Raw genomic sequence first — 230,686 nt, 5'->3', positions numbered from 1 at the left:
TAGTATTTATGAAGAACAAGACCATAATGAAACAGCTCTTGAGTATTTTATGAAAGCAGTAGAAGTTGATCAGACCCATTATATGGTACTTTTTAATCTTGGCGTAGTATTAAATAAAATGAAAAATTTTAAGCGAGCAACAGAGTATTACAGGCGAGCGATTATGTGTAATGTGAAATATCCTTATAGCTTTCTTAATTTAGCTTTAATCTATAAAAATGAGAAAAATTATACTGAAGCTTTAAGAATTATTGAAGATGGAATTAGTAATAACCCAAGAAAATCTTTTTTACACTATCATAAAGGTTGCTTATTAATTAGATTAAATCAATATGATGACGCTAAACGAGCATTTAATATAGCTGTAGGTCTTCATCCAGATTTTATTGATTACATTAATGAAGATGAAGAACTTAGTGAGTTTATTGAAAATGAGAAAGAATGGTATGAACAATTGTCAATGTAATTGAAATAAATACTAACTATTTTAGATAAGATATTAAAGGATGGTGAGAACCATCTTTTCTTTGTATACTATTTCAACAGACTATTCTAACTTGCCGGTATTATTTTTGTTATATTTGTTCATGGCACAATAAATTTCGATAAAGTTTAATATTTATGAAACTATCTATTTTATATGATATAATTTTCTTATAATGTAGAAAACAAACAGATGATTTAAATTCATTAGAAGCATGAATTTCTACATGAGAAGATGTGTGACAAAGTCGTTTAATTCAACTATTCAATGGATCAAGGAGGAGGTCTATAATGGCAACGAGAATACCAGAACCTTTTAGAATTAAAATGGTAGAGAGAATCAATCTAATTCCTCGGGAGGAAAGGGAGCAAAGGCTAGTAGAAGCAGGCTATAACCCTTTCGCATTACGATCCCAAGATATCTACATAGATTTACTTACTGATAGTGGAACAGGTGCCATGAGTGATAAGCAATGGGCAGCTGTTATGCTTGGTGATGAGTCCTATGCAGGAAGTAAATCTTTCTATAAACTAGAATCAGTTGTTCAAGAAATTACTGGATACAAATATGTTATACCTACCCATCAAGGGCGTGGAGCAGAGCAAGTTGTCTTACCTTTGGTTATAAAAAATAAAGGTGATTATGTTTTAAATAATATGCACTTTGATACAACCATGGGTCACGTCATTTTGGCAGGAGGTCGACCAGTCAATTTAATTGATGAGAAGGCTTTTGATACAGACAAGTATGATGATTTTAAAGGTGATTTTGATTTAGAAAAATTAGAAAATTTCATCAAAGAACATGGCGTTGACAAAATATCTTGTTTAATAATTACTGTAACATGTAATTCATCAGGTGGTCAGCCTATTTCTATGGCTAATATGCGTTCTGCAAGTGATATTGCGCATAAGTATGGATTACAAGTATTTTTAGACGCAGCGCGATATGCTGAAAATGCCTATTTTATTAAGGAAAGAGAAAATGGCTATCAAAATAAATCTATTAGGGAAATTGCTAAAGAGATGTTCTGTTACGCAGATGGGCTAATGATGAGTGCCAAAAAAGATGGTATAGTCAACATGGGTGGACTAATAGGTATTAAAGATAACGAGGATCTATATAATGAGTGTCGTTCTCGTCTAGTACCTATGGAAGGTTTTCCTACTTATGGCGGATTAGCAGGTAGAGATATGGAAGCTTTATCTGTGGGTTTAGAAGAGGCTTTGGAATATGAATACTTACATTATCGAATTGGTCAAGTAAAGTACCTTGGTGACCGATTAAGAGAAGCTGGTGTACCGATTCAATATCCAACGGGAGGTCATGCAGTTTTCGTTGATTGTAAGAAATTATGTCCACAAATACCATTTCATCAGTTCCCAGCACAAGCATTTTGTAATGCACTCTATATAGAAAGTGGTATTCGACCAGTAGAAATTGGCTCCTTCTTGTTAGGAAGAGATCCTGAGACAGGTGAAAACTTAGAATCACCATTAGAATTAATGCGATTAACAATACCTAGAAGAGTATATACGAATGATCATATGGACTATATAGCTGATGGTGTTATTAAGGTCGCAGAATATGCTAGTTCGCTTAAAGGGTTTGAGTTTGAGTATGAGCCTAAAGTGCTGCGCCATTTCACAGCTAAACTGAAACCTGTTGAATAGAAACTATTATAATAAGAATAATTACACTAATTTTCATTATTTGACTTGACCTTTAAATGCATTTATGCAAAAATATATGATAAGTATGAAGACGATTAAATTTTCCAAGGGGGTTCATCTATGAGTTTAAACATTTCAATTCAAAAAACTACTCATCCAAAACAAAAACCAGATGCAAATAATCTAGGGTTTGGTAATATTTTCACAGATCATATGTTTGTTATGGACTATACAGAAGGCAAAGGTTGGCATGACCCAAGAATTATACCATATGGATCATTTGAGATTGAACCTTCAGCAATGGTATTTCACTATGGACAAGAGATGTTTGAGGGGATGAAGGCGTACAAAACACCAGAAGGTCAAGTGCAGCTGTTCAGACCTATGAAAAACATTAGACGTGCTAATATAACAAATGAAAGAATATGTATCCCTGAAATTGATGAAAATGATATGCTTCAAGCAATTAAAGCCATCGTTGATGTAGATAAAGATTGGATACCAGAAGCAGAAGGTACATCACTTTATCTTAGACCATTTATAATTGCTACAGATCCTTTCCTAGGTGTGCGACCTTCCAGTACTTATAAATTCTTTGTAATTTGTAGTCCAGTAGGTGCTTATTATAAAGAGGGGATTAACCCTGTAAGGATTTATGTTGAAGAAGAGTATGTGAGAGCTGTACGTGGAGGAGTAGGTTACGCTAAGACAGGCGGTAACTATGCTGCAAGTTTAAAAGCGCAAATGAAAGCTAAGAAGGGCGGTTTTGCTCAAGTACTTTGGTTAGATGGAATTCATCGTAAGTATGTTGAAGAAGTTGGTACGATGAATGTATTCTTCAAAATCAATGGAGAAGTAATTACACCTTCATTAGAAGGTAGTATATTACCCGGTGTTACAAGAGATTCTACAATTGAATTGCTAAAATCTTGGGGTGTTAAAGTTACTGAAAGAAAAATAGATATTCAAGAAGTATTTGATGCTGCAAAAGCAGGAATTCTTGAAGAAGCTTTTGGTACTGGGACTGCAGCTGTTATATCACCAATTGGAGAGTTAAAGTGGAAAGATGAAGATGTTGTAATTAATAATAATGAAATTGGTCAATTATCCCAAAGAGTGTATGATACGATTACAGGCATTCAAACTGGTAAAGTTGATGATACCTTTGGTTGGGCTGAAGAAGTTTAAGTTTATATAATTTTGCATTGAATTAGAGAGTTGATCCAAGTGATTAACTCTTTTCTTAATGTCTTTATAATTAACGATAATTTAAGGTAGATATTCTTGAAGTAGGTATATAAATATGTTATATTACCCAAGAGGGGTGAGAAGATGGAAAAAATGCCAGTCATAACTATGAAAAATTTAAGAATGAGTTATGGATCAGGTCCAGAAGTGTTAAAAGGTATCGATTTAGATGTATATCCTGGTCAAATAATTGGTTATATAGGTCCTAATGGAGCAGGAAAGAGTACTACTGTAAAAATCATGTTGGGGATTATCGAAGATTATAGTGGGGAAGTAACCATTTTAGGTGACAACATAAAAAATCAAGTAGAGTATAAAAGAAGAATTGGTTATGTGCCAGAGAATGGTGAGATTTATGATAACTTAACAGCTTTTGAATACTTATCTTTCTTAGGTGAAATCTATGGATTGGATACTGAGAAAGTTGAGGTAAAAGCTGCTCAACTAATGGAATTATTCGGAATTAAGGAACAGTTACATGCTAGGATATCAAGCTTTTCTAAAGGAATGAGACAAAAGGTTTTGATTATTGCAAGTTTAATCCATGATCCAGATATCCTTTTTTTAGATGAGCCTTTAAGTGGACTTGACGCTAATAGTGTAATGATTGTTAAAGAAATTCTAGATCATCTTGCTTCGAAGGGGAAGACTATCTTCTATTCATCACATATTATGGACGTGGTTGAGAAGATTAGTCATCGAATTATACTATTGAACGAAGGTATAATAGCAGCCGACGGGTCATTTGAAGAATTAAGTAAGAAAAACTTAGATGGTTCTTTGGAAGAAATATTTAACCAGTTAACGGGTTTTGATAATCAAGAATCTGTGGCAGAACAGTTTGTGACAGTACTAAAGGAGGATTAGAGTATGAATGATTACTTTTATCTAAGAGTACTGGACCGTTTCCAAGGTTTATTTGAAAAGCAAGGGATATGTTATAAGTCATTAAGACAAATATTACAATTAAAACTTACCATGGATGCAAGAAGACAGACAACAATGACAACTAATAGAAAAAAAGATAGTAGAAGTTTTTTTTCTAAATCTTTATTAACCCATGGTTTAATGGGTTTTATGTTGCTCATATTTATCATACCAGATATAGATTTATTTTTTCAGATGAATGTATGCCTTGGTATCATAATTTTTATGTTAATGTCAAGTTTAATCGCAGATTTTTCATCAGTATTACTTGACCAAAAAGACAAATCAGTTTTATTGACTAAACCAATTGAGCCAAGTGTAATTTCACTTGCTAAGATACTGCACATCATTTATTATGTGGGAATACTATTGTTTATCATGTCCATAGCTCCTTTAATTGGTGGTACTTTCAAGTATGGGCTCATATATGGTTTACTATTTATAGTTACATTGGTATTGGGTTTGCTATTTGTCATGTTTTTGACAACATTACTTTACTTTTTAATTTTGAAGTTTTTTGATGGAGAAAAACTAAAAGATATCATTAATTATTTTCAGATTGTTCTTACTATCGTCATGATCTTTGGTTATCAATTGATGAGTAGGATGTATACCATTATTGATTTTGATATGGTATTTGAACCAAAATGGTGGACCTATTTAATACCATCTGCTTGGTTTGCTTCTTATTTTAGAATTTTTGTCGAGAATCAGGTATCTACTAGTTTAGTGGTTTTAGCTATGCTGGGTATACTTGTTCCAATAACAGCTATCATTGTTCATGTAAAGTATGTTATGCCTTATTTTGAAGGCTACTTAAATAAGATGGAACAGGTAGGGGGAGTTAAAAAACACAGCCCTATAAAAGAGCGACTAAATACTATGCTGCAATTGCTTCTATGCCCATCGAAAGAAGAACGTACCTTTTTTAAGTTCTTTATAGCCTTAATGAAGCATGAAAGAAAACTTAAGTTAAGAATCATACCACAGTTAGTAATGGCTTTAGGATTTCCATTTATCTTTATGATTAACAGTGGCTTTGATGTTAGTGAATCCTCTAAAGCTTTTATGTTCATTTATTTTTCTTTTTGGATGATGAGCTTTTTGTTCACCAATTTTCTTTATAGTGAAAACTATAAAGGGGCTTGGGTATACAAGTCTTTACCTATACAAGACATTAATGCGATAAGAAGAGCATTATATAAATCTGCTATGTCTAACTATATTGTACCTGTATATGTAGGTTTGAGCGTGATATTTTTATTCATCTATAATTTTACTATATTTGGACATCTAGCTTTAATGTTCCTAAACCTTTTGATTATAACCATGTTATTATTTAGAATATCAATTAATACACATCCTTTCAGTATGGAAATGGATATACAAAAAGGTGATAGTAAAAGTTTCATTTTAGGAACATTAATTATTGGAATCGTGGCAGGTATTCATTGGCTTTCTACAATTTTTAGTTATGGATTATATATCAATATTTTCATGACTCTATTAATAACTGTCGCGTTATGGATTATTTTATTTAGAAAAAGAAAAAAGTAATACAAGTTTTATAAGTTTGTGAGGATTCTCTTATGAGAGTCCTTTTTCTTACTATTATTCATTTTTAGGAAACTTCCACCAAGAAAAGATCTCAACTAAGTAATAGCATAGATACTTTTTCTGTTAAAGAATTGCACTCATAGAAAATTATCAAAGTATAAAGTGAAAAATTTTTATATATATTTCGAAAAAGGTTTAAATTCTACATGAAACATTATATTATAGGTGGCAAAATGAAATAATTTATTAATCAAGCAGGAATCGAGTAATAAATAGATTATATATATTGCACAAAGTGCTCTTGACATGCAAGGGGTTGCATGATACAATGTGACTAACAGCATGCAACCGATTGCGTTTTGTATGCTTTATAGTGTGGTAGGGAGGTACATAGACTAGCAGCGTATCTTGTTTTACCTTATTCATACAAATGTTTTAATATTAATTTTTTAAATTTAGGGAGGAAGAAACATGAAATTAAGAAAAGTATTAGCTATGTTTTTAGTACTTATCATGAGTATGAGTTTATTGGCAGCTTGTGCTAGTGATGAAGAAAAGGGTGACACTTCTGAAGAAGTAAAAACAGAGTCAAATGAGACAACTGATAAAGAAGAAGCTGAAGCTCCTGAAGGATTACAACCAGAAGATGGTGCAGAATTACTTGTTTGGGAAAGTGAAGGTCCTGAAGGTGACTTCATGGAACGTGCTATCGAAGAATTCAATAAAATTTATCCTGATGTAACGATTAATTACGAACCTGTTGGTCATACAGATGCTAAAGGTAAATTAGCTTTAGACGGACCTGCTGGTGTTGGAGCTGACGTTTTTGCAGCACCTCATGACCACTTAGGAGAATTAGTTGAATCTGGTTTAATTATTCCTAACACTGAATTCAATGCAAATTATGCTGAAACATTTGTACCTGCAGCTGTAACTGCTGTAACTTATAAAGGTGAGACTTATGGTTACCCAGTATCCATTGAAACATATGCATTATTCTATAACAAAGACATCGTTGACGAACCAGTGAAAACTTGGGATGAACTTAAAGAATTTGCTAAAGAATATAATAACCCAAGTGAAAATAAATTTGCTCTTATGTTTGAAGCAGCAAATGCTTACTATGATTACATGTTCTTAGGTGGTTATGGTAGTAAATTATTTGGCGAGTCAGGTGAAGATAGAGAGCAATTAGGCTTTGATAATGAAAATGGTGTTGAAGCTATGAAATTCTTACATTCAATTAGAACTGATATTATGGATATTGCTGCAGCTGACATCTCTTATGATGTTATGATGCAAGGTTTCAATTCTGGTCAGTTCCCATACATGATTAATGGTCCTTGGGCTATTCAAGACTGTAAAGATGCTGGAACAAACTTTGGAATCGTTGAATTACCTGTATTACCAAACGGTGAACACCCAGAAAGTTTCTCTGGTGTACGTGGATTATATGTAAGTTCTTATACAGAGTATCCTAATGCTGCTATGTTATTTGCTAATTTCTGTGCTGATCTTGAAATGACTAAAGAAAGATTTGAAATTACTCATCAAATTCCTGTAAGAACTGATTATCAAGTTGAAGACGAGTTCATTGCAGGTGTAATGGCACAAGCAAAATATGCTAAGCCAATGCCAGCTATTCCAGAAATGGGTTCATACTGGACAGTAATGGGTAGTGTTTATACAAACATCTGGGAAGGTGCTGAGCCTGAAGCAGAATTAGAAGCTGCTAAAGAAGCTATGTTAGCTATGTACGAATAATATAGAGTTAATCTTTTTTAGAGGGCGGCTTAATTTAGCCACCCTCTAAAGCTAGTAATACAAAGGTAAACACATATTAATTAAAGAGGTGTTGAGATGTCTGTAAAAGGTAAGACCAGTTCTCAGAAAAAGAATATCAGTTTAGCGACTATATTTTCAATACTGTTTATGGGCTTAGGTCATATTTTATTGGGCTTTCAGGCTAAAAAGATGAAGTCTCAAAGTCCTAAAGCAGCAAAAAAGAATGCTTTGGAATTATATCATATATTATTTTTTAAAGGGATTATTTTCATATTTATTGAAATATTTGCACTTATCAATTTTAATTCCATTGCAAAAGCGATTTATGGTCTAGTAACATTAGGTACTGTAACAGGTGAGAAGATCATGAAAAATAATGACCATTCCATTTTCTTAATGGCAGAAGGTCTTATTATTTTCTTAGTTGTGCTTGTCATTTTAGCAATATACTTATATAGCGTTCTAGATGTTTATAAGATCAATAAAAGGTTAGCAACTGATCAGTATTTTATTGATATTGATTATTCATTAAAAGGTGTTATTAATGATATGTTTCCATACTTTGTTTTATCACCTGTAGCATTAATGATTATATTTTTCGTGTTCTTTCCTTTGTTATTCAGTTGTTTATTAGCGTTTACAAATTATTCTATGCCTTATCATATGCCGCCTAAAAATCTTGTTGATTGGGTAGGTATACAAAACTTTATAGACATGTTTTCACTTCCAAACTGGAAAGAAGCATTTGTTGGTGTCTTCACATGGAACGTTATATGGGCCTTTATTGCCACATTCTTAAACTTCTTTGTGGGCCTCCTTATAGCACTTATGCTTTATGATAAAGACATTAAGTTTACTAAAGGGTTTAGAACGATATATATTTTACCATATGCTATACCACAAATGATTAACTTGCTTGTATGGAAAAACTTACTGAATGGTCAATTTGGTCCAATTAACTTATCCTTAAAAGCAATGGGTATCATAGAGAACAGTATACCTTTCTTATCTGATCCAATGATGGCAAAAGTTTCAGTTATACTTGTTAACCTATGGATAGGGGCACCTTACTTTATGCTCTTACTAACAGGTATCTTGACTAGTATACCAAAGAACTTATATGAAGCAGCAGAAATTGATGGTGCATCAGGACTACAAAAATTCAGAAAGATTACTTTGCCAATGGTCATGTTTGCGACAGCACCTTTATTGGTAATGACTTTCTCATTTAATTTCAATAACTTTGGAGCCGTTTACTTCTTAACAGGTGGTGGACCAGACAATGTTTACCCACCAGGAAGTGGAGCTGGAGCTACTGATTTATTAGTAACATGGATATTTGAGTTGATGAATGGTATGCAGAAATATCATATGGCAGCTGTGTTATCACTATTAGTATTTACCATAATTGCACCATTTGCAATTTATAACTTTACTAAGACTAAGTCATTTAAGGAGGGTGAATACTAATGTTGAAAAAAAGATTAAAGCAGTTAGTTATTTATACTATACTTATTGGTATCGCTCTGATTGTATTATATCCTATTGCTTGGACAATAGGGTCTTCCTTCAATCAAGGAAGTAGTTTACAGAGTACAGGTATTAATCCTATACCTGACCAATTTAGCTTAAACCAATATAGAAAATTATTTACTGAAACGGATTATTTACATTGGTATAAAAATACTCTTAAAATAGCAGTGATTAATATGATTTTTTCTGTTGCAATCACTTCCTTATCAGCTTATGTATTCTCAAGATATGGCTTTAAGGGTAAAAAAATATCTATGATATCCATGTTAGTCCTTCAAATTATACCTAGTTTCACTGGTATGGTAGCGATGTATATTATTATTTGGAAGATGGGGTTATTAGATACTCATTTAGGTCTTATCATTATTTACGTAGCTGGTCAGATACCTTATAATACATGGCTTGTTAAAGGGTATCTTGATACAATACCTAGAGAACTAGATGCTGCTGCAAAAGTTGATGGTGCAGGTAATTTTACTACTTTCTTTAAAATTATCTTACCTATTGCAAGACCTATCATCGTCTTTCTAGCAATAGCTACTTTTACAGCGCCATGGATGGACTATATCTTCCCACAACTTGTATTAAAGTCTCAAAAGAACTGGACATTAGCTATCGGATTATTTGAAATGATTGATGGTGAAGCTGACAATGCTTTTAGTCAGTTTGCCGCTGGTTGTACATTGGTAGCTATTCCATTTACTATTTTCTTCATGTTAAGTCAAAAATTCATGACAGAAGCTCTAGGAGCTGGAGCGGTAAAGAGTTAGGAGTGGTTCTTTGAGAAAGAAAATAATGGCTGTGCTTTTATGCACAGCTTTTATAATAGGATTAAGTAGTTGCGGCGTTTTAGAACAAGAGGTAGAAAAAAGTGAAGGTGTCTATTATGAGATATTTGTACGCTCCTTTGCTGACAGTAATGGTGATGGTATCGGTGATATCAACGGTATAACAGAAAACTTAGACTATCTAGATGAATTAGGGGTTACTGGATTGTGGCTAACACCATTTAATCCATCACCAAGTTATCATAAGTATGATGTAACGAATTATTATGATGTGGACCCGGAATACGGTACAGTTGAAGATGTTCAACGATTGATAGATGAAGCTCATAAACGTGATATATCTGTAATAATGGATCTAGTCATCAATCACACATCATCGAAGCACCCATGGTTCAAGGAAGCTTCGTCAACAACAGATAGCTCCTATAAGGATTATTACAATTGGGCATCTTTGGAAAAAGGGGATATTAACCTAAAGACTAGAGTCTGGGGTCACCCAGTCTGGATTAAGAATAAAGAAGATTATTATTATGCTTTGTTTTGGGATCAGATGCCGGATCTAAATTATAATAGTGAAGCAGTAAGAAATGATGTAAAAGACATTGCTAAGTTTTGGTTAGAATTAGGTGTAGATGGTTTTAGATGTGATGCTGCTATGCATATCTTTGCTCCTGGTGAGGAACCTAACGGTACTAATATTAGGCAGGCAACTCTGGATTGGTGGAATGAATTTAAAACCTACTGCCAAGGAATAAACGATGAGGTCATTTTAGTTGGAGAAGTATGGACTGATCCAAAAGGAATTGCACCATACTATGAGAGTTTTGATATGCTATTTAATTTTTCAGTTGGTGAAGACTATCTTATTCCAATGATCAACACAGGTACAGATAAGAGTGGCAAGAATAATAAATTTGTTGATGATTTATATTCAGCTTTACAGACTTTTGAGACAACAAGTAGTGAATATATTGATGCGCCATTCTTGTCCAATCATGATCAGAACAGAGTGATGGGGAGATTGGGTAACAATGTGAAGCAAGCTAAACTTGCTGCATCCATTTATTTAACATTGCAAGGAACACCTTATATCTATTATGGTGAAGAAATTGGTATGTTGGGGAATAAACCAGATGAGCAAATAAGAGAACCTTTCATTTGGGGAGAAGAATCAGATTATCAAACGAGTTGGGAGCCGTTAACATATAATAACGAAACGGTATCGGCTGAAGAGCAACAGCTGGATGAAGATTCGCTGTACAATCACTATAGAGAAATGATTGATCTGCGACTAAATAATGAAGCACTGTATGCAGGACGTTTCAGTCCATTACACACAGACCGACCAGAAGTCATAGCTTATCAAATGACATCAAAAAATCAGAGTATCGTTGTCCTTCATAATTTATCAGAAGAAGTTCAAGATATTCTACTACATGAGGAAGTAGATTTGAAGGTAGAAGATATTCTCTATAGGAATGTCGCTGAAGAGAGTACATCTAGAATCCAACCTCTATCTACTACAATTATTGAAGTGAAATAGGTCTGTGGCATACAGAATTGAAAAGAGACTATAAGATACAAAAAGATGAAACTGGTTTTTGGGAGCTGGTTTCTTTTTTTGTATATGCCTATCAAAGTGTGAGAAGCTTTCCTATTATTGTACACTTAAGCGATATTCACCACATATAATAAAATAAAAAGGAGACAAGCTCTTATGCTTCTAAGAAAACTCCGAAAAAGTTGTATCAAAGTTATGACATGGAATATTTACTTTGGAGCGGATCTTAGCCCACTCATAGGCACAACTCCAGAGCAAATACCAGAAGTAATGTCAGAGGTTTTTGATCAAGTTCAGCAGACTGATTTTTTTTCAAGGGCAAAATCCATTGCTATTCAAATCTATAAAACAAGACCGGACCTAATTGGCTTACATGAGGTAGCGTTATGGACAGTACAATCAATGCAAGCTAATAGTGCTATAAACTTTTTAAGAATTCTTCTTTGGGATCTAAAAAAGCTTGGCTTAGAATATAATGTTATCGCTGTCAATAAAAATTTTAGAGATCAATTACCCAGTAGCACTGGGGAGGTTATTGGGTTATTGGATAGGGATGTTATACTTGCTAAATCTGATACTAGAATGAAATTTACCCATATTCAAGAAAGGAATTTTAGCATTAATTTAGTTGTTCCTATTGGAGGGCAACCTTTTACAGTTCTTAGGGGATGGTCTTCAGTTGATGTTAGCATAGATAAGGAAATGTTTAGATTAGTTAATACCCATTTAGAAGGTGATTCAACAGAAGTGCGTCTTGCACAAGCTAATGAATTACTAAAGAATGCTTGTGCTACTAATCTTCCCTTAATCCTAATGGGTGACTTCAACACTGATGCAGATGGAAATGATAACCCAACCTATGAGTTATTTATTGACTCAGGATTTATTGATGCATGGAATATTGTCGGTAAATGTTCTGGATTTACAGCTTTTCAAGCTAGAGATTTACTTAATGCAATATCCACATTAAGTGAACGAATTGACTTTATTTTCATAAGAAATGACTTCAAAGTACTTAACATAGCTACTGTTGGAAATTTACAGAAAGATCGTACGTCTATAGGTCTTTGGCCATCAGATCACGCAGGCATAATTGCAACATTAAAATAGCAAGGGTCAGGCAAGAATTATAGAATTCTAAGCCTGACCTTTATTTAATAATTATTAAACCAATTCTCAAATTGAGGGTAATTCTTTTGTAATAACGTCCTTGTTTCTATCGTAGAGGGATTTTTATCTTTAAACAATTTTATAACATTGTGTATGAAATCAATGCCTTCGGTTTTATAGATTTCATCTACCATTTTACTGAATTGTTTCTGATACCAATCATAATTAGCTGGATCTTTGAACCCAACTTCATCATAATGATTATCTAATTCCTCAAGGGTCTTGTATTGGAAACAACTAATATCTTTAAAAATGATATTGGTAAATTCATACCAAATAGTAGCATATAGGGGGTATTTTTCTTTAATAAATCCATAACAGAAATATGTGGCCATAAATTCTGCAAACCATGGATTTAAATTTTCTAATCCTAGTGCTGCACAGAAGGCGTGTCCAACTTCATGAAATCCAATAAGATCAACATAAAGACGTGATGCTGTTTCATAGGATACTCCTAAATCATTTAATTTATCATTTACCTGTTGAGGAACTTGGTTTTGTTGACTCAATGCAAGTGCCCCTCCTACAATTACCCCTGCTTGTTCAAATGGCATGCAGATGAGCCAAGGTTTGTTATCTGTATCGATCCATGGTAAACCGTAAGGAACATCACAAAATTTCCTTAAGTCATCTTCTTTAAGAATCATCATATGTAAATCGAATTGGACGGGAAAGTACTGTTTGTAGTCATTCATCATTTCTTCTATGAAATTCTTTAAGTTTTTAGCTCTTTCAGCTCCTCCGCTACTATAAAATGTTGTGACTTGTCCAGATAATTGAGGATATGTTTGGAGAGCGGTTCTTAAACTTTGATTTTCACTGTAGGAATCCATTTGTAAAGTATTATTGTCTTCCATGTTTCAATTACCTCCATAAATTATTTTACTCATGGTTCATTAGTAATGGTGTTAGGTGATTTACTTTATAGTTTATCACTTAAATGATATCTTCACAAGAATCGAAGAATAAGAAGATAAGGTAGTTACTTATCCTAAGAAGATTCTAAAAGCTTTTTTGAAATCAACTCTATATAGCCGTGAACTTTTATATCTTGATATGGTACTTGTTGCGATAGCAAACCATCACTGATTAAATTAAACAACATATACTGTAGTAAAAATTGAATTATAAGATGTTTAAGTTTTGGAGATGGGGAGAAATAAAGTGGCAAAAAAAAGACATAAACACTCTAAAAATCGTAGTAATCCTAAAGTTTGTGAACACCCTAGACCAAGTAAAATAATTCTAGAATGTGGAGAGGGAGCTGGAAGCAGAACCTTTACATCTAACAGTGATACATCATTTCAATTAGTTCATGTCACCCTCGATACCACTTGTCTAAAAAGACCTGAGGTATTAATAAGATTTTCTAGTCAAGTTAGGGTAGAAAGGTTAGATGCTGTGGCAACAGTTCAATTGCTATACGAATTGTTTAGATTAGATGATGACCAAGAACCCATATCTTTAGGTACTTGGTTGTTTGAAAAAGTTAATTTTGAATCCGGGGCCATTGAGAACCAACAAGAATCATTTAGTTTTACCTTTTGTGAATGCATGAATTATCCTAGATACTGTGACTATTTTGTAGCTGTAACACCTGTTGAAATAATTAACGCAACGGCAACGGTTAGTAATGGGAGAATAGCTGCATTATCTCAAAATTTAAGTGATTCTAATAAAGAGAATTATAAACTAGTTGACAAGAAAATTGATGATAAGTCTAAACATCCACATCAAGATCTTAAGGAAATTTTACTTGTATGCGGGCAAGGAAACGGAAGTGTAGTTTTTAGAGAGAATGAACCTCAACCACCAGTTGAAGTAGCTCATATTAGCACAGATACTACCTGCTTATATAAGCCTAAATCTATAATAAATTTTTCGATTAATATTAAAACGGGCTTTTCAGTAAATAATCTCCTACTTCAATTTGAATTATTGAGAAGTTGTAGGAATGGAGAACCTATATCATGTGGAACCTGGGTATTTGAAAGAACAGGAGTTGGCGATGCTGTAGAATTTACTGAGAGCTTTGATTTTATTTACTGTGAGCATAGTGCGCCTTCAGATTTTTACGACTATTTTATAACGGTTGAGCCTATTGACATAACTATTGGAAATGTTTTTGATGACTTAACGGTTGACGATGCTAGGATAGTTGCTCTTAACCAATCATCTGGAGATTCTGTTGAAAAAGTTAATTACAAAAGCCTAGATGATAGTTGCAATGATAGCCGCACCAATACGAAGAGTCCAAAACCTAAAAAAATATTACTCGCATGTGGTCAAGGGACAGGAATTAGAACGTTTACTTCATCAGAAGATCCTCACTTTCAATTAGCGCATGTGACCTTAGATGCCTCATGCTTAATCAAGCCTATGGTAAATATTGAGTTTTCAAGTACCATAAGTATTAATAGAATACTTGATGGATCTAGGACTGTTCAATTACGATATGATTTATATAGAGTAAGTGATAATGGAAGACCAATAACGGTGGGGACATGGCCTGTGACGACATTCAGATCAAGAAATATTGAGAAATCTACAAAAGCAATAAATTTTACGTTTTGTGATTACGTAACTTGTTCAGGCTATTATGAGTATTATGTGACAGTCACACCGGTTATAATCGAAGCCGCTACAGTAACGGTCGGTAATGGTGGGATAGCAGCATTAGGTCAAGAAGTATAATGGTGTATTAAATAGAAAGTCAATAGTCAAACAATGAGGTATATAGTCATTAACACCTCATTATTTTTTTGCATTATATACTTGGCATATTTTTTTTGCATAAATGACTTCCTTAAAGTTATCACTGATTCAATATAGGACATATAATATAGTGTAAATGGATTGTCCATGTTGTCAAAGTGCTGAAATTATTAGGTATAATTTTTTAGAATATACATGAGTCATATAGAACGAAAACTTAAAAGGGAGGAATAAAAGTGACATATTTTAATGGTAATAATGACAATGAATGCTGTAAAACAGATAGAGAATTCTCTGAATGTAAACCACAGCACCAAACAGCAAAAAGCATACTACTGGAGTGTGGCAGGGGGACTGGAAGGAGAATCTTTGCTTCATCTGATGACACTCCTTTTCAAATAGCCCGTGTAACAATTGATACTACCTCTTTAAAGAAACCAAATGTACTGATAAAATTTTCAAGTTCAGTAAGATTTGAAGGAGAACCTGACGCAACAATTCGTTTGAAGTATGAACTGTTTAAGGGATGCGGAGAAGGCAGCCCTATATCATGTAACTTACAGGTGTATGAAAAGATTAATGGCGACCTAGCAGTCAATGCAAGTACAGAGGATACTTTTGGTTTTATAACTTGTGATTGCATGACTTCTCAGAGATGTTGTGACTATTTTATAACTGTTACTCCCATTGAAATATCCGGTGCCAGTGCAATTGTCTTTAATGGTCAAATAACAGCCTTAGCTCAATCTTCAAGAAATTAGTTAAATAATGATTAGGCATAATCTTTGCAAAGGTAAGTCAATCAATGATAAAAAGGAGGCTTTAATGCATGATAAATAAGGACAGACATGAAGACTATGAAACCTGTAGTACAAATAAATCAAAAGGTATCATATTAGCATGTGGGCAGGGCAGTGGTATAGAGTTTTTGCTTCAGAATGACCCGCAGGCACAAATAGCCCATGTTACAATTGACCTATCTCATTTAATAAAACCTAAAGTTCTAATTGATTTTTCTAGTATAATTTCTTTTTTCTCAGGTGGTTCTGGTATTGAAAACCAATTTCGTTTTGAATTATTCAGGGTATGCGATAATGAAGCACCTGTGCTACTTGGGAATTGGGTATTTGAGAGAAGAGATACTGGTGGATCAACTGATACTTCTGTTGAGAAAATAGCATTTAACTTTAACTTTTGTGATTGTGTAAAATATCCTGGTTGCTGCCAGTATTTTGTCGTTGTGAGACCGCTTCTATTCTCAGGTATACCAGTAACAATTGATAATGCTAGAATAACTGCAATAGCACAATCTTCTAGTGATTAATCCATGTCTAGTAAAGTTCGTATTAACATAAGAAAGGTAAATAAGTCTTGAAAAAATAAAGGAGGTTTTATAGTTGGAACACTGTGACGTTATAGATTATTCAATTAGAGAGAAAAAAACTCTACTTGAATGTGGTGAAGGAAATGGAAGTAGGACATTTACTCCATTATCTAATAATCAGCCATTTCAGATAGCTAACGTAACTATAGATGCTAGCAAGCTATGCCATCCTATAGTGAATATTGAATTTTCAAGTGCGGTTAAGTTTGAAATAGCATCAGAAATGGGAGTCAGTGGGATTGTCAGATTAAGATATGAGTTATTTAGTTCATGTGACGGTAGAGAGCCATTATCGTTGGGTGTTTGGTTGTTTCAAAAGCTTACTACGTTGAGTGTGGGAGGGACTCGTTCTGAAACGACTTCCTTTGGGTTTGACTTCTGTGAATGTCTTACCTGCTGTTCTAGATGCATTGAATATTTTGTTTTAGTAAACCCAATACAAGTTGAAGCTACATCTCCATCTGGAGCTAATGAAGTTAAAGCGACTACCAGCAACGGGAGAATGGCTGCATTAGTTCAGGAAAAATAGAAGAAACATCTTTGTTAAAAAAAGTCCCTTCTACAACATACTTATAACCCAGTAGACTGGTATTCCTGGTCAGATGAAGCCTTTAAAAAACAAAAGCTGAAGATAAGCAAGTTTTCTTAAGTAGTGGTTATAGCACATGTCATTAGGTCATTATACTAAAGTATCGGATAATAAAGTAAGAGCCAATAATGACTCTTTTAGTACGTACAAGCTATTACGTTATCCCTTTTCTATTTATATGCATACTATCTAATCCACTGTTAAAGATACATGGAGAAACTATTTATTTAGTACTATTTTTCTTGAAACATGTCATATGTATATTTATTTCTTGTCTCACAGAATAAATAAGAAGATAATATGAAAAAATGTAACCATACTCTGATCTTCTTAACATTAAAACCAATTATTCTTAATCCACTTAATTGTCATTTCCAAGTCTAAATCATTAGCTAGAGATATCAAGGTAGGTGTTTTAGAGTACGCATCCAGGGGTATCGGTCCAATTTTTTTTGGAATTTCTAAATCTAAGCGACAATACTGCTCTCTTAAAAGCTGGGAACTATAAAATTCGTTAACAGGTATGTCGTTATTGAACAAGAGTTGTAATAGAGGGTAGGGTGGTTTGGGATAAAAAGCCCACTGACTAGCTCCCCATTTAGTTGTATCAGCGGTAATTTGCTGAGGGTATATTCCGGTACCGATTGATAAAAGATACATGTCATCAAGGGCTCCTATATTTCTCTGTTCACCTCTTGCAGCAGCTATAGCTGCTGTACTAGGATTGTTTGCTATAGTTGCCCCATCAATATGGTGTTTGTAAGAAGGGAAAAAGGTGGGTGCCGCATTACTAGCAAGGGCTACATCTATCACTAGAGCTTCCATATTTGTAGAACCGGGTAAATTGTTATAAAAGACAGGACCCCAATGAGGTTTCGAATAAGAACCTGTAACCCTAAATGAAGGTACCAGCACTTTGTGAGATAAATCTGATAGGCGTAAATTTTTAGGAAATACCATACTGAGTACTTCTTTGAGGTGTTTATTATCATACTTAGGCCTATAATAATTATGATAACGAGGGGTAAAAATGTATTTACCATAAAGGACATAAAAATCTACAAGATCTTCTGGTGAAAGACCATAAGCTAGGCCTAAGGCAATGATAGATCCAGTAGAGGTGCCGGCAAAAAGCTTAGTCATATTTATAAACTCAGAAAGTTCAGGTTCATCTTTTAATCTTTTTAGAAGAGTTGCTGTCAGCACACCCCTAATGCCTCCGCCGTCAAAGGTCATAATCCTGTACTTATCCATAAAAACACTCCTAAATAAACTTTTTATATAATTATGCGAAAATAGGAAAGCTCATGCTCCAAAAACAAAAATTTCTCTTAGTTTAACTCACATAATCGTTATTGAGGTATACTATTTATAATACCTCATTATTTTTTTGGGTAATATATTATTGACTATGAAAAAAATATGGAGATGATAGCATGAAAGCCGATAAAAAATCTAATAGACTGATTAATGAAAAAAGTCCATATCTTCTACAACATGCTTATAACCCTGTAGACTGGTATTCCTGGTCAGATGAAGCCTTTACAAAAGCAAAAGAAGAAGATAAGTTAGTTTTCCTAAGTATTGGTTATAGCACATGTCATTGGTGTCACGTTATGGAAGAAGAATCATTTGAAGATGATGAAGTAGCTGAATATCTCAATGCCCATTATATTTCGATAAAGGTTGACCGAGAAGAGAGACCTGATATTGACTCTATCTACATGAATTACTGTCAAGTCGTCACTGGGCATGGCGGATGGCCTCTTACAGTTTTTCTTACTCCTGATAAAAAACCTGTCTATGCAGGGACCTACTTCCCTAAAGAGAAAAGATATGGTGTTATGGGGTTCATGGAACTGTTAGAAGCCATAGCTGATCAATGGAAAAGTAATAAAGAAAAAGTTATAGCAGCAAGCGACAAGAGTATTGATATATTGCAAAGGATGGAGGTTCATCGTAAAGAAGAATTAAAGCAAGAACTTTACGATGATGCATATCGGTATTTTGAAAATAATTTTGATCGAGTGTATGGTGGGTTTGGTGATGCACCGAAATTCCCATCACCTCATCAACTCATGTATTTGTTGAGGTACTATGAACTGACGGGAGAAGAAAATGCCTTAGAAATGGTAGAAAAAACACTAGAAGGTATGTATAAAGGTGGTCTGTTTGATCATGTGGGCTTTGGATTTGCACGCTATTCCACAGATAGACAGTGGTTGGTGCCGCATTTTGAGAAGATGCTTTACGATAATGCGTTATTGATGATGACTTATTCAGAAGCTTATTTAATTACAAAGAAAGATTTATATAGAGAGCTTGTGGAGAGGACTGCCACATATATTATCCGAGATATGACAGATGAAGAGGGCGGTTATCACTCTGCTGAAGATGCAGATAGTGAAGGTGCAGAAGGAACCTATTATTTATGGGATAAAAAAGAGATTGAAGACATATTAGGTCCTGAAGATAGTCGAATATATATCAATTATTATAATATAACGGATGAAGGTAACTTCGAAAGTAGGAATATCCCAAATCTATTAGGGATAGAGATGGGAGAACTTGCTGAAGATAAAGGTTTGAATAGTCGATTACAAGAAATGAATAAGCGTCTACTCATGCACCGTGAACGCCGAGTAAAACCTCATAAGGATGATAAAATCCTTACCTCATGGAACGGTCTTATGATTGCTGCAATGGCTAAAGCAGGTAGAGTATTGAAGGATAATGACCTGATCAAATCAGCTGAGCGTGCTTTTTGGTTTGTAGAAAAGAAACTTAAAACTGAAGAAGGAGATTTATATACCCGTTATCGAGAAGGAGAAGCAAAACATCATGGATTTTTAACCGGATACACGAATCTTGTATGGGGATTATTAGAGCTTTATGAGGCTACATTTAATATTAATTTCTTAAATCTCGCAGTTGACTATGCAGATAAAATGCTGGACAATTTCTGGGATTATGAGCAAGGCGGCTTATTTATGTATGGTGAAAAAAGTGAAACCATGATTGTTCGCCCTAAAGAAGTTTATGACGGTGCTATGCCTTCAGGTAATTCTGTTGCATGCTATGTACTCATTCGATTAAGTCGATTATTAGATAAGAAAGAATATGAAGAAAAGGCAATGGGGATAATCGAAGCCTTTAGCTCGGATATTAATAAGGTGCCTTATGCACATGGTTTTTTATTATTATCAAAAATGTACAGTGAACAGTTATTTAATAGAGTCATTATTTCGGGTTACAAATGTGATGAGACATGTCAGTCTATGATTGGATACATGAATGAACAGTTTACACCATTTACATTACTCATATTGAATGAGAATGAAGAAATTCGCAAGAAGATTCCTTATCTTGATCATTATGAAGAAAAAGAGGGACAAACAACAGCTTATGTGTGTACAAAGGATGCTTGTCAAGAACCAGTACATGATTTAGTTGGTTTAGAAAAAACTATAGGGAAGACAGTAGAATAGGGCTTAATTCATGAAATAAGTTAATGTGATTAGTATTCGACATAATTTTGGTACTATGGGATATACTAAAGTACGCGTAAGTAAATGAAATACTGTAATGTCTTTTAGTTCATAAAAAGGAGTGTCGTATATGTCCCATCAAAAAATTGAAAAAGCTAGTCAGCCAGGTAACATAGGGACTGGTGAAATACCACAACAAGGCTCACAAAAGAGTAGAAAAAGAAGCGGAATTCAGAAAAAGAAGAGCAAGCACAAAGACTAAAATGTAGCAATACTACTAAAAAAACCACTGAATGTTGATCGGTGGCTTTTTTTAGATGGCATTTTTCCGAATTTCAACATTTAGTTTGACAATCAAAGTATATATTGGTTAAAATATATAAAGGGATAGTACTTTATAGCGTATATATGGTTAAGTATTTAACGAATATATGTTTATGAAAGTTTTCCTGTTGTTATAACTGTATAATGAAAGATAAAAGGCTTGTTTTTCATTCCTTAAACGAAAAATTTATATTGTTGAAAAAGAATGGGAGAAAAATTTATATTGTTTTTGGCGTTATCTTGGAATAATAAATCGTTTATGATATTATTGAATTAAGGATTTTGGAAATGATTATAATAAATTCTTACTTAGATTGGGGTATGATAAAATGCCTAGAAACTTAGATATATCAATTGTTACAGGGCACTTTGGCAGTGGAAAAACCGAATTTGCCATTAATTATAGTTTGCAATTAGCCAAAAAAGGGAAAAAAACAGTTCTAGTGGACTTAGATATTGTCAATCCTTTTTTTCGTTCGACAGAAGTTAAAAAAATGCTTGAAGAACAAGGGGTAGAAATGATCTGCCCAAATTTTGCTACAACCAATGTGGATGTACCTTCATTACCAGCATCTGTTTACAGTGCATTTGAAAGAGAAGATACACATGTGATCTTTGATGTTGGTGGAGATGAAGATGGTGCAAGGGCATTAGGACAGTATTATCCTAATTTTAAAGACAAGGACTATCACATGTATTTCGTTATCAATACTTGCCGACCATTTGCAAGTGATATTTCAGAAGTAGTAGGTTTAGCAAAGAAAATTGAAGCACAATCAAGACTTACATTGACAGATGTGGTTAATAACACGAACCTATCCTATGAAACAACGATTCAAAATATCTTAACAGGCCAAGAAAAAGTTGAAGAGATTGCCACGATCTTAAATTTGCCTGTTACTTATACTTGTTTAGAGCAAAAATTCATAAAAGAACTACCAGAAAGGTTAAGAGATTCAGCTTTTCCAATTAAAAGGTATATGAAACCACTATGGGAAGAGTAATATTTTTACGAAAGGGGTTTTAAAATGGCGAAGGTAATATTTGATGTAGACAGATGTAAAGGTTGTGGGTTATGTACAACAGCCTGTCCTAAGAAAATAGTACTTATGGCAAAAGATAAGATCAATGTAAAAGGGTATCATCCTGCCACAGTTGATGAAATGGATAAATGCATTGGTTGTGCTTTTTGTGCTACCATTTGCCCAGATGCAGTAATTACGGTTGAAAAGTAGAGTTAATTCAAGGAGGAGTGTAGGTATGGAAAAAGTGTTAATGAAAGGGAATGAAGCCATAGCTGAGGCAGCTATTCAGGCAGGGTGTAATTTTTTCTTTGGATATCCTATTACACCACAAAATGAAATTCCCGCATATATGGCTAAGAAATTACCTAAAGTAGGTGGAACATTTCTTCAGGCTGAATCTGAAGTTTCTGCAATCAATATGGTATATGGTGCTGCTGGTGCTGGTGCTAGAGTTATGACATCTTCATCAAGCCCGGGGATCAGTCTAAAGGCAGAAGGAATTTCCTATATAGCTGGTGCAGAGTTACCATGTGTTATTGTTAATATCGTTCGTGGAGGTCCTGGTTTAGGGGGAATCCAACCAGCACAGTCCGATTATTTCCAAGCTACTAGAGGTGGCGGACATGGCGATTATCATTTAGTAGTTTATGCGCCTTCAACACTTCAAGAGATGGTATCTCTTACTATGGAAGCTTTTGATGTTGCTGATCAATATAGAAACCCTGTTATGATTCTAGGTGATGGTATGCTTGGTCAAATGATGGAGCCGGTATCCTTTGAGAAGCCATCAGAAAGAGAATTACCTGAAAAAGATTGGGCTACTACAGGCTGCGATGGCTCACGCCCAAGAAATATTATTAATTCTCTTCATATAGATCCTGAAGAATTAGAAAAAATGGTTGATAGAACCTTTGATAAATATGAAGTTATTAAAAAGAATGAGACTAGAGTAGAGGCATATAATTGTGAAGATGCCGATATCATCGTTGCTGCATATGGTACAACTGCTCGTATTGTAAAAAGTGTCATTGAAGCTGCAGCAGAAAAAGGTTTAAAAGTTGGTTTGATTCGTCCTATTACGGTTTGGCCTTTCCCTTATGATGAAATGCAAAAATGGGCTGAGAAAGAACATGTTAAAGCTTTTTTAACTGTAGAAATGAGTAAAGGACAGATGGTTGAGGATGTAAGATTAGGAGTAGAAGGAAGAAAGCCAGTTCATTTCTATGGACGTACAGGCGGTATGGTACCTACTCCAGACGGTATTTTAGAGAAATTAGAAACAATCATGGGGGAGGTAATGTAAATGGCTGTTGTATATGAAAAAACTAAAGGATTAACAGATAATACCATGCATTATTGTCCAGGTTGTACCCATGGTATTGCTCATAAATTAGTTGGTGAAAGTTTAGAAGAACTTAATGTCTTAGACAAAGCTGTTGGTGTTGCGCCAGTAGGATGCTCTGTATTCGCCTACGAATATTTTAACTGTGATATGCATGAAGCTGCTCATGGTAGAGCTCCAGCAGTTGCTACAGGCGTAAAACGTGTTTTACCAGATAACATTGTATTTACTTATCAAGGTGATGGAGACTTAGCTTCAATCGGTACAGCTGAAATTGTTCATGCTGCTGCAAGAGGTGAGAACATTACCGTTATCTTTATCAATAACGCTATTTATGGTATGACAGGTGGTCAAATGGCTCCTACGACTTTATTAGGTCAAGTCACAACCACATCACCATATGGTCGTGACGCAGCTCAAGCTGGTTATCCGATCAAAATGTCAGAAATGTTAGCAACACTTGAAGGTGTACATTATATTGAGCGTGTATCTGTACATGATGTCAAGCATATCCGCCAAGCCAAAAAAGCTATTAAAAAAGCATTTGAGAATCAAGTTAATAAAAAAGGTTTCTCAATGGTTGAAGTCCTTTCTACATGTCCAACTAACTGGGGAATGACTCCTATCGAATCACTTGGATGGTTAAAAGAAAATATGATGCCATTCTATCCATTAGGTGTATATAAGGAGGGAGAATAAAATGACTGAAAAAGTGATCATTGCTGGTTTTGGTGGTCAAGGGGTTATGTCTATCGGCCAGATGTTAACTTATGCAGGTATGAAGGAAGACAAAGAAGTTTCTTGGTTACCTTCTTATGGACCTGAGATGCGTGGAGGTACTGCTAACTGTAATGTTATCGTATCCGATCATATGGTTGCATCACCAATTATAACAGAAGCTACTACAGTTATGGCTTTAAATTTACCTTCCTTAGATAAATTTGAAAAAGAAGTTAGAAAAGATGGTTTATTAATAGTCAACAGTTCACTTATTGAAAAAAAAGCTGAGAGAGATGATATTAAGGTACATTATATTCCTGCAAATGATATAGCAGTTGAATTAGGAAATGCTAAAATAGCGAATATGGTTATGTTAGGAGCTTTCTTAGAGCTAACAAAGACTGTTACTGTTGAATCTGTTTTAGAAGCTCTCAAAAAAGTACTAGGAGAATCAAAAGCTCATTTGGTCCCAATTAATAGAGAAGCACTACAAAAAGGTGCTGAATGTGTTCGTTAATTAAGGTATTAAATCTTTTGTATAATATTTAGGGCATAGCTAATAGCTATGTCCTTTCTGTATGCAATAATACTCATAGTATCCTTTGGCAAGCCTTCAATCATATACTGATAAGAAGGGGGAGTATATAAGGGAGTGAGTCCATGTATGTTAAGAAGATTAATCATTTTGAACAGTATGATACGACTAAGATACAAGATGAGTTACTTAAGAATATGCATTTGTTAAAGCAAAATTCTGCAGGTGATTTCTTAAAGAATGAGATAACAATTAATGTTGTTGTCATTATGGAGCTTTTGGAGCGTTTGGAATTAATAACTCATGATGATAAAGATTTTATTAGAAGAGAGCTTAATAAGGCTACTGCGCTTGTTAAATCCATTCATAGTAAAATAGATCTTATTCCAAATAATTATAAAGAAGACTCATCACGTTATAGCACTTATCGATTTTTAATTTGTGATATTAATGATAAAATTACTGAATCATATCATATTATTAATACGCTCATTCCTTATTGTTGATAGTAAATGAGGTGGTAGTCATGAAATCATTAGGGCTAGATTTTAAAACTATAGCAACAATCAATGAATTTGAGTTATATAAAGATGAAGTAAAGCGAAATTTACTGACGATTAAGTTTATAAAAAACAAATTACGTGATGGTCAATTAGCAAATCACCTATACCAAAACTATATTCCTGATTTGCAAAATATTTTGCAATATACATTATGGTTAATTAGCCACTATCAGCAGAGCTATTTTGGTTGTGATAAGGTAATTTATCAAATTCAATTGTTCGAAATAGCAGTTACTGTAGATTTTGTTATCAATATGTTGAACTACGTCTCTCAATTACAAGAAGAAATTAACAAACAATTCTTTATACAAAATACCAATAATGCTATTGATGAAATTGAGAAGCACATTGTTAGAATTGAAGAAGCATTGAATTATAAAGAAGGGATTAATTCTCAATTACCTGATTTAAGAAGTTATTTAATTAAGCCTGCACCTATTAAGACCAAGCGGTTAAACGGTACTCATATCAAAAATTATCTCTCGTTGATGAAAAAGGATATATATAAGTTTTTGCAAAATGATGAAGGAAAAGCTAATCTTTTATACTATCAACTAGATAGTGTTTATACTCAAATTATTAATGCATATAATAAAGATCAGTATCAAGTAGACCTTTACCCTATGCTGATTTTTGATTATGAGCAATTGCATCTGTATGCTTTATTTGATGCTTATGAGGAAGATTACTTAGATGAAGAAAGTCGTTATTATGTCCAAAAGAGTAAAAAAATTATTTTAGATAAGATTGTTAATCACATTCAACTCTACCGAGATATGCTTAAGTAAACGATTGCGCATGTGTGGCGGTTTTTCAAGACTGCTATCATGTGCTTTTCTGTTTTTATGATTATAAATAACAGCCTATAATATTTGAAGGGTACTTGGGAATGCACTTTAAACTCCTCGTTAATGATCTGTTTAAAATCTAATAGATCTATTTAATATCGGTTGACAGGTGCTTAAAAAAAGCATACAATAACCCTATAGGGGGGATAGGAAGGAGGAAAACTATGGCTCACCAACATCCAAACAAGAAAAAAGTTGTTAATCGATTATCTAGAATAATTGGGCATATGGAAGCTATTAAAAAGATGGTAGAGGATGATCGGAATTGCAATGAGGTACTTATACAGATATCTGCTGTAAAATCAGCGTTAAACAATACTGGAAAGCTTATTTTAACGGATCACCTTAACCATTGTGTCAAAGAGGCTGTTGAAGATGGTGATATGGAACAATTGGAGGCCTTTGAAAAAGCATTGGATCAATATATACGATAAAAGGAGTTGACTGCTTGTTGAACATTATAAAAACAATTATTACTGCTATATTAATAACTTTTGTAGCTTGGATTAGTAAAAAATCTCCTACCATAGGAGGAATTGTTGTATCGTTACCTATAACCTCAATGTTAGCCATGATGTGGCTCTACGTTGATACAAAAGATAATCAAGTTGTAATGGAATTATCTAATTCTGTTGTCTGGGCTTTAATACCATCTATTTTATTTTTTATCTGTATGTCATTTTTACTAAAAAAGCAGTTAAATTTCTATTTAGCTATGTTAATATCTTCTGGTGTTATGGCTGGAGGGTATTATATTTATGTTAAAATATTAGGGATATTCGGCATTCAAATATAATAGTATAAAAAGTGCACAACGGACAAGTCATCATACATATGAAATTATTTCTGAGAAATATCATAAAAGATATTGACAACAACAAAAATTATTGCTAAAATACTATCAACTTAATTAATTGTTTGATAAATGCAATGAAGGAGCTAGTCAACTTGCAAACTGCTTTCAGAGAACTGATGGATGGTGCGAATCAGTAGCGGTGTATGTTGTAAATCACTCCCGAGCAGATGCTGTGAAATTTTAGTAATAGTACTCCGGTATACCCCGTTACAGGTAAGGGTTTGTTTGAACCTAGTGAGAGGCCATGAATTTGGCAATTAGGGTGGTAACGCGTGATTATCCTCGTCCCTACAAAGTTGTAGAGACGAGGCTTTTTATATATAATTTTATAGTTTCAATTAAAGAAATAATTCCATTTTATGCTTTATAAAAATGTATTTCTGTATGAATACCCCTCGATGAATTATTTAAATATTCTAAAAAAAGATTGAATCTAAATGAACTCTAGTAAGTAATAGGTGTCATTGCACCTAAAATAATAAAAAACAACTTTAATGATTTAATGTGTTGAAGGGAGGCTGTTATATGAAAAAGCATGTGTTATCAGTATTGGTAGCGAACCACTCTGGAGTTTTAAGTCGAGTTGCTGGATTATTCAGTAGAAGAGGGTATAACATTGATAGTTTGACAGTAGGTGAAACTCATGATCCTGAACTTTCTAGGATGACGATTGTTGTAAAAGCAGATGATTTGATCTTCGATCAAATTAAGAAACAACTCAATAAATTAATTGATGTGAAAAAAGTCGTTGAGTTGAAACCTGATGAATCGGTATATCGTGAGATTGCCTTGGTTAAAGTTAATGCCAATCAACATAATCGAGCATCAATTATCGAAATAGTCGATATATTCAGAGCTAGTATTGTTGATGTGTCAAAGGATTCTTTAATCATAGAAATAACAGGTGCACCTAGTAAGGTGAATGCTTTTATTGAATTAATAAAAGAATTTGGTATTAAAGCACTTGTTAGAACAGGGTTAACGGCCCTTGATAGAGGAAGTAGTTGTACAAATAATGTTTTAAATTTAGAGGAGGTCATATAATGGCAGTTATGTATTATGATAAGGATTGTGATTTAAGTTTATTAGAGGGAAAAAAGGTAGCAGTAATTGGTTATGGAAGTCAAGGGCATGCTCACGCTTTGAATTTAAAAGAATCAGGTGTTGATGTAGTTGTAGGTTTATATGAAGGAAGTAAATCTTGGTCTTTAGCTGAAGAAGCAGGTTTAACTGTGAAAGTAGCAGCAGAGGCAGTAAAAGATTCTGATTTAGTCATGGTTTTAGTAAATGACGAAAAACAAGCAGTATTATACGAAGAAAGTATTTCACCCAATCTGAAATCAGGTCAATCTTTAATCTTTGCACACGGTTTTAATATTCATTATGGTCAAATTGTACCTCCGAAGGATATCAATGTCTTCATGGTTGCACCAAAAGGTCCAGGTCACACAGTAAGAAGCCAATATGAAGAAGGTAAAGGAGTACCTTGCTTAATAGCAGTTTATCAAGATGCCACTGGTAATACCAAGGATTTAGCATTAGCTTATGCAAAAGGTATAGGTGGAGCAAGAGCTGGTATTTTAGAAACAACCTTTAAAGAAGAAACTGAAACTGACTTATTCGGTGAACAAGCAGTTTTATGTGGTGGTGTTTCTGAATTAATTAAAGCTGGTTTTGAGACCTTAGTTGAAGCTGGATATCAACCAGAAAGCGCGTATTTTGAATGTTTACATGAGATGAAATTAATTGTTGATTTGATTAATAAAGGTGGTTTATCCTACATGCGTTATTCCATTAGTGATACAGCGGAGTATGGTGATTACTCAGTAGGTCAACGAATTGTAACGGATGATACTAAGAATGAGATGCGTAAAGTTCTTCATGAGATTCAAAATGGTGAATTTGCTAAGAATTGGATTCTTGAAAATAAAGCTAACCGTCCAAGTTTTAACGCAAGAAGACGTCTTGAACAAGAACATGTGGTAGAAGAAGTAGGTAAAGAATTAAGAAAGAAGATGATCTGGAACGATTGATGAGGAATAGGAGGATTTAAATGGGTAAAAGGATTAAGATATTTGATACGACTTTAAGAGATGGTGAACAATCACCAGGTTGTAGTATGAACCTAAAAGAAAAGCTAAAAGTTGCCAAGCAGCTTGAAGTGTTAGGTGTCGACGTCATTGAAGCAGGTTTTGCTATAGCTTCTCCAGGAGATTTTGAAGCTGTTAAATCAATTGCTTCAGAAGTTAGGGAATCTGTTGTTGCTAGTTTATCAAGAGCATTACCTAAGGACATTGATCGTGCCTGGGAAGCTGTAAGATATGCTAAGCAACCTAGAATTCACACTTTTATAGCTACTTCAGATATACATATGCAATACAAGTTAAAAAAGACTCCTGAAGAAGTCCTCCAACAAACAAAAGAAATGGTACGCTATGCTAAAAAGTATTGTCCAGATATTGAATTCTCTGCTGAAGATGCTTCAAGAAGTGATTGGGATTTTTTATGCCGAGTATTTGATACAGCTATTAAGGAAGGTGCTACAGTTATTAATGTACCTGACACCGTCGGTTATACGACACCAGATGAATACTATCGTTTAATCACTTATGTTAAAGAAAATACACCTGGTATTGATTCGGTAGATATATCTGTCCATTGTCATAATGATCTTGGATTAGCTGTTGCCAATACTTTAGCGGCAGCTCGTGCAGGAGCTACTCAATTAGAATGTACCATTAATGGAATCGGAGAGCGTGCTGGTAATGCAGCTCTTGAGGAGCTTGTAATGGGGATTAACACTCGACGAGATTATTTTAACTTTGAATGCGGTATTGATACAAAAGAAATTTATCACGCCAGTCGTTTGATATCAAATATCACCGGACAACATGTTCAGGCTAATAAAGCAATAGTTGGTGCCAATGCCTTTGCCCATGAATCTGGTATACATCAGCATGGGGTGTTAGCAAACAAGAGTACCTATGAAATTATGACTCCAGAATCTATTGGATTGACTGAGAATAAAATGGTGCTTGGCAAACATTCAGGACGCCATGCATTTGATGATCGTCTTAAAGCATTAGGCTTTCATTTGTCAGCAGAAGAGATTCAAAAAGCATTTTCTGAGTTTAAAGAATTGGCTGATAAAAAGAAAGTAGTTACAGATAAAGATATTGAAGCCCTTGTTGAACAACGGCAAGTTGCAATTGAAGAAATCTATAAGTTTGATCGTTTCGTTATTAATAGTGGTAATACCATTACAGCTACAGCCAGTGTTCGCCTTATTAAGAAAGATGAGAAATTTGAGGAAGTTTCATCGGGAGATGGACCAGTTGATGCTTCCTTTAAGGCGATCGATAAAGTGGTTGGTATTGACTTTAAATTAATGGATTATAAAATAACTGCTGTAACTGAGGGGAAAGATGCTCAAGGTACGGTTCGGGTCAAAATTCAGAAAGATGGTAAAGTATTTAAAGGTAGAGGTCTGAGTACAGATATCGTGGAAGCGAGTGTAAAGGCTTATTTAAATGCTATTAACAAAATGCTAAATGCTATTGAATTAGGTGAGGGGGATGAAGTGGGTGAAAAAGCAGGTTAAAATTTTTGACTCCACTTTACGTGATGGAGCTCAAGCAGAAAGTATTTCTTTTACTGTAGAAGATAAAATAAAAATCGTTAAAGCACTTGATGCCCTTGGCGTCAGTTATATTGAAGCAGGTAATCCGGGCTCCAACCCCAAAGATATGGAATTCTTTAAACGAATGAAAGAGTTGGAACTATCAGTTTCTAAGCTTACAGCTTTTGGTAGCACAAGACGTTGTGGTATTAAGGTTGAAGATGATCTCAATGTGCAATCGATGCTAAAAGCTGAGACACCAGCAGTAACAATATTTGGGAAAAGTTGGGATTTTCATGTGACAGATATTATCAAAACTACTTTGGATGAGAATTTAGAAATGATTAAAGATACTCTTGGTTTCTTTAAAGAACATCATAAAGAAGTTATTTTCGACGCAGAACACTTCTTTGATGGGTATAAGAGTAATCCAGAGTATGCGATGAAGTCCTTGGAATGGGCGATTAAAGGTGGTGCCGATAGCGTTGTACTTTGTGACACCAATGGAGGTTGCATGCCTGATGAAGTTTTTTCGATAACTACAGAAGTTTGCAAGAGGTTTGATATTGAAGTTGGTATCCATTGTCATGATGATGGTGGGATGGCTGTAGCCAATTCTATGATGGCGGTAAAAGCAGGTGCAACCCATGTACAAGGAACTTATATTGGTTTTGGTGAAAGGTGTGGAAATGCTAACCTTAGTACAATTATAGGCAATCTCCAGTTAAAGCTAGATTATTATTGTATCCCTGATGAAGCGTTAGAGAACCTAACAGAAACTGCTCGGTATGTTGCTGAAGTGGCTAATATCAACTTAACAGAAAGTGAACCTTATGTTGGCAGGAGAGCCTTTACTCATAAAGGTGGTATGCACATTGATGGTGTGAGCAAGGCTTCACATTCATTTGAACATATTGATCCGAGTTTAGTAGGTAATTCAAGAAGATTTCTGATGTCTGAAGTTGCAGGACGAAGCACTGTGCTTAAGAAAATTAGAAAAGTCTCACCTAAGTTGACCAAGGATTCTGAAGAAACTAAGCAAATAATAGAGCGATTAAAAGAGTTAGAGCACGTTGGTTATCAATTCGAAGGTGCTGAAAGTACATTTGAACTAGTGATTCGCAAACACTTAGGTAAATACAAACCTTTCTTCCATATTGAAAATTTCAAAATCATTGGCGAACAGCCATCAAAAGATTCTGAATTTAGTGCTTATGCCATGGTGAAGGTTAACGTAGATGGAAAAGATTGTGTAACTGCTGCTGAAGGAGATGGACCTGTCAATGCATTAGATAAAGCCCTCCGAAGCGCGCTAGAAACATTTTATCCTGAGTTAAGTAAAGTGCATTTAACAGACTATAAGGTTCGTGTTTTAGACACCAAGGCTGCAACAGCTGCAAAGGTTCGAGTTCTAATTGAATCAACTGACGGTTTTGATAAATGGACTACAGTAGGTGTATCGACGGATATTATTGAAGCAAGTCTAGTAGCCTTAGTGGATTCCATTGAAATTAAATTGCTCAGAGAATTAGAAAGAAAAATTAAAGCATATATGTAGTTTGTTTTGAACATTATTAAGAGATTGAATAGTCGTAAGGTTCAATAGATTTGAAAGGAAGTGAGACATCATGGGTATGACCATGACGCAGAAAATACTTGCAGACCACGCTGGTTTAGAATCTGTTAAAGCAGGGCAATTAATCCAAGTTGATTTAGATTTAGTCCTAGGTAATGACATTACCACGCCAGTTGCTGTTAATGAATTTAAGAAAAATGGTTTTACAGAAGTATTTGATAAAAGTAAGGTAGCAATCGTACCTGACCATTTTACACCTAATAAAGATATAAAAGCTGCAGAACAATGTAAGTGTATTCGTGAATTCGCTTATGATAAAGGTATTGAAAACTATTTTGAAATAGGTGAAATGGGTATAGAGCATGCATTGATACCTGAAAAGGGTCTTGTTGTATCTGGCGATGTTGTCATTGGTGCAGATTCACATACTTGTACATATGGTGCTCTAGGAGCTTTTTCCACAGGTATTGGTAGTACAGATATGGCAGCAGGAATGGCTACAGGTAAGTGTTGGTTTAAGGTGCCTGAGGCATTAAAATTTAATTTGACTGGTAAACTTAATGAATGGGTTAGCGGTAAAGATGTTATCTTGCATATTATTGGTATGATAGGTGTCGATGGTGCGTTATATAAATCCATGGAGTTTGTAGGCGAAGGTCTAAAAAACCTATCTATGGATGATCGGTTTTCAATGGCAAATATGGCTATTGAAGCAGGTGGGAAGAACGGTATATTTTTAGTTGATGATACCACATTAGAGTATGTAAAGAATCATTCTGAGCGTCAACCAAAAATTTATGAACCAGACCAAGATGCTGTTTATGAAGAGGTTTACAATATTGATTTAAATAGCATTAAATCTACAGTGGCATTTCCACATTTACCTGATAATACTCGTACTATTGATAATGTGGGTGAAGTAAAAATTGATCAAGTTGTCATTGGATCTTGTACAAATGGTCGAATTGAAGACTTAAGAGTAGCAGCTAAGATATTAAAGGGGAAGAAAGTTGCTAAAGGTGTTCGGACAATCGTATTCCCAGCTACCCAGAAAATATACTTAGAAGCTATGCATGAAGGGCTTATTGAAACGTTCATTCATGCTGGAGCTATTGTTAGTACACCAACATGTGGACCTTGCTTAGGGGGACATATGGGTATTCTAGCAAAGGGTGAAAGAGCTGTAGCCACAACTAACAGAAACTTTGTAGGTCGTATGGGGCATCCGGAATCAGAAGTATATTTATCAAGTCCAGCTGTGGCAGCAGCATCAGCAATTGCAGGAAAAATCGTAGGGCCAGAAAGTGTATAGGAGGTAATAACATGGAAGCAAAAGGAACAGTTTTTAAGTATGGAGACAATGTAGATACAGATGTTATTATCCCGGCAAGATATTTAAATACATCTGATCCAAAAGAATTAGCAGAGCATTGTATGGAAGATATTGATGCAGATTTCGCTAACAATGTTAATGTTGGAGATATTATTGTAGCTGAGAAAAATTTTGGGTGTGGATCTTCTCGTGAGCATGCTCCGATAGCTATAAAGGCAAGTGGCGTGTCTTGTGTCATTGCCAAGACTTTCGCAAGAATTTTTTATCGAAATGCAATTAATATAGGATTGCCGATATTAGAATGCGATGAGGCTGTAGATGCTATAGAGAGTGGAGATAAGTTATCTGTTGATTTTAGCACTGGTGTAATTAACAATGAAACTAAGGAAGAGCAATATCAAGCTGAAGGATTCCCAGAGTTTATCAAAGAAATCATAAAAGCAGATGGATTACTCAATTATATTAAATTAAATAAGTAATTACTTGAATTAAAAAGTAGTTCGACGTAAATAGATAAAGATTAGGATGTGAAAACATGGATTTTAAAGTGGCTGTTGTTGCTGGTGACGGTATTGGGCCTGATATTGTAAAACAGGCCGTTAAGGTTTTAGATACAGTTGGTGATAAATTTGGTCATCAATTCGAATATAACTATACATTAGCAGGTGGAGCTGCCATTGATGCTGTTGGAGAGCCTTTACCTGAAGAAACTCTACAGGTGTGTAAAGAAAGTGATTCCGTATTATTAGGAGCTGTTGGTGGTCCTAAATGGGATGACTTAGGTGGCAATCAACGACCTGAAGCAGCCCTTTTAGGATTGCGGAGTGCATTAGGTCTTTATGCCAACGTGCGTCCAGCTGTTTTGCATGATGCCCTTAAGGATGCTTGCCCATTAAAGCCTGAGTTACTAGAAGAAGGCGGATTAGACATCGTCGTTATGAGAGAATTAACAGGTGGTATATATTTCGGTGAAAGAGGTCGTAATGAAGAAGGGGAGACGGCTTTTGATACACTTGTATATAGCAAAGAAGAAGTAAGGCGAATTGCAGTGGCTGCATTTGATGTAGCTATGAAGAGAAATAAAAAAGTTACCAGTGTAGATAAGCATAACATACTTGAATCTTCTCGTTTATGGAGAAGTGTTGTTGAGGAAGTAGCAAAAGATTATCCTGAGATACAATTAAATCATATGTATGTTGATAATGCAGCAATGCAATTAGTAAGTCGACCAAGTCAATTTGATGTCATCCTGACTACGAATATGTTTGGCGATATCTTATCTGATGAAGCTAGTATGATCACTGGTTCCATAGGTATGTTACCATCTGCAAGTATTGGTTCAAGTAAGTTAGGGTTATATGAGCCAGTACACGGTTCAGCTCCTGACATTGCAGGGCAAGATAAAGCTAATCCATTAGCAACTATTTTGTCTGTAGCGATGATGTTACGCTATTCTTTTAACTTGCAAAAAGAAGCTGATGCCATTGAAGAAGCTGTTACTAAGGTTTTGGATGGAGGATTTAGAACTGGAGATATTTTATCAAATGGTATGAAGCTGGTTGGTACTGAAGAAATGGGAGATTTAGTTGCAAAGAATTTATAATTTCTATAAATAGTTAGGAAGGAGGCGATTGGATGAGGAGTGATCGTGTAAAAAAGGGCTTAGAGCGAGCACCACATCGTTCTCTATTTAAGGCGATGGGATACACAGACGAAGAAATTGAACGACCTCTTATAGGTATTGTTAATGCAAAAAATGAAATTATTCCTGGTCATATTCATCTTGATAATGTAGTTAAAGCTGTAAAAGAAGGGGTGCGATTAGCAGGTGGAACACCTATTGAGTTCCCAGCTATAGGCGTCTGTGATGGTATCGCCATGGGGCATGTTGGTATGCACTATTCACTAGCAACCAGAGAACTTATTGCAGATTCAACAGAAGCAATGGTGATGGCTCATGGGTTTGATGCTTTAGTCATGGTTCCTAACTGTGATAAGATTGTTCCTGGCATGTTAATGGCTGCTGGACGTCTTAACCTTCCTACTATTGTAGTAAGTGGTGGTGCCATGCTGGCCGGTAAAGTTGGTGATAAGAACATTAGCTTATCCAACGTTTTTGAAGCTGTTGGTTCAGTGAAGGCTGGTAAGATGACTGAGGGTGAACTCTGTCAGTATGAAAATAATGCTTGCCCAAGTTGTGGGTCCTGTTCGGGTATGTTTACAGCCAACAGTATGAACTGTCTTACGGAAGTATTAGGCCTGGGATTGCCTGGCAATGGAACCATACCAGCAGTTTACTCTGAGAGAATTCGATTGGCAAAAAAAGCAGGGATGGCTATCATGGAGCTTTTTGAAATGGATTTAAGACCGAGAGATTTAATGACAGAAAAATCATTTGAAAATGCTCTTACAGTGGACATGGCGTTAGGCTGTAGTACGAATAGTATGCTGCACTTACCAGCAATTGCTAATGAAGTAGGTATTACCATGGAGCTTGAGAAAGCTAATGATATTAGCTCTCGTACACCCAACTTGTGTAAGTTAAGTCCAGCAGGGCATCATCATATTGAAGATCTTTACGAAGCAGGTGGAGTTCAAGCGGTTATGGCAGAATTAGCTAAGAAAGATTTGCTTCACTTGGATTGTCCGACTGTAACAGGTAAGACGGTATGCGAAAATATAAAAAATGTAACTAATTTGAATAATCAAGTTATACGGAATATTGAAAATCCCTACAGTGAAACTGGAGGTATTGCTATTCTAAAAGGGAACTTAGCCCCTCTAGGCTGTGTAGTAAAGCGTTCCGCTGTCGCTCCTGAGATGCTAGAGCATCGTGGTCCGGCTCGCGTGTTTAATTCTGAAGAGGATGTTAATGCTGCAATTTTAGGAGGCAAGATTAAGAAAGGCGATGTTGTAATTATACGTTATGAAGGTCCTAAGGGAGGACCTGGTATGCGCGAAATGCTTGCACCAACATCAGCCCTTGCTGGTATGGGATTAGATAAGGATGTTGCCTTAATTACGGATGGTCGTTTTAGTGGAGCTACTCGTGGAGCATCCATCGGGCATGTTTCGCCAGAGGCAGCCGAGGGAGGTCCAATTGGTTTAGTTCAGGAAGGCGACACTATCTTTATCGATATTAATAAAGGAAAGATTATCCTTGAAGTAGATGATAATGAGCTTGATCATAGACGTAAAAGTTTTGAACCTTTACCATGCAAGATTAATCAAGGTTATTTAGCAAGATATGCTAAGTTAGTAACCTCTGCTAATACAGGTGCAGTTTTAAAATGAAAGGAGTGATAGGATGTTAATGAAGGGTGCGGACATCGTTGTAGAGTGTTTAAAAGAACAGAATGTAGATACTATATTTGGCTATCCTGGTGGGGCAGTTCTAAATATCTACGATTCCTTATACAAAAATAAAGAAAAGATTAAACATATTTTAACTTCTCATGAGCAAGGAGCATCACATGCTGCTGATGGGTATGCTAGAGCTACAGGAAAAGTTGGTGTAGTTATTGCTACATCTGGACCAGGTGCTACTAATCTTGTCACAGGTATTGCAACTGCATATATGGATTCAGTACCTATGGTTGCAATCACGGGGAATGTCCCTGTATCACTGTTAGGTAAAGATAGTTTTCAAGAGGTCGATATTGCTGGTGTAACAATGCCTATAACAAAGCACAACTACATTGTTAAGGATATCAATAAACTAGCGGACACTCTCAGAGAAGCCTTCTATATAGCTAAAGAAGGGCGACCAGGACCAGTTTTGGTTGATATTCCAAAGGATATAACGGCACTTGAGGCAGACTATCAACCGAAACAACCAAGAGTAATCCAAAGAAACACGGATGAAGTAAGTGATCTAAAGTTAGATCAAGCTGTTGAGTTAATTAATAATTCAGAGAAGCCATTTATTTATGCTGGTGGTGGTATTATAAAAGCTGATGCTGCTGAAGAGTTACTTGAGTTTGTTGAAAAAATACAGGCTCCTATCACATCGAGTTTGATGGGGCTTGGCGGTTTTCCGGGAGATCATCAGCTTTTTACTGGGATGATTGGTATGCACGGTACAAAGGCTTCTAATTTAGGTGTTACCAAAAGTGATTTGCTCATCGTAATAGGCGCTAGATTTAGTGATAGGGTTGTTAGTAACGTTAAGAAATTTGCTAAGAATGCAAAGGTGTTGCATATTGATGTAGACCCTGCTGAAATTAATAAAAATGTCTTAACTCATGAATCCTTAATTGGTGATGTTAAGTTGGTTTTAGATGCTCTTAGTAAACGTCTTAAACCAATCAAACGAGAAGAATGGGTTGGAGAAATCTGTGATATTAAAGAAAAATACCCACTTAAGTACGGGGATCATGGTTTAAAAGCTCAATACGTCATTGAAAAAATATATGAAGTTACAAATGGTGAAGCTATCATTACGACGGAAGTAGGTCAACATCAAATGTGGGCTGCACAATATTATAAATATACAAAACCTCGAACATTTTTATCCTCAGGTGGTTTAGGTACCATGGGTTATGGTTTAGGTGCATGTATAGGTGCTCAGGTTGGAATGCCAGATAAACAAGTTATTAATATCGCTGGAGATGGCAGTTTTAGAATGAATTTAAATGAACTGGCTACAGCTGTTGAATATAAATTACCACTAATTGTCGTTATCATTAATAACCATGCATTAGGGATGGTGCGTCAATGGCAAACGCTATTCTATGATGGGCGTTATAGTCATACGACTCTGGATCGTGGTACAGATTTTGTTAAACTTGCAGAAGCCTTTGGTATGCTAGGTTTCAATGTGAGAGGGAAAGATGAGGTAGAAGATGTTCTTAAGAAAGCTCTTGAGCATCAAGGACCGGTGCTGATTAATTGTGAGATTGATCCGGATGATAAGGTATTCCCTATGGTAGCACCTGGTGCATCAATTGAAAACCTTATTATGGAAGAATAATAATCATCACATAAAAAATAAGGTGAATTGTATAATAACTATTAAAGTCAGCAATATAAAGACTCGGGTACTAGCGTTCCCGGGTCTTTATTGTACTTACTATTGTATTGTTAAATGTTATACATAATGTTATAATTATACATATAAGCTATTAGGGTAAGGAGGAGTTTGATGACATTATATGATTATTTCTTTATGATGGTCTTAATCACATTTCTTATTTTATTTATTCGCTATGGTGTTCTATTTAGGAAATATGGGAAAAGCCTTTGTGTTGTTGGTGAACATGAGCGAATTGCATTTACTTTTGTTTTAGGGCTTGCTGTCGTTATGACCATCTTTTCAATTCTAACAATTATGGAAGAGGGTTTCTATCATGCGCGGGATATATTGTTACTCCTTCTCTTGTATTACCTGTTGGTTATCTATTTACATACTGTTTCTAAAGTATATTTCACTGAAAAAGGTATATTTACTAACAATAAAATCTATCAATTCAAGGATATTTTATATATAAAAGAGATACGAGAAAATGATGAGGAAATTGAATATGAAATGATTATTAGACCCAAAAAGTATAAGAAATTTATTCGTTTTTCAATTTCTATCAATGACTCAGATAGATTTAATACATTTATGATAAAAATGAAAAATAGAAAGTTTAAAAACAATGGTCAACTTGACATTTGAATTTATAACGTTTATAATTAAGACAATTAGATAATTATCTAAATATTAAAATGAGGTGTTGCCTATGAATAACGCTTTTAAAGCACTATCAGATCCTACACGTCGAAAGATCTTACAATTTTTAAGGGAAAAGGATATGTCTGCAGGTGAAATTGCTGATCGTTTTAATATTAGTAAACCTTCCATAAGTCATCACTTGAATTTATTAAAAAATGCAGATCTAGTTATTACAGAACGGCGCGGTCAACATATTATTTATTCTTTGAATACAACTACGATGCAAGATATGTTAAAATGGTTCTTTGAAATTAGCAACTATGGTGATGAGAGGAGTGAAGAATCATGAAACTTATGAAGTGGGTATTTATTATTGCAATGATTTCTTTTATATTTAATATACTATTATTACCATTTTTACCTGAACAGATTCCAATGCATTGGAACATATATGGTCAAGTTGACCGTTATGATAATAAGTATTTTGTCCTTTTGTTAGCTGGTTTACCGATCTTAATGTATGGGTTAGGAAAGGTTTTACCTAAGATTGATCCAAAAAGAGAAAATTACAAAAAACATGCCAAAAGCTATCATTTAATTATGACTTTGATTATGCTCTTTTTTATCTATATAAATTGGATTGTTTTGGCATCATCATTAGGTTATGGAGTTGATACAAGTATATGGGTTAATTTTGGTATTGGTGTTTTATTTATTATCATGGGAAACTATATGCCTAAAATCCGACATAATTATTTTGTAGGTGTGAAAACTCCATGGACTATAGCAGATGAAGATACTTGGAATAAAACACATCGGGTGGCAGGCTATTATTTTCTTATAGCAGGGTTACTATTTATTTTCGGCGGCTTTGTAAATCAACCTAACTTTTATTTCGCCAGTACAGCCTATATTATAATAGGAGTAGTAGGGTTGTTTATTTACTCTTATATAGTTTTTAAAAAGAATACAAAATGATGAGAATCTTAGAGAGTGCTTTGGCATTCTCTTTTCTTTTATTAACCGAAAACCTTTTATTAATGTCAGGGAGTTCGTATTAAGCGCAGGTTGTTATAGAGTTGTAAAAGTAACTAAAGATATTCTATGCTATAATGAGTAAAAGGCTATTACAAAAGAGGAGGAATTCGATGGAGATTCAAAGATATGTAGCTGATCCTAACCGTTATGAAAACATGATCTATAGAAGATGTGGTCGTAGTGGACTTAAGTTACCCTTATTATCATTGGGGTTGTGGCATAACTTTGGTGATGTAACGGTTTATCATAATAGTCGTCTTATGATTAGAAGAGCTTTTGATCTGGGTATAACCCACTTTGATTTAGCTAATAATTATGGACCACCACCAGGGTCTGCTGAAGAGAATTTTGGTAAAATTCTCGCTGATGATATGAAACCCTATCGTGATGAGATGATAATATCTACAAAAGCAGGATATCATATGTGGCAAGGGCCTTATGGTGACTGGGGGTCTAAAAAATATCTTGTTTCTAGTCTTGATCAAAGTTTAAGGAGAATGGGGTTGGATTATGTTGATATCTTTTATCATCATCGTCCTGATCTTGACACACCATTGGAAGAAACGATGGGAGCCTTGGATCAAATTGTTAAGCAAGGTAAAGCTTTATATGTAGGTATTTCTAATTATGGTGCTAAGGAAGCGAGGAAAGCCATAAACATATTAAAGGGACTAGGTACACCATGCCTCATTCATCAACCTCGCTATTCCATGTTTGATCGTTGGATAGAAGATGAGTTAATTGATGTTTTAGGAGAAGAAGGTGTTGGTGGTATAGTTTTTAGTCCTCTTGCTCAAGGGCTATTAACCAATCGTTATTTAAAGGGGATCCCTGCTGATTCTAGAGCAGGAGCAAAAGGGATTTTCCTACGACCAGAGCATCTTACTGATGAAGTCATGTCTAAAATAAGTAAACTTAATGAGATTGCATTAGAACGTCAACAATCCTTAGCGCAAATGGCTTTAGCATGGGTTTTGCGTGATGAACGGATTACATCTGCCCTAGTGGGTGCTAGTCGAGTAGAACAACTAGAAGATAACGTTAAGATCGTTCAAAATTTAGCATTTACAGCGGATGAATTAAGCGTTATAGAGGATGTTCTCCAAGGTTAAAGTTAGGGGGGCATCATGATTCCGGGGTTGGTTTTTGTAGCTTACATATAGCGGAGGCATTATTATGAAAAAGTTAATTTTGGTAGTGATTATTATTTCATTACTATCGGCTTGTCAGTCAGTCTCTGAAACAAATTTAGAGGTGTTAGAATTTGAAGAAGATACAACCAAGCACACTGATAGTGAAGTTAGTGAATTTGAGTGGGATGAAACAGAAATCAGTGGTGAAGTTGAAGAAACAGATGAAAAAGTTTTTTCTAAGGAAGAGCTACTTAAGCTTGAAGTCGAAGAGCTAATCAATGGTATGAGCCTGGAAGAAAAGGTAGGACAAATGTTTATGCTTGCATTTCGACAAGATCAGCTAGGTCAGCCTTTAACCCTCATTACAGAAGAGGTTCTTCATACTGTATTAAACTATTATATTGGTGGCGTCATACTTTTTTCTGAGAATATTCATACACCTGAGCAGACCAAGGAACTTATTGATGATTTACAGGTCACTTCTAAATTGCCACTCTTTATAGCTGTCGATGAAGAGGGGGGGCAAGTAAGTCGAATTGGTAATAATCCAGCTATGCAAGTTCCTAGACTTCTTAACAGTGGCTTAATAGGTCGTCTAGGTGACCCCCAAAAAGCCTTTGAAACGGGTTCTATATTAGGAGCATACCTAAGTGAGTTAGGATTTAACTTGGACTTTGCTCCTGTAGCAGATGTTAATACTAATCCAAATAATCCTGTCATAGGAGAACGAGCCTTTGGGACTGATCCTTTATTAGTAGGGACGATGGTTGCAGAAGAGGTGAAAGGTATGCAAGAGCAGGGGATATTGGCTACTTTAAAGCATTTTCCAGGCCACGGTGATACGAATTCTGACTCACACATGGATCAGGTAGAAGTTGATCATGATTTAGATCGATTAGAAAAAGTTGAGTGGCTGCCTTTTGAAGTTGGTATTAAAGCTGGAGTCCATATGATTATGGTTGGTCATATCAAGACGCCTAATGCAACAAAAGATAATCTGCCTGCTAGTTTATCACCTACTATGGTTACAGAACATTTAAGAGGAAACTTAGGATTTGATCAAGTTGTTATCACTGATGCCCTTGAGATGGGAGCAATAAGTAACTACTACTCATCCTCAGAAGCTGCTATTTTGGCCGTTGAGGCAGGTGTTGATATACTTTTAATGCCTCTAGACTTCCCCGAAGCATATAATGGTGTTATCGAAGCTGTTAAAAATGGTAGAATTACTGAAGAAAGAATTGATGAATCCTTAATGAGGATATTAAGTCTAAAATACAGTGAAGGAATAATAAATGAACAAAATGAACTTAATTAATCCTTTTTTTGTGACGGATACGTGAGTTATCTAATAAAAGATGATTATAATTCAAATAAGTAACATATCTTATATAGTTGCATATTATATAAAGGTACAACGATGTTTAACACATCGAAACATATTAACAACTTCTTGTTTCGACAAGGAGTTTTTAAATAGATGGCAAAGAATCTAGTAACCCTAGATTCTTTGCCCATTTTTAGCTTATAAGCAACTTTAATATAATTGTAAATTAAAACTATAAGCCCATCAATAAGTAATGTAATAATTAACAATTTGTAAAAACTCTTGATTTTCTTAATTAGGGTGGTAAAATATTCTTATATCCTTGAAAGGGAAAGGATATTTTAAGTTACTCTATCTATGAACATAAAGGAGGATTTAGATGAATAACGAACATGATGATAATGTTATTGATATTGACAAGACTAAAGTGCCCTTTAAATTAGTAAAGAATCTAATCATTACAGGTATTGTTCTTATATTTTTGCTTTACATTGGGTTCAACTCAGTATTTATTGTAGATTCGGGGGAACAAGCTGTTGTAACTCGATTTGGACAATTTGAGAGTGTACGAAGTGAAGGGCTTAATGTCATTATACCTGTTATTGATCAGTACACGATTGTTGATGTACAGCGTAAACATAAAATGGAATATGGTTTTCAAACAGTGCAACAGGGTAATGAAAAGCAAGAAGCAGTGTATAATTCTAAGTTAGAAGAAGGTACAGTCATTGTAAATGCTGCAGATAATAATGCTTCTATCGTATTATTAGAATTAATTATTCAATACCGTATTGCTGATCCAGTTCAATATCTCTATAAAGTAGACGATGTTGAAGGTACGCTGAAGTTGGTTCTTGAGGCTTCTGTAAGAGATGCTTTTCAAACCTTTACTTTTGAAGATGCAAGAACGAATAAGCAAGCTATTGATGCCGTAATCAAGAAAGACTTACAGCAAACAATGCGAGATTATCAGTCAGGAATCGAGATCACCACAGTCAATATTCAAAATGTTGAGTTATTGCCTACGGTTCAAGAAGCTTATAAGCAAAAAGAAAATGCTAACCAATACATGAAGGGTAAACTTGAAGAAGCTGAAAAGTATGAGAATACAGTAATTCCTCAAGCAGAGGCGGAAGCTGAAAAGATGATGCAGGATGCTGAAGCTCACCGTGCCAATGTAATAGCAGAAGCTAATGCTGCAGTTGCTGAATTTGATGCTTTATACAACGAATATATAAACAACCCTGAAATTGTTAAAGAAAAGTATTATTTAGAAGCAATGGAAGCAGTTATTAATAATAATGACATTGTTATCAATAATACTCAAGCAGGAGATTTAAATATCTTCTACAATGTTGATGATCAAAAAGAAAAAGTCGTTAATGAGATTAACTAAGGGAGGGTTGTCGTATGAAAAAAGGTATCATTTTTGGTAGTATTATAATTGCAGTAGTAATACTTTTTAACATGTTTACGTTTATCGTTAGAGAAGATGAAGTAGCTGTTATAAGAAAACTTGGTAAAATTGATAAAGTAATTGTTAACACCAGTGACTATGAAATTGTTGAAGAGAACTTAAGTAATAATGACTTAAGTAGTGTTGAACTATCTCAACAGAAGGGATTGAATTTCAAGATTCCAATACTTAATACTGTTGAAAAATATACTTCTAAATATCTAACTTATAAGTCATTAGAAGAAAATATTAATACGAAAGATGATAGACAAATTCTTATCCAAATGTATGCACAATATCGTATTGTTGACCCAGCTGTTTTCAATATTACGTTACGTTCAAAAAGTAACGTACATACGATAATGGATGATAGAGTGTACTCTGCTATTGTTAATTCGGTAAACTCTCTTAATTTTGAAGAGTTCTTTGAAAAAGAGAAGATTACGGATTTACTGGATAGTCAAAAGGATCAGTTAAATGAAAGTCTTATACGTGATTATGGAATAATGGCAGTGGATATTGGTATTAATAGAAAGAATTTCCCAGTAGACAACATCACTAGTATTGAGTCTAAAATGTCAAAGCAAATAGAGAAAGAAAGTGAAAAGTTAATAGCTGAAGGGGATGCTGAATACCAAAAAAGAAATGCCACAACTGATCGACAAAAAGCTGAGATCGTTGCTGTAGCCATTGAAGATTCAGCCAGAATAAGAGCGGAAGCGGACGCAGAAGCTATTCGTATTTATCAAGAATCATTACAGAAAGACTTAGAATTCTATCAGTTCATTAAGAGGATGGAGCTTTATCAAGATTTAAGTGGATCGACCATCTTTATGGACTCATCTGAGAGTGTATTTGATTATTTAAATAATTCCGGCATAGAAGAATTAGCTGAATAACTATTAAGAAGAGGTCTAACTTACTCCAAGTTAGATCTCTTTTGCTTAATGAACTACCTGCAGATATATACTTGCTAGATCACCATATTTGTAGTATAAATTGTTTTAAATGGTTTCTGGAGTATATTAAAGCTGAATGGTTGACGAGGTAAACAATATACGGTATACTTTAATTAACACAATATCTAGGGAGAGATTAGGATGTATAATGCCATAGAAAAAAGAATTTCAATAAGAAAGTATTCAGGTGGAATAGGAGAGAATCTATTATCCAAAGTTAAAGCTTGGAGTGAGAATTTAGAATCCTTAAATCCTGATATTCCTGTAAAGTTTCATGTGGTTAAGGAAGGGGAGCAAGTATCAAAGTATTTCAAATCTTTCATGGATCGTTATATGAAAGTATATGCCCCCCATTATATACTCGTAACTACTGAGAAAAAGGATAACTATCTTGAAAATCTGGGGTATATGGGTGAACAGTTAGTTTTGAAGATGGCTACAGAAGGAATAGGCACATGCTGGGTTGGAAGCAATTTTAAGGATCATGTTGTGAAGCAAATCATACAAATTCCTCAGCAACAACAATACATCATTATGATAGCTTTCGGGAAGCCAGAAAATCCTCTAAACAGTATATTAGAAAGAAAACGTAAAGCTCTTTCGGAGATATCTAATGGTCGAATTGTAAGTTATGATACGATTATAAAAGCGTTGCAGATTGCACCATCTGCCATTAACAGTCAACCATGGAAAGTGAAGATATGGAAAAATGAGATCCATTTGTATTATGATGCACCTAAGAAAATTTATAAGAAAATGATCCAATCTTTAAATAAAATAGATCTTGGAATAGGTCTATGTCATATGGTAGAGGAAGCTAGATATGAAGGAATGGATGTTGAACTCGTTAAAGACCAAGAAAAAAAGAGGGAACAAGACTATTTTATGACACTTCATTTACAATCATCCTAACTCCAAATTAATTAACAATAAATCATTTTTCAAGGTACCACCTTTATGTTCTATGAATCCAGAATCGGTAAATATCCTCAACGTCTTTTATCACTTATTCTGGCTAAAAGTAATAGGGGTGGTTTTGTTTTAATGATTTACTTTATTTATTTAGTGTGGTAAAGTATATGTAGTATACAAATATCTAAAATTCTATAGTATAAATATTCAGATTTATTATTGACATCATCTTGATATTTATATATGATATTTGAAACAGTATAAATATTGTAATGTTATATGTTTTTCACAGACAAATAGTAATCAATGAGATAGTGTGTAGGAAGGACATGTATTGCAAGAAACTGCACTTATTACTTCAAATTCAAATATGCATTTCGTATTTGAATGATAAATTTATGAAGGAGGCTAATTATGGAAAGAGTTTATAATTTTTCAGCAGGACCATCGACTTTACCTGAAAAGGTGTTAACCCAGGCATCAAAGGAAATGCTTAATTATAGAAATGCAGGTATGTCGGTGATGGAAATGAGTCATCGATCAAAAGTATATGATGAAATTATTAAAGAAGCAGAAGCTTTACTAAGAGAGTTACTTTCTATACCTAATGAGTATGAAGTTCTATTTTTGCAAGGCGGGGCATCGACACAATTTGCCATGGTACCTTTGAATCTGCTTAGCGAAAATGGTACAGCAGACTACATTGATACAGGAGCATGGTCCAAAAAGGCTATTGCAGAGGCTAAGAAATTTGGTAATGTTAATGTACTAGCATCTTCAGAGGATGCAAATTATACTTATATACCCAATCTTAATGATTTAACTTTTACAAAAGATGCCGACTATATTCATATCACTACCAATAATACAATTTACGGAACACAGTTTAATCAATTACCAAATGTTGAGGGAGTACCTTTAGTAGCAGATATGTCTTCAAACATACTAGCAGAAAAAATTAATGTGAATGATTTTGGCGTCATCTTTGCAGGAGCACAGAAGAATATGGGACCAGCAGGAGTAACTATTGTTATAATGAAGAAAGATCTTATAAAAAAAGCTGGCGACAATGTGCCTACTATGTTGCAATACAAAATACATGCTGATAAAGATTCAATGTTTAATACACCACCAACCTATAGTATTTATGTTTGTAAGCTTGTTTTTGAGTGGTTAAAAGAACTAGGAGGCATAGATGCTATTGAGAAGATGAATAGAGCTAAGGCGAAATTACTCTATGATTGTATCGATGAAAGTAAGTTATTCAAAGGACCAGTCAAAAAGGAAGATAGAAGTTTAATGAATGTACCTTTTATTACCGGGAATCCTGATCTTGATACACAGTTCATCAAGGAAGCTGGTTCAAAAGGTTTGGTTAATATTAAAGGGCATAGAAGCGTTGGTGGTATGCGAGCAAGCATCTATAATGCAATGCCAGTTGAAGGTGTAAAAGCATTAGTTAACGTTATGAAAGATTTCGAAGTGACTCACGGATAGGGGGAAGAGAATGTATTACATAAAAACACTTAATAAGATATCTGAAAAGGGTTTGACTCTTTTTAATCAACAGTATGAAATTGATGGTGACACGGAGAATGTTGATGCTTATCTTGTAAGAAGTACAAAAATGCATGATATGGAATTAAATAGAAATACGCTAGCTATAGCTCGAGCTGGAGCAGGGGTTAACAATATTCCTTTAGATAAATGTTCTGAAGAAGGTATTGTTGTTTTTAATACCCCAGGAGCCAATGCTAATGCAGTTAAAGAGTTAGTGTTGACTGGTCTCTTATTAGCATCCCGTAAAGTAGTTGATGGCATTACATGGGTAGAAGAAATAAAGGACCAAGAGGAAAGTATACCAGGATTAGTAGAAAAAAAGAAAAGTGCTTTCGCTGGACCAGAAATTATGGGGAAAAAGCTAGGAGTTGTTGGTCTAGGAGCTATCGGTGTCATGGTAGCCAATGCTGCTTCTTCATTAGGCATGGAAGTTAGAGGATTTGATCCCTTTATATCCGTACAATCTGCATGGGGGTTATCTAGAAGTATCATAAGATGCAATGAATTAGATGAATTACTTTCTGAATGCGATTATATAACGATACATGTACCTTTATTAAACGACACAAAGCATATGTTTGATCGTGAAAAATTTAGCAAAATGAAAGCTGGAGTTCGAATTCTTAATTTTTCAAGAGCTGCTCTAGTCAAAGATGAAGATATAATTACTGCTATAAATGATGGAAAAGTCAGTTGCTATGTTACAGATTTTCCAAATGAAAAGGTTCTCGGCAAAGATGGCGTTATAAGTATTCCACATTTAGGTGCTTCAACACCTGAATCAGAAGAAAATTGTGCAGTCATGGCTGTTAATGAATTAACAGATTATCTTGAAAATGGTAATATTACTAATTCAGTTAACTATCCAAGTTGCAGTTTAGGGAAGCGAAAGTCACTTTGTCGTTTAACCATCCATCACAAAAATCAACCTGCCATGGTTGGAAAGATAACAAATGTATTGGCTGATCTTAATGTTAACATAGCGGATATGAATAATCGTAGTAAAGGAACTTATGCATATACGGCAATGGATTTAGATACATCTGTTGACGACAGTATTGCTGATAAGCTTCGACAAATAGAGGGTATTATTAAAGTACGATTAATTGTTTAAACGATGCTGATTATGATGGATGGAAATCTAAGTAGTAATCGAAAGTGGAAGATTAAGTTAAATGTTTATTGAGGTATAAAAGTAGACTCGTTTTCAAATAATAGGTTATGTCAAGATATGCTAAATTTATTTCGAAAGGGGTCTTACGATGAACAAATTTACTACTGGTTTAGTTATGGGTTCAATAATCGGGGCTTCAGCCGCAGTGATGACACAAGGCAATAATAACCATCATGGTAAAAGACGTATGAAGAAAAGAGGACGTCGTATGATGAATAGAGCCGAAGAAGTCATTGATAACATCATGGATATGATGTAATATAAAGGAGAGATGATTATTCATCTTTCCTTTTTTATTTATATTTTATGCCAAAACCCTTGCTTTTTTTAAAAAAATTATTTACAATTATAAGGGTCTATGATAAACTAGTTAAGTTGAACAATTAGAATGTTCACTAATCAGATCAACCTACTGCCCAGGACAAGGAGACTCCGACCTTTCCTTAGCGATAGGGGATTCATTATTTAGGAGGAAGAAAAATGGATAAAGCTAAAAAACAAGAAATTATTGGAAAATTCGGTAGAACAGCTACTGATACAGGTTCTCCAGAAGTACAAATTGCTTTATTAACAGAGAGAATCAATCATTTAACTGAGCATTTAAAAATGCACAAAAAAGATCACCATTCAAGAAGAGGTTTATTAAAAATGGTAGGTCAAAGAAGAGGTTTATTAGGATATCTTAAAAAGAAAGATATTGAAGGTTACCGTAACTTAATTAAAGAGTTAGGTTTAAGAAGATAATCAAATTAAAACGACGTGGAGCGGGGAATACTCCGCTCCATTTTTTACATTTTTTAAAAATAGCAAGTATATCCAACCAATGATAAGATATAATGATGAAGTTAACTTAAAATTTTCATCATCAAAGTTACAAAATTGTCAATACTATTAATATAGGTAACTTCATAATGAAATTACCTCAGTTGAGTTTTGCAACGATTAAGAAATTTGTCAATACTTAAAGAATAAAATAAATAAATGTACAGGTTATGAGAGGAGTGAATTTATGTCTCGTATTTTTGAAATGGAGTTAGCAGGCAGAAAATTAACCGCTGAAGTAGGAAAGTATGCAGAACAGGCTAGTGGCGCAGTTATGCTTAGATATGGTGATACCGTTGTTATTTCTACAGCAACTGCATCCGATAAGCCAAGAGAAGGCATTGACTTTTTTCCACTAAGTGTAGACTATGAAGAAAAACTATATGCTGTAGGTAAAATACCAGGTGGTTTTATTAAAAGAGAAGGTAGACCTTCTGAAAATGCCATTTTAACAGCAAGAGTAATTGACCGTCCAATACGACCATTGTTTCCAAAGGATTATCGTAACGACTGTTCAATCGTGAACACAGTTTTATCAGTAGATCAGGATTGTAGTCCAGAAATCATTGCGATGATTGGTTCATCGATTGCATTATCAATATCTGATATTCCTTTTAAAGGACCAATTGGTGGTGTATCTGTTGGGTATGTAGATGGTGAGATTGTTATTAATCCGACTGTTGCTCAGAGAGAAAAAAATAAATTACAATTAACCGTTGCTTCTACTAAGGAAAAGGTCATGATGATTGAAGCTGGTGCTGAAGAGATACCTGAAGATCTAATGATCGAAGCTATTTTTAGAGGACATGAAGAAAATCAGAAAATTGTTGAATTTATTGAAGAAATGGTAAGAGAAGTAGGAAAACCTAAACATGGTTATGAATCTGCTGATGTACCTAAAGAGGCTTATGAGAAAGTAAAAACATTCATTGGTGATAAGAGAATGGAAACAGCTGTTTTCACTGATGTAAAACAAGTTAGAGAAGAGCAAATGGGTGCCCTTAAAGAAGAGGTTAGAGCTCATTTCGAAGAGTTAGAAGATGAAGAAGTACTCAATAACCTTGGTGAGTGCATCTACAAATTCCAAAAAGAAACAGTTCGTCGAATGATATTAAGAGATCAAAAACGTCCTGATGGTCGTACTATTGATAAAATTCGTGAGTTAAAAGCTGAAGTAGATATTATTCCTCGTACACACGGGACTGGCTTATTTAGCAGAGGACAAACTCAAGTTCTCACCATAACAACATTAGGTGCACTTGGTGAGGTTCAGGTTTTAGATGGATTAGATGAATTAGAAAATTCTAAACGCTATATCCATCATTATAACTTCCCATCATATTCTGTTGGTGAAACTCGTCCATCAAGAGGTCCAGGGCGCCGTGAGATTGGCCATGGAGCTTTAGCGGAAAGAGCTTTAGTACCTGTTATTCCTTCAGAAGAAGACTTCCCTTATGCAATTCGTCTTGTTTCAGAAGTACTAAGTTCAAATGGTTCTACTTCACAAGGTAGTATCTGTGCAAGTACATTATCATTAATGGCTGCTGGTGTACCAATTAAAGCACCTGTAGCGGGTATTTCTGTTGGTCTTGTAACTGGTGAATCTGATGATGATTACTTGATATTAACAGATATTCAAGGTTTAGAGGATTTCTTTGGTGATATGGACTTTAAGGTAGCTGGTACTCATAAAGGAATTACAGCTATTCAAATGGATATCAAGATTAATGGTTTAACAAGAGAAATTATCGAAAAAGCTATTGCTCAAACTAGAGAAGCACGTTTACACATCCTTGATGAGGTTATGTTAAAAGCGATTGAGGAGCCAAGAAAAAGCTTATCAACTTATGCACCAAAAATTTATACAACAAAGATTGATCCAGAAAAAATCAGCGAAGTTATTGGACCTCGTGGTAAAACAATTAATAAGATTATTGATGAAACAGGCGTTAAAATCGATATTAATGATGATGGTAATGTTTTTGTTTGTGGTGTTGAAGAGGCAGATGCAAGAAAAGCTATGAAAATGATTGAAGTTATTGCTAAAGAGGTTGAAGTTGGCGAATTGTACACAGTTAAAGTTGTAAGAATTGCCAAATTCGGTGCTTTTGTTGAGCTTGTTCCAGGAAAAGATGCATTGCTTCATATATCTAAAATTTCACATGAACATATTAAGAATGTTGAAGATGTATTGAAGATTGATGATGAAATTCTTGTTAAAGTTACAGAAATCGATCAGCAAGGCAGAATTAAAGTATCTCGTAAAGATGCTATGCCAAAACCTGAAAGTGAAGAATAAACATCCTATTCCAGCTTAGAGGGGACAAAATATGTTAAATATTAGTAAATTAAATAACGGCATGACTTTTGTATCAGAGCGTATTCAATTTGTACGCTCTATTGCATTAGGTATATGGATAAAAAGTGGTTCACGTTATGAAAGTGAAGAGATCAATGGTATTTCTCATTATATCGAGCACATGATGTTTAAAGGAACTGAAAAGCGTTCAGCTAAAGAGTTAGCAGAACAAATGGACCGTGTTGGTGGTCAGATTAATGCATTTACAAGTAAAGAATACACGTGTTTTTATACAGTATCTCTTGATGAACATTTTGATGATTCATTGGATATCCTGCATGACATGCTGAAAAATTCTAAGTTTACACCTCAGGATATTAACAAAGAAAAAGGTGTAATCCTTGAAGAAATAAATATGTATGAAGATGCTCCTGACGAATTGGTCATTGATGAACTTCATAGTAAGGTGTGGCAGGGACATTCTCTATCAATGCCTATTTTAGGAACAATGGAAAGTTTAGAAAATATCAATAGGGATAAGATTCTTGACTATTATAGTAACATGTTTGTTCCTGAGAATATGATTATTTGCATAGCAGGTAACTTTGATTATGACACGGTTTTAAAAATGCTCAATGAAACCTTTGGATCCTGGATTAATCAACAACCGAAAAAGAATCAAGTACTTGACGTACCCTATCACTCAACGATAACAACTAGGTATAAAGATATTGAACAAGTTCATTCTTGTTTAACTTTCAATGGCTTACCACTTGGTCATAAAGATGTTTATCCTTTATCCATCTTCAGTACCATGTTTGGTGGTGGAGTAAGTTCAAGACTATTCCAAAAGATTAGAGAAGAAGCTGGACTAACCTATTCCATCTACTCTTATACAACTAGCTTTTTAAATGCCGGATTATTTTCAGTTTTTACAGCTTTAAATCCTAATCAGTTTGAAGAGGTCTTAAAGCGTGTTGTAAATGAAGTTAATCTTATTAAAGAAACAAAGTTTACAAAGGATGAACTTGCGACTACCAAAGAGCATTTAAAAAGTAGTATTATCTTAGGCTTAGAAAGTTCCTCTAGTAGGATGTCTAGTTTAGGTAAATCACAACTTCTACTTGGTAGAGTCCGAACCCCAGACGAAATTATTGAGAAAATCAATGCTGTTACTGAGGAAGATATTTATAACACTATCCATCAAGTATTAAATTTCAATAATATTAGTATCTCTATTGTAGGTCAGACGAAGGATATTCAAGAAGAAAGGGTAAAAGAATTATGTCAGATGTCATAAAAGTATTTGTCTCTCAAACAGATGATGCTAAAGATATAGCCTTACCCAGATATATGTCAAGTGGTGCTGCTGGGATGGATATTTTTGCTGCTGTGAAAGAAGAAGTGATTCTTGAACCAGGAAAAATCAAGCTTATCCCAACTGGCTTTAAAATAGCATTGCCAGAAGGCTATGAGGCACAGATTCGTCCAAGAAGTGGACTGGCATTAAAACATGGCATAAGTCTTGTCAATACACCTGGGACTATCGATGCTGATTACCGTGGTGAAATTGGAATTATTATGATTAATTTCGGTGTGCAACCCTTTACAATTAACCGTGGTGACAGGATTGCACAGATGGTTATTAATAAATTTGAAACTGTAAATTTTATATCTGTTGATGAATTAGAACAAACAGAACGTGGGCAAGGTGGCTTCGGGCACACTGGTCAATAAAGAATGGGGAACCATTCTTTTTTTAGTGCAGGAAATTACTGCGTTTTGCTCGCAAGAAACCATACTTTCCTGCACATACTTGAAAGGTGACGCTAGACACTTTTCTTGTGGTGCCCTCTTTCCCAAAGATATGATTAATCAGATAGCACTCATACAAGCATATCTTTCATAAATTAAAAGTATAGATGCATGGAAGGCTATAGTATGATAAAACAATATATTTCGCTTTTTGAAATAGATAAGGGGGTAGAAGGTGGATATAATGCTTAAAAAAATTCTAGTTTTGGGTGGTGACTTGAGAGTGGTCTATTTGGCCAATCACTTATCCTTAAATAATCAAGTCTTTACTTATGGTCTTGAGCACGATGAATTAACTGATGCTGTCGCGAAAGTTTCAGATTTATCTGGTGCCTTTGACATGGTTATTGGTCCAATCCCATTGTCTAGAGATAACATATATTTAAACTGTCCTACGATTAAAGAAAAAATTAAGTTGGAAGAGATAAAAAAACTCTGTGATACCTTATTGATAGGATGTAAGATACCCGAGAATTTAAGAAATCATCTTGTAAGTGAAAATGTTTCTGTAATAGATATTTTAGATAGAGATGATTTCGCTATAGCTAATGCATTACCAACAGCTGAGGGTGCTATACAAATAGCTATGGAAAATACACCATTTATATTAACTGGTACGCCATGTTTAGTACTTGGATTTGGTAGATGCGGTAAGATATTAGCAGAAAAATTAAAAGGACTAGGTGCTAAAGTAACTGTAGAAGCGAGAAAAGTTAAAGATATTGAATTTATTTTAGCTTATGGGTACAATGCGCTTCCTCTTCATGAACTTACTGAAAATATATCAAAATATGCTATTATCTTTAATACCATTCCACATGCAATCTTAAATGAAGAAAGATTGGCTTATGTAAAAAAGGACTGCTTAATTATCGACTTGGCGTCTAAACCTGGTGGAACTGATTTTGATGCTGCGACTCAAAGAGGGATAAAAGCTATATTAGCACTAGGGTTACCAGGTAAATGTGCACCGAAAACAGCTTCAGAAATTATATATCGCTGTATACTCAATATATTGGATGACATATAAATAATCAGATTGAAAGTATAAGCAGTTTCTGTGTATTTAAAATTCATGAAAAGGAGGTAGAACATGGAATTTAAGGGGAAGAGAATTGGAGTAGCTATCTGTGCATCTTGTTGTACCTACCATAAAGTTAAAAAATATATCAAGCAATTAATGGATTTAGGGGCTGAAATTACAGTCATTATATCCCATCATGCCGTGGAATTTGATACTAGATTTGGAAAGGGATGTGATTTGGCTATTGAATTAGAGGAGTTAACTGGACGTCCAGTTTTAAAGACCATTGTAGACGTGGAGCCTATAGGTCCTAAAGGATTGTTAGATGTACTTGTTATAGCACCGTGCACAGGAAATACATTAGCTAAATTGGCTAATGCCATAACAGATACATCTGTTGTCATGGCAGGAAAATCCATGTTAAGAAATGAAAAGCCTGTTGTGATATCTCTCTCAACTAATGATGCACTAGGTTTAAATATGAAAAATATTGGTGTTCTCATGAATACTAAGAATGTCTATTTTGTACCCCTGGGTCAAGATAATCCTAATAGGAAACCTAATTCTATGTCAGCTGATTTAGAATTGGTCATTCCTACAATAGAATCGGCATTAGAAGGTGAACAGTTACAACCCGTTATCATTCAGTATAAAAAAAAGTAGCTCCGCTACGCCTTCTTTAGAAGTTTGTGTCGTTAGGAAAGTTCCTTAGCATCAATTAAACGATTTCAGATTAATTGATTGAATTATACGACTTTCCTATAAGATAAAAGTAAGACCTCAAGAATTGTACTTGAGGTCTCAGTAGATTTTCATATAGGATCTAACTTTTTCTTTCCATCCATTCCGTCTTTATGATATGATAATAGAGGACTAATAATATTGAACTCTAATTATTCACTATAATTCATTAATGCTATGCACCGTTTTTGAACCTCTAAGCATCCTTGCAATTTAAAGATGAACTCTCCGGATGTAATCTTAAATTGTAAGAACACTTATGAATCCAAAATCAGCACATATCTTCAATGTTTATGTGAATAATTCGGGTTATTTATGAAAAATAATAAGTAACTAATATAGATAGATTTCTAGAGTAGGAATTAGGAGGTTAGTATGAGTATAATTGTTCAGAAATTTGGGGGGACTTCAGTAGCTTCTGATGAAAGTCGTGAACGAGTTCTTGATAAAATTATAAAAGAAAAAGATGCAGGTAATAAGGTTGTCATAACTGTTTCGGCTATGGGAAGAAAAGGCAGCCCATACGCTACAGATACTCTCATTAGTTTGGGAACGGATTTAAAGCCAAGAGAAATGGACTTATTGATGTCATGTGGAGAATTGATTTCTGCTTCAGTAGTTGTTAATGGACTAATGAGGAGAGGGTATAATGCATGTGTTTTAACAGGGGCTCAGGCGGGTATCCTAACAAATGAAACCTATAATGATGCTAATATTTTAAGGGTTAATCCTCAACGTATTGTAAATGCTCTAAGTGATGATATTATTCCGGTTATTGCTGGATTTCAAGGGATGAGTGAATTTGGTAATATTACAACTTTGGGAAGAGGAGGCAGTGATACAACAGCTGCCATACTTGCTGAAGCCATTAGTGCAGATGAGACCCATATTTATACCGATGTTGATGGGATCATGACAGCTGACCCAAGAGTTTGTAGAGAGGCCACTGTTATTGATGCTATTTCTTATAGCGAGGTATTTCAGATGGCGGATAGTGGTGCAAAGGTTATACATCCTAGAGCTGTTGAAGTTGCGAGACGTTCGGGTATTCCGCTTTATATAAAAAATACATTTAGTAATGCAGAAGGTACAGCTATAATTCATTGCCCCAAACCTGGTAGTATTGTCTTAGAAGGGAATGAATGTAAATTGATTACCAGTATAGCTCATCTGAATGATCGTGTTCAATTCATCATAGAAGAAGGACCAAGTGACGATGCTTTTATATTCCCACTCTTAGCCGATAAAGGGGTAAGCATCGATATTATTAATATTTTTCCTTCTAGAAAAGTCTTTACAGTAGATAAAAAGCAAGTCTGGATTGTTTCAGAAGTTTTAGAGCAAAACAAAATTACTTATGAAACAATAGAAGATTGCTCAAAAGTTACTATAATTGGTGAAAGAATGACAGGAGTTCCTGGTGTTATGGCAAGAATTATAACATCTTTACAAAAAGAAAAGATTCCATTACTTCAAACTGCTGACTCACTTACTACGATTGCATGTTTGATTCATAGCAAAGATCTTGAAAGAGCCGTATCCGTTTTACATAGAACCTTTGACTTAGCATAGCAGTATAAATAGTTCCTCTTTGTAAATACTAATAACTAGTTAGCAGAGAGGAGTTTTTTTATGGATGAAGAAAGGTTAGATATTACCAATGAAAAGGAAAATAAAGAAAATAGTAAAGAAGCTGAAAATATAGAGAAGTTGGGTACTACTAATGTTCCAGAAGGAAAAGATAACTTACACTGCCTGACTATAATTGGACAAATAGAGGGACATATGACACTACCTCCACAAAACAAAACCACAAAGTATGAACATATTTTACCACAGCTAGCAGCGATAGAAGATAATCCTAAAATAGAAGGTGTTCTCATTCTCATCAATACTGTTGGAGGAGATGTAGAAGCTGGATTAGCTATTGCTGAAATGATCGCTTCTCTAGGGAAGCCAACAGTATCCTTGGTTCTAGGTGGTGGACATTCAATTGGTGTTCCATTAGCTGTATCAGCAAAATACTCCTTTGTTGCTCCGAGCGCAACAATGACCATTCATCCAATACGTATGAACGGATTGGTTATTGGTGTAGCACAAACCTTTGAATACTTTGAAAAGATGCAAGAACGAATTGTAGACTTTGTTGTGAGAAATTCTAAAATATCCAATGAACGATTCCGAGAGTTGATGCTAGATACTGGAATGCTAGCTAAAGATGTTGGGACCATTGTTGTAGGTGAAGAAGCCGTTAAAGAAGGATTAATTGATGAACTAGGCGGACTAAAAGATGCTATGGAAAAACTAAATGAACTCATAGATTTAGAAAAAGACAAAGGTGATGAACATCATGATGTATAGTATTTATCCCATTACATTCGAAGACTATATCCCATCTCATCAAATGGAGTATAAAACCATGATGGTTAATGGAGTCATGTTGGAATATTATCAGGATTTGGAAGGGCGAAAAGTTATTAATCGACTTGTAAGTTCTTCCCTTAATGCCTATCTAGACAAAAATTTTCAGCCGGGATCATATATTGAAGAATGAATTTAAAGTTTATAAAACTCTCCCATTAATTAAGTGTACAAAACTAGAAAAAAATGATATAATATTTTTGACTTACTGGTGTTAGCTTCTTGCTAGCACCTTATATGTTTCTTCTAGAGGTGCATGTTACCTTCTAGCCATACATAGTTGTTTAATAGAATGGGAGTTTTAATCATGTCAATAATTCAAGCAATAATTTTAGGAATCGTACAAGGGATAACAGAATTTTTACCTATAAGTAGTTCAGGACATCTAGTAATTTTCCAAGAAATCTTGGGAATGGACATGGATGGGACAGTTACTTTCGAAGTTATTCTTCACGTAGGAACTTTACTTGCAGTCATTGCTGTGTACTTTAAAGATGTTATCATGTTGATACGAGAAGGTATAGGTCTTGTTTTTGATTGCATCAAGCTAATGGTTCAGACGATTACAAGCTCAAAAGAAAAAATTTCTTTAGTACGTACAGAGGATAGAAAATTAACCGTAATGGTTATTGTTGCTTCCATTCCAACAGCTTTTGCAGGACTTATACTAGAAGACCTATTGACAGCTCATCTTATGCAACTGTTTACTGTTGGTATAGCTCTACTTGTTACAGCAACTATCTTACTTTATACGGATAAAGTTGGGAAAGGTAAGAAGCAAGTCCGAAAAGCTACATATGGAGACGCCTTCATCATTGGTTTATTTCAAAGTGTTGCCATAACACCAGGAATAACACGATCTGGTTCAACAATTTTCGGAGGTTTATTACGAGGCTTTGATAAGGAATTTGCTATCCGCTTTTCATTCTTATGTTTCCTACCAGCTGTAGGAGGCGCAGCTTTATTAAAGTTTTTTGATTTATCTATGGTAGATATACAAACAAATGGTGCTGCTTATCTATCAGGGCTAATTGCATCAGCAATTGTAGGTTTTATTTGCATTAAAACATTATTAGTGATGCTTAAGAAAAATAAATTTCATTATTTTGCATATTATTGTTATGCAGCTGGATTAGCAGCAATTGTATGGGATTTATTTGTTCGATAGTGAACAGTGAGAATAATCTAACCATTAACTAATTTGAAAAGTGTTAGATAAATTAATAGGGATAAAAATTTGGTGGGAATGCTTGCATTTCCATCAGTTTGATACGAAAGATTCAGGAGTGGTGATATGCCTAAAAAGAAAAGCAGTAGTAGCAGTAGTAGTAAGAAAAAAAGCAAAAGTGTAATGAATCAGAAACTAAAAAATGAAATTATAATGATTGCTGCATTTGTCCTTTCAATTATCATTGCAGTTAGTGTATATACTGTTGATGGTGCAGGTGTTGTGGGGACCTTAATTAAGCAACTCTTCGTTGGATTACTTGGGTTTTCAGCATATATTTTACCCGTATATATTGTAACATTAACAGCTATTATATTATTTGATAAATTTCAAGGTAAAATAAAAGTTAAATACATAGTAACATCCTTTTTTCTTATCGTGCTTTCAACAGGAGCACATATTATTCATAAAAGTAGTGAAGCAGCTATTCCGGTAGATAAATTTACAGAGTATTTTGAGATAGCAAGTTGGCAAAACGGTGGATTAATTGGTGGACTTTTAGGAGATTTAATGGTCAATCTATTAGGTTTCTGGGGTTCCAGCTTAATTATATTAGCTTTGAGTCTCATCTATATCATATTGCTGACGGAAAAATCATTCTTTAAGGTAGTATCTTATTTGGGCGAAAAGATACATCAAGGCGTAAGTGCACGCGTTGAAGAGAGTAAGAAAAATCAAGAAGAAAAGAAGAAGACTAAAAAACAGAGAGAAGTTATCGTTAAAGGTATAGAAGCTGAAGAAAAAGCACAAACCAAAGAAGTAAGTAATGTAGTGACAAATGACCATGCTTATAAACAGACAAATGAACTAGAAGAAAAGAAGAATGTGGAAGATCTGACTGTTGAGCCTTTTGGTGACAGTGAACAGTTAACGGTAGTTGACATGCCCGTTGTTGTAGAAAATAAACCTAAAAAGGTTGAAAAAGCTCCAGTACAACCTACTGATATTACGATTAATTCAACAAATATTGTTTATGATTACCCACCGGTTAACCTTTTGAATAAGAATCCACAAACTTCTACCATGGATTCAAGAAATGAATTATTGCATAATGCTAGAAAGCTTGAGCGCTCCCTTGAAAGTTTTGGTGTTAAAGCAAAGGTGGTGCAAGTTAATAAGGGACCTACTGTAACACGATATGAGTTACAACCTGGTGAAGGTGTTAAGGTGAGCAAAATAGCTAATCTTGCTGATGATATTGCTCTTAATTTAGCTGCATCGGGTGTTCGTATCGAAGCACCGGTACCTGGAAAAGGTGTTGTCGGTATTGAGGTTGCCAATAAAGATAAGCAAACGGTCTTCTTAAGAGAAGTTATCGATAGTTTAAAGTTTAATAAATTCCCTTCAGATGTTGCCTTTGGATTAGGGAAAGATATTGACGGTAGTGTTGTTGTTGCTGATATTGCAAAAATGCCTCATTTATTAGTTGCCGGAGCTACTGGCTCAGGTAAGAGTGTGTGTATAAATACTCTTATTACGAGTATTCTATATAAATCGCATCCGAAGGATGTAAAACTTATTTTAATTGATCCAAAAGTAGTTGAGCTTAGCGTGTACAATGGTATTCCTCACTTGCTCATACCTGTAGTAAATGATCCTAAAAAAGCAGCAGGGGCTCTTAATTGGGCTGTTAGTGAGATGACATCTCGATACAAAAAGTTTGCAGAATTAAGTGTACGTGATGTTAAAGGATTTAATAAGGCTATTGAAGGGGCTGCAGATTGTAACTATGAAAAAATGCCTCAGATTGTCATTGTCATTGATGAGTTGGCTGATTTAATGATGGTTTCGCCTAAGGATGTTGAAGAGGCTATTTGTCGATTAGCACAAATGGCAAGAGCTGCAGGTATCCATTTGGTTATTGCAACTCAACGACCTTCTGTTGATGTCATCACTGGAGTTATTAAAGCAAATATCCCATCAAGATTAGCTTTCGCAGTATCTTCAGGTACAGATTCACGAACAATACTGGACATGAATGGTGCAGAGAAATTACTTGGTAAAGGTGATATGTTATTTATGCCAATAGGCGCACAGAAACCTATCCGCATCCAAGGCGCGTTTATTTCTGATAAAGAAGTAGAAAACATCGTGTCTCATGTAAAAAAAGATATTGAAGTAAATTATAATGATGATGTTCTGGAAGAAATTTCTGCAGGTGTATCTACAATTGGTGGGACTGGCTCAGATGAAAATGACGAACATTTAGAACAGGCTATTGAACTAGTTGTTGATAAGCAAAAAGCTTCTATATCCATGTTACAGCGATCCTTCAGAATAGGATTCAACCGAGCAGCAAGATTGATGGAGGATATGCACGATAGGGGTATAGTAGGACCAGAGGAGGGGAGTAAACCTCGCCGCGTACTGGTAACGAAAGATCAGTTAGAAGCCATGAAACAAAGCGAATAACATTCCCGCTGTTATATGCTTATAGGAGGTATGAAAATGAAAACTGATATTCAAATTGCAAGAGAAGCCAATATGGTCCATATTAAAGAGGTAGCAGCAAAATTGAACATTTCTGAAGATGATTTAGAGCTTTATGGTAAGCATAAAGCCAAATTAACAGATGAGTTATGGGATAAGGTGAAGGATAATCAAGATGGCAAACTTGTTTTAGTAACAGCCATTAATCCAACACCTGCTGGAGAAGGTAAAACTACAACTACCGTTGGGTTAGGGCAAGCAATGGGTCAATTAGGTAAGAAAGCTATTATCGCCTTACGAGAACCATCTTTAGGACCTTGTATGGGGATTAAAGGTGGCGCTGCTGGTGGAGGATATGCTCAAGTTGTTCCTATGGAAGACATTAATCTCCACTTTACAGGTGATATTCACGCAGTTAGTATTGCCAATAATTTATTATCAGCAATGATTGACAATCATCTTCAACAAGGTAATACTTGTGGTCTAGATCCTAGACAGATAACTTGGAAAAGAGTTGTTGATATGAATGACCGTGCCCTTAGACAAATTGTCGTGGGTCTAGGTGGCCGAACACAAGGAGTGCCAAGAGAAGATGGGTTCATGATCTCTGTTGCATCAGAAGTAATGGCAATTCTTTGTTTGGCAAAGGATTTAGAGGATCTAAAAAAACGTCTTGGTGATATTATTATTGGATATACTTATGATGGAAAACCTGTTACAGCGAGAGATATTAAAGCTGAAGGTGCAATGACAGTATTACTTAAAGATGCTCTTAAGCCAAATATTGTTCAGACTTTAGAAAACACACCTTGTTTGATGCATGGTGGTCCGTTTGCAAATATTGCTCATGGTTGTAACAGTGTTAGGGCAACTAATACAGCGTTAAAGTTAGCGGATATCGTTATAACGGAAGCTGGTTTTGGGGCTGATTTAGGAGCAGAGAAATTCTTAGACATCAAATGCCGTAAAGCAGGTTTAAAACCTGATGCTATTGTACTTGTTGCAACGGTAAGAGCATTAAAATATAATGGTGGCATCAAAAAAGACATGTTAAGTGAAGAAAATGTTGAAGCGGTTGAAAGAGGTTTTGTCAACCTAGAAGCGCACATTGATAACCTTCATAAATTTGGTGTTCCAGTAGTTGTTACGTTAAATGAGTTCCCAACAGATACAGATGCAGAAGTAGCTTTTGTTAAAGAAAAGTGTGAAGCTTTAGGTTGTGAGTTTGCCGTATCACGGGTATGGGCTGAAGGAGGAAAAGGTGGTATTGAATTAGCTGAGAAAGTTGTAGCTACACTAGAAAATAAACCATCTAATTTCCAGTTTATATACGATGATGAAGCTTCTATTCAAGATAAAATTAATGCTGTAGCAAAAGAGATATATGGTGCAGAGGGTGTCAATATTTTACCAGCTGCTATGAAGCAAATCAAGAGATTAGAGGAATTAGGTTTAGACCGATTACCAATCTGTATTGCTAAAACTCAATATTCTTTATCTGATAATCCTAAGTTATTAGGTCGACCAAAGGGCTTTGAAATTTCGGTTAGAGAAGTTAAAGTTTCTGCAGGTGCTGGTTTTATTGTTATCATAACTGGAAACGTTATGACCATGCCAGGGTTACCAAAAAGACCAGCTGCTGAGCAGATTGACATTAATGATGAAGGTCAAGTGATAGGTTTATTCTAAGGGGGAAGCTTATGTCCATGTTAATTAACGGGAAGGAAACTTCCAAGAAGATTAAAGAGGAACTGAAGAATCAAGTAACTGATATGATAGAGGCGGGGATGGAAGCCCCAACTTTAGCAGTAGTCTTAGTAGGTGATGACCCTGCATCACAAGTTTATGTTAATCATAAGAAAAAGGGTTGTGCTTTTGTAGGAATACGTTCTTTAGCATATGAAATGCCAGAGACAACTTCAGAAGAAGAGCTTTTGGAACTCATTGATGAATTAAATGAGCGACAAGATGTACATGGCATTCTTGTTCAGTTACCTTTACCAAGGCATATTGACGAGGAAAAAGTACTCTTAGCTATTGACCCTCTTAAAGATGTAGATGGGTTTCACCCATTTAATGTAGGCTCTCTTAGTATAGGTCGAGAATGTTTTAAGTCCTGTACACCTGCAGGGATTATTGAACTCCTTAAAAGATATGAATTAGATATCGAAGGGAAGAACTGTGTTATAGTAGGACGAAGTAATATTGTAGGGAAACCTATATCAATGATGCTTCTAGCTGAAAACGGTACAATAACTATATGTCACTCCCGGACAAAAGACTTAAAAGGTGTATGTAAAAAAGCAGATATACTTATAGCTGCCATTGGGCGTGCAAAGATGATTAATAGAGACTATGTTAAAGAAGGTGCTGTTGTCATTGATGTTGGTATTAACCGCTTAGATAACGGTAAACTCTGCGGAGATGTAGACTTCGATGATGTTAAAGACATTGCAGAAGCTATAACACCAGTACCAGGTGGTGTTGGCCCAATGACCATAGCCATGCTCCTCAAAAACTGTGTCATCTCAGCCAAAAAACATCAAGAATAGAACATTAAAAGCCGCTGTCTAAGCGGCTTTTTCCATGGGAAGGATTTGTAATTTAGTATTGAAGACAGTAATTAACCGTCCTATACAATAAATAATGTAGTTATGCACATTATATACTTATAGCTTCAATAAGAAATTCACTTCAATAAATCAACTCAGAAAGCATGTAGGGTGTACTATGGAGCAGCGAGCCATGGAGGGCGAGTCTTGCAGTCTAAGACATGGACGTCTTTTCTGCAAGCGTAATAGTACTCCCTTTATGCTTGACCCATTTTAATAAATCGCTGTTAATTGTTTTAGATAATCACACTTAGGCTTGAAAAATAAGCCAAAATAGTCTATTATAATGTAGTAAATATACTCAAGGGAGGATTCATTTTGTCGATCAAAATATCATTTACATCTTTAGGTTGTGACAAGAATTTAGTAGATAGTGAAGTAATGCTTGGATTAATTGATGAAGAAGGTTATAAAGTTGTCAGTGACGATGCTATAGCCGATGTCATCATTGTCAATACATGTTGTTTCATAAATGATGCTAAAGCAGAAAGTATTGAAAATATATTAGAGCTTGCAGAATACAAAGAAACAGGAGAATGCAAAGCTTTAATCGTTACAGGTTGTATGGCTGAACGTTATAAAGAAGAAGTCTTCAATGAACTTCCAGAAGTTGATGCCATTGTAGGTACGGGAAGCTATGAAAAAATCATTGAAGTCATTAAAGAAACCTTAGAAGGAAATAAAGTACAGCGATTTGATAGCATCGATATAACCAGTGAAGGTAGAAGAAAACGACTTATATCAACACCCGGTTATTTTGAATACATTAAAATAGCTGAAGGATGCGATAACTTCTGTACTTACTGCATTATTCCTCAACTACGTGGTAAATATAGAAGTAGGAAGATAGAGGATATCGTTGAAGAAGCCAGAGAACTTGTAGAACAAGGTGTTAAAGAAATTATTCTCGTTGCTCAAGATACAACAAGATACGGTATCGACTTATACGGTGATAAGAAACTACATGTATTATTAGAAGAACTTTCTAAAATTGAAGAATTGAAGTGGATTCGATTAATGTATTGTTATCCTGAAGAAATTAATGATAACTTAATTGAAGCTATTAAAAATCTAGACAAAGTTTGTAACTATATTGATATGCCTATACAGCACGCAAACGATCGCATACTTAAACGCATGGCTAGAAGAAGTAATCAAGAAAAATTGCGTAAAGTTATTGGGAAACTACGTCAGGAAGTACCGGATATTTCACTTCGTACAACTCTTATTACAGGCTTCCCTGGGGAAACAGAAGATGACTTCAACGATATGCTACAATTTGTCAAAGATATGCGTTTTAATCGACTAGGCGTCTTTACTTATTCTCAAGAAGAAGGAACAAAAGCAGCAGAGTTTGAAGAACAGATTGATGATGACATCAAAGAAAGACGTAAAAATGCCATCATGGAAGCTCAAAAGATAATTAGTGAAGAGCTATCTAAAGAGCAGGTAGGGAGAGAACTAGATACTATTATTGATGGTAAATTACCAGAAGAAGATCATGTCTATTGTGGTCGAACTTATATGGATTCACCAGATATTGATGGCTATATCTTCGTCAATTCAGAGCGTACTTATATGTCTGGTGATTTTACTAAAGCAAAGGTAGTTGGATCTTATGAGTATGATCTCATTGGGGAGGAAATAGAATGAATATAGCCAACAAATTAACAATCTTACGTATGATTTTAGTACCTTTTTTCATTTTCTTTTTTATAACAGATATGGTTGAACAACCAATGGGGCGCTACATTGCTCTTGGTATATTTATTATTGCATCTTTAACGGATTTTCTTGACGGGTATTTAGCGAGGTCACGTAATATGGTCACCACATTTGGTAAGTTCATGGACCCGCTAGCAGATAAGCTTTTAGTTGTTTCTGCTTTGGTAAGCTTAACATTTTTAGGAGAATTATCTCCTTGGGTTGTTATGATTATTATTGCGCGTGAGTTTATCATCAGTGGCTTTAGGCTAGTTGCTGCATCTGAAGGGATTGTTATTGCAGCGAGTTGGTGGGGGAAGATTAAAACAGCAACACAGATGTTTATGATCATTTTATTACTATTTAATATTGATAACCCAACTGTTAACCTTATTGAAGTTGTACTTATTTGGGCAGCAGTAATTTTAACAATAGTATCACTTGTGGACTATTTGGTAAAGAATAAACACGTTCTAACTTTTAAATAAGAAACTATGAAAATGCGATTTAGATTAAGCTTCTAAATTGCATTTTTTAAAATAAGCTATTACAACCCAAATTATTCATAATAATTCGGGTTAAGGCCTAACTTATTTGCAATAAATCACTTTTATGTCTATTCGACAAGGGGTTTATCATGAATAAATGGGGTAAATAATGAAGAAGGTGAATGCATGATAGCAGAAATTATATCCATTGGTACAGAAATTCTTTTAGGAGATATACTCAATACAAATGCAAGATATTTATCAAGAGAATTGGCAGCATTAGGTATATCCGTCTACTTTCAATCTGTAGTAGGAGATAATCCAGAACGATTAAGAGAAGTCTTATTAGAAGCTAAATCAAGATCAGATATCATTATAACTACAGGTGGCTTAGGTCCTACAGAAGACGATCTCTCAAAGGAAACAGCGTCAGAAGTTTTTGGAGTATCCTTAAAAGAAGATCCCATTGCTATGAACTGGATTAAGGAGTATTTTGAGAAGCGACATCGTACATTATCAGAGAATAATATAAAGCAAGGGCTGATTCCTGAAGAATCCATACCTTTATATAACGATAATGGAACTGCACCTGGTTTTATTTTGACTAAAGAGCATTGCTCACTGATCATGTTACCAGGACCTCCGTCAGAAATGGCTCCTATGTTTAATAAAGGAGTTCTTCCTTTCCTTAAATCGAAGCAAGAAAGTATTCTAGAGTCGGAAGTACTACGCATTTGTGGTATCGGTGAAGGGCATATGGAAGAAGAAATTAAAGATCTTATTATTGCTCAGAGCAATCCAACAATTGCACCCTATGCTAAGAGAGGTGAGGTAACTTTAAGAATTACTGCTAAAGCCAAATCAACCCAAGAAGCTCAAGAATTAATAAAACCTGTTAAGGAAGCTATTTATGAGAGATTAGGCGATAATGTCTATGGGGAAGGTGATACTACCTTAGAAGCGGTTGTGGCAGAAATATTAATAAAGAATGATTTAACAATTGCTACGGCAGAGTCTTGTACAGGAGGTCTACTTAGCGGTCAGTTAATTAATTATCCTGGGATTTCAAAAGTCTTTAAAGAGGGATTTATAACATATTCTAACGAAGCCAAAATGAACTATTTAAATGTTTCCAGTGAAACCTTAAGACAACATGGGGCTGTTAGTGAAGAAACAGCCTGTGAAATGGCTTTAGGGGTGGCAAGAGCAACAAATAGTGATGTAGGTGTATCCATAACTGGTATTGCAGGTCCTACAGGAGGGACGGAAAATAAACCTATTGGATTAGTATATATAGGGGTCTCCATTGGTGAGGATGTTAAAGTAAAAAAAATAATGTGTGTTGGTGATAGGCAAAAGAATAGATTTACAGCTGTTATGAATGCTTTAGATTTTTTAAGAAGGCAGCTTCTGATAAGCAATTTGCATTAAAATAAATGAATGCAAGTTGATATTTAGAAAAATTATCTATTTATGTTGACAAAGCACATGCTATGGGTTATTTTAGAAATAGGGCCTAAATGGATGGGGGGAATCTCATGGCAGTTAGTTTGTCGAAACTTGATGATGTTAAAGAAATAGCAAATGCTCTTCCAGTGTTGTATTACAAAATTGATGCCAATGATATTATTATAGATAGTATCATTGGAAATCTACCTGTTCAGAACGAAGAATTAGGTAAAAGTATAGGTGAAAGTATACACATCAATTGTCCACTTTGTTTAAAAAGCTACTTAGTAGAAGGAATCAAGAAGGTAAGAGAAGAAAAACAATTACACGAAGGGACCTATCTAACGACAGTTGATAACAGCATAGTGCAATGTGAAGTCAGATACATACCTATGGATCAAGAAGAAATAGTCATTTTTATCAAAGTTATTAAACTAGAAAATAGAATGGAATTATTAACATTTAATCAACTCAAGTTTACAGGTTTATTAGATATGTGTCCAGACATGATCTGTGTTGTAGATTTTCATGAGTGCAGAATCATTGAAGCTAATGACGCTTTTCTAAACTATTTTAAGTTAGATAAGCAAAAATTAGAGAATAAGCATGTTTTAGATTTGGTATTAGAAGATTATTTTGATATATTAGAGGCCGTTGCCGGTGGCTTATTAGATAATCAAATAGTCAAAGATTTAGTAGTGGAAGCAAAGGTAGAAGGGCGACACAGTTATATCAAAACCAGTTGTATTGGTGTCTATGATAATAATCATTTAAAATATATTTTCTGTATTTTAAATGATGTTGAAGCCAATAAAAAGTTGGATGAAATGAAAGAAATATTTATTGAGAATATGAGACTACTTAATGAAGTGGTAGAGTTTGATAAAATGCGAACAGAGTTTTTCTCTAATGTCTCACATGAATTTAAGACACCAATCAACGTTCTTATAGGGGCATTAAAATTAATGGAGATGAATCTATCTAAGATTGTTGATGAGGATTTAGCTAAGAAAATGACGAGACTTCATGATAGTATGCGTATTAACTGTTACCGTTTACTTCGTTTAGTTTCTAATTTACTGGATCTAACAAGAATTGATTCGGGTTATATCAAAATAAATTATGTTAATTGTGATATTATTGACTTAGCAAGAAGTATTACATCTTCTATCAATGAATATGCTATAGCTAGGCAGATTCAACTTGAATTTAAGTCAGATATTGATGAGACAATCATAGGTTGTGACCCAGAAAAAATAGAGCGAATTCTCCTTAATTTATTGTCTAACGCCATTAAATTTACTAGCAGAGGCGATAATATTACGGTCTATGTCGAAGCCAATAAAAACGAAGTTGTTATGTCCGTTAAAGATACGGGTATTGGAATAAAAGAAGATGACCAAAAAGTTATCTTTGAACGATTTAAGCAGGTTAACAATCATTTTAACCGTAATAGTGAAGGTACAGGTATTGGTTTAGCTTTAGTAAAATCTTTAGTGGAGATGCATAATGGGAGAATATGGTTTGAAAGTGAATTTGGGAAGGGGACAGAATTTTTTGTTGCCTTACCTAATACACTGACACAATGTGAAGCCAACTATTATAAAGGATTCAATGAATTTAATACTGGTGATCGTGTTGTTATGGAGTTTTCAGATATTTATATGGCTTAAACAGCATAGAAAAGCCTCAATCTCTCTTATTGGGATTGAGGCTTTTAGTTTAGTTATATAGCTTTATCAATACAGGTTTCACTTTTGAATTTTCTCTGATCTTCAAAGTAACACTTCCTGCATTTGGTAATGTATTTATCTTCTGCACCACACTCGATTTGCTCACCTTCAAAAGTAGGCCTTCCATTAATAAAGCGTTCATTCATTATAGACTTATTACCACATTCGCAGACAGAAGGTAATTGTTCGATCTTGTCAGCTAACTCAAACAATCTTTTACTACCTTCAAATAAATGGGATTGGAAATCTGTTCTTAAACCATAGCAAAATACATAAATTTTCAAGTCATCTACGACATGAGCCAATTGTTCAATTTGTTCATATGTACAGAATTGACATTCATCTATAAAAACAGCATGTACATTTAGACGTTCGATTGTACTATATAAGTCCTGGTCACGGCTAAATGATAAACATTCATGTTCAATGCCTATACGAGAAAAAACCTGATGGGTTCTTGTATCAATTTCTGGTTTCAAAATAAGGGTGCCAAACCCTTGAGTTTTATAGTTATAGTTGGTCATTAATAAATTAGCAGTTTTAGACGCTCCCATAGACCCAAACTTATAAATTAATTTTGCCATCACTTAATCACTCCAATTTTCACAAAAAATACTTTCGATAACATACTTTATTATTATATGAAAAAAAGGAGTTTTTGTCTAGACTATAATAAATATGAAACTCTGTGCAACAAGAAAAGTGACTTACGTCATGCTCCATTTTCTTACACTAAAATAAGGGAAGGTCATCCCTTCCCTTTAGGTTAATGGGAGTTAAGTTAATTCAAACTCCCCAATGACACTAATAAATACTTATTAATGTCATCACTATTATTATAACCAGAGGCAAAATGCTTATGCATTTTTTATTAAAAATATTAATTTTATTATTATCTTGACGAATAAATAAAAAATGATTATAATAGTATTAGAACATAAGTTCGTGCGTCAGAAAAGCGCGAATGAAGGAGGAATTTATAATGGATGAAAAAATGAAAGCTCTAGATGCGGCTATAACTCAAATACAGAAACAATTTGGTAAAGGATCAATTATGAAATTAGGTGATTCTTTAGAAGGATTAAATGTTGAAACGATACCATCAGGTTCATTAAGTTTAGATATAGCACTAGGTGTAGGTGGGATACCACGTGGTAGAATTGTTGAAATTTATGGTCCTGAGTCAAGTGGTAAGACAACTGTAGCACTTCATATGGTAGCTGAAGCTCAACAAAATGGTGGTATAGCAGGGTTCATTGATGCTGAGCATGCCTTAGATCCTGAATATGCCAGAAAGCTTGGTGTTGATGTTGATAACCTTTACATATCACAACCGGATAATGGAGAACAAGCTTTAGAAATAGCAGAAACGATGGTACGTTCAGGAGCTCTTGATCTGGTTATTATCGACTCTGTTGCTGCATTAGTACCAAAAGCAGAGATAGAAGGGGATATGGGAGATAGTCATGTAGGACTTCAAGCTCGTTTGATGTCTCAAGCATTAAGAAAACTTACTGGTGTTGTTAATAAATCAAAATGTAGTGTTATCTTTATCAATCAGTTAAGAGAAAAAGTTGGTATTACTTTTGGTAATCCTGAAACCACAACTGGTGGCCGTGCGCTTAAATTCTATTCATCTATAAGATTAGATGTTCGTCGTATAGAAACCTTGAAGCAAAGTAATAATTTTGTTGGAAATCGTACCCGTGTTAAAGTTGTTAAAAACAAAGTAGCACCTCCTTTTAAAGAGGCACACTTTGATATCATGTATGGCGAAGGAATATCTAAAGAAGGAGATGTACTAGATCTTGCTACTAATTTGGATATCGTCAATAAGAGTGGAGCCTGGTATTCTTATGGAGATACGCGTTTAGGTCAAGGTAGAGAGAATGTTAAAGCTTTCTTTAAAGAAAATCAAGAGTTATTAGAAGAAATCGAACTTCGTGTAAGACATCATTATGGGCTAATTGATGAAATTGAAGAAGGACAAGCCTCTGAAGGTGAGAAGTAAATGATAGTGACACAAATAATTCCTCTCAGTAAAAATAACTATTTAGTTTATTTTTTAGACTGGGAGGAACTTCTTTTAAGTAAAACTGAAATTAGCCAGTACAAGATAGCTGAGGGTATAGATATGAGGATGGAGCTTTATCAGCACTTGACCAATGAAGTTCTAATACCCAAAGCTCGTAATAAAGCCTTTAATTATTTGTCTTATCGGAACCGTTCTGAGAAAGAGATGCGTAACTATTTAAAAGATCAAGGTTTTAACTGCACGGTATTAGAGTTTACAATAACCTTTTTAAGTCGCTATAATTATATCGATGATCATGAATTTGCTAAAAGTTTTATTGAAAGTAAGGAGCGTAGTAAGCCTTACGGAGAAAAGGGACTACGATATTTACTTTTTCAAAAAGGAATATCGAATGAAATAATAGAAACTGTCCTATCAGAAAGAAATGATTCAGCTGAAATCGAAAATTGTTATAAGCTCTTACTTAAGAGAGGAAATTCTAAGGCAATACCTTTTGAAAAGAAAGCTAAGCATATAGGCTATTTACAAAGAAGAGGCTTCAGTTATAGCACGATTAACGAAGCATTTAAGTTATATGATATTCATATAAATGATGTACTATAAGGTAGATTATTAGTTTTTTTTCATAATAAAACGGCATAATAACTTGACATCAAATGTAAAAAGTAATACAATTTACTTGTTATCATATTATTTTAGCTCATTGTGTATGATAATAAGTTTATACTTGTGGTTAGTATATGTAATAAAGAATGAACAATGATAATTGAATAAGGAGGTGGAACATTGGGAGGATATTTAGTCACAGCATTAGTTGTAGCTCTCGTCGTAGGAGTTCTTGCCTTTGCTTTTGGTGTTAACTATCGTAAGAATATTGCGGAAGCGCAAATAGGTTCTGCAGAAGGTAGAGCACGCCAAATCATTGATGATGCGTTGAAAACTGCAGAAGCTAAAAAACGTGAAACAATGTTAGAAGCTAAGGAAGATACTCTTAGAATTAAGAATGATATTGACAAAGAAGTTAAAGAACGACGAAACGAAATGCAGCGTCTTGAAAGAAGACTTCTTCAAAAAGAAGAGGCTTTAGATAGAAAAGTTGAGTCTTATGAAAAAAGAGAGGCACAACTTGTTAAAAGAGCTGAAGAGCTTGAAGGAAAAGAGCAGAAAGTCAATGAAATGCATCAGACTCAATTAAAAGAGTTAGAGAGAATTTCAGGTCTTACTACAGATCAAGCTAAAGACTTCTTAATTAGATCCGTTGAAGACGAAGTGAAACATGATATGGCTCTTAAAATCAAGGAACTTGAAACGAGAGCAAAAGAAGAAGCCGGTAAAAAAGCAAAAGAGATAATTGCAAATGCAATTCAAAAATGTGCAGCAGATCATGTTGCTGAAACGACAGTTTCAGTAGTTAGTTTACCAAACGATGAAATGAAGGGTAGAATCATCGGTAGAGAAGGAAGAAATATCCGTACTCTAGAAACATTAACAGGTATTGATTTAATCATAGATGATACTCCTGAAGCAGTAATTTTATCAGGATTTGATCCTATTCGAAGAGAAGTAGCTCGTATTGCATTAGAGAAATTAATAGTTGATGGTAGAATTCACCCTGCACGAATTGAAGAAATGGTTGAAAAGGCTCGTAAAGAAGTTGAAACCATTATTCGTGAAGAAGGAGAAGCAGCTACATTCGATACAGGTGTACATGGATTACATCCAGAATTAATGCGATTACTTGGTAAAATGAAGTATAGAACAAGCTATGGACAAAATGTTCTTAAACACTCTATTGAAGTTTCTCATTTAAGTGGGTTAATTGCTGGAGAAATTGGTGTTGATGTAAGATTAGCTAAGAGAGCTGGTCTATTACATGATATTGGTAAAGCAGTGGATCATGAAGTTGAAGGTTCACATGTAACTATTGGAGCAGGACTTTGTAAAAAGTTTAGAGAATCTAAAATTGTTATTAATGCGGTTGAGGCTCATCACGGTGATGTAGAGCCAGAAAGTATTATTGCAGTTATTGTTCAAGCAGCAGATTCTATTTCAGCTGCAAGACCTGGAGCAAGAAGAGAGACATTAGAAACCTATATTACTCGACTAACTAAGCTTGAAGAAATTGCAAATGGATTTAAAGGTGTTGATAAATGCTTTGCAATTCAAGCAGGTAGAGAATTACGTATGATGGTCATCCCAGAGCAAGTAAGCGATGCGGATATGACACTTCTTGCAAGAGAAGTAACAAAGAATATTGAAAATGAATTAGAATACCCAGGTCAAATTAAAGTTAATTTAATAAGAGAAACTAGAGCTATTGAATATGCAAAATAAGCATGGTATTTATACCATGCTTTTTCTAATGGGAAGAAAGTATCATTGCTACAATTAAAAACATTTTGTTCTTTTTTTGTAAATTTAAGAATAGATTATAGTGATATGACATAGGAGGAGAATACTATAATTATTGTTAATGAATTTCCGAAATCTTTATAAAATTTCTTCATTATCAAAAATTAAAAAGGAATATTCAAAATTTTGTAGAATAAATATAGTATATAAACTTTAAGGGGGTTTTATTAATGGAAGTGTTAAAAGTAGCGACTAACTCTAATCCAAACTCTGTAGCAGGTGCATTAGCAAATTGTATTCGCGAAGATGGGGCCGCAGAATTACAAGCTATCGGTGCCGGGGCATTAAATCAAGCAATTAAGGCAGTAATTATCGCAAGAGGATATGTAGCTCCCTCTGGTCTTAATTTGGTTTGCGTACCTGCATTTACAGATATTCAGATTAATGGGGAAGAAAGAACTGCCATTAAAATCATAGTAGAACCAAAATAATAACCATACTTCATACATAAGGAAAGGTGATTACATAGTCTATGTAATCACCTTTTAATTTTATAAACCCGTAGACTATAGTAATAGTTGATGTAATCCATAAAATTTCTTGTGAAATAATTTGAAATACCTGATTCAAATGTAGTAGTATTGCGTCAATTGATGTAAAATAATCTTTAAGATGAATTAAAAATTGTATTCTTTATAAATGGCACGCAAGAAATACTGCAAAATCAGCAAAAAGGCTGAATTGTAAATAGTTAGATAATAATAGAAATGAAATTTTTGATGTTTATACTTGCAAAAATAGATTATTTCAAATAATGCAACCCTTGATAAAACATGTTGCATATTGAAAATATGAAATAGTTTTGATAAATAGCTTGCAAATATCAGATAAATACTTTAAAATATTACTTAATTAATGAAATAGGAGTGAATCTTATGAATTTGTCTATTAAAATGTCTGATATAAAGCCTTCATCAACACTGGCTATTACAGCAAAAGCCAAGCAAATGAAGGCAGATGGAATTGATATAGTTGGTTTTGGTGCGGGTGAACCAGATTTCGATACACCAGAGCATATTAAACAAGCAGCCATTGATGCTATTGAATCTGGTTTTACTAAATATACACCTGCAACAGGGATCTTAGAGCTTAAAAAGGCAATATGTAATAAGCTTAAAAGGGATAATGGGCTTACATATGAACCTAGTCAAATTGTTGTAAGTAATGGAGCAAAACATTCATTAACAAATACTTTTATGGCTATTTTAAGACCTGGTGATGAAGTTATGATACCAGCACCCTTCTGGTTAAGCTATCCACAAATGGTAAAAATGGCTGATGGTATACCTGTTATTGTAAAAGCTAGCAAAGAGAATGATTATAAAGTGACTGTTGACCAATTAGAAGCAAAGGTTACAACTAAAACAAAGGCTATCCTTATTAATAGTCCAAGTAATCCAACAGGTATGGTTTATTCTAAAGAAGAATTATCGTCAATTGCAGAATTTGCAGTTAAACATGATTTGTTTATTATCTCAGACGAGATCTACGAAAAATTATTATACGATGGTAAAGAGCATATTAGTATTACATCTTTTGGAGATGAAGTTATAAAACGTACCATCATCATTAATGGTGTATCAAAAAGTTATTCCATGACTGGCTGGAGAATTGGTTATGCAGCAGCTCCTCTTGAGATTGCAAAGATTATGGGGAACATGCAAAGTCATGCATCTTCAAATCCTAACGCAATAGCACAAAAGGCAGCACTAGCAGCAATCGCTGGTCCACAAGAATGTGTAGGTCAGATGCTAGTACATTTTGAGGATAGAAGAAACTACATGGTAGAAAGATTAAGTAAAGTGAAAGATATTTCATTTGTTAGACCAAGTGGAGCTTTCTATGTATTTATTGATATTTCTAAATTGTTGGGTAAGACTTATAAAGATCAACCATTAAGTGATGCTAAAGAATTTGCTAGAGTATTATTGGAAGATAAGAGTGTTGCAGTTATACCATGTGCTGACTTTGGATTCGCTGATCATATACGATTATCCTATGCGATTTCAAAAGAAAACATCAAAAAGGGTTTAGATCGATTAGAAGAATTTATCAATGCTATATAAGAGAGTTTGTGAAAGGGTGGTGGTTACCACCCTTTTTCTCATCTCATAGGAAAGTTATCTTGACTAAAATTCCCTATTCAGTTACAATAATAGATGAAAACCGAACGATTTTTATAAAAATGAGGTGAATGTATGGAGTTTAAACGTTTTAATGATATGATAGTGGTTCGAATTGATCGTGGTGAGGAAGTTGTATCAAAGGTAATGGAATTAGCTAAAAAGGAAAACATTCAACTTGGTGTTATCAGTGCTTTGGGAGCTGCTGGAAAAGCAACAGTTGGTTTATTCAATACAGAAACAAAGCAGTATCAAAAAACAGAATTAAATGGTGAATATGAAATTACTAATTTAACAGGGAATATATCTACAATGAATGATGAAACATATTTACATTTACATGTTACGCTTTCTGATGAGGAGTATAGAGCCTATGGCGGGCACTTAAATGAATTGGTGATCAGTGGAACCTGTGAAATGTTTATACAAGTGATAGATGGCCAATTAGATCGTCGCTTTGATGAAGAAGTTGGTCTTAATGTGTTCAAATTTTAGAAGGGAAGAGACTGGATGAGAATAAACTATGAATCTCCATTGAATTCAAGATATGCAAGTACGGAAATGAAATATTTATTTAGCCCTGATAAAAAGTTCAAAACATGGCGTAAACTATGGCTTACTTTAGCAGAAGGACAAAAGGAATTAGGGTTAAATATAACAGAAGAGCAAATAGATGAGCTTAAAAAGTATGTTGAAGATATCAACTACGATGTTGCTGAGGCAAGAGAGAAAGAAGTGCGTCACGACGTCATGGCACACGTCTATGCATATGGTGAACAAGCTAAGAAAGCTAAACCTATTATTCATCTTGGAGCAACAAGTTGCTATGTAGGTGATAATACAGATTTAATCATAATGTATGAAGCTTTAGAAATAATTTATGGTAAAATTATAAACGCTATGTCAAAATTAACTGAATTCGCTGAGAAGTATAAAGCTATGCCCACATTAGGATTTACACACTATCAACCAGCCCAGTTAACGACAGTAGGTAAAAGAGCGTGTTTATGGTTAGAAGATCTTTATCTTGATTATGAAGATATCACTTATTTATTAAGCATCAAACGATTAAGGGGTGTTAAAGGTACGACAGGAACGCAGGCCACTTTTTTAAATTTATTTGAAGGAGATCATGATCAGGTTAGGAAATTAGATCAATTAGTTGCCTCAAAATTAGGTTATGAAGCAACATATCCAGTAACTGGCCAAACCTATCCACGTAAATTCGACTCAAAAGTTCTTAACGTATTAAGCAGTATCGCACAATCAGCTTATAAGTTCAGTAACGATATTCGTTTGCTACAAAACTTAAAAGAAATAGAAGAACCCTTTGGCAAAAATCAAATTGGTTCGTCTGCAATGGCTTATAAACGTAATCCGATGAGAAGTGAAAGAATTTCTTCACTTGCAAGGTATGTTGTATGTAACAGTTTAAACCCTGCTATTACAGCATCAACACAATGGTTTGAGAGAACATTAGATGATAGTGCTAATAAAAGAATTGCTATTCCAGAAGCATTTTTAGCTGTAGATGCCATATTAGATATAATGATTAATGTATTAGATGGTTTGGTAGTATACCCAAAGGTTATTGAACAAAGAATTATGAGTGAACTTCCTTTCATGGCAACAGAAACTATTTTGATGGAAGGTGTAAAGCTTGGCGGTGACCGTCAAGAGCTTCATGAAAGAATACGTATTCATTCCATGGAAGCAGGAAAACAGGTTAAACTTCACGGAAAACCAAATGATTTAATAGAGAGAATTTTAAAAGATGATGCATTTGGAATGACTGAAGAAGAAATCAAAGATCTTCTGAGCCCAGATAACTTTACTGGTAGAGCTAGTGAACAAGTTGATGATTTCTTAGGCGAGTATATTTACCCGATACTTGAGCAAAATAAAGCTATTATTGGTATGGAAGTTGAATTAAAAGTATAAGGTTAAATACAATCACATTACAGTTGATAATGTATAAAATTACCTGGGAAATATTTCTATATATTCAGGGGAATAAGTTACTGTGGAGGAAACCATGTCAAAAGAAGTTAAAAAATTAGATCGTCAACAAGTCTTTAAAGGTAGAATTTTAGATGTAGTCATTGATTCCATCACTTTTCCTAATGGTCAGGAAGCAAAGAGAGAGATGGTCATACATCATGGGGCTGCTGCCATTGTTCCATTCGATAACGAAGGTAATATTTATTTAGTAGAGCAATACCGTCATCCTGTTGGTGATTATATCTTAGAAATACCTGCAGGGACTTTGGAACCTGGAGAAGATCCAAAAGTTTGTGCTGAAAGAGAGCTAGAAGAAGAAATTGGCTATAAAGCAGGAAATATTCAGCATTTAATGGATATTTATCCAGCAGTTGGGTTTAGTACTGAAAGAATTGCTATCTATACAGCACATGATTTGATAGAATCTGAGCAAAATCTGGATGAAGATGAGTTTGTAGAAGTAAAGAAATTTTCTTTAGATGAGATTGTAGAGATGATTGACAATGGACAAATTCTAGATAGTAAAAGTATATGTGCCTTATTAAAAATAGTTAAGGACATGAAGTTAGAACAAGACACCTTATAAGCTAAGTTTCTTAGTACAAGCAATCATAAACGAATCTCCCTATGCATATAATGGATTAATGATAATAATGGCTCGATGCCTAATCCAAAGATGCAGGGGAGTTTTTTTATGAAAAAGGGAACTTTACGAAAGAACCAATACGATAAAAAGAACTTAATGATTATTGGCATGTTTTTAATAGGATTATTAATAGGTACGATAACTGCTAACACCTTAGATCAACTAGAAAAAATGGAGCTGAGTAAGTATGTTAGTGACACCATAACCAATATGAATAATGTAGCCATTTATTATGGTGATTATTTGTTTGAGAGTTTTACATCTCAAATTAAGATAGTTCTTATTATATGGGTTGCAGGTTTTTTTGCATATGGCTTTTATGTCATCTATGCGACAGTAATGATTAAGGGGTTCTTATACGGCTTTACAGTAGCCTTTTTAACTGGACAATTCAGTTTAACTGGTTTTTTCTTTGGGTTTTTATCCTACATACCTCAGAATCTTATCTACTTACCTGTGATCTATATATTAGCAAAGGTGAGTATTGATAACAGTTTAAAGGCTACATCAGGTCGTAAAGGGCAGAACTTTAGTAAAAATGTTCTTTTCGAATATACTGTTCTTTTAGTAGTAAGTCTAGCATTCTTTGGATTGGGCGCCTTAGTAGAAACCTATTTAACTCCAGGAATTGTATCCAGTTTTATTGGCAGATTTTAAGGTGATTAATATAACAAATATACAATATAGAGTAATGATACCCCCCCTCATAAGCATATCATTTTATGAGGGGGATTTTCTTATGAAATCCCCATTATGGGGGTGAACGTCATTCATGGCTAAGAAAAAAACTAATAAAGATCAACAAAATCGAAAAGAAAAAGTTGTAGAGATGCTAAATCTCCCAAAAGATGTAACGTTGAATATGCCCGTTATCAATATGGAAGGTAAGACTGGAGTTTACATTGAAAATTATAAAGGAATTATAGCATATACGGATGACTCTATTACTATTAATACAGCCGTAGGATTATTACATGTCACTGGGAAGGGTCTATCGATAAAGTCCATTACATCTGAAGATATCATCATCAAAGGACGCCTAGGGTCAGTTACTTTTAAAAACTAAGGATGGAGTTAGGTGATAGATTATGTTAATTAGATTATGGAAATATTTATGTGGGTATGTTATTATAGAAGTGTATGGATTTTCAATTGAAAGATTTATGAATCTTGCAACTCATAAGGGTATTTATCTATGGGATCTTAAAAGAGATGGTAGCAAATTGCAGATGGCTATCAGTATTAAAGGATTTAAGATGTTAAAGCCTTGTGCAAGAAAAACCCGTTGTAGAATTAAAGTAGTTAAAAAAATCGGTCTACCTTTTCTCTTTCACCATTATAGAAAAAGGCGAGTATTTCTTTTTGGTTTTTTACTTACTTTAGTCATCTTATGGGTTTTATCATCATTCATCTGGACCATTGAAGTTGAAGGAAATCGACATTTAAGCATGCACCAAATTAAAGGTATTCTTGAGGCTGAAGGTTGTAAAATTGGGCAACTTAAGTATAAAATTGATCCCGATGAAGTTGAAGATCATATTTTAGAGAACTATTCAGGAATTTCATGGATATCTATGGAAATTCGAGGTACAGGTTTATTTGTTAACATAGAAGAGACTGTTGAAACACCTGAAATCGTGGAAAAGGAATTGCCTTCGACCAATATAGTTGCAGATAAGGACTGCCTCATTCAATATATTGTTACACGTTCTGGTAGACCACTTGTCAAAAAGGGTGACGTGATTCAGAAGGGTGATTTACTGGTTACTGGTGAGCTTGAGATATTAAATGATGATCAAACATTTCGGTATTCTTATGTGAATGCAGATGCTGATATTATTGGGAGAGTTTATTACATTATTAATGATTCTCTAAAATGGGATTACATACAAAAGAATTACACAGGAAAAAAGAAAAAAGAATTGATTTTTAAAATGGGTCAATTGAAATTAAATTTCTCAAATCCATTTAAAACATTTGAGGAATATGATTATACTACAGAGGTATCAGACTTTTATTTTCTTAATTATAAACTGCCTTTTGAAATCCATAATCGTACTTGTAATGAATATGTTCCAGAGACATTAACATACTCAGAAGAAGAAGCTAAAGAAATCATAGATAGGCGAGTAAACAGACTAATTGAAGAAACCTTTAATGAAGAGGTTGAGATAATCAACCAAGAAATCGTATATACTAATAAAGAAAATGCAATTGATTGTGAAGTCAGAATTACAGTACTAGAAACCATTGGAGAAGTTGAGGCAATAAAGGAGAGGAAAGAAGAATGGACACAGGAAGAGGAAACTCAATCATAATACCAGAGCAATATATGACAAATATATTTGGTAATGTTGATGAAAATATAAAAGCAATAGAAAAGGGCTTAGATGTCACAATCACTAATCGCGGTGATGAAGTTAAAGTAACTGGTAGTGAAGCACAAGTTGACAAAGCTGTTAGGGTAATCAATCAACTTGCTGAAATAGCATCTAAAGGTGATGATATATCCTTACAGCATGTCAATTACTTAACAACCTTAGTACATGAGGATAAGGAAAAAAAGGTTAAAGAACTGTATAAAGATGTGGTTGCAGTTACTAAGCAAGGCAAACAAATTCGTGCAAAAACCTTAGGGCAACAAAAGTACATTGATCTAATACGGAAGAATATGGTTGTCTTTGGAATTGGACCTGCAGGAACAGGTAAGACATATTTAGCTATGGCCATGGCTATCACAGCTTTTAAGAATAATGAAGTCAATCGTATCATTTTAACCCGTCCAGCCATTGAAGCTGGAGAAAAATTAGGGTTTTTACCTGGTGATCTACAGAGTAAAGTTGACCCTTATTTAAGACCACTTTACGACGCTCTTTATGAAATTATGGGTGCAGAAACTTTTATGAAGAATATGGAACGTGGTACCATAGAAGTTGCACCACTAGCATATATGCGTGGACGTACACTGGACAACTCTTTTATTGTCTTGGATGAAGCACAAAATACTACGCCGGCGCAAATGAAAATGTTCTTAACCCGTATTGGATTTGGTTCTAAAGCTGTTATAACAGGTGACGTAACTCAGGTAGACTTAGGAGAAGGTAAACGTTCTGGTCTTAAAGAGTCTAGTAAAATATTAAAAAATGTCGAGGGGATCGGCTTTGCTAATCTTACCAATAAAGATGTTGTAAGACATCCATTAGTACAAAGAATTGTAAATGCATATGATAAATATGAAAGTAAAAAGAGTAATACTCATAAGCATCATAAAAATGATAATCGTAAAAAGAAATGAGGTTAGACAATGACATTGTATATAGAAAACGAAACTGATTTTGATATGGATCAAATTGAAGTTCAGATTAGAAAAGTAATGGATACGGTTTTAGACATTGAAAACGTACCCCGCAATGTGGAAATCAGTTTAACCTATGTAAGTACTGACGATATACAAGTCATTAATAAAGAACATCGTCAGAAAGATACACCAACAGATGTTTTATCATTTCCAATGGTCACCTTTGTGGATGGTCAATTGGACTATGATGGATCAAGAAACCCAGAAACAGATGAAATCATTCTGGGTGATATCATCATTTCTCTTGAAAAGGCTAAAGAGCAATCTGAAACATATGGTCATTCTTTTACTAGAGAAGTATGTTTTCTAGTTGCTCACAGTATGCTTCATTTATTAGGTTACGATCACTTAACTGAAGATGAGGAGCAGACTATGATAACAAAACAGAAAGAAGTTATGAGTAAAGTTGGTATAGAAAGATGAAAAGTCGTAATACTTTAGACAGCTTCAACTATGCGCTTCAAGGAATAGTTGAAGCTGTTAAACGAGAAAGAAATTTAAAGATACACCTTATTGCAGAAGTCATCGTACTTCTTCTTTGTTTTATTTTTAAGGTAACTGTAATGGAATTCATTATTATTTTAATAATATCTGCTATGGTGATAACAGCAGAGTTGATTAATACATCTATCGAGGCAGTTATCGACTTAGTTTGTGGGGAGCGATATAACCCGTTAGCAAAGCTGGCTAAAGATGTCGCTGCTGGCGCAGTGTTTATTACTGCAATCACAGCATCCATCGTGGGGCTCTTTATTTTTTATGATGAATTTGATAACATTCTTCAAAAGAAAGATGAAGTCATAGGATTTTTACCCACCGAGTTAGCGGTTATTAGCTTAGGAATCGTTTTTATCCTAACAATATTGTTTAAAATTAAGAGGGGGAGAACATCATCACTGTTTAGTGGAGGTTTTCCAAGTGGACATAGTGCTATTGCCTTTGCAGCTGCAACGATTGTTCTTTTTTTAGCAGCAAACACAGCTGTTATTCTTTTAGGATATTTATTGGCCTTTATGGTTGCACAGAGTCGATGTGAAGGCAAAATTCATACTCTTTACGAAGTAATAGCAGGAGGTATATTTGGCGTCCTTTGTGTCATTGTGCTTTATCAATTATTTATTTTTTAAATCAATCAATCAGACAAAAAACTTATTCGATGAGGAGGACCAAGATGAGATACAAAACTATATCGATCATAATGCTAATTTTATGCCTAACACTAGTTGGCTGTAATGGTGATGCAGAGGTTGTTGAGTCTGTTAATTTAATAGAAGAAGAATTAACAATAGGATTGGAAGAAAGCAATCCAGTTGATATGAACCAAGAAAGTGATGAACAAAGTGAAGAGGTTCAGGAAGAAGTTGACAGTGAAGATGTAGTTGAAGAAGAGGAAGAAGTGCTCCCAGAAGGAATGGCTGTTAATCCTCTAACTGGATTACCTGTAAGGGAGGAAGCCATTGAACATCGTCCAGTAGCTGTTACTATCAATAATTTGTACTCTGCTTTACCTCAAAGCGGTATATCACAAGCAGATATCATTTATGAGACTTTGGCTGAAGGTGGTATAACTCGTCTAATTTCTGTTTTTCAGGATATTGAAAGCGTAGAAAAACTTGGTCCAGTACGAAGTGCTAGAAGGTACTTTTTAGATTTTGCATTGGATCAAGATGCTATATATGTTCACTATGGAGAGGATCCGGCTATTATGAACGTTCATGCTCAATTAGGCGTTGCAAACCTTAACGGATTATCTTATTTGGATACGATTATGTGCTGGCGAGATAACAGTCGAGTAGCACCTCATAATGTCTACACAAATGGCGAAAAAATTATGGCTGCTTGGGAGACGGTGGGGTATCGTAAAGAGAAAAAGGAAGATCACGATATGGCCTTTGATTTTAATGAAGGTGATGAAGTTTTCCAGGGAACGGGACAAGCTTTAAAAGTATCTATTCCATATTCTTATTATATTACTGGTGAATTTGTCTATAATGAAGAAGAAGAGGTTTATAAACGTTATCATTTCAATGAAGAACATATAGATGCCAATACTGGTGAGATCTTAACAACTAAGAATATTATTTTGCAGTACACCAACATTTACCAAAGACCAGGCGATACTGAAGGCCGCTTGGATATGGATTCTATTGGTAATGGTAAAGGTGTTTACATATCAGATGGTATGAAGAAAGAGATTACTTGGGAAAAAACTGGACAATACGATCCAACACAATATTATGATGAAAATGGTAATCGACTAAAGATTAATAAAGGGAACACGTGGATTTGTGTTTTACCTCTTGGGACAGAGGTTTCCTTTGAGTAACATAGGAAAACTAGGAGGTCATTATGAAGGAACGACAGAATAAGGGTAGCAATTTAGTTAAGCAAGGAGCAATATTAGCAATTGCTGGTATAATAACAAAATTTATAGGGTTTATATTTAAGATACCTTTACAAGATATAATAGGTAACGAAGGATATGCATATTATAATCAAGGGTTTAGTATATATAATGTATTATTAATTGTCTCAGCATATGGTGTTCCTATGGCTTTATCAAAGATCATTTCAGAGAAAAATGCCTTAGGAAAATATGATGAAGCAGATCAAGTTTTAAAAGTTACGTCATTCTTAACCATCGTTTTATCATTTGTTACTAGCCTATTTATGTGGTTTGGAGCAGATTATATTGCACTAATTTTTAATACACCTGAAGTAGCCAATACTTTAAGAGCGCTGTCACCAACATTAGCTCTTATGCCTTTCTTATTTATTATGCGGGGGTATTTTCAAGGGCACCATACTATGGTTCCAACAGCTATATCACAGATTATTGAGCAAATTCTTAATGCACTCGGTGGTTTATTTTTAGCCTATTTATTAGTAGACATGAGTGTTGATTTAGGAGCAGCAGGAGCAACTCTAGGTACAACATTAGGAGCATTTTTTGCTATTGTTTTTCTTGCGTATTTATTTTTTAATTATAGGAAAAAAGAAAAGAAGCATAAAGCTAATAGTACAAAATCTCAGTTATCGAATAAAGAAATACTAAAGGAAATACTCTATGTGATAGTACCTATAACAATCGTAGCGGCATTAAGTAGTATTGTTAATCTGTTAGACACAGCAATGTTTCCATGGGGAATGGCTTATCATGGTGCCGAAAACATTAAAGAAATATGGGGATTATATACAGGGAAGTTTATGCTTTTAACTAATTTCCCTATTGCTATAGCTACTGCTTTATCTGCAGCTACTATACCGAGTATCGCTGCTTCCATGGTTAGAAAAGACTTTAATATAGCTAAGATTAAGATGAACAAAGTAATAAAAATTATCACAATTATTGCGTTACCAGCTGCTGTAGGATTAACGGTATTAGCTGAACCTATTCTTTTAACCGTATATGGAAGTGGTGATTTTGAACCAGGTCAATTAGCAATAGCTACTAATTATTTTAGAATTGGTTCATCTATTGTATATTTCTTCTCCATATTTCAAATTACTAATGCAGTATTACAAGGAATGCATCAGGTTAAAGAACCGGTTAAAAATATGCTCATAGCTGGGTCAATAAAAATAATATTAAATATTGTTTTTCTTTTTGGAATGGGTTTAAGTGCAGAAGGTTTAATATACTCTTCAATCGTCTTTTCCATCTTGTTGACAGTATTAAATATTCGCTCTATCTATCGTTTTTCTGATGTACGATTTAACTGGAGTCATTTGTTAATAAAACCGATTATATCATGTGTTGTTATGGGGATTCTCAGCTGGTTAGCATATAGAGGTGCTATGGCATTAACAAGTTCAGTAAGTATTTCTAGTCTCATAGGTATTGGAATAGGTGCTGGATCATACTTTGTAGTTTTACTACTTATTAAGGGAATAAACCGTGAAGAATTGACATTAATACCATATGGTGATAAGTTGGCTGACATTTTAAAAATAAAGTAAAGAATAGAACATGGAAAACTAAGTCATATGAGTGGACTTAGTTTTTTACGTTAACTAGAAAGTGTAAGCTTTGATTAAAGGTTTCCCTAATGTATAAATAAGGCAAAATTTGTTGATAATATTACCAAAGACTCATTAGGAGGATTTTGGTGATGAAAACCAGAAAGAGAAGAAGTGGATTATATATATATTTAGTTTTGCTGTTATGCATCATTATTTTCGCATTATGCTTTATGCTTTTTTATAATTATGGATTAAAGAATGCCAGGCCAGAGGATGAAAATCTACCCCTTCCAAAAACAGCTGTAGAAAGTAAGGAAGATCCTATTGAAGATCCAGTAGTTATTAATTCAGAACCTCATGTAGATGATCGTGAACAGTATGAAGAAGTTACTACAGATTATGATCGCGTAAAATCGTCAACGGAAATCATTTTCCGAACTTACTATACGTTGGATAATAGTCAAAAAGAAGAAAGTGTCCCACCAACCTTTGATATGATAGGTATGACTAAGGAACAAGTGGAAGCTAAATTCCCAGATTGGCAGATGATTGTGTTTACAAGTCAAAAAATTGTCTTTGAACGAGTTGAGAATGATACCAATAAAGAGGAAGAAAAATATATTATCAAGAATATCAACGGCTATATTGGCGTGTTAAATTTAGATGGCACAGTAAGGGAAACTACAAGTACGCCTGTTAGTACATTACCACCAGAAGAGCAGGAAAAATTAAATAAAGGTATGACAGTTAATAAAGAAAAAATGATTAAATTATTACAAGATTATACAAGTTAGATTTTGAAAAATTTCTTATAGTACAGCACATGATTAAGTAATCAATCATGTGCTGTACTTATGTCTAACCAAGCTTAGTCTTAAATTCTTACTAGTTCTACTCTGTATTAATTTATAGTGGTATGTTATAGGAGAGTATGTTAATATTATTAGTGTTTGATGTGTACCTGTTAGGGAGGTAAAAGATTATGATTAGATTACAACAAGTTAAATTACCTATTGATCATACAGTAGAAGATTTAGAGAATAAGATTAGAAAGTTACTTCGAATAAATAAACAAACTGACATGCGATATAAGATTTATCGCAGATCTTTAGATGCAAGGAAAAAAGATCAATTGAGCTATGTTTATCATATAGATGTGTATGTATCTAATGAAGAATACTATCAAAAGAAAAAGATTAAGAACTTAGTGGTACTTAAAGAACAATTTTATGAACTGTTAATAGAAGGAACAGAGAAGTTAAAGCATGCCCCAGTTGTTATTGGTGCAGGTCCATCGGGTCTGCTGAATGCATTAACGTTAGCACAGTTAGGTTACTGCCCAATACTGATTGAAAGAGGTAAGGACGTTGATGAGCGTGTAAAAGATGTACAATTATTCTGGCAACATGGGGTACTCAACACGCGCTCTAATGTGCAATATGGAGAAGGGGGAGCAGGTACCTTTTCTGATGGGAAGTTAAATACACTCGTAAAGGATAAAAATAAAAGAGGACGTAAGGTTCTTGAAGAATTCGTTAAGCATGGTGCTCCTGAAGAAATCCTATATGTGAATAAACCTCATATAGGTACTGACCTCTTAAGAGATGTTGTTAAAAACATAAGAGAAGAAATCATAGCTCTAGGAGGACAAGTTCGTTTTAATAGTCAGATGACCGATATGATCATAGAGGGTAATCGTATAAAAGGTATTATTATCAACGAAGAGGAAGTGTTAGCTACAGAGCATCTGATTATAGGAATTGGTCACAGTGCTAGAGATACCTTTCAAATGATGAAAGATAGAGGGGTTATGATGGAAGCAAAGTCCTTCGCCATTGGAGTACGTATTGAACATCCACAGGAAATGATTGATAAAGTTCAATACGGCATCTATGCTAATCATCCTCGCTTAGGAGCAGCAGATTACAAACTTAAACATCAATGCTCAAATGGGCGAGGTGTATACAGTTTTTGTATGTGTCCTGGTGGCGAAGTCGTAGGATCGGCTTCTGAGGAGAAAACAGTGGTTACTAACGGTATGAGTTATTATAAGCGAGATCTTGTGAATGCAAATAGCGCTCTGTTAGTTACTATAACACCACATGATTTTCCTTCAAAGGACCCTTTAGCAGGTGTTGAATTTCAAAGGATTTGGGAGAAGAAAGCTTTTATGGCAGGAGGAGAATCCTACAAAGCCCCAATTCAGTTAGTGGGAGATTTAATGAAAGATCAAGCATCTTCAACTCTTGGCGATGTTAATCCCAGTTTTTCAAATGGAGTAACTCTAACTCATCTCAATACTTGTCTACCAGAATATGTTCTGGATAGTCTAAAAGAGGGGATAACTGCCTTTGATAAAAAAATCGCGGGATATGGAAGATATGACGCTGTTCTGACAGGTGTGGAATCAAGGAGTTCATCACCTATAAGAATCCTCAGAGATGAAAGTTTTCAAAGTAATATTCTTGGGCTTTATCCCATGGGAGAAGGAGCAGGATATGCTGGTGGGATCATGTCAGCAGCTATGGATGGTATAAAAATAGCAGAGTATATTGCGAAGAATTATTGTCCATAATGTTGGACATGGAATCATGTTTAAAGCTTAACTTATTAAATATGGGAACATATTGAAGGGAGTAGTCTATGAGTAAAGTTATTGTTGTAGGCGGAGGAGCATCGGGATTAATGGCGGCAATTATTGCAGCTCGAGAAGGGGCTTCTGTTGTACTTCTTGAAAAACTATCTCGTGTTGGCAAAAAGATTTTGGCAACAGGGAATGGGCGTTGTAATATTAGTAATCGATTTGCAGATAGCCAGTATTACCATGGGAAGAATAAAAAGTTTATATTGAGTGCGTTCAATCAATTTACAGTAGATAAGACTATCAATTTTTTTGAAGAAATCGGAGTCCATATAAAAGAAGAGAGTAGCGGTAAGCTTTATCCCTATTCAGATCAAGCATCATCTGTTCTAGATTTACTTCGGTATGAGTTAGGTCGCCTTCAAATTGAAGAAATATGTGATGCAGAGGTAACTAAAATTAATAGGAATAAAAAGGGATTTAAAATATCAACGAAAGATAATAAGACCTTTTATAGTGATAAAGTTATCGTAGCAGTTGGCGGCAAGGCAGCTCCAAACCTAGGTACAAATGGTGCTTATGATTTGGTCGAAAGGCTTGGCCACCATAAGACTAATATTTTTCCTGCTTTGGTACAGATACGATTAGAAGCAGATTTTCTAAAAGCTTTGAAAGGTGTTAAATTAATTGGTTGTTGTAGAGTCCTTTCAAATGGCAAGTGTCTACGAGAAGAACAAGGAGAAATTTTATTTACAGACTACGGTATATCAGGTCCACCAATTCTTCAATTAAGTCGAAAAGTTGGAGAGAGTATAGATAAGAAGGAGTCTACTCATTTATCTGTTGATATGATTCCTGAATATACCCATGAGGAGTTAAGAGATTTACTCTTATTTAGGTATCACAATATGCCAAACAAAACAGTAGAAGAAAGTTTACAAGGTCTTATGAATAAACGTCTATGTCGTGTATTGGTCAAAGTTGCTAACATTGATTTACAAAAAAAATGTAGTGAGCTTTCAAAAAAGGAAAGAGAAAGACTTATAAAAGTTATTAAAGAACTGACTCTAAAAGCAACAGGTACTCAATCTTGGATGAATGCTCAAGTAACGGCTGGCGGAATATTAACTAACGAGGTTAACCCATCTACACTGGAATCAAAATATGTTAAAGGACTTTATTTAACAGGCGAGATATTAGATATTGATGGAGATTGCGGTGGTTTTAATCTACAATGGGCTTGGTCAAGTGGCTATGTCGCAGGACTTAATGCTGCTAGATAAACTACTTGTTAACTGGAATAGGAGAGAATCCCGATAAAGGATTCTCTCCTATTAAAATTGTGGTAAATTATCTAAGTTATTATCTGTAGTTTCATCTGGTATTGAGCGGAGATATCTTGACCCTGATTTGCTAGGTCGTACTTCGACACCGTCAATTAAACCATTTTCAGCTAGTTGAATAGCTGATGTTTTGTCAAGAACTTTTCCGTCATCAAACATTACTTCTTGGATTGTACCTTGACCATCTCTTTTAACATGGGTGATACGCATAATATACCTCCTTAAAATCTACTGTATACACATTAGTAGTATGACCTGTATTACTTCTAATCATGCATAAGTTAATGCCTATTCTAGCACGAAAAATTACTTTTGTAGTTGCAATTATAATGCAGATAGGGTATATTTATATAAATGCTTTAGCGTGCTAAAGGGAAAGAGGGATTAGAAATGGAAAGTATTCGAAAGGATCTTGCTTTATGTAATAGGATTGTTGTAAAGATTGGTTCTTCATCATTAACTCATGAAACTGGGAAAATGAATTTAAATAAGATAGATCAATTGGCAAGACAACTAGTGGATTTAAAAAATCGGGGAAAAGATATAGTACTAGTGTCATCAGGAGCTATAGCGGCTGGTAGAAGCTACTTAGATTTAAAGAAACCAGATAATTTACCAGAGAAACAAGCTATAGCTGCAGTTGGGCAAGCTGTCTTGATGCAAATGTATAAACAATGTTTTTCAGATTATAATCAGAGTGTTGGTCAAATACTTTTAACAAAGGATGCTTTTGAATGTCCTGAACGTACAGAGAATGCAAAAAACACCTTTGAAGCACTATTTGAAATGGGGGTTATACCCATTGTCAATGAAAATGATACGGTTGCCACGTATGAAATAGAGTTTGGTGATAATGATACATTGTCTGCCATTGTTTCAAAATTAGTAGGTGCAGACTTATTAATCCTGCTTTCAGATATTGATGGATTATACTCAGATGATCCGAGAGCTAACTCAGATGCAGAATTTATTGACTGTGTTGAATCCATTGATGAACATATCTGGTCCATTGCTGGCGGGTCAGGTTCTGACTTCGGTACAGGTGGTATGTATACTAAAATAAATGCTGCCAAGATTGCTACTGATAATGGTATTAAGATGATTATTGCAAATGCTTGTGACATGAAAGTACTTCATGAGATTATGAAGGGGGAGAAGATAGGAACACTTTTCATTTAAGTAATTAAGGAGCCAGCATACCTATTCATGTGCTAGCTCCTTACACGTTATTTATTTAATAATTCCTCTACATTTTTGATGCCAATTTTACATTTAACTTTAATTATCTCTACATTCCTAGACTGACTTATCTCAGTTATTTCATAGATATTTTGATCTAACTTAATGACTAACTCAGAGGTATCATCTCCAGTAACCTGACGTAATTCAGTCCATAGGGTTGTTAAGTCAACAATATCTTGATTCATCCGTGTCCAATCGCTACTATGAGCACTTGCCTCAATATCTTGAAAAAGGTATTTCATGTAAATCAACTGAGCCTCATCCGATTCATTAATAATATAATAAAAGTCTGCTAAGTGTTTAGTTAATTGTACTGCAGCTGCATAAGCATACGCATCTGTTTCATCAAATGTTATTTCTGGATATGTTTTGGCTAACACTTCTTCAGGTAATATAATTTTATTCAACTGTTGATAACGGTTTTCTTCCTTGAGGCTACTGTTTTGGTAAGACAGTTTATTTTTATCCATCATCTCCATATCATTTTTATCATTACTTTGATTCTCTGAGGTCTTTTCATTGGAATCTGAAGGATTTTCATTTTGCATATTCTCTTGCATTTGAATAATCTCTTTTTCACTTGTAATACTATCTAAGTAAATGAGCGCTTTTGTAGCCTCAATTTCAGCTTCTCTTTTTTTACTCTCAGTAGAATAAGAGAATATAATCTCTGAAACTGCATTTAAGTCTTTTGAAAATGACGTTGACATATCATCAGTTAAGCCTGAAATATAAATATAAGGATAGAGTTGATCCCAGGTTTCATGGATGGTTAGAACAATATCTGCTGCTTTAATATAATCTTTCTTTTCAATATTACTTAGTAAGTCACTGATTTCCACAGAAAGGTCATTCAAGGAAATAAGAGAATTGTATGAAGTTAATGAAATCAATTCTTTTTGCTTATCTTGTTGACAACTTGTACTAAATAATACTAAAATAAATAATAAACAAAAAATCAATATTTTTTTTAGCCTCATATGAACACCTCTTTAAAAGTAGTATTTCTAAAAATAACTAAAAAATGTATCATATTAGATAATGATTAAGTCTTCAGGTTTAATCTAATTATCTAGAACTTGAGGCGAAGTAAATCATTAGGAGGAACATGTAATGGAACAAAAAAAGATAGACCGTATCAATGAACTTTATAAAAAGCAAAAAGCTGAAGGTCTGACTGAAAGCGAAAAGGAGGAACAAAAAACACTTCGTCAAGAATACATTGGACTTATCAGAAAAAACTTTAAGTCTACAATGAATACAGTAAAAATTCAAGACGAAGAAGGTAATGTCCGCTCACTTAAACAATGAGGTGATTAAATGAAAATTTGTACACGATGCGGTAAACAGTATAATGAAGAATTAGCATCATGCCCTCATTGTGGGCTAGGTGATCAACTTGGCACATACCGCATTAAAAATGAAACAAAAAGTACTTTTACATCATCAAACATTAAAGAAAAAATTGTACCTAAAAATCAAGACTTCACTACTGTAAGTAATCAATGGAAGGTTTTCTGTACATGTATAATTTGCTTAATACCTTTCGTAGGGCAGATCATAGGATTGATGACAGGGGTTTATTATATAAAGCAGAGGGATTGTGATACTAGGCAATTTGGTAAATCAATAATTGTCTTAAGCTTAGTGTTGTTACTCGTGACAATATGTTTTGCAATAATTTTTGGTATTGTCTATAATCAGGTTCTTGATGATATTCAATATTTTTACCAACAGATTCAGTGAGCATAAATAGGCTTCTTTTGGAAGCCTATTCTTATCTTATAGGAAAGTCCAATAATTCAATCAATTTAACAGAATCCTTTAATTGATGTCAGGTAACTTTCCTAACGCATAAACTTCCGTATAGGAAGACGTAGCGTAGCTACTTTTATTTTTACATTCTTCTAAGGAGATGACCATATGGATTATGACATGTTAAGAAGCTTGAGTAAAAAGAAAAGAAAAGATCTTCATCCTATGAATCGTGAAGCTTTTAATGAATTAATTTTTAAAAAATTGCTACTATTGCTTGAGTATAGAGAAATAGATAGTTTATTTTCTTATGTATCTCTTCCAGAAGAAGTGGATACAAAACCCATTTTGAATTACGCTTTCCAAAAAGGGATTACCGTGGCGGTACCTAGAGTAATTGATAAGGGAATTATGTCATTCTTCCGCATTAATAACTTCAATGATCTTGAAGAAGGAAATTTTAAGGTTCTAGAACCTGTTTTAGGATTAGAGGAAATACGACCAACAAATAGTTCGGTTATCATTGTTCCAGGTGTTGCTTTTGATCATAACCTAAGTCGTATAGGTTATGGTGGTGGCTATTATGATCGTTATTTAGGTCAATTTAGTACAACTAAGATAGCTCTAGCTTATAGTTGCCAGTTAGTTGATCCTATTGAGATACGAGAACATGATGTAGCCATGGATTATATTATAACTGAAGAAAAAATCATTTCTAAATAATTTAAATATTGAATCCGAATTATTCACAATAATTCATCTACGTTATACACTGCTTTTGAACCTTTAAACACCTTAGAATCCAAAATCAGCACATATCGTTAATATTTATTATGAATCATTCGGGTTGAAGTAAAATCTATATATGAGGAGGAAATCCAATGAAGGAATTATTATTGAAAGGGAGATTGGCAAAGGAAATAAGCAGCCAAATTGGTTATCTAAGTACCGACTTAAAAAACAAAGTTCTTATGGAGGCAGGGAATTTACTGGAACTTTATTATAAGGAAATATTGGAGGAGAATAGTAAGGATGTTGCATTAGCTAAAGAAAAGGGTATTAAGTCATCATTGATTGATCGCTTACAACTTTCAGAAGAAAGAATAAAAAGTATAGCAGAAGGGTTAAGAAAGATCATTCGATTAGATGACCCTGTCAATGAGGTTATTTGGATGAAAAAAAGACCTAATGGCTTAAGAATAGGGCAAAAGAGAGTACCCATAGGGGTTATCGGCATGATTTATGAGTCACGCCCAAACGTTACAGTTGACACTTTTGGTCTTTGCTTTAAAACAGGAAATGCTATTCTTTTACGCGGTGGCTCTGATGCTATCAATTCCAATAAAGCTCTCGTTAGACTATTACAACTAGCATTAACTAATAATGGTCTCCCAAAGGAAGCAGTTCAGTTACTAGAAGATACAAGCAGAGAAACAGCCTTAGAAATGATGAAAATGAATGATTATTTAGATTTATTAATTCCTCGTGGAGGAGCTGGACTAATTCAGACAGTCATTCAAAACTCAACGGTACCTGTTATCGAAACAGGAGTAGGTAATTGTCACATATTTGTCGATGAATCCGCAGATATATCTAACGCATTAGATATCATAATGAATGCAAAAACACAACGTCCTGGTGTTTGCAATGCCTGTGAAAGTGTTGTCATCCATAAAAACATAGCTAAAGAATTTATTACTGTGCTGTACGAAAGTATTAAAGAACAAGTTGAATGTCGTGGGGATGAGCAAGCAAGAGCTATCGTAAAGGAGTTAATACCTGCAACAGAAGAAGATTGGGGTATGGAATATTTAGATTATATTTTATCCATTAAAGTTGTTGATGGTATAGATGAAGCGATTCACCATATTAATTTGTACAATACAAAGCATTCTGAATCGATTATCACCGAAAACTATACCAATGCCGAACGCTTTTTGGAAGAAATTGATGCAGCAGCAGTTTATGTTAACGCGTCAACTAGATTTACAGATGGAGAAATGTTTGGATTTGGAGCTGAAATAGGTATATCCACTCAAAAACTTCATGCTAGAGGACCAATGGGATTAAAAGAACTAACATCTACAAAATATATCATCTATGGTAATGGGCAAATAAGGAACTAAAGAGCTAATCTACATCCAACTTTGTATTATGATATGCAAAGTCCAAATTATTCACATAATTAGGGCAAAGAATAGGCTATTTAAGTAAATACTAATGGAAACTTGTCAAGAAACTTGTTTTGCTATATAATAATTAAGAACAAATGTTCTAGGGAGTTGGATAAATGATTACGTATATAAATGGAACGTTAATGACAGTTGGTGAAGATCATATCGTTATTGATGTGAATCAAATTGGCTATAGTATTCAAGTTGCCTCGTCGACTATATTTAATCTACCAAATATAGGACAAAAGGTTTTGGTTTATACATATTTGCAGATTAAAGAAGATGGTGCACACTTATATGGTTTCTTGACAAATGAAGAGTTAGAGCTTTTTAAGAAGTTAATTACGGTTAATGGAATTGGACCAAAAGGTGGTTTGGCCATACTATCTACAATAACCCCCAGCGATCTATATGTTGCTATTGTCACAGAAGATATTAAAGCAATTAGTAAAGCGCCTGGAGTGGGTAAGAAAACAGCTGGGCGTATTATACTTGATCTTAAAGACAAAATCAAAACAGAAGAGCTTCTATTTTCACCAAGTAAAGTAGGCGAAAACATGACTATTGGTGAACCTAATTACGATTCTAATGAAGCTATTAGTGCACTTACAGCTTTAGGTTATAGTAAGGCAGAAGCTGTTAAAGCTGTGACATTAGTTGGTCAGAAAGATCACGTAGAAGAAGTCATAAAAGAAGCATTGAAAAAGTTGGCTTCTATTTAATGAAGGTGTGAAAGATATGGAAAATAGGTTAATAGACGTTAACTTGGTGGATGATGAGCAAGATATTGAAAGATCTTTACGTCCTCAGTACTTAGATCAATATATCGGTCAATCTAAAGTGAAAGAAATACTGTCTGTTTTTATTCGAGCAGCCAAACTTAGAAAAGAAGCTTTAGATCATGTATTACTCTATGGTCCACCTGGTCTGGGGAAGACAACATTAGCAACAATCATTTCCAATGAAATGGGTGTTAACATTAAAGTAACTACAGGGCCAGCAATTGAAAAGCCAGGAGATATGGCAGCCATTCTTAATAATTTAAATGAAGGCGATATCTTATTTATTGATGAGATACACCGTTTAAATCGACAGGTGGAAGAAATCTTATATCCAGCAATGGAAGATTATTGTATCGATATTGTTATTGGTAAAGGACCAAGTGCTAAATCCATACGATTAGATTTACCCCGTTTTACTTTAATTGGAGCGACGACCAGGGCAGGGCTCTTATCGTCACCCTTAAGAGATCGATTTGGTGTTATACAACGTTTAGAATTTTATGCTACAGAGGAGTTATCTCAGATTGTTAAACGGTCTACATCAGTACTTGGAACTGAGATTGATGAAGAAGCAGCTATTGAGATTGGGAAACGTTCAAGAGGTACGCCGCGTCTAGCCAATCGCTTATTAAAGCGAGTACGCGATTATGCGCAAGTCATGTTTGATGGTAAAATAACAGAAGACATAGCTAATCTGGCTTTAGATGCCATGGAAGTAGACAAAGCAGGGCTTGATCAAGTAGATAGAAAAATTATGATGACAATTATCGAACATTATAGTGGAGGTCCTGTTGGTCTCGATACACTAGCAGCTACCATTGGTGAAGATGCTGGAACAGTTGAAGATGTGAATGAACCTTATCTAATACAATTAGGGTTTGTGCAACGAACTGCACGAGGTAGGGTCATAACCAATAGTGGTTATAAACATTTTGGCATTAAGAAAAGTGAGGATTAATTTCTATCCTCACTTATTTTCTTTGATATAACATCAAATAATTTACTTAGATCAGGTGTATCTATCTCATCTAGCTCTTCTTTAATAATTTTTTTCAATAGTATCTCTTTTATCTCATAGTCATCGACAATATCCTTACTAAATTTAGTATCTTTCATTCCTAATACTCCTTAACCAGTTGTATATAATCTTGTAACTGTTTACGTAGCATTTCATCTAAGCCAGCAATTTTATATTTCACAATCTCTACATTCATATCCAGTTTATTAGCGATTTCACTATAAGACATTTCATCATAAAAATAATGAATAAAGATTTCTTTTGTCTCAGTATCTACATTGGATAGAACAGAGCGTATGTTTCCTTCATATTCATCGGCATATAGTAAGCCTTCATTAAGGTGAGAATTTGCAATAACTTTACGTGATGATATTTTATCGCCTTGTAAATGGTTTTTAGAAATATTAGTTGCTGTATTTAAAAGTTTTAATTTAACTTCTTTATCATTATCACTATTGATTTCCTTTAAATCATTATAGGCTATTATAAAAGTTTCAGATACTATTTTTTCAGTTAGATCTGAGTCTTCACATAGAAAAAAGACTACCTTGTAAATATCTTTACTGTACTTATCAAATAATTGTTTTAGTTTTTCTTTATCATGATGCATGGTATAACCCCTTTCTATAGGTATAAAAGAAAATTATACTTAAAATCTATTATACATAATACTTGGAAGAAAAACAATACATCATTTTTTACTTGGCTATAAAAGTTATCGGTGTTATATACAATAGTTTATATAAGTTGACATACTATTGTGTAAAAATATTGATTTATAGTAAAAAATATTATAAAATATAAAAGAATTATTATTAGAAAACCTATATAGAAACTAAAATGAAATAAAAAACATAACAAAAATTAATTTATTTATGCTATAATAAAAATTAATTAGGTTAATTATGAATACTTATAAAAGGGGCAACTTGCATGAATGATAAAAATAAGATCGAAGTGTTAATTGGTGGAAAGGTGTATACTTTAGTTGGTGAAGAATCAGCTGAATATATGCAAAGGCTTGCCTTGTACATAGATAACAAGATGGACGAGTTATTAAAATCTGAGGCATCTCGAAAATTGAGTACGAATTTAATTGCTATATTGACTTCAATTAATGTTGCAGACGATTTGTTTAAACTTCAACAAGAAATTGATTTACTTAAAGATCAGCTAAAGAAATTTGAATTAGATGAGATTAAAAGTCAGAAGAGCAATGAAGCATATCTGAATGAAATAACTGATTTACAAAATAAAATTGTGCAAACGAGCGAGAAAGAAAAAATCTATATAGATGAAGCAAAAGACTTTAAGAATAAAATAAATGAATTGTTATCCCAATTAGAAAGTACAAAAGAAGTACAAGAAAGTGAAGAAAAGAAATTCCAAGATCAGATTTACCAACTTCAAGAAGAGGTTAACAGTTATAAAGAAGAACTTGGTAAGATGCAAGAAGAAAATCTTGAGTATGAAAAACTCTTAGACGAGTGTCAATTAGAGCTTATTCAATATAAAAATGAATTAAATCAGTATAAACATGGATAGAATTTAACTAAGCACACGTCTCGTGTGCTTAGATTATTTTGAAGTAGAAAGAGTGTGTTAATCGATGAATCAACCTGAATTATTATCGCCTGCCGGATCATTAGAAGCACTTTATGCTGCAATAAAGAGTGGCTGTAATGCTGTATATTTTGGCGGAAAGAATTTTAGCGCTAGAAGTTATGCAAGTAATTTTTCGATTGCAGAAATTGAGGAAGCAGTATCTTATGCAAAACCAAGAGGTGTGAAATGTTATGTAACATTAAATACATTAATAAAAGAAAGTGAAATGGAAGATGTATATGCGTATTTGAAAGAAATCTATCATATAGGTGTTGATGCATGCATTATTCAAGATGTTGGTCTTGCTAGACTCATTAAGACATACTTTCCAAACATGGAGATACACGGTAGTACTCAAATGTCAGTTCATAGTATAGAGGGTGTACGCTATCTTAAAAAAATAGGTTTTAGTAGAGTGGTGCTATCCCGAGAATTGACTATTAAGGAAATCAATAAGATCGTTAAAGAAACTGATATAGAGATAGAATGTTTTATACACGGAGCTTTATGCTATAGTTATTCAGGTCAATGTTTAATGAGTAGCTTTATTGGTGGTAGAAGTGGTAATCGTGGAAAATGTGCTCAACCTTGTCGGTTATCTTATAATATGGAGAAAGATCATGAGAATATCTACAAGAAGAATAAGTACTTAATGAGTCTAAAAGATATGAATACTTTAGAAATTATACCTCAACTTTTAGATGCTGGGATCCACTCCTTTAAAATCGAAGGGCGTATGAAAAGAGTTGAATACGTTGCAGGTGTTACATCTATCTATAGAAAATATATGGAGCAATATTTTGCTACAGGTCGTGTGACAATTGAAGGTGAAGATCAAGAAAATATTACACAGTTATTTAATCGTGGTGGCTTTTCAAAAGGTTATTATGAGTCAAAAAAAGATATGATATTTGATAAAAATCCTAAAAATGCAGGTGTGAAAATTGGTGATGTAGCAGCCGTCAGAGGCAATAGAATTACACTACAATTTGATAAAGACATACACAAAGGTGATGGTATTGAAATATTAACAAACCGGCAGCCGCACCCAGGGTTTCAGCTAAAGCAAGATGTTAAAAAAGGCCAATCTTTTACAGTAACATTAGAGGGATCTATTCGTAAAGGTCAATCTGTTTATCGAACAAAAGATCATCGGTTATTAAAGAATATTCAAGAGACTATCAAGAAGAGTTCTCGGAAGACACAGGTAAATGCTAGAGTTATAGCTACGGAGGGACAGGCTTTTCGAATACATTTCTTTAATGAGGATTATGAAGTAGTGGCTGATGGCGATATAGTAGAAGCCGCTAAGGGGAGTCCAGTGACTGAGGAACGACTCATCAAACAAGTAAAAAAATTAGGTAATACTGCATACGAAATAAAGGACCTAGATATGAATATGGATCAAGGGATTTTTGTATCCATAGCTATGGTGAATGACTGTAGAAGAAGAGCAATTGCTTTAATGGATGAAAAAATCATGGCTCATGAAGAAGATCATGCTATTCAATCCTACAAACCTGTTGGGCATAAAGAAGTATGTGATACGAAAGAATTGACAGTATTAGTACAAAATAAGCAGCAATTCAAAGTCGCATTAGAACATGAAGCTGTTAAGCGCATTTATGTAGAAGAAATAACTTTTACTACTGAAGAAATAAGAGAATTATTAGATATGCCTCGTAATGGTAAAGATATATATATTGCACTACCTTATATTAGTCGCAATAAGGTCTATGGTAGATTAGCTATTTTGGATGAACTGATGGCAGATGGTTACTTAATCCGTACTTATGGTCAAATGCAATGGGTAAAAAAGAACTCTTCAAAGAAATATATCGTTGATTATACTTTGAACTTGATGAATAATTATGCCCTTATCCATTGGAAAGAGGAGAATATCGAAGCAATGACACTATCTACAGAACTAAGTTATAATGAAATACTTCAACTTAGAGAGAATCACACATTGGAATATTTTGGTTATGGTAATCTGCCTATGATGATGACTGAACAATGTCTTATTAAAGACTCTGACCAATGTAAGATGAATTCAGAGAAATCCTTTAGATTAGTGGACCGTAAGAATAATAAGTTTAAAATTTTAAGAAACTGTAGAGACTGTAACAGTTTAATCTATAATATCCATCCAATTTGCTTACTAAAGAATAGCGATCAGATGATGAAGTTACCAGTGAATAGTATTCGACTTAGTTTCACTGATGAATCTGATGACTTAATGATGAAAGTTATCAAGGGTTACCAAGATGCTTTAACGAAAAGAAAAGTAGACCCAGTTTTACTGGATATTATTGAGCAGAAAGGTTTCACAAGGGGACACTATTTAAGAGGTGTTGAATAATATGAATATTTTTTTTGATGCGCTTGTAGCTATTAGCCGCTATTTATTTCCCATATTGATTCTATTCACATTGATTCTAGTTGTAATCGATTTAAAGAGAGAAGAGAAAAGTAGAAAAAGCGTTATTTGGCAACAATTGTGCATCATATTATATACACTTTTGGGTCTTTTAATCCTTTATGTTAATAGCAGAAATAATAATTCAAATATCAAGGAGACTTTCATAGGACAGATTTTTATGTATTATGTTCCTTATTTATTGGTTGTTTTTTTTGTCATGGACTTAAAATTGAAAAAGATAAACCATAGTTTATTAAATCTGTGTATTCTACTCTTATCAACTGGAATTATTTTTTTAGCTCGTTTAGATTATATGCTGGCTTATCAACAAGTCATTTGGATTATCATATCAAGTTTTGCTTTAATTGTATGTATACTTTTTTTAAGGATTCCCTTGAAATTTCATAGGTTTAGTATTCTTTATGGTATAGCTGGCGTAGTTATGCTAGTGTTACCTTTTTATTTTGGCGAAGATATACTTGGTGCAACTAACTGGGTTGTCATTGGCGATTTTACTTTCCAACCTTCGGAATTTGTTAAAATAATATTGATTTTCTTTTTAGCTTCAACCTATCGGAAAGTCATTACTATGAGAAAATTCATGATTGGAAGTATTGTTTCGGGATGCTTTGTTCTTGTACTTGTTTTACAGAATGATCTTGGTGGGGCCTTGATTTATATGATGATTTATCTTTTCATGACTTATCTCTATTTGGAAAAGGATATCTTTTTAATAGGAGGATTAAGTGCTGTTTCCCTATGTGCATACCTATCGTATATGTTATTTGGGCATGTACAAGTTAGGGTAGAAGCATGGATGAATCCTTGGGAAAATATTTCAACAAGTGGGTATCAGATAGCTCAATCCCTTTTTGCAATTTCTGAAGGAGGTTGGTTTGGTACAGGGTTAACCTTAGGTATGCCTGGATACATACCTATAGTAACAACGGATTTTATATACGCTGCTATTAGTGAGGAAATGGGACTTATTGTTGCCATCGAAATAATCTGCATATATTTGTTGATATTCTATTGTATTACACATGCACCATCAAAAAGAAAATTTGATCAATTAATTAGTTATGGAATAGCTATAGCCATTATGTTTCAAGTATTTCTGATTATTGGTGGGGTTATTAAATTTATACCGGTGACAGGTGTTACCCTCCCACTTGTAAGTTATGGAGGCAGTTCGATACTTGCTTCCCTGATTATGATAGCCGTTATAGAAAGTATCTATTTAAAAGGTGAGATTAATGAGCACGAAACCACAAAACAAAATTAAAGCTATATTCTATTTATTGTTTTTAGCACTTATTATCTATTTGATTTATATCGTAATGGAAGTAGATATTGAAGCAGGTGAAAACCAATATAATCCTCGTTTATCCATACGAGAGGATGAAATGATCAGAGGTAGTATCTTGGACAAGGACGGAATTGTTTTGGCAATGAGTACTGAGATTGGTGAACGTTATTATCCTCAAAATCAAGAGTTTTTCCATGTTGTTGGGTATAATGCTCCAATTAAAACAGGTCTTGAGTCATCAGCTAATAGGTACCTTGTTCCAAGCAAAAGTATATTTGATGATATTCGTGATAAACTAAATAATAGTACACCAAGAGGTTATGATGTTGTGGCAACATTGGATATTCAACTCCAACAATTAGCTTATGAAGCATTAGGAAGTTATAACGGAGCAGTTTTAATCATTGAACCTACTACTGGCAAGATTCTTACCATGGTTTCAAAACCATCTCCAAATCCTAATGAAGTACTTAATGGATGGACGGAGCTCAATGATAGTGATAATTCACCATTACTTAATAGAACAACACAAGGATTATATCCACCAGGCTCGACATTCAAAATAATCCCTGCTTTAGCCATGATCAAAGATAACAGCTGGCAAAGTTATACGTATACATGTGAAGGATTTGACGTATTTAACCATGATCGAATTGCTTGTTTCGATGAAAAGGCTCACGGTTTAGAAAATACGCTTCATGCTTTTACTGTTTCATGTAATACCTTTTTTGCTCATGTGGGTAATAGTTTGGGAGCTGAAAAACTACTTGAAGTCAGTGAGCAACTTATGTTTAACCAACCTTTAGATTTACCTTTTGTCACAAGTATAAGTACAGTTGGGTACTCCTCTGGTATGTCGGGAGAAGAGTTGGCAGAAACATCTATAGGACAAGGAAAAAACTTGGTTACTCCTTTGCAAATGGCTATAATCACTTGTGGGATAGCAAATGGTGGAATAGTATACACGCCTTATGTAATAGACTATGTAGTAGATAGAAATAATATTAATAAAGATGACGATGATAAGATTGTAGAAAAGTTTACTCCTTCAATCTATAAAACCATTATGACACCTGAAGAAGCTATTGCTTTACAGGAACTCCTCAGAAGTGTAGTTGTTGAAGGAACAGGGCAAAAAGTTGATATTGGTGATGAGAATATCAAAATATATGGTAAGACTGGAACAGCTCAAAATGAAACACCAAATGATCATTCGTGGTTTATCGGTTACTCAGAATCTGGAGATTCAGACATTGTAATAACAGTAATCGTTGAAGAAGGTGGAAATTCGTCGAGTACTGCCATACCTATTGCTCATCAATTATTTGATGCTTACTATCATTAGACTGCTCTTGGAGAGCGATGTGCCGACATGCTTTCTTATTAATACGGAATGCATTACTTTCAGGATTACAGTTGAAAATTCATAATAAAAGAGGTATACTATTGAAAGATTAGCAAATAAGAAATAAGGTTTAATGTTGAATCTTATACAGTAAATTACAGTTAACAGGAGGCAAAATATGATAGAAGCGACAAGTTGTGGAGGGGTGGTAATCTATCACGGTAAGATACTCCTTTTATATAAAAATTATAAACACCGATATTTTGGTTGGGTTTTGCCTAAAGGAACTGTTGAACCTGGTGAGGATTTTAGTCAGACAGCAATTAGAGAAGTAAAAGAGGAAGCTGGAGCAGATGCAAAAATTATAAAGTATATAGGTAAAAGTCAATACTCGTTTCAAGGTAGTAATGATGTAATCGTAAAAAATGTGCATTGGTATCTAATGAAATCTGATAGTTTTTATTGCAAGCCTCAGAGAGAAGAATACTTCATGGATGCAGGTTATTATAAATTCCATGAAGCCTATCATTTGCTAAAATTTAATGATGAACGACAAATCATGGAAAAGGCTTATAAAGAGTATATGAGCATGCGTAAAAGCTATATGTGGAAGTATAAAAAATGAATAGACAAGATATTTTTTTCAAAAGGTATGATATCTCAAAGGAGATTACATACCTTTTCTCATTTTAAATCTTTAGGATAGAAGGTGCAATTATGCAGTTTAAGAAAATTCAATTGTTTCCTGTTATCACTAATCAAGAACAGAGCGTTCTGTTGAAATTAGAAGACTTTATTTTAGGTATCATTGATGAAGAAATTGTAAAATTCTTTAGTCAAATTTCTCTAAGTATGAATGGACTTACTGCTATCAAACATGGTATCCAACTAGAGGAAATTGCAAATGAATTATGGCAACAAGTTTTTGGTGAAATTAATGAGTACCTCATACAAGAAGGAGTCTTTCAAAAACCTAAATATAAAAAAGGAGAAGGCAGATACTTGCAGTGTATTTATTTTGAATAGTATAGAGAAAATTTTTGAATGAAATATGACATTAAGTTGTCATATTTTATTTGTTATAGTATTTTTATAGTTATTAGTTGTAAACATGTAAGTGTAAGAATATGTAATAGAAAGGATAATGTCAATGAATATTCTTTTGATAAGCGGGTCGCCAAGGAAAAAAGGAAATACAGAAATGTTATTAGAGTTTTGTAGTCAAGAGGTAGAAATTAGAGGTATTAAGACAGATTTAGTTTGCTTATCTGATAAAATCATTCATCATTGTAAGGGGTGTAATAAATGTAGGGATAGGGATAACTGTATTCTACAAGATGATTTTAACAGACTATATAGGCAAGTACTAGACTATGATGGTTTAGTTATTGGAACACCTGTTTACGTTGGTATGCCAACATCTTTAATAATGGCATTCATTCAAAGATTAACAATGGTTGCATTTAATAATGGTAGATCCTTATCCGGAAAATTCGGAGGTGGATTTGCTATTGGTGGAGAAGCGGGTCAATTAGCAGCAATAACTGATTTAATTAAATTCTTTTTAGTAAATAACATGGTGGTAATAGGGTCGGATTATTGGAATATAGGTTTTGCTACAAAAAAAGGCGATATAATGGAGAATGATAAAAGTTTAAAATATATTGAAAATTTTGCTGAAAATCTTTTGAATCATGTGAAATTAATGGAGGGCTGAATAAATGAGTAAAGGTGAGATTTACTATATTAGAACGGATAATAAAGTTGAAGGTAAAAAGGTTGAAAGAAGTGACTATGATGCACATATAAGATACTTAGAGGGAGTAGCTAAAAGTAGATATTTTAAAGGTGGTGGATTTAAGAACAAAGATGGCGGCATGATTATTTTTAAAGCAGATAGTATGGAGGAAGCAAAGCTAATCTGTGATGGAGATCCATTGATTAATAGAAAGTTATATACTTACGAATTAGTTGAGTGGGAGATAGTAATTGGTTAAGCTAAAATGGATAAAAACATTCTAACCCTTGTTTAGAGATTCTTGAATATGATATAAATAGTTATAAATCAATTATCTTTTCGACAGGGAGGTTTGAAGAGTGAGTAATACCGATATAGAGACAGTGATTGACGAGGAAGTCTTTTCATACAGATTATCCAAGGACAAAAAAGTATTTTTGTATTGGCATGGAAAGCAAGTAAAAATATTAAGGGGAAAAGAAAGTGATAAGTTTATAAAACGCGTAACATCTGCTAACCCTCAAGAAGCCCAACTCATTATGGCAAAAATAACTGGTAATTTTAAAAGAGGTAATGAAAAGAATGCAAAGAAGGAGAAAGCATATGGAATTTAAAGATACTTTAGAATTACATCTACAGTCTATAAAAGATAAGAACTTAGATATATTTTTATCAACGGTTAGTAAAGAAGAAGTAGTTTTAATTATGCCTGATGGTAATATTATTGATGAAAAAGAGAAGTTTGAATCTTTTCATCAAGACTGGTTTATGGACGAGGATTGGAGTCTGCATTATGAACTATTAAAAGTTATCGAGAGTGTAGATATGTGTTCAGCCTTGCTCAAAATCAATTATAGAGATTGTGATCCAGAAGGTCAACCTATTAAGATCAATTACTATTTAAACTTAGTTTTCAAGAAATTTAAAGATCAATGGTTATTAGTCTTTGATCAAAATACTTTCTTTAAATAAACATTTTCTCATACAACTATTTCATGTATAATATTTTATAAGTATAAAAAATAAATAGTTGACGGGAGTGAGAAAGATGTCAGTGGAAGAACTAATGAAGAATTTGCCTGTAATAGAAACTGAAAGAGTGTTATTAAGAAAAGTATCTGAGGAAGATGTTGCAGATATTTTTGAGTATGCTTCAAATCCTAATGTAGCTAGGTATGCATCTTGGAGTAATCATAATACTCTTGAGGATTCAAAAAGGGTGGTAGACTATTATGTCAATGCCTATAAAAGTCATTCTTGCTTAATATGGGGTGTGGTGAATAAGAGTGATAATAAACTCATTGGAACTGCTGGTTATGTAAATATTAATCAAAATTCATGCAGAGGTGAAATAGGCTACACATTGAATGAGGCGTTTTGGGGAAAAGGTTATGCCTCTGAGATAGCTAGAAAACTCGTTGATTTTGGGTTTTCTTCAATGCATTTACATAGAATAGAAGGAATATGTCATGTTGATAATCATCCTTCAGTTAGGGTTATGGAAAAGGTCGGAATGGAATTTGAGGGAATATTAAGAGGTTATAATAAGAAAGAAGATAACTTTTATGATGTTAAGTTATATGCTATCTTAAAAGAAATTGAATAAGAATGTCTATTAAATCTCATGGAATGAAGTAATCCATGAGATTTTTGTAATACTAATTTAAGGTTTATAACATAGCAATTCAATGATTAATCATGTATAATGAGTATTAATTTAGTAAAATAAGGCATTTTGGATGAAGTTACTGAAGGAGATGGAGAGATTGAAAAAAATGACGATAAACGGACTTATAAAAGAAATATCTGAATTAATGCTGACTGTGATAACAGCATTGATTATTGCTTTTTTTGTTCAGGCGGAAGTTTTAGCATCAACAGAAGTCCATGAATCATCAATGGAAAATACTCTTTTTGAAAATCAACGATTATTTATTGATAGGGTAAGCTATAAAGTTACCTCCCCTCAGCGAGGAGATATTATCGTATTTAATGAAGAAAGTAGTGAAGGATTTTGGAGCAGTGACATTGGTATCCTATTAGAAGATTACATTACGAAATTTAATGGAGAAGAACAGAGGTTGCGTTATGTAAAAAGGGTTATCGGAATTCCAGGTGATGAAGTTGACATCCGTGACGGCAAGGTCTATATCAATGGAGAAATATCTTATGAAGCCTATACCCTAGGTGATACTAGAAGTAGAGAATTAGAATTTCCATGCACTGTACCGGAGAATAAACTATTGGTATTAGGAGATAATCGAGAAATAAGTAAGGATAGTAGAGATTTTGGTTTGATAGATTTTAATAACATAGAAGGTAAGGCTTTTATACGATATTGGCCATTAGATGAAGTTGATTTACTTAATTAGAATATAAAGTGTAATGAGAAAAAGGTTGCTGAATAGCAACTTTTTTCTCGTTATGTTGGAATGTACTGAGTATTACTTGGAATAGAAAGAGAATCATGAATATTAATGATTTCTAATAGAGTACATGTTAATATTTGACAAACATTAACGTAGTTGATATAATGCTTAATAAAGATGTATAAACATGAACAAACATGAATGTGCATAAAAAATGCACTTTCTGTAACAGTTCTACTTACTAATAGGTGTATAGGGGTGAAATGGAAATGTTTATCGAAGAACGTCATCAAACTATTTTAAACATTATTAAAGAACATGGAAGAATTACAATTGGAGAAATTCAAGAAAAATTTAATATTTCTGTTGATTCTGCAAGACGTGATTTAAGACTTTTAGAGGAAAAAGGATTGCTAAAGAGAACGCGAGGGGGAGCAATCCCAATCGCGCAAGTTGGTATCATGCCACCTCGCCGTAGAGATATGAAAAAGATGGAGTCATATGATAATTATGATTCCATAGCAAAAAAAGGGACAGAATTAATAAAAGAAAATGATATTGTTTATTTAACAAGTGGATCAATGGGTTTTATTATGCTCAAATATCTTCCAAAGGATATAAGATACACTTTAGTTCTTAATTCACCAAGTCTTGCTAATGAGTTAAAATATTGGGATAATCTAACCGTCTATATGATAGGTGGCAAAATGAGAATGCATGCTACCACTTCTATTGTTGATAGTTTTGCCACAGCATTTGTAAAAAGCATGCATTTTGATGTATGTCTCATGACTGCAGCAGGAGTAGATGCGGATTTTGGTGTTTCTAATGGAACAGATGAAACAGCAACCTTCCAAAGAGCTATTATAGAAAATACTAGGAAGAGTATTTTATTATTACCTCATCATAAAATTGGATTTAAAGCTTTTATAAAGGTTTGTGACGTAAACAAATTTGACACTTTAATAACAGATTGGGATGCTCTAGAGGAAGAGTTGATAAAAATTCAAGAAACAGGTGTAGATGTCATCGTTACTAAAAAGGAATAATTGGCATCAGTTATGAAGAGATTTATAGAAACCAACATTAGGGAGCGCTAAGTGATATTATGAATAATAAATAAGGACAAGGAGGAAAAATGAGTGAAACTAGCATGCAATTATTATATAGAAACTGAGGAACTTGTCAAAGCTAAATTAATTGATATTGATTATTTCAAATTCCCTTCATTAGGGTTTCAAGCTCCAATTCTTGATGACTTAGATCTTTATGAAGAATTTCTTAATGAAAAGAAGCAAATAAAACCGTTTATTATACATGGTCTATACCCATCACCGCATAATGTATGTTCACCCAGCTTTAAAGAAGAGTTAAGGACTGATATTATCCAGAGAATTATAGATCAATCCGAAACACCAGGAATATCACTTCATTTTGATGGAGCAGAAGAAGATGCATCCCGTGATGAGATTATTGAAATAGCGGTAGATAATCTTATATTTCTAAAAGAAACATTTAAGGAAGTAGAATTTATAGCAATTGAAAACGTAGAAAAAAGTAGATCACCTTTTTTATCAGATCCAGAGGTCATTTCAAAAGTTGTCAAGAGAGCTGATATAAACTTCTTGCTTGATATTAGTCATGCCATCTGGTCATCCAATTATAGAAAAGAAGAGTTTTTTACATATATAAATAAGTTGCCTTTGGATAAGGTGTATGAAATACATATCAACGGGTGGGCAGAAAAAAATGATGACCTTATGTGCCATATCAAAATTGGAGATGATGGATACAAGATTCTTCAATATTTACTTAGAAGATGTTCTCCTGAAATAATAACTCTTGAATATGGTAGACATAATGATAGGATAGGTATTGGCTGTCCAGTCATGAAGCCCGATAGCATCAATGAAAAAGCTAAAGAGGAAATCATTGAACAAGTCAGTAAGTTGAGAGAAATTATACGAAGATGAACATAGTATAAACCTCATAGAAACTTCATCAATTACTTGGATATAAAAATCTTTTATCAGCTACGAATAGATTACCACTGAAATATAAGATTTCTAACACTCTAGAAGGGGGAAGCGCATAAATATATTAAAAGCAAAAAAAGGCTGAAATCCAGTGTTTAACTGTGTTTCAGCCTTTAAAATGCAACGATTGGTAGTCATTGATGTTATTTTGGGCTAGGAAAGTACTGTATTTTGCTCGCAAGGTTCCATACTTTCCTAGTCCAGTTTTAATGTTGCTTTGGCGACTTTTGTACTGTGATGTAAATGGTATTCACCGACTGAGTAAGGGGCTAAATTGCAATTTAATGATTCTAGTAAAGAATATTTTTAATTATTGTTTATATTGATGTAGTATAAATGTGTACCTTACAATTATATTGAGAGTTTAATTGGATTACGTGAAATCTAATATGTAGACTACTTATGTTTGACTTCGTATAACACTATATTTCAGTATGCTACGAATAAGGACGCTGAAGTAAACAAAGAGTTTATTTAACAATGAAAATTTTGCTGTTTTTTATATAAATGAAAGTAACGGAGGTTTTTAAATGATAGACTTAAAAGATTATGGATTTAATGCAACAATGATGCCGGAAGATGAAAAGGGTATCCCAGCTCGTATTATAGCAGTGCACAAAGAACGTTATGAACTTATCTGCAAATATGGGCAAACATATGGTAGATTAAAAGCAAGTTCATACTACAAAGAGCAACATGAGATTTTTCCTACAACTGGAGATTTTGTTTTTATTCAATATAATGAGAGTGGTGACAGCCAAATTATAAAAACTCTAGAGCGAAAATCAAAGTTTTCACGTAATGATTTCTCAGGTCATGCAGTCGAATATGTTAAAACAGTTAAAGAACAGGTTGTTGCTTCAAATTTTGATTATGTGTTTATTATGGCATCGTTAAACCATGATTTCAATCTTAAACGAATAGAGCGCTATCTAACTCTTGCTTGGCAAAGCGGTGGTATTCCTGTGATAGTCCTTACTAAATTAGACTTAGTGGATAATTACACAGAGCAAACGCGAGCTGTTGAAAAGATAGCAGCCAGCGTCGGTGTTTTTGCTGTGAGTGCTAAAACGGGTCATGGTATTAACTTGCTATCTGACTACTTAAGACCAGGTAAAACTATAGTATTACTTGGCTCTAGTGGTGTGGGAAAATCAAGTCTTGTAAATGTACTTGCAGGAGAAGAGATAATGGTGGTCAATGATATTCGTGAGGATGATAGCCGTGGACGCCACACAACAACACACCGACAGCTTATTATGCTATCAAGTGGAGCAATGATTATTGATACCCCAGGTATGCGAGAACTTGGCATGTGGAATATTAATGTTGGCCTTAATGAAGCATTTACAGACGTGGAAAGCTATTTTGCTAGATGCAAGTTTTCTGATTGTAGGCATAAAAGTGAGCCGGGCTGTGCCATTAAACAAGCTATTGAGATTGGGGAACTTTCAGAAGAGCGTTGGAATAGCTATTTACAAATTAAATCAGAAGCACAGTTTGTAAATAACAAGGCAAGATGTTTACGTGAAAAAGATGCCCGAAATAAATCTATAGCAATGTGGAATAAAAAGAAGAAAAGAAAAGGATGATATATACTACAGGTAAGAATTATTGATAGGAATATATACGATTAAATGGCATGATATACATTGTTGTGCGAAGCCGACTCTGCCTTAGTCAATTTTTGAACTGATCACAATTGGTCAGTTCAATTTTTTTCCTATTTCTCCAACAAAAATAAAATAGCTGAAATCCAGTTTTTATCTGAATTTCAGCCTTATAATGCGGATGAAGGGACTCGAACCCCCACGGTGTCACCACCGGCAGATTTTGAGTCTGCTGCGTCTGCCTGTTCCGCCACATCCGCTAGTGTTTAAGTGCTCATTTATATTAACATAAAAATATTTTATTTGCAAGTTTTTTTAAGCAAAATTTTCAAATTTCTCGGTAAAGAATAACAGTTGTCCAATTACCTAACATGACTACTAAATTTATGTTATAATAGTATTGATTTTGATTGAATATAAAAATATTTAAAGAAAGAAGGAACTTTTTAGAGGAGCATTACGTCTAATGTAAGATATAATACTATAATTAGTTATTAAGAAGTACTTAGGACAAATAATAGATCAAAGATAGAAGAATATATGTACTGAGACTATACCCAGAATTGATCGATAGTGGGAGGTGCACTTTTTTGTACGAGTTAGATGAAAAGGTATTAATTAATAATGCTAAGAAAGGCGATTTGAACGCTTTTGAACAACTCATTGAGAATTATGAAGTAAAGGTATATAACATAGCACTTCAGATGTTGAAAAATGAAGAAGATGCGAAGGATGCATCACAGGAAGCACTAATAAAGGTATACAAGAACTTAAATAAATTTGATGGAAGATCATCGTTTTCTACGTGGATATACCGCGTTACAGTAAATGCTTCTCTAGATTATATAAGAAAGAAAAAAAGTCATAAAGATCATCAGAATTTGTCGTTGGACGAAAATATTGAAGTAAAAGAATCTGTTGAATCTGTCACTGAAGCCATGCCTGAAAAGACGCTATTACAAAAGGAACGTGCTCAACATATTTATAAGGCCATGGAACTTTTGAAGCAAGAACAAAAGACCATAATCGTTCTAAGAGATATCAATGGGTTAAGTTATAAGGAAATCTCAGAGATAGTCGGTACCTCTGAGGGGACAGTTAAATCAAGACTCAATAGAGCCCGGAAAAAGCTAAGAGAACTTTTAATGGACATGGAACTTTTTAAGAAAGAGTGCGTCTAATTGAATGAACCGAATGAAAGGAGGGCTTATAATGAATTGCAACGAAATTAGAGATTTAATATCTTTATATATAGATGATGAATTAAATACAACTGAGCAAATTCAGTTTGAAGAGCATATTGCATCTTGTGAAGCATGCAAATATGAATTAGAAATGTTAAAAGAAATTGTAGGAACACTCAATGAAACTGAAATCACTCCATTACCTAACGATTTCCATGAGGATTTGATGGAAAAAATTCACGAAATAGAGCGAGAAAATCATGAGATTAAAGAGCAAAATAATAAATTCGTTTCATTCTTGTCACAGTTATTTAAGAAGAAGTTTATGGTGCCTGCTGTGTCGATAGCGTGTATTATGCTTTTACTCGTTGTAGCAAGAAATCCACTTATTATGAATGATGGTCTTATGGTGGAGAAGGCTGAAAAGAGTACTAATAAAATGGCCGCTTATGATACTGCTGCACTAGAAGAATCCGCAGAAGAATCTAAGGCGGATAATAAGAGTGACATGCCTATGGCAGCTAGTGAAACTACCAATGCAGCTAGTATGAAAAATGAATCTAAAGAGGATATTCATGTTGATAGTGAAGAGGCAAGTATAGAAGAAATTCAAGTAGCTGGAGAAACTGAATTGACTTTAACATTTGGGGATACAGAAGCTTCACCAGAATTTTCTGAGATGTATGGTGCTGCTGATAAGATAATTGATGAGTTTTCAACTTATGAAGAAATCTTTACTCATATAGTCAATGATTTAAGTGAATTAGAAGCAACAGCTATCCAATTGTCATCTCTTAAAGAAACAAATCAATTGGATGAAAAAGCTTTAATTGACAATTTGAGATTCCAATTTGGGCAAATGAATTTTTACTCATCAACCGAATTACCACAGGAGGATTTTTACTCAATTGTAGTGATTCAAGAAGAAACAAGTGATGGAATCACTGTTATCCTTCAAGTATTGAATGAAGAATTTGATTTATATAAAGAATATAATGTAGAAGCTCAAGAAAGTGGCATGATGCTAAGAGAAATTATTGAGAGTGAATAAAAAGTTCAGATGTTTCATAATGCGTTGAAATCTATAGAAGTATAAGATGATATGCAATAATAAAGGAAAAAATAGAGGTCCATATCGAAAAGACTTCTATTTTTTTTCTGTTTTTTTTGGTATAATAACTATGATAGTATGAAGAAAGTCATATCGAAGTTCTATAACGAGGTGTAAAGATGAAAAATGAAAATAAACTATTGATAGTTGATGGGCACAGTATTTTGAATCGTGCTTTTTATGGCATTCCATTGCTTACAAATAAAGATGGACAACCAACTAATGCAGTTTACGGTTTTATGAATATTTTATTAAAAGTTATTCATGATGAACAACCAACACATATAGGAGTTGCTTTTGATGTAAAGGCACCTACTTTTAGACATAAGATGTTTACAGAATACAAAGGGACTCGTAAAGGAATGCCTGATGAGTTAAGACAACAAGTGCCAGTTATCAAAGAACTTCTATCAAAGATGAGCATTCCCATCTTCGAAAAAGATGGTTATGAAGCAGATGATGTTTTAGGAACATTGGCTAATCAGTATGAAAAACAAAATTTCCAGGTAACAGTATTATCTGGTGATAGGGATTTATTACAATTAGCTACAGAAGCTATAAAAATTAAGATACCTAAGACTAAAGGAAACAAAACTGAAGTAGAAGAGTATTTTGCAAAAGATGTCGAAGAGAAATACGGTGTAACACCTACAGAATTCATCGATGTAAAAGCATTAATGGGTGATACTTCTGATAATATACCAGGAGTTCCTAGCATCGGTGAAAAGACGGCTGTTAAGATTATACAAGCCTATAACAACATCGAAAATGCTATTGATCATGCTGAAGAAATAAAACCTAAGAGAGCATCAGAAAACTTAAGAACTTATGAAGATCAGGCAAGAATGTCTAAGGAGTTAGCAACTATTTGTATCGATTGTCCTATTGATATGGATATTGCTTTTCTTGATAAAAAGAATTTAGTCCAACCAGAAGCTATTGATTATATGCAATGGTTAGAATTTAAGTTGTTAATTGAACGCTTATTGGAGGATGCTGGTGAGACTCAATCAACCACTTTGGAGATACACTATAACATTGTTGATTCACTGGCGAATTTAAAGGATCAGTTAAAAGGAATAGAAGAATTAGCCTTTAAAATTCTTCCAGAATTTAAGTATGTTTCTTTAAGTGTAAAAGATCAAACATATATTATTGATCTAGAGAATCATGATATGCATAGGGTGACTGAAGTTTTAAAAGATGTACTTGAAGATAATGATATCAAGAAAATAGGTTATCATGCTAAAGATGACATTCACGTATTACATGAAGCAGGTATTCAATTAGAGGGATTGCAATTTGATGCTATGATAGCAGCCTATTTAATCAATCCGTCAAAAGACGATTATTCAATCAATACTTTAGCCTATGATTATCTGCATACTAGTTTGCCAAGCGAAGAGCAATTATTAGGCAAGGGGCGTAAGCGAATTGATATCAGAGAACTAGAAGAAGAACAACGTCTTTCATTCGTTGCCTCTCATTCATTAGTTCCTTATATGATTAAGGATAATATGTTAAAACTCATTGATGATGCTGGTATGATGCCACTGTATTTGGATATCGAGCTTCCATTAATTTCTGTTCTAGCAGACATGGAGGAAAGAGGTATATCTGTTAACCAAGATGGACTAAGAGTGTATGGTGAGCAATTAGAGATTACGCTCAACCAAATTGAGAAGGATATTTATGATTTAGCAGGTGAGAAATTTAACATAAATTCTCCCAAACAGCTAGGGGTTATTCTATTTGAGAAATTAGAACTAACTGTTATAAAGAAAACTAAAACAGGTTATTCAACTGCTGCAGATGTACTGGATAAGCTTAAGTACGAACATGCAATCGTTGAGTTAATACTTGAATATCGTCAATTAAGTAAATTGAAGTCTACTTATGTAGATGGGCTCTTTGCAGTTATTGATCAAGATACCAGTAAAATTTATTCTACATTTAAACAGACGGTTGCCGCAACTGGACGTATTAGCAGTACAGAACCAAACTTGCAGAATATACCTATAAGGATGGAAATGGGACGTCAATTACGAAAAGTATTTATTCCTACTTCTGAGGAGTATGTCTTTGTTGACGCAGATTATTCACAAATTGAATTACGTCTTCTTGCTCATCTCTCAGAGGATGATATACTTATTAAAGCTTATCAAGAAGATGAAGATATTCATCGTTTAACGGCTTCACAAGTTTTTAATACACCTTTGGAAGAAGTTTCTTCTTTACAGAGAAGTAATGCTAAGGCTGTCAATTTTGGTATCATATATGGAATCAGTGCTTTTAGTCTTAGTGGGGATTTGAAAATTACTAGAAAAGAGGCACAACAGTACATTACTGCTTACTTTGATAAGTATCCTAAAGTAAAGGCTTATTTGGATCAGTGTGTAGAGAGTGCTAAAGAAACTGGTTATGCAACCACGATGTTTAATCGTAGAAGAAAGATTGATGAACTTAGATCACGTAACTTTATACAACGTGGTTTTGGAGAAAGAGTTGCGAAAAATATGCCAATACAAGGATCAGCAGCAGATGTCATAAAAATCGCAATGGTTAATGTCCATAAGCGCCTGAAGGATGAAGAACTCCGTTCAAAACTAATTTTACAAGTGCATGATGAGCTGCTTATCGAAACTCATAAAGATGAAATCGAAATAGTAAAAACTATTTTAGAAGAAGAAATGACCCATGCCGCTGATGTAAAAGTACCTTTGGATATTGATATGCACACAGGAGATAACTGGTATGAAACAAAGTAAGCTCTTGGTTATTGGCATGACGGGGAATTCGGGTAGTGGCAAGAGTACTGTTGCTACCTATTTTAAAGACGCTTATAATGTAAATGTTATAGATGGGGATAAGATAGGCCATCAAATGCTTGAGAAAGATTCTCCTGCATTTGATGAACTTGTACAGCAATTTGGTGAGGGAGTTATTGATGATGTTACAGGACACATCTCTAGGGAAAAATTGAGAAGTATTGTCTTTGCAGACTCCAAGCAATTAAGTGCATTGGATCGAATTTCCCATTATCATATATGCAAGTTCATCTTTAATCAGATTCATGAGATAAAAACGTATCAATCCCTGAAGTATTCTGCTATAATAGTAGATGCTGTTAAATTACTAGAATCAGATTTAATACACTATACAGATACAATTTGGGTTGTTATATCGGACATTGAAAAGAGAAAAGAGCGACTGCTAAATCGTGACGGTTTATCCATTGAAGCAATAGAAAAAAGATTAGCCTCTCAATGGAAAAATAAAGAATACATTGAAAGAGCTGACGAGATTATCAGTAATGATACAAATCTTGATGAGCTTTTTAAAGCATGCGATGCTTTAGCAGTAAAATATAATTTGCAATCTTCGCTTTGAGCCAAAAATAAAAATATAAAAAAGCTCAATATTAATATAATGTAAAAATCGAAATGAAGGTTGAATATATGCAATAAATTTGACGGAGGGACAACATGAAAAAAATAATAACATTATTTGCTTTTGTTGCAGTTGTATTATTATTTATTGTATTTGTTAGCTATACAATTAGTAATAATGAGACAACGGGTGCTATAGATGAAGTATCTAAAGAGGTTGTAGAAGAAGTAGTCGAAGAAGTGGTTATACCTGAGCCAGCAGAGGGTGGTACTTTAAAAGTTGCTATCAACGATCCTGCCTCATTAAACCCCTTAGTAAATAAGGATGAATCAATTGATTTATTACTTCAATTAGTTTTTGATGGTCTTGTTTCCTTAGATCAAAATCAAAAGCCACAAGTTAATCTGGCGAATTCTGTTGAAGCTAGTGTCAACGGTACTTATTTAACGGTTACTTTAAAACCAGAAGTTTATTGGCATGATGGAGAAGTTTTCACAGCAGATGACGTTGTGTTTACTATTGAAACCCTTAAAGCTTTAGGGGGAGAGTCCATGTATGCTAAGAGTATAGAAAATATTTCTTATGCAAATGTGATTGATGACAATACTGTAGAAATAGTTTTAAAACAAGCTTACAGTGGCTATTTATATGGATTAACTTTTCCTATTATTCCAGAACATATCTACCAAGGTGAAGATATGCTAACAACAGAAAAGAATATGACGCCTATAGGTACAGGCTCGTATATATTTGAAGCGTATACTCCTATGCAAGATGTTTCGTTAACAAAAAATAATAATTGGCATGGTGGATACGTCTATATAAATAACGTTTCTGCTATCATTACAAGAGATGAAGCTGCTAAAATAAACTCTTTAGAAGCCAATATAACTAATGCGTTATATACTTCCCAAGTTGATTGGAGTAAGTTCACAAGTAATGAAAATTGGCAAGTCAATGAGTTTTCCACCTATTACTATGATTTTGTTGGGTTTAACTTCAATCATGCACTTTTACAGGATAAAGATTTGCGACAAGCTTTAGTTTACAGCGTTAACCGTGAAGAGATTGTCAATGAATACTTGATGGGTTTTGGTACTGTTACTGAAACGCCTATCCATCCAGATTCTTGGTTAAACACATCAGAGCTAGCTGTTTATGCTTATAACATTAATAAAGCCTCTGAAATTCTTTTAAAAGAAGGATGGGCAGATAGTGATAATGATGGTATTCTTGAAAAAGGTAATGATAAATTAAGCTTAGAAATGATTGTATCCAATTCTGATCCTGCACGTTTAGCTATTGCAAATGCTATCAAAGAAGATCTTGCTGAGGTAGGAATAGAAGTAATTATTACACCTTTAGATTCAGCAGCTTTTTATGCTAGAATAGAAGCTGATGATTTTGATCTTTTTTATGGTGGATGGAACTTATCACCAATTGTTGATTTAACTTTTGCATTTGGTACAAATGCTACAGGGAATTATATTAACTACAGCAGTGCTACAATGGATGAACTATTAGCTAATGCATTTAAAGCAATGGATGAAATAACTATGAAGAATGAGTATGCTGCGTTAATAGAGTACATTCAAAGTGAAGTTCCATATATGAGCCTTTTCTTTAGAGAGAATGCTTTAGTAACCAGTGATATTTATGGGGAAATAGAACCATCACCAAATAATATTTATGATTCTATTGAAAATTGGTACATCGCCGAGTAAATAAAAGAAGCACATAGCAAGTTTTAACTTGTTATGTGCTTCTTTTACTAACTTGCGAAGTTTGTCAGAATTGTATTATTCAATGTAAATAGAATAAGTTGAGTACTGTTGATCCATGTAATTTAGAGATATTGTCATTCTTTGTAGGTTATGTTATGATTAATATGATACTTTTGAGAGAGGGAATCACTATGATAAAAAATGAAAATATCATATTTGGTTTGGATATAGGAACAAGAAATGTCGTTGGAATCGTTGCTCAGAGAGTTGATGATAAACTCGTTATCAAGGACTGGGAGGTTGTTGAACATGCGCCTCGTGCCATGATTGATGGACAGATTCATGACATAATGAAAGTTGCTGATACCATTAGCAAGGTGAAGGTGATTTTAGAAGAACGTCAGAATATGACACTAAAAGAAGTGTCTATAGCTGCAGCAGGTCGGGTTCTTAAGACGATAACCATCAATACCTTTATTGATTTTGATGAAGAGCAAGAAATAGGAAAACATCATATTCAATCTCTTGAATTAAATGGTGTTGAACAAGCTCAGAAGAGTATTGGTGAGCAAACAGAAGGGGATTTCTTTTGTGTTGGCTATAATGTCGTTACATATTATTTAAACGATTATGAGATTGAAAATTTGGAAGCACATAAAGCAAAAAGAATCGGGATTAAAATATTAGCAACTTTTTTACCTCAAGTCGTTATTGATAGTTTATACACATCTGTACACAAAACAGGTTTAACTGTTGATCACTTATCTTTAGAGCCTATTGCAGCAATTAATGCGGCAATACCAAAAAGTTATCGTATGCTTAACCTAGCATTGGTCGATATTGGTGCAGGGACTTCAGATATAGCAATTACAAAGAACGGTAGCGTCTTTGCTTATGGAATGATACCCATGGCTGGGGATGAAATGACAGAGAAACTAGTTCATAAGTACCTGATTGATTTTGATACTGCAGAGAAAATGAAAATTGCTACATATGATCAAGAAAAAATCCGTTACAAAGATATATTGTCAATGGACCATGAAGTGAATACTAAAACCGTCTTGAAACAGTTAAAACCGGTTATTGACCAGATTACAAGTGCTATTGCTGATGAAATCATTAAGTTAAATGGAAACCAATCTCCAAATGCTATCTTTTGTGTAGGCGGTGGAGGACAGTTACAAGGTTTTATAGAGTTGTTAGCAAAAAAATTAGGTCTACCTAAAGAAAGAGTTGTTCTTAAAGGTGTCAATGATCTTTTAAATGTAACCTTTGATTGCGAAGCTTTTGTAGATCCTTCGATGGTTACGCCTGTGGGGATTTGTACAACTGCAATGGAAAATCAAAAAGATAATTTCTGTGAAGTTATACTCAATGATGAAAAAGTTAAGCTTCTCAACGCCAGGGAATTAACAGTTATGGATGCTGCATTAAAACATGGTTATGATTATAGTAACTTGATGGCAAGGAAAGGTAAAGATCTACATTTTACTTTGAATGGAGCAAAAAAACGAGTAAAAGGTCAATTAGGTGAACCAGCAGAAATCTATGTTAATAATAAAGAAGCTAACTTACATACGGTCATTAGAGAAGGCGATTACATAATAATCAAAGAAGCTATAAACGGACAAGATGCTAAAGCTAAGCTGAATGAATTCGTAGTCTTTCAAAGCAGTTTTATTGTCAATGGGATTGAACAAGAGATATCTCTTCCGATTTTTGTTAATGGAGATGTTGTTTTGAATAACTGTGATATTCAACCTCAGGATCACATTCAATTCGAAGAAATACTAACATTAGCAGATTTATCCAAGTACTTTGAAATGCCTTTAGAGAGTACCTTTTATATTAATGGAATTGAAGAACATATCGATGCTCCTATTAAAAGGGGAGATTACGTGGAATACAGTATTGATGACAATATAACTGCAACTACATTTGAAGAAGTAGCTGTAAGTGAGAATGTGGAACAGCAATCAACTCCTGTAGTTGTGGAAGAAAAATCATGGACTACTGATGGCTCATTAGATTTTATAGTAGTTGTTAATGGAGATACTGTTATGTTACAAGGCAAAACGGATTATATCTATGTTGACATATTTGAGTTTTATCCTTTCGATCTTGCTAATCCTAAAGGGAAAATTCGTTTAAAGTTAAACGGTAAAGAAGCTGCCTATACGGATCCGCTAGGACCAAATGACCAATTAGATATTTACTGGGAGTGATATAATGGGTTATTGGAATACGAGAGGTCTAAGAGGTAGTACATTTGAAGAAATAATCAATATGACCAATGATATGTATCGGCAGAAAGGCTTAGCCATGGTTCAAAAGATTCCCACACCTATTAAGCCTATTAAGATTGATAGTAAGCAAAGAACTATAACTTTAGCTTATTTTGAGCAAAAGAGTACAGTGGATTACATAGGCATTGTACAGGGCTATTCCATCTGTTTTGATGCTAAGGAAACAAGTGCAGCTAGTTTACCTTTGGCCAATATACATGAGCATCAAATAGAATTTATGAAGGATTTTGAGAATCAAAAAGGTATTGCATTTCTTCTTGTTTATTTTACGAAGAAAGATGAATGCTTCTTATTTCCTTTTAAAGATCTTTACTACTATTATTGTATGGCTAAAAATGGTGCAAGAAAATCCATACCTTATGAGGCTTTTGACCAGTCATATAAGATACAAAATGGTACTGGAGGGGTATCCTTACATTACTTAGTGGCTTTACAACGTTACTTGGTGAATCTTCACAAAGAAAGAGAAAGTAAAGAAGCTTAAATAAAAAAGCGTAGAAGTGGTACTGTGGCACCATGTTCTGCGCTTTAGCTGTATACAACTACCTATATATGGAAAATATATATAATGGAGGTGTTGTATATGAAACGCATTTTCTTTACCTTTATACTCATTGTCCTTCTATCTTATTTATTTTTTTATTCAGGTCTTTTTGAGAGGTCTATAAAGACCCTTGAGTCAACTTTAGCTGAAAAGGATAAGACAGATAATATGGTGGATGATTACGTATTGATGGTAGAAGATAATCAATACAATTACAATTTTTTTGAACCAACAGAAGGGTTATATCTTGGAGCTTACGTTTTATCTAATCGATATATCAATCACTCAATTGAAGAATTTGATTTATTAACTGGAAAACATCATCAGTTAAATTTAACATATATAAAGGCTGGGCAAGCAATCGATAAGGACTTTATTTTAAACTGTATAGCAGAACTTAGGACACCCTATATAATTATTTATCCTTCTCTTACAGGGGACGTTAATGACTATGATGATCTTATTACAACTTTAAAGAGCATTAGTGCCTACGAAGTACCAGTGTTTATTTCAATATACCCATCACCTATTGAGAATGGTGTTGCTGCGGAGAACTATATACCATATTTCAGAACATCCTATCAGCTAATACAAGAAATCATTGAAAGTGCTGCAGTAGTTTGGTCAATTAATGTAGAGAATTATTCATTTGCCATGGATTTTTATCCAGGAGATCAGTATGTGGATTGGATAGGCATGAACTTGAGACTTCACGACTACAATAATAATTACTTAGAGGATATCATTAGTTTTTATGAAATCTTTCAGGATCATAAACCATTGATTTTTAACGAGTTAGCTATAAGTCACTATTCCAATACACTTCATCAGTACAGCATTGAAGAGGCTACAGATGCATTAGAAGCTATTTATTCTTTAATACCAAGCTATCCTCGTATTAAAGGGATTAATTATCTTAATGTAAATGTTACAGATCAATTAGATGATGTTTACTCCGTAACAGAGGATCAAAACCTATTAGTTGCGTATCGGGATTTAATAGCAAATCTGAAAAATGTATCAACACTTTGCGAAAGAGATTTAACAAAAGGGACTACTCATTATACCTATTTTACTGAGATTTTAGACTATAATGACGAACTGTATATGACAGAGAACTATATCCTTCAGTCATTAGGGAGTTCGGTAATTCAAGATGTGATGAAAGTATTATTTAACAGTAAAGTCTTTTATTCTACTAAAGATATTGATAGATTAACAGATTATAGTATAATAGAAGACAGAGAAAGTAAAATAATTCTTATAAAATAATTAAAAAATATTGAAACGAGCTCTAAAATTTAGTATAGTAAATATTGACTTGATTTTTTTAGTTATACCTGATTCTTAAGGAGGAAACTTATGAACCAGAATTATAGAATAGCTGTAGATGCAATGGGAGGCGATAACGCTCCACAGGCTGTTATTGAAGGTTGTATAATGGCTATTAAAGAGATGCCGCAAATTGAGGTAGTCTTAATCGGTGACGAAGTTAAAATAAATAAAGAATTATCAAAGTACACTTTTGATCAAAGTAAAATTGAAGTCATTCATACAACAGAAGTTATAACTAATCATGATTCACCTGTTATGGCTATAAGAAGAAAGAAAGATTCATCACTTGTTGTTGGCATGAATCTTGTTAAAGAAGGTAAGGTAAGCGGTATTGTTTCTGCTGGAAATACAGGGGCTATTTTAGCGGGGGGAACTTTTATTGTTGGGCGTATTAAAGGTGTAGAAAGACCAGCTTTAGCACCACTAATTCCCACAAAAAAGGGTTACTCTGTCTTATTAGATGTTGGTGCCAATGCAGATTGTAAGCCTAGTTACTTAGTTCAATTTGCTAATATGGGGTACATATATTCCAAACAAGTTCTAGGTAAGAAATCTCCTAGGGTTGGTATTGTCAACATTGGAGCTGAAGAGTCCAAGGGAAACATGCTTACAAAAGAAACTTATAAACTTTTAGAAGAAGATACGAATATTAATTTTATAGGAAATGTTGAAGCGAGAGATATTACAGATGGTGAGGCTGATGTAGTGGTTTGTGATGGCTTTACTGGAAATATTATTCTTAAGAATATGGAAGGCGTAGGTATGTTTCTTTTTAGTGCTATTAAGAATGAGCTAAAAACGAGTTTACGCTTTAAAATAGGAGCATTACTACTCAAACCTATGTTTAAATCAATCTATAAACGATTTGATGCATCTGAAGTTGGAGGTACTGTTTTACTCGGTCTTAATGGATTAGTTGTTAAAGCACATGGTAACTCTGATGGTAAGGCAGTTTTTAATGCAATACGACAAGCTAAAAACTTTATTCAATCAGATGTTAACAAATCTATCGTTGAAAACTTATAATGATATAAAGAAAACTTTTTTGGACATTATTAAGGTGTGAGAGGACTAGTGCACCGAAGCCAAAAGGCATCAATAATTTTCTAGTTGGAAGGGGTATTTATTTTATGGAATTTGAAAAAATTAGACAAATTATCGCAGAAGAACTTAATATGAATGAGAGTGATATTACAGAACAAACATCTTTAGCAGATGATTTAGGGGCAGATTCCATTGATTTATTTCAAATCGTTATGGCGTTAGAAGAAGAGTATAATATTGAGTTCTCTAATGAAGATGCTGAAAAGATTAAAACAGTAGCAGATGCAGTTGAATTTATTAAAAATAACGCTTAAACCAAGAAAGTCCTGTGAAACGGGACTTTTTCTGTGAATATATAAGTCGAATTAAATAATTGTTATATGCCCATCAATTATTTAGAACTATTCGACTTTTAAAATAAGGAATATATATTGAACTAATGAAAAAATATTCTATATGATTAGTTCAATATATATAGCTTAAACGTTACACATTATAATATAATTTCTAAATACTACCCCAGATAGTGGGGGAAAGGATTTGAAAATGGAAGATAGGTTGCAGACCTTCGAGCAGGTCATCCAGTATCAATTTAATAATAAAGAATTATTAGCGCAAGCCCTCACCCATACCTCATATGCCAATGAGAAAAAAGGCAATAAGTCAACTCATAATGAAAGACTTGAGTTTTTGGGAGATGCTGTACTTGAAATTATAATTAGTGAATATCTATTCTTTAATTACAGTAAGTTATCAGAAGGAGAATTAACGAAGTTCCGCGCCAAGATAGTATGTGAACCAGCTCTAGCTTATATGGCTAAAAAGATAAATCTTGGTGATTTCCTCTATTTAGGTAAAGGTGAGATGTTGTCAGGTGGGAAGGAACGTCCTTCGATCCTATCAGATGCATTTGAAGCCGTCATTGGTGCTGTTTATCTGGATGGTGGACTTCGTAAGGCGAAAAGTGTTGTGAAAAAGATTTTGCTTGAAAACTTAGACGAATACGGTATTAAGAATCTGTTTACTGATTATAAGACAGAACTACAAGAAATCATCCAAAGTAAGAGTAATATCCCCCTTAAGTATGGTATTATTCGTGAAGAAGGACCTGCACATAATAAAACTTTTGTTGCAGCTGTAAGTCATAAAGACCAAATCATAGGTTCAGGTTCGGGAAAAAATAAAAAAGAAGCTGAGCAGAATGCAGCAAAGGATGCACTAAAAAGCTTAGGATAGTTGGTGATAGCAATGCGTATGAAAAAATTAGAAATTCAAGGTTTTAAATCTTTTGCGGATAAACTAGCTTTAGAATTTGATGGTGGTATTACTGCAATCGTAGGACCTAATGGTAGTGGAAAGAGTAACGTTGCAGATGCAATTCGTTGGGTACTGGGTGAGCAAAGTGTTAAATTGCTACGGGGTGCAAAAATGGAAGATGTCATTTTTGCTGGTACTGAGAATCGTAAAGCCGTATCTTTTGCACAAGTGTCTATTACATTTGATAATTCCAGTCAGTTATTTCCTTTAGATTATTCGGAAGTTTGTATTACCCGTAGAGTTTATCGATCCGGTGAAAGTGAATATTACATCAATAAATCAAGATGCCGTTTAAAGGATATACATGAAATGCTCATGGACACAGGAATTGGTAAGGATGGCTATTCTTTGATTGGACAAGGTCAAGTTGAAAAACTACTTAGTTCAAAGCCAGATGATCGACGCTATATTTTTGAAGAGGCAGCAGGGATTGTTAAATACAAAAGTAGAAAATTAAGTGCAGAAAAAAAATTAGAAGAAGAGCATCAAAATTTACTGCGCATAAATGATATTATCTCTGAAATTGAAAATCAGTTAGAACCTTTGGAAAAGCAAGCTGAAAAAACAAAACTTTATTTAGGATATAGTGAAGAGCTTAAAATATATGAGATGAATCAATTCATTAATGAGCATGAAATCGTCAAAGAACGCATGTTAAGCATTGACGATGAGATTAGTTTGCTTATAGATCAAATAGAAAAAAGTAAAATAGAGCAAGTCAATGCTAAAGAGAAAAATAATGAGTTTATTCATCATGTTAAAAATATAGAGGATAAGATTGAGGTAACTCGTAATCAGATTACTTCTTTAACTGCGGAGATTGAGAAATTTGAAGGAGATTTAAAAGTTACCCGAGAAAGACAGGGGTATTTAAATCAAGATATTACTCGCTTAAAGAGTGTGATTGACGAATCAAACCTTAAAATTACAGAAAAAGATAATTCCATCTGCGGAAAGAAAGACGAGCTTAATCAACTAGAAGAGGGGATTAGTCTTTATAAAGATCAACTGGATGAGATTAATAATCGCTTGAATAAAGCAGACCAAGCTATGAATGATGCTTTGGCTCATTTATCAGAAAATAAATCCGTCGTTACTAAGCTTTTTGATGAAATTACGGATAAGAAGACTGCTTTACAAAGAGAAGAAATTATGATTGAGCAAATTGATATGCAACATCAAAAGCTTGGTGATGAAAAACGGGAGTTCGCTGAAAAACTTTCTGAACATGAACGTGTCTACAATGATCTCAATAATAAAAAAATTATATTCAAAAAGACTTTGAGCGAATACAATGAAAAGATGCAAAATTATCAGCATGTATCTGAAGAAAAGAAAGCCCATCTCAATAAATTGATGGAAGGCTATCAGAAGATCATCAACGACTTAAATATGCGTCGCTCTCGATTAAGATTTCTTGAAGACATGAATAATGACTATGAGGGCTTTAATAAGAGTGTCAAGAAAATTATGCAGTTAAGAGAGCAAGATCCTGTTAAATGGAACAAGATTCATGGTGTCGTTGCAGATTTAATGCACGTACCTAAAAAGTATGAAACAGCAATAGAAATTGCATTAGGTGGCAGTATTCAGAACCTGGTTACTGAAGATGAGCAATCAGCTAAAAATGCTATCGCTTATTTAAAAACCAATAAACTGGGACGAGCTACTTTCCTGCCATTAAATATGATGCAAGAAAGAAAAAATAATAGAAAAGACATAAGTACATACCCTGGTTTTATAGGGTTTGGTAATGAGATTATTAAATACGGCAGCCAATATAGTAGAGTCATGTCACGCTTACTAGGTAATGTTATCGTTGCAACTGATTTTGACTCAGCATCAAAGATAGCAAAAGCTTTTGGTCAGTATCTAAGGGTTGTTACACTAGAAGGTGAACAGTTCAATATTGGAGGTTCCATCACAGGTGGTAGTATCTACAAGAAGAATAGTTCTATTTTATCTCGCAAAAGAGAAATAGAAGAACTGAAAGAACTCATCAAAAAAGGACAGAAGAAAATTCTTGAGAGGCAAGAAAAAATTGATGCTCTAAAAGATGAAATCGCCTATAATGATGATCAGTATAAAACATTCATGAATAACTACACAACTTGCAATGCTCAATTATCTGAAGTAGAGCAAAAGGTAGAACAAGTTGATTATTTGAGATCTTACGTAAGTAATAAAATGATAGCTATCGATGGTGAGAGGAATAACTTACGTGAAGAAAAGCAAAATAAAACAGACAGTATGGAAGCCATTAATCAAATCATTAGTGAGTTAATGATTAAAAAGAATACCATACAAGTACAACATGAGACTACTGAAAGTACCATTGAAGAAAAGAGACAACTGAAAGAAAGTTTGAATAAAGAAGCGACAGATATAACAATAAAGTATAATGAACTCAAGCAGACAGGTGATCGATTAAAGGATAATATCAAATGGCTTCAAAATGATATAGATGAATTAGTAGAAGTAGTGAATAAGTCTAATCTTCAAATAGATGAACACTATAAAGAGATTGAGAATTTGGATGAACAAGCTAGAGAACATCAAAAACTGATCAAAACGAAAGAAGAAACTTTAGCAGGAAGTCAGGCGGGGTTAAAGGATCTTGAAGAAAAGAAAGAGCTTATTGCTAAGAAAAGAGTAGAGTTTGAAGAAAAGATTGAATCATGCCTTGAAAAAATTAATCTCTTAAATAATGAATTAAGCCGTTTTGAGAATCAGAAGACTCGATTAGAGGTTCAATTAGATAACCTACGAGAGCGTATGTGGGAAGACTATCAGATCACTTACTCCACTTGTCTAGATTACAAACAGGAGTTAGGAAGTAATAGTCAGATTAAGAGTCATATAGATAAATTAAAAAGACAGATTAAAGATCTAGGTAACATTAATATGAACGCTATTGAAGAGTTTAAGGCTACAAAAGAACGGTATGAATTCTTAACAACACAGAAAGATGATATTATTACTGCAGAAGAGAAGCTGCGCTTGCTAATAGAAGAGTTAACAAAGGCTATGGAAGAGCAATTTGAAGAACGTTTTAAAATCATAGCTAATGAATTTAATACAGTATTTTCTAAGCTCTTTGGAGGAGGGAAAGGTTTATTGCAATTATCAGATGCATCAGATCCGCTGCATGCAGGTATCGAAATTGTTGCTCAACCTCCAGGGAAGAAGTTACAAAGTATGATGCTTCTATCAGGTGGTGAAAAGGCCTTAACAGCGATCGCTTTATTATTCGCCATCCAAAAGATGAACCCTTCACCTTTCTGTGTACTTGATGAGATAGAGGCTGCACTAGATGACTATAATATTAAGCGTTTTGCTGGTTATTTAAGAGACTTAAGTCGTCAGACTCAATATCTAATCATAACACATAGAAAAGGGACTATGGAGTCTGCTAACGCCCTCTACGGTATTACAATGGAAGAAAAGGGTGTTTCTAAATCAGTATCTGTTAAGTTTGATGAAACAGAAGATGAATTACAGTATGCTTAAGAAAGGACGTTTGAAATGGGATTTTTTGATAAACTTAAAGCTGGACTAACAAAGACACGAGATCAATTAATTGGTGGAATAGAGGAAGTATTTAGTTTTCATTCAGAAATAGATGATGACTTCTATGAAGAGCTAGAGGAAGCATTAATTCTGGCTGATATGGGTGTTCAAACCAGTACAGAAATAACAGAAAGACTACGCGATGAAGTGAAGGCTAGAAAATTGAAGTACACCAATGAGGTTAAAAGCCTCGTTAAAGAAATTATTACTGATATGATTGATTATGATACTACAGATTTAACAAAAGATGATGAGATGAATATTATCCTTGTTATTGGTGTTAATGGCGTAGGGAAAACAACCACTATTGGTAAAATATCAAATCAATTAAAAGAAAATGGGAAAAAGGTTCTCCTTGCAGCTGCTGATACATTTAGAGCTGCTGCCATTGATCAACTAAAAGTATGGGCAGATAGAGCAGCAGTTGATATCATTTATCATAATGAAAACGCTGATCCAGGTGCTGTTGTATATGATGCTGTGCAGGCTGCAAAATCACGTAAAGTGGATGTGCTTATATGTGATACTGCAGGACGTTTACACAATAAGAAGAACCTTATGAATGAGTTAGCTAAGTTAAATAAAATTATTAACAGAGAATTACCTGATGCCAACAAAGAGGTTTTACTTGTATTAGATAGTACAACAGGTCAAAATGCATTACAGCAAGCAAAACTCTTCAAAGAAGCTGCAGATATAACAGGAATTATCTTAACAAAACTTGATGGAACAGCCAAAGGCGGTATTATTGTTGCTATCCAACAAGAGTTGGGGATACCTGTTAAGTACATTGGTGTAGGGGAAGGTATAGATGATCTTCAGCCATTTAATCCAAAAGAATTTATAGATGCCTTATTTGAATGGAAAGAGGAAGAAGAGGTATAGTTTATTGGCTACGTCCATGTAGCACTTAACGCATTAAATCATGCCTCAGTAGATAAAAAGTGGTAACAAAAAAAGAGCTGAATTTCAGCTCTTCTTTTGTTTAGGTAAATTTTGAAAGGTAATTTATTTTAGATTTAATCTAAAATTCTAGAATAGTGACATTGGGTCTTTGTATTCGTAACCAAGGCTATCTGCAACACCTTCATGAGTTACTTGACCATCATAAGTGTTTAAACCTAATCTTAAGCAAGGATCAGCTTTCATTGCTTCAACTGGACCCATATTAGCTAATTTAACAGCATAGCCCAATGTAGCAGACTCTAATGCGAATGTAGATGTTCTTGGAACTGCACCAGGCATATTAGCAACAGAGTAGTGTAATACACCATGTTTTACATAGAATGGATTATCATGAGTTGTAACACGATCAATGGTTTCAATTGAACCACCTTGGTCGATAGCAACGTCAACGATAACAGCACCATCATGCATAGCTTTAACCATATCTTCTGTAACAATCTTAGGTGCGCTTTCACCAGTAACAAGTACAGCACCTACAAGTAAATCGCAGTTTTTAATTGCTTCTTCAAGATTGTGATCATTAGCTGCAAGAGTAGTAACTCTGCCTTCAAATATATCATCTAAGTAAGCTAATCTAGCGTTGTTTACGTCTAAGATAGTAACGTGAGCACCTAAACCAACAGCCATTTTCGCTGCATTAGTACCAACAACACCACCACCGATGATAACAACTTCAGCTGGCTTAACACCAGGTACACCACCTAGTAACATACCAATACCACCAACATATTTCTGAAGTAGGTGAGCACCAACTTGAACAGACATTCTACCAGCTACAGCACTCATAGGAGTTAATAAAGGTAAAGAACGATCTGGGAATTCAACAGTTTCATAAGCGATACCAGTTACTTTTTTATCTAATAGAGCTTTAGTTAACTCTGGATTTGGCGCTAAATGTAAGTAAGTATATAATGTTTGACCTTCTTTGAATAAATCGTATTCACAAGCTAAAGGTTCTTTAACTTTTACGATCATATCTGCATCAAGGAATAATTTTTCTTTATCATGATAGATTTGAGCTCCAGCATCGATGTATTCTTGATCAGAAAATCCACTTCCAACACCAGCGGTAGCTTCAACCAATGCAGAATGACCATTTTTTACTAAAGTTTTTACACCACCTGGAGTTAAACCTACACGGTTTTCATTGTTCTTAATCTCTTTTGGTACACCAATAATCATATACATTCCCCTTTCAATTGTAAATGCCTTATAGCATAAACCCTTAATTCAAAAATTAAATTTTCTTTTTAGTTTCTTCTAGCTTAGGAGTAATAGAGTAGTTATTCTTAACAGAAGATAAGACTACATTGGTTTGAGTTTTCCTAATGCCAGGTAAACTTTTGAGTTTGTTGATAATAGATTGTAAACTTTCAGTATTCTTTGTGATTACTTTTAATGCGTAATCATAAGTCCCAGCAATATAATGACACTCAAGAACCTCTTCTTCAGTCTCAACAAATTCCATAAATTTTGTGGAATATTGAGAACGTTCTAAGCTTACAAACATAATAACAGTTAAATCCTTCTGAAAACTTTCAGGATTAATAATTGCTGTATACTGCTTGATTAAGTTAGAGTTTTCAAGCTTCTTAAGGCGTTCGCTAACAGCTGAGATGGAGAGATTAACTTTACTGCTAATCTCAGAGATTGACATTCTAGCATTTTGTTGAAGAAGATGAATAATACTTAAATCAATTTTATCCATATGCATTCCTCTTTCAATCCGTGTTTGGTTTATGTTTTGATTTTAGCATAGCGGATGAATAATTTACACAAAAACATTATAATTCAATAATATTTTGTCTGAAAGAGATATCAGCTACGCAAATATTTTGGTTAGGTATATTTATTTAAACCTCATAGAAAAATTAATTAACCACATCTAAAATAATGCTAAATGTCACAGCGTTGATGTGTGATATTTTATATTAGCAAATGATATATGGTTATTATACATATAATGAGCGAGGTGGATTTGGTTGTAGCTGTGCAAATATACTAACATGAACTGCATAAACATTTGCTTTTAAGGGCACAATATAATCTGGTTCGACAAATATCTACTATTATAGGTAGTTGTTAAATAGAATGTCTTATCATAAAGAATACATATTGAATAGATTTGTAGCTTAGATAATCCTTATTTTAACGTCAATTGCAAGATTAATTACTGTACTAATTTTAAATATTTATGTAGGTATAAAACTTTTTTAGACTTTCAAGTAAAAATACTTGACAACCCTATTCATTTATATTAGAATAACTAACTGTAAAGCAATAACCCTTTACAGGTGATGATATGGATAAGATATTAGAAGTTACCCTTTTGTATGATTTTTATGGCGAACTTCTTACTGTAAAACAAAAAAAAATTTGTGAACTCTACTTTTTAGATGATTTATCCTTGAGTGAAGTATCTGAACATCTGAATATTAGTCGACAAGGCGTACATGATGCTCTTAAAAGAAGCGAAAAGCAATTGCATCATTACGAGGAAAAGCTAAAGTTAGTCCACCGCTTTGTCAAACAGAAAAAAAATGTAGAGAATATTATTGACATCGTTGACTCCTTAAAGGATAATAGAAATAATGGAAGAGCGGTGTTGGAGAAATTAGAGGCCATTCAAGCACTTGCCAACGACGTTCTAGAAAATTACTAGGAGGCATTCTATGGCTTTTGAAAGTTTATCAGATAAATTACAAGGTGTATTTAAAAAACTTAAAAGCAAAGGGAAGCTTTCTGAAAAAGATGTAAAGGCAGCTCTTAGAGAAGTTAAATTAGCTTTATTAGAAGCAGACGTTAACTTTAAGGTGGTTAAGACTTTTATCAAAACCATACAAGAGAGAGCTATCGGGCAGGAAGTTTTAGAAAGTTTGACCCCAGGACAGCATGTTATAAAGATTGTTCATGAAGAACTGGTTAACTTGATGGGAGCAACTCAAAGTAAACTGACTTTTGCTTCTACAGGAATTACAGTCATAATGATGGTTGGTTTGCAAGGGGCCGGTAAGACCACTCATACTGCAAAATTAGCTGCTAGCTTGAAAAAACAGGGGAAGAGACCTTTAATGGTTGCCTGTGACGTCTATCGTCCAGCGGCTGTCAAGCAACTTCAAGTTGTTGGTGAGCAAGTTGATGTTCCAGTCTTTGCAATGGGAACAGATCATAATCCTGTTGATATTGCAAAAGCAGGGATTGAGCATGCGAAAAAGAATAACTTAAATTTAGTACTTATCGATACAGCTGGTCGATTACACATCGATGAAACAATGATGGAAGAAATCGTTGCTATAAAAGAAGTATCAAAACCGCATGAAATATTATTAGTAGTTGATGCTATGACAGGTCAGGATGCCGTTAATGTTGCTGAGACCTTCGATAATGCATTAGGTATAGATGGTGTCATACTTACTAAGCTTGATGGTGACACTAGAGGTGGTGCAGCACTTTCCATTCGTCAAGTTACTGGAAAACCTATTAAGTACATCGGTATGGGTGAAAAAATGGATCAACTAGAAGCATTCCACCCAGATCGTATGGCTTCCAGAATATTAGGCATGGGAGATGTACTAACTTTAATTGAAAAAGCACAAAATAGTATTGATGTTGAAAACGCCGCTAAGATGGAGCAGAAACTCCGTACAATGGATTTTAACTTAGAGGATTTCTTAGATCAAATGCAGCAAGTTAAAAAAATGGGGTCTATCAGCCAGTTAATTGGTATGATTCCAGGTATGGGTTCGCAACTTGGCGATGTTGAAATAGATGATGGTGAACTAGGTAAGATCGAAGCTATTATTTTGTCTATGACGAAAGAAGAGCGTAAAACACCTTCTCTTTTAAATGCTTCTCGCAAACGTCGTATTGCTAAAGGTTCAGGTACTTCTATACAAGATATTAATAAGCTTGTAAAGCAGTTTGAACAAAGCAAGAAGATGATGAAACAAATGAGTGGCATGATGAAAGGGAAAAAGGGTGGTAAGGGAATGTTAAAATTCCCATTCATGGGCTAAATTATTTATAACCTTTTGTTATGAATATATATAGAATTAGTTTTAGGGAGGTGAAAACATGGCAGTAAAAATGAGATTAAAAAGAATGGGTGCTAAAAAAGCTCCTTTTTATAGAATCGTAGTAGCTGATTCAAGATCTCCTAGAGATGGTAGATTTATCGAGGAGATTGGAACATACAACCCAACAGTTGAACCAAGTGATATTAAAATCAATGAAGAATTAGCTAAGAAATGGTTATCAACAGGTGCTCAACCAACTGAAACTGTAGGTAAGTTATTAAAACATGCAGGTATCGTTGAATAATTGCCGTTTGCTGGAGGTGTAGCGAATGAAAGACTTAGTAGAAGTTATTGCTAAAGCCTTAGTAGATAATCCTGATGCTGTGCAAGTTAATGAAGTTGAAGGAGAGCGTTCAGTTATTGTTGAACTAAAAGTAGCTCCTGAAGACATGGGAAAAGTGATTGGTAAGCAAGGAAGAATTGCTAAAGCAATCCGCACAGTCATTAAAGCGGCTGCTACAAAAGAAGAAAAGAAAGTAGTCGTAGAAATTTTACCATAAGGTTAGGGGGAATCCCTAGCCTTTTTTGGTTATTGATATTCTAATCCTAATTATTGTGAATAATTAGGGTCAAATTAATGAAAATAAAGGTGGTAAGCCTATGAGTGAATACTTTGAAATAGGTAAAATAGTGAATACACATGGAATTAAAGGTGCTGTAAAGGTTATGCCTATAACAGATGAACCTAAGCGTTTCGAGCTACTAAAAAAGGTAACAGTTAAAACTAGGAAAGAAACTAGAGAGTATACTATCTCTAAGATTCAATATCAAAAGGATGTGCTGATCATTACTTTTGAGGAAGTTAAGGATATGACTACTGCCGAAATGCTTAAAACAGCCATCATATATATACCTCGTGAAGAGGCTTTACCCTTAGAAGATGATGAATACTATATCAGTGATATTTATGGCCTAAAAGTAATTACTGAAGAGGGACAAGAATTAGGTGTCGTTGATGATATTATCTTTACAGGAGCAAATGAAGTGTATAAAGTCAAAGGCGAGAAAGAACTCTTAATTCCGGCAATCAAAGAATGTATCAAAGAAGTTAATATAAATGAAGGTTTTATGAAAGTTGAGTTAATGAAAGGGTTACTAGATCTATGATATTTCACGTACTAACATTATTTCCGGAAATGATTGATGAAACTGTAAGCCATAGTGTTATAGGTCGTGCGATCAATAGTGAGCTGATCAATGTTAATAGTATTAACATTAGAGATTATGCTAATAACAAGCATAATCAGGTAGATGATTATCCTTATGGAGGCGGTCCAGGTATGGTTATGCAACCGGGACCTATTTATGATGCTTATCAATCCTTATTAAACGGAAAAGAAAAAAAGAGAGTTGTCTTCTTAACACCTCAAGGTAAGACCTTTAATCAAAAGATGGCTAAAGAATTAGCTAAAGAAGAAGAGCTTGTTTTATTATGCGGTCATTATGAAGGTATCGATGAAAGAGTCATTGAAGAAATTGTTACGGATGAAGTTTCAATTGGTGATTATGTTTTAACTGGTGGCGAATTAGGTGCGGTTGTTATGATTGATGCCATTGCAAGATTAGTACCAGGCGTATTAGGAAGTGATGATTCAAGCGTTGATGAATCGTTTTCTAATAATCTATTGGAATATCCTCAGTATACCAGACCAAAAGAGTTTTTAGGGAAGAGTGTGCCTGATATCTTAACATCTGGACATCACGCTAATATCAATAAATGGAGAAGGGAGCAATCCTTAATTCGTACGCTGAAGAAAAGACCAGACTTACTGGATAAGGCAGACCTATCAGAGGAAGATCAACGATTTATTAAGAATTCTTCAAAAGGACTTTAATGAGTCTAATTAGAAGTATTAATGGAGTACTATGACGTAACGAAAAGTTAAAGAACCAATCTTGATATAAATGTTAAAACATGGTATGATGGATAAAAGAGGCTAGACTAGTCTCTTTTTCTTTTTTGAAGAAAATCATTTAGTAGTCAGTAGGGAAGGTGATCATTTGGAAGTGAACGAACCAAAAGTTGAGGATAATGTGAAGACTTCGGTGGAAGAGAATGATAGTTTTCTTAGAACAGTTTGGCTATGGGTTCGGGATATTGGGCTATGCTTAATTATTGCTTGGCTCTTTATTACTTTTGTTGCTCAGAATACATATGTAGATGGTACATCCATGAATCCAACCTTGGAGCATGGTGATTACGTCATTATAAATAAATTTATATACAATTTTACTGAGCCTGATTATAAGGATATCATTGTGTTTCCTTATGAAAATAATCCTGCCAACCCTTTTATTAAGAGAGTTATTGGTTTACCAGGAGATGAGGTAGATATACATGATGGAGCTGTGTATGTTAATGGAGTAGCTTTAGTAGAAGATTATATTACAGGTAATGTAGAAGCTACAGGTAATGTAGATTTTCCAGTTACTGTACCAGAAGGTGAATACTTTGTTATGGGAGATCATCGTGACGTAAGTTATGACAGTCGATCTACCAAGGTCGGCACCATTCCTGAAGAAAATATAATAGGAAAAGCAGGACTGCGTATATGGCCATTTAAGGATTTTGGTTTTGTTAAGTGAGAAATAGTCGGAATAATAATCGTTATAGAAGATGTCGTTATAGTGTAGAAGGGAAGTTGTATTAGATGAGTCAAATATCCGTCAGTGAAGATAATAAAGGTAAGCAGATCTTTCTCTTTATCCGAGACTTAGTTATATGTGTATTGATAGCTTTTTTATTTATAACTTTTGTTGCCCAAAATGCAGTTGTTTCTGGAGAATCCATGTATCCTACATTAGAAGATGGTCAATTTTTAATTGTTAATAAATTTATATACCATCTTTCTGAACCAGAAAGAGGCGATATTATTGTTTTTGATCATACAGAAAGTAATCGTACAGAACGCTATATAAAGCGGATTATTGGTACACCAGGTGATGAAATTGATTTCAGAGATGGCTATGTATACATAAATGGGCAACAATATGTGGAAGACTATATAAAGGTGGTTACTATGCCAACTGATTCATCTGTTACCTATCCGATAACTGTACCTGCTAACAACTATTTTGTCCTGGGTGATAATCGTAATAAGAGTAAGGATAGTCGATATAACATAGTTGGTACTGTTGAAGAAGACTTAATTCTTGGAAAAGCGAGTATACGTATTTGGCCCATTACAAAATTCGGATTTGTTGAATAATTATTGATTACTTATAATGGTTAATAAATGCTGTGTAATAAGCAGAAAAGAGGAGAATCAGACAAAGAAATTGGATTATTTTTTTATAGATGATTTCTTTGACAAATTTCTTGATAAATATATTGCATTGTAATATGTATTATGCTATAATAGTCCGAGTGAGTACGGATGGTCCTCTGCTATTAATGATTTAGTAAGAACATCTATGATGGAAGGAGGATGACTATTATGAATAACGTCATTCGTGAATTAGAGCAAGAACAATTAAAGAGCGATATTACACCTTTTAATGTAGGTGATACAATTCGTGTACACAACAGAATCAAAGAGGGTACTCGTGAAAGAATTCAGGTATTCGAAGGTACTGTTATCAAGAGACAACATGGTAGTATCAGAGAAACTTTCACAGTGAGAAGACTTTCTTATGGTGTTGGTGTTGAAAAAACTTGGCCATTACATTCACCATTCGTTGAGAAAATTGAAGTGATTCGTAGAGGTAAAGTTAGAAGAGCTAGACTTCACTACTTACGTGATAGAGTAGGTAAACGTGCTAAAGTAAAAGAATTAATCAAATAGTTAGTGAACAAAAGGGACTCTATCGATGTAGGTCCCTTTTTCTGTTATCATTAGTCGAAACTGAAACAGCTTATATAGGTTAAGGCTAAGTTGGTCTCATGATTTTTTATACGGGAAAGAAGGTATTATAAATGGAAAGAAAAGATCTAATGAAAGAGATTTGGAGCTGGACCAAAGAGATAGCAATTATATTATTTATTGTATGGTTTATTATTAGTTTCGTTGCACAAAATACTAAAGTATCCGGTCATTCCATGGAACCAACTTTAAGCGATGGTGATTTTTTAATCATTAATAAGTTCATTTATGATTTTGCTGAGCCAGCCAAAGGAGATATCGTCGTTTTCCCACATAATGGTGATGAGAGTGAGATCTACATTAAACGAGTTATTGGCTTACCAGGAGACGAAATTGATATTCGCGGTGGTAAAGTCTATGTTAATGAGGTTATGTTAGAAGAAGACTATGTCAGTGAGGATATTTATAACACAGGAAACATTGAATATCCTTTTACAGTATCCGAAGATAAGTATTTTGTTATGGGTGATAATCGTAATAACAGTTATGATAGTCGTTATCTTGAAGTTGGTTTAGTTCCTATTGATGAAATAATTGGTAAAGCAAGCATTCGTATTTGGCCACTAAATGAATTAGGGCTAGTTTATTAGAAGCGGTGAGTTTATGAATATACAATGGTATCCAGGTCATATGACAAAGGCTAAAAGGATGATGCAAGAGAATTTAAAACTTGTAGATATTGTTATCGAATTGGTTGATGCAAGAATACCTTTTAGCAGCAAAAATCCTGATATGAATGAATTATCAAAGAATAAGCAGCGAGTAATTGCAATTAATAAATGTGACCTTGGTGACGATAAAGTCATTAAACAATGGGTCCAGTGGTACAAAGAACAAGGTTACGGGGTTGTATGTATTAACTCCATTAATGGCAAAGGTTTAGGTAGGTTACTTGAGTTATCGAGAGAATTATGTAAAGAAAAGATTGAACGTGATAAAAAGCGTGGTAGGATTTTTAGACCAATTCGAGCAATGGTTGTTGGGATCCCCAATGTAGGCAAATCCACTTTTATCAATAAACTTGTAGGTAAGGCTAGCGCTAAGACTGGCAATAAGCCTGGAGTTACTAAAGGTAAGCAATGGATTAAGTTAAAAAAGGATGTAGAACTTTTGGATACACCTGGTATTTTATGGCCTAAATTTGAAGATAAAAATATTGCATTAAAAGTTGCTTATATTGGTTCTATTAAAGATGAAATTCTTGATACTTATACACTCTCAACAAATCTAGCTGAATACCTAAGAGAGCATTATCCTTCAGCTATAGAGAATCGTTATGCTATAGATGATATATCCCATTTAGATGGACCACACATTATTGAGGAAATTGCCGATAAACGTGGGTTTAAAAAAGCTGGTAATGAATTAGACATAGAAAGAGCAGCTAATCTATTAGTCGATGAATTTAGAAATAGTAGATTAGGACGCTTTACATTAGAGGTTCCAACAGATTTAGAAGAAGCAAATTTAAGTTAAACTTAAATTGCTTCTTTTCTTTTTCCATAATTTCCATTAGAATATTATTGTGAGGGTAATGGAAAAGGAGGAATTATATGATAATACCTATTATACCAAAGCCAGTAAAAGCACTTTTAAAAAATGGAGATGCATTTGTTTTTAATGAAGAAACTCCAATCAGAGGAGAAGAGTGTTTAGAAAAAGATATGCTTCTACTTCAAGAGCTTTTAACTCAGTATCTTAGTATTTCTCCAAAAGTAGACCAAAATATCGAAGAAACTGGTATCCATTTGAATATGGATAGCCAACTAAAGGTATTAGGTAAAGAAGGGTATCAGCTGGAAGTCTCTAGGTTAAGTATAAAAATTAATTCTTCCACACATCAAGGGTTATTCTATGGAATGCAGAGTTTATTACAACTGATCTATAATGCCCTTAGGGATTTAGATGGTAATTGGAGAATCGATCCAGTATTTATAGAGGACATGCCTCGCTTTACTTACCGTGGGTATATGCTGGATGTGTGCCGTCACTTTTTTGATAAGAATGCTATTAAAAAAATGATTGATTTGGCTTCCTTACATAAATTAAACTATTTTCACTGGCACCTTACAGAAGACCAAGGATGGCGAATTGAGATTAATCAGTATCCTCTCTTAACAGAAATAGGTTCTTTCCGTAAGGAGACCATTGTAGGCAATAAATCTGATGACCGGATTCATTCTGGTTATTATACGAAAGAGGAGATTAAGGAAATTGTAGATTATGCTGCAAGTAGATTTATAACCATCATACCTGAGATCGATGTGCCAGGTCATTTTCAAGCAGCTTTGGCAGCTTATCCACATCTAAGTTGCAATGAGCAACCATTAGATGTAGCCACAAAATTTGGTATTATAGACAATATTGCCTGTGCTGGAAAAGAAACTACTTTTGAATTTCTTTTCAATGTCCTAGATGAAGTATGTGAGATGTTTCCTAGTCCATATATTCACTTAGGGGGTGATGAAGCACCAAAAACTAGGTGGAAATTATGTAAGCATTGCAGGAGGCGCATGGAAGTTGAAGGTCTAGCTAATGAAGAAGAACTACAAGGTTATTTTATTAACCGATTAGCACAATACTTAGACAGTATGGGGAAAAGGATTATAACTTGGAATGAGTCACTGAAAGCTAGTTGTCTAGATTCTAGTATTATGATTCAACATTGGATGGATGGTAAGAAAGCTATGCATACAACGAAAGCTATTGAATCCGGTCGCCAAGTGATAATATCTGACTTCTTTCACTATTACTTAGATTACCCTTATGGCATGACACCATTAAGCAAAACTTATAACTATAACCCTATACTAGAAGGAATATTACCAGATAACGAGAAGGCGATAATCGGTATTGAAGCACCTTTATGGACAGAATATATTGAACGGATTGAGAAAGCTGAATGGATGACATTACCACGGCTTTCAGCACTAAGTGAAGTAGGATGGTCTTGGAAACATCAATTAAATTATGAAGATTTTAAAAAAAGAATGTTATATTTCACTAAATTCCTAAGGGAAATTGGTTATCATGTAGCCACAACAGAAGAAGCAGATATAAAAGGTATTAAAGCCAAATTACAGGTACTTAAATTCTTCATACCTCTTCTTAATCTGGAGACGGTTAAAGCTCTTTATCATAATATAAAAGAAAAAAAGTAATCTAGATTCGCTAGTATAATAGATTTGTAGAAAGAAAGGACTCATATATGAAATTAAAATATAAATGTCTAATTTTAGACCATGATGATACTGCTGTTAAGAGTACACCAGAGATACATTACCCATCTTTTCTAGCATCAATGAAAGTCTTAAGACCGGATGCTGAATTGACTATAGAAGACTTTACCAATTATTGTTTTAATCCTGGGTTTATGGAATTATGTAAGGATATTTTAAAATATTCCACTGAAGAACAGGAATATCAGTATAAAATATGGAGAGAGTATACCACTTCTAAGATACCAGATTTTTATGAAGGGTTTATAGAAATATTAGAAGAGTTTAGAAAGCTAGGTGGAATCATTACTGTTGTATCGCATTCTGAAAAAGATCAAATAGAGCGTCATTATTCATGCAAAAGTAGTATAACGCCAGATTTAATCCTGGGATGGGAACTGGAAGAAAGTAAAAGAAAACCAAGCACATATCCTGTTAAAGTGATTATGGATACTTTTGATCTTAAAGAGTCAGAGGTGTTAGTCGTGGATGATCTCAAGCCAGGCATGGATATGGCTAACAATAGCAATGTAACTTTTGCCTGTGCAGGTTGGTCGCATCAAGTAAAAGACATAGAGCAATTTATGAAGGAAAAGGCTGATGTATATTTTTCATCAGTAGAAGATTTTAGAAAGTATCTGTTTGAAAGTTTCTAATGATTAAAAAAAAGGGGGGGTTATATGTTAACACATATAGATACAATTATATTTGATTTAAATGGGACTTTGTATGAAAAGGGTGTAGCCATTAATGGCTCTAATGAAACAATTAGAAAGCTTAGAGAGCATAACTACCATTTAAGTTTTATTACCAATACAGATGGGCGGAGTATAAAGGATGTTTATCAAAGAGTATTAAAAAAGGGTCTTGATGTTAAAGAAGAAGAAATATATACACCTGTATCTGCTGTGAAGGTATTTATTGAGCAAAATAATGATAAGTTATTTTATCCTTTAGTCACTGATGATGTATTCGAAAGCTTAGTAGGTGTCAATCGAAATGTTAATAATCCCGATTACGTCGTTATTGGTGATTTTTGTGATAAGGTATCCTTTGAAGAAATTAATAAAGTGTTCAGGATGATTAAAAATGGAGCTAAGATTATTGCTTTATCCAAAACTTTATGGTACATCGACGTGGATGGTTATAGCATCAACACAGGTGCTTTCGTGAAAATGTTTGAAATAGCTTGCGAAAGTGAAGCCATTCTTATGGGTAAGCCATCTAAAGATTTTTTTTATATGGGGTTAAAGAGAACCAATAGTCAGCCAGAAAATACTCTGGTTATTGGTGATGATATCAAAACAGATATTTTGGGGGCAAAAAATATTGGAGCAACTGCAGCACTTGTGAAGACTGGTGTCTATCATGAAGACACATTAAAAAGTTCTCTTGTGCAGCCTGATTTTGTAATTGATAATATAAATGACTTACCTAATTTGTTAGGATTATGATAAGTATAAGGTAACGAGGGTCAAGATTTACAAAGATTTTAAGATAGGAGTGGTTTAAATACTCACAAAAGGTTTTAGATTTGGCTTATTATTACAGATAGCTGTTGGTCCTATATGCATATTCATATTTAACGAGGCAGTTGAGAAAGGTATAAAAAACGCAATAGTGGGAGTGCTTGCTGTAGTCTTTATTGATGCACTATATATTTTATTATCCATATGGGGGATTTCAACTTTAATAGAAAAAAATAAGAAACTATTAAAGTATTTTGGAGCCATTATTTTAATTATATTTGGTTTAAAGACAATAATCGATTCATTCAATATGGACTTAACTTTTAGCGGAATCAGTCCTGATATAAGTTATCTTAAAACATTTATAACAGCAATCATGTTAACTGCATCTAATCCTTTAACGATTATATTTTGGTCAGGAGTTTTTTCATCAAAAGTTATTGAAGAAGGATTTAGTAGAAAAGATGAGTTGAAATTTGGTTGTGGAGCTGTATTGGCAACACTAGTATTTTTAACTTCAATCACTCTAATTGGTCAGTTTACTCAAAGTTTTTTATCTGTACAGTACATAGCTATCTTAAATAAAATAGTAGGATTATTACTTATCTATTTTGGTATAAGATTATTAAGAACCAATATAGATCAAAAACAATCCAGTGAATAATAAACTATATTATAAGCAATGATAGAGTGGAGGATTTTATGACAAAAGTATATATTACAAGACATGGACAAACTAAGTGGAATGTTGAAGGCAGGATGCAAGGACAGAAAGATTCTAGGCTAACCACTCTTGGACAGAATCAAGCAAAGTGGTTAGGCGATAGTCTAAAAGATATCCCCATAGATATTATTATTTCTAGCTCTAGCGGAAGAACAATCAGTACAGCAGAGCTTATAAGAGGGGATAGAAACATCGAAATAATTCCAAACGACAATCTAAGAGAAATGTATATTGGTGAATGGGAGGGGATGCTACACACTGAAGTGGAAGAGCTTTACCCTGAACAAAGGTTTAACTTTTGGCATAACCCACATTTATATGAACCAATGAGTGGAGAATCTTTTGCAGATGTTCTTGTAAGAGCTAGTAATGAAATAGAAGATATAATAACTACATATAAGAATAAGAATATACTCATCGTAACTCATGCAATTACCCTGAAATCTCTTATTGCCTATTTTGAAAAGAAAGAAATTAAAGATCTATGGACAGGTGCTTTCATGAAATCAACTTGCTTAAATATCCTTGAGATTGATGGTGACAACAGAAATTTTATTCTACAAGGTGATACATCCCACTATCCAACCGATGATGCAATATAAGCATAGTAAATCATAAGGAGGCATACACTATGATTAGAAGAACCATGGAAGTTGTTCCATATAACCCTAATTGGATAAAAGAATTTGAGGTAGAAAAAAATAGAATCAATGCAATCATGGAAAAAGAAATTATTGATATCCATCACATTGGTAGTACTTCAATTCCTGGTATTTATGCTAAACCAGTAATTGATCTACTTATAGCTGTAATAGATATTCAAGCTATAGATCAATATGACCGTCAAATGGCGACTTTGGGTTATATTCCTAAAGGAGAAAATGGTATTAAAGGACGTCGTTTTTATCTGAAAGGAGAGTGCAAAAGAACACATCATGTTCATGTTTTTCAGGCTAACAATCCTGAGATCGAGAGACATTTAATTTTCAGAGACTATATGATCGCTCATCCAGAAGATGCAAAAGCTTATGAAAAACTAAAAAAGGATCTTGCTGCAAAATTTAGATATGATAATGAAGGTTATTGTGCTGGTAAAAATGATTTTATTCAAGAAATGGATCACAAAGCAGAGCTTTGGTGGAAGAATAGTAAAAAGATATAGCAAATGAATTTACAAAACAGTGTATTTATGATATTATATATTTAGATAAGTATCTAAATATATAATAGGAGGTGGCTTATGTCAAAAGGTAGAAAGATGTTAGCTCCAATCATTATTATCCTATTAATTGGTGGTTATGTACTTTTTCAGATATTTGGCCTTATAAAAGTTTCATCACTTTTAAACGAGTTTGGATCTGCAATATATCTAGCTGTTACTGTATTAATCATCTTTTTAGTATTAATCATAATAACCTTATTAAAAAGAATAAAAGAAATAAAGGATGGTGACGAAGATGATCTTGGTAAATATTGATCATATTCCAGGAAGAGAATTTGAAGCGTTGTCTATTGTGAAGGGATCAACAATTCAATCTAAGCATGTAGGAAAAGATATTATGAGTAGTTTAAAGACCATTGTTGGTGGTGAAATCACCTCTTACAATGAGATGATGAATGATGCTAGGGCTCTTGCTACAAAGCGTATGGTACAAGATGCAGAGCAATTAGGAGCAGATGCTATTGTCAATATTCGTTATGCGTCAAGCGCAATCATGCAAGGGGCGGCAGAAGTAATTGTGTATGGTACAGCAGTTAAATTTAAGTAAAAGAAGCTGACTCTATTCTGATGAAAAAAATCAGAATAGAGTCTTTTTTCAAGTAGTCATACTTATTAATACACCTTTATGTCTTGTAATATGGTCTAAATAGGGTTTACAACTTGGTAAGTGTATGCTATACTATTAATAAATAATAATTATCAATTAATAATATGATTCCAAAGAGGAGTTGGTAGTATGTCATTCCAAAGAATTGATCATGATGAAACTAAGCCAGAGGGTACAAAGTCAATTATTATATACGGTTATACAGAAAAGGAAATAGAAGCAATACGTTTATTAGGTCAAGACTTCGACATAGAAGATTTTATTGTTACTGACAAATCCATGTCTGGATTAACTCTAGGTGAGTTAGTTGAAGGGAAAAGAGAAGAAAAAACTTTTAAAGGCGCAGTGGCAAAAAGAAGTATCATTATGAACGCTTTTTCTAATAAAGATGTACAAGAATTTATTGAGGCTGTTAAGAAGTCAGATATAAAAAAGCCAATTTTTGCAGTAGTAACGCCTACATCTGCTAGATGGCAATTAGGTAAACTCATAAAAGAACTCGTACTAGAAAGCGTTATGATGAGTAATAATCAAAGAAAAAAACATAAGTAAATGAGAGGGGGCGCTAAGTCCTCTTATTCATAGATGTGGTATAATATGTAATAAATGTAATTTATCTAATATTATACTTGATTTTCTTGCTTTAATATGTTAAACTATTATTAGTCTAGAAATTGGACATGTATAAATATTTAGGAGGTGTAAAATGAAAGGACGAAAAATGAAGAAAAGAAAGAATAAGTTTAATCTTTTCAAGCATAAAAGGTTAAATGAACAGAAGATCGCATAATGCGATTATTTTTTTTGCTATTTTTCATATTATTCCTTAACAATTGCTATTTTTTTTATAGATTAAGCAAAAATTATTGAAAATCATACAAGCTATGGTTATACTATAAAGTGAGTAAATATTTCATTCAAATGATTAGGGGGCAAAATATGAGCGGTTATAGTGTTGTAGCGGCAGTGGCAACTGTTATATTTTTAATTATGGCATTTTTGGTTAAAACAGGTAAAATGCGTGTTGAATCTATTATAGGTTTAAGTGAAGAAAACATCAGCGAATATGATGAAGCAGTGACCTTTGCTTTTCGTTATTTTTTAATGGTAGCAGGGTACTATTGTTTATCAGCCATCATTCTCAATTACCTTGCGTCTAGTGACAGCATAGGGCTAGTTGTATTGCTTGTTCCATTTGTAACGAATCAAGTTTATTTGAAGCCTAGGTTAAGCGATTTCGTTACTATAGAAGATGACGATGAATATGAAGAAGATGACGATAACGAGTAATTTTGATAAATTATTTGAAAAAATACTAGACAAACCATTTATCCTGTGATAAAGTTATAGAGAATTAAGATTTAACTTAATGAAGGTTACCTTTAAATTAGTCCCGTGAGACTAGTAAGGTGGAAAGTGTGCAATGCTATAGGTATAGCATTTAATGACATGCTTAGGTATCTTACTAGTCCAGTAAGATTTTTTTTTGCCTATTTTTATCTCCGGAGATTTTTTAATGTATTTTGGCATAGATATATGCCATTCTAATAGCGCTAAAGGATGTGAATACATGCCAAGTAAAGTTATTTTAGATGACAAGGCAATTCAAAGAGCTCTTACTAGAATTTCTCATGAAATTATTGAAAGAAACAAAGGGGTAGAGGATGTTGTTTTATTAGGTATTAAAACAAGAGGAGTACCTCTAGCTGAAAGAATTGTAAAAAAAATCTATGAAGTAGAAAATGTTAACGTTCAATATGATGTTATAGACATCACATTCTACAGAGATGACTTAAAGAAAAAGTCAGATGATCCAGTGCTTAACAAACAGTTAAATATTGATGTAGAGAACAAAATAGTGGTTCTAGTAGATGATGTTATTTATACTGGAAGAACAGCTCGTGCAGCCATTGATGCTGTCATAGCTGCTGGTCGACCACGTTCCATTCAACTGGCCGTTATGGTTGATAGGGGACATCGTGAATTACCACTTCGTCCTGATTTCATTGGGAAAAACGTTCCTACTTCTGATGATGAAGTCGTACACGTTAATTTAAGTGAAACAGATGACATTAATTGTGTCGTCATTGAAAACTAGTTAGATATTTGAGGGAGGTAACAACATGGGTGAAATTACTACAGGTAGAAAAATGGTTTTAGGCTTACAACATGTTTTAGCAATGTTTGGTGCGACTGTTCTTGTACCATTCTTAACTGGACTAGATCCTTCTGTAGCATTACTAGCAGCAGGATTAGGAACACTATTATTTCATTTAGTTACAGGAGGGAAAGTACCAGTATTTCTCGGTTCAAGTTTTGCATTTATAGGTGCTATATCACTAACGTTACAAACAGAAGGGCTTGGCGCAGTAAAAGGTGGAATAATTTGTGCAGGTATTATTTATATAATTATGGGTTTACTAATACAAGTCTTTGGAGTTGAAAAGGTTAAGTCATTTTTCCCACCAATCGTAACTGGACCAATCATTATGACAATCGGTTTACGATTAAGTCCTATAGCTATTGGAAATGCTTTCTACACAACTGTTGACGGTGCAAGTGTTTTCTCACCTATCAGTACAATCATTGCATCAGTAGTTGTTATTACAATGATTGTTATATCCATCTTCGCAAAAGGATTCTTTAAACTTGTTCCAATTCTTATAGCTGTAACATTAGGCTATCTCGTATCTATACCATTTGGTCTTATTGATTTCTCAATAATCGACAATGCAAGTTGGTTTATCTTTGGTCAAAGTGATTCATTAGCAACATTAACAACATTACCTTCATTCACACTATCAGGTATCATTGCCATCGCACCTATCGCTTTAGTAGTTTTCATTGAACATATAGGCGATATTACTACAAACGGTGCTGTAGTAGGTAAAGATTTCTTAAAAGACCCAGGAGTACATCGTACAATGATGGGAGACGGTGTTGCAACTATCATTGCCGGACTATTAGGTGGTCCTGCTAATACTACATATAGTGAAAATACCGGTGTATTAGCTGTAACAAAAGTTTATGATCCAGCTATCTTAAGAATTGCTGCTTGTTTTGCCATCGTTCTTGGTTTAATCGGTAAGTTTGGGGCAGTTATACAAACGATACCTTTAGCGGTAATGGGTGGTGTTAGTATCATCTTATTTGGTATGATTGCATCTGTAGGGGTGCGAATCATGGTTAATGCAAAATTAGACTTTGCTCATAGTAGGAATTTAATCATAGCATCTGTAATCTTAGTACTAGGAATAGGTGTAGGCGAATTACCATTACCTGCTGGTCTAACGATATCAGGTTTAGCCATAGCTGCTTTAGCAGGTGTTATTTTAAATAAAGTATTGCCACAAGAAATTTAATCAACATCTAATAAATGATTACAAAAGGGAGGCTCGTAAGAGTCCCCCTTTTTTTAATGGAATAGGAAAGTTCGCGTTTTGCTCGCAAGGTACCGTACATTCCTATTCCAGTTTTAAGGTGCGCGTTAGCCACTTTTGTACTAGTGTAGGAAAGTACTGCGTTTTGCTTATAAAAGTAATGAGGTATCAAGCAAGGAACCATACTTTCTAACACACACTTGAAACGTGAGTAATGGTAGTTGCTTGAATTCAGGTAAATATGATAAAATGATGTGAGGTGATTCAGATGGAAATTAAGACATTACAACTATTAGATGGTGCTAAGCAAGCAAAAGGTCTAACTGTGATCATAGATGTTTTTAGAGCTTTTACAGTGGAGTGCTTTTTATTTCACCAGGGTGTACATCGAGTTTACGCAGTGAGTTCTATTGAAAAAGCACTTGTAATGAAAAAAGAAAACCCAGATGTTATTTTAATAGGAGAACGTAATGGCTTTTTATTAGATGGTTTTCATTATGGTAATTCGCCACATTATTTGAACCTTGCCACGAATCTTAAAGCGAAGACAATTGTTCATACCACAAGCGCAGGGACACAGGGCATTGTTCATGCAACTTTAGCAGATGAAATAATTACAGGTAGTTTTGCAAATGCCAAAGCTATATCGGAGTATATCAAGGCAAATAACTATGATCGTGTTTCTTTGGTATGTATGGGGAATAATACAAAATGGGAGGCCAAAGAGGATACTTTATGTGCCAAGTACATAGAAGCCTTACTGACTTATAGGGATTTCAATCTAAATGATCTAAAAGCTATAATGAGAAATCAAGGTGGAGAACGTTTTTTTAATAAAGACACTCAAGACAGTCAGCCAAAAGAGGATTTTGATCTATGCCTTGAACCTGATCAGTTTAACTTTGTTATCCAAGCTTTAAAAGTCGATAATGATTTATATGAGATGAAAAGAATTGATATATAGAAAGATACAAGGGTGATAGAGTATGTATGATGTTGTTATAATTGGGGCTGGACCTGCTGGGGCAACCTTAGCAGCCCGTTTAGATAAGAAGTTAAAAGTTTTGATTCTTGACAAACGTTCTTTAGATAAACCAAGTGGGGGTATCGTTAAGTGTTGTGGAGGGCTGTTAGCTCCTGATGCACAGCAAATGCTTGCTCATCTTGGTAGGGGCATCCCTAAGGATATTTTGACAGGTCCACAGCTTTTTACTGTTCGAACCATTGATTTAGATAATGATCTGGAACGTTATTACCAACGTCATTATATCAATGTTGATCGAGAAAGATTGGATAGATGGTTTAACACCTTTATACCCGATCATGTTCGTCGTGTTTATGATGCTCATTTTAAAAATTTCAAAAGAGTTAAAGATGGATATATTCTTAAATATACACAATACGGTAAGGTTTATGAAGTTGAAGCTCAAATGATAGTGGGAGCTGACGGTGCTTTCTCTACAGTAAGGAAACAACTTGAAAAGCATCACCCACATAAACAGCCTGAAGTCTATGCTTCCATAGAAGAGTGGTTCAAAGTAAGTCAAACAACACCTTACTTCACCACTATATTTGATAGAGAAGTGACTGACTTTTATTCGTGGACCATACCAAAAGGCGATTATCTAATACTAGGATCTGCCATCCCTAAAGGTCAAGAGATTAATAAGAAATTTAAGCTATTGAAATCAAAACTTACAAAACGAGGGTATGAACTAGAGGAGTGTTCTAAAAGGCAAGGGGCTATCATCAATCGACCAATGCATCTTAATCAGATATCTATAGGTCAGGAAAATGTATTTTTAATTGGTGAGGCAGCTGGATTTATAAGCCCCTCATCAGCTGAAGGTTTTAGTTATGCATTCAGAAGTTCACTAGCTTTAGCAAAAAGTATCAATGGTAGAAGGGAAGATATTGAAAAAGAATATCACCATTATCTAAAAAAGCTTTATGCAAATATACTTTTTAAGAATCTTAAGGCACCATTTATGTATAACAAGTTGCTTCGTAAAATAGTTATGACAACAGGTGTTCTGAGTATGGATATAGATGACTAGACAAATGGAGATACCGTTTATAGATCAAAACTTAATCGAGAAGATTATAGAGGATGATTCCTAAGAATCATCCTCTAAGTATTTATTATACTAATTCAATTATTCATAACGTAATGCTTCAATTGGGTCAAGTTTTGCAGCTTTGTTAGCAGGGTATACACCAAATACAATACCAATTGTAGCAGATATGATGGTAGTAAGTACAATTATACCAACTGACATAGAAGGTGTTACACTAATTAGGCTACCAACACCTTTGGCACCTAAGTAACCTAATATTGTTCCTAAAAAACCACCCATAAAGGTTATGATAAGAGCTTCAATAAGGAATTGGATACGAATATCCTTTTTCTTAGCTCCTAGAGACTTTCTTATCCCAATTTCTCTTGTACGTTCGGTTACTGTAACAAGCATAATGTTCATAACACCGACACCACCAACTAATAAGGAGATACCTGCAACGAAACTTATAAAGGTAGTAAATAGTGCCATCATATCATTTAATGATTCAATGTTAGCTAGAGCAGATTCTACTTTATATTTGTCTTCGTTCATATGAGAACGTTCTAGCATATCTGTAATCTCAGCAGCGACAATCTCGTTGTTATTGCGATCTAAAGTACTGACGGATATACCATCTACGTAATCGTGGCCAAACATAGATTGAACTGTATTGAGCGGTATAAAGACGTAGGACCATATCATATCCTCACCTAACATATTGACCATAGCACCTAAGGGGTGATCAATAACGCCTATGACTGTAAACTCATAAGTACCTTGATAAAGATCTACAGTGATTTTTTCACCGATACAATCCTCACGACCAAATGCCTTTTGAGCAAGTCGATTATCGATAACACCTACATAACTTTGTGCCTCTTCTTCAATACTAACAAAGTAACGACCTTGAAGGAGTTTAAAATTGTTAATAGTCAATAGTTCAGTATTAACTGCTTGAATATAAGCATCGGATTTTTCATTAGGTAATCGAAGTCTGACTTCACCAAACATGGTATTGTAAGCTGAAGCAGAAGTGACTTCAGGGTGCTTTTTAACAGTTTCAACATCCCTAACAGTTAGGTAATCACTGTTACTATCTGGATCAACCACGCTTATACTTAACATATTAGCACCGATATCTTCAAATTGACCTGTCAATTTATCTTGACTTCCTGCACCAATGGCGGTAATCATAATTACTGAACCAATACCGATAATAATTCCAAGCATGGTGAGGATAGAACGCATTTTATTCGTAGCTATACTTCTTAAAGCAGTTTTAAAGCTTTCCATTAGATTCATCCAGTAACACCTGCCTTTCCATAAGCCTCAGGTGTTGTATCTGTAACAATATCCCCATCTCGTACAATGATGATACGGTTAGCAAATTGAGCAATCTCTAACTCATGAGTAACCATTACAATAGTTGAACCTTCTTCATTAAGTTTAGTAAAGATATCCATAATTTCATTACCAGAACGCGTATCTAAGTTACCAGTAGGTTCATCAGCTAATAGAATAGCTGGCTTATTAACTAGAGCTCTTGCAATAGCAACACGCTGTTTCTGACCACCAGAAAGTTCATTGGGTTTATGATGACCACGATCGGATAGGCCAACTTTAGCAAGGGCACTATCAGCTCTTTCTTTTCTCTCTTTATGAGAGAAGCCTGCATAAACCATTGGAAGCTCTACATTTTCATAAGCGCTTAGTTTAGGTAACAGATTAAAGGATTGGAATACAAAACCAATCTTTTGATTACGAATATCTGCAAGTTCATTATCGTCTAGTTGATGAATATCTACTTCATCTAAATGGTACTCTCCGTCTGTACTTTGATCCAAACAACCAATGATATTCATTAAAGTTGATTTACCAGAACCAGAAGGACCCATAATGGCGACAAATTCGCCTTCGTTAATCTCTAAATCAACGGAGTGTAATGCTTTAACTCGGAGTGACCCATTTTGATATACTTTTACAAGATCATTCATTTTAATCATTGGATTCATCCCCTTCGGTTTTAGGAGTTGGAATAACCTCCATTCCATCTTTTACTTGAGAGGATGGATTTATAATTACACTTTCACCTTCTTCAACACCAGCAACCTCAACATCTAAATCCGATAAGATACCAAATTCAATAGTACGCTTCTCAACCATATTTTCTACATCAACAACATAAACGAAGTAATTGCCTTCCTTATCTTTCAAAGTAGAAAGAATTGGTACAACAACAGCATCTTCCTTTGTTGCCAATGTAATAGTTGTATCAACAGTATAACCAGGTTTTAATAAATTTTCACCAGATGCATCATAATCAGTAAGTGTAATTTCAACTTTTACAGCTTTAGTAGCTGAATTACTTGTGGGATCATTTTCAGCCAGTGGTGAAATGTATGTAATTTCACCATTAAATTCAATCGGACTCAGAGATCGTGTTTTAATCGTAGCAGTTTGACCGATTTGTAAAGATGGACCATTAAATTCAGAAACATAAGCTTCAACGATAAAATTACTAAGGTCAGCAACTTCTACCACAGGTACAGTTTGATTAACCATGGAACCTTCTTCAACACTGACAGATAAAACAGTTCCGTTTATTGGGCTTAATATTTCTAAATCGTAGTCTTCAACTCGATTAGCTAAATCTTCCGTTTGCAGGCTTTGGATATCTCTTTGAATAACAGAAGTATTTTGTCCAGAAGCTAATAAATTATTATAACTTACTTTCGCATTATCCCATGCTGTTATATCTAATTGAAGTTTTTCTTTCAAACTCGTGATATTATCTTCAGAAGCATCGAGTTGCTCCGAACTAATAGCACCTGCAGCAAAGAGTTGTAGGCTATTTTCATGATCATTAATTGCTGTTTCTAAATTTCTTTCAGTTTGCTCTCTAGCTATAGACATTTGATCGACTAATTGCTTTGCTTGGTTAAGGGCTTCTTGATCCCTTTGATTACTATCAACTAAAGATTCGTCTTGTATCAATAAATTCTTTTCTGATTGCTCCAGTTGGCTTAATAACTGAGTGTATTCAGTGTCATTAAAAGTCAATAGGATATCATCCTTCTTAACTTGATCACCAGCATCAATGTTAAGCGTATCTACTTGAGCTAAGGTTGAAGAATAAACTTTTTCTTCTTTAATAGGTTTAATGCTACCTTTTACAGTTATTTGAGACACAATTTCTCGAGTTGCGGCATCGTCAGTATTAACTGTTAATGTTACCTTTGTGGCTGAAGCAGCAAGCTGGTCGGAATTGAGAACGCCTATAACAATGAATACAGTAAATACTGCTAAAATGCTTAAGCCAATTATTAATTTCTTTTTGTTCATTTTTTGCCTCCTAAATTAAGGTTATAAATTTAACTTGGTACAAACATTCTAAAAGCTAATGTTGCCATAAAAGACATACCATAAGCTATTGCAGAATAACACAGAAAAACAGATAAAACACCCATGAAGGCTTTCTTTTTCCCTAGATAAGATAAACCTAATCCGGTAAGAACAAGAGACCATAGCATTGGTAATGAGAAGTACTGTAGGAAATAATAAAGGGTTGATGTTACATCCATGTTAGGGAGTATTACACCTAAACTGAAGAAATCTACCCCAGATTTAAATACAAAACTGTTAAGCGCCATTGTAATAATTGAAATACCATATTGTACAATTAAAGTGTGTGCATAAACAGAGAAAACCTGATTAATACTGACTTTAACTTGAAAAATACGAGCTGCGATCCAATATAAAACACTAAATAAAGCCCAGCCTACTAGTATTGTTAAAGGTGCTGTAACAATACCTACAACACCTGTAAATGTATCTGCACCAGCTGTTGGTATTCCATATTGCTCATAGATGGCTATCATATTTTCAGCTACTTTTTGAGAAAAAGGCATACTTGCTAAAGTACTAATCAAACCTAATATACATACCACAATTAAAGGTAATAAAATCTTAGGATGATCCATTAGGTTTTCAAAGACCTCATAGGGTGAAGTGAATATCTTAACAACCTTATTGCCTAAAGACATGACTGGTTTCTTTTCAACAAGGACTTCGCGTTCCCATTCTTCATTTACATTTTGTTGATTTTCGCTCATAAAAAATCCCCCTTATAAGTTATGTTACCATTATATTCTAATGGTACTAAGCATATTGTATTACAAGTATTAGTACTGTGTCAAGAAATGGAATAATGTCAAATTAACAGTTCTTTTCATTGTGTTGAGTGATTTTATAGGTAAATATTGACTATAAACTACTTGTCATATAGAATAAAAAGAGTAAAATGCAGTTAATAGAGGGGTTAGAAATGAAAAATATATTACAATTCATATATATTAAGTCGATATTAATTACATTCTTATTTATAATTTCAATGTTCTATGAACAAGCATTTGGTCAAAGGTTTGCTTTGCTTTTTAGTTCTTACTGTTTAATAATAGTCATGAGTTTTCTAACTTATAAGTGGCAAAAGAATGAAATAAGGTTGATGCTTCTCATCTTAATAGAGATTTTCATGATCATGATAATGGAGATGGAAACAAAATATGTTATCAATTATTATTTCCATTTTTTCTATATGCTTATCATCATAGAGGGTGCTTACTTTTTGAAAGAAAAACGAGGAATTGTCATAGGAATAACTGCAATTCTAACTTCACTATTTAAATATATGTATATTCTCACATTGAATCCCAATTACTCAAATATATCAGAAATGTTTTTTGCAGAAATTGCGTTAGTACTGGTATTAATCATTGTATATATATTTAATAAATACGATGAGGCAAAAAGGAAAGGCGAAGAGCAAATCAAGGTATTAGCCCGTTTTGAAGAGCGTAAACGAGTAGCTCGGGACTTACATGATACGTTAGGCCACCAATTAACAAGTCTGATTATGCAACTGGAGATGTTGGATTATCAGATTAACGCTAATAATGAGCAACAAAAAAATATGATGATAGAGTCAAAAGTAACAGCTAGAGAAGCACTTAAGGAATTAAGGATGGTTGTTGATGCCCTACATCAAAGCCAAAATGATATTGACTTTATTCCAGAAATCACTGAGCTAGTTGCTAAATTTCAAAAAAGGACTGGCATAGATATTGAATTTAATATTCCACAAATAATACCAAAACTAACGCCGGTCTCCAAATATGCCCTCTATCATGTGGTGGAAGAAGCACTGACTAATGCTATAAAACACGGTAATGCTTCTAGCATCAAAATCAGTATGTCCACTGTTGAAAAGAAACTCATCTTTCAAATATTGAATAATGGTGTTTCAAATGATAAGTTTATTAAAGGAAATGGTTTAAAAGGTATGGAAGAACGTATTCATAACATTAACGGTCATATTGATTTTGATGGTAATGAAGGATTTAAAATTACAGGTGATATACCTTTCAAGGGGGAAATAAATGATTAGAGTTGCTTTAGTTGATGATCAAAGAATTATGATTGAAGGGTTAAAAATGATCGTTGGTCATGGAGATATCAGAGTTGTTGGTTCTGCCAGCAATGGTTATGAAGCTTATGAATTATGCAAAGAGAAAAGTATTGATGTCATGTTAATGGATATTAAGATGCCAAATTGTAATGGTGTAGAAGCTGTAAAGAAAATTAAAAGAGACTATCCTCATATAAAGATTATTATGCTAACTACTTTTAATGACGATGCTTATATCTTTGATTCTCTTCGTTATGGAGCTTCAGGTTATTTATTAAAGGATGCAGAGCCAAGTGAAATTATTGAGGCTATTAAAAACGTTAATGCAGGAGGGGCAATGATAGAGCCAACTTCAGCTAATCGTTTAATTGAAAAGTTTATCGAGTTATCTCTGGCAAATGACCAAACTAATGAATTCCATGACATCCCTTTGACTAAGCGAGAAAAGGACGTATGCCGTTTGGTTATAGAAGGGAAGAATAATAAAGAAATTGCTGATGAGTTATATATATCTGAGGGAACAGTGAAAAATAACTTAACCAATATTTTAAGTAAATTAAATCTAAGAGATCGAACCCAGCTGGCAATTTATCTTCTACAGCATAATGTTTTATAGTTAAACCATGACGAAAGTCATGGTTTCTATAACATATATAGCTAATAGTAACAAGACCTTAATGGGAGAATGAGCTATAATAGAGATAGTTTAATCCTTTAAGACATAGGATAGATTGGAGGAAGGTAATGAAAAGAATTGTTGCGTTAATATTGTTATTAAGTATTTTCTTGACAAGTTGCCAAGTTAAAGAGCCTTTACGAAGTTATAGTGAAGCAATAGAGCGTACGGAAGCTGTTGACCAAGGTCAGTCATTTATTAGTATTGAAGTAGAAAACACTTATAGGGAAGGTAAAGAAATAGATTTTGGAGATCAACTACAATTTCAAATCTACAGTCAATATGATTTTACAGATTCGAAGAATGAACAGTTAGAAACCCACAGTTATATTGATGTAGGTGATTTAGGGATGGATTTTTCTTTCTATCTTAAAGGAAATGATATCTTCATAAAACTACCTTTTGATGAAAATTACCTGATTATCCACGATAATACGATGAATCAAGAGGTTGCAACCATGCAAGATGAAGAAATATTTACTATTATTTTTCAACCCTTTATGGAGAAATGGTTGGAAGTACTCCAAGAAGAGAATGTCGTAAGGGGCGAGAAAACTATCATGACCACAGAAGATGGTGATGTGAAAGCAACGAAGTATACAATACAACTGAATGAAGAACAATTACAGACTTTAGTAACCGTACTATCTTCGATTCTAAAAAGCAATAGTGAGTTAATACTCTCAACAGTAAACAATTATGCTGAATTTGTGTTAACGGAGGAGGAGTTTATTCAATTAATAGATGATTTAAAGTCAGAACTATTAAAATCTGATATGTCGATAACTGCAATGAGTTATATTAATGCAGATGGTTTTGTTATTGATACTTCTATAGAATATACTGTTCTTTATGAGAATGCAGAAATGCCATTAAAGAGTCAGGTATATACAATTCGTATGGAACAGTGGGACATTTATAATGAGCAGGACTTCAATTTTCCTGAGTTAACAGATGATAACAGCTTGAGTATGGATGAATTTCAAAAAGAAACGAAATGCTTTATAGAGGAAAGATAATAATTATTATTTCATAGAAAAAGAGGTGGTTAAAGATGACCTTACTTGAAATCAGAAGTTTAAAAAAACAATATAAAGAAATTACTGCTGTTAATGATCTTTCCTTTAAGATCGAAGAAGGGGAGGTATTAGGTCTATTAGGACCAAACGGTGCAGGGAAAACAACAGCTATATCCATTATCTCCACACTTATAAAAGCAAACGATGGCGAAGTTTTATATAAAGGTGAAAATATCGCCAAACATCCTGGAAAAATACAGAGAGATTTAGGATTCGTACCTCAAGAAATTGCACTTTTTACTACTTTAACAGCATATGATAACCTCATGTTTTGGGGAAAGGCCTACGGACTTAAAGGAGTTACTCTGAAGAAGAAAGCAAAAGGAATCCTAGAGCGAATTGGCCTTGAAGATCGTGGTAAAGACAAAGTTGAAACTTTTTCAGGTGGAATGAAGCGCCGCCTTAATATTGGTGCAGCACTATTGCATGAACCATCCATTGTTATTATGGATGAACCAACTGTTGGTATTGATCCACAATCACGACAGTATATATTAGATATTGTGAAGGACTTGAATGATAAGGGAAGTACAATTATATATACAAGTCATTACATGGAGGAAGTTGAACAGCTATGTAATAAAATTATCATCATGGATCATGGTAAAATTATTGCTTCTGGTACAAAAAGCGAATTACTTGACACCATCGATGAGGGAGAGCAGATAGTGCTCAAGATACAGGGATCACGCAATAACTTAATCAAAAAGCTAAGTGACCAGGCTTATGTATTAAATGTAGAAATAAAAGAAGACAGTGATGAGATAGTTGTACACACTAAAAAGAATGGGAATATAAGTCATCACATCGTTAATACATTATCTGAGCTAAATATCAATATTCTATCTTTGGAAATAAGAAAACCATCCTTAGAATCCGTTTTTCTTCATTTAACCGGAAGAACACTTAGAGATTAAGGAGGGGGAAGAATGCTGAATTTATTAAAAAAAGATTTTGTTATCCTTATCAAGGACAGAAAATTGTTAGTAACTATTCTCCTGATGCCTATTATTTTATCATCCATTCTTGGCTTTGCTTTGCAAGGTACATTTGGTTCATTTGGTATAGAAGATGTTATTAAAATCGATATAGTACAAGAATATAATCTGGAAGATGAAGTAGAAAATTTTAAGAATCTTGCTAAGAATAGCTATAATATGGAGCTAGATCAAGAGACACTAATGGACTATAATCTGGATACTATGTTTTTTGAGTATTTTCTAGATCAGTTACCATCATTAATAACATATAAGGTAACATCTATGGAAGAGGCAAAGAAAGATATAGCTGACAATGAAATATCAGCTATAGTTATTCTACCAGAAGATTTTGTTTTAAATGGTTTTGTTAGTTTGTATACACCTAACCGAAATAGAACTACTATATCCATCATTCCTAACCCTGAATCCAATTATTTCAAGTATGTTGTCATTGATTTAGTTAATGGTTTCAACGAAAAGCTTAATAATGATATTATCAATAAGTCCATTGCAATGGATACGGTATTGGGTTATAAAGGCTTAGAAGGATTAAGTGAAATGGATGTACTGTTTGAATCCATCTATAGTGATGGCTATGATCTACCTATAACCGTTTATGAACGTACCGTAGAAGGTTACCATGTTATTGATAGTTTTACCTATGTCACCGTAGGTATGCTAGCTATGTTCATGTTGTTTACAGCTGGGTTGGCTGGTCGTACTTTAATGGATGAGTTAAGTGAAAAAACCCATCAACGAATTTTAGTAGCCGGATTACATGAAAAGAAAATTTTTATGGCAAAATTCTTGGTAATAGTAATCATCGCTATGATACAAGTACTTACAATGATCGTCTATTCTCGTATCATGTTCGGTGTCACTTGGAATAATTTAAGTGATATACTTTTACTAAGTGTTGTAGCATCGTGCGCTATTGGAAGTTTAGGATTGATGTTCAGTTTTGCTATTTTAGTGTTTAATAATTATACTGTTTTAGCAGCATTTGAAAGTGTAGTGGTTCAAATACTTGCTCTTATAGGTGGTAGCTATATACCTATTTATGTCTTACCTGAGCCGATTCAGGTTTTATCAAAGTTTACAATAAACGGGCTTTATCTAGATGGTACGATTAAATTATTATCTGGCGCTCCTATCAGTGAAGTATCTGAGAATATTCTTGCTTTGGTAATCATTACTCTAGTATTTTTAGGTATTTCATTTATTCTAACAAGAAAAAGAGGTGACCGTATAACATGTTAAAAGCAATTCTCTATTTAAGATCGAGAACATTCAAAAATAATTTTATTATCATGCTTATTATGGTTGGGTTGGGTCTTTTTCTTACTGCAATCTTTGGAACTTCTATGGGAGGAGATTATCATCCACCAGTTTACATTGTGGATTTAGATCAATCAACATCTTCTGAGTTATTTATTCAACAATTACTAGAACATGATATCTTCGAGTTTCATTCTTCAGATGAAGATAAGGCACTGTCTCAAGTAAAAAATAATCAAGCTGTTGCTGCTGTTGTTATTAAGGACGAATTTGGAGAAAATTTGAAACAAGGTAAAGAAGTAAGGGTTGAATTAATCAAGCAGAAAGATGTCGTTGAAACAATTCAATTGAATAATCTTCTGCAAAGCACCATGCAGCTGACGGCATCAAGGATACAATTAATGAAGACCTTATATGAATTTATTGGTGACACCAATGATATAGAAGAGGAAAGTTTCAATAGTCAATTAATAGATAACTATAAACTCTATAATGTTAGACAGAGACATTTACAATCGTTTAATTCCGATGTTATAACCAGCAGTGATAAAGTGTCTAATAACTCATATGACAATCTTATTCACACTTTAATTGGCTTTACGTTATTCTTCAGTACATTTCCAATAGTTTATAATATTGCTGATATATTAAGTGATAAGAAAAAGTATACATTCAATCGTATCATGATATCTCCAGTATCAAAGGATATATATTTAGCAGGTAATATGATTTTTACTGTTTTTCAAGGTATTATTCAGATTACTATTCTGGTTTTAGCAGGTAAGTATTTATTCAATGTGGATTGGGGAAACCAATTACCTCTGATACTATTAGTTTTCTTTACATTTATATTAGCAATGACTTGCTTAGGACTATTTTTATCGGGTCTTGTTAAAACCTATAGTCAATTATCAGCTATTACGCCTATCGTATTAACAAGCTTAGGTATGCTAGGGGGCTGTATGTGGCCCCTAGAGATAGTAACCAACAAAGTACTATTAACTTTGAGTAATATTACGCCACATAAATGGGCATTAAATTCAATTAAGATGCTAGTTATGAATGATCATGGAGCAATAGAAGCCTATCAAGCTATCGCTGTAATGCTTTTAATGAGTTGTTTATTCTTTATGGTGGGTAGGCGTGTTTTAAGAACCGAATAGAAATAAATGAGAAGCTTATCCGGTAATGGGTAAGCTTTTTAAATGTTAGTATTTCAAGTAAGACTAATAGCGTCAAGTATATAAGAATTTAAGTTAAAGTACTCATTGAATAATTATAGTGATTATATTGCATAAATTTACCATACGTATTATAATGAGAGGAGAAATGGGCACGAAGGAGTGTTCGGGGATGATTAATACTTCAAAATACATATTTTTATTGGTTATAGCGCTGTTAGTTACAATGTTATTAGGCGTAGCAGTTGGCATGTATGTCGGAAAAGCTGATGATCAAGTTCAAGAGACAGGGATTGTGGAAAAGTTTGATCTTAATAGGAATAAAGCAGCTTCAGAGAATGACCCTAAGATGATTATTGAGATCATTCCTGAGGTTCAATTATTAACGGAACTAATTGACATGATTGAAAACCCCGATGCCTCTCATTATTTGTCCGCTGAACAAGAAATAGTAGATGGTATAGTAGAACAGACGAAGAGTATGTTAACATCCTCTTCAAAAAACCAGCTTTACAATTATATAAGTGTGAAGAACTCTTATAGTACAAACATGCTTCATCTCCAACTAGATGAGAAAGAAAGCCCATCATTACAATTCTACCATTCTTTAAAGGATTTCTATGAACAGTGTCATTATAAAACCCAGAACTATGACAGTGATATAGCTGATTATACAGATATTATTTACAATTTTAGAAACGACTTAGATATAGGGCTCTATACTTGGTTAAGTAATTTTTTTGGACAACCAATAGAGTTTTATAATATTATTCTCATACCTGATGTTGATCATAGTGATATGGTACTTTTTATTGAGGAGCAGGGTGATAAAAACATACTTTTTCATATCTTTTACTTAACTGATAGTAGTAGTCAAACAACTGCTAATCAGAACTTATTAACGATTAGTCGTTGGAGTAAGTTCCTCTACCAGCCCTTAATTAATAGACATCAAGAACTAATTAATCAACTGGGACTTGTTCATTATTTTTATCCTGTTACTAACTTAATGAAAGAAAAAAATATTATTGACATGAATACTTTTTTATCTGAACTCTTAACGAGAAGCGTTACGGCTTATTACCTTAAGACACAGTATGATGAGGCAACTTATATAAAATATGTGGACTATCAGGTTAAGCAAGGTTTTTATATGATTGAAGAATCTGTAGAACAGATTGCTTTTTATGCTGAGAACAAGCAATTGTTTAACCATTTTGAAGATTTTATTCCATACTATATTAAGGAGTTAAGTTATAGTAAGGATGAAATTATCGCTGATTATTATGCAGATGATTAATCAGAACCAAATTATTCATGATAAACGTTGAAGATATGTGCTGAATTTGGATTTATTTGTATCCTTCTTGTTTTAAGATTCCACCTGGATCACCTTTAAATGATAAGGATGCTTAGAGGTTCAAATGCGGTGCATAGCTTAATGATTGATTGTGAGTAATTTGGGTCATAGATTATAAATACAAAGGAGGATTTAGATGAAGAATATCTTATTTTTTCTCTACGAGGATATGGCTGATTTTGAAGTCACATTAGTAGCGCATATTTTAGGTGCTGGTGGTGAAGAAGCATACAAAATAACCCCCATAGCCTATACCTTAGACCCAATCAGATCAAAGTGTGGTTTAGTATACCTACCAGAAAAAACAGTAGATGAAGTACTGGATCAGGAGACAGAAGGATTAATTATTCCAGGCGGTTTTAACATGGATGCGCGACCTCATCTAATAACACTTATTCAAAAACTATATAAGGAGAAAAAGCTTGTATCTGCCATTTGTGCAGCACCTTATTATTTAGCTAAAGCAGGCATACTTGATCATCATCGCTTTGCAACATCTTTAGCTAACTGGTCTGATGATCACAAAGCTTTATATGGTGAAGATCCTTTTCCACGAGAAAATTATGTCAATGACCGAGTTATGATAGACAAGAACGTCATAACTGCTAAAGGAGTTGCTTTCATTGATTTCGCTATTGCAATCACGAAATATCTTAAACTCTATAGCGATGAAGACATAGAAGAATATAAAAAAATTCTTAAGGGATAAAAAGGGCTCGTGATCCAAATGGATCACACGCCCTTTTTACTTATGGAAGTAGAAATGTTATAAATGATTATTTTATAAAGGATAAATTGAGTCATATAAAAGAAGGCAATAATCATTAAAATATTATGAAAATGTTGTTGTAATAAGCTAGTTGGCGATTCCCATGCTAACACAAAAAAATAGTAAAGTGAGTAAAGACTTCCTAAAAGACTTTCAGCGATAATGATTGGAGAGATAATCTTTTTCATAATACTTTTCATTTCTTTGGCTGTAATACCTATTCGATAGAGTTTTTTATAACTGTCTCTAAAAATATCCATGTCACTTATTATTTTGAAATATAACGAACTACAAAGAGCAACAAAAAATGCTATACTAACTGATAGCGTTAAATAAGCAGTAAATGAAACCTCTTTGCTCTTCTTGTCTAAGTAGTACTTTTTTGAGTAAAGTGAGTGTCTAGGATTTTCTGTAATCGAATATAAGAATTGATACATCCGTTCTTCATCCCTCATATCACTAAAATTTATTAAATGATATGTTCTAGTATCCATATAGTCTTTTTCTAATTCATTATAATAAGTGTCATCTATTATGAGAAAAGTATCATTCCTAACTGAATCATTAATGAAAACATGACTTGTCTCACTGACCACAGGTATTTCAATCATTTCATCCTTATTCTTATAATAGAAAGGACCCCAGTAATCATAATAGTCAACCTCATAGTATGTACTATGGGTAAAAAGCCAATCACCAGGAGAAAGAGTAACAGGGTTATCTGATAGTTGATTATATTGTGAAGTTGATAATAGGCTTGAGTAACTGACATAGCTTCCATCTCTTCCTATAATCTTAATAACGGGACACGAAAAAAAAGTATGAAAGGAGGGTGTAATCCCTTCACAATGAATATAATCATTTAATGCTTCATGAAGGTTAATCTCATCTGTACTTTCACTTACAACTACCATATCATATAACTCAAAAGCTTTATAGTAATTGGGTAATGTCATATAACTACTGACAGCAAATTCAGCAGCTATCAAAGTGATACTGCTTAGTAGTGTTAAAAGAAAAATCGTATTTTTATATTGGAAGTATCGGTAATCTAATTCTTTTATACTGATCATATGATTACTTAACCACTTGCGATGACCTTTTAAAACTTGAATAATGAGAGCGCTAAGGTTACTAATAGTGAGATAAAGACCTACTAGACTTATCAATACACTGATCAAAAAATAAGCAATGACAAAGGGAATTTCACTATGTATGCGTAGGTAAAATGCTGCTGCAAATGAACCAATGATGATGATTAATCCCATTATTGCTGTCTTACTATTGCATTTATTGGTGAAATGACTAACTCTTGATGCTTTCATTAGCTGAATAACATTCTGACTAGAAACAGTCTTAACTTGTATAAACATCATTAGAGTATAAAAAGTTCCATAGGTCAATAAAGTTATACCTATTGGAATTAAGTCAACTTCAAAACGAATCACATCGAGATTGGTAAAACGCAATGCACCTAGTATAAAAATATAGGAAAACAGTAATCCCATCACTAGACCAAGAAGTAAAGTTATGACTGACATACCTATCATCTCAAATGAAATAATACATTTAATCATTTTTTTGGATAACCCCATAACTTGGTAAAGACCCATCTCCTTACATTTAGCTTTAATGTACAAACTATAGCAAAAGAAACTATAAACGAAAGAGAAAAAGCCAATTAGTATAATAGCTAATAAAATAATCTCAGGAGCTATTTGGGGTGCTTGATTCATAAAGTTTTTATTAAAGTAGAGAGAGGTAATCAAGTAAAAAATCATGATAGTAAATGAACCTGAACCTATAAATAATATATATTTTTTAATATTAAAACGTAGATTCTTCAAAGCGATGGTCTTAAAAGTCACTTTCCACACCTCCCATGACAGTAAAGCAGTCGAGTATTTTATCAAAGAAGGTGTTATTAGAACCTTCTTTGATAATCTCTAAGTGAATTCGACCATCAACTAGAAAGAGAATCCGATTACAATAGCTAGCAGCGAAAGGATCGTGGGTCACCATGAGAATCGTTCGCTTCTCATCTTTGTTCAAGCGTTGAAGACTCCTCATCACAAGATTAGAAGACTTGGAATCCAAGTTACCTGTAGGTTCATCTGCAAAGATAATTTTAGGATCATTGATCATTGCCATAGCAATAGCAGTACGTTGTTGCTGACCACCGGATACATTCCAAGGATACTTATCTTTAATGGCTTCAATACCTAAATAAGAGATAATACGTTGTACATCTTTTTCTTTCTTGATAGTCAGCTTTTTATCTAGAATGAGAGGTAACCGAATGTTTTCCTCCAAAGTAAGACTATCTAATAGGTTAAAATCTTGAAAGATAAACCCCATATTTTTTCTTCGATATTTAGCTGAATCCTCGTCATTCATTTTAAGTAAATCTTGCTGATTGATAGACAGTTCGCCGTTGGTTAAGTCATCAAGCCCACTCAAAACATTGAGTAGAGTGGTTTTACCACTCCCCGAAGGACCCATTATGCCTACAAATTCTCCCTCCATTATACGTATATCTATACCATCAACAGCTTTGGTTACTGCAGAATTTTTTCTAGATTGATAAATTTTCGTGATGTTATTACCTTCTAATAAGTACATGATAACCTCCTAAAGGTAGGCATTATTTGCAGTTAACAACACTGCTTCTTGCGACAAAAATGGAGGTATGCATCCTCGAGATTAGGAGCAACCTGAACCATTTTAGGCAGTACATGATGATAATCTGCAAGTAGTCTTAGTATAACTGCTTCGTTAGATTGCCTCATGGATATAATAGGATAATTATCTTTTAATTGCAAGAGTTCTTTTCGATTATAGGCTTCTATCTCATAAACTTGACCACTTACTTGATTAAGCCATCCCCTTGGAGTGCCTGAAAACGCTAGTTGTCCAGCATCCAACAAAGCTAGTTGTTCACAAGAAGCGGAAATATCTTCAACAATATGGGTTGAGAGAATAACAATTCTATTTTGACTGAATTCAACTAACATGGTTCTAAACCTCACTCTTTCTTCTGGATCTAAACCAGCAGTTGGCTCATCAACTATTAATATCTCTGGATTCTTTACTACAGATAAAGCTATACCTAGGCGTCTTTTCATACCACCAGAGAAACCACCAATTTTTTGGTCTTTTACATCAATGAGATTAACTTGTTCCAGAGTATCCATTATTTTTTTACATCGTTGCTTTTTATCATTCAACCCATTTAGAGAAGCTATATAGTCAATCATCTCTAGCGCAGTTAATTCTTTATATAATGAAAATTCTTGAGGCATAAAACCAATTTTCTCTTTTATAGCCTTTCTATTTTTATGAGCATCTAACCCATTGATGTATACCTGACCTTGATCTGGATTTAATAATGTTGTTAAAATCCGCATGAGTGTGGTTTTTCCTGCACCGTTATGGCCTAATAAACCAAACATACCTTCATTAATCTCTAAAGATATATTTTGAAGCACTTGCTTTTTACCGAAAGATTTATTGATGTTGTTGATAATAATGTTTTTCAATATAATTCCTCCTCATCTATTTTCTCACGTAGTGGTGGTCGATTATTAAAAGCATTTTTATATTCTTTTTGAAGATAGGTATATTTAGTGAAAATATCAGTTACATGATCATCATGAGTATGCTTATAAAAAATATCTTCAATGTTACTGATATTAAGAGGTTCAGAATGATTCATCAACTCCAATAAAATTGTTTGGTAAGCTATCGGGTATTGGTTATGAACATAATGTAATAAATAGGCTGGTATATTCTCGATATCGTATTTGGTGAGTTCAGCTAGAGGCTTATTCCCAGAAACAATTAGGTTCTCTTCAAAGATGGGGATAGAATCCATCAAGTAGTATTCTTTATAAAAATTCTGCAAATAGTCTTCTGAATACAGTTCACTTAATACCGGTATTCCAACAGTTTTACTATAATACATTTTCAGAGCTTCTTTAAAAATAGGGTCCTTAATTTTGTCAAAACCAGTATCTAATAAGATACTTTCCAAAATTGTCTCCATCCAGCTACCATAACTTTTATATCTTGGTTTATTAAATTCTGTTAAATAAGAGTAGGGAAAACGCAGATACTCATCATTACTTGATGTTATATCATCTTTTAAGATTACTGCTTTATATTTCAAATCATTTATTTGAATAATGCTGGTTAATCTCTCTTGTAGAGCAGCCCATTGATTAATCAAATCTTCAGCTAAAGAGTAGGGTAACTCATTAGGATAGTATAGAATATAATTATTCTTTTGTATAAGGTTTTGCTCCTCATCAACGACTTTCACATAACTTGGTAAAAGCCTTTGATTTTTTTGGTTCATGCTATAAAATAAACTAGTTATACCTAATGTAATAACAAGTATTAGGGATGTAAACTTCAATAAAAATCTCCATGCTTTCTCAAATCTACTTAACCAGATCACATTAAAAAGAAAGAGTAGCAAGGTAAATTGAGTTAACGTCATTAAACTATTGTAATGGGTTGTATACATAAGCGATAAATTAAGAAAGATGGACATGAACCAAATCTTTTCTGCAAAAACTGAACCTAATAAAAGATTTAATCCCCAATAAATAATGACTAGACCATAACCATATAGTGAGTTTCTAGTGATATTAGCTGCTGTTAAGGCTAACATTGCTAAGAACATACTGTCAACTGAAACAATAACCCATCTCAATGCGGATATTTCTGTACCTGTAAGTATGGCTATGAGAAACAAAATACCTATATATGCTTGGGAATAAAAGATTCCCCATAATACTCTCGTAATCAACTGACGATAAGCAGGGGTCTTGGATACGAAAAGAAACCCTTCACGTTTATTCTCAAACACTTCAGATATCACTGAACCTATAAAAAATGTTGGTACTAATAACAGTACATACTGGACCATCAACCAGTCATTAACTAATTGTTTGGTTAAACTAGGAATGGTGAATAAAGCTATTAACAATAAAGCGCTAATCATATATGTTGATGTCATTTTAAAGTAGCGATTACCAATGCTTACTTTATCAAGAAGCTTTGAATTTCTGTTGGTTTTATAAGTATTTTTTCTTCCCTTGATAACATAAACCAATACATAACATGCTAGATTAAAGAATGCAATAAATGTAGTGAATAAACGATTAGTCAATAAGATACGATAGTTTTCTACTGGTAGCTGAACACCACTAACAAATTCCCAGAAAAAACTAGCCCCCATTCTTAAATCAAATATAAGAGGTAGATGAAGTGACTCGATTATGAAAATACTTATGATGGGAGCTATTAACACTAATATTTCATTTTTAAAAAGGATAGAAATAAGACTACTTAAGCTTATAAAAAATAGAATAGAGGGTAGAGTCAACCAATACCACTTTAAAAATGACAATATAGAATACGGAATATCGCCAAAGTATATTGGTAATAAGCAATAAATGATCATGGCCATAAAAGACCAAACAATAACAAAACATAGGACAGCAAAAAATTTACTCAAAGCAAAGTAGCCAAGTTTTACTGGTTGGGTATATAATATTTCCTTAATACCTTTTTTGCTATCTCCACGTAATAGATAGACAATTAATATCGGGACTAAAAAAGCACACATCATCTTAATGTTGTTTGAAAAGCTGTATGCTGCATAATCATCAGCCCATAATAATTGATCTTCAATAGGATTTGAAAGGAAAGCAGTTATCAGTAAGATGATGCCCACCAAATAGAACAGCTTACCTTTTCTTAAGCGTTTAAGATCCATTAAAAAAATTTCTTTCATAAAGATTACACCACCTTTTAACTTATCATGTCAACTATTGAATTAAACCTAGGATTTAAATTCCTTAGTAAATTCAGTATGTTAACATGATTTCATTATAATCAAGGTGGTGTTATAAAAAAATTCATTTGGATTTCATAACATTACAATTTTGTAAGAAAACTTAAACCAACATAATTTTTAATCATGTAAACCCATGTTTATGTCAAACTTAAGTTTTAGTTAGATAAGTGATGGTTACTTCTGTACCATCCCCCACTTGTGAAGCTATATTAATCTTGTGTCCAAGATGATGACTGATTTTTTTCACCATATAGAGACCTATACCGGAACTGCTTTTTCCAAGTCGTCCATTCTGTCCAGTAAAGAATGCATCATAAATCCTTAATAAATCTGTTGGTGGTATACCGATGCCACAATCCTTTATGGTTAATGCTACATAATTATCCAGCTTTTTTAAGGAGCAAATAATTTTACTACCTTCTTTATCGGAATATTTTATTGCATTGCTAAGAATCTGTTCGATAATAAATATATTCCACTTAGCGTCTGTAATAATTGCTAGAGAGTTACTTTCACATTCAATGATGGGAAATACATGATGCTGAATGAAAGAATTTTTCTTGTTATTAATAGCCTCCTTTAGCTGGCTGACTAAATCGACCTGAACAGGAATGAAATCTTTCTCAATTTCTTCAATGCGAATCATTTCAATAGCTTGATTAAGCATGTCCAGGAGGCGGGTATTTTCTTCTATTAGTTGACTAAATAAGATTTCATCCTCCATATTATCATGCTGTTGGAGAGCTAGTCTGGTAACAGAAATAGGTGTTTTCATATTATGGATCCAACTAGAAAAAAATCTTAAGTGTTCAGACGTTTTCATTTGTAATGAAGCTTTTTCTTTACCATGTTCTTTATGTATGATATTAATGAGTTGATCAAATCGATGATGTTCGGAAAGTATTGGCAAATCATTTCTGTAATAGTTCCAGTATCCGTAAAAACGATAAATCATGTAAATTACATAAAAGAAAAGTGAAATAGCTAGTGGATAAAAGAACATTTTTTCTTCTGCAATATAAAGATTAAAAAATAGAATAAGGAAAAAACTATTCAATGCATACATAGCACTCATAATAAGATGGTCCAGTATAAAATTACGCATTAGTTTTCGTATGCTCATGTTCAATCACCTCTGAATTGAAGATATAACCAACACCTCTTTTTGCACGAATACAATCTTCTAAGCCAAGATCAAGTAAACGGTCTTTAACCCTTTTAATGTTTACATTAAGTGTATTCTCATCAATAAAAGTGTCACTATCCCATAATCTACTCATTAAATCCTCTCTTGTAAGTACCTGATCGGGGTTTTCTATAAACGCTGTTAACAAAAGCAGTTCATTCTTGCTGATCTCAATTGCAGATTCACCAAAAGATAGGCGAAATCGCTCTTTATCTAGGGAAAGTCCTTTAATAACTGTTGGAATAGCTGTATTAACTTGGGTATGTTCATAACTTCTTCTTAAAAGGGCTTTCACTTTTGCTAAAAGAATATCCAAAGAGAAAGGTTTTACAATATATTCATCTGCACCTAATTCAATTCCATGGACTTGTTCGATATCACTGTTTCGTGCTGACATAATGATTATCGGTGCATTAGACAATTGTCTCAGAATTTTACATAAAATAAAGCCATCATAATAGGGTAGGTTGATATCCAAAAGAGTGAGGTCTGGCTTAATTCTTAAAAAAGCCTTATCAACATTCTCAAAATCATCAGTTACATATACCTCATAGCCAAAGCGTTCTAAAGCTTGCTTCACCGTTCCCCTTAATGGACGATCATCTTCAACGATATATATTTTGTACATACTAATCCTCCAATACCATTTGCTCCTCATATTTTATCATTAAATACCATAAAAGTTAACATAAAGTTATTATTTAATTTGATAATATACTACTGTATCCATTATAATAAAGATAAACTGTTATGCATAGTAAACAGCCATCAGGAAAAATAATAGGATTGATACAAAAGAATAAAATTGAAAGGTGACTATAAAATGACAACTCAAAAAAACTTAATTGATTTATTGAAATTAGAACCTCATCCTGAGGGAGGTTTTTATAGACAAGTCTATAAAGCTGAAGAGATACTTGAAGACTTACCATCTCGATTTGATGGTGCTAGATCATTTTCTACTGCTATTTACTTCTTGCTAACGAAAGAAACTTTTTCAGCTTTCCATATCATCAATCAAGATGAATTGTGGCATCACTACGAAGGAGGAACCCTAAAGATTCATATCATTGACCAAGATGGTAACTATTCTTTTAAATGTCTAGGTAAAAATTTAATGGACGGAGAAGAACCTATGGTAGTTGTACCTAAAGAAACTTACTTTGCTGCTGAAGTCATAGAAGGTGATTTTGTATTATCAGGATGTACAGTAGCACCTGGTTTTGAATTTAGTGATTTTAAAATGCCAGATCGTAGAGAACTAATTGAGCAATTTCCTGATCAAGAGAGAATTATTACGGAATTAACACAATAAGTAATCTCTTCGGAGATGAACCTGTCTTACACCTATCTAACCGAAATATTTCCATATAGACAAATAATCTAATGGGAATATTTCATTTTTTTATTAAAATGCAAGAATTGATAAAGTTACAGTGCTATAATATCAATATGAGCAATACATATTTACTTATGTCTAATATATAACTAAATATTTCTTGTAATTTAGTACTAATCACGAATTACTTCATGAAAAAGTGTTGAAAGATATACTTCTTAAAGGCATTATGCATAACTTACAACAGAATAGTTTATAGGGATGGGTATCCCATTGGGGAGGTATTTCATGAATAAACAAATCGATCAAGGAGCGTTAAAATCTCTATTCAAGGATGACATGACCATTATGGTTGGTGGCTTCATGGCTACTGGAAGTCCAGAAGAGGTTATTGATGCCATAATCGAATCTGGGGTAAAAGGGTTAACATTGATTGGTAACGATACTGCCACAGCAACAACTGGCATGGGACGTTTAGTTGCGTCAGGTCAAGTTAAAAAGGTAATCACATCACATATTGGACTTAATCATATTACCATTCAAAAATTGAATGCTGGAGAAATTGAAGTTGAACTCGTTCCACAAGGTACCATTATCGAGCGCATACGAGCAAAAGGCTGTGGTTTAGGTGGAATTTTAACACCAACCGGAGTAGGAACTGTTGTTGAAGAAGGTAAAGAAAAGCTAGAAGTAGATGGTAGGACATATCTCTTAGAAAAACCTTTATCTGCAGACTTAGCCATAATTCGAGCAGATAAAGTAGATGAATTAGGTAATTGCCGTTTTGTAGGTACTACTAGGAATTTTAATCCTATCATAGCAATGGCAGCAGACACAGTTATCTGCGAAGCTGAAGAAATTCTAACTGTAGGCAAAATACATCCTGATGATGTTATGCTCCCTCATATTTTTATTGATCACATTATTAAAGGGGGTAAAATCTATGGATAAAAAGCAAATGCGTAAAATCATTGCCTATCGTGCTGCAAGAGAAATTAATAATGGTGATATTGTTAATTTAGGTATTGGTTTACCAACATGTGTACCTAACTATATTCCAGAGGGTATTACAACTTATATTCATTCTGAAAATGGGTTGGTTGGAATGGGAGGCGAACCTGAAGATCATCTTAGAGATCCTAAGATGAGAGATGCTGGTAACGGTTATGTTACCGCTGATATGGGTGCTGCAACCTTTGATACTGCCATGTCTTTTGGTATTATCCGTGGTGGTCACCTAGATATCACTATCCTTGGAGCATTGCAGGTAGATGAAGAAGGTAACTTAGCTAACTGGATGATACCTGGTAAGAAAGTAGGTATGGGCGGTGCAATGGATTTAGTTGTTGGTGCTAAGAAAGTTATCATCGCTATGGAACATACTTCTAAGGGTAAAGTTAAGATTGTTAAGTCTTGTACATTACCATTAACAGCTCGTGGACGTGTTAGTATGATTATCACAGAAAAAGCAGTAATTGAGGTAACATCAAATGGGCTTGTTTTAAAAGAGGTTAGTCCTTATTCATCCGTTGAGGATATTAGGGCTACTACAGAAGCTGAATTAATTATTCCTTTAGATTTAAAAACAATGGAACTACCTGAAGGGTTTATAGAAAATAAATCCTGATGAAAATTAAATAAGAAGACGTCATTAATAGAACTATAGGGTATTAAAAAACTCTATAAGATTTCTAATGATATAAATAGAGGTGCAAAAGGAATGGGTAATCATAAGTGCTAAGAAGTTGAGCCTTCAATATTATGATGAATTATCTTTTTGCCGAAAGCTTATATTGGCTCAGTGGTATAGGCTTGGTGATCGGGTACAAAGCTTGATCATTGCCATAATCAATTTATGGAGCGCTATTTATGTATTCATACATAAATGACGCTCCTTTTTAGTTTGCTTTTTTAAGTTAAATAAGGATTCTAAAGTTATAATCACACATGGAATGAAGTATAGCAATTTTTAACTGTTGTAATAATGAAGTATATCTTATGAATTAAGAAAATTACCTTGAATAAGTAAATGTTTTGCCTATATAAGTTGAACTATTCACCTTATAAATCATGGACTATATATTAAAGATCAATGGGAGGTTACTTTAATGGAGAAAAGTCTTATACGTTTACGCATGAGTGAGCATGATGCTCATTATGGCGGCGGTCTTGTAGATGGTGCTAAAATGCTCCAATTCTTTGGAGACGTAGCAACAGAGTTACTTATTCGTCATGATGGTGATGAAGGTTTATTTGCTGGTTATGAGGAGGTTACCTTTCACGCACCTGTATTTGCTGGTGATTACATTGAAGTTGAAGGAGAAATTATAAAAGTAGGTAACAGTTCTAGAAAAATGAAATTTGAAGCAAGAAAAGTAATTGTTCCAAGAAGAGACATCAATGATTCAGCCTGTGATGTATTAGAAGAACCAGTCCTTGTTTGTACTGCAGTTGGTACCTGTGTGGTTCCAAAAGATAAACAACGCCATTAAGGAGGTACTTTTATGAACAGTTTAATTATAACTGCCGCAATCTGTGGAGCAGAGGTGAAAAAAGAGCAAAACCCTGCCATTCCATATACTGTGACAGAGATAGCAGCTGAAGCTGAAAGAGTCTATAATGCTGGTGCAAGTATCATCCATCTTCATGTTCGTGAAGATGACGGTACACCAACCCAAAGTAAAGAGCGCTTTAAAGCTTGTATGGACGCTATATATGAAAAGTGCCCAGACGTCATTATTCAACCTTCTACAGGCGGAGCTGTTGGTATGAGTAATGAAGAACGCTTACAACCTATTACTTTACAACCAGAAATGGCAACCCTTGATTGTGGCACCTTAAATTTTGGTGGTGATGAAATCTTTGTTAATACAGAGAATACCATTCAAACTTTTGCTAAAGAAATGACCAGATTGGGGGTCCGTCCAGAGCTTGAATGTTTTGATAAGAGCATGATAGATACGGTTATTCGCTTAAACAAGAAGGGCTATATATCCGACCCTCTTCATTTTAGTTTAGTTATGGGCGTTCCAGGTGGTATATCAGGAGAGCTAAGAGATTTTACCTACCTTAAAGACAGTTTGCCTTCTGGTGCAACATTTTCAGTAGCTGGCATTGGACGCTATGAGTTTAGTCTAGCAACTGCATCTATCATAACAGGTGGTCACGTTAGAGTAGGGTTTGAAGATAATATTTACTTAGAAAAGGGTGTGTTGGCTAAGTCCAATGGGGAATTAGTTGATAAAGTCGTACGTCTTGCAAAAGAATTAGGAAGATCAATCGCTTCTCCATTAGAAGCACGACAAATACTATCACTGAGGAAGGAGTAGTTATTTATGAAAGGATGTAAGTTCGGAACTCACCGTGTAATTGAACCAAAGGGTTGCTTGCCACAAGCAGCAAAAAAAATTGATAGTAGTATGAAGATCAGCAGTAATGAAATCAAAATTGATGTGAGGACCCTTAATATAGATTCTGCTAGCTTTACTCAAATCAAAGAAGCCTGTCATAAAGATGTTGAGAAGATGACTGAGATGATTACAACTATTGTTTCAGACAGAGGTAAAATGCAAAACCCTGTAACAGGTTCAGGTGGTATGCTTATAGGAACAGTCATAGAGATTGGTGATGATTTTCCTGATCAAAATCTTAAGATTGGAGATAAAATAGCAACTTTAGTGTCTCTATCATTAACACCTTTAAAAATCAATAACATTAAAAAGATACATTTAGAGAATGACCAGGTTGATATAGACGGTCAAGCCATTTTATTTGAAAGCGGCTTATACGCTGTACTACCTGAAGATTTGCCAGAAAAGGTAGCATTAGCAGCATTGGATGTAGCAGGTGCCCCAGCTCAAGTTGATAAGCTGGTTAAGTCTGGTGATCGTGTTTTAATCATCGGTGGTGGCGGTAAGTCAGGTATACTTTGTTGTTATCAGGCTATGAAAAAGTTAGATGGACGTGGTCAACTCATCGTCATCGAATATGATCGCGAAAATGCAAAGCGTATTAAAGAGATGGGATTAGCTCATCATGTCATTATCGCAGATGCAAGAAAAGCAGTAGATGTTTATGAACAAGTAGTTGCATTGACAAATGGAGAAGGCGTTGATGTAACAATTAATAACGTCAACATTATGGACACTGAAATGGCTTCAATATTACCTACCAAAGATGATGGTGTAGTATACTTCTTCTCAATGGCAACTTCCTTTACAAAATCAGCATTAGGTGCAGAAGGCGTTGGCCGTGATGTAACAATGATTGTAGGTAACGGCTATACAAAAGGTCATGCTGAGTTAACACTCAACTTATTGAGAGAATCAAAAGAAATCAGAGATCTTTTCCATCAATTATATGCATAGGTAATCCAGTAAGAAACGTATAAGTTATTCTATAATCTATATTATTTTCTAAAATTAATGGGGGTATTGTATATGTCAAATCCACTAGAACGGCGCAAACGTTATTTTCCAACAATAACAGATGAACAATGGAATGACTGGCATTGGCAAACACGTAATCGAATTGAAACGCTAGATGAATTAGAAAAGTATATACATCTTACAGATGATGAGAAAGAAGGTATAAAGGACACATTAAAAACTTTACGCATGGCTATAACGCCCTATTACCTTACTTTAATCGATGATGAAAATCCTCATTGTCCAGTAAGAAAGCAGGCTATACCACGTGCTTTGGAGCTTCACCTTTCTAGCGAGGATTTAGAAGATCCTCTACACGAAGATGTTGATTCACCTGTACCTGGATTAACACATCGATATCCAGATCGGGTTTTACTATTAGTTACTGACCAATGTGCCATGTATTGTCGTCATTGTACGCGTAGACGCTTTGCTGGACATACGGATTGTTCAATGTCCATGGATAAAATTAATCGTGCAATCCAGTATATTGAATCTAACCCAGTAGTAAGAGATGTTTTGATTTCTGGCGGAGATCCTTTGCTACTTTCAGATGATCGATTAGAAACTATCATTAAGAAATTAAGAGCTATACCACATGTAGAAATCATTCGTATTGGCTCAAGAACACCAGTCGTTATGCCACAACGCATAACAGAAGGTCTTGTTACAATGCTTAAAAAGTACCATCCAATTTGGTTGAACACGCATTTTAATCACAGTGATGAGATTACTGAGGAATCCATAGAAGCTATAACAAGATTAGCTGATGCAGGAATTCCTTTAGGGAACCAGTCCGTTTTATTAAAAGGAGTCAATGACTGTGTTCATGTCATGAAAAAATTAGTCCATGATTTAGTTAAAATGCGTGTAAGACCTTATTATATCTATCAATGTGATTTATCCATGGGATTAGGTCATTTCCGAACAAGTGTCGCTAAAGGTTTGGAAATCATGGAAGGATTAAGAGGTCATACATCTGGTTACGCTGTACCAACTTACGTTATTGATGCACCAGGTGGTGGTGGGAAGACACCAATCATGCCTAATTATATTGTTTCACAATCTGAAGGTAAATACATCTTACGTAACTTTGAAGGTTTAATTACCACCTATGTAGAACCTGAAGATTACCATAGTGAGTGTCATTGTGAGATATGTAAAGGTAACAAAGGATCAAGAATGGTTGGGGTAGCAGGTCTGCAACAAGGTTTATATAAATCCTTAGAACCTAAATCATTAGAAAGACAACGTCATCATCATGTGGGATAGTCCCTCTAACCCTAGGAGCCAACTTGGTGACTTGGTGGCTCCTTTTTCAACAATAGGAATAATTGGTATTCATAAGAACGTGGGTAAAACAACAGTTTTATGTCACCTTATTGAGAACTTTAGTCAGATTAAATTAGGATTAACTTCAATTGGACGAGACGGTGAAGAAAAGGATCTCATTTATAGTACGAGTAAACCAAAGATTTATGTAAAAACTGGAACCATAATAGCTACTGCAAAGAATTCTTTACTTCAATCATGTGATATCTCAAAAAAGATTCACGATGTGACGCCACTTCATACACCCTTAGGACCAATTGTCATTGCCGAAGCCATGAGCGATGGCTATGTAGAACTGTCAGGTCCTTCATATAATGAACAGATGGAGGTCATCTGTAAGTACCTAAAAAAATTTGGTGCAGAAAAACTCCTTATAGATGGAGCTCTTAGCCGTGTAGGTACTTTAGCAAGTTCTATGATTGATGGTGCTGTATTGGTTACAGGGGCTGCCTTTGATCGGCGGATGGATAAAGTCATTGATGAAACAAAGAAAGTAAAAGAGCTCTTGTCTTTTCCTATAGCAAACCCTTTAATTCAAAAAAGATACAAAGATATCATGGTCGATCATAAAGTGGTTTGGATGAATGAAAAGGGGAGTTATCGTCCTATACCAGTAGATACAACGCTAGGTTTTCATCAATGTATTTTGAATGAGAAAAAAGATGATGATTCTTATTTATTGATTAAAGGAGCGCTAACGGATTCACTTGTTAGTGGCTTAATCAATAAGGTAAAAAAGAATGATACTCTTAGAATTGTTATTCAGGATGGCACAAAAATGTTTGTAATGAACTCAACTTATGAACTATTTAAAAAGAGTAGGATTGAGATTAATAGTTTGTACAACATACCAATAGCTGCAGTAACTTATAATCCTTACTCGCCTTATGGTTATAGTTTTAATGAGCAAGATTTTTATGAGGGACTAAAAGCAAAAGTCAGTGGTCCAATCATTAACGTTTTAGGAGGTGAATCCTTTGAAAGCATCTAAATTGCAACAGGATTTACAGCAGATTATAGCTAAACTTCATCTTCTAAGTCCATATGGTAAAGAACAGCTAGTAAGCTTAGTTCCGTACAAAAAGGAAGAAGAAAAGCTTCTTCAAAAGGAATTTGATGCTTTAGATTATTATCAAAACCTTCTAAAAGACCATCTTCCGGTTACTAAAGCTCTAGATGCTACACTCCGACAGTTAAAGAATATTATACCCATTATTGATTCTTGCGAGAAGGATCAAACATTGGATTTAACCCAATTATTTGAAATAAAGCAACAGGTAATGGTTATTCAAAATCTTAGAAGTCAACTTAAGAAGATACTTGAAAAACCAATTATTGAGCTTCAATTAGCTAATTTAGATCAATGTTTAGTGCTGTTAGATCCTGATCAAACCGGACTACCTACATTTTATATACCAAATGACGGAACGCCCCAATTGCAGATAGCGCGTCTTGAAAAACGATTAGTTGAAAAGGCTATTGCGAAAGCGACTACTAGTCAAGATAGAGAGGAACTGATGACTAAACGTCAACAATTGGTCATAGAGGAAAAAGAGGAAGAAAGATGCTTTCGAGAACAATTAACTATGAAATTAAAACCATCTCTACCAGCACTTAAAGCTAATATAGAGAAATTAGGTCTTATAGATATCCATCTTGCTAAAGTTCGTCTACAATTAGCATACGGTGGAACAAGACCAAACTTTGATGAAAATGATCAGTGTATTGTTTTAAAAGGTCTTTATCATCCTATAATTGTAGAAGAGTTGGCACAAAAAGGTCGACATTTTACATCCGTAGATATGAGAATAGAACAAGGGGTTACTGTTATAACTGGGGCTAATATGGGTGGCAAAACTATTGCTTTAAGAACATTATTACTCAATTTAACTTTGGCTCATATGGGATTCTATGTTTTTGCTAGTTTTATAAAAACACCTTACATGGATTACTTTGACTTTGTATATGAAGACATGAATCAGCAGAGTGGTGGATTAAGCAGTTTCGGTACAGAGGTTATTCAGCTTAAAGAAGTATTAAGCCAAATCAATAGAAAGTCTGGCATTATTGCCATCGATGAGTTTGCAAGAGGTACTAATCCAACAGAAGGCCAACTAATTGTTAAGGGACTCATACAATATTTAAAAAAGTATTCCGGCTATTTTGTTATAACGAGTCATTATGATCATATTCTGATGGAGGGCGTTCGTCACTATCAAGTGGTAGGACTTCAGCAATTAGATATGCCAGTTAAGGATTCAATGGATGATATACTTGAAACCATAGGACAAATGATGGACTATCGATTGAAAGAGGTTAATATACAAGAAGAAGTGCCCAAAGAAGGAATTAAAATAGCTAAACTTCTTGGACTTGATCAAGAACTCATTCATACTATTGAAAAAATAAGGAGGGAAGAAAGTCATGGGTAAGCTTAATTTAAATATGAATCATGTGGATAGAGCAAGATCTAAAGCAGAGGAGATTGCGAAATACACGCAAGCTTTCATCGACGAACACACGACTGTTACCATAGAAAGAACGGTATGTCGATTATTTGGTATCGATGGTATCAATGAAGTTGGTGTACCTCTACCTAATATTGTGGTTGATCACATTATGGAAAACGGAAGGCTAGGTATAGGTGTCGCTTACTATATCGGTAATGCTATGTTACATATGGATTTAGAGCCGCAAGCTATAGCAGAAAAAGTAGCAGATGAAGACCTCAATCTCTGTACATTGCCTTTTTATCCAATTGAAGCTATTAAAGATCGAATAGAAAGTGTAGTGCTCATACAACTTAACAAAATCTCTAAAAATCGTCAAAAGCGAGAAAAGTACTTTCAGAAATATGGTGATAAAAAAGGTCCATTACTTTATGTTATCGTAGCAACTGGTAATATTTATGAAGATACCACTCAGGCAGTAGCAGCTGCTAAACAAGGTGCTGATGTCATAGCTGTTATTCGTACAACTGGGCAAAGTCTTTTAGATTATGTACCTTATGGTGCAACAACTGAGGGATTTGGAGGAACTTATGCAACACAGGAAAATTTCAGTATTATGCGCAAAGCTTTAGACGAAGTTGGAGAGGAATTAGGACGCTACATACGACTATGTAATTATTGTTCAGGTTTATGTATGCCAGAAATAGCAGCTATCGGTGCTTTCGAGCGTTTGGATGTGATGTTGAATGATGCCTTATATGGTATTTTATTCAGAGACATTAACATGAAACGTACTCTAGTAGATCAATATTTCTCAAGAGTGATTAATGCCTATGCAGGCGTTATTATTAATACTGGTGAAGACAATTACTTAACGACAGCAGATGCTATTGAAGAAGCACATACGGTTTTAGCTTCTCAATTCATCAACGAGAAATTTGCTGAATATGCTGGGTTACCTGAAGAACAGATGGGTCTTGGCCATGCATTTGAGATAGACCCCAAAGTCGAGAATGGTTTTTTATATGAATTAGCACAAGCACAAATGGCACGGCAGATCTTTCCAAAGGCACCACTTAAATATATGCCGCCTACGAAGTATATGACTGGTAACATCTTTAAAGGTCAAGTACAAGATGCTTTATTTAACATGGTAACAGTTTTAACAGAACAAAGAATACATCTATTAGGTATGCTGACTGAAGCTATACACACACCTTTCATGTCAGACCGTGCGCTTTCTATAGAAAATGCTAGCTATATAGCTAATACTATGAAAGACTTAGGCAATGAAATAGAATTTAAGAAAGATGGTATTATGGAAACTCGAGCTAATGAAGTACTGGGCAATGCACTAAACCTTTTAGAAGAAATCGAAGATGTAGGTATCTTTAATGCCTTGGAAAAAGGTATTTTTGCAGGTATTAAACGACCTATCGATGGTGGTAAAGGTTTAGATGGTGTCATCCGAAAAGAAAGCGGTTATTATAATCCCTTTATTGAAAAAATGTTAGGGGGTGTGAAAAATGTCTAGTGGTTTATATTCAATGCACAAAAAGGAATTTAATCAAACCTTAGACTTCAAACATTTGAAACCTTATGGCGATACTATGAATGATGGTAAAGTTCAATTGAGTTTTACATTACCAGTGACCGACAATGAAAAGGGAGAAGCTGCAGCTAAATTACTGGCACAAAAAATGGGATTAAATGAACCATCTGTTGTTCATCATGAATCACTGGATAAAGAATTTACTTTTTACGTTCTCTATGGTAGCCTAACCCATTCTGTTGACTATGAAGCCATAGAAGTAGAAGCCGTTGAATTAGATATTATGGATATGCATGAAACAGAAGATTTTATTGATCAGCAAATCGGTAGAAACGTAGTAGTTGTAGGAGCAAGTACTGGAACAGATGCACACACAGTAGGTATTGATGCCATTATGAACATGAAAGGCTATGCGGGTGTGTACGGTTTAGAACGTTATCGTAATATTGATGCCTATAACTTGGGGAGTCAAGTTCCAAATGAAGAACTGATTCGTAAAGCTATTGAAGTTAAAGCTGATGTCATCTTAGTTTCTCAAACAGTTACACAAAAAAATGTTCATGTTGATAATTTAACAGAATTAATGGAGCTTCTAGAAGCTGAGGGAATTAGGAATAGATTAGTCACTATAGTTGGTGGAGCTCGTATAACTCATGAGTTAGCAAAGGAGTTGGGTTATGATGCTGGCTTTGGACCAGGTAAATTGGCCGATTCTGTAGCTACTTTTATGGTGGAGGAAATCGCTCGAAGAGGGCTATAATAATCAATTCGCAAACAATATTACTCGAATAACAAAGGAGGCATACTATGGATTTTACTTTATCAAAGGAACATCAGTTACTTCGTAAGCTTTTTCGTTCTTTTACAGAGGAAGAAGTGAAACCATTAGCTGAAGAAGTTGATGAGGAAGAACGCTATCCAATAGAAACAGTTGAGAAAATGGCCAAATATGGCTTTATGGGAATACCTTTTCCAAAAGAGTATGGTGGAGAAGGTGGCGATAATCTAGGTTACACTATTGCTGTTGAGGAATTATCCAGATATTGTGGTACAACAGGAGTTATCCTTTCAGCCCATACTTCATTATGTGCATCACCTATATATGAATTTGGTTCTGAAGAGCAAAAGCAAAAGTATTTAGTACCACTCGCTAAAGGTGAAAAAATAGGAGCCTTTGCATTAACAGAACCTAATGCTGGAACAGATGCTGCTGCTCAACAAACCACAGCAGTATTAGAAGGGGATCATTACATCATTAATGGTTCAAAAATCTTTATTACAAATGGCGGTTATGCAGATTACTATATTGTTATGGCGATGACCGATAAATCTGCTGGTACTAGAGGTATTTCTGCTTTTATCATAGAAAAAGAGTTTGAAGGCTTTCGAATAGGAAAAAAAGAAAAGAAAATGGGTATCAGAGGTTCAGCAACTTGTGAACTCGTCTTTGAAAACTGTAAAGTACCTAAGGAAAACATCATTGGTAAAGAGGGTAAAGGCTTTAAAGTAGCTATGAAGACATTAGACGGTGGCCGTATTGGTATAGCAGCTCAAGCTCTAGGAATAGCTCAAGGAGCACTTGATGAAACAGTTCATTATGTGAAAGAAAGAAAGCAATTTGGACGTCCGATTTCGAAGTTCCAAAATACCCAATTTGAATTAGCTGATATGAAAACTAAAGTAGAAGCTGCAAGACTGCTAGTCTATCAAGCAGCTGTTGCTAAAGACCGTAGAGAACCGTATAGTCACTTTGCGGCAATGGCTAAACTTTATGCAGCTGAGGTGGCTATGGAAGTAACAACGAAGGCTGTTCAACTCCATGGTGGCTATGGCTATACAAGAGAGTACCCAGTTGAACGTATGATGCGGGATGCAAAAATTACTGAAATCTATGAAGGAACATCCGAAGTACAGAAGATGGTTATATCTGCCCATCTATTAAAATAGACAAAACATTATAGAAGGGAGTGCTAGTATGCAAATTGTTGTTTGTATAAAACAAGTACCTGACACATCAGAAGTTAAATTAGATCCAAAGACTGGAACCCTTATACGTCAAGGAGTACCAAGTATTATCAATCCAGATGACAAAGCTGGTATAGAAGCAGCCATACAGTTAAGAGAGAAACATGGAGGTAAGGTTACTGTATTGAGCATGGGACCACCTCAAGCTGACGTAGCTTTAAGAGAAGCTTTAGCTATGGGAGCCGATGAAGCAATATTATTGACAGATAGAGCTTTTGCTGGAGCCGATACATGGGCAACATCATCGACTTTGGCTGCTGCTTTAAGGAAGATACCTCATGATCTTGTTATTACAGGTCGTCAAGCCATTGATGGTGATACTGCTCAAGTAGGACCTCAAATTGCAGAGCACTTGGATTTACCGCAGGTAAGCTATGTGGCTGATATACAGTTAGAAGGCGATAATCACCTCATATTAAAGCGTATGTTTGAAGATGGGTATCACTTATTAAAAGTAGAGATGCCTTGCCTAATTACAACATTATCAGAACTCAATACACCTCGCTACATGCGAGTAGGGTATGTTTATGATGCTTACCGTGAAAAAGAAATCGTTAAGTGGACTCTTGAAGATATTGTTATAGATAATAGTAACCTAGGTTTAAAAGGCTCACCAACACGCGTTAAAAAATCCTTTACAAAAGGCGCTAAAACAGCTGGAAAACTGTATGAAGTTAACACCGATGAATCTGTACAAATAATTGTTAATAAAATGACAGAGAAATTCATTATTTAAATAAGCCATAGTGGCTTCTACAGGTTGGAGCAAGATAAGGAGGTATCCAATGAACAAAGGTATATTTGTTTTTATAGAGCAACGAGAAGGTACTATACAAAAAGTTGCATTTGAATTATTGGGAAAAGCCAATGAGTTAGCAGAGACAACGAATAGTCAAGTAACTGCTATATTATTAGGTCATGAAATTGCTAGCCAAGGTGAACACCTAATACATGCAGGCGCTGATGAAGTTTTATATGTAGATAGCCAAGATTATCAGCACTATGTAACAGAATATTATACACAAGCTTTAACTGCGGTAATCAAGGAGCATGAACCAGAAATCTTCTTGTTTGGTGCAACAGCTATTGGCAGGGATTTAGCACCTCGTGTGTCTGCTCGTATACACACTGGTTTAACTGCAGACTGTACAAAATTAGAAATAGATGAAGAAACAGGTCTATTATTTATGACAAGACCAGCCTTTGGTGGTAACATCATGGCAACAATCATTTGTCCCGAGTTTAGACCTCAAATGGCAACTGTCCGTCCAGGAGTCATGCAAGTTTTGACATTAGATGAAAGTCGTCAAGGTAATATTAAAAAGTTCTATTTCCAACTTATTAAAGAAAAAAATAAGATTGAAATCATTGATATAGTTCATGAGAGCAAGCATAAAATAAATATTGAAGATGCCAAGATTCTCATATCAGGTGGTCGTGGTGTTGGTTCAAAAGAAAACTTTAATAAACTCTACGACTTAGCAGATGTATTAGATGCTGAAGTATCATCATCAAGAGCAGTAGTTGATGCAGGATGGCAAGATAGGCAAAGACAAGTCGGGCAAACTGGAAAAACCGTACGCCCTAATCTTTATTTTGCTTGCGGTATATCTGGAGCTATTCAACATGTGGCAGGTATGGAAGACTCTGATCTTATCATAGCCATTAACAAAAATAGTGAATCTCCTATCTTTGAGGTTGCAGACGTAGGTATCGTAGGAGACTTAAATGTTATACTGCCAAAACTGACTGAAGCTCTAAAAGTTAAATTGAATGAAAAATAATGAATTAATGGAGGTGCCATAATGCGTGAAGTTGTAATCCTTTCAGCTGTTAGAACACCTATCGGTAGTTTTAATGGCACATTATCATCAAGAGGTGCAGTGGACTTAGGAACAGTAGTAGCAAAAGAAGCTATCCATCGAAGTGGAATTGATCCAAGTATAATCGATGAAGTGATCATTGGTAACGTATTATCAGCTGGACTTGGCCAAAGTGTTGCTAGACAAATTTCTTTAAAGTCAGATATCCCTGATAATGTACCAGCCATGAACATCGATAAGGTATGCGGTTCAGGTTTAAGAGCTATTAGCTTAGCAGCCTCTATAATTAAAGCTGGTGATGCAGATGTCATACTAGCAGGTGGAACAGAGAGTATGAGTAACGCGCCATACATACTCGAAAAAGCTCGCACAGGATACCGTATGGGTGATGGGAAGCTGATTGATAGCATGATTAAAGATGGTTTGGTCGATGGCATAGAAGGATACCATATGGGCATAACTGCTGAAAATGTAGCCGAAAAGTGGAGCATTTCTAGAGAGGAACAAGATGCTTTCGCTTTAAATAGTCAACTGAAAGCTGAAAAAGCTCAAAAGGCAAATCGTTTTGTTGAAGAAATTGTTCCTGTTACAATCCCACAGCGTAAAGGTGATCCTATCGTCTTTGAACATGATGAGTACCCACGTCATGGCTCAACTATAGAAAAGTTAGGTAAATTAAGACCAGCCTTCAAAAAAGATGGTACTGTAACAGCTGGAAATGCTTCTGGTATCAATGATGGTGCTGCAATGATGGTTATTATGTCAAAGGATAAGGCTGAAGAACTTGGATTGAAGCCTCTTGTTACAATTAAGTCATATGGCTCTATTGGATTAAATCCAGAGATTATGGGTTATGGTCCAGCACCAGCAACAAATAAAGTATTAAAGCAGGCTAATTTAACTATTGAAGATATTGATTTAGCAGAAATAAATGAAGCTTTCGCTTCTCAATCCATAGCTGTTGTTAGAGACCTTAGTATAGATCCAGGTAAAGTTAATGTAAATGGTGGTGCCATTGCTTTAGGTCATCCAATAGGGGCCTCAGGTACTCGTATAGCCGTTACACTAATCCATGAAATGCTTAAACAGCCTGAAGCAAAAACTGGTCTAGCAGCTCTTTGCATTGGTGGAGGAATGGGTAGTGCAATTATCTTTGAAAAAGTTAAGTAATCATTAAAATAAACCCAAATTTGGGTTTATTTTTTTGCAAGTTACTATTTTGACAATAATCACCAATGCATATATAATAATAAAGAATACATTGGAATACTAATCATATATCACCTGCAATAAAAATGATTTTTTCTACATAACACATTATAATTAGATAGAAAGGATATGATAAGATGAAAAAATATCTATTTCTCTTTTTTTTGGTCGCTTTATTCCTACTGATTCCTAATAAGGTATTAGCTAAATCATATGTCACTGTTTCTATATCAGATTACGATATCTATTTAAATGATGTTAAAGTCAACAATTCTACAAGTGAATATCCCTTCATTACTTATAAAAATATCACTTATTTTCCGCTTACCTTTAATGATAGTCGTTTCTTAGGTCTTGAAACAGAATGGTCTCTAGATAAGGGTTTGTTTATAGAGAACACGGGCATAGTTTCTGAATATAAAGGTTATAAAACTACTAATGTTAATGCTAATCACTATCAGGCTAGTGTAGCCAACTTTCAAATCACTGTTAATGGAAAAATCATCGATAATTCTAAAGAAGAGTATCCAATCCTCCTATTTCGTGACGTAACCTATTTTCCTCTTACATGGCGTTTTATAGTAGATGAGTTCAATTGGTCTTATGAATTCGATCCTAGTATGGGGCTTTACATTGAGAGTCAAAACTTATCTCCAAAGGTGTTGGAACTACCATTTCAGTTAAAAGGTATGAGCGGTATTGATATAGTCGATGGCTATTATTATTACGTGGGTGAAGATGAAAAAGAAGGATATATATACCGCGCACCAATAGGAGATATCAGTAATGCTGCCAAAGTTCAAAAAATTGAGTCAAGAGATGATTATTACAATCCTCTGGTTTCAGCATATAAAAAAGATAGTGAGGTTTATGTCTCTTACCATGTAGGTGGTATGGTCATGGGAAAGGATGTTTATTGTCGCGTTAATGATTCAGGTGTAGGAGAAGAAATCATATCTGGTTATCTTGATTTTACTATTGATGGTGATGATATGGCTATGGTCAATTATCGTGTACCACCTTCTTCTGGTAATCTTTCCATCACTAATTCAAGAATAGAAAAACAAATTGGTGATAGTTCTTTAATGTACGGTTGGATTCGATCAGGAACTAGTTATTTACATGGCGGTGATATAGAAATAATTGATGGTTGGGTTTATATTAACGCTTTTAATGAAAGTGATGAGAGTATTCCCAATAACCTGTATAAAATTAATATAGCTACCAATGAAAGTACTGTCGTAAGCAACCTACCTTTAAGGTCATTCTCAATAGTAGATAATTATGTTTATATTCTCAATAGTGAAAATGGAAAGCTTTATAGAACCACTTTAATGGGAGGTGAAGAAGAACTTCTTATAGATACGCCTATAAACACATATTATATTGATGATGATACCATTTATTATATCACTGATGAAAATAATGTTTTGTATCGCCAAAAGAGTGATGGTACATCAGAAATTTTACTCTCCCAGCATTCTGTAGAATCAGTAAAGGTTGTTGATGATTATCTCATTTGCGCCTTAAATTCTGATGATAATTATGGTTTAATCATTCTCGATAAAAAAGGGAATCAGATTTTCAAGACATTAGATATGGTCATTCATAACTCGTATTATGATAATAAGGTTACTTATTTCATTTATGAAAGTCAAACAAACTATATTATAGAATTACCTGAATAAATATATTATTTTTAAAGTGTTAGGGGGGAGTTCTTTGACAGAATTAAAATATCTATTTCTATATTTTCCACTAGCTATCACATTACATAACATTGAAGAAGCAATATGGTTACCGCAATGGTCTTTCTATGCGAAGAAGTACCATCGCCCTGTTAATAAAGATGAATTCCGATTTGCAGTACTCCTTATAACTGCCTTAGCATACATATCTACATTTTTAATAATGACCTTTAGTAACATAGATCTATTTAAATATTTTTACTTTGGTTTTCTAGGTGCTATGATCATGAATACTTTCTTTCCACATCTTGTTGCTACGATTTTACTAAAAAGGTATGCTCCTGGGTTAGCCACAGGTATATTACTTCTCATACCTATAAATACGCTCATCATCTATTTAGCAGTCAAGGATGGGTTCATTAATCTTGACGATGTAATCCTATCATCTTTGATAGTTGGTATTTTGTTATTGGGATCACTACCTTTTCTTTTTAAACTAGGAGCAAAACTGATCAACTATTAATAATAACCATGAATTTAATTATAGAGGAGTTGAGTATATGAAAATAACAACTTTATTAGAAAATAGAAAAAGTGAAGATGTCATCAATTTGAAAGCAAAACACGGCTTATCCCTATATATTGAAACTAATGGTAAGAAAATTCTTTTCGATACAGGACCTGATCATACATTTATTCAAAATGCAATTAAATTAGGAATTGATCTATCTCGTGTTGATTATCTTATTATTTCTCATGGTCATTATGACCATGGAGGTGGACTTAAGGCTTTTCTAGAAATCAATCAAGAAGCTGATATTTATTTAAGTCAATATGCCTTCGAAAAACATAGCTCAAAATTACTATCAGGAGTATACATCGATATTGGATTAAATAAGAAATTGAGCAATCACCGTCAAATACACTACATCGTAGATAACACTGAAATCATAGATGGCATTCAATTATTATGTAATGTTATACCACATAAATTGAAACCTTCTGGCAATAAAAAGCTCTTTAAACGAATAAATGGTACATATGTAGAAGATGATTTTGATCATGAGATTTACTTGGTCATTAAAGAAAAGCAAAATAATGTATTGTTTTCAGGATGTTCTCACAAGGGGATAATCAATATTGTTAACCAAGTAGAGTCGATGCTAAATTCACCAATAAACACTGTTATAGGTGGTATGCATTTATATAATCCTATTAGTAAAAAATCTGAATGTGATAACCAGGTCGCTGAAATTGCTGGGGAATTAATCAAGACAAAAGTTAAAACCTATTATTCTTGTCACTGCACAGGTGAGAAGGCTTATGCATTACTACAGGAGACTTTAAAAACTCGATTAAGAGAATTAAAAACAGGAAGCACTATGGAACTATAAAGTACTTTTAGCTTTTTAAAAGGGGATGATAATATTATGAATAAAAAAAGTATAGAATTAAAGAATCTTGCACAAAAGTATTGTCAACAGTTATCAGAGCATGAGGTACTTAATAAGTATTGGTGTTATCTTTCACTAGTATTAAAAGGTAGTGTAGCTAGAGGTAATGCAGATCAATTTTCAGATATTGATTTTGTTTTCTACTGTTCAGGGGAGTTACGGACAAAGATTATTCAAGAATATTATTCTAAAGGTCTTATTGATAGAACTGATGGTATCTTTATGCCACTACCAGATTGGATAGGTCATTATCATTTTGAAACTTTTGAAACCCTTAAAAGTTATTACAGAGAAAAGAATTATAGTCAAATATGGGAGAGTGTAAACGCAATTCCCTTACACGATCCTTCAAATCAATACACAGATCTCTTACAAATACGTTCTGAGAAATTTAGAATTGACGAAGAAGATATTAAAAATAAATATTTTGAGTTACAACTGACATTAGATTGGCTACGACATCCATTAAAAAGAGGAGAAGAAATAGCAGTGTTACTACACTGTACTAAAATAATAAGACTAATCTGCCAACTGGGATACTTATTAGACAGCTTACCATTTCCACATGATAAATGGTTATTTACATACATTGATGACACCCAATTGGGACGTGAGAACAAGCAAATGATACTTGATTATGCAAAGCGAATACTTAATAATGATCAAATAGAACTCCATAAAGAATTACATCAATATCCTCAATATGCAATCGCTGATAATCTAGTTAAAAAGCTTATGGAATCCATAAGTAACCAGTTTGGTGAACATAAGTGGATTGCAGAATGGTATTTATATGTGTAACCGAATAGAAATCACATTCCTCATTAAGTTGTTGACCACTAGTTAATTAGATATTAAACGTCAGATAATATGCAAGAATCTAATGGGCAATCAACGAATCAAGAAAAATAGGATTTATACAAGAAAGAGTCATTGATGGAATAAAGATTGTTCAAATTGTATATAAGACACAATATAGAAGTGTATTTCATGTTCTTGTAGTGTAGAATATCTATAGAAATTTACGATATATATCGAAATTTTTTCAATAAGAGTAAATTCATTTATAAATATTGCTATATTCGAGAAATTACCGTAAAATATAGGTAGGGGTATAAGAAAAATCACTAATTTTTATCATAAAAATATAAAAATTATCTTTTTACGGGGTGTAACATGAAATTTACAAGTAGACTAAAGAAGATATCGCTTCTAAGTTCCATTATATCAATAATCATCATTGTGATTATTGTTGGGAGCTTTATTTTTCAAATTTCTCATGCCGATTTTGTAAGAGAGCTTGAAACTATAAAAGAAAGCTACTACAATGAGCAAAAAAAACTGATTCAAAATGAGGTCAGTAAAGCTTATGACTATATTGATTACCAGAAATCAAAAACAGAAGATCGCTTAAAAACCGAGATACAAGATAGAGTTAATGAAGCGCATAGCGTAGCAACCAATATTTATAATAATAATCTTGATAAAACAGATGTTGAACTTGAAAGAATGATTATTAATGCCTTAAGTGCTATACGATTTAATGATGGAAATGGTTACTATTTTATTGGTGGACTTGATGGAAAGATGATACTATTTCCCGTTAAGCCTGAACTTGAAAATCAGGATTTATTAGAGGTTCAAGACAGTAATGGTAATTTCGTCATTAAAGATATGATTACACTTGTAAATACTCATGGAGAAGGTTTCTATGAGTACTACTGGGCTAAACCTAGTAATCAACTTGATAATAACAAAAAAATATCCTTCATCAAGTACTTTGAACCACTTAATGTCTTTATTGGTTCAGGTCTCTATATTGCTGACCTGGAGCAAATTGTCAAAAAAGAGGTAATGGATATGATTGCCGATATGAGATACGAAAATGACGGCTACTTTTTCTTGACGACATACGATGGTCAAGCATTAGTTTTTGCTCAAGAAGAATACATAGGCAAGGATGTAAGCCATATAAAAGATGTGAACGGTATCTCTATTCATAATGAAGAGATAAAAGTCATTGATGCCCATGGAGAAGGCTATATTGAATACATGTGGGAAAAACCAAATGTAGATGGTTTCTACCCTAAGATTACCTTTGTAAAGGGAATTACTGATTGGGAATGGGTATTAGGAACTGGTGTTTATGTTGATGATATTGAAGAAACTATTGAGAACAAAAAACTAATGAGAAAAAAAGAAATAGAATCGAGTATCATATTTATAGCAATCGTTATAAGCTTATCAGGCTTCGGCGTGGTATTTGTACAACTTTTCTTATTACGTAAAGCTGAACAAGCCATAAAAGCTGAAGAAAGGCTGTACGAAATTTTAACCAATTTATCTGAAGATGGTATCTTCATTTTAGAGCCTAATGGAAAAGTTATCGAATCAAATATTAAAGGTGTGCAAATGCTGACAGGTGGTAAAGAGAATTTTATACAATTGAATTTTAAAGACATGATTACTGAGATTTTTCCTGAAGATAAGATTTGTGAAATAAGCAAGGAAACACATCTAAGAACCAATGACGATAATCTTATGCCAGTTGAAATACATATTAAGAGTATTGAACTAGATCGTGCAAATAAATATATTGCATACCTAAGAGACTTGACCTCAAGAAAATTGTATGAAGAAACACTAAAAGAAATGGCTATTACTGACGAGTTAACCCATGTCTACAATCGAAGATTTATCATTGATCAATTGCAAAGTGAAATCGATAGAGTACAACGACTATCAGATCCTTTTACAATTGTAATGGTAGATTTAGATAAATTTAAGATGGTCAATGATACCTATGGTCATGTCTTTGGTGATGAAGTTTTGAAAGTATTAACTATGATCTTCAAAGATCATCTCAGAAAGATTGATTTTGTCGGAAGATATGGTGGAGAAGAATTCATAATCATTCTACCAGGTACCAATAAAGAATCTGCATGTAAAACAATTCAGCGTATAAAGGAAATCTTCAAATGTTATCAGTGGGTTCATCAAGACTTAATGATAACATTTAGTGCAGGGGCTGTTGAGATTAATAGAAGCAATTGCAATGAGGATGTTATGACTTATATTAACCAAGCAGACCAGTTACTTTACAAAGCTAAACAAAATGGAAGAGATAGAATTGAATGTTAGGAGAGAACAGTTGAATATTAACTATAATAATAAACGTTTTAAATCTGTTATCAACACAGACAATGGAGAAGTTAATCATCAAACAATTTTTAAATACTTTCAAAAAGATGACTTGGTTTGGGCAGAATATTCTGGTGGAGGTATTACAAAGGGATATCTCATAGCCAATGTAGATGATACAGGTAACTTAGACATGCGCTACCAACATGTTAATAGTAATGGTGAGCTAATGACAGGTAAATGTTTTTCTCAACCTAAAGTATTAGAGGATGGAAGAATTCAATTACATGAAAAGTGGGAGTGGACCTCTGGTGATCACTCAAAAGGTGAATCCATAGTTGAGGAATTCAAGTGGGACGATGATAGCTCATCCAAGAAACCATTAAGTATTGTAGATATGCAAAAGATGTCCTATGATCTCTGGAATGAGAATAAAGATACCTGGTCACCTATGGAACCAGCTTATGGAAAAGACTTCATCCTCTATATGATTGAAGAAATTGGTGAAGTCATACAAGTCATTAAGAAAAAGAAAGTAGATCTGATCATGTCAGATCCATACACTCGTGAGAAGTTTATTGAAGAACTTTGTGATGTACAGATGTATTACATAGATGTTTTAAATCGCTATCACATTACTCCTGAAGAGTTCCGTCAAATATATCTAAGGAAATTTCGCTATAATATGAAGAGAGACTATAAAAAAGACCATAGTGAACTCTTTAAGACCGACTAGGAGGTTTATAGACATGAATTACAAGCATCTTGAGATTCCACAAAAAAAGATAAGCACTCTATATAAAAAAAGTTGGGAACTTTATAAAAAAAACTTTTTTCATATAGCTATTATTATTATAGCTGTATACGGACCACTAGGACTGATAAGCTATTATGTAGATTCTAACTTTGATTGGTTAACGTCAATGCAGATAAAAAGCCTCATTGAGCAATTGATTGCAATCGTAGCTACTTTATCAATCATTAATTTAATTATAGATGTGGAGGGCGAATGGCATTCAGCTGTAGAAAAAGGTTTCAAAAGTTGGGGAGTGATGATCGTTACAAACATCACTGCATTAATTACATTAACACTACTTTCCTTCTTATTGATTATACCTGGTCTAATCTGGGCAGTGTATTATACATTTGCTGTACAAGTAGTTGTACTTAATCGTCTTTGGGGTAAAAAAGCATTAGATTATAGTAAAAAAGTTGTACAAGGCAACTGGTGGTACATTTTAGGTGTGGAAGTACTTACTTTTCTCATTTTATTTATAGCATCAATTATATTGATGTTACCTTTTGAGCCTCTACCTGAGATGTACTTTAGTATTATAGGTGAGGTCATTTTGAGTTTAATCATGGTATTCTTACCCATAGTTAATACAGTCCTTTTTATCCATTTGATGCCTAAAAGTGTAGATACTGAACTAATAGATGAGCGAATAAAAACCGATGATCATAATTTCTAAAATCTAAGAAGGATCCAGCATATGGATTCTTCTTAGATTTTTTCGTATGCCATTTCTTCATGAACTTCTTCAGCAAAGCCAAGGATAGATGCATTTTTTAATTCTTTTTGTAAAGCTACCTTATAATTTTGATGTTCTTTACTTTGGCATGAATAGACTACCGTTACATGCCCCTTGAAATCATTTAATAATTTCTTGAATTCTCTTACAGCAGGAGGTAGTTTACCAGCCCAAATAGGAGTACATAGGTATAATTGCTGATAGTCATTTAACTCTACATCTATTGGATCAATTTTAACAGTTTTTCCTGTCATAGCAAAAAAGCCTGCTTTAATGAATCCAAAAAGACCGTTCCAATTCTGATGATCATTAATACACTGTAATTCAGCTTTTTTGACATTTGCAATCTTATTAGCCATCTTTTCTACTTTACCAGATCTTGAATAATAGACTACTAAATATTTCATAAAACCACCTCTTAGTTTTAGTATATGTAGCTTAATAAACAACTTAATTCAATTATAGCATAAAAAACTTTCTAATCCATATTCATTCTGATATACTATATATATTGCCTTGAACTATTTAACATATTTTCACGTATTTATAAGAGTTTTTAACTTTTTTCAGATATAATTGGTTGAATTAAGAAAGGAAGCAAAGAAATGAATAGAGTAAAAAAGAAAGTTTTATGGTTACTTACATTAGTGGCATTGTTCCTTAGTAGTACCTACTATTTATGGTATGAAAATAATGCAATTGAAGTAACTCAATATGAAAAAATAATAGATAATTTGCCATCGACTTTTAAAGGATTTAAGATTCTGCAAATAGCCGATTTACAATCTAAGAAATACCGCAATAATAATGAAGAACTCATTCAATTAATAGATAAGAGTCAACCTGATATGATTGTCATTACTGGGGATCTTTTTGATCGACGGAGAATGGAAGAGGCTCAAAACAGTATAGATTTTATTGCCCAAATCAATTCAAAATACCCAGTATTTTATGTTAGTGGTAATCATGAATGCTGGAGTGGACAATACACTAACATTATCTCTGCTTTAATAGAGATGGACGTTGTAGTCTTGGACAATACATACACAATAATCAACAATGGTAATGAAATAATCAAACTCTTTGGACTTATTGATCCAGCTCATTACTATCCTGAAAAGGGTAAAGAATACGAAAAATTCACTGGTATTATTGAAGTAAATAAACAACTGGATTGGATGTCGAAAGAAGGATCTGATGTACCAGCGATTTTACTATCACATCGTCCTGAATTAGTTGAAGTCTATAGACTATATGATTTTGACTTAATTCTTTCTGGACATGCTCATGGTGGACAAGTACAGTTACCTAAAGTTGGAGGGCTATGGGCACCAGGGCAAGGTTTCTTGCCCGAATTTGAAGGCGGCTATTATGATCTAAATGATAAAACCACTTTAATTGTATCAAGAGGTTTAGGTAATAGTTCTTTCCCATTTAGAATTAACAATCATCCTGAATTAGTAGAAATAACCCTTAATTAAGTTCTAATGGATGGAAATGTTAGTTGATTCGACACCTTTAACTAGGGTATAATGATTGAGATAATGATGTAACAAAGAGGGGATTAGATTATGAAAATAAAAAAAATTGTTGCAAGTATAATTTGCTTTAGTTCGATCTTATTCTTAAGTGCTTGCACAGATAAAATAAATGATACATTTAAACGACTAAACAGTGAAGTCGAAAGTGCCTTTAATGATTTTCAAGATGAAATGGATGCTTTAATGGGTGATTTAGATGGATATGCCGATAATGACAGGGGTTTAGAGCTACTCGATGAAGGAAAAGCAGAAGAAGCCCTGGTTTACTTCAATAAGAACTTAGAGAAATTTGATGATCAGATTTCTGAACCCTATAATAATGTTGATAATGAGCTTCTTGATATAACATTATCCAATATTAGTAGTGCTTATGTTGACCTAGGTGAACTAGACTTAGCTTTGGAATACATTGACAAAGCTCTTAATGTTCAGCCTAATACAGCAGAAGAATATGTGATTAAAGGAGCCATTTACTTCAATCTTAGTCAATATGATAAGGCTTTAAAGTATTATGACCAAGCTTTTGAAGCACAGGGAGATTTTAATCTTGCTTATTACGGTAAAGGTGAAATTAACTTTACTCTACAGCAATACGATGAAGCTCTGGAGAATTTTAATCATTACTTAAAAGGTGATCCTGGTGACCCTGATGCTGAAATGTACAAAGCTTATTGCTTATTATATACAAGTGGCAGAGAAGAAGCCATTAATCAAATTGATGAAACAATAAGGGACAATAAAGACTATTATGATGCCTATTATATGAAAGCAGTGATTTTAGAAGAATCAGGTACTTTTGAAGAGGTCGAGGCTTGTTATGAAAATACAGCCAAGATATTCTCAGATGATTTAGTAGCACAAATTGACTTAGGTGCGTTTTATTATTATTACGGAAAATACAATAAATCATTAGATATTTTTCAGAAACTCTTAGAAGCGAATCCTGATAACCTTCTTATATATACTTGGTTAATCTATAATAATACTGCTCTTGAAGAGTATAATCAGGCCCTTGAATTAGCTAATACTGCAATACAAAAAGATAACCAATACGATGAATTGTATAACGCTATAGGTAATATCTATCTAGAGCAAACACTTTATATGGAATCTCTCGAGTATTTTGACAAGGCAATTGAGCTTAATCCAGATTATGAAGATGCCTACATTAATAAACTATATGGATTATATACAGGAAAGAGATATGCAAGAGCTGTAGAATTTGGTTTAGAAGCAGAAGAATCATTCCCATACTCTTTTGATGTACTATGGTATATTGCGGATAGTTATTTTGAACTTGATGAATTAGATGAAGTAATTTCTTATTATGATAAGATGTTAAAGATATTACCTGATAATGATGAAATTATCTCATATCAATCCTATACTTATTTCTTACTTCAGGATTATGATAAAGCCGAGGAATACTCAGATGAAGCTTTAGCACTTAACTCAGAAAACTACACAGCTTTGTTGGTTCGTAATGAATTGGTTAACAAAGAAGTTCCACTTGAAGAGCAAGTTGTTAACTTCTTCGATGATTATTATTTTTATGACAATAAAGATATGACAGGTACTGAGAGAGATAAGATCAATAATGGAAGAATAACAAGTGATACTCTTGATCAGCTTGTTGATACTATGAGAAAATCTGATGATTTGTTTACGCTTGCAGTCTATGGAGATGAATACGACTATTTCATGGATATGGAACAGCAAGATATGACGTATGACTATCTTTCAGATAACACTATCTATACAAAAATAAATACCTTTGCAATGTATACTGATAATAAATTCACTGTGCTCTTAGACAGTATCCAAGAACCGGAGAATAAAACACTTATTATCGATGTGCGTAACAATTTTGGTGGAGATACAGATAGCGCCAATAATATGCTTGACATACTTTTACCAGAATGTGTTACGAGTACTTTAATTGACAAAGATGGTTATACAACTAATTATTATTCTGATGCTTCAATGATTCCATTTAAAGAGATTTATATTTTTGTTGATGAAAATTCAGCCAGCGCTTCTGAATTACTTACACTGGGTCTAAAGACCTATTTAAATAATGTCAATGTTGTTGGTAGAAATACCTTTGGTAAAGGTGTAGGACAGTATGTCTATGAAGATCAACAAAATAAGCTCCTTTTATTAGTCGTTAATCATTATTGGAATGTTAGACAGACGAATATAATGGATGTAGGGATAGCTCCAGATATTTATGTTAGTGGAAATGAGTTAGATGACTTTTTAAAAGCAATAAAATAAATAAAAGATAACCTTTAGAGACCTATAATCATCACTTGTGTGATCCGTATAGGTCTTTTTCAGTATTTTTCAATTACTATTATTGGCGAGTTATGATAATTATGTTATTATTTAGAGTAAGAGAGAAAACATATACTATAGATTCAAGCAATGTTATATTTAATGTATGATTGAAATTATTATAGAGACAAGTATTACTGAAGAACAAGGAGGTAAATTGGATATGAAGAAGCCACTTGTAGTAGGTATAGCCGGAGGATCAGGAAGTGGAAAATCCACTACGTGCTCCTATATAGAAAAATATCTTAAAGAGTTTAGTGTTAAGTCCATTCATATGGATGATTACTTTATTGAGGATCCGCCAATGATTGTCGCTCCTATCTCTCGACTTATTTATGAAGATCATAATCATCCAGATACAATTGATTTCAATCGATTATTATTTGATTTAGAAGAACTGCTTAATAGACAAGATTGCCAAGTCATACTAATTGAAGGACTAATGACATTATACAAAGATGAGATAAGAGATGTTTTAGATTTAAAAGTATTTGTTGATTGTCAAGCAGACGAAAGGATAATAAGAAGAATTCGACGCAATATGGGATGGGGACAAACTTTTGAAGACATTACCTCAGTATACCTAGATGCGGTGAGATATAGACATAATGAATTTGTAGAGCCGTCACGATGGCATGCTGATATCGTTTTAAATGGCTCTAAATTTTCAGATACTGGGTTAGATGTTGTCATTCAATGGATTAAAAATAATATTGAATAAGTAAATGAATAGGAAGAGCTTGTTGAGAATAAAATATCGACAAACTGAAGAAAAAGTTTTTATAATACAGACTACAGAATCAATATCCTTACTTAAAGATCTTGAGAATTAAGAGAATGAATATGTTAGTTAAGCAATATTATTATCCGTGATTATTAAAGGAGTGAAACTAATGAATGAAATATTTATACGTAGAAGTATTCGAAAATACGACAATCAACCTGTGGAAAAAGAAAAAATAGATCAATTGATAAGAGCTGCTATGCAAGCACCATCAGCAGGTAACCAACAGCCATGGGAAATGATCATTGTTCAGAACAAAGAAATGCTTAAGAAACTGTCCTTAATGAGTCCTTATTCAAAGATGATTGAAAAGGCATCGGTTGCATTTGTATTTCTAGGTAATGAGAATGTGATGAAGTATCCAGAGAATTGGGAGCAGGATCTTTCTGCAGCAACTCAAAACCTCTTATTACAAGCGGTAGAATTAGATCTAGGGGCTGTTTGGTTAGGTGTAGCACCACTAGAAAATAGAATGCAGTACATTAAAGATTTATTTCAACTCCCAGACCACGTTAAAGCTTTCTCAGTGGTACCAGTTGGGTACTCAGATCAAAATAAATTTACTGACAGGTACGATCCAACCAAAGTTCACTATGAAGTCTATTAATGCTATAAGCCCTTAATGGGGCTTATTTTTATTGCTTAAAAGTAAAAATAGCAATTTTTATTATTTTGTTATGGTGGCAATATGATAGAATAATCATGTGAGGAGGTTGATCATGAACTATACACAACATATACAAATTGCAATTGACTATATTGAAAGCAATCTTCAGTCTCAGATAAATCTAAGCACATGTGCTAAGGCTGCTGGATATTCAGAATATCACTTCTTAAGGATATTTAAAGAAGCAACTGGAATGACACCTGGACAATATATACGAAAGCGAAGACTAAGTGAAATAGCAAAGCTTATACATAAGTCTGATAAATTTTTCTTTGCTATAGCAATGGAATGGGGTTTCAATTCATATGAAAACTTCGTACACGCTTTTAAAACAGAACATAACATTACTCCAAAAGAATATAAAACCAGTTTTAACAGTCTTCACTTATATGAAAAGTTAGATATCCTTGAACTTAATCAAATAAAAGAAGATATTCGAATAGAGCCTCAAATAGTTGATCTTCAATCTTTTCATTTATATGGCCATATTTCTCAAACATCCGTCGAGAAATCTCATACGGAGATTCCTCATTTCTGGAATAAGTATAACTGCAGTAAAGCTGGCGAGAAACTTCAACCTCACATCAACCCGCAACATCGTAAAGACTTTGGTATCGCTATCATTGATATAAACGCCAAAACTTTCAACTATTTCATTGGTGTTAAAAGCTGTGATCCTATTCATAATACTTATACCATAACAATTCCTAGAGGAACATATGCTGTTTTTAAAACACCGACTGCTGATAGCTTCACATTTGTTGAAACCATTCATCAAACTTGGGATTATATTTTGAATAGATGGCTACCAAATAATAATGAATATACACGAATAAACAGCTATGCATTTGAAACATATTGTGAGAAGAGTAACAGGTATAGCGAAGATATCTATATACCTGTTAAAAAAATAAGGAGTTGATTAAATGAAAAAGGAAGACATAAAATGGACGATAGGGGCTTATGATCCTACAGGATTTTTACATTCTTTCCCAAAGTCTTTAGCTCTTTCCCTAAAAGTCTCTAATCTATCAGATAACCCTGAGGATATTATTGCAACCAGTGGTTTTGCTTTTAGAATATGGGTGGATGGTAAAACTCTCTGTCCCAGCGCAATGAGCATCTTTGATTTTAAACTATGCCATCAAGGTGTTGAAAATGGTGGATATACATGTACTTACATTGATCGACTATGGGATGAACAGTCAGTGGAAGAAGAAAGACGTTTACATGCTATAAAAATGATAAAAGAAGCGGTTGATTCAAAACTATATCCAATTGTATGGGATATTGGTATTCCAGAATGGGGCTTAATAACAGGATATGATGAAAGTAAGGAGACTTTAAGCTACCTATCAATTACAGGTGAAGAAGGTAACATAGCCTATACAATACTTGGAAGAAGAGAAATCCCTATCCTTTCAGTAACAATTCCAAAAGAAAAAACAGATAAATCAGAAGAATCAATTTTGATAGATACAATTAAATTAGCCATTAGGCATGCTAAAGGAGAAGAGTGGTGCGAGAATGCAGATGGATTAGAAGCTTATAAAGCTCTTACAGATTTTTTTACAACAGAGAACATTAAAGATAGTTTTAGTTTTTCGACACAATACTATCTAGGGACATATGCTTCTTTAAGATATCATGCATGGAAATATTTATTAAAAGCATCTCACACTTATCCAGAATTAATAGAAGTTGCAAAAGGTTATGAAGAAATATATCAGAATCTAAAGTCAGCCTTCGATCTAGTTTGTTCTGATATAATACATTCTGAAGAAATGCTAATGATGGTCCAAAATAAAGTTAGGTCTGCAGGAGTAAGAGAAGTAACATGCATTGATTTATTAGAGAGTACACCTCTACTAAAAAAATAATTCAATAATCACTAAATAAAAGTGGTAGCAAGATTGAGGTATTAATTACCTCTATGACCTAGCTACCACTTTTATAGTTTAATCAAAATAGTTAGTATTAAGAATATTGTAATAATGTAGATTTATTAACCATATTTTGCTATAATTAAATATTGATTATACTTAAAGTTAGATTAAAGTATATTTACCAATTTGATTTAAGATGTAAATTAACATAACAAATATAGTTAAGAATATGCACAGGCTTTTTGTTAAAGATGTAAAAATAATGGGGGTAGCAAAAGTTGATTAAAGCAGAAGAACTAGTAGAATTTGATTTAGATGTTATTCCAAAGTACCTTTTAATGCGAGATATATTAAAAATTGATAAAGATAATAAACTTATGAAAAATACTAAATGCAAGTTATTAGAGACGAAGTGGGTAAAGGATATAGTAAATCTTCAATGGGATGACGGTTCATGGGGACGATTCCACAGTATGAGTACTTCTTCAAAAACATCTATAACAACCGAAAGGGCATTACGTAGATTGCTAATATTAGGTCTAGATAAAGCTGACGAGCCCATTCAAAGAGTTTTAAGTTATATGAATAAATATTTGAATAGAGATTTAGACTTAAGAGATTATAAAGAGAAAAAGCATGATTGGGACTTATTAACAAGATTGTTTGTAGCAACATGGATTATTAATATAGACCCATCAAATGCTGAAGCCAAAGCAATTGCTAACAAATGGGCAAATGTAATTACTCATGCTTTTTCATCTGCTAATTATGATCATGAGGCATATTTAGAAGCATATTATGAGACACATAAACCAGAGAAAGGAAAAGTAATATGGGGATTTCAAAATTATTATCTAGTATCTATTCTTTCTGGTTTTCTAACTGCTAGTATCGAATCTAAATTTCTAGATTACATCATATCTAAAGATAAGGGAATATATTATATCTATGATGGAAAACTTACAGCACCTCCTAAAATTTTTCCTTCAAAACAATCAAGTAGATATATATATGCATATGAATTATTAAGTAAATATTCTTGTGCTAAAACGAAGTCAAATGGTTTTATGAATTGGTTATATGAGAATGTTGCAAAAGATGGATTTTGGGACATGGGACAAACTGTAAAAGATAAAATGCAATATCCATTATCTAACTCGTGGCGTAGAGATTTGAATAGAAAGATAGATTGCACAATTAGAATACAAAGGATTTTGTCACAGCTAGAGAATTAACAATATAATTAAGGCTATTAGTTATATCTATCTTTTACTCATTATAAATTAGATGAATATTGAGATTAAGCTATAATATTGTGTTGTAATCAAAGGAGATAGATTTATTAATTTAGAAAAGGAGATATTATGAGAAAATTAATTCTAGTAGAAGGATTACCTGGTTCTGGAAAGACCACGATCTCGAAAAGAATTTATGAGTATACTTCCACAATCAGAAAAACTCATTTATATCAAGAAGGAGATGGACATCCAGCAGACCTTGCTTGGTGCGCTTGTATTCCAGTGGAAAAATTAGATTGTATTATGAAAGAGTACCCTAAATATGAAATGCAGATCAAAAGGCATATGTACATAGAGGATGGATACGCAGTTTTTCCATATACACAATTCCCAATTGATGACAAGTCTTTTTTCCAACTGATGGAAAGTTTTGAGGTCTATGATAATAGGGTAGGTTTTAAAACCTTTTCGGATTTACACATAAAAAAATGGAAGAAATTTAGTCAACAGACACTTGAAGGTGAAGCGATGGCTGTATTTGAGTGTGCTTTTTTACAAAATCACATTAATGAGTTACTCCTATTTCATTGTATGTCTGAAGAACACATAAAAAAATATTTGCTAAACCTTATTTCAACTGTGAATGAATTAAATCCGATACTCATATATCTGAGACAACCCAGTGTATATGAAACAATTAGAAAAGTTTCGGATATACGTGTGAATAAAGAAGGTAAACAAGTTTGGATGGAAAGAGTAATTTCCTACATTCAAGAAAGTCCTTTTGGAATAGCTCATTCATTAAGTGGTTTTGAGGGCATGGTATCGTATTTTGAATTTAGAAAGGAAGTTGAGTTAAATATTATTAAAAGACTTCCTATTGATTCCTATATAATTGACAACCCAAATTATGATTGGGTAAACACATGGAAAGAAATTAAGGAAATACTTGATTTGCATGTAACTAAGAGTGGCTAGATTGAGGATTTGGTTTCCAGTTGTTTGTTTGGGATAAAGAAGAGGGGATTTGCTTACTTACTATTAGATATATAGACTGCAATCAAAGTTAGCGGTTATGTATATAGAATTTATAGTATCATTATGAAGGGAGTGATTGTGATGAAAAGAATAATCTATTATAAAAACAAGTGGTCTTTAGAGGTGAAAAAAGAATAATTTGAAAAGGGGAAACTGATAATGATATTTAATAAAATTAATGATAATCATATTGAAGAAATAGCAGATCTTGCTCTAGCTGAATATCAAGAAGAATGTAGTATAGTTCTTGAGTTACCTAAAAAAGATTATAAAGAGTTGTTTTGCAGATTGTTAGCAGATATGGTTACTAATAACCTTGGGGTAATTGCACTAGATAAAAGTAAAGTAGTTGGATTTCTAACTGGCTATGGACCGATCGACAATTTTTTTGGAAATGTAAAAGGTATATTTTCTCCGATTCACGGTCATGGAGCAATTAAAGACAATAGAGCTTATATTTACGCTATGCTATATCAAAAAGCGGCTAAAATCTGGGTTGAACAAGATATACTAAATCACGGGATAGCAATATACGCCCACAATCAAGTAGCCATTAATACTTTCTTTCAAAATGGATTTGGCATGAGGTGTGTAGACGCCATTACATCTATTAATAATGACAAAATAGTATATGAGGTAATACCAAATGTAGAGATCAAAGAAATAGGTATAGATGAAGTCCCCAGCCTAATTGATCTTAATAATGAATTAGACTTACATTTGAATAGTAGTCCAATTTTTATACCAGTACAACTCTTAAATAGTAGGAAATTAATTGAAAAATCTATTAGCAGACATTCTAGATTTTTTACTGCAACTATTCAAAATAAGGTAATTGGATATTTAGAGATTAAACCATCAGGTGAAACTTTTATAGATGATGATCATGAAACAATGCATATTTGTGGTGCGTATATTTATCCTCAATATCGTGGAACTGGAATCTATAAAAATTTAATAGCATATATGATAGAAAAGTTAAAGAAAGAAAATTATAAGCGATGTGGTGTAGACTTTGAAAGCATTAATCCAAATGCAAATGGGTTTTGGTTAAAATATTTTTCACCTTATACATATAGTTTGGTGAGACGAATTGATGAAAGAATTACAGAACATAAAGTATAGGTATTCTAAAGAGTGGTGAAAAACTTGGCAAATCCAAAACGTGAATAGAAGACATCACTGCTTTTTGAGTGACTACTTTATGTCTCAGTTTATGGGATACCCGATTAATCTGATTACTCACTATGTAGATTCTAATAATCTACATAGTGAATATTTAATGGAGGGATAATTATGATAGTTCCACAGTTATATTTGAATGAAGGTTGTTGTGAAGCCGTTGAAATTTATGAGAAAGCATTTCATACTAAATTAGACTCAATTATGTATGATCCGGAAAAAGAACCTAAAAAATTTGTAGTTCATGCGGAGATGCATATTCATGGGCAAAGAATAATGTTAAGTGATTGGGGCGGCAACAAAGATTTATCTGTAGATTCAGCACTGCAAATGGTTGTCATTTTCGATAATGAAAATGAACTAAAGGAAGCATATGAAATAATGAAAACTGGTAGTCAAACGATAATTCCAATGGCACCAACTTTTTATAGTACCTGTTTAGTGGATTTCATGGATAAGTTCGGAGTTAGATGGTGCTTTATGATATAGCTATCCTATAGAATAATTGAGTACTTTATATATATCCTATAATAGATAAGCTAGATTAAATTTAATGGGGTGATCATTATGATAAATAATGAAACTATGCTTATAGAAAGTAAAGGTAAAATCAAAAAAATAATTGATTTAGGGATAATATTTATATTTTTGCCTTTGTCTTTTCCATTATATATAATATTTGGAGGATATATTGATAATAATTCTGATTTTATTTCAGTAATACTATTAAGTATAATTGAATTTTTTGCTGCAGGATTAGGGGCATTTGTAATTATCTTTGTTCGAAAAGAAAGTTTTTCAGAATATGGAATAAGAAGAGATAATTTCATTAAATCACTTGGAATAGGTTTATTATTTATACTAGCTATGATTCTGATAAAATCAGTGAAAGCAGGCGAATTTCTTTACTTTCCAATGAGAAATCATACTGTAATGAGGTATTCTCTAAGTTTAGTATTTCCACTTAATATTATTGGTATATTAATCACTTTATTAACTTGGGGTATTATTGAAGGGATCTATTATGTTGTAATTATTAAGAAAATAGATGATATTTTTTATATGAAAAGAAAAATGTGCTTTTTTATAGCACCAATAATATTCTTTATATATAATTTTAGTATACATTACTTTATAAGAGTATTTATTGAAGGAAGAGCATACATGTTTAGTGCCATTGATATATTTTTAGGACTTATGTTAGCATTTGCAATGTTTATTCCTTTGAAAGTAACCAATAATTCATGGGCAAGCTTAATATATCAGACTATTCAAAATGGATTGGGAAGAATCTAGAAAATTAATCAAATGATTACTTGGTCAAACAGGATATGGTTACATATAAAAGAAGGAGAGTGAAGAGATGAGTAAGCTCATTCTAACATCTGCTGGGTTTGATAATAAGAGAATAGCTTCAAAATTCAAGGAACTAATCAATATGCCTATGAATAAAATTAGAGTACTTTTTATTCCTACAGCAGCAATTACCAAAGAGCAGAAACTAGTTATTCCATTATGTAAGCAAGAGTTAATTGATATGGATATTAAAGAAGAAAATATTGATGTTTACGATTTTGACAGAATAATTGATGATAGCGAAATATGTAATTATAATGCTATATATGTGTGTGGCGGAGATACACAGTATTTATTAGATAGATTCAATGAAAATAAGCTAGATTTAAATATTTTCTTGGATAATGGAGGCACTTATATAGGAGTTAGTGCTGGAAGCATTGTTTTAGCTCAAAATTTAGATAATAATCTTAATTATATTAATTGCATTCTTAATGTACATAGAAAGCTAGGTAATAAGATAGGAATAATTGATACAACAAGTTGTCCAACCATAGATATTACTGATAATCAAGCTATATTGATTAATGAAAATAATATTGAAATAATCGAGTAGTGTTATCAAGAGTCAACAACACCATAAAGTAAGGTTCTTGAAATAAAAATTTTCTAGGTTCGGTAGAAGAATAGTACAAAAAATAAATCGACTTGGATTCAGTATATGCATTGGATAAAAGCGAAGAAAGAAGGTAAATAAATGGATTATGTTAAACTAAACCAACAAGTATGGGATAAAAATGTTGATAATAAAGATATATGGACGCAACCAGTTAGCACAGAAGAAATCATGAGAGCAAAAAATGGAGAATGGAAGTTAGTTGTAACTCCAACTAAACCTGTTCCTAAAGAGTGGTTTCCAAAAATAATGACCTCAATAGATGTTCTCTGTTTAGCATCTGGTGGTGGACAACAAGGACCTATTATGGCTGTGCTCGGGGCAAATGTAACTGTCTTTGATAATAGTCAAAATCAACTGAATCAAGACTTACTGGTGGCTGAAAGAGATGGACTTAGAATTAAGACAGTACAAGGCGATATGAAAAACTTATCAAAGTTTGAAAATGAGTCCTTTGATCTTATTATACATCCATGGTCCAATTCGTTTATAGATAATGTTCAACCTGTATGGGAAGAAACATATAGAGTTTTAAGACATGGAGGAATACTTATATCAGGATTTGCTAATCCAATCTCATATATATTTGATTTAAAGAATATGAATGAAGGGAAGTTAGTAGTCAGACATAAAGTACCATATTCTGACTTGACAAGTCTACCTGAAGAAGAGTTGAAGGAATTAATAATTGATCAAGGAGAAGCTGTTTGTTTTGGTCATACATTAGATGATCAGATCGGAGGGCAGATTAAGGCTGGTTTTATAATTGGTGGATTTTATGAAGATATTGGAGGAATAGTTCTAGATAAATATATTAATTCATCAATAGCTACTCAGGCAATAAAAATATAAATAATGAATAATGCTAGGCATTTTACTGAAATAAATCTTAAGAAGTGCACTACTTGGACATGAAACTGATATATTAACACAGCATTATGTTTTCTTCTGATACAGTTGTTTGACTATATAAGATATTTAATATTTAAGGAGCTAGACAAGTGAAAAAATATAACATAGATTTTGATTCGATTCTCTCAAAGGGTCATATCGTAAAAGAAATCAAAGATGATACACTTCATTTGACAACAACTGAAAGACTGGCTACAAACTTTCGAACAGATAATCTGGATGTAAAGTCTTATTTATACCTCAGTAATACTTATAAACTGCCTTTGCGTATTGACTTAAGGCTAAAAATTGATTCCCCAGGATTTTACTTGTTTTTTGGAAAGGGTCATCTAAATTTTGGAACACCTTGGTCGGATAACAGGCGTATTGATGATATTGTTCAACCCAATTATAAACCAAGATTTTTTCATAATCAAATCCCTATCAACGAATTTGTCAATATATCAGTAATATATGATCTTAAAGCTATGCAAATACTGATTAATGGTGAAGAGCGCTTCTATTCTGAAAAAGAAAAATATATGAAGTCTAAATTATTAAAAGAAGAAAATGAAAAAGGTTTTTCGCTAAAGTTAGCATGCGATAAACGATCAAATCTTGTTCTAAAATCTTTAAGTATTACTGAATATGATAAAACTGCAGGAATAATTCACACTAATGATAACTTACCGCTGCCACTAACAAGAAATGAAGCAGTGGAGCTAGGGGAGAAACCCAAATTTGAATCTTGTATTTCACTATTACCAAGAGAATTAGGTAATGAAATAGTTAAGACGGATGCTTTCTTACGTTCATTAAAGCCTTTAAAATTCAAACGACAGATAGCTAAACATGGCAATAAAATTACTTATTTAGCTTCAGATTACGGGTTTTCATATGCCTTATATCCAAGTAATGATATTATGTATCATTCTTTAAGCTGGTATATTATTACCAACAGTAAGCCTGAATTATGGCATAGAAAAAAAGATATGATGGAAGCTACATTAAATAAACTCGATAAAACTTCCCCTGAATTTGCAGAAAGAATGTTTCAAAATTTGAGAGATTGCATCGCTTGCTGTAAATGTATAGTTAAAACGCCATATGAATATAAAGGTAAAAAGAAATTGTCATGCCATGGGATTATGGATTTCAAAATGTGTATTTCTGACTTTGAAGATGTGAGAACATTCATTAATACAGTTAATGAATTATTAATTGAAGAGCAAAATTAATAATTAAAAATATTTCTAAGGAGAAATCATGAATGGAATAGTTATAAACCGCAGAAGTAAGAAACTCAATTACATTATTATTGCTATAATCATTGTATTTTTAGTTATTGCTACAATTAATCAAATACTAATGAAAATAGAGGAGAATAAATTTGATCCTCCAGGTGAGTTAATTGAAATTGATGATCACTTGATGCATATCCATAGTTCGGGAGATATTAATCAATCACCTACTGTTGTTATGACCTGTGGTAGTGGCACCCCCTCAGCCTATACAGAGTTCTCAAGTATTCAAGCAAATATTTCTACTTTGACTAGGACCAGTGTTTACGAACGACCAGGTTATGGTTGGAGTGAAGCTGCCACTACACCAAGAAATACTGAACAAATTGTAGAAGATCTAAAGCGTTTATTAGATGAATCAGAGGAGAATTCGCCCTACCTATTTGTTGCTCATTCTATGGGTGCTATGGAAGTATTACTTTATGCACATAAATATCCAAATGAGGTATTGGGTATAGTTTTAGTTGATGGTACAAGTCCATATAAACATTTATATTATCCAGAGGCTTCTATATCTAATTTTGGTGTCAAAGCAATAAAAGTATTAAATCAGATGGGCATCTTAAGAGTAGTTCAAGAATTTGAATTAATCCCAATGCTAAACAATAGATTTAATAGTATGGAGGATGAAATAAAAGCTATTGATAAAGCTATGATGTACAAAAATATTTTAAATGATATGGTATTACAAGAAGGTTATTCAGTAACTTCATCTGCTGAACAGATGTATGGAACTATAGAACTAGGAGATATACCATTAGTATTATTAGCAGCTGATAAATCAATGGATGAATTACCTGGTTGGGAAACATCGCAAAATAGTTTACTTGAGCTATCTTCCAATAGCCAATTGGTTATTCTTGATAACACAGATCATATATCTATCTTACATAACAGTTCTGATGAAATTGAAAAGGTGATAAAAGAGATGATCCTTGAAATAAGAAGCAGATAGAATTACATAAGGCATTTATAGCTTGACCAGGGCGAACTGGATTTTCGCCATATCTTTAATAATATCCTTATTGATTTTGAAGAGAAGATAATAGTAAAGGATATCGATAGTAATGACGATATTATTGATGCAATAAATTATATCAATAATATTGTGTGAAATATATGGGAGTTTTAACTATGATAAAAAAATAATTTATTTACTGATAAACGGAGGGAATATATGCAAAACGTGAGGTTAGTTGAACCAAGCATTCTATTTAAAGACTCATTTCTTGACTTTGTTGAAGATGTAAAGAAAACAGGATATGAATCATATGAACTATATACTAAAGCAGAAAAGGATTTTAAAGAGTTTGTTACAGATCTAATCAATTTCAGTAAAGGTATCAATATTCCTGAGGATTGGGTTCCTTGTAGTAGTTTTTGGCTGATTGATAGAGATGAAGTAGTGGGAGTAATTAGAATACGTCATCGTGTTGATAACGATTATTTGCAAATGATAGGTCATATTGGCTATGAGATTAAGTCTTCTAAGCGAAAAAGAGGTTATGGTAGTCGATTACTTGAATTAGGATTAAAAGAAGCAAAAAAACTTGGTTTAGAAGAAGTTCTCGTAACTTGTAATGAAGATAACATAGGTTCTTTACGCATTATTAATAAATTTAATGGTGAGTATAAAAAGTCATTTATTGATGATGAAACAGGAAAAACGGTATTACAATATAAAGTATGTGTTGTCTAGACTTAGACTAAAGGCTTCAATTTTATAATAACTAAAAACCTTCGAGTCAAAAGGTTTTATTTTACTCGAAGGTTAATTGAATTTCTATTGATTAATGTTATAATCAAAAAACTGATGGTTACCCCAATAGTCGTCAAACCAGTATCTATTAGAATTATTATTATGTAATCCTTCTTCTAAGTATATGTCATCATCATAGAGTTGAAGTACTATACCAAGAAAATCAACTTTTCTAGCTAAATCTTGTTCAATTAGTTCTTTAATTAAATCTATTTTTTCGTTTGTTAATTTTCCCTTAGATCTTATTTTAATACACAATACATTCCCTTTATATGGTACTGAAAAATCTACTTTTTTAATAGCTTGAAAGTCATGCTTAATTCTTTGAGAAAAAATCGTTAATTCATCATTCTCGATAGCTCTTTGATCTAATTCCACATCCAAATCTTCAAAATAATCTATTGTCAACGATCTCTCTATGTCTATAAAATTTTCTTGTACTATCATACTATCATCAATATAAATTTTTAAGTCAATGTTTTGCAAATCTATTCCACAAGCAAATGCATTTCCATAAGGCAACATATGAGTTAGTACATTCGGTTCAATAATATATTTTGATAATACTAAACTACGAATAGCTAATATCTCATTCCTACTCACTTGAGTATTAAAATAAAAGTTTAGATACAAAGTACTATTTTTTATGTAGACTAACTCTCTATCTATATTAGTTATTCTATATTCTTTTTCTAGTATTTCTTTAGCATTTTCATCAAAAATGGGTATCAAGTCTTCAATAGACTCACTTGTAAGCTCCAAAGCTAAATAAATATTTGAATTATCATTTAGTGGACTAACGATAATTGTATTTGAATTCATAAGTTCATGATGTGCATTGTAAAAATTAAGCTGAATTGTATCAATCTCAAATGGTATAAAGCTAGCTTTATCTTTAAATAGAGAATACGATATATAATCGTCTGTATTCATACTTGCCTTTATTTTTTTTAAATACTTCTTATTACTGCTAGACAAGTAACCTTTTTCAGCGGAAATAGTGTAAAATGCTATCTCATCATTATTGCTTATTACCTCTATATCTGTTTGGTGTACATCATCTAAAAATAAACGATTCGAATAGTTTATAGTGATTGGAATATCGACTTGACTGAGCTCAATCTGATTAGCTTTATGATGTTCGTAATTTTGCTTATTATCCTTAGTATTATTTAGTAGTAATATAAGGAATACGATTGTCAGCATAGTAAGCAATAAGGCTATTCTAAGCTTTCTCAAATCTAACACCTCTTCTTTATTTTGGTATACTTTCTAATTCAAATAGAGATAATTCACACCTGCTAACTATCTTGATCAGAAAAGAAAATCTATGATACGGTTTCTCTTAATTGTATTCACTGTAATATGATATTAGCACACATGGTATATATTTCAATTCATAGAGCTGCTTTAGTCACTTTTGTACTAGAATGAGAACCTATTTTAGGTATAGAATTTTTACAATAATTCATGGTATAGAAGATAAACTATAGATTTGATATAATATAACCATAAAGCAAACAGCTATAGCTTCGTTTAATATTAGGAGGCGATTAAATGAAATATATTAGTAAAGAATTAAACGACTGGGCAGTTAATAAAATTAAGACTGAGTACCTAGAAGACGTAAGCTTACTCATTGGGCATAAGCATTGGAAGATTAAGCCTGATGGTGATGAAGTGGCATTTAATTTCTTCATACCTGAAACAGACCACGGTTATAATTTATCACAAACATTTATTATTAATGAAATTGGTTATGATTTATTCCCAATGTCATGGGAGAGAGTAGAAGGATTAGCCAATATTAATGAAACGCTTACAACGTGTCTCGCTGATGGTGTGATCTTGTACGCTCGTAGTGAAGAAGATAAGCAACGATTTATCAATCTTCAAAAAAAATTAGCTGAAAACCTTACTAATCCTGAGTTTACATATGTAAAGGGACTTGAGAAAATTAATATTGCAATGGATTTATATAAAAACATGCTATTTGACTCATCTCTAAGCAAAGTAAGGAAAGCTAGCGGCTATTTAGCAGGCTATTTAGCACAGGCAATTGCCACATTTAATGGGACTTATTTTAGAAGAGGTCCAGAAGATCAGCTTACAATTCTTAATAATTTGCAGCATACACCAAAAGATTTCACTTCATTATATCAACGAATTGTATCAGCAGTTACATTAGAAGAAACTAAAAATCTTTGTTATCAAATGATTAAAGTAACTCGTGATTTTTTCAGTCAAAGATCTCCAAAGAAGGAAAAACAAACTGTAGAATATAACTTTGAAGACTTAGCTGACTGGTATGAAGAAGGAACCTATACATTTAGAAGAATCTACTACTATTGTGATCAAAAGGATGTTTTCAACAGCTTCGCCTGGGCCTATAATTTTCAGCAGGAATTTGATTACCTAGAAGAGGAATTTGGTATGAAAAAAATGGATCTTATTGGTACATTTGATATTTCAGATTTAAGTGCTTTACGAAAACGTGCTAAAGAAATAGAGCACTATATAGTGTCTATCATTAAAGAACATGGTGTTGTTATACAAGAATTCGATAATATAGAGGAGTTCTTAATGAATAACTGATATAAGGGGTAAAGCAGATATGAAATATTTAAATGCTTCAGACATACTTCCTGATGAGTTGCTTCGTGAAGTTCAAAAATATGCAGATGGTAAAGCACTTTATATCCCTAAAAATGATCAGCGTAAGAAATGGGGAGAAGGTTCTGGAGCAAGAAGCTTTTATGAACAGCGAAATGAAAAAATACGTGCTAAATATGCAGCCAATACTTCAATTGATGTATTAGCAGAAGAGTATTGTCTTACAGTAGAAACTATTCGCAAAATAGTATATAAAAAATGAGATATATTAAATATTAGAAGGATTGTATCGATAATAATGGATTTCAATCCTTCTTTTATTATGGTAAATTTGATCCTCTAACTCATCCTAACTTTTATTATAGTTTAACTTTTGCATATTTATAAGATGTTTGAGCAAAACCAAATAGGTAGCCGTTGACATTAAGTAGTATACTAGGTTCCTTTAATGAAAATACTCTAGTTAGAATATTTCATGTTAGGAGATTTGAGATGGATAGTAAAAATATACTTGAACTGAGTACTGTTCTATATATTTCAGTAGGTATTCTAGTTGGATTTATAGGACGATGGTGGTTATTAAGAGGAGATATTCGTCAGTATCCTACTTATCCTAATGGTTACTTAATTCATTTAACAACTGGATTTATAGCTGCATCAATTGGATCAGTAGCCTTCCCAGCGTTATTGGCAAATAATTTTGTTGCAGTTACATTTTTAACACTCGCTATACAACAATTTAGAGATATAAGGAAAATGGAAAAAGAAAGTTTAAAGTCTTTGGAAAGCGATGTATCTGCACCAAGAGGTGATGCATATATTGATGGAATCGCTAAATCCTTTGAAGCAAGAAATTATATTGTTATGATTTCCTCTCTTACCACAACCGTTATTATTTTTGTATTAGAAAGATATCTTGATAATACAATATTACTGATCAGCACAGGCGTATTAGTAGGATTTCTTGTATTAAATCTTCTAAAAAATTATACAAAAGGGCATCACTTAAGAGATATAATGACTATTGAAGATGGAAAACTTCATTTTAAAGAGGGTAGCAATTTATATGTAAATGATATCTACGTAATGAATGTAGGTTTATCAGCTACTAGAGAACGTATTCTAAAGAATGGACTTTGTGTTATTATGAAACCAAATGGTAATAGTGAAAAAATTATTTTGAATCATGACGGACAGAGAAAAGCTATTATGCATGAATGCTCTAGATTATTAGGTTTAGAAAGATATATAGCTACGCGAAGAAATTTTGACACAGGAGAATTAGCTCTGGTATTAGTACCAATAGATAAGGACATAGATAGGCTGAAAAAAATTCTTTTTAGTGTTCCTATTTTAGAAACAGTAAAGAAAGAAATTAAATAAAAAGGAGATAGCATATTTATGAAAGAAAGCCAAAGTAGAAGTATTCTTGCAATGGTAACCTTAGATAATAAATTAATATCTAACAGTGGAGTTCCATGTTTCTTAGCAAAAGATAAAAATGAACAAGAAAAAATAGCCTCAGAGCTTGGTAGAACACTTGCTGGAAATGTTTACGGACTTATAAATGGTGTAATAATTATTACACAAGAGTAAAATGTGTTATATAAGCACTATAAATAAAACAATATTTAAGAGTTCAATAGAGGATTAACATCTAAGCTAATAGATATTAATCCTTTTATATTTGTACCTTTTTCTAATATAATTATTTTATATCTTTCTCATCTATCTTAATATCTATATAATTGATAATGAATTATTCTTAGTGGCACTTGTGGGAAGAGAAGGAGTTGGCGTTTTGAAAGATATAAATAAAATTTTCCCGGATTTTGAAACAGAAAGGCTTATACTAAAAAATATAAATCCAAATGATATTAAGTTTATATATGAACATTTTAGCAATGATATTATATGCAAATATTTATATGATGAAGAACCAGTTAAAACACAAGAGGAAGCTCAAGGGATTATAGATTTTTATAAAGATCCAGTTAAAACTGGTAGAAATAGATGGATTATATTTTATAAAGAGAATCATCTGCCGATTGGTACTTGTGGGTTTCATTGTTGGAACCCAGCAAGTTTTAAGGCTGAGATTGGATATGATCTAGCCTATGACTATTGGGGTAAAGGGATAATGGCGGAAGCACTATATTCTGTGATTGAAAGTGGATTTAAAAATATGGGATTAAACAGAATACAAGCGTTTATATCAACAGAGAATGAAAATTCTTTCAGGTTACTAGAGCGTTTGAAATTCTCTAGAGAAGGGTTATTACGAGATGAATGTTATTTTCGAGGTAAGTTCTATGATCATTACCTTTATGCTCTGTTGAAACGTGATTGGAAATAAAGGGAGAGAGTAGAGGATAATTACTTATGAGTTTTAAGGTAGATTTTAAGTATAGAATTTTATCAAAAGAAGATTGTAGTAGAATACAAGAAATTGATACAAGTCAATGGATAGAGAAAGCATGGAGAAGAGTTGATGATAGACTTCAACTCGTGACCATCAGCTATATGGAAGAGGGATGGCCAGATGGATATGAAGCGTATGAATCTGCATTATTAGAAACGATTACTTCAGGTGGTATAGCCTTTGGAGTATTCAATACTGAAGATAAACTGATCGGTTACGCTTCCTTAAATCGTGAGTTTTTTGGAGAAATGGCTAATTATGTTCAACTTGATTCGATTTTTATCTCCAAACAATATCGCGGAATGGGAATAGGTAAAGAGTTAATAACTCGATGTATTGGAATCGCAAAAACATGGGGTGCAGATAAACTTTATGCATGTGCAGCTTCTACCGAAGATACAATTGCATTTTATAGATCCATGGGATGGGTAGATGCAATAGAAATTAACTATGACTTATTAGAGAAAGATGAAAGAGATCTCCAATTAGAATATAATGTTAGGTATAATTAAGTTTCATCAAGTTAAATATTGGTGAGTGGAAATATATGATTAGGATATTAAATATAAAAGTCCTTACTATCTGTAATAGTAAGGACTTTTATATTTAATAGTTTTAATAATTCATAGCAAATTTACTTTCAAAACATTTATAGGTATCGAGTGTAAAGGAAATAATATATTTTAACTATTTATATTATTAATCAGAGAAAGCAATGGAGGCATAAAATGAGGCGATATTTTAAATACTTAATAATCGTAGTTATACTTGTTTTGATTGTTTTAAATCTTAGCTTTACACAAAATGAAAATAGACTATATGATGAAATAATAGTTTTTGACGATATTAATTTAGAAAATTTAATAAGAGAAGAAATAAATAGACCCTATGGTGATATTTATAAAAGTGATGTTTTAGCTATTACTACGCTGCATGCAAGTCATTGTAGAATATCCGGGTTAGAAAGAGATGACTATTATTTTAAGTATGGAAATAATGATATCATATCAAGTTTAGAAGGAATACAACATTTATCTAACTTACAAGAGTTAGATCTTAGCTTTAATCAAATCGTAGATATTAGTCCTTTAAGTAATTTGTCTAATTTACAAGAGTTGGATCTTCGATATAATCAGATAGTAGATATTAGTCCTTTAAGTACTCTATTTAACCTACAGAAATTAGACATCAATTATAATCAAATAGTGGATATCACTTCATTAAGTAATTTAACTAATTTACAAGTATTGTACCTTGATGGTTATAAAATCAGGGATATTAGTCCTTTGAGTGATTTGACATATTTACAAGAGTTGCACCTTAATGGGAATCTCATAAATGATATTAACCCTTTAAGCAATCTTGCTAATTTACAAATACTAAACCTTAGCAGTAATCAATTCATTAAAGATGTTCGCCCATTAAGTAATTTATCGAGTTTAAAAGAGTTAGACCTTCAATACAATCAAATTGAGGATATTAGTCCTTTAAGTAATTTAACTCATTTAGTAATATTAGATCTTTACCACAATCAAATAAAGAATATTAGTTCTTTAAGGAATTTATCTCTGTTGAAAGAACTATACCTTAATAGTAATCAAATAGAGGATGTTAGTCCATTGAGTAATTTGGCAAATTTAGAAAAGCTAGACCTTAGATATAATCAAATAAAAAATGTTAGTTTATTATGTAATCTAAACAAATTAAAATATTTATACCTTGATAAAAATCAAATAAAAGATACTACCGCTTTGTGTAATTTAGCTAATTTAAATACTTTAAGCCTTTGTTATAATCAGATAGAGGATATTAGCCCATTAAGTAAGTCTACTAAATTACAAGTACTATACATTAGCAGTAATCAAATTAGAGATATTAACTCATTGAGTAATATGTCAAATTTAATAAAGTTATACAGTTCCTATAATCAAATAGACGATATTAGTGCATTGAGTGAGTTGTATAATTTACAAGTTCTAACACTTGGGAGTAATCCAATTAGTGATATTTCCATAATAAATAATCTATCAAATTTACAAGTACTTGATCTTAGTCATAATCATTTCATACAAGATATTAGTGTGTTAAGTAATTTATCTTATTTACAAGAGTTATATATTTACTATAATCAAATAGAGGATATTAGTGCATTAAGTGAGTTGGATAATTTACAGGTATTATATCTTAGCAATAATCAAGTTAAAGATATTAGCGCATTAAAAAATTTATCTAAATTACAAGAGTTAGACATTAACAGTAATCAAATACAGGATATTAGTGCATTGAGAAATTTAACTAATTTACAAAGATTATACTTACACAATAATCAAATAAATGATTATAGCCCTTTAGAAGCCTTTCAAAATACTTATATATCAAAATAAGTTACTACTAATTTTTAATCAAAATCTAGCAACTTAGGAAATTGTTAATCCTCATTCTTGTCACGTATTCATTACAGGTGCTCTTTCAGAGATGTTAATTACTAGGCTGTTTTTCTAATTTGCTAAGTTTTAAATTATCAATATGATTATAAAGATGGCTTGATTTTAAATTATGTAAAAAAATTATTTGACATACCTCGAACCTCTATGTATAATGTTAAGCATAGATGTTCGAGGTATAAATATTTAGGAGGTGTACGTTTTGAACTTTGATAAGAGTCTTATTTCAGGGAGTACAATGCTTCTTGTCTTGCATATGCTTGAAACAGGAGATATGTATGGGTATGAAATGATTAAGGAGTTAGAGCAGCGCTCAGATAATACTTTTACTCTTAAGGAAGGAACTCTCTACCCTATACTTCACTCTCTTGAGAAAGAAGGTTCTGTTGTTTCATACATGGCAAAAGGAGATACAGGTAGAAAGCGTAAATATTATCAGCTTACAAAGAATGGTAGAAAGCTATTAGCCAGCAAAAAAGAAGAATGGTCATTATTCAGTAAGACAGTCAACAAGGTTATTGGAGGTAGTCGCTATGCATGATAACAAAATTACCTTTACTACAAAGGTATGTGAACAGATACGCTTTAAGACTGCCCACTATGTAATAAAGGAAGAGTTAGAGACACATATAGACGAGCGTGTATATGATTATATTGCAGATGGATTTGATAAACAGGAAGCCACGGTCAAAGCAATTCAGTGTATGGGAGATCCCTTTGAACTAGGATGTCAGCTCAATAAAATCCATAAACCTTATACAGAATGGACAGTAATCTGTTCAATCATTTTACTTAGCTTATTTGGAGCAGGAATACTATTTTTTATCGGGGATTTACCATTTGGAAATGGAAGTATATTCGGACAAAGACAAATAATCTATACTGTTTTAGGGTGGGGTTTGTTAGTTGCTATAATTTTTTTTGACTATACAAAACTTAATGAAATCAATGGAAAAATATTTATTCTGGGTCTTTTATTAACCTTTATAACGGTATTATTTGGGACAGTAGATAGTGGTGTACTTTATTTGAGAGTCGGCATAATTTCCTTCAAAACAGTTTCTATTTGTAACTTTATGTTTATGATAGCTATTATTGTTGAGTTAAATAAGAAGAGAGGAGAAGGTAAAGCCGGTTTTATTAAGATAGGCGGCCTTTGTGCAATTGCGCTTACAACATTGGTAATTAATCGTAACTTTGATCTTCTTTTCAGTATGCTAATTATATATGCAATCATTTTTACCATAACCTTAAGAAAGAAACACTTCCACATTCAACAAGGTTGGCTTTATGTCAGTATAACATATGGAATAATGCTTATTTCTTTACTGGTTCTTACGTTATATATACTACCTCGGGATGATCTACAATTCAAAAATTATCTGATTAATTCTCAGTGGATAGGTGAATCAATATTTTTAAATGCAAATGGTTGGGTTCATTTACCTGAAAATTGGACGGATTATTTTTTCACTATAATCATTGCTCATTTTGGACGTATAACTGGCTATACCTTAATTTCAGTATTTTCTATTTTTCTAGGAACAATGATATTCAAAAGTATAAAGATAAAGAATTGTCTGGGTTTTTATCTTGCGATAGGTTCCAGTCTTTATCTATTAATTAATTTTATAATAAATATCTTAAGTTGTTTGGGGTTAATTGGTAATGTCACTTCCAGCCTACCTTTTGTCTCATTTGGAACAACTGACTACATTACTAATATTTTAGCTGCAGGACTTTTTTTATCCATTTGGAGGAGACATTCAATTGTACCAGCAGATATGATAGATTCTAAAATTATATCCTAAGGGAGTAAAGGTAGATGATGATTACAATAATTAAATGATAAAGGGGAGTGCGTAATGAAAACACCGTTAAAAAGTAATAAGGGGAGATGGTTAACCAACCTTAGTAAGAAGAAAAAAGTGTTTTTAGTGATACTAGTTATACTTACCTTTGGTATTATATATGAACAGACTGGTAGATACCTTGATAGTAAGCGATTTGAACCAGTTGGTCAAATCTTTAATATTAATGGGCATGATATGCATATTTATGGAGCTGGAAAGGGAGAAGAAACAGTAATATTTACATCGGGTTGGCGTACACCTAGTCCATATGTTGACTATTATCCCCTGTATAATGACATATCTAAATATTCCAGAATAGTCGTATATGATCGACCTGGTTATGGTTGGAGTGAGGTTGATAAAAAGCCAAGAGATCTAGATACAATCGCTATTGAGTTACACAAATTGCTTGAGGAAGCGGGGGAAAAACCTCCCTACATACTTGTTGGACATTCTTTTGGTTCAAGTGAAGTTTTAAGGTTTGCCCAATTATATGGTGATGAAGTAAAGGGTATTATATTAATAGATGGTTCTAGTCCTGAATATTCTGTCAGCCAAAAAAGACCTTCTAAGTACTTTTTACGGCATGGTACGATAAAACATACCCTCTTAAATTATACCATTAACGGGTTAGTAGATATAGGAATCATTCGGGCTTTATGCAACATTCCAGATTTTTATACATCAATTTCGCCCTTTAGAAATGGACTTTTATTAGTATCAGATGATTTGAAGGAATTAGACGAGGCCATGGCCTTAAAATGGTTAAATAATAAAAACCATTATGACGAGTTAAGAATGGAGAAAGATAAATTAGTAGCAGATGGACATTTAGAAGATATTCCACTTAAAATTATAACTTCTGAAGAATACAATAAAGGAGTAGTTACTAATCAATTTCAGAAGGACTTAATGGAATGGTCTACAGATAGTGAGCAAATTGTAGTTGAAGGATCAAGTCATTATATTCACATGTTTAATCCAGAAGCGGTCAATAATGTGATATTGGATGTTATAGAGTAAAGCATAGTAATGCTTATGAAGTACTGTAAGAGTAGTACATTTGATAATTTATGATTTATCCCATATCAGTCAAGTAGGAAATCAAGGACCTAAATACTAATCTAAATAGCAAACCTCATATGATTGACATATGAGGTTTTATTTTAATATCAAAAACAACAGTACCTTAAATTTTATTTTTAGTAATAGTAGAATATACGAATAGGTAGTAAAGAGTTCTAAAGGGTATCATGTATTGTATCGTTAGTCAGAGGACAATTAATCGTCCTCTCTAGTTATAGTCTACTTCGAAATTGCAAACAAGTATCATAATTATTTTCCATCAGTTGCTTCATTATTTCACTAACATCTGATATAGGTGCGCTCATTTCGTTTTTAAGCCAACATTGAATCATCCCTGTAATACCCGATGCAATGTATGAAAAAACATAATAGTTAGCAACATTCTTATCATAATTAACTTTATAGTCTGGAATTGTTAAAATCAAATTTTGCAGTTTCACTGCAAATTTAACGCCATTTTCATCTACAAAGAACAGGTTGAATAATGATGAATTCTCTTTGATTACTCTGAGTAGTTCAGTAAAAAATGCTCTCGAAATTAAATCTTGATCGTTTTCTGTACAATATTCTTTCATTACTCTTTCAAGTAATTCAATAGCTTCATTTTCTAATTTATCAAGCATATCATAAACATCTGTGTAGTAGTTGTAAAATGTTGAGCGATTTACATCAGCTATGTCTGAAATCTCTTTAACTGTAATTCGATGAATTTCTTTTTTTTGCAAAAGAGAAATAAATGTTTCTTTCAATACTTTTTTTGTTCTTCTAACACGTCGATCGGACATTTTAGACTCCTTTCAGAATTACAACATTATTGTCATTTATGTTGTATAAACATCTTATGCTTCAATAATGCTGATTGAACTTTATACAACACCTGTATTATAATCAATAAGTGTCTAGAAGTCAAATTAATGTGTCAAGGAGGTTGCAATGGAAAATTCATATCAAAATTTATTTCAACCCAAAAAAATAGGTAATAAAGTAGCAAAGAATAGAATTATCATGTCACCTATGGAGGATAACATGGCTAATACTGATGGGTCACTTTCAGAGAAAACAATAGCCTATTATGAAGAACGCGCAAAGGGTGGAGCAGGCATCATCATGACAGGAATGGTGAGTGTTGACCATAAATATGGCAGAATATCAGGCAATGAAGCTACCATGGATGATAGAAAGCATATAGAGGGGTTTAGAGAACTTGCTAAAAGAGTTCATCAACATGGAGCCTTGTTAATACCACAATTAGGTCATGGAGGTATTGGAGCTCATCCAGATAAGCAAAATGATCACACTGTTAAAGCTGTATCCTATGGTCCTCTTGTTAAACGTATAATGAGTATGTCACCTAGTGGTGTATCAAATGCAGAAGAGTTTACAACAGAAGAGGTAGAAGCATTAATGGAAAAATTTATAAGAGCGGCAATGTATATGAAAGAAGCAGGTTGTGATGGTATAGAGTTACATGCCGCTCATATTTATATTTTTGTTCAGTTTCAACTGAAGATTTATAATAGCAGAAAAGACAGGTTTGGTGGAAATTTCTACAAACGTAGCGGTGTACTAAGAGAAGTAGTAAGGAGAATAAGGGAAAAGTGCGGTAAAGATTTTATTATCGCTGTAAGAATTGGAGCAAGAGATTATTTACCCTTAGGTCTTGGTATGTCACCAAAGCAGGGAATTAAGTTGGCTAAAATGTTAGAGGCAGAAGGAGCAGATCTTATTGATGTAAGCATTGGTCTTGACCCAACTTTAAAAAGAGCAGCAGTTGTTGAGCCACAAGGTTTTAGTGAAGGATTTAGAGCTCATTTAGCTGCACCTATTAAAGAAGCTCTAAACATTCCTGTAACAACTGCCGGAGTATTACGAACACCAGAATTATGTAATGAGATTATTAAAAATAACGTCACAGACTTTGTATCAGTTGGGCGTGGATTAATTGCTGATCCATATTGGCCTACAAAAGCTATAGAAGGTAGAGCTGATACAATAAGAAAATGTATTTCATGTAATGAAGGTTGTCTAAAGTCTCTTACCGGAGCTGAGCATAAGTCCGTTACATGTACCGTTAATCCAAATGTGGGTCGTGAGCATGAGGAAAAAGTTACTCCTAAAGAAATGAAAAATGTTGTAATTGTTGGTGGGGGACCTGCGGGGATGCAAGCTGCCATTACTGCAAAAGAGCTTGGTCATGAAGTTACATTACTTGAGAAAACAAATTCTCTTGGTGGTCAGCTTAAATTAGCAACAATCCCTCCAGAAAAAGAATTTATAGCATGGTCTACAGAGTGGTTTGAAAAGAGAATTCGTACTCTAAAGGTAAATGTGAAATACAATGTTACAAATGCCGTAAAAGAAATACAAAATATCAAACCTGATGAGGTTATACTTGCTACCGGATCATTACCATTTACACCACCAATAGAAGGTATAGAAAAAACCATAAGTTCTTGGGATGTACTTGAGGACATAAAACAAGTACGGAATAAAAAAGTTGTTGTAATTGGTGGTGGGCTTGTAGGTGCAGAAACTGCACTGTTTTTATCAGATAAAGGAAATAGAGTGACAATTATCGAGATGGCAGATGAATTATCTATAGATATCGAATACGGTAGTAAAAAACTACTATTTTCTAGCTTAAAGGACGCTAAAGTTAGCGTAAAGACAAAGACGAGGGTTAATAAAATAACTTCCGAATCTGTTACAGTTGTAAAGGATAATATAGAAAAACAAGTTAAAGCTGATGTAGTTGTCACAGCTATGGGGACTAAATCAGCAGGTCAAGAGCTTTATAATAAGATAAAAAATCTAGGATTCCATGTATCACGTATTGGTGATGCGAAACAAGTGGGGAAAATAATAAATGCTGTTTCAGATGGCTACGAAAATGCGATGGAACTTTAGTGCTAATTCAACAAGAACATAAAGTATAGTCTGTTGTAATAAGGTGGTTACTTTACAGTCACCTTATTACTTTAAGAATTATAAGAACTTTTGCTCTAGATGATTCTATAAGGTGTTAAATTACTATCTAATTGATACTATAGAAACGCAACAGTATTAATTAAAATCACTACTTTATCAAATATAGGTTAATAATAAATTTTTATGTTCTTTGAATCCTACGTACTATATAAACTAAGAATATCAAAATTTACCATTTAAAGGTCTCCAATCGTTGGAGGCTTTTTTTGAGTATAAATTCCATAATATTGTACAGTCATATGTACTATACATATAACTATAAACTATAAAGTGAAGTGTAAGTACTCTGAGGATTCTTTGTTAATTCCAGAGTATGGAACAGATGTATATACTATAATCCGTGGTGAGTGTAAATGGTTTTATGATATTTAACTATTAGATATGTTGGTTTTAATCCTGGTAGTTACCTAAGGCTTTTATGCCTGGAATAGAGGGTTCATTTACTTATTATAAATGTCTTACTCCGCAGTTTTCATGTTATAAATGTAAATCTAGTTAATAAAAAAGATTACTTATAAATATCATCTTTGATATGCAATTAATTTTTTAATGAAGTTGCCCCTAAGATTAAAGCTTAAAGTATGTTTTTGTATAAGTGTGGACACCAGCAGTATAGTAAATTATTAGAATTTATAGTATAATATTGAGTATTGACTTTAGTTAATACACTTACGTTTATTCGTGGTATTACCGACATATGGCACACTGAATACCATTTTAGTATTATATAGGTCTTTGTTTTGTCGGAGATATCGTATTTATAAAACAGAACAAATCATAGTTTATAAATCTAAGTGGATAGAGAGGTAGGAAATATTAAGATGAGGTTAGCAGAATCATTTTGGGACATGCCCTCGCACATTCCACACTATTATGTATACATTAATGTAGCTTAATCTGAGGTGAATATTAATATGAAAGATTATAGGTTTCCTGATAAAATATCTCAGTACATAAACGGAATGAGTGTTATCGAGAATGATATTGGACTTTCTAAAGCAAGGCTTTTTCATCTTAAAAAAGGAAATAAGGAACTCTATTTAAAAGTTGAGAAAGATAATTTAGAATCTATGCAAGAACAAATAGTGATGCAATGGCTTCAAGATAAGTTAGAAGTACCTAAGATAATTAGCAACTGTAATTATGAAAATTATAATTATTTACTTATGACAAAAGTTAATGGTGAGATGGCATGTACTGAAAAATCCTTATGTAATCCTAAGTGTTTAGTCAAGGCCTTAGCTGATGGGATTTTTAGATTGCAGTCAGTTAGTATCGCTGATTGTCCTTTTGATTGGAGCTTAAGTAATAAGTTAGATAAAGCTTGGAAAAGGATTGAGAATAATGAAATTGATATGAGTGATTGGGAAGATGATACAGAATTTTCGTCACCACATGAATTATATGAGTTCTTAATTGCAAATAGGCCAAAAGAAGATTTAGTTTTTTCACATGGTGATTATTGTCTACCAAATGTATTTATTCATAATGAGCAAATGGTAGGTTTAATTGATGTTGGTAACTCAGGTATAGCTGATAAATGGCAAGATATTGCTTTATGTGTACGATCACTGGAACATAATCTATGTAGTAGGGAGTATACTGATTTATTATTTAAGTATCTTAATATAGAGCCCGACCTTGAAAAAATTAGATATTATATATTACTAGATGAATTATTCTGAGAACATAGACTCCTACCGTGTGTAACATCACCTAGCAATGAAGACCCTTCGTTCCGGCTAAGGCAATCATAACGTAGGTATCCTATTAGGACCTTAAAAAATATTCCTATCTGAAATATTTAACGTTCGCTAATGAGTAGAGAATTATATTTGAGCTAGAAAGTTGACAAAATGGATATATAATATAGTAGAATACACTCTTCAACTAGCCTTTACTCTACCCCCTTTCAATACAAATAGATATTAGAGGAGGATTCAACATGAATAGAAAATTAATTTCAAATGTACCATTGATTACAATGTCTGCTGATAACATGGCATACATGACTTCATTCACAGGCGCTTTATATGGTGCCCTTAAAAGTATAGGAGAAAATTTTGATAATTCGCAGTTATTGGCTTACAGCAGTTTTGGAAACAGATTCTGTTGGACTGATAAAAAATGGGTTTTTGGAAATGAATATTTTGAAAACTGTAATGAAGTACCATTTGAAAATCAAAAGCGTCTGTTGAAAGCCATCGGGTGGAAAGTTAAAATGATTTCGCTTTTGCGTGATGAAAATGGTAATTTGCTCAATACAAATGAAGAGCAAATTAGACAGGACTTCGTAGACTCAATCAATAAGGGTATTCCTGTTTTAGCCCAAGGGATTACTAATGATGGTTGTAAGCATGATTATGATGTTTTTTTTGGTTATGAAGATGATGGTGAAAAAGTTATCGGTTGGGATTATTATCAAAACGATGACAAACTTCTTATAAGGGATAATTGGGAACAAGAGGTTAATGCTTACGTTCTACTAACTGAAAAAACGCAGTCTAAATCTGAAAAAGAGTGCATAATTGAGGCATTCAAAATCATTACAACCCAATCAAGAAAAAACGAAATTCGTGGTCGAAAAATGGGCTTTGCCGCGTGGGAATCATTATTAACACAACTTGAACATGACGACTTTTCTAAATGTTCTCTTCATCCATCTGAAGATTTGTCTAATGTTAATAATGAAGCAAATAGTTTGGAACACAGGTTCATTATTTATTGCGATGCTCTTAGCCAAATCTTTCAACGCAGTATAATATTAGATTATTATAGAACATTAATTGAGAAGTTTCCTGAATGGGCAGTTGAATTGCGAATCGCAATAGACGCTTGGGACGAATGTGCCAAGTATGGTGGATTTTTATGGAGTCAAGGGTTCTCCTTTGATGAAGCTGGGTATGAGAAATTTAGAAATCAAAACGCACGAAAAATTCTTGTTGATGAAGGACGAAAAGCAATGGCAAAAGACATAGAGGCTATTGAGCAAATTGAAAAGATATTATGTAAAGAAGATTTAAATATTGATAAATAGTAATTACCTGTATGTTGATAAAAGTGTAAGCTTAAATTTATTTGCTTGTTAAGGACGTAAATACGTAATGTTAGGGGACATGACCTAGTAAAAATAATATTATTAGGGGGGTAATAAAAGTGATTAAGAAAAATACATTGATCATCTGTGCATCAGTACATCGAGGTAATACCATAAAAATTGCTGAAGTAATTGGTGAAGTATTAAATGCAAAAATAATAGAACCAAAAAACTTAGATATAGAGTCATTTTCTAATTATGACTTAGTTGGTTTTGGATCAGGTATTTATAATAGAAAACATCATAAAAGTTTATTTAATTTTGTAAGTAATTTAAATGATCAAAATAATAAGAAAGCTTTTGTTTTTTCAACATCAACAATTCCGTTAGAAACTACACACAAGTCTCTGAAGGTAAGTCTAATTGATAAAAATTTTCAAATAATTGGAGATTTCTATTGTAAAGGCTTTATGAATCATAGTTTTGCAAAATATATATTTGGAGGGTTAAACAAAGGCAGACCAAATGATAAAGATATAATAAATGCACAAGATTTTGCAAGAAAAATAAATACTATTCTTAATTAGGATTTTTTTGAACTTAGTTATTTAAGCACATTTTAGTAAGTGCTCTAATTTATGCAGAAGTTTTAATAAAAAGGCTTAATTGAATAGTTAAGGGAGTTTATATCATGGCTTGGATAAGAAAGAGAAACATGATTATCTTAATATTACTTTTAGTTGTATGCATAGGGTATATTGCTTTTAACAAAGAATATGAGCTAACAGAAAAAGATAATAAAGAAATAATTAATATGGTTAATCAGTATTATGGTTTTATAGTAGAAGAAGACTTTTCTAAAGCATTAGAATTTTGTGTTCTAGAAAACAGCGAAATTGATGTTCATACACGTATCATAGCACTAGAAGAGATATGGGACAATTTGATTGAAGAATTTGAGATTGGTCATAAAGCTTCAGAAATAGATAGATATAAAAATAATGGAGAAACACAATTTGTAGTTAAAGTATCCATTAATCTAAAATATAAAAATTCATTAGGTGGTGCTACTGGTGAATTTGTATATGTTAAGAAAGTGAAGGACGAATGGAAGATAGATAAAATACATGGGCTGGATAGATATGGAATTTATAGAGTTAATCAATATCAATATGATAGGTTAATTAGTTTTTTAAACCCTAATAATAATTAATAAGTTAGAGTAATATGAATTACAAATAACTAAGGGTAAAAGCTTTGGAGATTGATAACTCAACATCATAGATTTCAATTTCTTTACATTGCTGAACTATCTGCTTACTAGGAATTAAGTATAACTTACGCATTTGGGCTAAGATGAAATCCATTCTTTATATAATAATTTATAATAGGTTTAAATCATATAAGGGAGTTGTTTAAATGTATAAAAATTACAAGACAGTTATATGTATGATTATAGTAGCTTGTATTTTTTTAGTAAGTTATAAAGCAACTGACAATAGTGTGGAAGACGACATCACAGAAATGGATACTAAAAGTTTAAAAAGTAATGAAATACAAAATAATTCAGACACAATAGAAGGTAAAACTATAATCGATTTAGGTAACCTTAAAGGGCTATATTCCAATGAATGGGAATCACAAGCAAAACTAATTTTAATGATTTCAAATCAAAGCTTTTATATGGATAGTGTAAATTTAAGTATTTATGTTGATGAAGAACTATTGGTTGAGGACACATATTTGGTTGAAGACCAACATAACTATCGTTACTATTATATTGTCATAGAAGAGGGAGATCATGAAATTAGTGTGCAATATAATGGTGAGATAATTGGTAAAGAAACTATTGAAATAATAGATAATAAACCTACTTTTGTTGCTTTGAGTTATTGGGAAGAAAAAGATACAGAGGCTACCGTTCATTTTTATGTATCTGATAAACCAATTCTGATTAAATAGAAATCACACGGACTGCTTACTTTGACTATAATTGCAAAAAAAGCAGCAGAGGACACATTTATGTATAGTATCATCTTTGATATGCAAACAATTTTTCAAATGAGTAAAGTTTGCCCGTCCAATTAAAGTTTAAAGTTAATGGTAAGCTTTTTTATTAGATCTAAAGGAATTGTATAAGCATGGACACTAGCTTCGGATAGTAAATTTATAGTATTTATAGTATAATATAGAGTGTTGGTTTTGGATTAATATACTTACGTACATAAGTGGTATTTCCGACATATGTCACAAAGATATTTATTAAAGAGTTATTAGAGACTTAGTTCGTCGGTAATATAGTAGTTATCAGACATTACCGCACTCATCTCGGGGTATTGTTTTGGGTCAAAAATATTGCTGTATACTCATATTTGAAGCAATAATGTATTAGAAAGATTTTTAGTATAATTGGAGGTATTTAATGAAGAGAAGAAATAGAAGCCAATGTATAATCGTGAGGAATGGAAAAATTCTTATGGCAAAACATCGTCAAAATGGAGAAGAGTGGAGATGTTTGCCGGGAGGAGCAATAGAAAAAGGCGAAAGTCCAGAAGAAGCGGCTCTTCGAGAATTACTTGAAGAATGCTGTGTCCAAGGCGAAATTATTAAAAAGACAAGTGAATACCCTGATCCCTTTTCAAATGGATATAATTATACTTTCTGGGTTGATATAGGTAATCAAATTCCAATCTTGGGAGAAGATCCTGAATCAAAAGAAAATCCCATATTGTTTGGTATTGATTGGCTTTCTCTTAATGAGATATGTGAACGTGATAGAGCTTACATATGGGCAGCAGGATTACTGTCAATTAAAGAATTTGCAGATGAGTTAAATTCTTGGGGCGATGATATTAGTTATCCATCTTATAAGTAAGATAGATGACTCGCAAATTATCGGAAACCTTTACAATAGTTTATATTTGTGTAGTTTCAAGCGTTAGTAATAAGGGAAGGGAAAAAAGAGGTTTAGGTTTATATTTTAGTTAACTATTATATTCAAAATTGTTTAATCACTTGGGAGTAGCTTTAAAGTTGAGTGAGGTAACATCTGATAACAATATATTTCCGTGCGCTACGCACATCTCTTCACTGGGTGCGAGCACCGCCTATGAAGAAGGGCGCTGGGGTTCAGTTCAGAGACGTCGGAAATACGAAACGTTATCAGACATTACCCCATCATTTCAGAGCTAGTTTTGTGGGTCTAATTAATATAGGCAGTCTATAGAAAGGA

The 230,686-nt window shown here is 33.5% G+C and carries 226 protein-coding genes, 1 tRNA gene, 1 pseudogene, 1 riboswitch and 1 other annotated feature (1 of these 230 cut by a window edge); of the genes and pseudogenes, 205 read left to right on the top strand and 23 right to left on the bottom strand.

Annotated elements, in window-relative coordinates:
• The 10 genes from C1Y58_RS10560 to C1Y58_RS10515 form a co-directional block, all read left to right on the top strand.
• Positions 1 to 466, top strand: partial view of a tetratricopeptide repeat protein gene (locus tag C1Y58_RS10560; RefSeq protein ID WP_170311572.1) — the 3' portion only. The gene continues 455 nt to the left of window position 1, outside the view; the window shows 466 of its 921 coding nt (coding positions 456-921); the start codon falls outside the window, past its left edge; its stop codon occupies positions 464 to 466.
• Between the two features lie 308 nt (positions 467 to 774).
• Positions 775 to 2,157 (top strand): tryptophanase, encoded by a 1,383-nt coding sequence (locus C1Y58_RS10555; RefSeq protein WP_105616007.1) that lies wholly within the window; start codon positions 775 to 777, stop codon positions 2,155 to 2,157.
• A 120-nt stretch (positions 2,158 to 2,277) separates the two neighbouring features.
• Positions 2,278 to 3,345, top strand: coding sequence for a branched-chain amino acid aminotransferase (locus tag C1Y58_RS10550; RefSeq protein WP_105616006.1), 1,068 nt, complete (start codon positions 2,278 to 2,280; stop codon positions 3,343 to 3,345).
• Between the two features lie 144 nt (positions 3,346 to 3,489).
• A complete protein-coding gene (locus C1Y58_RS10545) occupies positions 3,490 to 4,272 on the top strand; it encodes an ABC transporter ATP-binding protein (RefSeq protein ID WP_105616005.1) in 783 nt (260 codons plus the stop codon).
• A gap of 3 nt (positions 4,273 to 4,275) precedes the next feature.
• On the top strand, positions 4,276 to 5,889 hold the full coding sequence (locus tag C1Y58_RS10540; RefSeq protein ID WP_105616004.1) for an ABC-2 family transporter permease: 1,614 nt from the start codon (positions 4,276 to 4,278) through the stop codon (positions 5,887 to 5,889).
• Positions 5,890 to 6,360: 471 nt separating this feature from the next.
• On the top strand, positions 6,361 to 7,653 hold the full coding sequence (locus tag C1Y58_RS10535; RefSeq protein ID WP_105616003.1) for a sugar ABC transporter substrate-binding protein: 1,293 nt from the start codon (positions 6,361 to 6,363) through the stop codon (positions 7,651 to 7,653).
• Positions 7,654 to 7,749: 96 nt separating this feature from the next.
• Positions 7,750 to 9,144 (top strand): carbohydrate ABC transporter permease, encoded by a 1,395-nt coding sequence (locus tag C1Y58_RS10530; protein WP_105616002.1) that lies wholly within the window; start codon positions 7,750 to 7,752, stop codon positions 9,142 to 9,144.
• Positions 9,144 to 9,977, top strand: a complete 834-nt coding sequence (locus C1Y58_RS10525) for a sugar ABC transporter permease (protein WP_105616001.1) — start codon at positions 9,144 to 9,146, stop codon at positions 9,975 to 9,977. The genes C1Y58_RS10530 and C1Y58_RS10525 overlap by 1 nt, the downstream gene beginning before the upstream one ends.
• 10 nt (positions 9,978 to 9,987) lie before the next feature.
• The gene (locus C1Y58_RS10520; RefSeq protein ID WP_105616000.1) at positions 9,988 to 11,538 is read left to right on the top strand and encodes an alpha-amylase family glycosyl hydrolase; all 1,551 of its coding nucleotides are present in this window, start codon (positions 9,988 to 9,990) and stop codon (positions 11,536 to 11,538) included.
• A 174-nt stretch (positions 11,539 to 11,712) separates the two neighbouring features.
• Positions 11,713 to 12,666 (top strand): endonuclease/exonuclease/phosphatase family protein, encoded by a 954-nt coding sequence (locus C1Y58_RS10515; RefSeq protein ID WP_207655738.1) that lies wholly within the window; start codon positions 11,713 to 11,715, stop codon positions 12,664 to 12,666.
• 44 nt (positions 12,667 to 12,710) lie between these two features.
• Here the strand turns inward: C1Y58_RS10515 and C1Y58_RS10510 are convergent, their stop codons facing one another.
• Positions 12,711 to 13,583, bottom strand: a complete 873-nt coding sequence (locus tag C1Y58_RS10510; protein WP_105615999.1) for a hypothetical protein — start codon at positions 13,581 to 13,583, stop codon at positions 12,711 to 12,713.
• Between the two features lie 307 nt (positions 13,584 to 13,890).
• Between C1Y58_RS10510 and C1Y58_RS10505 the strand changes: the two genes are divergently transcribed.
• From C1Y58_RS10505 to C1Y58_RS27245, 5 genes and pseudogenes are all read left to right on the top strand, one after another.
• Positions 13,891 to 15,420 (top strand): DUF4489 domain-containing protein, encoded by a 1,530-nt coding sequence (locus tag C1Y58_RS10505; RefSeq protein WP_170311571.1) that lies wholly within the window; start codon positions 13,891 to 13,893, stop codon positions 15,418 to 15,420.
• Positions 15,421 to 15,677: 257 nt separating this feature from the next.
• Complete coding sequence (locus tag C1Y58_RS10500; RefSeq protein ID WP_157950046.1) at positions 15,678 to 16,202, top strand: DUF4489 domain-containing protein; 525 nt, start codon at positions 15,678 to 15,680, stop codon at positions 16,200 to 16,202.
• A 68-nt stretch (positions 16,203 to 16,270) separates the two neighbouring features.
• A complete protein-coding gene (locus C1Y58_RS10495) occupies positions 16,271 to 16,765 on the top strand; it encodes a DUF4489 domain-containing protein (protein WP_105615996.1) in 495 nt (164 codons plus the stop codon).
• A 73-nt stretch (positions 16,766 to 16,838) separates the two neighbouring features.
• Entirely contained in the window at positions 16,839 to 17,354 is a 516-nt protein-coding gene (locus C1Y58_RS10490; protein WP_105615995.1) for a DUF4489 domain-containing protein, read from the top strand.
• A gap of 57 nt (positions 17,355 to 17,411) precedes the next feature.
• A pseudogene (locus tag C1Y58_RS27245) lies at positions 17,412 to 17,474 on the top strand (hypothetical protein); the annotation flags it as partial.
• Between the two features lie 276 nt (positions 17,475 to 17,750).
• Here C1Y58_RS27245 and C1Y58_RS10485 read toward each other — a convergent pair.
• A complete protein-coding gene (locus C1Y58_RS10485; protein ID WP_105615994.1) occupies positions 17,751 to 18,668 on the bottom strand; it encodes a patatin-like phospholipase family protein in 918 nt (305 codons plus the stop codon).
• A gap of 182 nt (positions 18,669 to 18,850) precedes the next feature.
• Here C1Y58_RS10485 and C1Y58_RS10480 point away from each other — a divergent pair, with 182 nt between their 5' ends.
• From C1Y58_RS10480 to C1Y58_RS10255, 48 genes are all read left to right on the top strand, one after another.
• Entirely contained in the window at positions 18,851 to 20,902 is a 2,052-nt protein-coding gene (locus C1Y58_RS10480; RefSeq protein ID WP_105615993.1) for a thioredoxin domain-containing protein, read from the top strand.
• 130 nt (positions 20,903 to 21,032) lie between these two features.
• A complete protein-coding gene (locus C1Y58_RS27025; protein WP_278286092.1) occupies positions 21,033 to 21,164 on the top strand; it encodes a hypothetical protein in 132 nt (43 codons plus the stop codon).
• Between the two features lie 391 nt (positions 21,165 to 21,555).
• Complete coding sequence (locus tag C1Y58_RS10475) at positions 21,556 to 22,230, top strand: nucleotide-binding protein (protein WP_105615992.1); 675 nt, start codon at positions 21,556 to 21,558, stop codon at positions 22,228 to 22,230.
• Positions 22,231 to 22,254: 24 nt separating this feature from the next.
• On the top strand, positions 22,255 to 22,461 hold the full coding sequence (locus tag C1Y58_RS10470) for a 4Fe-4S dicluster domain-containing protein (RefSeq protein WP_105615991.1): 207 nt from the start codon (positions 22,255 to 22,257) through the stop codon (positions 22,459 to 22,461).
• A gap of 25 nt (positions 22,462 to 22,486) precedes the next feature.
• A complete protein-coding gene (locus tag C1Y58_RS10465; RefSeq protein ID WP_105615990.1) occupies positions 22,487 to 23,554 on the top strand; it encodes a 3-methyl-2-oxobutanoate dehydrogenase subunit VorB in 1,068 nt (355 codons plus the stop codon).
• Positions 23,555 to 24,292 carry a thiamine pyrophosphate-dependent enzyme gene (locus C1Y58_RS10460; protein ID WP_105615989.1) on the top strand — a complete coding sequence of 246 codons (738 nt, stop codon included), beginning with the start codon at positions 23,555 to 23,557 and terminating at the stop codon, positions 24,290 to 24,292.
• Between the two features lies 1 nt (position 24,293).
• Positions 24,294 to 24,830 carry a 2-oxoacid:acceptor oxidoreductase family protein gene (locus C1Y58_RS10455; protein ID WP_105615988.1) on the top strand — a complete coding sequence of 179 codons (537 nt, stop codon included), beginning with the start codon at positions 24,294 to 24,296 and terminating at the stop codon, positions 24,828 to 24,830.
• A 143-nt stretch (positions 24,831 to 24,973) separates the two neighbouring features.
• Complete coding sequence (locus C1Y58_RS10450) at positions 24,974 to 25,354, top strand: hypothetical protein (RefSeq protein WP_105615987.1); 381 nt, start codon at positions 24,974 to 24,976, stop codon at positions 25,352 to 25,354.
• Between the two features lie 20 nt (positions 25,355 to 25,374).
• Positions 25,375 to 26,199, top strand: a complete 825-nt coding sequence (locus C1Y58_RS10445; RefSeq protein WP_105615986.1) for a hypothetical protein — start codon at positions 25,375 to 25,377, stop codon at positions 26,197 to 26,199.
• Positions 26,200 to 26,423: 224 nt separating this feature from the next.
• Complete coding sequence (locus tag C1Y58_RS10440; protein ID WP_105615985.1) at positions 26,424 to 26,693, top strand: metal-sensing transcriptional repressor; 270 nt, start codon at positions 26,424 to 26,426, stop codon at positions 26,691 to 26,693.
• A gap of 14 nt (positions 26,694 to 26,707) precedes the next feature.
• Entirely contained in the window at positions 26,708 to 27,055 is a 348-nt protein-coding gene (locus tag C1Y58_RS10435; protein ID WP_105615984.1) for a DUF3147 family protein, read from the top strand.
• Positions 27,056 to 27,180: 125 nt separating this feature from the next.
• Positions 27,181 to 27,408 (top strand) — a binding site (T-box leader).
• A gap of 232 nt (positions 27,409 to 27,640) precedes the next feature.
• Complete coding sequence (ilvN, locus tag C1Y58_RS10430) at positions 27,641 to 28,159, top strand: acetolactate synthase small subunit (RefSeq protein ID WP_105615983.1); 519 nt, start codon at positions 27,641 to 27,643, stop codon at positions 28,157 to 28,159.
• The gene (ilvC, locus tag C1Y58_RS10425; protein ID WP_105615982.1) at positions 28,159 to 29,148 is read left to right on the top strand and encodes a ketol-acid reductoisomerase; all 990 of its coding nucleotides are present in this window, start codon (positions 28,159 to 28,161) and stop codon (positions 29,146 to 29,148) included. Before ilvN ends, ilvC begins: the two co-directional genes overlap by 1 nt.
• A gap of 20 nt (positions 29,149 to 29,168) precedes the next feature.
• Positions 29,169 to 30,716 (top strand): 2-isopropylmalate synthase, encoded by a 1,548-nt coding sequence (locus tag C1Y58_RS10420; protein WP_105615981.1) that lies wholly within the window; start codon positions 29,169 to 29,171, stop codon positions 30,714 to 30,716.
• On the top strand, positions 30,700 to 32,292 hold the full coding sequence (cimA, locus tag C1Y58_RS10415) for a citramalate synthase (RefSeq protein WP_242985378.1): 1,593 nt from the start codon (positions 30,700 to 30,702) through the stop codon (positions 32,290 to 32,292). Before C1Y58_RS10420 ends, cimA begins: the two co-directional genes overlap by 17 nt.
• 70 nt (positions 32,293 to 32,362) lie before the next feature.
• Positions 32,363 to 33,622, top strand: coding sequence for a 3-isopropylmalate dehydratase large subunit (leuC, locus tag C1Y58_RS10410; RefSeq protein ID WP_105615979.1), 1,260 nt, complete (start codon positions 32,363 to 32,365; stop codon positions 33,620 to 33,622).
• 11 nt (positions 33,623 to 33,633) lie between these two features.
• Complete coding sequence (gene leuD / locus C1Y58_RS10405; RefSeq protein ID WP_105615978.1) at positions 33,634 to 34,122, top strand: 3-isopropylmalate dehydratase small subunit; 489 nt, start codon at positions 33,634 to 33,636, stop codon at positions 34,120 to 34,122.
• Between the two features lie 56 nt (positions 34,123 to 34,178).
• The gene (gene leuB / locus C1Y58_RS10400; RefSeq protein WP_105615977.1) at positions 34,179 to 35,246 is read left to right on the top strand and encodes a 3-isopropylmalate dehydrogenase; all 1,068 of its coding nucleotides are present in this window, start codon (positions 34,179 to 34,181) and stop codon (positions 35,244 to 35,246) included.
• A gap of 32 nt (positions 35,247 to 35,278) precedes the next feature.
• Positions 35,279 to 36,937: a dihydroxy-acid dehydratase gene (gene ilvD / locus C1Y58_RS10395; protein ID WP_105615976.1), complete on the top strand. Its 1,659-nt coding sequence runs from the start codon at positions 35,279 to 35,281 to the stop codon at positions 36,935 to 36,937.
• 13 nt (positions 36,938 to 36,950) lie between these two features.
• Positions 36,951 to 38,615, top strand: a complete 1,665-nt coding sequence (gene ilvB, locus C1Y58_RS10390; RefSeq protein WP_105615975.1) for a biosynthetic-type acetolactate synthase large subunit — start codon at positions 36,951 to 36,953, stop codon at positions 38,613 to 38,615.
• A 171-nt stretch (positions 38,616 to 38,786) separates the two neighbouring features.
• Positions 38,787 to 39,305, top strand: coding sequence for a hypothetical protein (locus tag C1Y58_RS10385; RefSeq protein WP_105615974.1), 519 nt, complete (start codon positions 38,787 to 38,789; stop codon positions 39,303 to 39,305).
• 64 nt (positions 39,306 to 39,369) lie between these two features.
• On the top strand, positions 39,370 to 39,651 hold the full coding sequence (locus C1Y58_RS10380) for an autorepressor SdpR family transcription factor (RefSeq protein WP_105615973.1): 282 nt from the start codon (positions 39,370 to 39,372) through the stop codon (positions 39,649 to 39,651).
• On the top strand, positions 39,648 to 40,280 hold the full coding sequence (locus C1Y58_RS10375) for an SdpI family protein (RefSeq protein ID WP_105615972.1): 633 nt from the start codon (positions 39,648 to 39,650) through the stop codon (positions 40,278 to 40,280). Before C1Y58_RS10380 ends, C1Y58_RS10375 begins: the two co-directional genes overlap by 4 nt.
• A 170-nt stretch (positions 40,281 to 40,450) precedes the next feature.
• On the top strand, positions 40,451 to 41,452 hold the full coding sequence (gene mgrA / locus C1Y58_RS10370) for an L-glyceraldehyde 3-phosphate reductase (RefSeq protein ID WP_105615971.1): 1,002 nt from the start codon (positions 40,451 to 40,453) through the stop codon (positions 41,450 to 41,452).
• 64 nt (positions 41,453 to 41,516) lie between these two features.
• A complete protein-coding gene (locus tag C1Y58_RS10365) occupies positions 41,517 to 42,791 on the top strand; it encodes a glycoside hydrolase family 3 protein (RefSeq protein ID WP_105615970.1) in 1,275 nt (424 codons plus the stop codon).
• A gap of 388 nt (positions 42,792 to 43,179) precedes the next feature.
• The gene (gene hflK, locus C1Y58_RS10360; RefSeq protein ID WP_105615969.1) at positions 43,180 to 44,196 is read left to right on the top strand and encodes an FtsH protease activity modulator HflK; all 1,017 of its coding nucleotides are present in this window, start codon (positions 43,180 to 43,182) and stop codon (positions 44,194 to 44,196) included.
• Between the two features lie 14 nt (positions 44,197 to 44,210).
• Complete coding sequence (locus tag C1Y58_RS10355; protein WP_105615968.1) at positions 44,211 to 45,155, top strand: SPFH domain-containing protein; 945 nt, start codon at positions 44,211 to 44,213, stop codon at positions 45,153 to 45,155.
• A gap of 201 nt (positions 45,156 to 45,356) precedes the next feature.
• Entirely contained in the window at positions 45,357 to 46,127 is a 771-nt protein-coding gene (locus C1Y58_RS10350) for a nitroreductase family protein (RefSeq protein ID WP_105615967.1), read from the top strand.
• A gap of 414 nt (positions 46,128 to 46,541) precedes the next feature.
• A complete protein-coding gene (serC, locus tag C1Y58_RS10345; RefSeq protein ID WP_105615966.1) occupies positions 46,542 to 47,624 on the top strand; it encodes a 3-phosphoserine/phosphohydroxythreonine transaminase in 1,083 nt (360 codons plus the stop codon).
• 10 nt (positions 47,625 to 47,634) lie between these two features.
• A complete protein-coding gene (locus tag C1Y58_RS10340) occupies positions 47,635 to 48,801 on the top strand; it encodes a phosphoglycerate dehydrogenase (protein WP_105615965.1) in 1,167 nt (388 codons plus the stop codon).
• 148 nt (positions 48,802 to 48,949) lie between these two features.
• Complete coding sequence (locus C1Y58_RS26420; RefSeq protein ID WP_157950045.1) at positions 48,950 to 49,120, top strand: YtxH domain-containing protein; 171 nt, start codon at positions 48,950 to 48,952, stop codon at positions 49,118 to 49,120.
• A gap of 221 nt (positions 49,121 to 49,341) precedes the next feature.
• Entirely contained in the window at positions 49,342 to 49,605 is a 264-nt protein-coding gene (gene rpsO / locus C1Y58_RS10335) for a 30S ribosomal protein S15 (protein ID WP_105615964.1), read from the top strand.
• A gap of 265 nt (positions 49,606 to 49,870) precedes the next feature.
• Positions 49,871 to 51,982 (top strand): polyribonucleotide nucleotidyltransferase, encoded by a 2,112-nt coding sequence (locus C1Y58_RS10330; RefSeq protein WP_105615963.1) that lies wholly within the window; start codon positions 49,871 to 49,873, stop codon positions 51,980 to 51,982.
• Positions 51,983 to 52,013: 31 nt separating this feature from the next.
• Positions 52,014 to 53,282 (top strand): M16 family metallopeptidase, encoded by a 1,269-nt coding sequence (locus tag C1Y58_RS10325; protein WP_105615962.1) that lies wholly within the window; start codon positions 52,014 to 52,016, stop codon positions 53,280 to 53,282.
• The gene (gene dut / locus C1Y58_RS10320; protein ID WP_105615961.1) at positions 53,267 to 53,719 is read left to right on the top strand and encodes a dUTP diphosphatase; all 453 of its coding nucleotides are present in this window, start codon (positions 53,267 to 53,269) and stop codon (positions 53,717 to 53,719) included. The genes C1Y58_RS10325 and dut overlap by 16 nt, the downstream gene beginning before the upstream one ends.
• Positions 53,720 to 53,981: 262 nt before the next feature.
• Positions 53,982 to 54,827 carry a dipicolinate synthase subunit DpsA gene (gene dpsA, locus C1Y58_RS10315; protein WP_170311570.1) on the top strand — a complete coding sequence of 282 codons (846 nt, stop codon included), beginning with the start codon at positions 53,982 to 53,984 and terminating at the stop codon, positions 54,825 to 54,827.
• Between the two features lie 63 nt (positions 54,828 to 54,890).
• On the top strand, positions 54,891 to 55,484 hold the full coding sequence (locus C1Y58_RS10310; protein WP_105615959.1) for a dipicolinate synthase subunit B: 594 nt from the start codon (positions 54,891 to 54,893) through the stop codon (positions 55,482 to 55,484).
• Between the two features lie 453 nt (positions 55,485 to 55,937).
• Positions 55,938 to 57,134 (top strand): aspartate kinase, encoded by a 1,197-nt coding sequence (gene dapG, locus C1Y58_RS10305; RefSeq protein WP_105615958.1) that lies wholly within the window; start codon positions 55,938 to 55,940, stop codon positions 57,132 to 57,134.
• A gap of 60 nt (positions 57,135 to 57,194) precedes the next feature.
• Positions 57,195 to 57,923, top strand: a complete 729-nt coding sequence (locus C1Y58_RS10300; protein WP_105615957.1) for a ClpP family protease — start codon at positions 57,195 to 57,197, stop codon at positions 57,921 to 57,923.
• The gene (locus C1Y58_RS10295; RefSeq protein WP_157950044.1) at positions 57,913 to 58,116 is read left to right on the top strand and encodes a YlzJ-like family protein; all 204 of its coding nucleotides are present in this window, start codon (positions 57,913 to 57,915) and stop codon (positions 58,114 to 58,116) included. The genes C1Y58_RS10300 and C1Y58_RS10295 overlap by 11 nt, the downstream gene beginning before the upstream one ends.
• A 174-nt stretch (positions 58,117 to 58,290) precedes the next feature.
• Positions 58,291 to 59,151 carry an undecaprenyl-diphosphate phosphatase gene (locus C1Y58_RS10290; RefSeq protein ID WP_157950043.1) on the top strand — a complete coding sequence of 287 codons (861 nt, stop codon included), beginning with the start codon at positions 58,291 to 58,293 and terminating at the stop codon, positions 59,149 to 59,151.
• A 126-nt stretch (positions 59,152 to 59,277) separates the two neighbouring features.
• Positions 59,278 to 61,623 carry an FtsK/SpoIIIE family DNA translocase gene (locus tag C1Y58_RS10285; RefSeq protein WP_105615954.1) on the top strand — a complete coding sequence of 782 codons (2,346 nt, stop codon included), beginning with the start codon at positions 59,278 to 59,280 and terminating at the stop codon, positions 61,621 to 61,623.
• 36 nt (positions 61,624 to 61,659) lie between these two features.
• Positions 61,660 to 63,330 (top strand): formate--tetrahydrofolate ligase, encoded by a 1,671-nt coding sequence (locus C1Y58_RS10280; protein ID WP_105615953.1) that lies wholly within the window; start codon positions 61,660 to 61,662, stop codon positions 63,328 to 63,330.
• Between the two features lie 11 nt (positions 63,331 to 63,341).
• Positions 63,342 to 64,193, top strand: a complete 852-nt coding sequence (gene folD / locus C1Y58_RS10275; RefSeq protein ID WP_105615952.1) for a bifunctional methylenetetrahydrofolate dehydrogenase/methenyltetrahydrofolate cyclohydrolase FolD — start codon at positions 63,342 to 63,344, stop codon at positions 64,191 to 64,193.
• 384 nt (positions 64,194 to 64,577) lie between these two features.
• Positions 64,578 to 65,906: a 30S ribosomal protein S12 methylthiotransferase RimO gene (gene rimO, locus C1Y58_RS10270; RefSeq protein WP_105616480.1), complete on the top strand. Its 1,329-nt coding sequence runs from the start codon at positions 64,578 to 64,580 to the stop codon at positions 65,904 to 65,906.
• The gene (gene pgsA, locus C1Y58_RS10265) at positions 65,903 to 66,445 is read left to right on the top strand and encodes a CDP-diacylglycerol--glycerol-3-phosphate 3-phosphatidyltransferase (RefSeq protein ID WP_105615951.1); all 543 of its coding nucleotides are present in this window, start codon (positions 65,903 to 65,905) and stop codon (positions 66,443 to 66,445) included. The genes rimO and pgsA overlap by 4 nt, the downstream gene beginning before the upstream one ends.
• Positions 66,446 to 66,631: 186 nt before the next feature.
• Entirely contained in the window at positions 66,632 to 67,876 is a 1,245-nt protein-coding gene (locus C1Y58_RS10260) for a competence/damage-inducible protein A (RefSeq protein ID WP_105615950.1), read from the top strand.
• Between the two features lie 107 nt (positions 67,877 to 67,983).
• On the top strand, positions 67,984 to 69,567 hold the full coding sequence (locus C1Y58_RS10255) for a PAS domain-containing sensor histidine kinase (protein ID WP_170311569.1): 1,584 nt from the start codon (positions 67,984 to 67,986) through the stop codon (positions 69,565 to 69,567).
• Positions 69,568 to 69,620: 53 nt separating this feature from the next.
• Here C1Y58_RS10255 and C1Y58_RS10250 read toward each other — a convergent pair whose 3' ends face one another.
• Entirely contained in the window at positions 69,621 to 70,211 is a 591-nt protein-coding gene (locus C1Y58_RS10250) for a thymidine kinase (protein WP_105615948.1), read from the bottom strand.
• A gap of 398 nt (positions 70,212 to 70,609) precedes the next feature.
• Between C1Y58_RS10250 and recA the strand changes: the two genes are divergently transcribed.
• From recA to C1Y58_RS10155, 19 genes are all read left to right on the top strand, one after another.
• Complete coding sequence (recA, locus tag C1Y58_RS10245; RefSeq protein WP_105615947.1) at positions 70,610 to 71,638, top strand: recombinase RecA; 1,029 nt, start codon at positions 70,610 to 70,612, stop codon at positions 71,636 to 71,638.
• Positions 71,639 to 72,265, top strand: a complete 627-nt coding sequence (locus C1Y58_RS10240) for a regulatory protein RecX (RefSeq protein ID WP_105615946.1) — start codon at positions 71,639 to 71,641, stop codon at positions 72,263 to 72,265.
• Positions 72,266 to 72,448: 183 nt separating this feature from the next.
• The gene (gene rny, locus C1Y58_RS10235) at positions 72,449 to 73,996 is read left to right on the top strand and encodes a ribonuclease Y (protein ID WP_105615945.1); all 1,548 of its coding nucleotides are present in this window, start codon (positions 72,449 to 72,451) and stop codon (positions 73,994 to 73,996) included.
• 248 nt (positions 73,997 to 74,244) lie between these two features.
• The gene (locus C1Y58_RS10230) at positions 74,245 to 74,505 is read left to right on the top strand and encodes a stage V sporulation protein S (RefSeq protein ID WP_105615944.1); all 261 of its coding nucleotides are present in this window, start codon (positions 74,245 to 74,247) and stop codon (positions 74,503 to 74,505) included.
• 444 nt (positions 74,506 to 74,949) lie between these two features.
• A complete protein-coding gene (locus tag C1Y58_RS10225; RefSeq protein WP_105615943.1) occupies positions 74,950 to 76,140 on the top strand; it encodes a pyridoxal phosphate-dependent aminotransferase in 1,191 nt (396 codons plus the stop codon).
• A 132-nt stretch (positions 76,141 to 76,272) separates the two neighbouring features.
• Positions 76,273 to 76,692: a PPC domain-containing DNA-binding protein gene (locus C1Y58_RS10220; RefSeq protein WP_105615942.1), complete on the top strand. Its 420-nt coding sequence runs from the start codon at positions 76,273 to 76,275 to the stop codon at positions 76,690 to 76,692.
• Positions 76,693 to 76,707: 15 nt separating this feature from the next.
• The gene (gene purB, locus C1Y58_RS10215; RefSeq protein WP_105615941.1) at positions 76,708 to 78,138 is read left to right on the top strand and encodes an adenylosuccinate lyase; all 1,431 of its coding nucleotides are present in this window, start codon (positions 76,708 to 76,710) and stop codon (positions 78,136 to 78,138) included.
• 94 nt (positions 78,139 to 78,232) lie between these two features.
• Entirely contained in the window at positions 78,233 to 78,784 is a 552-nt protein-coding gene (locus C1Y58_RS10210; RefSeq protein WP_105615940.1) for an NUDIX domain-containing protein, read from the top strand.
• 108 nt (positions 78,785 to 78,892) lie between these two features.
• Positions 78,893 to 79,501, top strand: a complete 609-nt coding sequence (gene spoIIM / locus C1Y58_RS10205; RefSeq protein ID WP_157950042.1) for a stage II sporulation protein M — start codon at positions 78,893 to 78,895, stop codon at positions 79,499 to 79,501.
• A 115-nt stretch (positions 79,502 to 79,616) separates the two neighbouring features.
• A complete protein-coding gene (gene yqfC / locus C1Y58_RS10200) occupies positions 79,617 to 79,910 on the top strand; it encodes a sporulation protein YqfC (RefSeq protein ID WP_105615938.1) in 294 nt (97 codons plus the stop codon).
• A gap of 22 nt (positions 79,911 to 79,932) precedes the next feature.
• The gene (gene yqfD / locus C1Y58_RS10195) at positions 79,933 to 81,162 is read left to right on the top strand and encodes a sporulation protein YqfD (RefSeq protein ID WP_105615937.1); all 1,230 of its coding nucleotides are present in this window, start codon (positions 79,933 to 79,935) and stop codon (positions 81,160 to 81,162) included.
• On the top strand, positions 81,132 to 82,139 hold the full coding sequence (locus C1Y58_RS10190) for a PhoH family protein (protein WP_105615936.1): 1,008 nt from the start codon (positions 81,132 to 81,134) through the stop codon (positions 82,137 to 82,139). Before yqfD ends, C1Y58_RS10190 begins: the two co-directional genes overlap by 31 nt.
• Positions 82,140 to 82,148: 9 nt before the next feature.
• Positions 82,149 to 82,625, top strand: a complete 477-nt coding sequence (gene ybeY, locus C1Y58_RS10185; RefSeq protein ID WP_105615935.1) for an rRNA maturation RNase YbeY — start codon at positions 82,149 to 82,151, stop codon at positions 82,623 to 82,625.
• Complete coding sequence (locus C1Y58_RS10180) at positions 82,622 to 83,329, top strand: diacylglycerol kinase (RefSeq protein ID WP_105615934.1); 708 nt, start codon at positions 82,622 to 82,624, stop codon at positions 83,327 to 83,329. Before ybeY ends, C1Y58_RS10180 begins: the two co-directional genes overlap by 4 nt.
• A gap of 44 nt (positions 83,330 to 83,373) precedes the next feature.
• Entirely contained in the window at positions 83,374 to 84,528 is a 1,155-nt protein-coding gene (locus tag C1Y58_RS10175) for a DUF3048 domain-containing protein (RefSeq protein ID WP_170311568.1), read from the top strand.
• A gap of 23 nt (positions 84,529 to 84,551) precedes the next feature.
• Positions 84,552 to 86,162: a putative polysaccharide biosynthesis protein gene (locus tag C1Y58_RS10170; protein WP_105615932.1), complete on the top strand. Its 1,611-nt coding sequence runs from the start codon at positions 84,552 to 84,554 to the stop codon at positions 86,160 to 86,162.
• Between the two features lie 152 nt (positions 86,163 to 86,314).
• Positions 86,315 to 86,959 (top strand): hypothetical protein, encoded by a 645-nt coding sequence (locus tag C1Y58_RS10165; protein WP_105615931.1) that lies wholly within the window; start codon positions 86,315 to 86,317, stop codon positions 86,957 to 86,959.
• 188 nt (positions 86,960 to 87,147) lie between these two features.
• Complete coding sequence (locus C1Y58_RS10160; protein ID WP_105615930.1) at positions 87,148 to 88,740, top strand: NAD(P)/FAD-dependent oxidoreductase; 1,593 nt, start codon at positions 87,148 to 87,150, stop codon at positions 88,738 to 88,740.
• Between the two features lie 68 nt (positions 88,741 to 88,808).
• Complete coding sequence (locus tag C1Y58_RS10155) at positions 88,809 to 90,029, top strand: BaiN/RdsA family NAD(P)/FAD-dependent oxidoreductase (protein WP_105615929.1); 1,221 nt, start codon at positions 88,809 to 88,811, stop codon at positions 90,027 to 90,029.
• 51 nt (positions 90,030 to 90,080) lie between these two features.
• On the opposite strand, the gene C1Y58_RS10150 is transcribed toward C1Y58_RS10155, so the two are convergent.
• On the bottom strand, positions 90,081 to 90,299 hold the full coding sequence (locus tag C1Y58_RS10150; protein ID WP_242985377.1) for a DUF3892 domain-containing protein: 219 nt from the start codon (positions 90,297 to 90,299) through the stop codon (positions 90,081 to 90,083).
• Between the two features lie 180 nt (positions 90,300 to 90,479).
• On the opposite strand from C1Y58_RS10150, the gene proB reads away from it, so the two are divergent.
• Positions 90,480 to 91,268, top strand: coding sequence for a glutamate 5-kinase (gene proB / locus C1Y58_RS10145; protein WP_105615927.1), 789 nt, complete (start codon positions 90,480 to 90,482; stop codon positions 91,266 to 91,268).
• 47 nt (positions 91,269 to 91,315) lie between these two features.
• On the opposite strand, the gene C1Y58_RS10140 is transcribed toward proB, so the two are convergent.
• Complete coding sequence (locus C1Y58_RS10140) at positions 91,316 to 92,311, bottom strand: hypothetical protein (RefSeq protein ID WP_105615926.1); 996 nt, start codon at positions 92,309 to 92,311, stop codon at positions 91,316 to 91,318.
• A 133-nt stretch (positions 92,312 to 92,444) separates the two neighbouring features.
• On the opposite strand from C1Y58_RS10140, the gene C1Y58_RS10135 reads away from it, so the two are divergent.
• The 6 genes from C1Y58_RS10135 to ruvB all read left to right on the top strand — a co-directional run bounded on the left by C1Y58_RS10135 (position 92,445) and on the right by ruvB (position 97,000).
• Complete coding sequence (locus tag C1Y58_RS10135; RefSeq protein WP_105615925.1) at positions 92,445 to 92,642, top strand: DUF896 domain-containing protein; 198 nt, start codon at positions 92,445 to 92,447, stop codon at positions 92,640 to 92,642.
• A 9-nt stretch (positions 92,643 to 92,651) separates the two neighbouring features.
• On the top strand, positions 92,652 to 93,077 hold the full coding sequence (locus C1Y58_RS10130; protein WP_105615924.1) for a hypothetical protein: 426 nt from the start codon (positions 92,652 to 92,654) through the stop codon (positions 93,075 to 93,077).
• 177 nt (positions 93,078 to 93,254) lie between these two features.
• Positions 93,255 to 93,809 carry a 5-formyltetrahydrofolate cyclo-ligase gene (locus C1Y58_RS10125; protein ID WP_105615923.1) on the top strand — a complete coding sequence of 185 codons (555 nt, stop codon included), beginning with the start codon at positions 93,255 to 93,257 and terminating at the stop codon, positions 93,807 to 93,809.
• Between the two features lie 158 nt (positions 93,810 to 93,967).
• A complete protein-coding gene (locus C1Y58_RS10120; RefSeq protein WP_105615922.1) occupies positions 93,968 to 95,212 on the top strand; it encodes a glutamate-5-semialdehyde dehydrogenase in 1,245 nt (414 codons plus the stop codon).
• Positions 95,213 to 95,376: 164 nt separating this feature from the next.
• On the top strand, positions 95,377 to 95,982 hold the full coding sequence (ruvA, locus tag C1Y58_RS10115; RefSeq protein WP_105615921.1) for a Holliday junction branch migration protein RuvA: 606 nt from the start codon (positions 95,377 to 95,379) through the stop codon (positions 95,980 to 95,982).
• A gap of 16 nt (positions 95,983 to 95,998) precedes the next feature.
• A complete protein-coding gene (ruvB, locus tag C1Y58_RS10110) occupies positions 95,999 to 97,000 on the top strand; it encodes a Holliday junction branch migration DNA helicase RuvB (RefSeq protein WP_105615920.1) in 1,002 nt (333 codons plus the stop codon).
• Here ruvB and C1Y58_RS26415 read toward each other — a convergent pair.
• A complete protein-coding gene (locus C1Y58_RS26415) occupies positions 96,997 to 97,158 on the bottom strand; it encodes a hypothetical protein (protein ID WP_157950040.1) in 162 nt (53 codons plus the stop codon). The two genes, ruvB and C1Y58_RS26415, sit on opposite strands and share 4 nt — an antisense overlap.
• A gap of 2 nt (positions 97,159 to 97,160) precedes the next feature.
• Complete coding sequence (locus C1Y58_RS10105) at positions 97,161 to 97,670, bottom strand: RNA polymerase sigma factor (RefSeq protein ID WP_105615919.1); 510 nt, start codon at positions 97,668 to 97,670, stop codon at positions 97,161 to 97,163.
• Positions 97,671 to 97,993: 323 nt separating this feature from the next.
• Between C1Y58_RS10105 and zapA the strand changes: the two genes are divergently transcribed.
• The 15 genes from zapA to rsgA all read left to right on the top strand — a co-directional run bounded on the left by zapA (position 97,994) and on the right by rsgA (position 111,476).
• Positions 97,994 to 98,605 (top strand): cell division protein ZapA, encoded by a 612-nt coding sequence (gene zapA, locus C1Y58_RS10100; protein WP_105615918.1) that lies wholly within the window; start codon positions 97,994 to 97,996, stop codon positions 98,603 to 98,605.
• 64 nt (positions 98,606 to 98,669) lie between these two features.
• Entirely contained in the window at positions 98,670 to 101,027 is a 2,358-nt protein-coding gene (locus C1Y58_RS10095) for a U32 family peptidase (protein WP_105615917.1), read from the top strand.
• A 1-nt stretch (position 101,028) separates the two neighbouring features.
• Complete coding sequence (locus tag C1Y58_RS10090) at positions 101,029 to 102,372, top strand: FtsW/RodA/SpoVE family cell cycle protein (RefSeq protein ID WP_105615916.1); 1,344 nt, start codon at positions 101,029 to 101,031, stop codon at positions 102,370 to 102,372.
• Positions 102,344 to 103,741: a peptidoglycan D,D-transpeptidase FtsI family protein gene (locus tag C1Y58_RS10085; protein ID WP_105615915.1), complete on the top strand. Its 1,398-nt coding sequence runs from the start codon at positions 102,344 to 102,346 to the stop codon at positions 103,739 to 103,741. Before C1Y58_RS10090 ends, C1Y58_RS10085 begins: the two co-directional genes overlap by 29 nt.
• Before the next feature lie 178 nt (positions 103,742 to 103,919).
• Entirely contained in the window at positions 103,920 to 104,366 is a 447-nt protein-coding gene (locus tag C1Y58_RS10080) for an NUDIX hydrolase (protein ID WP_105615914.1), read from the top strand.
• A 92-nt stretch (positions 104,367 to 104,458) separates the two neighbouring features.
• Positions 104,459 to 104,767 (top strand): hypothetical protein, encoded by a 309-nt coding sequence (locus tag C1Y58_RS10075; RefSeq protein WP_105615913.1) that lies wholly within the window; start codon positions 104,459 to 104,461, stop codon positions 104,765 to 104,767.
• A gap of 124 nt (positions 104,768 to 104,891) precedes the next feature.
• Positions 104,892 to 105,458: a flavodoxin family protein gene (locus C1Y58_RS10070; RefSeq protein ID WP_157950039.1), complete on the top strand. Its 567-nt coding sequence runs from the start codon at positions 104,892 to 104,894 to the stop codon at positions 105,456 to 105,458.
• Positions 105,459 to 105,462: 4 nt separating this feature from the next.
• Positions 105,463 to 105,738: a YciI family protein gene (locus C1Y58_RS10065; RefSeq protein ID WP_105615911.1), complete on the top strand. Its 276-nt coding sequence runs from the start codon at positions 105,463 to 105,465 to the stop codon at positions 105,736 to 105,738.
• Positions 105,739 to 105,838: 100 nt separating this feature from the next.
• The gene (locus C1Y58_RS10060) at positions 105,839 to 106,093 is read left to right on the top strand and encodes a hypothetical protein (RefSeq protein WP_105615910.1); all 255 of its coding nucleotides are present in this window, start codon (positions 105,839 to 105,841) and stop codon (positions 106,091 to 106,093) included.
• Complete coding sequence (locus C1Y58_RS10055; RefSeq protein WP_105615909.1) at positions 106,083 to 106,451, top strand: YybH family protein; 369 nt, start codon at positions 106,083 to 106,085, stop codon at positions 106,449 to 106,451. The genes C1Y58_RS10060 and C1Y58_RS10055 overlap by 11 nt, the downstream gene beginning before the upstream one ends.
• A gap of 76 nt (positions 106,452 to 106,527) precedes the next feature.
• A complete protein-coding gene (locus tag C1Y58_RS10050) occupies positions 106,528 to 107,085 on the top strand; it encodes a GNAT family N-acetyltransferase (RefSeq protein WP_105615908.1) in 558 nt (185 codons plus the stop codon).
• 169 nt (positions 107,086 to 107,254) lie between these two features.
• The gene (gene lepB / locus C1Y58_RS10045) at positions 107,255 to 107,851 is read left to right on the top strand and encodes a signal peptidase I (protein ID WP_105616479.1); all 597 of its coding nucleotides are present in this window, start codon (positions 107,255 to 107,257) and stop codon (positions 107,849 to 107,851) included.
• Positions 107,852 to 108,117: 266 nt separating this feature from the next.
• The gene (locus tag C1Y58_RS10040; protein WP_170311567.1) at positions 108,118 to 108,897 is read left to right on the top strand and encodes a DeoR/GlpR family DNA-binding transcription regulator; all 780 of its coding nucleotides are present in this window, start codon (positions 108,118 to 108,120) and stop codon (positions 108,895 to 108,897) included.
• A gap of 93 nt (positions 108,898 to 108,990) precedes the next feature.
• Entirely contained in the window at positions 108,991 to 109,821 is an 831-nt protein-coding gene (locus C1Y58_RS10035; RefSeq protein ID WP_105615906.1) for a multinuclear nonheme iron-dependent oxidase, read from the top strand.
• Between the two features lie 629 nt (positions 109,822 to 110,450).
• The gene (rsgA, locus tag C1Y58_RS10030) at positions 110,451 to 111,476 is read left to right on the top strand and encodes a ribosome small subunit-dependent GTPase A (protein ID WP_242985376.1); all 1,026 of its coding nucleotides are present in this window, start codon (positions 110,451 to 110,453) and stop codon (positions 111,474 to 111,476) included.
• 194 nt (positions 111,477 to 111,670) lie between these two features.
• On the opposite strand, the gene C1Y58_RS10025 is transcribed toward rsgA, so the two are convergent.
• Positions 111,671 to 111,754: transfer RNA gene (locus C1Y58_RS10025), tRNA-Leu, on the bottom strand.
• 330 nt (positions 111,755 to 112,084) lie between these two features.
• Here C1Y58_RS10025 and C1Y58_RS10020 point away from each other — a divergent pair.
• The 13 genes from C1Y58_RS10020 to ftsY all read left to right on the top strand — a co-directional run bounded on the left by C1Y58_RS10020 (position 112,085) and on the right by ftsY (position 129,904).
• Entirely contained in the window at positions 112,085 to 112,675 is a 591-nt protein-coding gene (locus C1Y58_RS10020) for an RNA polymerase sigma factor (protein ID WP_242985375.1), read from the top strand.
• Positions 112,676 to 112,706: 31 nt separating this feature from the next.
• On the top strand, positions 112,707 to 113,729 hold the full coding sequence (locus C1Y58_RS10015) for an anti-sigma factor family protein (RefSeq protein WP_157950038.1): 1,023 nt from the start codon (positions 112,707 to 112,709) through the stop codon (positions 113,727 to 113,729).
• 179 nt (positions 113,730 to 113,908) lie between these two features.
• Positions 113,909 to 116,557, top strand: coding sequence for a DNA polymerase I (gene polA, locus C1Y58_RS10010; RefSeq protein WP_105615904.1), 2,649 nt, complete (start codon positions 113,909 to 113,911; stop codon positions 116,555 to 116,557).
• Positions 116,544 to 117,179 carry a dephospho-CoA kinase gene (gene coaE / locus C1Y58_RS10005; protein ID WP_105615903.1) on the top strand — a complete coding sequence of 212 codons (636 nt, stop codon included), beginning with the start codon at positions 116,544 to 116,546 and terminating at the stop codon, positions 117,177 to 117,179. The genes polA and coaE overlap by 14 nt, the downstream gene beginning before the upstream one ends.
• Positions 117,180 to 117,274: 95 nt before the next feature.
• Entirely contained in the window at positions 117,275 to 118,903 is a 1,629-nt protein-coding gene (locus C1Y58_RS10000) for a peptide ABC transporter substrate-binding protein (protein WP_105615902.1), read from the top strand.
• A gap of 191 nt (positions 118,904 to 119,094) precedes the next feature.
• A complete protein-coding gene (locus C1Y58_RS09995; RefSeq protein ID WP_157950037.1) occupies positions 119,095 to 121,128 on the top strand; it encodes a cell division protein FtsA in 2,034 nt (677 codons plus the stop codon).
• A 4-nt stretch (positions 121,129 to 121,132) separates the two neighbouring features.
• Positions 121,133 to 121,693, top strand: coding sequence for a Holliday junction resolvase RecU (locus C1Y58_RS09990; RefSeq protein WP_105615900.1), 561 nt, complete (start codon positions 121,133 to 121,135; stop codon positions 121,691 to 121,693).
• 99 nt (positions 121,694 to 121,792) lie between these two features.
• Positions 121,793 to 123,025 (top strand): glycosyl hydrolase, encoded by a 1,233-nt coding sequence (locus C1Y58_RS09985; RefSeq protein ID WP_105615899.1) that lies wholly within the window; start codon positions 121,793 to 121,795, stop codon positions 123,023 to 123,025.
• Positions 123,026 to 123,115: 90 nt separating this feature from the next.
• Positions 123,116 to 124,114 (top strand): phosphate acyltransferase PlsX, encoded by a 999-nt coding sequence (plsX, locus tag C1Y58_RS09980; RefSeq protein ID WP_105615898.1) that lies wholly within the window; start codon positions 123,116 to 123,118, stop codon positions 124,112 to 124,114.
• Between the two features lie 104 nt (positions 124,115 to 124,218).
• Positions 124,219 to 124,446, top strand: a complete 228-nt coding sequence (gene acpP, locus C1Y58_RS09975) for an acyl carrier protein (RefSeq protein WP_105615897.1) — start codon at positions 124,219 to 124,221, stop codon at positions 124,444 to 124,446.
• 232 nt (positions 124,447 to 124,678) lie between these two features.
• Positions 124,679 to 125,368, top strand: coding sequence for a ribonuclease III (rnc, locus tag C1Y58_RS09970; RefSeq protein WP_105616476.1), 690 nt, complete (start codon positions 124,679 to 124,681; stop codon positions 125,366 to 125,368).
• 12 nt (positions 125,369 to 125,380) lie between these two features.
• Positions 125,381 to 128,959, top strand: a complete 3,579-nt coding sequence (gene smc, locus C1Y58_RS09965; RefSeq protein WP_105615896.1) for a chromosome segregation protein SMC — start codon at positions 125,381 to 125,383, stop codon at positions 128,957 to 128,959.
• 15 nt (positions 128,960 to 128,974) lie between these two features.
• Positions 128,975 to 129,904, top strand: coding sequence for a signal recognition particle-docking protein FtsY (gene ftsY, locus C1Y58_RS09960; RefSeq protein WP_105615895.1), 930 nt, complete (start codon positions 128,975 to 128,977; stop codon positions 129,902 to 129,904).
• Between the two features lie 147 nt (positions 129,905 to 130,051).
• Here the strand turns inward: ftsY and ald are convergent, their stop codons facing one another.
• Together ald and C1Y58_RS09950 are read right to left on the bottom strand one after the other, a co-directional pair.
• The gene (gene ald, locus C1Y58_RS09955; protein WP_105615894.1) at positions 130,052 to 131,167 is read right to left on the bottom strand and encodes an alanine dehydrogenase; all 1,116 of its coding nucleotides are present in this window, start codon (positions 131,165 to 131,167) and stop codon (positions 130,052 to 130,054) included.
• Positions 131,168 to 131,222: 55 nt separating this feature from the next.
• Complete coding sequence (locus C1Y58_RS09950) at positions 131,223 to 131,693, bottom strand: Lrp/AsnC family transcriptional regulator (RefSeq protein ID WP_105615893.1); 471 nt, start codon at positions 131,691 to 131,693, stop codon at positions 131,223 to 131,225.
• A 594-nt stretch (positions 131,694 to 132,287) separates the two neighbouring features.
• On the opposite strand from C1Y58_RS09950, the gene C1Y58_RS09945 reads away from it, so the two are divergent.
• The 25 genes from C1Y58_RS09945 to C1Y58_RS09825 all read left to right on the top strand — a co-directional run bounded on the left by C1Y58_RS09945 (position 132,288) and on the right by C1Y58_RS09825 (position 150,601).
• Entirely contained in the window at positions 132,288 to 132,647 is a 360-nt protein-coding gene (locus C1Y58_RS09945; protein WP_105615892.1) for a putative DNA-binding protein, read from the top strand.
• A gap of 10 nt (positions 132,648 to 132,657) precedes the next feature.
• Positions 132,658 to 134,001, top strand: a complete 1,344-nt coding sequence (gene ffh, locus C1Y58_RS09940; RefSeq protein ID WP_105615891.1) for a signal recognition particle protein — start codon at positions 132,658 to 132,660, stop codon at positions 133,999 to 134,001.
• 58 nt (positions 134,002 to 134,059) lie between these two features.
• Positions 134,060 to 134,305: a 30S ribosomal protein S16 gene (gene rpsP / locus C1Y58_RS09935; protein ID WP_105615890.1), complete on the top strand. Its 246-nt coding sequence runs from the start codon at positions 134,060 to 134,062 to the stop codon at positions 134,303 to 134,305.
• 25 nt (positions 134,306 to 134,330) lie between these two features.
• A complete protein-coding gene (locus tag C1Y58_RS09930; RefSeq protein WP_105615889.1) occupies positions 134,331 to 134,561 on the top strand; it encodes a KH domain-containing protein in 231 nt (76 codons plus the stop codon).
• 100 nt (positions 134,562 to 134,661) lie between these two features.
• Complete coding sequence (gene rimM / locus C1Y58_RS09925; RefSeq protein WP_105615888.1) at positions 134,662 to 135,168, top strand: ribosome maturation factor RimM; 507 nt, start codon at positions 134,662 to 134,664, stop codon at positions 135,166 to 135,168.
• Positions 135,165 to 135,896, top strand: coding sequence for a tRNA (guanosine(37)-N1)-methyltransferase TrmD (trmD, locus tag C1Y58_RS09920; RefSeq protein ID WP_105615887.1), 732 nt, complete (start codon positions 135,165 to 135,167; stop codon positions 135,894 to 135,896). The genes rimM and trmD overlap by 4 nt, the downstream gene beginning before the upstream one ends.
• Before the next feature lie 172 nt (positions 135,897 to 136,068).
• Positions 136,069 to 136,647, top strand: coding sequence for a signal peptidase I (gene lepB, locus C1Y58_RS09915; protein WP_207655737.1), 579 nt, complete (start codon positions 136,069 to 136,071; stop codon positions 136,645 to 136,647).
• A gap of 65 nt (positions 136,648 to 136,712) precedes the next feature.
• Positions 136,713 to 137,270: a signal peptidase I gene (lepB, locus tag C1Y58_RS09910; RefSeq protein WP_105615886.1), complete on the top strand. Its 558-nt coding sequence runs from the start codon at positions 136,713 to 136,715 to the stop codon at positions 137,268 to 137,270.
• Between the two features lie 228 nt (positions 137,271 to 137,498).
• Positions 137,499 to 137,846 carry a 50S ribosomal protein L19 gene (gene rplS, locus C1Y58_RS09905; RefSeq protein WP_105615885.1) on the top strand — a complete coding sequence of 116 codons (348 nt, stop codon included), beginning with the start codon at positions 137,499 to 137,501 and terminating at the stop codon, positions 137,844 to 137,846.
• A gap of 131 nt (positions 137,847 to 137,977) precedes the next feature.
• The gene (gene lepB, locus C1Y58_RS09900) at positions 137,978 to 138,514 is read left to right on the top strand and encodes a signal peptidase I (RefSeq protein ID WP_105615884.1); all 537 of its coding nucleotides are present in this window, start codon (positions 137,978 to 137,980) and stop codon (positions 138,512 to 138,514) included.
• Positions 138,515 to 138,527: 13 nt separating this feature from the next.
• Positions 138,528 to 139,400, top strand: a complete 873-nt coding sequence (gene ylqF, locus C1Y58_RS09895; protein ID WP_105615883.1) for a ribosome biogenesis GTPase YlqF — start codon at positions 138,528 to 138,530, stop codon at positions 139,398 to 139,400.
• Positions 139,401 to 139,477: 77 nt separating this feature from the next.
• Entirely contained in the window at positions 139,478 to 141,085 is a 1,608-nt protein-coding gene (locus C1Y58_RS09890) for a beta-N-acetylhexosaminidase (RefSeq protein WP_105615882.1), read from the top strand.
• Positions 141,086 to 141,132: 47 nt separating this feature from the next.
• Positions 141,133 to 141,798, top strand: coding sequence for an HAD family hydrolase (locus tag C1Y58_RS09885; protein WP_105615881.1), 666 nt, complete (start codon positions 141,133 to 141,135; stop codon positions 141,796 to 141,798).
• Positions 141,799 to 141,822: 24 nt separating this feature from the next.
• A complete protein-coding gene (locus C1Y58_RS09880; RefSeq protein ID WP_105615880.1) occupies positions 141,823 to 142,596 on the top strand; it encodes a TIGR01458 family HAD-type hydrolase in 774 nt (257 codons plus the stop codon).
• A gap of 58 nt (positions 142,597 to 142,654) precedes the next feature.
• Positions 142,655 to 143,275 carry a LysE family translocator gene (locus C1Y58_RS09875; protein ID WP_105615879.1) on the top strand — a complete coding sequence of 207 codons (621 nt, stop codon included), beginning with the start codon at positions 142,655 to 142,657 and terminating at the stop codon, positions 143,273 to 143,275.
• Between the two features lie 38 nt (positions 143,276 to 143,313).
• On the top strand, positions 143,314 to 143,937 hold the full coding sequence (locus tag C1Y58_RS09870) for a histidine phosphatase family protein (protein WP_105615878.1): 624 nt from the start codon (positions 143,314 to 143,316) through the stop codon (positions 143,935 to 143,937).
• Between the two features lie 29 nt (positions 143,938 to 143,966).
• Entirely contained in the window at positions 143,967 to 144,497 is a 531-nt protein-coding gene (locus C1Y58_RS09865; RefSeq protein WP_105615877.1) for a GrpB family protein, read from the top strand.
• Between the two features lie 78 nt (positions 144,498 to 144,575).
• The gene (locus C1Y58_RS09860; RefSeq protein WP_105615876.1) at positions 144,576 to 144,812 is read left to right on the top strand and encodes a hypothetical protein; all 237 of its coding nucleotides are present in this window, start codon (positions 144,576 to 144,578) and stop codon (positions 144,810 to 144,812) included.
• Positions 144,793 to 145,104, top strand: a complete 312-nt coding sequence (locus C1Y58_RS09855) for a YbjQ family protein (protein WP_105615875.1) — start codon at positions 144,793 to 144,795, stop codon at positions 145,102 to 145,104. The genes C1Y58_RS09860 and C1Y58_RS09855 overlap by 20 nt, the downstream gene beginning before the upstream one ends.
• A 189-nt stretch (positions 145,105 to 145,293) precedes the next feature.
• Complete coding sequence (locus C1Y58_RS09850) at positions 145,294 to 145,716, top strand: DUF3783 domain-containing protein (protein ID WP_105615874.1); 423 nt, start codon at positions 145,294 to 145,296, stop codon at positions 145,714 to 145,716.
• Positions 145,717 to 146,103: 387 nt separating this feature from the next.
• A complete protein-coding gene (locus C1Y58_RS09845; protein ID WP_105615873.1) occupies positions 146,104 to 146,454 on the top strand; it encodes a hypothetical protein in 351 nt (116 codons plus the stop codon).
• A 280-nt stretch (positions 146,455 to 146,734) separates the two neighbouring features.
• Complete coding sequence (pyrR, locus tag C1Y58_RS09840; RefSeq protein WP_105615872.1) at positions 146,735 to 147,262, top strand: bifunctional pyr operon transcriptional regulator/uracil phosphoribosyltransferase PyrR; 528 nt, start codon at positions 146,735 to 146,737, stop codon at positions 147,260 to 147,262.
• A 25-nt stretch (positions 147,263 to 147,287) separates the two neighbouring features.
• Positions 147,288 to 148,526 (top strand): uracil-xanthine permease family protein, encoded by a 1,239-nt coding sequence (locus C1Y58_RS09835; RefSeq protein WP_105615871.1) that lies wholly within the window; start codon positions 147,288 to 147,290, stop codon positions 148,524 to 148,526.
• Positions 148,527 to 148,812: 286 nt separating this feature from the next.
• Positions 148,813 to 149,508, top strand: a complete 696-nt coding sequence (locus tag C1Y58_RS09830) for a 2-phosphosulfolactate phosphatase (protein ID WP_105615870.1) — start codon at positions 148,813 to 148,815, stop codon at positions 149,506 to 149,508.
• Between the two features lie 22 nt (positions 149,509 to 149,530).
• Entirely contained in the window at positions 149,531 to 150,601 is a 1,071-nt protein-coding gene (locus C1Y58_RS09825; protein WP_105615869.1) for an FAD-binding protein, read from the top strand.
• Positions 150,602 to 150,700: 99 nt separating this feature from the next.
• Here the strand turns inward: C1Y58_RS09825 and C1Y58_RS09820 are convergent, their stop codons facing one another.
• Genes C1Y58_RS09820 through C1Y58_RS09805 form a run of 4 tightly spaced genes read right to left on the bottom strand, consistent with a single transcriptional unit; the run spans position 150,701 to position 154,716 of the window.
• Positions 150,701 to 151,906, bottom strand: coding sequence for an ABC transporter permease (locus C1Y58_RS09820; protein WP_105615868.1), 1,206 nt, complete (start codon positions 151,904 to 151,906; stop codon positions 150,701 to 150,703).
• Entirely contained in the window at positions 151,903 to 152,607 is a 705-nt protein-coding gene (locus tag C1Y58_RS09815) for an ABC transporter ATP-binding protein (RefSeq protein ID WP_105615867.1), read from the bottom strand. The genes C1Y58_RS09820 and C1Y58_RS09815 overlap by 4 nt, the downstream gene beginning before the upstream one ends.
• The gene (locus C1Y58_RS09810; RefSeq protein WP_105615866.1) at positions 152,600 to 153,946 is read right to left on the bottom strand and encodes an efflux RND transporter periplasmic adaptor subunit; all 1,347 of its coding nucleotides are present in this window, start codon (positions 153,944 to 153,946) and stop codon (positions 152,600 to 152,602) included. Before C1Y58_RS09810 ends, C1Y58_RS09815 begins: the two co-directional genes overlap by 8 nt.
• A 29-nt stretch (positions 153,947 to 153,975) precedes the next feature.
• Positions 153,976 to 154,716 carry a YIP1 family protein gene (locus C1Y58_RS09805; protein WP_105615865.1) on the bottom strand — a complete coding sequence of 247 codons (741 nt, stop codon included), beginning with the start codon at positions 154,714 to 154,716 and terminating at the stop codon, positions 153,976 to 153,978.
• A gap of 212 nt (positions 154,717 to 154,928) precedes the next feature.
• On the opposite strand from C1Y58_RS09805, the gene C1Y58_RS09800 reads away from it, so the two are divergent.
• From C1Y58_RS09800 to C1Y58_RS09765, 8 genes are all read left to right on the top strand, one after another.
• Positions 154,929 to 156,047 carry a sensor histidine kinase gene (locus C1Y58_RS09800; RefSeq protein ID WP_157950035.1) on the top strand — a complete coding sequence of 373 codons (1,119 nt, stop codon included), beginning with the start codon at positions 154,929 to 154,931 and terminating at the stop codon, positions 156,045 to 156,047.
• Entirely contained in the window at positions 156,040 to 156,684 is a 645-nt protein-coding gene (locus tag C1Y58_RS09795; protein ID WP_105615863.1) for a response regulator transcription factor, read from the top strand. Before C1Y58_RS09800 ends, C1Y58_RS09795 begins: the two co-directional genes overlap by 8 nt.
• A 128-nt stretch (positions 156,685 to 156,812) precedes the next feature.
• On the top strand, positions 156,813 to 157,763 hold the full coding sequence (locus C1Y58_RS09790; RefSeq protein WP_105615862.1) for a hypothetical protein: 951 nt from the start codon (positions 156,813 to 156,815) through the stop codon (positions 157,761 to 157,763).
• A gap of 35 nt (positions 157,764 to 157,798) precedes the next feature.
• Positions 157,799 to 158,740: an ABC transporter ATP-binding protein gene (locus C1Y58_RS09785; RefSeq protein ID WP_105615861.1), complete on the top strand. Its 942-nt coding sequence runs from the start codon at positions 157,799 to 157,801 to the stop codon at positions 158,738 to 158,740.
• Positions 158,741 to 158,752: 12 nt separating this feature from the next.
• A complete protein-coding gene (locus tag C1Y58_RS09780; protein ID WP_105615860.1) occupies positions 158,753 to 160,063 on the top strand; it encodes an ABC transporter permease in 1,311 nt (436 codons plus the stop codon).
• A complete protein-coding gene (locus C1Y58_RS09775; protein ID WP_105615859.1) occupies positions 160,057 to 161,244 on the top strand; it encodes an ABC transporter permease in 1,188 nt (395 codons plus the stop codon). Before C1Y58_RS09780 ends, C1Y58_RS09775 begins: the two co-directional genes overlap by 7 nt.
• Positions 161,245 to 161,434: 190 nt before the next feature.
• The gene (locus tag C1Y58_RS09770) at positions 161,435 to 162,562 is read left to right on the top strand and encodes a DUF4932 domain-containing protein (protein ID WP_170311566.1); all 1,128 of its coding nucleotides are present in this window, start codon (positions 161,435 to 161,437) and stop codon (positions 162,560 to 162,562) included.
• Between the two features lie 196 nt (positions 162,563 to 162,758).
• Positions 162,759 to 163,331 (top strand): DJ-1/PfpI family protein, encoded by a 573-nt coding sequence (locus tag C1Y58_RS09765; protein WP_105615857.1) that lies wholly within the window; start codon positions 162,759 to 162,761, stop codon positions 163,329 to 163,331.
• A 23-nt stretch (positions 163,332 to 163,354) separates the two neighbouring features.
• Here C1Y58_RS09765 and C1Y58_RS09760 read toward each other — a convergent pair whose 3' ends face one another.
• The 6 genes from C1Y58_RS09760 to C1Y58_RS09735 form a co-directional block, all read right to left on the bottom strand.
• Positions 163,355 to 165,259, bottom strand: coding sequence for an FtsX-like permease family protein (locus C1Y58_RS09760; RefSeq protein WP_105615856.1), 1,905 nt, complete (start codon positions 165,257 to 165,259; stop codon positions 163,355 to 163,357).
• Positions 165,249 to 166,016 (bottom strand): ABC transporter ATP-binding protein, encoded by a 768-nt coding sequence (locus tag C1Y58_RS09755; protein WP_408646593.1) that lies wholly within the window; start codon positions 166,014 to 166,016, stop codon positions 165,249 to 165,251. The genes C1Y58_RS09760 and C1Y58_RS09755 overlap by 11 nt, the downstream gene beginning before the upstream one ends.
• A 29-nt stretch (positions 166,017 to 166,045) precedes the next feature.
• A complete protein-coding gene (locus C1Y58_RS09750) occupies positions 166,046 to 166,930 on the bottom strand; it encodes an ABC transporter ATP-binding protein (protein ID WP_105615854.1) in 885 nt (294 codons plus the stop codon).
• Positions 166,927 to 169,194: an ABC transporter permease gene (locus C1Y58_RS09745; RefSeq protein ID WP_105615853.1), complete on the bottom strand. Its 2,268-nt coding sequence runs from the start codon at positions 169,192 to 169,194 to the stop codon at positions 166,927 to 166,929. Before C1Y58_RS09745 ends, C1Y58_RS09750 begins: the two co-directional genes overlap by 4 nt.
• A gap of 211 nt (positions 169,195 to 169,405) precedes the next feature.
• Positions 169,406 to 170,380: a sensor histidine kinase gene (locus tag C1Y58_RS09740; RefSeq protein ID WP_105615852.1), complete on the bottom strand. Its 975-nt coding sequence runs from the start codon at positions 170,378 to 170,380 to the stop codon at positions 169,406 to 169,408.
• Positions 170,355 to 171,071 carry a response regulator transcription factor gene (locus C1Y58_RS09735; protein WP_170311565.1) on the bottom strand — a complete coding sequence of 239 codons (717 nt, stop codon included), beginning with the start codon at positions 171,069 to 171,071 and terminating at the stop codon, positions 170,355 to 170,357. Before C1Y58_RS09735 ends, C1Y58_RS09740 begins: the two co-directional genes overlap by 26 nt.
• Positions 171,072 to 171,266: 195 nt before the next feature.
• On the opposite strand from C1Y58_RS09735, the gene C1Y58_RS09730 reads away from it, so the two are divergent.
• From C1Y58_RS09730 to C1Y58_RS09625, 22 genes are all read left to right on the top strand, one after another.
• Positions 171,267 to 171,758 (top strand): cupin domain-containing protein, encoded by a 492-nt coding sequence (locus C1Y58_RS09730; protein WP_105615850.1) that lies wholly within the window; start codon positions 171,267 to 171,269, stop codon positions 171,756 to 171,758.
• A 312-nt stretch (positions 171,759 to 172,070) separates the two neighbouring features.
• On the top strand, positions 172,071 to 172,733 hold the full coding sequence (locus C1Y58_RS09725) for a CoA transferase subunit A (RefSeq protein ID WP_105615849.1): 663 nt from the start codon (positions 172,071 to 172,073) through the stop codon (positions 172,731 to 172,733).
• Entirely contained in the window at positions 172,726 to 173,409 is a 684-nt protein-coding gene (locus C1Y58_RS09720; RefSeq protein WP_105615848.1) for a 3-oxoacid CoA-transferase subunit B, read from the top strand. Before C1Y58_RS09725 ends, C1Y58_RS09720 begins: the two co-directional genes overlap by 8 nt.
• 69 nt (positions 173,410 to 173,478) lie before the next feature.
• Positions 173,479 to 173,656, top strand: a riboswitch (Lysine riboswitch).
• A gap of 234 nt (positions 173,657 to 173,890) precedes the next feature.
• Positions 173,891 to 174,274, top strand: a complete 384-nt coding sequence (gene kal / locus C1Y58_RS09715) for a 3-aminobutyryl-CoA ammonia lyase (RefSeq protein ID WP_105615847.1) — start codon at positions 173,891 to 173,893, stop codon at positions 174,272 to 174,274.
• Positions 174,275 to 174,286: 12 nt separating this feature from the next.
• Positions 174,287 to 175,111 (top strand): 3-keto-5-aminohexanoate cleavage enzyme, encoded by an 825-nt coding sequence (kce, locus tag C1Y58_RS09710; RefSeq protein ID WP_105615846.1) that lies wholly within the window; start codon positions 174,287 to 174,289, stop codon positions 175,109 to 175,111.
• A 6-nt stretch (positions 175,112 to 175,117) separates the two neighbouring features.
• Entirely contained in the window at positions 175,118 to 176,149 is a 1,032-nt protein-coding gene (kdd, locus tag C1Y58_RS09705) for an L-erythro-3,5-diaminohexanoate dehydrogenase (protein ID WP_105615845.1), read from the top strand.
• A gap of 72 nt (positions 176,150 to 176,221) precedes the next feature.
• Positions 176,222 to 177,481, top strand: a complete 1,260-nt coding sequence (gene kamA / locus C1Y58_RS09700) for a lysine 2,3-aminomutase (RefSeq protein WP_105615844.1) — start codon at positions 176,222 to 176,224, stop codon at positions 177,479 to 177,481.
• A gap of 34 nt (positions 177,482 to 177,515) precedes the next feature.
• Positions 177,516 to 178,532: a lysine 5,6-aminomutase reactivase subunit KamB gene (gene kamB / locus C1Y58_RS09695; protein WP_105615843.1), complete on the top strand. Its 1,017-nt coding sequence runs from the start codon at positions 177,516 to 177,518 to the stop codon at positions 178,530 to 178,532.
• Positions 178,519 to 179,973 (top strand): lysine 5,6-aminomutase reactivase ATPase KamC, encoded by a 1,455-nt coding sequence (kamC, locus tag C1Y58_RS09690; RefSeq protein ID WP_105615842.1) that lies wholly within the window; start codon positions 178,519 to 178,521, stop codon positions 179,971 to 179,973. The genes kamB and kamC overlap by 14 nt, the downstream gene beginning before the upstream one ends.
• Positions 179,966 to 181,525 (top strand): lysine 5,6-aminomutase subunit alpha, encoded by a 1,560-nt coding sequence (kamD, locus tag C1Y58_RS09685; RefSeq protein ID WP_105615841.1) that lies wholly within the window; start codon positions 179,966 to 179,968, stop codon positions 181,523 to 181,525. The genes kamC and kamD overlap by 8 nt, the downstream gene beginning before the upstream one ends.
• Complete coding sequence (kamE, locus tag C1Y58_RS09680) at positions 181,518 to 182,303, top strand: lysine 5,6-aminomutase subunit beta (RefSeq protein WP_105615840.1); 786 nt, start codon at positions 181,518 to 181,520, stop codon at positions 182,301 to 182,303. The genes kamD and kamE overlap by 8 nt, the downstream gene beginning before the upstream one ends.
• 47 nt (positions 182,304 to 182,350) lie before the next feature.
• Entirely contained in the window at positions 182,351 to 183,490 is a 1,140-nt protein-coding gene (locus C1Y58_RS09675; RefSeq protein ID WP_105615839.1) for an acyl-CoA dehydrogenase, read from the top strand.
• Positions 183,491 to 183,518: 28 nt separating this feature from the next.
• Complete coding sequence (locus C1Y58_RS09670) at positions 183,519 to 184,304, top strand: electron transfer flavoprotein subunit beta/FixA family protein (RefSeq protein WP_105615838.1); 786 nt, start codon at positions 183,519 to 183,521, stop codon at positions 184,302 to 184,304.
• A gap of 49 nt (positions 184,305 to 184,353) precedes the next feature.
• Positions 184,354 to 185,352 (top strand): electron transfer flavoprotein subunit alpha/FixB family protein, encoded by a 999-nt coding sequence (locus C1Y58_RS09665; RefSeq protein ID WP_105615837.1) that lies wholly within the window; start codon positions 184,354 to 184,356, stop codon positions 185,350 to 185,352.
• Positions 185,353 to 185,373: 21 nt separating this feature from the next.
• Positions 185,374 to 186,561 (top strand): acetyl-CoA C-acetyltransferase, encoded by a 1,188-nt coding sequence (locus C1Y58_RS09660; RefSeq protein WP_105615836.1) that lies wholly within the window; start codon positions 185,374 to 185,376, stop codon positions 186,559 to 186,561.
• A gap of 176 nt (positions 186,562 to 186,737) precedes the next feature.
• Positions 186,738 to 188,288, top strand: a complete 1,551-nt coding sequence (locus tag C1Y58_RS09655; protein ID WP_105615835.1) for a DUF5050 domain-containing protein — start codon at positions 186,738 to 186,740, stop codon at positions 188,286 to 188,288.
• Positions 188,289 to 188,322: 34 nt separating this feature from the next.
• Positions 188,323 to 188,811, top strand: coding sequence for an HXXEE domain-containing protein (locus C1Y58_RS09650; protein ID WP_105615834.1), 489 nt, complete (start codon positions 188,323 to 188,325; stop codon positions 188,809 to 188,811).
• Positions 188,812 to 188,848: 37 nt separating this feature from the next.
• The gene (locus tag C1Y58_RS09645) at positions 188,849 to 189,682 is read left to right on the top strand and encodes an MBL fold metallo-hydrolase (RefSeq protein WP_105615833.1); all 834 of its coding nucleotides are present in this window, start codon (positions 188,849 to 188,851) and stop codon (positions 189,680 to 189,682) included.
• 36 nt (positions 189,683 to 189,718) lie between these two features.
• The gene (locus tag C1Y58_RS09640) at positions 189,719 to 190,543 is read left to right on the top strand and encodes a nucleotidyltransferase domain-containing protein (protein WP_105615832.1); all 825 of its coding nucleotides are present in this window, start codon (positions 189,719 to 189,721) and stop codon (positions 190,541 to 190,543) included.
• A gap of 375 nt (positions 190,544 to 190,918) precedes the next feature.
• Positions 190,919 to 192,883 carry a cache domain-containing protein gene (locus C1Y58_RS09635; protein WP_105615831.1) on the top strand — a complete coding sequence of 655 codons (1,965 nt, stop codon included), beginning with the start codon at positions 190,919 to 190,921 and terminating at the stop codon, positions 192,881 to 192,883.
• A 10-nt stretch (positions 192,884 to 192,893) separates the two neighbouring features.
• Entirely contained in the window at positions 192,894 to 193,619 is a 726-nt protein-coding gene (locus C1Y58_RS26880) for an avidin-fold protein (protein ID WP_242985374.1), read from the top strand.
• Positions 193,620 to 193,632: 13 nt separating this feature from the next.
• Positions 193,633 to 194,355 carry a hypothetical protein gene (locus C1Y58_RS09625; RefSeq protein ID WP_105615830.1) on the top strand — a complete coding sequence of 241 codons (723 nt, stop codon included), beginning with the start codon at positions 193,633 to 193,635 and terminating at the stop codon, positions 194,353 to 194,355.
• Between the two features lie 32 nt (positions 194,356 to 194,387).
• Here the strand turns inward: C1Y58_RS09625 and C1Y58_RS09620 are convergent, their stop codons facing one another.
• Complete coding sequence (locus C1Y58_RS09620) at positions 194,388 to 194,822, bottom strand: flavodoxin family protein (RefSeq protein ID WP_105615829.1); 435 nt, start codon at positions 194,820 to 194,822, stop codon at positions 194,388 to 194,390.
• Positions 194,823 to 195,020: 198 nt separating this feature from the next.
• On the opposite strand from C1Y58_RS09620, the gene C1Y58_RS09615 reads away from it, so the two are divergent.
• The 16 genes from C1Y58_RS09615 to C1Y58_RS09540 all read left to right on the top strand — a co-directional run bounded on the left by C1Y58_RS09615 (position 195,021) and on the right by C1Y58_RS09540 (position 210,951).
• Positions 195,021 to 195,896 carry a metallophosphoesterase gene (locus C1Y58_RS09615; RefSeq protein WP_105615828.1) on the top strand — a complete coding sequence of 292 codons (876 nt, stop codon included), beginning with the start codon at positions 195,021 to 195,023 and terminating at the stop codon, positions 195,894 to 195,896.
• A gap of 90 nt (positions 195,897 to 195,986) precedes the next feature.
• On the top strand, positions 195,987 to 198,233 hold the full coding sequence (locus tag C1Y58_RS09610) for a S41 family peptidase (protein WP_105615827.1): 2,247 nt from the start codon (positions 195,987 to 195,989) through the stop codon (positions 198,231 to 198,233).
• Between the two features lie 223 nt (positions 198,234 to 198,456).
• The gene (locus C1Y58_RS09605) at positions 198,457 to 199,014 is read left to right on the top strand and encodes a uridine kinase family protein (protein ID WP_170311564.1); all 558 of its coding nucleotides are present in this window, start codon (positions 198,457 to 198,459) and stop codon (positions 199,012 to 199,014) included.
• Between the two features lie 172 nt (positions 199,015 to 199,186).
• A complete protein-coding gene (locus tag C1Y58_RS09600) occupies positions 199,187 to 199,684 on the top strand; it encodes a nitroreductase family protein (protein ID WP_105615825.1) in 498 nt (165 codons plus the stop codon).
• Between the two features lie 112 nt (positions 199,685 to 199,796).
• Positions 199,797 to 200,666 (top strand): AraC family transcriptional regulator, encoded by an 870-nt coding sequence (locus tag C1Y58_RS09595; RefSeq protein WP_105615824.1) that lies wholly within the window; start codon positions 199,797 to 199,799, stop codon positions 200,664 to 200,666.
• A gap of 4 nt (positions 200,667 to 200,670) precedes the next feature.
• Positions 200,671 to 201,624, top strand: a complete 954-nt coding sequence (locus C1Y58_RS09590) for a hypothetical protein (RefSeq protein WP_105615823.1) — start codon at positions 200,671 to 200,673, stop codon at positions 201,622 to 201,624.
• 284 nt (positions 201,625 to 201,908) lie between these two features.
• Positions 201,909 to 202,865: a hypothetical protein gene (locus C1Y58_RS09585; protein ID WP_105615822.1), complete on the top strand. Its 957-nt coding sequence runs from the start codon at positions 201,909 to 201,911 to the stop codon at positions 202,863 to 202,865.
• 129 nt (positions 202,866 to 202,994) lie between these two features.
• Positions 202,995 to 203,846: a P-loop NTPase family protein gene (locus tag C1Y58_RS09580; RefSeq protein ID WP_105615821.1), complete on the top strand. Its 852-nt coding sequence runs from the start codon at positions 202,995 to 202,997 to the stop codon at positions 203,844 to 203,846.
• A 219-nt stretch (positions 203,847 to 204,065) separates the two neighbouring features.
• The gene (locus C1Y58_RS09575) at positions 204,066 to 205,031 is read left to right on the top strand and encodes a GNAT family N-acetyltransferase (RefSeq protein ID WP_105615820.1); all 966 of its coding nucleotides are present in this window, start codon (positions 204,066 to 204,068) and stop codon (positions 205,029 to 205,031) included.
• Between the two features lie 171 nt (positions 205,032 to 205,202).
• Positions 205,203 to 205,577 (top strand): VOC family protein, encoded by a 375-nt coding sequence (locus tag C1Y58_RS09570; RefSeq protein WP_105615819.1) that lies wholly within the window; start codon positions 205,203 to 205,205, stop codon positions 205,575 to 205,577.
• A 78-nt stretch (positions 205,578 to 205,655) separates the two neighbouring features.
• Positions 205,656 to 206,384 carry a hypothetical protein gene (locus tag C1Y58_RS09565; protein ID WP_105615818.1) on the top strand — a complete coding sequence of 243 codons (729 nt, stop codon included), beginning with the start codon at positions 205,656 to 205,658 and terminating at the stop codon, positions 206,382 to 206,384.
• 67 nt (positions 206,385 to 206,451) lie between these two features.
• Positions 206,452 to 207,000 (top strand): Type 1 glutamine amidotransferase-like domain-containing protein, encoded by a 549-nt coding sequence (locus tag C1Y58_RS09560; protein WP_105615817.1) that lies wholly within the window; start codon positions 206,452 to 206,454, stop codon positions 206,998 to 207,000.
• 141 nt (positions 207,001 to 207,141) lie between these two features.
• Positions 207,142 to 207,912, top strand: a complete 771-nt coding sequence (locus tag C1Y58_RS09555) for a class I SAM-dependent methyltransferase (protein ID WP_105615816.1) — start codon at positions 207,142 to 207,144, stop codon at positions 207,910 to 207,912.
• 149 nt (positions 207,913 to 208,061) lie between these two features.
• Positions 208,062 to 209,189, top strand: coding sequence for a hypothetical protein (locus C1Y58_RS09550; protein WP_105615815.1), 1,128 nt, complete (start codon positions 208,062 to 208,064; stop codon positions 209,187 to 209,189).
• Positions 209,190 to 209,217: 28 nt separating this feature from the next.
• Positions 209,218 to 210,207 carry an alpha/beta fold hydrolase gene (locus C1Y58_RS09545; protein ID WP_105615814.1) on the top strand — a complete coding sequence of 330 codons (990 nt, stop codon included), beginning with the start codon at positions 209,218 to 209,220 and terminating at the stop codon, positions 210,205 to 210,207.
• 222 nt (positions 210,208 to 210,429) lie between these two features.
• Positions 210,430 to 210,951, top strand: coding sequence for a GNAT family N-acetyltransferase (locus tag C1Y58_RS09540; protein ID WP_105615813.1), 522 nt, complete (start codon positions 210,430 to 210,432; stop codon positions 210,949 to 210,951).
• A gap of 84 nt (positions 210,952 to 211,035) precedes the next feature.
• On the opposite strand, the gene C1Y58_RS09535 is transcribed toward C1Y58_RS09540, so the two are convergent.
• Positions 211,036 to 212,250: a hypothetical protein gene (locus C1Y58_RS09535; RefSeq protein WP_105615812.1), complete on the bottom strand. Its 1,215-nt coding sequence runs from the start codon at positions 212,248 to 212,250 to the stop codon at positions 211,036 to 211,038.
• A gap of 318 nt (positions 212,251 to 212,568) precedes the next feature.
• Here C1Y58_RS09535 and C1Y58_RS09530 point away from each other — a divergent pair, with 318 nt between their 5' ends.
• The 10 genes from C1Y58_RS09530 to C1Y58_RS09485 all read left to right on the top strand — a co-directional run bounded on the left by C1Y58_RS09530 (position 212,569) and on the right by C1Y58_RS09485 (position 221,366).
• Positions 212,569 to 213,606 (top strand): hypothetical protein, encoded by a 1,038-nt coding sequence (locus tag C1Y58_RS09530; protein WP_105615811.1) that lies wholly within the window; start codon positions 212,569 to 212,571, stop codon positions 213,604 to 213,606.
• Positions 213,607 to 213,625: 19 nt separating this feature from the next.
• Positions 213,626 to 213,886, top strand: coding sequence for a CD3324 family protein (locus C1Y58_RS09525; RefSeq protein WP_105615810.1), 261 nt, complete (start codon positions 213,626 to 213,628; stop codon positions 213,884 to 213,886).
• Positions 213,887 to 214,116: 230 nt separating this feature from the next.
• Complete coding sequence (locus tag C1Y58_RS09520; protein WP_105615809.1) at positions 214,117 to 215,007, top strand: YIEGIA domain-containing protein; 891 nt, start codon at positions 214,117 to 214,119, stop codon at positions 215,005 to 215,007.
• A gap of 18 nt (positions 215,008 to 215,025) precedes the next feature.
• Entirely contained in the window at positions 215,026 to 215,220 is a 195-nt protein-coding gene (locus C1Y58_RS09515) for a capping complex subunit for YIEGIA (RefSeq protein ID WP_105615808.1), read from the top strand.
• Positions 215,221 to 215,425: 205 nt separating this feature from the next.
• Positions 215,426 to 215,980, top strand: a complete 555-nt coding sequence (locus tag C1Y58_RS09510) for a GNAT family N-acetyltransferase (RefSeq protein WP_207655736.1) — start codon at positions 215,426 to 215,428, stop codon at positions 215,978 to 215,980.
• Positions 215,981 to 216,006: 26 nt separating this feature from the next.
• A complete protein-coding gene (locus C1Y58_RS09505; protein WP_105615807.1) occupies positions 216,007 to 216,558 on the top strand; it encodes a GNAT family N-acetyltransferase in 552 nt (183 codons plus the stop codon).
• Positions 216,559 to 216,774: 216 nt separating this feature from the next.
• Complete coding sequence (locus C1Y58_RS09500; RefSeq protein ID WP_105615806.1) at positions 216,775 to 218,430, top strand: leucine-rich repeat domain-containing protein; 1,656 nt, start codon at positions 216,775 to 216,777, stop codon at positions 218,428 to 218,430.
• Positions 218,431 to 218,692: 262 nt separating this feature from the next.
• Positions 218,693 to 219,031, top strand: coding sequence for a PadR family transcriptional regulator (locus tag C1Y58_RS09495; protein WP_105615805.1), 339 nt, complete (start codon positions 218,693 to 218,695; stop codon positions 219,029 to 219,031).
• On the top strand, positions 219,024 to 220,301 hold the full coding sequence (locus C1Y58_RS09490) for an FtsW/RodA/SpoVE family cell cycle protein (RefSeq protein ID WP_105615804.1): 1,278 nt from the start codon (positions 219,024 to 219,026) through the stop codon (positions 220,299 to 220,301). The genes C1Y58_RS09495 and C1Y58_RS09490 overlap by 8 nt, the downstream gene beginning before the upstream one ends.
• A 54-nt stretch (positions 220,302 to 220,355) precedes the next feature.
• Positions 220,356 to 221,366: an alpha/beta fold hydrolase gene (locus C1Y58_RS09485; RefSeq protein ID WP_105615803.1), complete on the top strand. Its 1,011-nt coding sequence runs from the start codon at positions 220,356 to 220,358 to the stop codon at positions 221,364 to 221,366.
• Between the two features lie 275 nt (positions 221,367 to 221,641).
• Here C1Y58_RS09485 and C1Y58_RS09480 read toward each other — a convergent pair whose 3' ends face one another.
• Positions 221,642 to 222,214 carry a TetR/AcrR family transcriptional regulator gene (locus C1Y58_RS09480; protein ID WP_105615802.1) on the bottom strand — a complete coding sequence of 191 codons (573 nt, stop codon included), beginning with the start codon at positions 222,212 to 222,214 and terminating at the stop codon, positions 221,642 to 221,644.
• A 148-nt stretch (positions 222,215 to 222,362) separates the two neighbouring features.
• On the opposite strand from C1Y58_RS09480, the gene C1Y58_RS09475 reads away from it, so the two are divergent.
• The 7 genes from C1Y58_RS09475 (at position 222,363) to C1Y58_RS09445 (ending at position 230,329) form a co-directional block, all read left to right on the top strand.
• Positions 222,363 to 224,336 (top strand): oxidoreductase, encoded by a 1,974-nt coding sequence (locus C1Y58_RS09475; protein WP_105615801.1) that lies wholly within the window; start codon positions 222,363 to 222,365, stop codon positions 224,334 to 224,336.
• Positions 224,337 to 225,331: 995 nt separating this feature from the next.
• Positions 225,332 to 226,102 carry an APH(3') family aminoglycoside O-phosphotransferase gene (locus tag C1Y58_RS09470; RefSeq protein WP_105615800.1) on the top strand — a complete coding sequence of 257 codons (771 nt, stop codon included), beginning with the start codon at positions 225,332 to 225,334 and terminating at the stop codon, positions 226,100 to 226,102.
• 260 nt (positions 226,103 to 226,362) lie between these two features.
• On the top strand, positions 226,363 to 227,454 hold the full coding sequence (locus C1Y58_RS09465; RefSeq protein ID WP_105615799.1) for a hypothetical protein: 1,092 nt from the start codon (positions 226,363 to 226,365) through the stop codon (positions 227,452 to 227,454).
• Between the two features lie 119 nt (positions 227,455 to 227,573).
• The gene (locus tag C1Y58_RS09460) at positions 227,574 to 228,041 is read left to right on the top strand and encodes a flavodoxin family protein (RefSeq protein ID WP_105615798.1); all 468 of its coding nucleotides are present in this window, start codon (positions 227,574 to 227,576) and stop codon (positions 228,039 to 228,041) included.
• A gap of 104 nt (positions 228,042 to 228,145) precedes the next feature.
• The gene (locus C1Y58_RS09455) at positions 228,146 to 228,667 is read left to right on the top strand and encodes a hypothetical protein (protein ID WP_105615797.1); all 522 of its coding nucleotides are present in this window, start codon (positions 228,146 to 228,148) and stop codon (positions 228,665 to 228,667) included.
• 206 nt (positions 228,668 to 228,873) lie between these two features.
• The gene (locus C1Y58_RS09450) at positions 228,874 to 229,416 is read left to right on the top strand and encodes a hypothetical protein (RefSeq protein WP_105615796.1); all 543 of its coding nucleotides are present in this window, start codon (positions 228,874 to 228,876) and stop codon (positions 229,414 to 229,416) included.
• Positions 229,417 to 229,876: 460 nt separating this feature from the next.
• Positions 229,877 to 230,329, top strand: a complete 453-nt coding sequence (locus tag C1Y58_RS09445) for an NUDIX domain-containing protein (RefSeq protein WP_105615795.1) — start codon at positions 229,877 to 229,879, stop codon at positions 230,327 to 230,329.
• Positions 230,330 to 230,686: the final 357 nt, after the last annotated feature.

Origin of the sequence: Vallitalea okinawensis (assembly GCF_002964605.1) — a bacterium.
GTDB classification, from domain to species: domain Bacteria; phylum Bacillota; class Clostridia; order Lachnospirales; family PQDH01; genus Vallitalea_A; species Vallitalea_A okinawensis.
Note: the sequence above shows the minus strand (reverse complement) of the source record. Positions and strands in the feature narration are given on the sequence as shown.

What these genes read in the sequence shown, in the direction of transcription:
- C1Y58_RS10155 (WP_105615929.1), top strand. Translation starts at nt 88,809, where the DNA reads ATGAGTAAAGTTATTGTTGTAGGCGGAGGAGCATCGGGATTAATGGCG.
- C1Y58_RS10385 (WP_105615974.1), top strand. Translation starts at nt 38,787, where the DNA reads ATGACATTATATGATTATTTCTTTATGATGGTCTTAATCACATTTCTT.
- acpP (WP_105615897.1), top strand. Translation starts at nt 124,219, where the DNA reads ATGGAATTTGAAAAAATTAGACAAATTATCGCAGAAGAACTTAATATG.
- C1Y58_RS09625 (WP_105615830.1), top strand. Translation starts at nt 193,633, where the DNA reads ATGAATTACAAGCATCTTGAGATTCCACAAAAAAAGATAAGCACTCTA.
- C1Y58_RS09615 (WP_105615828.1), top strand. Translation starts at nt 195,021, where the DNA reads ATGAATAGAGTAAAAAAGAAAGTTTTATGGTTACTTACATTAGTGGCA.
- C1Y58_RS10510 (WP_105615999.1), bottom strand. Translation starts at nt 13,583, where the DNA reads ATGGAAGACAATAATACTTTACAAATGGATTCCTACAGTGAAAATCAA.
- C1Y58_RS09490 (WP_105615804.1), top strand. Translation starts at nt 219,024, where the DNA reads ATGCATGATAACAAAATTACCTTTACTACAAAGGTATGTGAACAGATA.
- C1Y58_RS09505 (WP_105615807.1), top strand. Translation starts at nt 216,007, where the DNA reads ATGAGTTTTAAGGTAGATTTTAAGTATAGAATTTTATCAAAAGAAGAT.
- C1Y58_RS10070 (WP_157950039.1), top strand. Translation starts at nt 104,892, where the DNA reads ATGAATATTCTTTTGATAAGCGGGTCGCCAAGGAAAAAAGGAAATACA.
- pyrR (WP_105615872.1), top strand. Translation starts at nt 146,735, where the DNA reads ATGCCAAGTAAAGTTATTTTAGATGACAAGGCAATTCAAAGAGCTCTT.
- smc (WP_105615896.1), top strand. Translation starts at nt 125,381, where the DNA reads ATGCGTATGAAAAAATTAGAAATTCAAGGTTTTAAATCTTTTGCGGAT.
- C1Y58_RS09890 (WP_105615882.1), top strand. Translation starts at nt 139,478, where the DNA reads ATGATAATACCTATTATACCAAAGCCAGTAAAAGCACTTTTAAAAAAT.
- C1Y58_RS09820 (WP_105615868.1), bottom strand. Translation starts at nt 151,906, where the DNA reads ATGAATCTAATGGAAAGCTTTAAAACTGCTTTAAGAAGTATAGCTACG.
- C1Y58_RS10525 (WP_105616001.1), top strand. Translation starts at nt 9,144, where the DNA reads ATGTTGAAAAAAAGATTAAAGCAGTTAGTTATTTATACTATACTTATT.
- C1Y58_RS09605 (WP_170311564.1), top strand. Translation starts at nt 198,457, where the DNA reads ATGAAGAAGCCACTTGTAGTAGGTATAGCCGGAGGATCAGGAAGTGGA.
- C1Y58_RS10325 (WP_105615962.1), top strand. Translation starts at nt 52,014, where the DNA reads ATGTTAAATATTAGTAAATTAAATAACGGCATGACTTTTGTATCAGAG.
- C1Y58_RS09470 (WP_105615800.1), top strand. Translation starts at nt 225,332, where the DNA reads ATGAAAGATTATAGGTTTCCTGATAAAATATCTCAGTACATAAACGGA.
- C1Y58_RS10440 (WP_105615985.1), top strand. Translation starts at nt 26,424, where the DNA reads ATGGCTCACCAACATCCAAACAAGAAAAAAGTTGTTAATCGATTATCT.
- C1Y58_RS10530 (WP_105616002.1), top strand. Translation starts at nt 7,750, where the DNA reads ATGTCTGTAAAAGGTAAGACCAGTTCTCAGAAAAAGAATATCAGTTTA.
- C1Y58_RS09640 (WP_105615832.1), top strand. Translation starts at nt 189,719, where the DNA reads ATGAATAAAAAAAGTATAGAATTAAAGAATCTTGCACAAAAGTATTGT.
- C1Y58_RS09665 (WP_105615837.1), top strand. Translation starts at nt 184,354, where the DNA reads ATGAACAAAGGTATATTTGTTTTTATAGAGCAACGAGAAGGTACTATA.
- C1Y58_RS09525 (WP_105615810.1), top strand. Translation starts at nt 213,626, where the DNA reads ATGAAATATTTAAATGCTTCAGACATACTTCCTGATGAGTTGCTTCGT.
- C1Y58_RS10130 (WP_105615924.1), top strand. Translation starts at nt 92,652, where the DNA reads ATGAAAATTTGTACACGATGCGGTAAACAGTATAATGAAGAATTAGCA.
- C1Y58_RS26415 (WP_157950040.1), bottom strand. Translation starts at nt 97,158, where the DNA reads ATGAAAGATACTAAATTTAGTAAGGATATTGTCGATGACTATGAGATA.
- C1Y58_RS09675 (WP_105615839.1), top strand. Translation starts at nt 182,351, where the DNA reads ATGGATTTTACTTTATCAAAGGAACATCAGTTACTTCGTAAGCTTTTT.
- C1Y58_RS10310 (WP_105615959.1), top strand. Translation starts at nt 54,891, where the DNA reads ATGGAATTTAAGGGGAAGAGAATTGGAGTAGCTATCTGTGCATCTTGT.
- C1Y58_RS10330 (WP_105615963.1), top strand. Translation starts at nt 49,871, where the DNA reads ATGTCTCGTATTTTTGAAATGGAGTTAGCAGGCAGAAAATTAACCGCT.
- C1Y58_RS10470 (WP_105615991.1), top strand. Translation starts at nt 22,255, where the DNA reads ATGGCGAAGGTAATATTTGATGTAGACAGATGTAAAGGTTGTGGGTTA.
- C1Y58_RS09800 (WP_157950035.1), top strand. Translation starts at nt 154,929, where the DNA reads ATGAAAAATATATTACAATTCATATATATTAAGTCGATATTAATTACA.
- C1Y58_RS10180 (WP_105615934.1), top strand. Translation starts at nt 82,622, where the DNA reads ATGAAAAGTCGTAATACTTTAGACAGCTTCAACTATGCGCTTCAAGGA.
- C1Y58_RS09595 (WP_105615824.1), top strand. Translation starts at nt 199,797, where the DNA reads ATGAACTATACACAACATATACAAATTGCAATTGACTATATTGAAAGC.
- rsgA (WP_242985376.1), top strand. Translation starts at nt 110,451, where the DNA reads ATGATGCCGGAAGATGAAAAGGGTATCCCAGCTCGTATTATAGCAGTG.
- C1Y58_RS09445 (WP_105615795.1), top strand. Translation starts at nt 229,877, where the DNA reads ATGAAGAGAAGAAATAGAAGCCAATGTATAATCGTGAGGAATGGAAAA.
- C1Y58_RS09855 (WP_105615875.1), top strand. Translation starts at nt 144,793, where the DNA reads ATGATCTTGGTAAATATTGATCATATTCCAGGAAGAGAATTTGAAGCG.
- mgrA (WP_105615971.1), top strand. Translation starts at nt 40,451, where the DNA reads ATGGAGATTCAAAGATATGTAGCTGATCCTAACCGTTATGAAAACATG.
- kamA (WP_105615844.1), top strand. Translation starts at nt 176,222, where the DNA reads ATGTCAAATCCACTAGAACGGCGCAAACGTTATTTTCCAACAATAACA.
- C1Y58_RS10295 (WP_157950044.1), top strand. Translation starts at nt 57,913, where the DNA reads ATGATGTATAGTATTTATCCCATTACATTCGAAGACTATATCCCATCT.
- C1Y58_RS09950 (WP_105615893.1), bottom strand. Translation starts at nt 131,693, where the DNA reads ATGGATAAAATTGATTTAAGTATTATTCATCTTCTTCAACAAAATGCT.
- C1Y58_RS10040 (WP_170311567.1), top strand. Translation starts at nt 108,118, where the DNA reads ATGTTTATCGAAGAACGTCATCAAACTATTTTAAACATTATTAAAGAA.
- C1Y58_RS10105 (WP_105615919.1), bottom strand. Translation starts at nt 97,670, where the DNA reads ATGCATCATGATAAAGAAAAACTAAAACAATTATTTGATAAGTACAGT.
- C1Y58_RS10495 (WP_105615996.1), top strand. Translation starts at nt 16,271, where the DNA reads ATGATAAATAAGGACAGACATGAAGACTATGAAACCTGTAGTACAAAT.
- hflK (WP_105615969.1), top strand. Translation starts at nt 43,180, where the DNA reads ATGAATAACGAACATGATGATAATGTTATTGATATTGACAAGACTAAA.
- C1Y58_RS09500 (WP_105615806.1), top strand. Translation starts at nt 216,775, where the DNA reads ATGAGGCGATATTTTAAATACTTAATAATCGTAGTTATACTTGTTTTG.
- C1Y58_RS09945 (WP_105615892.1), top strand. Translation starts at nt 132,288, where the DNA reads ATGGATAAGATATTAGAAGTTACCCTTTTGTATGATTTTTATGGCGAA.
- C1Y58_RS09450 (WP_105615796.1), top strand. Translation starts at nt 228,874, where the DNA reads ATGTATAAAAATTACAAGACAGTTATATGTATGATTATAGTAGCTTGT.
- C1Y58_RS10475 (WP_105615992.1), top strand. Translation starts at nt 21,556, where the DNA reads ATGCCTAGAAACTTAGATATATCAATTGTTACAGGGCACTTTGGCAGT.
- rpsP (WP_105615890.1), top strand. Translation starts at nt 134,060, where the DNA reads ATGGCAGTAAAAATGAGATTAAAAAGAATGGGTGCTAAAAAAGCTCCT.
- C1Y58_RS10380 (WP_105615973.1), top strand. Translation starts at nt 39,370, where the DNA reads ATGAATAACGCTTTTAAAGCACTATCAGATCCTACACGTCGAAAGATC.
- zapA (WP_105615918.1), top strand. Translation starts at nt 97,994, where the DNA reads ATGAATGATAAAAATAAGATCGAAGTGTTAATTGGTGGAAAGGTGTAT.
- coaE (WP_105615903.1), top strand. Translation starts at nt 116,544, where the DNA reads ATGAAACAAAGTAAGCTCTTGGTTATTGGCATGACGGGGAATTCGGGT.
- C1Y58_RS10285 (WP_105615954.1), top strand. Translation starts at nt 59,278, where the DNA reads ATGCCTAAAAAGAAAAGCAGTAGTAGCAGTAGTAGTAAGAAAAAAAGC.
- C1Y58_RS10140 (WP_105615926.1), bottom strand. Translation starts at nt 92,311, where the DNA reads ATGAGGCTAAAAAAAATATTGATTTTTTGTTTATTATTTATTTTAGTA.
- C1Y58_RS10485 (WP_105615994.1), bottom strand. Translation starts at nt 18,668, where the DNA reads ATGGATAAGTACAGGATTATGACCTTTGACGGCGGAGGCATTAGGGGT.
- C1Y58_RS10465 (WP_105615990.1), top strand. Translation starts at nt 22,487, where the DNA reads ATGGAAAAAGTGTTAATGAAAGGGAATGAAGCCATAGCTGAGGCAGCT.
- ilvN (WP_105615983.1), top strand. Translation starts at nt 27,641, where the DNA reads ATGAAAAAGCATGTGTTATCAGTATTGGTAGCGAACCACTCTGGAGTT.
- C1Y58_RS10160 (WP_105615930.1), top strand. Translation starts at nt 87,148, where the DNA reads ATGATTAGATTACAACAAGTTAAATTACCTATTGATCATACAGTAGAA.
- ald (WP_105615894.1), bottom strand. Translation starts at nt 131,167, where the DNA reads ATGATTATTGGTGTACCAAAAGAGATTAAGAACAATGAAAACCGTGTA.
- C1Y58_RS09475 (WP_105615801.1), top strand. Translation starts at nt 222,363, where the DNA reads ATGGAAAATTCATATCAAAATTTATTTCAACCCAAAAAAATAGGTAAT.
- C1Y58_RS09600 (WP_105615825.1), top strand. Translation starts at nt 199,187, where the DNA reads ATGAATGAAATATTTATACGTAGAAGTATTCGAAAATACGACAATCAA.
- C1Y58_RS10095 (WP_105615917.1), top strand. Translation starts at nt 98,670, where the DNA reads ATGAATCAACCTGAATTATTATCGCCTGCCGGATCATTAGAAGCACTT.
- rimM (WP_105615888.1), top strand. Translation starts at nt 134,662, where the DNA reads ATGAGTGAATACTTTGAAATAGGTAAAATAGTGAATACACATGGAATT.
- rnc (WP_105616476.1), top strand. Translation starts at nt 124,679, where the DNA reads ATGGAAGATAGGTTGCAGACCTTCGAGCAGGTCATCCAGTATCAATTT.
- kdd (WP_105615845.1), top strand. Translation starts at nt 175,118, where the DNA reads ATGAAAGGATGTAAGTTCGGAACTCACCGTGTAATTGAACCAAAGGGT.
- C1Y58_RS09555 (WP_105615816.1), top strand. Translation starts at nt 207,142, where the DNA reads ATGGATTATGTTAAACTAAACCAACAAGTATGGGATAAAAATGTTGAT.
- C1Y58_RS26420 (WP_157950045.1), top strand. Translation starts at nt 48,950, where the DNA reads ATGAACAAATTTACTACTGGTTTAGTTATGGGTTCAATAATCGGGGCT.
- C1Y58_RS10085 (WP_105615915.1), top strand. Translation starts at nt 102,344, where the DNA reads ATGAGCACGAAACCACAAAACAAAATTAAAGCTATATTCTATTTATTG.
- C1Y58_RS09540 (WP_105615813.1), top strand. Translation starts at nt 210,430, where the DNA reads ATGCAAAACGTGAGGTTAGTTGAACCAAGCATTCTATTTAAAGACTCA.
- C1Y58_RS10165 (WP_105615931.1), top strand. Translation starts at nt 86,315, where the DNA reads ATGAAAACCAGAAAGAGAAGAAGTGGATTATATATATATTTAGTTTTG.
- C1Y58_RS09575 (WP_105615820.1), top strand. Translation starts at nt 204,066, where the DNA reads ATGATATTTAATAAAATTAATGATAATCATATTGAAGAAATAGCAGAT.
- C1Y58_RS10300 (WP_105615957.1), top strand. Translation starts at nt 57,195, where the DNA reads ATGGATGAAGAAAGGTTAGATATTACCAATGAAAAGGAAAATAAAGAA.
- C1Y58_RS10445 (WP_105615986.1), top strand. Translation starts at nt 25,375, where the DNA reads ATGAAATCATTAGGGCTAGATTTTAAAACTATAGCAACAATCAATGAA.
- C1Y58_RS09530 (WP_105615811.1), top strand. Translation starts at nt 212,569, where the DNA reads ATGAAATATATTAGTAAAGAATTAAACGACTGGGCAGTTAATAAAATT.
- C1Y58_RS10450 (WP_105615987.1), top strand. Translation starts at nt 24,974, where the DNA reads ATGTATGTTAAGAAGATTAATCATTTTGAACAGTATGATACGACTAAG.
- spoIIM (WP_157950042.1), top strand. Translation starts at nt 78,893, where the DNA reads ATGAAAAAGGGAACTTTACGAAAGAACCAATACGATAAAAAGAACTTA.
- C1Y58_RS10120 (WP_105615922.1), top strand. Translation starts at nt 93,968, where the DNA reads ATGAAGGAATTATTATTGAAAGGGAGATTGGCAAAGGAAATAAGCAGC.
- C1Y58_RS09570 (WP_105615819.1), top strand. Translation starts at nt 205,203, where the DNA reads ATGATAGTTCCACAGTTATATTTGAATGAAGGTTGTTGTGAAGCCGTT.
- kal (WP_105615847.1), top strand. Translation starts at nt 173,891, where the DNA reads ATGGAGAAAAGTCTTATACGTTTACGCATGAGTGAGCATGATGCTCAT.
- yqfD (WP_105615937.1), top strand. Translation starts at nt 79,933, where the DNA reads ATGTTAATTAGATTATGGAAATATTTATGTGGGTATGTTATTATAGAA.
- C1Y58_RS10455 (WP_105615988.1), top strand. Translation starts at nt 24,294, where the DNA reads ATGACTGAAAAAGTGATCATTGCTGGTTTTGGTGGTCAAGGGGTTATG.
- C1Y58_RS09720 (WP_105615848.1), top strand. Translation starts at nt 172,726, where the DNA reads ATGGATAAAAAGCAAATGCGTAAAATCATTGCCTATCGTGCTGCAAGA.
- C1Y58_RS10090 (WP_105615916.1), top strand. Translation starts at nt 101,029, where the DNA reads ATGAATATTTTTTTTGATGCGCTTGTAGCTATTAGCCGCTATTTATTT.
- C1Y58_RS10190 (WP_105615936.1), top strand. Translation starts at nt 81,132, where the DNA reads ATGGACACAGGAAGAGGAAACTCAATCATAATACCAGAGCAATATATG.
- C1Y58_RS09815 (WP_105615867.1), bottom strand. Translation starts at nt 152,607, where the DNA reads ATGATTAAAATGAATGATCTTGTAAAAGTATATCAAAATGGGTCACTC.
- dpsA (WP_170311570.1), top strand. Translation starts at nt 53,982, where the DNA reads ATGCTTAAAAAAATTCTAGTTTTGGGTGGTGACTTGAGAGTGGTCTAT.
- recA (WP_105615947.1), top strand. Translation starts at nt 70,610, where the DNA reads ATGGATGAAAAAATGAAAGCTCTAGATGCGGCTATAACTCAAATACAG.
- C1Y58_RS10280 (WP_105615953.1), top strand. Translation starts at nt 61,660, where the DNA reads ATGAAAACTGATATTCAAATTGCAAGAGAAGCCAATATGGTCCATATT.
- rplS (WP_105615885.1), top strand. Translation starts at nt 137,499, where the DNA reads ATGAATAACGTCATTCGTGAATTAGAGCAAGAACAATTAAAGAGCGAT.
- C1Y58_RS10260 (WP_105615950.1), top strand. Translation starts at nt 66,632, where the DNA reads ATGATAGCAGAAATTATATCCATTGGTACAGAAATTCTTTTAGGAGAT.
- C1Y58_RS10550 (WP_105616006.1), top strand. Translation starts at nt 2,278, where the DNA reads ATGAGTTTAAACATTTCAATTCAAAAAACTACTCATCCAAAACAAAAA.
- C1Y58_RS10075 (WP_105615913.1), top strand. Translation starts at nt 104,459, where the DNA reads ATGCAGTTTAAGAAAATTCAATTGTTTCCTGTTATCACTAATCAAGAA.
- C1Y58_RS10080 (WP_105615914.1), top strand. Translation starts at nt 103,920, where the DNA reads ATGATAGAAGCGACAAGTTGTGGAGGGGTGGTAATCTATCACGGTAAG.
- lepB (WP_105615884.1), top strand. Translation starts at nt 137,978, where the DNA reads ATGGAAAGAAAAGATCTAATGAAAGAGATTTGGAGCTGGACCAAAGAG.
- C1Y58_RS09775 (WP_105615859.1), top strand. Translation starts at nt 160,057, where the DNA reads ATGTTAAAAGCAATTCTCTATTTAAGATCGAGAACATTCAAAAATAAT.
- C1Y58_RS10055 (WP_105615909.1), top strand. Translation starts at nt 106,083, where the DNA reads ATGGAATTTAAAGATACTTTAGAATTACATCTACAGTCTATAAAAGAT.
- C1Y58_RS09780 (WP_105615860.1), top strand. Translation starts at nt 158,753, where the DNA reads ATGCTGAATTTATTAAAAAAAGATTTTGTTATCCTTATCAAGGACAGA.
- kamE (WP_105615840.1), top strand. Translation starts at nt 181,518, where the DNA reads ATGTCTAGTGGTTTATATTCAATGCACAAAAAGGAATTTAATCAAACC.
- leuD (WP_105615978.1), top strand. Translation starts at nt 33,634, where the DNA reads ATGGAAGCAAAAGGAACAGTTTTTAAGTATGGAGACAATGTAGATACA.
- C1Y58_RS09730 (WP_105615850.1), top strand. Translation starts at nt 171,267, where the DNA reads ATGACAACTCAAAAAAACTTAATTGATTTATTGAAATTAGAACCTCAT.
- ylqF (WP_105615883.1), top strand. Translation starts at nt 138,528, where the DNA reads ATGAATATACAATGGTATCCAGGTCATATGACAAAGGCTAAAAGGATG.
- C1Y58_RS10210 (WP_105615940.1), top strand. Translation starts at nt 78,233, where the DNA reads ATGTCAAAAGAAGTTAAAAAATTAGATCGTCAACAAGTCTTTAAAGGT.
- C1Y58_RS09655 (WP_105615835.1), top strand. Translation starts at nt 186,738, where the DNA reads ATGAAAAAATATCTATTTCTCTTTTTTTTGGTCGCTTTATTCCTACTG.
- C1Y58_RS09485 (WP_105615803.1), top strand. Translation starts at nt 220,356, where the DNA reads ATGAAAACACCGTTAAAAAGTAATAAGGGGAGATGGTTAACCAACCTT.
- C1Y58_RS10150 (WP_242985377.1), bottom strand. Translation starts at nt 90,299, where the DNA reads ATGCGTATCACCCATGTTAAAAGAGATGGTCAAGGTACAATCCAAGAA.
- C1Y58_RS10420 (WP_105615981.1), top strand. Translation starts at nt 29,169, where the DNA reads ATGGGTAAAAGGATTAAGATATTTGATACGACTTTAAGAGATGGTGAA.
- C1Y58_RS09795 (WP_105615863.1), top strand. Translation starts at nt 156,040, where the DNA reads ATGATTAGAGTTGCTTTAGTTGATGATCAAAGAATTATGATTGAAGGG.
- C1Y58_RS10350 (WP_105615967.1), top strand. Translation starts at nt 45,357, where the DNA reads ATGTATAATGCCATAGAAAAAAGAATTTCAATAAGAAAGTATTCAGGT.
- proB (WP_105615927.1), top strand. Translation starts at nt 90,480, where the DNA reads ATGGAAAGTATTCGAAAGGATCTTGCTTTATGTAATAGGATTGTTGTA.
- leuB (WP_105615977.1), top strand. Translation starts at nt 34,179, where the DNA reads ATGGATTTTAAAGTGGCTGTTGTTGCTGGTGACGGTATTGGGCCTGAT.
- leuC (WP_105615979.1), top strand. Translation starts at nt 32,363, where the DNA reads ATGGGTATGACCATGACGCAGAAAATACTTGCAGACCACGCTGGTTTA.
- dapG (WP_105615958.1), top strand. Translation starts at nt 55,938, where the DNA reads ATGAGTATAATTGTTCAGAAATTTGGGGGGACTTCAGTAGCTTCTGAT.
- C1Y58_RS09465 (WP_105615799.1), top strand. Translation starts at nt 226,363, where the DNA reads ATGAATAGAAAATTAATTTCAAATGTACCATTGATTACAATGTCTGCT.
- C1Y58_RS09635 (WP_105615831.1), top strand. Translation starts at nt 190,919, where the DNA reads ATGAAATTTACAAGTAGACTAAAGAAGATATCGCTTCTAAGTTCCATT.
- C1Y58_RS10230 (WP_105615944.1), top strand. Translation starts at nt 74,245, where the DNA reads ATGGAAGTGTTAAAAGTAGCGACTAACTCTAATCCAAACTCTGTAGCA.
- C1Y58_RS09845 (WP_105615873.1), top strand. Translation starts at nt 146,104, where the DNA reads ATGAGCGGTTATAGTGTTGTAGCGGCAGTGGCAACTGTTATATTTTTA.
- lepB (WP_105615886.1), top strand. Translation starts at nt 136,713, where the DNA reads ATGAGTCAAATATCCGTCAGTGAAGATAATAAAGGTAAGCAGATCTTT.
- ruvA (WP_105615921.1), top strand. Translation starts at nt 95,377, where the DNA reads ATGATTACGTATATAAATGGAACGTTAATGACAGTTGGTGAAGATCAT.
- C1Y58_RS09805 (WP_105615865.1), bottom strand. Translation starts at nt 154,716, where the DNA reads ATGAGCGAAAATCAACAAAATGTAAATGAAGAATGGGAACGCGAAGTC.
- C1Y58_RS10540 (WP_105616004.1), top strand. Translation starts at nt 4,276, where the DNA reads ATGAATGATTACTTTTATCTAAGAGTACTGGACCGTTTCCAAGGTTTA.
- C1Y58_RS09835 (WP_105615871.1), top strand. Translation starts at nt 147,288, where the DNA reads ATGGGTGAAATTACTACAGGTAGAAAAATGGTTTTAGGCTTACAACAT.
- C1Y58_RS10240 (WP_105615946.1), top strand. Translation starts at nt 71,639, where the DNA reads ATGATAGTGACACAAATAATTCCTCTCAGTAAAAATAACTATTTAGTT.
- C1Y58_RS09850 (WP_105615874.1), top strand. Translation starts at nt 145,294, where the DNA reads ATGTCATTCCAAAGAATTGATCATGATGAAACTAAGCCAGAGGGTACA.
- yqfC (WP_105615938.1), top strand. Translation starts at nt 79,617, where the DNA reads ATGGCTAAGAAAAAAACTAATAAAGATCAACAAAATCGAAAAGAAAAA.
- pgsA (WP_105615951.1), top strand. Translation starts at nt 65,903, where the DNA reads ATGAATATAGCCAACAAATTAACAATCTTACGTATGATTTTAGTACCT.
- C1Y58_RS09560 (WP_105615817.1), top strand. Translation starts at nt 206,452, where the DNA reads ATGAGTAAGCTCATTCTAACATCTGCTGGGTTTGATAATAAGAGAATA.
- C1Y58_RS09785 (WP_105615861.1), top strand. Translation starts at nt 157,799, where the DNA reads ATGACCTTACTTGAAATCAGAAGTTTAAAAAAACAATATAAAGAAATT.
- ilvC (WP_105615982.1), top strand. Translation starts at nt 28,159, where the DNA reads ATGGCAGTTATGTATTATGATAAGGATTGTGATTTAAGTTTATTAGAG.
- C1Y58_RS09870 (WP_105615878.1), top strand. Translation starts at nt 143,314, where the DNA reads ATGACAAAAGTATATATTACAAGACATGGACAAACTAAGTGGAATGTT.
- C1Y58_RS09885 (WP_105615881.1), top strand. Translation starts at nt 141,133, where the DNA reads ATGAAATTAAAATATAAATGTCTAATTTTAGACCATGATGATACTGCT.
- C1Y58_RS10255 (WP_170311569.1), top strand. Translation starts at nt 67,984, where the DNA reads ATGGCAGTTAGTTTGTCGAAACTTGATGATGTTAAAGAAATAGCAAAT.
- kamD (WP_105615841.1), top strand. Translation starts at nt 179,966, where the DNA reads ATGGGTAAGCTTAATTTAAATATGAATCATGTGGATAGAGCAAGATCT.
- C1Y58_RS09880 (WP_105615880.1), top strand. Translation starts at nt 141,823, where the DNA reads ATGTTAACACATATAGATACAATTATATTTGATTTAAATGGGACTTTG.
- ilvB (WP_105615975.1), top strand. Translation starts at nt 36,951, where the DNA reads ATGTTAATGAAGGGTGCGGACATCGTTGTAGAGTGTTTAAAAGAACAG.
- C1Y58_RS09670 (WP_105615838.1), top strand. Translation starts at nt 183,519, where the DNA reads ATGCAAATTGTTGTTTGTATAAAACAAGTACCTGACACATCAGAAGTT.
- C1Y58_RS09620 (WP_105615829.1), bottom strand. Translation starts at nt 194,822, where the DNA reads ATGAAATATTTAGTAGTCTATTATTCAAGATCTGGTAAAGTAGAAAAG.
- dut (WP_105615961.1), top strand. Translation starts at nt 53,267, where the DNA reads ATGTCAGATGTCATAAAAGTATTTGTCTCTCAAACAGATGATGCTAAA.
- C1Y58_RS09725 (WP_105615849.1), top strand. Translation starts at nt 172,071, where the DNA reads ATGAATAAACAAATCGATCAAGGAGCGTTAAAATCTCTATTCAAGGAT.
- C1Y58_RS09770 (WP_170311566.1), top strand. Translation starts at nt 161,435, where the DNA reads ATGATTAATACTTCAAAATACATATTTTTATTGGTTATAGCGCTGTTA.
- C1Y58_RS09765 (WP_105615857.1), top strand. Translation starts at nt 162,759, where the DNA reads ATGAAGAATATCTTATTTTTTCTCTACGAGGATATGGCTGATTTTGAA.
- ybeY (WP_105615935.1), top strand. Translation starts at nt 82,149, where the DNA reads ATGACATTGTATATAGAAAACGAAACTGATTTTGATATGGATCAAATT.
- C1Y58_RS10170 (WP_105615932.1), top strand. Translation starts at nt 84,552, where the DNA reads ATGAAGGAACGACAGAATAAGGGTAGCAATTTAGTTAAGCAAGGAGCA.
- C1Y58_RS09735 (WP_170311565.1), bottom strand. Translation starts at nt 171,071, where the DNA reads ATGTACAAAATATATATCGTTGAAGATGATCGTCCATTAAGGGGAACG.
- plsX (WP_105615898.1), top strand. Translation starts at nt 123,116, where the DNA reads ATGAACCAGAATTATAGAATAGCTGTAGATGCAATGGGAGGCGATAAC.
- C1Y58_RS10175 (WP_170311568.1), top strand. Translation starts at nt 83,374, where the DNA reads ATGAGATACAAAACTATATCGATCATAATGCTAATTTTATGCCTAACA.
- C1Y58_RS10000 (WP_105615902.1), top strand. Translation starts at nt 117,275, where the DNA reads ATGAAAAAAATAATAACATTATTTGCTTTTGTTGCAGTTGTATTATTA.
- ffh (WP_105615891.1), top strand. Translation starts at nt 132,658, where the DNA reads ATGGCTTTTGAAAGTTTATCAGATAAATTACAAGGTGTATTTAAAAAA.
- ilvD (WP_105615976.1), top strand. Translation starts at nt 35,279, where the DNA reads ATGAGGAGTGATCGTGTAAAAAAGGGCTTAGAGCGAGCACCACATCGT.
- C1Y58_RS09810 (WP_105615866.1), bottom strand. Translation starts at nt 153,946, where the DNA reads ATGAACAAAAAGAAATTAATAATTGGCTTAAGCATTTTAGCAGTATTT.
- C1Y58_RS10355 (WP_105615968.1), top strand. Translation starts at nt 44,211, where the DNA reads ATGAAAAAAGGTATCATTTTTGGTAGTATTATAATTGCAGTAGTAATA.
- C1Y58_RS09740 (WP_105615852.1), bottom strand. Translation starts at nt 170,380, where the DNA reads ATGAGCATACGAAAACTAATGCGTAATTTTATACTGGACCATCTTATT.
- C1Y58_RS09790 (WP_105615862.1), top strand. Translation starts at nt 156,813, where the DNA reads ATGAAAAGAATTGTTGCGTTAATATTGTTATTAAGTATTTTCTTGACA.
- C1Y58_RS10365 (WP_105615970.1), top strand. Translation starts at nt 41,517, where the DNA reads ATGAAAAAGTTAATTTTGGTAGTGATTATTATTTCATTACTATCGGCT.
- C1Y58_RS10535 (WP_105616003.1), top strand. Translation starts at nt 6,361, where the DNA reads ATGAAATTAAGAAAAGTATTAGCTATGTTTTTAGTACTTATCATGAGT.
- C1Y58_RS10225 (WP_105615943.1), top strand. Translation starts at nt 74,950, where the DNA reads ATGAATTTGTCTATTAAAATGTCTGATATAAAGCCTTCATCAACACTG.
- kce (WP_105615846.1), top strand. Translation starts at nt 174,287, where the DNA reads ATGAACAGTTTAATTATAACTGCCGCAATCTGTGGAGCAGAGGTGAAA.
- C1Y58_RS09590 (WP_105615823.1), top strand. Translation starts at nt 200,671, where the DNA reads ATGAAAAAGGAAGACATAAAATGGACGATAGGGGCTTATGATCCTACA.
- C1Y58_RS10015 (WP_157950038.1), top strand. Translation starts at nt 112,707, where the DNA reads ATGAATTGCAACGAAATTAGAGATTTAATATCTTTATATATAGATGAT.
- C1Y58_RS09865 (WP_105615877.1), top strand. Translation starts at nt 143,967, where the DNA reads ATGATTAGAAGAACCATGGAAGTTGTTCCATATAACCCTAATTGGATA.
- C1Y58_RS09520 (WP_105615809.1), top strand. Translation starts at nt 214,117, where the DNA reads ATGGATAGTAAAAATATACTTGAACTGAGTACTGTTCTATATATTTCA.
- C1Y58_RS09515 (WP_105615808.1), top strand. Translation starts at nt 215,026, where the DNA reads ATGAAAGAAAGCCAAAGTAGAAGTATTCTTGCAATGGTAACCTTAGAT.
- C1Y58_RS10480 (WP_105615993.1), top strand. Translation starts at nt 18,851, where the DNA reads ATGAAAGCCGATAAAAAATCTAATAGACTGATTAATGAAAAAAGTCCA.
- C1Y58_RS09580 (WP_105615821.1), top strand. Translation starts at nt 202,995, where the DNA reads ATGAGAAAATTAATTCTAGTAGAAGGATTACCTGGTTCTGGAAAGACC.
- C1Y58_RS09610 (WP_105615827.1), top strand. Translation starts at nt 195,987, where the DNA reads ATGAAAATAAAAAAAATTGTTGCAAGTATAATTTGCTTTAGTTCGATC.
- lepB (WP_105616479.1), top strand. Translation starts at nt 107,255, where the DNA reads ATGACGATAAACGGACTTATAAAAGAAATATCTGAATTAATGCTGACT.
- C1Y58_RS10555 (WP_105616007.1), top strand. Translation starts at nt 775, where the DNA reads ATGGCAACGAGAATACCAGAACCTTTTAGAATTAAAATGGTAGAGAGA.
- C1Y58_RS09545 (WP_105615814.1), top strand. Translation starts at nt 209,218, where the DNA reads ATGAATGGAATAGTTATAAACCGCAGAAGTAAGAAACTCAATTACATT.
- rpsO (WP_105615964.1), top strand. Translation starts at nt 49,342, where the DNA reads ATGGATAAAGCTAAAAAACAAGAAATTATTGGAAAATTCGGTAGAACA.
- C1Y58_RS09455 (WP_105615797.1), top strand. Translation starts at nt 228,146, where the DNA reads ATGGCTTGGATAAGAAAGAGAAACATGATTATCTTAATATTACTTTTA.
- C1Y58_RS09990 (WP_105615900.1), top strand. Translation starts at nt 121,133, where the DNA reads ATGGGTTATTGGAATACGAGAGGTCTAAGAGGTAGTACATTTGAAGAA.
- C1Y58_RS10065 (WP_105615911.1), top strand. Translation starts at nt 105,463, where the DNA reads ATGAGTAAAGGTGAGATTTACTATATTAGAACGGATAATAAAGTTGAA.
- folD (WP_105615952.1), top strand. Translation starts at nt 63,342, where the DNA reads ATGTCCATGTTAATTAACGGGAAGGAAACTTCCAAGAAGATTAAAGAG.
- C1Y58_RS10220 (WP_105615942.1), top strand. Translation starts at nt 76,273, where the DNA reads ATGGAGTTTAAACGTTTTAATGATATGATAGTGGTTCGAATTGATCGT.
- C1Y58_RS10135 (WP_105615925.1), top strand. Translation starts at nt 92,445, where the DNA reads ATGGAACAAAAAAAGATAGACCGTATCAATGAACTTTATAAAAAGCAA.
- C1Y58_RS10125 (WP_105615923.1), top strand. Translation starts at nt 93,255, where the DNA reads ATGGATTATGACATGTTAAGAAGCTTGAGTAAAAAGAAAAGAAAAGAT.
- C1Y58_RS09480 (WP_105615802.1), bottom strand. Translation starts at nt 222,214, where the DNA reads ATGTCCGATCGACGTGTTAGAAGAACAAAAAAAGTATTGAAAGAAACA.
- C1Y58_RS09995 (WP_157950037.1), top strand. Translation starts at nt 119,095, where the DNA reads ATGATAAAAAATGAAAATATCATATTTGGTTTGGATATAGGAACAAGA.
- C1Y58_RS09930 (WP_105615889.1), top strand. Translation starts at nt 134,331, where the DNA reads ATGAAAGACTTAGTAGAAGTTATTGCTAAAGCCTTAGTAGATAATCCT.
- ftsY (WP_105615895.1), top strand. Translation starts at nt 128,975, where the DNA reads ATGGGATTTTTTGATAAACTTAAAGCTGGACTAACAAAGACACGAGAT.
- C1Y58_RS10290 (WP_157950043.1), top strand. Translation starts at nt 58,291, where the DNA reads ATGTCAATAATTCAAGCAATAATTTTAGGAATCGTACAAGGGATAACA.
- C1Y58_RS09565 (WP_105615818.1), top strand. Translation starts at nt 205,656, where the DNA reads ATGATAAATAATGAAACTATGCTTATAGAAAGTAAAGGTAAAATCAAA.
- ruvB (WP_105615920.1), top strand. Translation starts at nt 95,999, where the DNA reads ATGGAAAATAGGTTAATAGACGTTAACTTGGTGGATGATGAGCAAGAT.
- C1Y58_RS10545 (WP_105616005.1), top strand. Translation starts at nt 3,490, where the DNA reads ATGGAAAAAATGCCAGTCATAACTATGAAAAATTTAAGAATGAGTTAT.
- C1Y58_RS09645 (WP_105615833.1), top strand. Translation starts at nt 188,849, where the DNA reads ATGAAAATAACAACTTTATTAGAAAATAGAAAAAGTGAAGATGTCATC.
- C1Y58_RS10050 (WP_105615908.1), top strand. Translation starts at nt 106,528, where the DNA reads ATGTCAGTGGAAGAACTAATGAAGAATTTGCCTGTAATAGAAACTGAA.
- C1Y58_RS10250 (WP_105615948.1), bottom strand. Translation starts at nt 70,211, where the DNA reads ATGGCAAAATTAATTTATAAGTTTGGGTCTATGGGAGCGTCTAAAACT.
- C1Y58_RS09825 (WP_105615869.1), top strand. Translation starts at nt 149,531, where the DNA reads ATGTATGATGTTGTTATAATTGGGGCTGGACCTGCTGGGGCAACCTTA.
- C1Y58_RS10375 (WP_105615972.1), top strand. Translation starts at nt 39,648, where the DNA reads ATGAAACTTATGAAGTGGGTATTTATTATTGCAATGATTTCTTTTATA.
- C1Y58_RS27025 (WP_278286092.1), top strand. Translation starts at nt 21,033, where the DNA reads ATGTCCCATCAAAAAATTGAAAAAGCTAGTCAGCCAGGTAACATAGGG.
- polA (WP_105615904.1), top strand. Translation starts at nt 113,909, where the DNA reads ATGAAAAATGAAAATAAACTATTGATAGTTGATGGGCACAGTATTTTG.
- C1Y58_RS09745 (WP_105615853.1), bottom strand. Translation starts at nt 169,194, where the DNA reads ATGAAAGAAATTTTTTTAATGGATCTTAAACGCTTAAGAAAAGGTAAG.
- purB (WP_105615941.1), top strand. Translation starts at nt 76,708, where the DNA reads ATGAGAATAAACTATGAATCTCCATTGAATTCAAGATATGCAAGTACG.
- trmD (WP_105615887.1), top strand. Translation starts at nt 135,165, where the DNA reads ATGATATTTCACGTACTAACATTATTTCCGGAAATGATTGATGAAACT.
- C1Y58_RS10460 (WP_105615989.1), top strand. Translation starts at nt 23,555, where the DNA reads ATGGCTGTTGTATATGAAAAAACTAAAGGATTAACAGATAATACCATG.
- C1Y58_RS09830 (WP_105615870.1), top strand. Translation starts at nt 148,813, where the DNA reads ATGGAAATTAAGACATTACAACTATTAGATGGTGCTAAGCAAGCAAAA.
- C1Y58_RS09860 (WP_105615876.1), top strand. Translation starts at nt 144,576, where the DNA reads ATGTCAAAAGGTAGAAAGATGTTAGCTCCAATCATTATTATCCTATTA.
- C1Y58_RS09985 (WP_105615899.1), top strand. Translation starts at nt 121,793, where the DNA reads ATGAAACGCATTTTCTTTACCTTTATACTCATTGTCCTTCTATCTTAT.
- C1Y58_RS10515 (WP_207655738.1), top strand. Translation starts at nt 11,713, where the DNA reads ATGCTTCTAAGAAAACTCCGAAAAAGTTGTATCAAAGTTATGACATGG.
- serC (WP_105615966.1), top strand. Translation starts at nt 46,542, where the DNA reads ATGGAAAGAGTTTATAATTTTTCAGCAGGACCATCGACTTTACCTGAA.
- C1Y58_RS09660 (WP_105615836.1), top strand. Translation starts at nt 185,374, where the DNA reads ATGCGTGAAGTTGTAATCCTTTCAGCTGTTAGAACACCTATCGGTAGT.
- C1Y58_RS10340 (WP_105615965.1), top strand. Translation starts at nt 47,635, where the DNA reads ATGTATTACATAAAAACACTTAATAAGATATCTGAAAAGGGTTTGACT.